We start from the raw sequence: 223,513 nt of genomic DNA, 5'->3' as shown, positions 1-223,513 counted from the left end.
GCACGCAGCACGAGCGCGGCGCGCTGCTCGTGCGCGTGGTGAGCGGCGAGACCGAGGGGTGGGGCGAGTGCGCGGCCGAGGACGAGCCGACCTACTCCCCCGAGTACCTGGCGGGAGCCGCGGACCTGATCAGGCGCTTCGCGCTGCCGGCCCTCGCGTCGCCCGGCCTGGACCCCGCCGCCGTCGGGCCGGCCCTGCGACATCTGCGCGGCCACGTCATGGCCAAGGCCGCCGTGGAGACGGCGGTGCTGGACTGCTGGCTGCGGGCCCACGGCGTCAGCCTCGCCGAGCACCTCGGCGGGGTACGGCGGCGCCTGCGCGTGGGCGTCTCGGTGGGCATCGCCGAGAGCGTGGACGCGCTGCTGGACACCGTGGACAAGCACCTGACCGCCGGTTACGCCCGGATCAAGCTGAAGATCGAGCCCGGCTGGGACCTGGAGCCGGTCAGGGCGGTGCGCGAGACGTTCGGCCCCGGCGTGATGCTGACCGTGGACGCCAACACCGCCTACACCCCGGCCGACCTGCGGCATCTGGCCAAGCTGGACGCGTACGGGCTGACGCTGATCGAGCAGCCCTTCGCGCCGGACGACCTGCGCTCGCACGCGGCGCTCGCCGCCCGCCTCGACACCCCCGTGTGCCTGGACGAGAGCATCACCAGTGCCCGCGACGCCGCCGAGGCGATCAGGACGGGCGCCTGCTCGATCATCAACATCAAGCCGGGCCGCGTCGGCGGCTACCTGGAGGCCCGGCGGGTGCACGACGTGGCCGAGGCCAACGGGGTGCCCGTCTGGTGCGGCGGCATGCTGGAGACCGGCCTGGGCAGGGCGGCCAACCTGGCGCTGGCCAGCCTGCCCGGCTTCACGCTGCCGGGCGACATCTCGGCCACCGAGCGCTACTACCACCGCGACATCACCCGCCCGTTCGTCCTGGACGGCGGCGAACTGCCCGTGCCGCAAGGCCCCGGCATCGGCGTCGCGCCCGATCCCGAGGCGCTGGAGGCGTGCACCACGAGCGTGGAGTGGATCCCGCTCAGCGCGTGAGCTCCCCTTCACCGGCCACGCCGTCGAGGTCCATGAGCCAGCGTCCGCCGACGACGGTGGCCCTCGCGGTCAGGTCGTCGTCGAGCAGGGCCAGGTCGGCGTGGCCGCCGGGGCGCAGCGTGCCCTGGCGGCGCAGCCCGAGCACCGCGGCAGGCACCCGGGTCGCGGTGGCGACGGTCTCGGGCACGCTCAGCCCGGCCGCCCGGCGCAGGTGGCCGAGCATGCGGTCGAGCCCGGTCGTGCTCCCGGCGAAGGCGGTGCGGTCGGGCAGCATGCCGACGCCGTCCTCGACGACGCAGCACAGATTGCCCAGCCGGTACGGCGTGCCGTCCGCCAGCCCCAGCCCCGGCGTCGAGTCGGAGACCACGGTCAGCCGCCCGCCCAGGCACCGGTAGGCGATGCGCAGCAGTCCGGGCGGCAGGTGCCGGTCGTCGGCGATGACCTCGGCGCTCAGCCCGGTGGAGGCGAGCGACTCCTCCAGTAGTCCCGGCACCCGCCACGGCCCCTCGCGGCGCAGCGCGGACTGCCCGCTCCACAGATGGGTCAGGTGCGTGGCCCCGGCGGCCACCCCGGCGGCGAACTCCGCCCCGGCCGCCTGGCTGTGCCCGATGGCCACGACCGCGCCCGCCCCGGCGAACGCCCGCGTGGCCGCGATCCCGCCCGGCAGTTCGGGGGCGAGCGTGACCATCGTCGGCGACCCGGCCCGCAGCAGGGCCTTCACGTCCTCCGGCCGGGGATGGCGCAGCAGCGCCGGGTCGTGCGCCCCGGCCTGTTCCGGCGCCAGGAACGGTCCTTCCAGGTGGACCCCGATCAGCCGGACGCCGGACGGGCGGTAGCCCGCGGCGAAGGACAGGCACTCGGCCAGGTGTGACAGCGCGGAGGTGGCCAGCGACGCCTGCACCGCGGTGACGCCGGAGCGGGCGTGGGCCGCCAGGACGGCGTCGTACCCGGCGGCGTCCGGGGTGTCGAAGCCGTGCCCGGCGGCGCCGTGCGTGTGCAGGTCGATGAGGCCGGGGGTCAGGTAGCACCCGCCCGCGTCCAGGCGGGTGAGGCCGGGCGGCAGTTGCCCGTACGGCATCAGCGCCTCGATCTCGCCGTCGCGGACCAGCACGGCCAGGTCGGCGTCGATCGTGCGGGCCAGCACGACCCGGGCGCCGACCAGTGCGTAGCGGCTCATGGGGTCCTCTCGCGACGGTTGGGCACCCCTGTCTACCTCACCCGTTCCGCGCCCATCAAGATCTCGCCCGGCGCATAGACCGCTCCACGGGGGTAGGGGGAGGCGCATGGCGACCATCATCGATCGGGTGCGCGCGTACCTGCGCAGCCCGCGTGGCAGGCAGAACGTCGAGAAGGCGAAGCGGCTGGCCCGCGACCCCCGCACACGGCAGAAGGCCAGGGGCTTCCTGGACCGGCTGCGAGGGAGGCGCTGAGCTGATCATGTAGCCGTCCCCCGGGCCGCTCCGCCGGTGATAGGGTCGCGTGAAAATGATTGTCGTTATCGGAGTCAATCTTGCGATCCCTTGTCCTCTTACTGACCGCGGTCCTCGCGGTCTCGGTGCTGCTGGCGATCGGCGTCGGCGCCGCGGCGGTGCCGCCCGGGCAGACCCTGCGCTACCTCTGGGCGGCCCTGTCCGGCGCCGCGATCACGCCGGACGAGGTGACCACGTACCAGATCGTCTGGCAGGTGCGCACCCCGCGCGTGATCCTCGCGGTGCTGGTCGGGGCCGGGCTCAGCGCGGCCGGCGTGGCGATCCAGGCCATGGTGCGCAACGCGCTGGCCGACCCGTTCGTGCTCGGCGTCTCCTCCGGGGCCTCGGCCGGCGCCGTGCTGGTCGGCGTCACCGGCGCGCTCACCGCGCTCGGCATCTACGCCGTCAGCGCCGGCGCCTTCCTCGGCGCCCTGCTCGCCTCCGCCCTCGTCTACTTCGTCGCCCGGCAGGGCGGCGGCCTGGCGCCGCTGCGGCTCGTGCTGACCGGGGTGGCGGCGGCGTTCGGCTTCCAGGCCGTGATGAGCGTGATCGTCTACTTCGCGCCGGACGGCGAGGCCACCAGCACGGTCCTGTACTGGTCGATGGGCGGGTTCGGCGCGGCGACCTGGGGCGCCCTGCCCGTCATCGCCGCCGTCACGCTGGCCGCGCTCGTCGTCCTGCGCGGGCTCGGCCGCCGCCTCGACGTGCTCGCGCAGGGTGACGAGAGCGCCGCCGGCCTCGGCGTCGACACGGTACGGCTGCGCCGCGGCCTGTTCGTGCTCACCTCCCTGGCCACCGGGGCGATGGTCGCGGTCAGCGGCGCGATCGGCTTCGTCGGCCTGGTCATGCCCCACCTGGTCCGGCTGCTGGTGGGCGCCGCCCACACCCGCGTGCTCACGATCGCCCCCTTGGCCGGCGCGATCTTCATGGTGTGGGCCGACCTCCTCGCGCGGACCGTGGTCGCGCCCAGGGAACTGCCGATCGGCGTGATCACCGCCCTGGTCGGCGTGCCCGTGTTCGTCACGCTGCTGCGCCGGCGCGGCTACCTGTTCGGCCGGGCCTGACATGGCCCTGCTCCTTGACGGCCTGTCCGTCTCCGCGGGCGCGGCCGACCTCGTCGGCGGCCTGTGCCTGACGGTCGCGCCCGGCCAGGTCGTGGGCCTGGTCGGCCCCAACGGCTCGGGCAAGACCACCACCCTGCGCTGCGTGTACCGCGCGCTGCGGCCGAGCGCCGGAGCGGTGCGCGTGGACGGCCGGGACGTGACCGCCATGCCGATGCGCGAGTCCGCCCGGCTGGTCGGCGCGCTCACCCAGGAGGGTCACACCGACCTCGACTTCACCGTCGAGGAGACCGTGGCACTCGGCCGGGTCCCGCATCTGCGCGGCAACCGGGCGCTGGGCGCGCACGACCGCGACGTGTGCCGCCGGGCGATGGAGAGCATGGAGGTCGCGCACCTGGCCGGGCGCGGCGTGCTGTCGCTGTCGGGCGGCGAGCGCCAGCGGGTGCTCGTGGCCCGCGCGCTCGCCCAGGAGCCGCGGGTGCTCATCCTCGACGAGCCGACCAACCACCTCGACCTGCACCACCAGATCAGGCTGCTGTCGTTGCTGCGCGCCGCCGGCCACACCGCGCTGGTCACCCTGCACGACCTCAACCTCGCCGCCTCGGCCTGCGACCGGCTGGCCGTGCTGTCCGGCGGCCGGCTCGTGAGCGCCGGGACACCCGGCGAGGTCCTCACCGAGGCGCTGCTGCGCGACGTCTTCGGCGTCGAGGCCAGCGTCGTCCCCCATCCCCTCACCGGCGTGCCCCAGGTCCTGTACGACCTGGGATCCGCCCATCTGGAAGGAACCACCGCGTGAACCGCATGCTGACCGCCTGCGCCCTGACCGGGACCCTGCTGCTCGCCGGTTGCGGCGCCCGGGTCGAGGGCGGCGCCGCCGTATCGGAGAAGGCGCGCGTCAAGCGGTGCGGGCAGGAGGTCGAGTACACGACCCCGCGCCGCGCCGTCGTCTACGAGGCGGGCAGCGCGGACAAGATGTTCGCGCTCGGGCTCACCGCGCACGTGCACGGCTACGTGATGCCGCCCGCCAACCCGCCGGTCGAGGAGTCGCCCTGGGCCGCCGAGTACGCGAAGGTCAAGCTCCTCAGCGACGACCTGCTCAACCGCGAACTGGTCGTCGAGGCCAAGTCCGACTTCGTGGTGGCCGGATGGCGTTCGGGCTTCAGCGACCAGCGCGGCATCACCCCGGCCATCCTGGACGGGCTGAAGATCCAGAGCTTCATGCACGCCGAGTCGTGCTTCAACTACCCCGGCTTCCCCGAACGCGTCGAGCCGTTCGAGGGCCTCTACACCGACCTCGAACGCCTCGGCCAGATCTTCCACGTCGAGGACCGCGCCCGCGCGCTGGTCGCCGGCTACAGAAAGCGGGTCGAGGCGGTACGCGCCCAGGCGCCGAAGGGCGAGCCCGTGCCCGTCTTCCTCTACGACTCGGGCACCGACAAGCCCTTCACCGCCGGCGGCCAGGTGCCGCCGAACGACATCATCCGCTTCGCCGGCGGCCGCAACGTCTTCGCCGGCCTGGACGCCCGCTGGAGCGAGGTCACCTGGGAGGCGGTCGTGGCGGCCCAACCCGAGGTCATCATCATCCTCGACTACGGCGACCGGCCCGCCGCGGAGAAGATCCGGTTCCTGAAGGAGTCGCCGGTGACGGCCAAGCTGCCCGCCGTCGTCCACAACCGCTTCCACGTCCTGGACTACAACGAGGGCATCAGCGGGCCGCGCAACATCGACGGCCTGGAGGGCTTCGCCTCCTACCTGCGCGGGCTGCCCGGGTGAGCACGGCGACCGTCCTGCGCGACCCGGCGTTCGCGCGGCTGTGGGCGGGCACGACCGCCTCCGGGCTGGCGACGTGGGCGCTGCCGTTCGTGCTGGCGCTGGCGGTCCTCGACCGCGGCCTCACCGCGACCGGCCTCGGAATCGTCCTGGCCGCCAGGACCGCCGGGTTCCTGCTCGCGGTGCCGCTCGGCGGCGTGCTCGCCGACCGGTACTCGCGCCGCGCCGTCGTCCTGTGGGCGGGGCTGGCCGCCGCGCTGGCCACGCCGGTCATCGCCCTGGGTCTCGGCCGCTCGCTCCTGCTCATGAGCGTGGCCGCCGCGGTCGCCGGCGCGGGCCAGGGCGCCTGCCGGCCCGCCTTCCAGGCGCTGACCGCGGAGGTGGTCGACGAGGACGGGCGCCAGCGCGCGAACGCCGCCATCACGCTGGCGGTGCGGGCCACCACGCTCGCGGCGCCCGCCGCGACGGCGCTGCTCGCGACCGTCCTGGACACCTGGGCGCTGCTGACCGGCACCGGCCTGCTGTGGCTGCTGGCCGCGTTCCTGCCGCCCCGCGGCCGCCGCCCCGCACCCGCCGCCGCGCCGGTGGCGCTGTTCAGGGAGTTCGCCGAGGGCGTGCGCGAGGCGCGGCGGCATCCGTGGTTCCTGGCCGGGCTGGCCGCGCTGACCGCCGTCGTCTTCACCGGCTACTCGGTCACGGGCGTCGCGCTCCCGCTGATCAGCCGCGACCGTTACGGCACGGAGGCGGTGCTGGCCGCCGCCCTGACCGCCTACACCGCGGGCGCGCTGGCGGGGGCACTGCTCATGGCGCGCTGGCGGCCGCGCTCCCAGGGGTGGGCCGCGTTCCTCGGTCTCGGCCTGTACGGCTGCGCGCCGCTCAGCCTGTTGCTGCCGGTGCGCCCGGTGCTGGTGGCGGGGGCGTACCTGCTGGCGGGGCTGGGCATCGAGCTGTTCAACGTGCCGTGGTTCACCGCGACGCAGCGCGAGGTGGAGCCGCGCCTGCTCGCGCGGGTCTCGTCGCTGGACTTCCTGCTCTCCTACGGCCTGGCCCCCGTCGGCCTGGCCGTCCTGGCCCCGGCCATGGAGTCCTTCGGCGCCGCCCCGGTGCTGGCGGCCTGCGCCCTGGTCTGCTTCCTGGCCCCGGCGGCCGCCGCCCTCACGCCGACGGCTCGCCACTTTCGCAGGCGGTCCGGGCCAGCAGGGTGTTGAGCGCGCGGCCCGGGTCCCCCGTGTACGGCGTGGCCGCCAGGCCGACCTCGCGCCGGCCGTCCTCGCTGCGGAAGGCGGCGGCGAAGTAGCCCGCGACGCCGCCGGCCTGGCCGTAGAAGGTGCCGCAGGGCAGCCGGACGCTCGCCAGGCCCAGCCCGTAGGAGCCGCCGGGCAGGGGCTTCTTCATCTCGGCGAGCCAGGCCGGCGGCAGCAGTTCTCCTCCGAGCAGGGCGCGCATGAAGCGGTTGAGGTCGGCGGTGGTGGACACCATGCCGCCGGCCGCGCCGAGGACGGTCGGGCTGAGCGCGGTGATGTCGGTGACGACGCCGCCGGTGAGGGCGTGGGCGTGCGGGTGCGGGCCCTTGATCGACGGCACCGTGTCCGGGGCGGACGTCCGGGTCAGCCCGGCGGGCCTGATGACGCGTTCGGTGATCTCCGTGGCGTAGCCGCGTCCGGTGACGGCCCGGATGACCATGCCGAGCAGCACGTAGTTGGTGTTGGAGTAGGAGAACGTTTCGGGGGTGCGGGGCAGCTTTTCGGCCAGGCCCACCAGCTCCTGCTCGCGCCAGGTGCGCAGGGGCTCGCGCGGGTTGCCCGCGGCGTCGAGGAGCGTGGGGAAGTAGTCGGGGATGCCGCTGGTGTGCCGCAGCAGGTCCCTCAGCGTGACGCGCTCGCCCTCGCGGACGGCGCCGGGCAGCCACCTGGCGAGCGGGTCGGCCAGGGTGAGGCGGCCCTCGGCGGCCAGTTGCAGGACGACGGTGGCGGTGAACGCCTTGGTCAGGCTGCCGATCCTGAATCTGCCCGCCGCCTGGGCCGGTTGCGACCGGCCGTACCGGATCCTGCCTTCGGCCAGCCTGTGTGTACGGCCGGCCGTTCGCACCTCGGCCAGGACGGCGAGCGAACCGCCGGCGACCGCGTCCCGCAGATGGCGCCGCAACTCGGCGCGGACGCCGCCGGTGGCGGCCGCGGGGACGGCGGACAGGAGGGTCGCGGCGGCGAGTGCGGCCGCGGTGAAGCGCGCGAAGACACGCAAGGAGAGCTCCTTCGATGGTGGGGTTTTCAGCGCTCGCTGCCGAGAAAGGCCAGGACGGCGAGCACGCGGCGGTGGCCGCCCTCCTCGGGCGGCAGGCCGAGCTTGGTGAAGATGTTGCCGATGTGCTTGTGCACGGCGCTGCCGGTGATCGTGAGCCGGGCGCCGATGTCGGCGTTGCCGCGGCCCTGCGCCATGAGCGTGAGGACCTCGCGCTCGCGGGCGGTGAGGGCGTCGATGCGGCGTTCGCGGCCGGACATGAGCTGGGCGACGACCTCCGGGTCCATGACGGTGCCGCCCGCCGCGACCGTGCGCAGCGCGGCGACGAACTCGCTCACCCGGACGACGCGGTCCTTGAGCAGGTAGCCGACCGCGCCGCCGCCGTCGGCGAGCAGTTCGCGGGCGTAGACGCGCTCGACGTACTGCGACAGCACCAGGATCGGCAGGCCGGGGACGGCGCGCCGGGCTTCCAGGGCCGCCCTGATGCCCTCGTCGCGGAAGGTGGGCGGCAGCCGTACGTCCACGATGGTCACGTCGGGGCGATGGCGCCGCACGGCGGCGACGAACCCGGGCCCGTCGGTGGCGGTCTCCGGCACGTCGATGCCCTTGGCGGCGAGCAGGAGCTCGACCCCGGACGACAGCAGGACGTTGTCCTCGGCGATCACGACGCGCACGGCAGCTCCACCACCAAGCGCGTCGGGCCGCCGTGCGGGCTGCTCACCCGGAGCGCGCCGTCGAGGGCGGCGGCGCGGCGGCGGATGCCGACGACGCCGGTACCGCGCGTCTCGTCCAGGCCGCCCACGCCGTCGTCGGCAACCTCGATGAGCAGGATGCCGCCCGCGCGCTCGACGCGGACGGCGACCCGGCTCGCGCGGCTGTGCTTGGCGACGTTGGTGAGGGCCTCGGCCACGATGAAGTACGCCGCGGCCTCCAGCGCGGCCGGCAGGTCGCCGGCCTTGTCCAGGCGCAGGTCGAGCGGGACGTCGCACCGTGCGCCGAGCGCCGCGAGCGCGCCGCCGAGCCCGCGGTCGGCCAGGATCGGCGGGTACATGGTGCGGATCACCTCGCGTAGCTCCACCATCGCCTCCTCCGCGCCCTCGTGCGCCTCCCGCAGCAGGCCGGCGACCGGTCCGCGCTCGCCGAGCGCCTCCCTGGCGACGCCGAGCCTGATGGCCAGCGCGACCAGCCGGGCCTGGGTGCCGTCGTGCAGGTCGCGTTCGATGCGGCGCAGTTCCGCCCCATGAGCGTCCAGTACGGCGGCGCGGCTCTCACCCAGCTCCGCGACCCGCTCGGTGAGCCGGTCCAGGTCGGCGGGCCCGGCCAGGGTCCGGCGGGCATGCCGGCGGGCCACCGGCGGCGCTCCCGCGACCAGGAGCGCCAGCGCGAGGGCGCCGAACCCGAGCGCGGGCCCCCACCCGTCCACCGGCGCCAGCAGCACGAGCGGCCGCTCCGCCGGGTACAGCCACCAGACCGGTACCGCCACGACCCTGCCGGCGGCGAGGAAGGCGGCGAACCCGATGAGCGCCCCGGTGAGCGCGAACTCGGGGCCCCACCACCGCCCCGGGCCCGTGAGCGGAGCGGGAACCCCGAGGAGGGCCGCCGCGCGCCGCCGGTTCCAGGCCGCCCACCGCCGTAACGCGGGCGCCGCCGCCGGGAGAGCCGCGAGCGGCAACAGCGGCAGGGTGGCGAGCCCGCAGACCAGGTTGACCAGCAGATATCGAAGCCCGCGCCACACCGCGGTCGATCGTTCGCGCATGCCGCCCAGTCTCCAAGCCACGCCTGGGCACCGTCACTACAGCCTGCTTCACCTTCGCGGGCTAGATCAGGGTGGCGGCGAGGTTCTTGACGGAGTCGGTGAAGCGGCCCGGTCCCACGTGCCGGGTCAGCGCGCCGTCGAAGAGGGCGAGCAGGGCGTGGGCGAGGAAGCCGGGGTCGGGGCCCGCGCCTACCAGCAGGGAAGTCAGGTGGGCGTGCCAGAAGCGGTGGCTCGGGTCGGTGAACTTGTCGTCCGCGCAGGACGGCGTTGCCTTCCGCGATCGCGCGCAGCCCGCCGAGGAAGGCGGCCGCCCTGCTCGGCAGGAACGTCCCCGGCAAGGCGGTCCTGTCCGTCAGCCGCCGTCACGCTACATCGGATCTAGCGGATGCCAGAGCGCGTCTCGCGCCCAAGGGGTGAACGACCGAACGAGAGGAACAGCGATGAGCATCCGTCCCTTCCGCGTGGAGATCCCGCAGGCGCGGCTCGACGACCTGGCCGCCCGCCTGGCCGCGACCCGCTGGCCGGACGAGCTGCCCGGCGTCGGCTGGAGCCGGGGCGTGCCGGTGGAGTACCTGCGGGAGCTGGCCGGCTACTGGCGTACCGGTTATGACTGGCGGGCGCACGAGGCGGCGCTCAACGAGCACCCGCAGTACCTCACCGCGATCGACGGGCAGAACATCCACTTCCTGCACGTCCGCTCCCCCGAGCCGGACGCGACGCCGCTGCTCCTGCTGCACGGCTGGCCGGGCGCGGTGACGGACTTCCTCGACGTGATCGGCCCGCTGTCGGACCCGCGCGCCCACGGCGGCGACCCGTCGGCCGCCTTCCACCTGGTGATCCCGTCGCTGCCGGGCTTCGGGTTCTCGACGCCGCTGGCGGGGCCGGGCATGAACGCGGCCAGGATGGCGGGGTTGTTCGTGCGCCTCATGGCCGAGCTCGGCTACGACCGGTACGGCGCGCACGGCTACGACACCGGCTCCTGGGTGGCCCCGGCGATCGGCAGGCAGGATCCGGGGCGCGTGGTCGGCGTGCACATGAACGGGATGATCACGTTCCCGGCCGGCGCCGAGGGCGAGATGGACGGGCTGTCGGCGCTCGAGCGGGGCCGGTGGGAGCGCATGGAGAACTTCAACGACGGCTACCTGCAGTGCAACTCCAAGCGCCCGCAGACCGTGGCCTACGGCCTGAACGACTCGCCGGCCGGCCAGCTCGCCTGGATCATGGAGAAGTTCAAGGAGCTCACCCTCCCGGAGGACGGCCTGCCGGAGGAGAGCATCGACCGCGACAGCATGCTGACCGACGTCTCGATCTACTGGCTGACCGGCACGGCGGGCTCGGCCGCGCAGATCTACTACGAGGAGATCTCGGCCGTCGAATGGGGCGACGCGCCCGAGCGCGGCGAGGTGCCGACCGGGGTGCTGGTCACGGCCCACGACGTGACGATCCGGCCGTGGGCCGAGCGCGACCACAACGTCGTGCGCTGGACCGAACTCGGCGAGGGCGGCCACTTCCTGTCGATGGAGCGGCCTGAGCTGCTGGTCGCCGACCTGCGGGCGTTCTTCACGTCTTCTCTTCGATGATCATCTGAGGGCGCCCGGTGACCAGCAGCCACGCGGGCAGCAGGGCCAGGCAGAGCACGGGGATCAGGTCGAGGTCGGTGACGACGGCCACGGCCATGAACAGGCTCAGCCAGCCCTGCTGGGTCACGGCGAGGGTCACGCCGAGCACGCCGCAGGCGACGGCCAGCGGCAGCGGCACGCCGGGCACCAGGGCGGAGGCGAGCAGGCCGAGCGCGACGCCGATGAAGACCGCGGGGAAGATCCGGCCGCCGATGAAGGCCGCGGTGGCGGCGATGAGGAGGGCGGCGAGCTTCACCAGGATGATCAGGGCCAGGGAGGCGGCGCCGTAGGAGGAGGCGACCAGTTCCTTCATCTCCGCCAGGCCCTTGAACAGGGTGATCTGGCCGCCGATCATCCCGGCGACGCCGAGCGCCACGCCGGCCAGCGTCAGCCGGGGCACGGGGTGGCGGATGAGGTGGAACAGGCGGTGGACGTGCGGGAAGGCGTAGACGGCCGCCAGCCCCGCGAGGACCGACACGCACGCGAGGACCATGCCGCTGAGCAGGTCGAAGGGCTGTATGGAGTAGTCGGGCAGGCCCAGGTGGAAGACCGGGCTGGCGATGAGGACGGTGGTGATCGCCCCGGCGCCGGCCGCGACCAGCGGCGCGAACAGGCGGTCCCACAGCGGCACGTCCTTCGGGCCGAGCGTCAGCTCCGACAGGATCAGCGCGGCGGCCACGGGCGTGCCGAACAGCGCGCCGATCGTCCCGGCCGCGGCCAGGCCCAGCCAGACCGGCGCCTTGATGCCGGGAAGCAGGCGCACGCCCACCGCGACTGCCAGGGCGATGTTGGCGGCGGTGATCGGGTTCTCCGGTCCGAGGCTGACGCCGCCGGCGAGGGTGAGCGCGGTGGCCAGCAGCATGCCGGGAACGACGGACACCGGCAGCGGCTCGCCCACCAGTCCCTCGGTGGCCGGGTCGGGGCCCGTGGGGATCTTCCACACCACGAGCCCGACAGCCAGGCCGGTCAGGGTGAGAATGGCCAGCGTCCACCAGGGCGCGGCGCCGTCCAGGCCCAGCGCCGCGGGCAGGTGGTGCCACAGCACCTCCTGCAGCGCTTCGGCGGCGACGTCGACCACCATCAGGATGAGGCTGCAGGCGACGCCGACGACCAGCGCGGGCAACGCGAGCCGGGCCAGCGCCGCGGCGGGTCGGCCTTGGGTCATGCCCTGTCAGTTGCCTGGCCGCCCTCTAGACAAGATCAAGCCCGCGTAACTTTCTCGCCCGCGAGCCCTGCCGTGAGCTCCGGTGAGCGGCTCATCAGCCGGAGCATCGCGCGGTGGAAGTCCGCGCGCTCCTCCGGGGCCCAGTCGCCGGTGAGCCTGGCGAAGACCGCCTCCTGCCAGGCGTGCGCGTCGCGCAGCAGCTCCCGTCCGCTCCCGGTCAGCTCGACGGTACGGCGCCGCCCGTCGGCGGCCGAGGCGGTGACGGCGAGGTAGCCGCGCCCGGCCGCCTGGGCGACCAGCCGGGAGGCGCCCGACTGGTCGAGCCCCAGCTCGGCCGCCACCTCGTTGACGGTGATCTCCGGCCGCCCGTCCAGCGCGTGGACCGCCTCGGCCACCATGACGTCGCGCCCGCGCTCGGCCCCCGCGTTCCACCGCCGCGACCAGTGGCGGACGAAGTGGAACAGCGCCTGTCCGGGTCCCGGCTCGCTCATTCGGTCGCGGCCAGGTCGGCGTACAGGCGGGCGAACTCGAGCGCTGCCCGCAGGTCGGGAAAGCGCAGCGCGGCCGAGACCCGGTCCCCGCCGGCCCGGAACACGGTCGCGACCCTGCTCCACTCACCGTCGTGCGGCCAGCGCGCGTCCTGCTCGACGACCACGACCCGCTCGCTGACCGGGTGCCATGAGCGGGGACGCAGCTGGATCCCCGACCGCACGATCCAGTCGGCGAAGTCGCCGGGTGCGATGGGCCCCGACCCCTTGGGCCCGTTGACCACGACGGGGTCGGCCACGACCGCGCGCACGCCCTCCAGGTCCCCGCCGTTCACGACCTCGTGCCAACGGCCCACGGCCGCCTCTGTCCGCTCCGATGTGCTCATGCCCCGATATTATATGCGATTCGCATATATCTAGCGCGGAACACACGGTGCCGCGCCGCGGGTCCACCACGCCTGACGACAGCGATCCCGGCCGGATCGAGCACTACGGCCGGTGGGTGCGCGAGGGCCGCTTCGCCTTCCCGCGCACCGTCGCCGAGGGTGGCCTGGCCGCCCAGTTGAACAGCGGGCAGCGGGGGACGACCCTGGTCCGGCTGCGACCTCAGAGCCCTGAGGCGATCTTGAGGGTGATCACGCCGAGGATGATCGAGGCGAACGACAGCACCTTCGGCAGCGTGATCTTCTCCTTGTAGATCAGGGCGCCCAGGATGACGGTGCCGATCGAGCCGAGACCGGTCCAGATCGTGTAGCCGACGCCCACGTCCAGGGTCTTCAGGGCCAGGCTGAGGAAGTAGATGCCACCGGCGGCGGCCGCCATCGTGAACAGCGACGGCCACAACTTGGTGAAGCCCTTGGTGGCGTTGGTGCCGAGGGCGAAGGCGATTTCGAAGACGACGGCGAGCGCCAGAAAGAACCAGGCCATGATGGGTGTGCTCCTTAAGGGTCAGGCGGCGGCGAGCTTGTCGGACAGCTTCAGCCCGAGGACGCCACCGATGATCAGGACGAAGGCGACCGCCTTCCAGACGTTCATGGACTCGCCGAAGATCAGCGTGCCGAGTACGACGGTGCCAGTGGCGCCGATGCCGGTCCACACGGTGTAGCCGACGCCCACGTCCAGGGTCTTCAGGGCCAGGCTGAGGAAGAAGATGCCGCCCGCCGCGGCGACGATCGTCACGATGGAGGGCATCAGTTCGGTGAAGCCGTTGGTCGCGTTGGTGCCCAGCGCGAACACCACCTCGAAGACCGAGGCCACGAGCAGATAGATCCATGCCATGAGGAAAACTCCTTGCACATACAAGCGACTGAGACAGAAGTATGTATGTGCAAGCAAATTAAGTCAACCCGTGGCTCTGCGCGCCTGGAGCTTGGCCACCAGCGACCAATAGATCATCCTGGCCATCGCCACCGGGCCGTACGAGACACCGTCGGCGTACGGGGCATCGCCGCGCAGGGTGGCGTCAGCGCCGCCGTCGACGTAGAGGATCTGGCCGGTCATGAACGTGTTGGCCGGGCCGATCGTCCAGGCCAGCGCCTCGGCCACGGCGTCGGCCGGGCCGGGGAAGCCGAGCGGCTGCGGCAGGGCCTCGGCCATGAGCTTGGCCTGGGCGGGGGTGGCGAGCATGGTGGTCCGCGCGCTCTCGGTGCCGACGATGCCGGGGGCGACGGCGTTGAGCGGGATGCCGGATCCGGCCCAGCCGGGGGCGGCGCGGCGTACCCACCGGTTGAGGGCGATCTTGGTGGAGCGGTAGAGCACGCCGCCCCTCCCCCGGGCGATCGCGCGCCGGGCCGCCGCCGTCGCGGCGGCCTCGTCGTCGCGCAGGCACGCGGCGACCACGTCGCCGTCGCCCGCCGACAGCGACGACGCGGACGACACCACGACCGCGCGCGGCGCGCTCGATCGCGCGAGCAGCGGGCGCAGGCCGTTCAGGACGGCGAGCGTGCCGAAGTAGTTGATCCGGACGGTCGCCTCCGTGGGGGCGGCGATGCCGGCCACCAGCGCGAGGCCGTCGACGCCCGACGGGGCCAGCCGCTCCACGTCCCGGACCAGCGCGGCCCTGCCGTCGGCGGTGCCGAGGTCGGCGCGGACGTCGGCACCCTCCGCCACGCCGCAGCGGATCACCCTGTCCCCGCGCTCGGCCAGCAGATCCGCGGTGAGCGCCCCGATGCCGGTGTCGGCGCCGGTGACCACGTAGGTGCGTGTCATCGTTCATCCTTTCGCTGCACTTATGCATTTATGCACTAATGTAGCGAAAGGCGATAGGGTGTGCGGCATGCCGAAATCGACGGGGTTGCGGGATCGCAAGCGGCGGATGACCCGGGAGGCGATCGTGCGGGCCGCGACCGAGTTGTTCACCGGCCGGGGCTTCGCGCGCACCACGGTGGCCGACATCGCGGACCTGGCCGGGGTGGCGCCGCGGACGTTCTTCCTGCACTTCGCCTCCAAAGAGGACGTGCTGTTCCACCACATCGAGCGGTACGTGGAGATCGCGGTCGCCCGCGTGTCCGCGCTGCCCGCCGGGACGACGGCGTGGGAGGCGGTGCAGCGGGCGGTGGAGGCGCTGGTCGACGCCCTTGACGTGGCCGACACCAACATCGACGCGCTGGCGCCGGTCCGGGTGCTGGTGGCGCGGGAGTCGGGCGGGATGCCGCCGTCGCTGGCCGTACGCCTGCATGGGGTGCAGACGCGCATCCTCGACGCGATCGCCGGGCGTTACCCCGGGCTGGACATGCTGCACTGCGCCGCTCACCTGGGCGCCTGCGTCGGCGCCGTGAGCGCCGTGGCCTCCCAGGACGCCGTCCCGTCGGCCCGCACCGACGCCATGCGCCACGCCTTGGCCCTGGCCGGCGCCGGCTTCCCCGCCCCCTGATCCCGGCCGGGCGCTCGTCGGCACCCCCGATCCGGTCCGGCAGGTGTGACCAATCTTTGTGACATTGGCCTCTCTGCCCGCCGAAGCGCTGTCATGTGGACAAAGCGCAGGTAGAAGGGTGTCTTGCGAGGTGGCGAACAGTGCCGGAACGGCTACGCGTAGGCGCCTCGCCCCAGGGCACAACCAAATATCGACCGTCTGTTTACTTTGACCACACGCCCCATCTCTTCTACTAGGAAGGTAACGATTCGGCGCACGAGGAGGTCACAATGAATCCGAACGCGTTAGAGACCAAAGCGCAGCAACGCGGCTGGCAGGTTGTCAGCGAGTACGACGGGGACGGGCCGATGATGACGCTCGTCCGCGATGACTGGGAGATCTGGGTGGCGTTCTCCGGATCAGCTCCCGAAACAGCGACCCTCCGCAAGCCGGGCCGCACCGAGCCGAGAAAGCTCGGACTGCGTGAGATAGGCATGTGGGTACGGCGCGACCGCGGCCAGATGAGCCGCTTCGCCGTCGATGACCAGGTCATCGTCGGCGGCAGACCGGGCACGGTCACCGACATCACGCTCGCCCGGAGTCCGGGCGACACTCCAGGACGGATCCGCCTGACCGTCGCCTACGACGACGGCGGCACCGGCACCCCGTTCAGCGACCAGGTGGAACGACCACGAGCCGGATCGGGCCGAAGATAGGCCCCGGGCAGGCACCCTCCCACCCCCCGGCCTGTCCGTCAACGTTGGGTTGACGGGCATTGAAACGTCAACCTATGGTTGACGCATGGTCACATGGGTCATGCGCGTCGCCGCCGCCCTGCTCCTTCTCGGACTGGTGAGCGCCATGTTGTGGTGAGGCGGCAAGCGTCCGCCCGCACGCGCGTACCGTGTCATAGTCGTGTACGGCCAGCGCCACCGGCCCGGCGAACGAGATCACGACGACCAGCGCCAGCAGGAACGGCTCCAGCCACCACCGCCGCAGCAACCGCGCCCGCGCCACCAGCAGCAACAGGAGCGCGATCGAGGCCGACGCGATCGAGACGGCCGGGAACACGATGATCCGCCCCAGAGCCCAGAACACACTGGACACGACCAGCGCGAACCGCTCGCCGCCCAGGCAGTTGGCCCGCGCCCACCACGCCAGGCGGATCTCCAGCAGCGTCCCCGTCGTCGAGCACAGCACCGCGATGACCGCCGGGAACGCGCAGCCGAAGGTCCAGCGCACCTCGCGTGGCTCCGGCCCGCGCCGTCGTGTCAGGGTCACGGCGCCAGCACATCAAGCCGGTGTGGGATGCTCCCGCAGGGTTTGTCGAGATCCTGTCGAGGTTCAGAGCACGGCCTGCGCCAGCGTGATCACCCCCGCCGCCACCAGCGCCGCCGCCCACATGCGGTCCACGTTGAACCACGCCCGGCGCAGGATGGTCAGGCCGGCGAGCTCGTACACGAGGACCGCCGTCACCGCCGCCGCGGCGAACATGGCCAGCGTGTGCAGACCGGCGGCGCCGAGGCCGCCGCTCATGGCGTGGCCGTGCTCGTGCATGCCGGAGAAGACGGGCAGCAGCATCAGCCCGGCCCCGTGCGCCGAGGACATGAGGAACGACCACCCGGCCAGCTGCGGCAGGGTCAGCCGCATCCCCGCCCACCGGAAGTGCCGGTCGGACAGCAGCCGCCACAGGCCGAAGCCGACCAGCAGGACGCCGCCGCCGATCGCCAGCGCGCCACCGGTGACCAGCGAGCCGGTGACGGCGACGACCACGGCCACCAGCGCCACCGACGCCAGGTGACCGGCGGCGATGGCGGGCAGGGAGGCCAGCAGGCGTCCGCGTGAGCGCTCCTGCAGGCCACGGGCGACGGCGAACAGCCAGCCCATGGCCGGGTTGAGCCCGTGGAAGGCGCCGAGCAGCAGGATCGCCGCGACCGTCACGGGAAGCAGTAGGAGTCGGAGGAGGCGTCGCCGCCCTGAAGCTTGACCTGATGGGGGCGCAGGCCGCGGAAGTCGGTGACGAACAGCCGCTCGTCGAAGGCGAACGCGTCGGTGTCGACCTTGGCGAGCCAGGAGCCGACGCCCTCGGGGTAGAACTGGTCGTCCCAGGCGCCGTACAGGGAGTTGGTGAGGTAGACGCGCTTGCCGTCGCGGCTGACCTCGACCATCTGCGGGCCGCCGCGCAACTCCAGGCCGGGGCGGGCCGGGTGCGGGGTACGGCCGGTGACGCCGCCGACGCGCAGCGAGCCGATCTCGACCGGGTTGAAGGGGTCGGCGACGTCGAACTGCTTGAGCTCGCCGGTGCCCCAGCAGGAGACGTAGAGGCGCTGGTCGTCCACCGACAGGTCGATGTCGGTGACCAGTGGAGGCACCGCGCCGAACGGCCGCAGCAGCGGCGGCAGGTCAGCGGCGTCGGCGGGCTCGGCGGGGATCGAGATGACCTTGCGCACCGCGAACCGCTCGCCCTCGCGGTACCACAGCCAGACCGACGCCGACAGGTCCTCGACGCTGGTGACGACGCCGACGAAGCCGTACTGCTGGGTGGGGTCGTGGGCGGGGCGCAGCTCCAGCGGCATCTGGTACTGGTCGCCCAGGTCGATCTCCTGCAGGTGGCGGCCCTTGGGCAGGTCCCAGACGTGCAGCCGGTGACCGTACTTGCGCCCGAGCAGCAGTTCGCCGACGAGCCCGTCCTCGATCATCGACGGCGTGCCCCACTCCGAGGTGATCAGCACGTCGTGGTTGAGGTGCCACCAGAAGTCGTAGGCCAGGTACTGCGGCCCGCGCTCGCTCTCCCACCGCCTGCGCACCTCGAAGGTCCGATGGTCCAGTACGGCGATGCCGCCCGGCCCGTCCTGCCCGTCGGCCCCGCCGAGCGCGGAGACGTAGAGCCCGTCGGGCCCGCAGTGCACGGTGTGCGGTCGCGAGTACCCGGCCTTCGCTGCCAGTTCGTCCGCTTCGATGACCTTGACCAGTTCCGGGCTGATCCGGTCCTTGGTGTCGAAGATGTGGATCCGGGAGCTGCGTAACCCGGGGACGACGAGGTAGCGTCGTTCGGTGTGCGGGTGCGGGGCCGACGGGCACAGGGCACTGCTGCAGGCGTTCCACCCGAAGTGGTGCACCTCGTCGCCGGTGTGGGGCAGGTCCGTCCAGCCGACGAGCTCGCCGTAGGTGGCCGAGCCGGGGTCGGTGTCGAGGACGGCGATCGCGTCGGGCCGCTCGGCCTTGCGGTCGAAGGCGGCCACGTAGGCGAGCTTCTCGGGCGGCCCCGCGGCAGCGTCGCGGGGCGATGGGTAGAAGGTGGGATCAGGGGTCCAGAGCGCCATACCTCCAGGATTCCGATATTTCCTACAAGGTCAATAGGCTCAGGTGAAGGTGAGCGCCGGGTAGGCCAGCAGCATGACCGCCCCGAAACCGATCTTCAGCAGCGCGTCGGCGATGCCGAAGACGCGCATGGGCACCCGCTGGGCCCGTAGCCCGACGAAGGCGTTGACGATCAGCAGGAGGCCGAGCACCACGATGAGCGGCCCGTGCGCCAGCCCCATGGGCAGGAAGTGCACGCCCACGACGAGCAGGATGGACAGGATGAGCGTGCGCTCGCCCGCGTCCTTGTAGCGGGTCAGCACCAGATAGATGAGCCCCATCTCGATCACGATGGCGCCGGCGAGGCCGGCGATGTGGATGAACGAGGGTTTGCCGAGCGAGGGCAGCAGCGCGCTCAGCCCGCTGGCGGTCAGGCCGGTGGCGAAGCCGCCGATGACGAAGACCAGCCAGCGCGAGCGGAAGATCCAGCTCAGCAGGAAGCCGAGGCCGAGAAACAGGAGGAAGAGCCCGCCACCGCGGATCAGCGGATAGGGGTGGGCCAGGAGGGTCTCGACGGTACTCATAGGACGTCAGCCTTCCATGCCGTAATGACCGCATTGACCACGTCTGCGAAGGTAGTAGGTGGAGGCCCCGCCGTCCGGGCGGCCGGGCCGGCGCCCGCCGGCAGCATGGCTAGTCGGCCGCGGGGACGCGGGCGGGCAGTTCCGGGTCGGCCGAATCGAGGGGGACCGCGGGTGAGCGCACCAGCCCGAACTGCACGCTCTGCCGCCGCAGCACCGCGTCCAGGAACCAGTCGACGGCGGTCCTGATCCGGTTGGCCGGCATCGCCATCAGGTGGTAGCCCCGGGTGACGACCTTGGCGGGGAAGCCGGTCAGCGGGACGCCGAGCGGCTGGGCCGCCGCCTGCATGCCGCCGAGGTCGACGACGAGGCCGAGGTCGTGGTGCTTGTAGGGGCGGGGCTTGCCGTAGCCGAGCGAGGCCGCGACGTTGCGGGCGACCGCCCTGCCCTGGCGCTCGGCGTGCTGGGCGGTCATCGCGCACAGCTCGCCGTCCCTGGTCAGATCCGCTACGGCCGCCGCGTCGCCACAGGCGAAGATCTCCGGGTGTCCGGGCACGGCCAGGTTCTCGTCCACGAGGATGCGCCCGCGCACGGTCTCCAGCCCGATGTCGGCGGCGAGCGGGTCGGGCCGCACTCCGGCGCCCCACACGATGGTGCGCGTGGGCACGAACTCGCCGTCGGTGAGCAGCACGCCGTCGCGCGTCGCCTCCTGGACGGAGGTGCCCGTGCGCACCTCCACTCCCCTGCGCCGCAGCACCCGCCCGGCGCTCGCCGACAGCCGCGCCGACAGCTCGGGCAGCACGCGGGGCGCGAGGTCGAGCAGCAGCCAGCGCACCGGCTGGTCGCGCAGGCGCGGATGGCGGCGGGTGAGCGACCTGGTCAGCAACTGCCCGGTGGCGGCGACCTCGGTGCCGGTGTATCCGGCGCCGACCACCACGAACGTGCACCGGGCGGCCCGCTCGGCGGCGGACTCGGCCTCGGCGGCCAGTTCGATCTGCCGGATGACGTGGTCGCGCAGGTAGACGGCCTCGGGGATGCCGCGGAAGCCGTGGCTGTGCTCGGCCACTCCGGGGATGGGCAGGATCTTGTTGACGCCGCCCACGGCCAGCACGAGCCGGTCGTAGTCCAGTTCGCGGTGGACGTCCTCGGGGTCGCGGTAGCGCACCCGCCCGGCCCGCACGTCCACGTGGTCGACGGTGCCGAGCACGACGCGCACCCCGCGCAGCGAGGCGGTCAGCGGCACCGCGATGCGGCGCGGGTCCAGGACACCGGCGGACACCTCGGGCAGCAGCGGCAGGTACAGCGAGTAGTCGGTCGGGTTGACCAGCACGATCTCGGTCTCGCCTCCGGCCTTGCGGGCCAGCGTACGCGCGGCGTGGAAGCCGGCGAACCCGGCTCCGACGATCACGATCCGCGATCGGTACATGCGGCGCCTCCTTATGAAACTGGGAGTTTCGAATCTAACGGTGTCGTATAGTGGCACAGTGCAGGAACAAGCGCAACGGATGGGCCGCCCCCGCGAGGGCCGGGTCGACACCGCCATCGCCAAAGCCACGCTGGAGCTGCTGGGCGAGGTCGGCTACGCGCGGCTGACCATGGACGAGGTCGCCGCCAGGGCCGGGATCAGCAAGGCCACGATCTACCGGCGGCACCCCTCCAAACAGGAGATGGTCTTCGCCGTGGCCATCCACGGGGACCAGCTCCCGATCCCCGACACCGGCACGCTCCGCGGCGACCTGGAACAGCTCGCGCGCACCATCGTCGGCCACCTCAGCGGCCCGGCCACCAAGGCGCTCATCGGCCTGCTCGGCGAGGTCGACACCGACCCCGACCTGGCCGACCGCTTCGTGGCCGCCTTCATCGAGCCGGAGCGCCTGGGCAACACCGCGATGCTCGAACAGGCCGTGCGACGGGGCGAGCTGGCCCGCCTGCCGGACATGAACCTGTTCCACGCGATGTTCGGCGGGACGGTGCTGGCCTGGATGCTGCTGGCCAGAAACGACCCCGAGGAGCTACCGGAACGACTGGCCACCGCGGCCCTCGCCGTCCTGCGCGACGCCGAACGACGCGCGGGTGGTACCTGAGGGCCACGCGAAGATCCACCCTTCAGCGGGACGCTGACGACCTGGGGCGATCCCTAGGTTTTCGGGCATGCCCTACTTCAGCCGGCTGTTGCTGCGCGCGCTGGTCGCCGCGGCGGTGGCCGTACCGATCTCGGGGGCGGCCGGCTCGTCGGCGGTGCCCGCCCCGGTCCCCGCCGTCCAGCCGCCGCTGTCCTCGGCCGAACCCGCCGTCCTCGCCGGTCGGTACGCGGCGAGCCGTACCTCGATCCTGGCGGCCGAACGGTCGGCGGCCGCGGCGGGGCACCCCACCCGGGCCGGGGCGCTGCGGGCGATGGCGGGCCGGGACCGCACGTTCCTGTCCTTCGACGGCCGCGACGGCGGCCGGACGGCCGAGGTCTTCGGCGACCTGTCGCGCGCCGGGACGATCGCCGTGCTGGTCCCCGGCTCCGACACCGACCTCGACTCCTACGGCCGCCTCCACGGCGGCGCCACCCGGCTGGCCGCCCAGCTGGGCGAGCGCGGGGCCGTCGTCGCCTGGGTGGGCTACCGCACGCCCGCCACCGTGAGCGCGCAGGTGCTGACCACCGGCCTGGCCGACGAGGCGGCGCCCGGCCTGCGCGCCTTCGTGCGCGAGCTGCGCGCCGCGAAACCGGACGCGCGGATCTCGCTCGTGTGCCACTCCTACGGCGCCGTCGTCTGCGGCAGCGCCGCGCCCGCCCTGCCCGTCGAGGCGATCGTCCTGTACGGCAGCCCCGGCACCGGCGCGGACACCGCCGCCGCCCTGCGCGCCACCGCCGACGTCTGGGCCGGGCGCGGCACCCGCGACTGGATCTCCGGCGTGCCGCACACCCGCGTCACGCTGCCCTTCGCCACCCTCGGCCTCGGCGCCGACCCGGTCGCACCCGGCTTCGGCGCCCGGATCTTCCCCGCGGGCACGGCCGCCCACAGCGACTACCTGAACGCCGGCACGCCCTCACTGCGCTCCATCTCCGCGATCGTGGCCGGCCATGACGGCTGAGCCGACGCTGTCCGGGCGCATCGGCGCGGCCACCCCGCCCGGCCGCGACCGCGCCGTGGACGGGCTGCGCGCCCTGGCCATCCTCGGTGTCGTGCTGGGCCACTGGCTGGTGACCGCGCTGGTCGCCGACAGCGGCTCGGTCCGGGTGGCCAGCCCGCTCAAGGCCGTGCCCGAGATGGCACCGATCTCCTGGGTGTTCCAGACACTCGCCCTGTTCTTCCTGGTCGGCGGCATGACCGCGGCGAAGTCCTACGCCTCGGCCACCGGCTACGGGCCGTGGATCCGCGCGCGCCTGGCCCGGCTGAGCCGTCCTGTCGTGCCGGTGCTGCTGGTGTGGTGCGTGGCGGCGGGCGGGATGCTCGTCGCGGGGGCCGAGCTCGAGACCGTGACCGCGCTGGTGCGGCTGGTGGTCTCGCCGCTGTGGTTCCTGCTGGTGTTCGCGGCGCTGACGGCTGCCACGCCACTGGCCGTCCGCCTGCACCCGGTGTGGCCGCTGGCCGTCGTCGTGGTGGTCGACCTGCTCCGGTACGGCCTGGCCGCCCCGGACTGGCTCGGCTGGGTCAACCTGGCGGCGGGCTGGCTGGTGCCGTACACGCTGGGCGCCGCGTGGACCCGCGGCACGCCGGCCCCGGCCGGAGCGCGCGGCGCGGCGGGCGTGGCTGGAACCCGCGGCGGTCCGCGCGCGCGGAGGACCGCCTGGGCTCTGCTGGTGGGCGGTGGGGTGAGTGCCGCGGCGCTCGTCGTCTGGGCCGGGTATCCGGCGTCCATGGTGGGCGTGCCGGGCGCGGCGATCTCCAACCTGAACCCGCCCACCCTCGCCGCGGTCGCCTTCGGCCTGGCCCAGTGCGGGGCGGCGCTGCTCGCCCACGGTCCGCTGACGCGGGCGCTGCGCCGTCCCGCGGCGTGGGCGGCGGTGGCGCTGGCGAACCTGTCGGCGATGACGGTGTTCCTCTGGCACCAGACGGCCATGATCGCGGTCACCGCGCTGGGCCTGGCGGCGGCGGGACCCCTGCCGGGACTGCACACCGCGCCCGTCGAATCGGGCTGGGTGGTGGCCCGTGTGGCCTGGTTGCCGGTGTTCGCGGCGGCGCTTCTGGTGTGCGTGGCGGCCTTCCGCTCCGCCGAACTGCGCCGGGCATAACACGGTGATAGGGGCAATCTGGCGGGGCCCCCTGGACAGCATGAGCCGCTTACCGTGACAGCACCCCCCACTTTGAGGAGGATCCATGTCACGAATCCTTCGGCTGTCCTTGTCCCTCGTCCTCTCCCTCACCTTCCTGCTGCTCAGCTCCCCCGCGCAGGGCTCCGTGGTACGCGTGCTGCGCTACGACGCCAGCCGGGCGCAGGAGTTCCGGGCCACGGTGGACCAGGCGGCGCAGATCTGGAACAGCCACGTCGTCAACGTCCGTCTCGTCCCCGGCACCCCCGCGCAGATCACCGTCCTGGCCGACAACGGCTGGCCCCGGGCGCTGCCGACCAGCCTGGGCCGCGGCACCATCTGGATGGGCCGGCAGGCCACCGCGCAGGGACACAACGCGCTGCGCATCGCCACCCACGAGATCGGTCACATCCTGGGCCTGCCCGACCGCCGCACCGGCCGCTGCACGGACCTGATGTCGGGTTCGAGCGCGGGCACGAGCTGCACCAACCCCAACCCGAACGCGGCCGAACGGGCCGAGGTGGACCGGAACTTCGCCGGCGGCACCCCGGCCGTGGAGTTCGGCAAGGTTCACGTCAACCGCTGAGTTCACTCAGAGGGCGGCGGCCAGCCAGGGCCGGATGAGGGGCACGACCACGGACGCCCGCATGGCGCTCATGTGGTCGAGCCCGTCGAGCAGGCGCACGTCCCAGCCGTGCGCCTCCATCTCCGCCCGCCGCCCTCGGAACGGCCCGGCGATGTCGACGACCGTGTCGCCCCACGCCGGGCCGTACTCGATCACGTCGCCGGATCCGGCGAAGGCCAGCCGGGGGCAGGTCACCCGCTCCTGGACGGCGGCGTCGTCGAAGCCTTTCAACGCCTGGTAGAGGGTGGCGAACTGGCGGGTCTGCGCGGGCGACATCGTCACCGTGGCGCTCGACCAGTCCCCCGGCTCCGCCGGCTCGGCGGACTCGGCGGGCTGGGCGGGTGCTTCCAGCGCCATCCGGTACGTGGCCATGGTCACGGCAAGCATCGCCTCGTACGGCCCGCCGAGCGGCGGATATCCGCCCATGACCAGCGCGGAGAGCCGGTCGGTGCGGATGGCGAGCTGCAGCCCGGTCAGGGCCAGCCAGGAGTACCCGTAGTAGGCGAAGGTCCCGGCGCCCGCCGCGTCGGCGACGGCGAGCATGTCGCGGGCGAGGTTGTCGGGCGTGAGCGTCTCGGGCTTGGGCCGGCTCAGCACGTGCCCCTCGTAGTCGAAGACGATGACGCGCAGGCCCTCGCTCAGTCCTTGGACGAGGTGGTGGCCGAGCGAGAGGTCGGCGCCCCACTTGGCGGCCTCCTCGGCCTTGGCGGCGTCCTGCGCGGGGTGCGGGTTGGCCGGCAGCAGCAGGGCGGGCCCGTCTCCGTGGATCTCGAACTCGATGGTCTGCCCGTCGTGGAGGGTCGCGGTCGGCATCGGATGCCCCTTATCTCTTTACGGCATAAGCGATTGTCTCCGACCACAATACCTTAGGCCGTAAGGAGTTACGTCATCCCGCTCCGAACGACTGGAACGACCACCCCGTCGCCACCGCCACCGGGTCGCCGGCGCACTCGCGGCGAGCGGCCGTCAGCGCGGCGGGCAGCGCCGCGCCGGCGCGCAGTTCCCGGTGCAGGCTCACCATCAGCGGCACGGCGGCCGCGTCGTTGACCGGGACGACGCTGGCCACCACCCCGGCCGTGCCCAGCTTCACCAGGCAGGCCACCAGACCGAGCAGCTCGTCGGCGCCCGCCGCGGCGCCGCGCCCCGACTCGCAGCTCGACAGCACGACCTGCCGCGGCGGACGGCGCAGGCGCTCCAGGTCGTAGACCGTCAGCGGCCCGTCGTCCACGCGCAGCGCCGAGAACAGCGGGCTGTCGGCGCGGAAGGTCCCGTGCGCGGCGATGTGCGCGAGCCGCCGCCCCTCCATCGCCGCCAGGATCCTCGGTACGGTCGCCGTCCCGTCCCCCAGCACGACCGGGCCGGCGTGCCCGGCGGCGATCTTCGGCACCTCGGCGCCCTTCGAGGCCAGGCCGGGCCCGCGTACCAGCACCACGCCCTCGCCGTCCGCGCCCGGCTCGCGGGCGCGCAGCCAGGAGGCGGCCGACGGCGCCACGCTCACCACGCGCTCGCGCAGCGACGGCAGCATGCTCCACGGCACCCCGTGCAGGCGGCCGGGCGGCACGATCACCACGTCACGGCCGCCGAGCGCCCGGCCGGACGCGCCGAGCAGCAGCCGTTCCAGCTCGGCTCCCGCGCTCTCCAGCTGGTTGAGCAGCGTCACGGGGGCGAGCGTGGAGCGGCCGTGGGCCAGGCGTGACAGCGCGAACCTGGCCAGGTGCAGTTGCCGCGCCGCCTGCTCCAGCGGCCCCGCGGGCAGCCGCCTGACCCGGCCGTCGCCGCACAGCAGGACGTGCAGGCGGCCGTCGACCTCGACGAGTTCGAGCAGCAGGTCCCCGCCCAGCGCCGCCAGCAGCCTGGCGGGGTCGAAGGGCGGGCAGGCGATCCGGTCGCCGCGGGCGCGCAGCGCTCTGGCCCGTGCCGCGCGCTCCAGCCGTACCTGCTCGGCCTGGAGGAGCGCGGTCGGCAGGCCGCGGGCGTGCGCGTCGGCCAGCCGGCCGGCGACCGCGCGGATCGCGGCGAGGTCGGACTGCAGGTCGGGGTCGTCGGGCGGGCGGGCCGGCGGGACGGCCAGCGCGCCGGCCCGCCACCGCTCGCTCCACGTCAGCAACATCCTCGGCCGGCCCGCGCGCAGGGCGTGGCGCTGGCCGAGCGCGGCCAGTTCCGCGCCCTGGGCGGTGGCCTGGGCGCGCAGTTCCGAGGAGCCGAGAGTGCCGCGATGCTCGTCGATGACGGCGAGGCCGCGGCCACAGGCGTGCAGGAGCGCCCGCGCGTCGCCTTCGAGCTGCGCGAGCAGCGCGTGGGCGAGCCAGCCCGTGGTCCGCGCCTGCGCGGGCCCGCCCCGCCGCGCCCGCGCCGCCGCCGTGAGGTGCTCGCGCGCCACGCGGGTACGGCCGAGCGCGAGCGCGATCCGGCCGGTCAGCAGGTGTCCGAGCGGCAGGTGCGGCGAGGAGAGCGCGGCCAGGTCGCGCACGCACGCCCCGGCCGCCCGCAGCAGCGTGCCGGTCGGCGACCCCGCGGCGAACTCGGCCCGCACCATCACCAGCCGCGCGTGCGCCCGCCACCACCGGCGCCGCTGCCGGTCGAACAGGCGGGCGGCGCCTCCGGCACGTTCCAGCGCGGCGGCGGGGCGGCCCGCCGCGAGGGCGCACTCGGCAGCGGTCAGCATGAGCTCTGCCTGTTTGGAGCGCTGCCCGCGCGTACCGAGCAGCCGCTCGATGGCCTCGTCCGCCTCGGCCAGCGCCTCCTCGGGCAGCCCGGCGGTCAGCAGGGCGGCGCAGCGGTGCAGGCTCAGGGTGGCGTCGGCCGTGCCGAGCCGGTCGTAGTGGCGGGCGGCGGCGTCGAAGTGGCCGAGCGCGGCGGGCAGGTCGCCGACGCGCAGCGCCAGCACGCCGTGGTTGGCGGTGGCGTCGGCGGACTCCAGCTCCTGCCCCGTCTGGGCGAACAGCTCCCCGGCCCGGCCGAGATCGGCCGCGGCGCGGGCCGGCGCGCCCAGCGCGAGGTGACAGAAGGCCCGCTCGGTGCGGGCACGAGCCTCCCACAGCAGGTCACCGGCCACACGCAGGACGGAGATGGCGGCGTTCAGGTCGGCCAGCGCGGCCCGGTGGCGGCCCAGCACGAGCAGCACGCCGCCGCGCCTGAGCAGGATGCGGCCGTGGGTCAGGCCGGTGGACAGCCCGACGGCGGTGTTGAGCGCGGTGCGGCCGGAGGCGGTGCGCCCGGCGAAGACGAGCGCGACGCCGAGCGTGGCCAGCACGTCGGCCTCCCGCTCGGCCGAGCGGCACTTCCTGGCCAGCCGCCGGGCCGCGCGCAGTTCCCGGACCGCCTGCTCGATGTCGCCGAACTCGCGCAGCACGATGCCGATGGCCTGCCGGGCGAGGGAGGCGGCGTACGGGCCCGGATCGTCGGCCAGCAGCCGGCGGGCACGTTCCAGCGCCTCGTTGGGGCGCGACAGGGCGAGGGGGAGCAGGTCGGCCGCCATGATTCCGACAATGCGCGCCGGCCGTAGCGCTCGCAAGCCCTGCGGCGATGTACTGGCTATGGATGCGGTCTTCGAGGCGCAGTTCCGAGCCATCCAGCGCAGGATGGCGGCAAGGGGGGTATCCGCCGAGGTGGCGTGGACTCCCGACGGGCAGGTCGACTACGTGTACGAGGCCGATCGCCTCCTGGTGATCGACGAGGGCCGGAACGTGGGCCGGGTCAGGGAACTGCTGCCCGGCGCCGAGGTCGTTCCCGAGGAGCGGCAGCGGCCGGAAGGAGAGGATCGCCAGCCGGGCAACACCACGATGCTGGTGTCGATCGAGAACCTGGAGGACGGCCGGCGTACCGTGCCGGAGGCGCTCGACCTGCTGGAGGAGCGGGACGGCTCGGCCCGTGCCGCGGACGGGCCGCCGCTGGCCTCGCCCAACCACGTGCTGCACATCACCCGGCTGTGCCCGGCGGTCGAGCCCGAGGTGCCGGCCGGGATGCCCGCGCGGCCGTGGCCGCCGCAGCGGGACCCTGCCGGGAAGGCGCAGCGGATCCTGATCGGGATCGTGGACACCGGCATCCTCGAGGACCTCCCGCACCCCTGGCTGGCGGGGGTGCGCGGCGACGTCGAGCGGATCGGGCCGATCCTGCCCTCGGGGCTGGCGCACATCGAGCAGTTCCAGGGCCACGGGACCTTCGCCGCCGGGGTCGCGCGCTGCACGGCGCCGGACGCGGAGGTGTACGTCGCCGACCACTTCGCCGAGTCGGGGGCGGAGCGGGAGAACGTGATCATCAACAAGATCATCCGGCTGATCAGGGACCTGCGCCCGCAGGTCGTCAACCTGTCCGCGGGCACCTACACCCGCAACCGCTGGAACTCGCTGGGCTTCTCCCTGTTCCCCGATCTCTTCCCCGGCGTGCTGCTCGTGTGCGCGGCCGGCAACGACGGCACCAGCCGCCCCTTCTACCCCGCCGCCTTCCCGTGGGCGCTGGCCGTCGGCGCGCTCGGCCCCGACCAGAACCACCGTGCCTGGTTCAGCAACCACGGCCCGTGGGTGGACGTGTACACGCTCGGCGAAGGCCTGGTCAACGCCTACGCCACCGGCACCTACACCTACCGCGAGCCGCCCAGGCGTCCCGCCAGGCAGGACTTCACCGGCATGGCCCGCTGGGACGGCACCTCCTTCGCCGCGCCGCTGGTGGCCGGGATCGCCGCCGCCCACCTGGCCACGCACGGCGGCGGTCCCGAGGAGGCCAGGCGGGCGGTGCTGGACGCGAGCCGGCATCAGCAGGGTCTCGGGGCCGTTCTGCGGCTCTGACGTATCAGGGCGCCGCCGTCCGCCTCTGTAAGGAGTGAGAACGACTGTGACGGAGGCCGACATGATGCGCTTTCCTGGCGGCGCCCGCCGTATGAAAATGGCGTGATGCGCGATGATCCAGCGGTTGTGTCCCTTGTCCGGCGCGCACACGCCGGCGACAAGGACGCGTGGGACGAGATCGTGGAGCGCTACGCTCCGCTGGTGTGGGCGACCTGCCGGGCCTTCCGCCTCAGCCGGGACGAGGCCGACGACGTGGCCCAGACCGTGTGGCTGGCGCTGCTGGACCACCGGCTGCGCGAGCCGGCGGCGCTGCCGGGCTGGCTGGCCACGGTGACGCGGCGCGAGTGCGGCCGGCGCAGCGCCTCCGCGGCCTGGCAGCGCACGCACCTGAGGCCGTGGGCCGACCACGACGCGCCCGCCGACGACGGGCCGGTCGACCGCGAACTGCTGGAGGCCGAGCGCAACACCGCCCTCTACGCGGGCTTCCGCCAGCTGGGCGAGCGGTGCAGAACTCTGCTGTCCTTGCTGGTACGGCTGCCGCCGGCGCCGTACGAGGAGATCAGCACGACGCTCGGCATCCCCGTGGGCTCGATCGGCCCCACGCGCGGACGCTGCCTGGCGGAGCTGCGGCGGCGCCCGGAGGTCGCGGCGCTGATCCGCTCGGAGGGGGGCTGACGCGATGGAGACACCGTGGTGGACGGACGACGAGGCCCTGCTGGCCGCGCTCGGGGAGGCCACGCGGGCGGCCGAGGAGGTGCCGCCGGAGTTCGTGAGCGCGGCCAAGGTCGCGTTCCTGTGGCGTGACGTCGAGGCCGAGCTGGCCGGGCTGGTCTACGACTCGGCGCTGGACCGGGAGCTCGCGGCGGTCACCAGGGGCGGGCAGCGGGTGCTGATCTTCCGCACCGGCAAGGACACGATCGAGGCCGAGGTGGGACCCGAGACGCTCCTCGGGCAGTTGCTCCCGCCCCGGCCCGGTACGGCCGAGCGCCAGCTCGCGACCGGGGAGACCGAGACCACCCCGATCGACGAGGCCGGCTGCTTCGTCTTCCCCTCAGCGGCGTCCGGAACCTTCCGGATCCGCTGCCGCTCGCAGGAGGGCGTCGTGCGGACCCCTTGGGTGACCGGCGCGCCACGCTGAGGTCACGACCAGCCGTTGCTGGGCGCGGTCTGCCAGCGGTGCCAGAGCGCGGAGTCGGTGCCCTTGATGAAGACCTCCAGGCGCCCGTCGTGGTTGGTGGTGGCGATCGGGCCTTCGAGCATCTCGCCGCCGAGCCCGGACCAGCCGGACCAGCCGCCGCCGGGGCTGACCTGCCAGATGTGGTAGACGGTGTTGTCCAGGCCGCGGACGAACACCTCCAGCCTGCCGTCGCCGTTGCGGGCCACGGAGGGCTCGTCGATCCAGCCGCCGAGCGAGGCCCAGCCGGACCAGCCGCCGCCGGGGGTGACCTGCCAGATGTGGTGCAGGGCCGAGTCGGAGCCCCGGACGAACACCTCCAGCCGGCCGTCGGGGTTGACGCCGACCACGGGGTCCTCGATCCAGCCGCCGAGCCCGTGCCAGCCGGACCAGCCGCTGTTCGGAGCCGTCTGCCAGTTGTGGTAAAGCCCGCCGTCGGTGCCCCGGCCGAAGATCTCCAGCCGCCCGTCGTGGTTGCGCCCGACCGCGATGCGCCCCTGGATGACGCCGCCGAGCCCGGACCAGCCGGACCAGCCGCCACCGGGGGTGACCTGCCAGTTGTGGTAGACGGCGCCGTCGGTCCCGCGGACGAAGACCTCCAGCCTGCCGTCGGCGTTGCTGCCCACGGCCGGGTCCTCGATCCAGCCGCCGAGCCCGTGCCAGCCGGACCAGCCGCTGTTCGGAGCCGTCTGCCAGTTGTGGTAAAGCCCGCCGTCGGTGCCCCGGCCGAAGATCTCCAGCCGCCCGTCGTGGTTGCGCCCGACCGCGATCCGCCCCTGCAGGACCCCGCCCAGGCTCGACCAGCCGCTCCAGCCGCCGCCGGGACTCGTCTGCCAGTTGTGGTGCACGGCGTTGTCGGTGCCGCGGACGAAGACCTCCAGGCGGCCGTCGGCGTTCGTGCCCGCGGCCGTGGCGAAGACGATGCCCTGCAGCGACGACCACTGCGCCCGCGCGCCGTAGATGGAACGGATGCCCTGGATGTCGTCGTCGCTGAGCTCGCGGCGTACGCCCTGGTAGGACGGGAACATGACCGCGTTGTTGTCGGCCGAGTGGGCCAGGCCCAGCCCGTGGCCGATCTCGTGCAGCGCCACCGTGTAGAGGTCGAACCCGCTCGGCGGTACGTTGACCGACCAGGTCTCGTCCTCGTCGAAGTGGCAGTCCCCGGCGATGTCGCCGCCGTTGGGCGGCGGGTAGAAGCAGTGCGCGAGCACGCTGCCCTGGCCGTCGAAGGGGAAGCCGTCACCGTGGTCGCGGGCCGCCCAGGCGATCCGGATCTGGCCGTTGTTCCCGACCTCGGTGAAGGTGAGGTTCGTGACCGCCGCCCACCGGTCGAAGGCCGCCCGCAGCGCCGCGCGCTGGTCGGCCTCCGACACGTCCGGGCTGAAGGGCGGGGTGAAGCTGTAGGTGACCTCGTTAGCCGGCCACCGGTTGCCCTGGGCGACGAACTGGCCCGCCGACGGCTGGTCGGGGAAGCCGCAGCGCGGGGTGCGCATCATCGTCAGCGTTTCCTCGTTCAGCGCGCCGGTCGGCTCGATGCCGTGCTGGCGCTGGTACTCCGAGAGCGCCAGTTCCATCCGGTCGTCGAACAGCGTCAGGTCCTCCGGGGCGAAGACGACCGCCGGACGGAACAAGGCGTTGCCGGTGCGCAGGCCCGGGTTGGGGAAGTAGCCGAAGCGCTTGAGGAACAGGTAGAGCTGCCGCACGTCGGGACCGGAGTCGCCGTGCTTGAGAGGGATCATGAAGATCGCCTTTCTGCGTGGGAACGTTCCGTTCACCCCTACGGAGGCGGGCGAACCCCCCGTGATACATCCGGTCAGCCGAGAATCCAGCCGGTGACGATCTTCCTGCCGCCGGCCGTACGGCAGAGCAGATAGAACGGGAAGCCCGGCAGCGGCCGGATCGTGAAGCGGCCCGGCTCGCCCGGCGTGGCCGGGTGGGACGGCGGGCACGGGCCGCGCGCCTCCACTTCGGCGGGCTGGGCGGGCGTGAGGCGGACGACGAGCGTGTCGGCCGCGATCTCCACCTCGATCGTCAGCCCGGCGGCGTGGTAGATCCTCCTGTCCAGGTCGCCTCCGGCGAGCTCGGCGTCGGCCACACGCCAGGAGAAGACCGCCTTGCCCGCCGCCACCGCCTCGGGCGGCACCCGCTCCCCCGCGCGCAGCGCCCTCGCCAGCGCCTCCAGCAGCCGCTCGTCGCTCCAGCGGTCATAGCCCCGCGGCATGCCCGCTCCCCTCCAGGATGCGGCGGAGCCTGGCCAGGCACCGGCCGCGGCTCGGGCCGATCCCGCCGACCGGCATGCCGAGCCGCTCGCCGATCAGCGCGTACGGCAGCGGCTCCGGGCCGAGGCACAACGCCAGCAGGTCGCGGCAGCGCGGCTGGAGCTGGGCGAACGCGCGGCGCAGGAGCAGGTCGCGCTCGGCCTTCTCCAGTTCCTCGCCGATCAGGTCCGCCCCGGTCTCCGGCTCGAAGTCCAGCGGCCGTTCCACGCCGCCGCGCCGCTGGACCTCCCGCGCGCGGCGCAGGCACTCCCGGTGGGCGGTCCTGGCCAGCCAGCCGGGAAGGGCGGCCGGTTCGCGCAGGGTGTCCAGGTTCTCGACCAGGCGCAGCCACACCGTCTGCGCCGCGTCGTCGGAGTCGGGCCGCACCAGGCGGAAGCGGCGGCACATCGACCACACCAGCGGGGAGTAGCGCTCGACGATCTCGTCCCAGGCCGCCTGGTCGCCCTTTCTCGCCCGCGTGACCAGGGCCACGACCTCCGGGTCGTCCCTCATCGGCTCAGGTCTGGCCGGGGGGATGGATGTCGGGTGCCGCCGGGCGGTGAAGCAGGTACTCCTTGGCCTCCCTGACGCTGGATCCGCGCCGGTGGGCCAGGCCCGCGATGGCGCCGCTCACCGCCGCCGCGGCGAACGAGGTCCCGCTCCAGGTGGCGGCTCCGGAGTAGAAGGCCTCCTCGCCCTTGGGCAGGCTCACCTTGCCCTCCAGGTAGGTCGAGGTGACCCCGGCCCCCGGGGCGTGCAGGGCCACCCACGACGCCTTCGGGCTGAACTCCGCCTCGGCCCCCACCGCCACCACACCCCCGCAGGCGGCGGGGAACGCCTTCGCGTGCCGCCGCCCGCCCGGCTCGGCCCCGTGGTTGCCCGCCGCGGCGACCAGCACGGCCTGCTCCCTGAGGCGCGCCACCGCGCGCTCGATGACCAGCGGCGGCTCGTCGTCGGCGGTGAAGCAGACGAAGGACAGCTGCAGAAGGTCCACCTCCTCGGCGACGAAGCTCACCATGCGGGTGGCGACGTCCCAGGAGTCGGCGCAGACGGCGTCCTCGTCCAGTCCGGCCCGCACGACCAGCTCCGCGTCGGGGGCGTGGGCGGCGATGATCCCGGCGACGAACGTGGCGTGTCCCGCCAGCATCGGTGTGGGCGCCTCGCGCACCCGTGGCAGCAGGGCCGCCGAGTCCGCCATGAACCGGCCCGCGAGCTGGTCGTGCGGCCAGATCGGGGTGTCCAGGATGCCGACGCGGAGCCTCGGGTGGCCGGTCAGGGTTCTGGGCGCCAGCCGTACCCCGGCCGCGACGTCGCGCGGGGCGCCCGTGGAGGCGAGTCCTTCGACGTTCTCCACCAGCCGGTGCTTGCCGACCAGGAACTCCGGGCGTTCCTCCCGCAGCGCGCGCAGCAGCAGGTCCAGATCCTCCACCGGCGTCCTCGCGCCCCGCGCCACCAGGTCCCGCCGTTCGCGTAACGTCCGTGCCACCGCCGGCAGTCCGACGACCTCGATCCACGCCAGTCCGAGCAGGGCGCTGCCCGCCTCGTCGTCCCGCCGCACCCACGCGGGGCCGTCGCCGCCCGCCCACGCGTCGATCAGGCGCGTGACCGCTTTGAGGTGCACCAGGTCGACGACGAGCTCGTCCTCGTAGTACTGCTCCACGCCGGTGTCGGTGATCCGGCCGCTCATGTGACCCTCCGGGGTGCGAGTGACGTGCCACCTGTACGGAGGGCGCTGAGGGCCGGGTGATACATCCGGCCCGCTGAATCACCGGGGTGGGGTGCCGTGTGGGGTGGGCGCGGCACCCCCGGGGTCAGGACCTGGTGATGCGGACGCTGTCCAGGCCGGCCTCCAGGAGGCTGGCGGTGGCGGCGTCGTTGGCCTGGACCTCCAGCTGGACGGTCTGGCCGGCGAAGGCGGTCAGGTCGGCACTGGCCTGCTGCCACGCGCCCGCCACCTGGGATGCCGCGCCCAGGCGCTCGTAGACGGTGGTGCCGCCCACGCGTACGCGCAGGTAGTCGGCCGAGGAGGAGTTGTTGAGGTGGGACAGGTAGGCGGAGAAGGTGAGGGTCAGCCGGGTGGCGGCGGGCAGGGTGATCTGCGGCGAGCGGATGGTGGTCAGGCCGCCGTCGACGTCGTTGGCGCCCGCCTGGCTACCGGCGGTGCGGCCGGTGACCAGGGCGTTGGCGCCTCCGGCGGCGTTGCCGGGCTGGATGGTGGCGCCGGAGTACGTGGTGGGCTCGGGGTCGCCGCGCTCCCACCGTCCTGACGTCGCCGTGTCGGACGGGCCCGGGGTGGTCCAGCCCTTGTCCGTCTCGAAGTCGTCCTCGTAGACCGTCTCGCCGCCGCCATCGTCTCCGGGCGGGAAGCGGACGACGCGGTCGTCCTGGGGTGCGGGGGTGCCGCGGCCGTCGCGGTTGCCGGTCAGGATCCAGAGGTGGCCGTCGGGTGCCACCGCGGCGTGGCGAAGCCTGCCGTACGTGCCCCGCAGCACGTTGTCGGGTGTGCCGCCCGGAAGAGGGACGCGCCAGAGGCGGGTGCCGCGCAGCGCGGCGGCGAACAGGGTGTCGCCGATGACGGCGGCGCCGCTCGGCGAGGCCTCCGCCGTGGTCCAGGTGACGAGGGGGTCGCGGTAGCGGGGCGCGCCGCCGTTGCCCTCGACGACGGGCCAGCCGTAGTTGCCGCCGGCGACGATCTGGTTGACCTCGTCCCAGGTGTTCTGGCCGAACTCGGTGGCGTACATCTGGCCGGCCGCGGTCCAGGCGAAGCCCTGCACGTTGCGGTGGCCGAGGGTGTAGACGAGGGAGCCGGCGTACGGGTTGTCCGGGGGAACGGTGCCGTCGGGGCGCATGCGCAGGATCTTGCCGCCGAGGCTCTGGAGGTTCTGGCTGTTGCCGGTCTGGTTGGCGTCGCCGGTGCTGGCGTAGAGCATGCCGTCGGGGCCGAAGTGGATGCGGCCGCCGTTGTGGATGCCGGACTTGGGGATGCCGCCGCGGATCAGGGTGGGCGTACCGGGGGCGGACAGGGTGAAGCGGACGATCCGGTTGTCGGAGGCGGCGGTGTGGTAGGCGTAGACGTAGCGGTCCTGGGCGTAGGTCGGGGATACGGCGATGCCGAGCAGCCCGCCTTCGCCGGAGGCCGAGACGCCGGGGACGCGGGCCACCTCGACGGGGGCGGCGCCGGGGCGTACCTGGACGATTCTGGCGCTGTTGCGTTCTGAGACCAGCGCGCTCCCGTCGGGCAGGAAGGCGAGGCCCCAGGGAATCTGCAGGTTGCTCGCCACTACTTCCGGACGGGTGAAGTCGATGTCGGCCGGCTGTGCGTGGGCCGGGGCGTGGAAAGCCGTCGCGATGAGGGTGGTCGCGATCAGCGTGCGAATAAGCACCATAACGCCGACATGACAAAAGCCAATAAACGCTGTCAAGGCCCGAAACCTCCGGCTGCCAGCCGAACAACCAACCGTATATCCGCCACATATCCGACCATCAGGCAGTATTTCTGGTCATTCCGGTTTTTCAGGGTTTCAGCGTTAGCCACCGCCCCACCAGACCCGACCACACCACCTTCCACCGCCCAAGATTCCCACCTCACTGCCACTCCACACACAACGCCATGCCGCACCACCCGATCCCGACATGGCTCCCCGGGTCGGCCGAACGGCCAGGTGATCTCCGTCGTCCGGCCGATACGCCGGGAAATCGGCGGCCGTTAGCGTCCCTGGACATGCCGATGATCCACACCTCCTTCCGCACGTCCCCGGGCCCGCGGGCCGGGCGGCGATGGGCGGGCCGCTTGGTGGCGGCCGGGCTCGGGGCGGCCCTGCTGCCCGCGCTCGCCCTGCCGGCCGCCGCCGTCACGACCACCGCTGACCAACCCGCCGCCGTCACGACCACCCCCGACCAACCCGCCGCCGTCACGACCACCCCCGACCCGGCTGTCGCCTGGGGCGCCTGCAAGGACGGGCGGCTCAAGCGGGCGGGCGCCCAATGCGCCAAGGTGCGCGTGCCGCTGGACTACGGCGATCCGGCGGGCCGTACCATCGAGATCGCGGTCTCGCGGGTCAAGGCCCAGGGCGAGAGGCGCGGCATCCTGCTGGCCAACCCGGGCGGGCCCGGCGGCGTGGGGCTGGGGTTCGCGGCGCATCTGCGGGCCACGTTGAAGGGCGTCGCCGGCCGGTACGACCTGATCGGGTTCGACCCGCGATTCCTCGGCGAGAGCACCCCGATCACCTGCGGCAAGCCGGGCCCCAAGCCCGAGCCGCCCCGCGCCACCTCTCCCCGGAGAGAGTTCGAGGAGTCGCTGCGCGCGGCCCGCGACACCGCGCGCCGCTGCCTGGACAAGGGCGGCAACAGGGAACTGCTGCCCCACGCCACCACGAACAACGTCGCCAGGGACATGGACGCCATCCGCGCCGCCCTCGGCGAGCGGAAGCTGTCCTACTTCGGCGTCTCCTACGGCGCCGACCTGGGCGCGGTCTTCACTCAGCTGTTCCCTGACCGGGTGGACCGCATGGTCATCGACTCCTCCAGCGACCCGAGGGCCACGCAGTACGAGCTGTTCCGGCAGTCGGGCCGGCCGCTTGAGCGGGCCCTGGACCAGTGGGCCCGCTGGGCCGCCGCCCGGCACGACCGTTACCGGCTGGGCCGTACCGGAGCGGAGGTGCGGGCGGCGGTGCGGCGGCTGGTCGAGGGCGCCGAGCGCAGGCCGCCTGTGGTGGACGGCGTGCGGCTGGACCCGGCCGTCCTGCGCCTGCTGCTGAGGCAGCTCGTCCAGCATCGGGAGCAGGACGAGGCGCTGGCCGGGGTGGTGCGCGACCTGGTGAACAGGCCGGTCAGGCCGGGACCCCACCTGCGGGCGATGCTGGACCTGCTCCGCTCGCCCGAACTGGCCGACAGCATGCTGGGCGCCACGTTCTTCATGTGCGGCGACGCCGGTTGGCCCGCGGGCGGGTGGCCGGACGATCCGGAGACCTACTGGCGGAACATGCGGGTCAGCCGGGCCGCGCAGCCGGTGTTCGGGCCGCTGGTCAACGGGATGATGGCGCCTTGCGCGTACTGGGAGGTGGGTTCGCGCGAACCGGTCACCGCGATCGGCAACGCCGTACCCGTGCTCATGCTGCAGGCCAGGTCGGACAATCTCGACGGCGCGCGCGTCCTGCACCGGCGGCTGCGCGGGTCGCGGCTGCTGACGGCGGAGATCCGCGCGCACGGCGTGTACGGGCGCGGCGCCGACGGCGGCAGTCCGCTGCCCTGCGCGGACCGCGCCGTCAACGCCTACCTCGGGGGTGGCGAGCTCCCCGGGAAGGACTTCAGCTGCCGCCCGTGAGGCGGGCCAGGGAGGCCTGCGTCCCGGGTCCGGCCCGCCACCCCGCGACCACCGCCGCCCTGCCGGACAACGCCCGGTCGAGTGGCACGCTGACCGTCGTGCTCCCCTTCCCGGGCACGGTGACCACGTGGCCGCCCGCCGTGCCCTTGGCGTCGCGCACGAACAGGTGCGCCTTGCCCGCCGCGCCCGTGACCAGCGTGACCTTGACCGAGTCCCCGCGGACCACGGCCGAGACGACCCGCCCGAAGGCCGCGCGCGCGACGGGCGGGCCGCCCGCGAGCGGCAGGCCCAGCCGTACGGCCTGCTCCAGCGACTCCGGCGAGTCCAGGCTGGACAGACCGGTGGCCGGGATCACCGGGTCGGGCGGCGTGGTGGGACGGCCGGCCGGCGGCTGGTAGCCGGGCATGGTGGCCAGGCCCCACCGGTACGGGTCTCCCTGTACGCCACCCCACGTGGACCAGCCGATCCGGGTCTGACCGGTCTTGTCCTGGGTGTCGGAGTCGTAGAAGAGGATGTTCACCCCGAGCCGGCCGGGGTCGACGGCGCCGGGCACCTGCTCCAGCGGAATGGCCAGTTCCACCGTGTAGCCGCCGTCCCCGGCCTTGGCGGCCACAGGCAGGTTCACCGGCCCTTGGCGGTTGTCGGCGTCGCGCAGCACGCACGGCGGTCCTTCGGCGGTCACCGGCAGCACCGCCGCCTTGAACGTCGTGGAGGTGTTCTCCGAGACGCCGCGCGGGTCGAGCGTCACCTCCAGCGCGTCGGTACGCCAGTGCCGCTTGCAGTCGGCGGCCGGCAGCTTGGTGCCTGCCACGTCGTCCTTGATCCGGGCCAGCACGTAGAGGGTGTCCTCGCGCCAGGCGAGCTTGGCCGTGCCCGAGCAGTCGGCCGGGGAGGCGCAGGCGCTGCCCTCCCAGAGCCGGGAGATGTCGAGCGCGGGCCCGGGGTACTCGCCGTCCGCCTCGGCCCCGTCCACGGTGGGCGCGGCGGCCGGGATCACGGTCGCCGGGACGAGCTCCAGCGCGGGCTTGCTCACGCTGGAGCCTTCCCCGCTGGTGGCGGTGATCGTGTAGGCGTAGTCGCCGCCCTCGTTGGAGGTCTTCAGCGAGGGGTCGGAGTTGGTGACGGTGAACGGCACGGTGACCGAGGCGCCGGGCGCCAGCCCGCTGTAGGGGGCCTCCACGCGGTCGGCGGTGAACCCATTCGGCGGTTCCACCTTCACGCTGCCCGACTGGGCGGTGCCCGAGACGTTCGTGACGACGACGCCGATCTGCCGCGAGCCGCCGGAGCCCAGCGTGAGCACCGGGGTGACCAGGCCGCGCAGCTGCGGGGCGAGCCCGCCTGCCCACGTCTCGTACTGGCCGACCTGGGGGAGCAACTGCTGCGTCACGCGTACGGCCGCGCCGACCTCGACCTGCCGGTCGGTGTACCCGCTCCCCCGCTCGGTGGCCAGGGTGGCGGCCAGCCGTACTCGCTGGCCGGTGGCGGCCCCCTTCGGCGGCGTCACCGTGAAGACGGCGGCGCCCCCGCGCCCGGCGGCGAGCCTGCCGAGCTCACCCGAGCCGCTGACCTGCCACCCGGCGGGCACGCGCAGCGTCACCGACGAGCGGCCGAGCGCCGCACGGCCCCGTACGGCGGCGCGCACGGTGAACGCCTTGCCCGGCCGCGCGTCGAAGGCGCTCGGGGTGAGCGTGAACTCGGTGCCGAGCGGCACCGTCCCCGGCGCCCTGACCAGCGCGCCGTCGAGGATCGCCGTCGGCGCCGCGGCGGCCTGGCCACCCGGAGCCGGGAACGGCACCCGCGCGTCGACCTGCGTGAACAGGTCGCAGCCGAGCTTGGCCGGATCCGTGGGCACGTCGGGGAACCCGGCCCAGCCCTGCGAGGCGTAGACGCGCTGGGCGTCGCGCTCGATCGCCGCCCACGTGCGTCCCTGGGCGGACGAGGCGCGCCCGCTCCACACGCCGTAGACATTGCGCACCGGGTCGGTGACGGCCGAGCAGCCGGGGCCGGCCGGCGCGGTGATGCCGCGCGCGCCGCCGAGCAGCAGGCGGGCGGGCGCGAACGGCCGCAGGCCCTCCTCGCGCAGTTGCTCGGGGAAGGCCTTGGGGTCGGCGGCGGCGTAGAACGCCTCGACGGCCAGCCTGGCGGCCTGCTGGTGGTTGCCGTGGTTGCCGGGCGACGGGGCGGGGTCCATGGTGAGCAGCACCTCCGGCCGGGTCTGCCGGACGATCCGCACGACCTTGGCCAGCGTGTCGCCGCCCCAGATCCGGTCGGTGAGCGGGGCGCTGACGGTGTAGTAGAAGTCGACGTCGTCGAGGTTGAACACGTCGGTGACGCCCGCCTTGGCGACCGCCCGGCGCTCCTCCCCCTCGCGCAGCAGGCCGAGCGCGGGCCCTTCCTCGGGACCGACGGCGTTGCCGCCGCCCTCGCCGCGGGTGACGGTCACGACGCCGGTGCGCACGCCGTGGTCTTCCTTCCACTGGCCGAGCGTGGACAGGCTGAAGGCCTCGTCGTCGGGGTGCGCGCCGACGAAGAGCACGCCCAGGTCGTTGTTCTTCGGCTCGGCCTGAGCGGGTACGGCGGGTGTCAGGAGGAGCAGCGAGGCGATTAAGGGTGTCAGCATGGAACCTCCGGAGGGGCTATTCGCGGACCGCCCCCTGGAGCAGCCCGCGGATGAAGTGGCGCTGGAGGAACAGGTAGAAGATCACGACCGGTGTCGCGACGATCACGGACCCGGCGGCGAGCAGGGCGAAGTCGGAGGTGTACTGGCCCTGGAAGAAGGCCAGCCCGAGCGGGGCGGTGCGCAGCCCCTCGCTGGTCACCATGATCAGCGGGATGAGGAACTCGTTCCACGTCCACATGAAGACCAGCAGGATCAGGGTGACGATCGCGGGCCTGGCCGGGGGCACGAGCACCTGCCAGAGCGTCCGCCAGACCGAGGCCCCGTCGATGCGGGCGGCCTCGACGATGGCACGGCTGGAGGAGCGGAAGTAGGCCCGCATCCAGAACGTGCCGAACGCCACCGACAGCGCCACCTGCGGCAGCGCCACCGACCAGAACGTGTCGGTCAGCCCGAGCGTGCGCAGGTCGAAGTAGAGGGGTACGGCGATGGCCTCGCTCGGCATCATGATCCCGAGCAGGAACAGGTAGAACAGGACGTTCTGCCCGCGGAAGCGCATGGTGCCGAAGGCGTACCCGCTCATGATCGACAGGGTGACGCTGACGACCACGACGAACGCCGACACCCCGAGGCTGGTACGCAGGTAGGTGTGGAAGTGCCCGGTCTCCCAGGCCTGCGCGAACCCCTCGACGCCGCCGCCGGCCGCCGCCTGCAGGATGGTGAGGATGGGGAAGAGCGCGAACACCGCGAAGATCGACAGGATCGCGTAGTTGCCCAGTCGCTCGGCGCGGGAGATCACGAGACGCTCCTGTCGGCGAAGCGGTTGATCACGAAGGAGACCGCGAAGATGAAGAGGGTCAGCGTGACCCCGATCGCCGCCGCCGAGCCCACCTGGCCGAGCTCGAAGGCGCGGTGGTAGACCTCGTAGGACGGCACCGAGGTGGAGTTGCCCGGCCCGCCCCCGGTGGTGATGTAGACCAGGTCGAACGTGCGCAGCGCGGCGATCACGGTCAGCGTGAGCGCGACCGCGATCTCGCCGCGCACCGACGGCAGCGTGACCGCGAAGAACTCGCGCACCGCGCCGGCGCCGTCCAGCCGCGCGGCCTCGTACAGCTCCAGCGGGATCTTGCTCATCCCGGCCAGCATCAGCACCGTCACCAGCCCGGTCTCGAACCAGGTGCCGACCACGCCGACGGCCGGCAGCGCGAAGGCGTAGTCGCCCAGCCAGCCGCGCGCCAGGCCGCCGAGGCCGACCGCTTCGAGCAGGGCGTTGAGCGAGCCGTCGGAGGAGTAGACCTGCCGCCAGGCGACGGCCACCACGACCATGGCCACGACCTGGGGCAGGAACACCACCGTCCGGAAGAACCCCAGCCCGCGCACCTTGGCGTGGTTGAGTATCGCCGCCAGCATCAGCCCGATCGCCAGCGGCAGCACGGCGTAGAAGAACATGAGCACCAGGGCGTGCCCGAAGGCGTCGCGCAGTTCCCCGTCGGCGATGATCGCCGCGTAGTTGTCCAGCCCCGCCCACGTGCCGAGCGTCAGCCCGTCCCAGTCGTAGAGCGACAGCTGCACCGCCCGGCCGATCGGGTAGAGCAGGAAGGCCGCATAGACGGCGAAGGCCGGCAGCAGGAACAGGTAGGCGACGCGCCGGGGCTCGCCTGGCGGGCGGGTCATCCGTTGCTGTCCACGAACTTCTTGTAGTCCTTCTCCAGCGTGGCCAGGAACTCCTCCGGCGTCGCCTTCTTGGCCATCAGGTCCTGCAGCGCCGCGCCGAGCGTGTCGGCGAAGGTCGGGGTGGCGTAGTCGAGGTACGGCAGCAGCCCGTCCTGCTTGGTGATGGCGGCGAAGGCGGTGAACATGTCCTTGGTCGGGCCCTCCTCCACCGTCTGCTGGTCGGTGTCGGCGACCGGGAGCAGGCCGTTCCGCGTGAGCACCTTCATCGCGTCGGCGTTGGTGATGAAGTCGAGGTAGGCCGCCGCGGCGTCGGGGTTGGGGCTCTTGGCGGTGACGGCGAACGGCAGGCCGGTGCCGCCGGTGGCGGCGGGCGTGCCTGGCGGCAGGGAGAAGCCCAGGTCCTTGCCCATGCTCTTGCCGAGCTCGCCGATCAGCCAGCTGCCGCCGATGTAGAAGACGCCCTTGCCCTTGCCGAACGCCTGCCAGGAGGCGTCGTAGCCGAGGCCGTTGACGTCCTTGTTGAGGTAGCCCTTGTCCATCCAGTCGACGAGCTGCTGGGCGGCCTTGGTGTTCTCCGGCGTGGACCAGGTGGCGCCCTTGCGGCCGAAGCCGAGCGTGGCGATCTGCTCCTTGGGCACGAACTGGCCCTGGACGGTGCCGAAGACGTGCACGGCCGGCCACTTGTCGAGGTTGCCGAGCATCAGCGGCTGCTCGCCGGCCTGCTTGGCCTTCTCCAGCGCGGCCTGGAAGTCCGCCCAGGTCGTGGGCGGCTGGAGGCCGAGCTTGGTCAGCTTGGTGCGGTTGTAGAGGAGGCCGACGACCTCGCCGGCCTGGGGCATGCCGTACACGCTGCCCTGTCCGAAGTCCTTGCCGTCGGGGGTGTAGCTGACGTACTGCAGGACGGACTGGGGGTAGCGCTTCTTCCAGCCGTACGCGTCGGCGTAGGCGTCGAGCGGGCGGAGCTGGCCGGCCTTGACGAAGGCGCCCATCTGCGGGCGGCCGTTGTTGGCCTGGACCACGTCCGGCGGCTCGTTGCCGCTCAGGGCCAGGCGCAACGTGGTGTTGAGGTCGTCGAAGGAGCGCGAGACCCGCTTGATCGTGATGTTGGGGTACTTGGCCTGGAACGCGGTGTTGAGCGCGGACATCTGGGCGTTCTGCGCGCCGCGTACCTCCTGGTCCCAGACGGTCAGCGTCACCTTGCCGAGCGCGGCGGCGTCGGTGCGGACCGCGGCCGGGCTCGACGGGGCCGGCGACGATGCCGCCGGCGGCGCCGAGGATCCGGGGGCGCAGGCCGCCGCGGCGAGCGCCACGGCACCGGCGGCCAGCGCGGCGCGCGTGGAGGCGTTCATGGGTTACTCCTTCTGGGCAGGCGGCTGGGGAGCCATCCCCAAATCGGCGTAGCGGGCGATGGTCGCGGCCGCCCTGCGGACGGCGCCCACCGGTACCGCGGGGACCAGGGTGTCGAGGAAGGCGTAGCGCCGCGCCAGCGACTCGCCGTAGGCGCCGGTGTGCCCGGCGGAGGCCCGCACCTCGTGCCACCAGTCGGCGATGTCGCCCCAGCCCGGCGCGGCCAGCGACCCGCCGAACTGCTGGACGGCCAGCGCCGCGCAGAGCCCGGCGAACGACAGCCGGTCGGTCAGCGGCCATTCGCACAGCGTGCCGAGCACGAACGCGGCGCCGAAGACGTCGCCGGCGCCGGTGGGGTCGAGCGCGTTCACCCTCGGCGAGGGTACGAACGCCTCCTCGCCGGTGGTGGAGTCGATGGCCATCGCGCCGTTGGCGCCGTCGGTGACCACGGCGACGGGCACCCGGTCGGCGATGGCGTAGAGCGCGTCGCGCGGGGTGTCCATGCCGGTGTAGGCCATGGCCTCGACGGCGTTGGGCATGAAGGCGTGGCAGACGGCGAGCTGGTCGAGCACCGCCTGCGACCAGGCGCCCGAGGGGTCCCAGCCGACGTCGGCGAAGACCAGCGCGCCGTCGCGGTAGGCGAGGTCGGCCCAGTTGCAGTCGCCCTCGGAACCGCCGAGCGGCTCATCCGGGGAGAGTGTGACGATGACGGCGCGGGTGCGCGGCGGCTTGCCGATCATCTCCGAGGCCGCCATGGGCGAGGGATGGCCGTGGGTGACCATGCTGCGGTCGCGGTCGACGGCCATGGAGACGGTGACGGGCGAATGCCAGTGCTCGAAGCGGCGCGACCTCGACAGGTCGACGCTCTCCTGCTCCTCCAGGGTCCGCCAGCAGAAGTCGCCGTAGTCGTCGTCGCCGAACGCGGCGGCCAGCGAGGTGCGCAGGCCCAGGCGGCTGGTGGCGATGGCGAGGTTGGCGATGCCGCCGGGACAGGAGCCCATGCCCTCGGCCCATACCTCGCTGCCGGCGGTGGGCATGGCGGGCAGGCCGGTGAAGACGATGTCCAGGAAGACCATGCCTGCCAGGAAGACGTCGAACTGGGGGCCCTCGGAGCTTCGCCGCTGGGCGAGAGGGTCGTACACGATAGCCGGTCCTCCTCGACAGATCGAAGATGTGCGCAATCTTGCACGTTTGCTCGCTCATAGCAAGGGCCATTGGAAAATCGTGCTCACTGATGCGCGAAAATGACTGATACGATCCGTACGTGCTTCAGCGCCTCCGGCATGAGGAGATCATGCGCCGCGTCCGGCTGTCCGGCGCCACGAGCGTGCACGACCTGGCCAGGCAGCTCGGTGTGAGTCCGTCCACCATCCGGCGCGACCTGGAGGTCCTCGACCGCGACGGCACGCTCAAGCGGGTGCGCGGGGGCGCGCTGCCCAGCGTCGACGCCGACACCGACATGCCGTTCGCGCAGGTCGCCGCCATCCACGAGGGCGACAAGGAGGCGGTCGCGGTGTGCGCGGGACGGCTCGTGCGCGAGGGCGACGTCGTCCTGCTCGACATCGGCACCACCACGATGCGCCTGGCCAGGCAGCTGCGCGGGCGCCGGGTCACCGTGGTCACCTCCAGCCTGGCCGTGCTCGACGTGCTGCGCGCCGATCCCGAGGTCGAGCTGCTGGTGCTCGGGGGGATGGTACGCCGGCCGTACCACTCGCTGGTGGGGGTGCTCACGGAGGAGGCGCTGCGGCAGGTGGTCGCCGACCGGGTCTTCCTCAGCGCCAGCGGCGTGCGCCGCGACGGGCAGGTCGTCGACACGACGCTCGCCGAGGTCCCGCTGAAACGCGCCATGATCGCGGCGGCGGGGCAGGTGGTGCTGCTGGCCGACCGGCACAAGTTTCCCGGCACCGGCGCGTTGCGGGTGTGCGGGCCAGAAGATCTCGACGTCGTCGTCACGAACGACGGCGCGGACGACAGCACGCTGCGCGCCTGCGCGGCGGCCGGCGCGGAGGTGGTGCTCGCATGAAACTGGCCGTTCTCGGCGGCGGGGGCTTCAGGGTCCCTCTCGTGTACGGCGCGCTCCTGCGTGACCAGGCGAAGCCGCGCGTGGAGGAGGTGGTGCTCCACGACGTCTCCGAGCGGCGGCTGGCGGCCATCGAGAACGTGCTCGGCCAGCTGGCCGCCGGGCACGAGCGCCCGCCGCGGGTGCGCACCACCACCGACCTGGACACGGCGCTGGCCGACGCCGACTTCGTCTTCTCCGCCATCCGCGTGGGCGGGCTGGCGGGGCGTACCGCCGACGAGCGGGTGGCGCTCGAGTTCGGCCTGCTCGGGCAGGAGACCACCGGGCCGGGCGGCGTCTCGTTCGGGCTGCGCACGATCCCGGTGGCGGTGCGCGTGGCCGAGCGGGTGGCGGCGGTGGCGCCGCGCGCCTGGGTCATCAACTTCACGAACCCGGCCGGGATGATCACCGAGGCCATGCGCGGCGTGCTCGGCGACCGGGTCGTCGGCATCTGCGACTCGCCGATCGGGCTGATCAGGCGGACCGCGGCGGCGCTCGGCCTGGACTCCGCGCGCGTCTCCCCCGACTACGTGGGACTCAACCACCTCGGCTGGCTGCGCGGGCTGGTCCACGAGGGCCGCGACCTGCTGCCCGGCCTGCTCGCCGACGACGCGGCGCTGCGGCAGGTGGAGGAGGCGCGGATCTTCGGCGGCGACTGGGTGCGCACGCTCGGCGCGCTGCCCAACGAATACCTGTACTACTACTACTTCAACCGCGAGTCCGTGGCCGCGGCCCAGGCCGCCGAGCACACCCGGGGCGAGTCGCTGGTCCTGCAGCAGGACCGCTTCTACACCGCCGTGCGCGAGCGCCCGGGTGACGCGCTGACCGAGTGGACCAGGACCCGCCGCGAGCGCGACGCCAGCTACATGGCCGACACCCGCGACCTCACCGGCGCCGGCGCGCGTGAGGACGCCGACCTGCAGGCGGGCGGGTACGAGGGGATCGCGCTGGCGCTCATGGCGGCGATCGCGCGGGGCGAGCCGTCCACGATGATCCTCAATGTGCGCAACGGCAGCGCCGTACCCGGGCTGCCGGCGGAGGCCGTCGTCGAGATCCCGTGCGCGGTGAGCGGCGCGGGAGTCCAGCCGCTGGCCACGCGGCCGCTGCCCGGCCGGTTCCTGGGCCTGATGCAGCAGGTCAAGGCGGTGGAGCAGGCGACCATCGAGGCGGCGCTCACCGGCTCTTCCGCGCTGGCGGTCGAGGCGCTGGGGCTGCATCCGCTGGTCGACTCGGTGGACGTGGCCCGGCGGCTGCTCGACGCGTACCGGGCGCGCATCCCGGAGCTGGCCGCCGTCCTTCCCCGCTGAAAAGCCTCTTGCGCGGGTGACCGCCCGGTGTCTACTGTAAAGCTCAGTATCCGGCGGACACAAAGTCTCCGGGGGACGACTATCGAGATAGGGGACACTCATGTCGCTCTTCGTCAACCTGCACGTCAAGGACCTCGCCGCCAGCCTCGGATTCTTCGAGAAGCTCGGCTACAGCGTCGACGAGCAGCTGACCAACGACGACGCCGGCTGCGTACACCTGGGTGAGGGCGTCTCTCTCCTTCTGGTCACGGAGCCGTTCTTCACCTCCATCACCGGCAAGGCGATCCCGGACACCGGCGCGAGCACCGAGGTGGCACTGGCGCTGCAGGTGGAGGGCGGGCGCGCCAAGGTGGACGAGATGCTCACGACCGCGCTGGCCAACGGGGCGAGCGAGACGGGCGAGCCCGAGGACAACGAGTACATGTACAGCCGCAGCTTCCGGGACCTCGACGGTCACCTCTGGAGTGTTCTCGTCATGGCCTGACGTGTCTTGTGTAAACAGAGGTATCCTCAAGACACACCACGTGGTGGACCCGAGGAGGAGCGCATGGCGGCAGGAAGCAAGATCGAAGAACTCCTGTGGGAACAGCCCGCGCCCGCACGTCCCTCGCTCAGCCTCCCCAACATCGCCCAGGCGGCCATCGCGATCGCCGACGCCGACGGCATCGAGGCGGTCTCGATGCAGCGGGTGGCGGGCGACCTCGGGTTCACCAAGATGTCGCTCTACCGGTACGTCTCCAGCAAGGCCGACCTCGTCGCCGTGATGATCGAGCGGGCGGTGGGCGACCCGCCCGATCTGTCAGGCATCGAGGGAGGCTGGCGGCCCAAGCTGGAGGAGCTGGCCCGGCTCGTGGCGGCTGTGTGGGCCCGGCACCCGTGGCTGCCGTGGGCCACGCTGGGCGACCGGATGATGGGGCCGCGCGAGATCGGCTGGACCGAGGCGGCCGTCGGCGCCCTTGACGGAACCGGCCTCACCGGCGGCGAACGCCTGGACGCCGCCCTGCTGATCTTCGGCCACCTGCGCAACACGCAGTCGCTCGCTACGGCGGGCACCCAGCCGTGGGCCGAGGACCGCCAGGCCGGCCCCGCCCTGGCCCAGATACTGGACCGGCACGCCAACCGCTTCCCCTCCCTGGTCGAGGCGCTGGCCGACGTGGGCGACGCGCCGCGCGACTCGGGCCGCTCCTTCGGCCTGACCTGCGTCCTGGACGGCCTCGCCACCCGCATCACCACCCCCCGCCCCTGACCACCCCGCATCCGACCCCGCCCACTCCTCCGAACCCCGGGGAGCCTTCGACTCCGAGGAGTCCCTGGAGGCCGCCCCCTTCGCGCGCCGCCGGAGTGCCCTCGCCGCCGCCGCGAAGCCCAGATCTCCGAGCAGATGGTGCTCCTTACCCAGGGCTTCAGGCGCAGTGTGACCGGCCCGGCGCTGGGCCGCCGGTCATGCGGGTCAGGACGCGTGCCTGGCAGGCCGCGGGTGGTCAAGCGCGGGGGTCAGGGGCGGGGTTCAGGGTGGGGTGGTGAGGCGGCGGGCGTAGGACTGCATGGGGCGTTCGAGGTAGCGGTAGGTCAGCCAGCTGGCGGGCAGCATCAGCAGCAGGCACAACACGCTGATCCCGATCTGCAGGGGGGCGGGCGCCCAGCGCAGGTCGCCGGTTATCGCGATCACCCCCGTCAGGATCGGCAGGTGCAGCAGGTAGAGCGAGTAGCTGATCACCCCGAGCCACACCAGCGGCGCCGGCACCCGGCGGGTACGCAGGAGCATGCCGCCGGCGAACGTGGCCGCGGCGAGCACGATCGTGGTGATCCACACCGGCGGCCGGACCCACCACCACCCGGCGTCCAGCGCCCACACCGGGGTCAGCGCCACGAGGATCGCGGTCACGGCCACCGGCCACAGCCGCCCGGCCCCGCGCTCCCATCGGTGGATGGCGGTCCCGGCGAACATCACCGCCAGGATCGCCGCCCCGAACCACGGCGTGGGGCTGGCGGTCAGCAGCAGGGTGAGGGCCATGACGCCGAGGACGACGGCGGCGGCCGTACGGAAGTATCCGGTGATGACGCAGGTCAGGCCCAGCCCGAAGACGGCCAGTGACGCCCAGGACAGCCACGCGCCCGTCAGGGGCGCGTTGCTCAGCACGAGCCCGGCGGCCATCGCGGCGGCGGCGAAGGCGACCGACAGCGCGCTGCGGCCCACCCGCACGCCCGCCACGAACAACGCGGCGACCAGCAGGTAGAAGACCATCTCGTAGGAGAGGGTCCACATGGTGTTGACCACGCCTCCGGCGCCGACCACGTCGAGGAGCATGGTGGCGTGCGAGGCCAGCGCCGAGGCGTCGCGGGGCACCTCCCTGCGCACCGGCAGCCAGAACGACAGCGCCAGCACCACCACGATCACCAGGAGGTAGAGCGGGTAGAGGCGGAAGAAGCGGCTGATCCAGAACGCGCGCACGTCGCCTCTGCGTTCCAGGGACACCGGGATGATGTAGCCGCTGACCAGGAAGAAGACGAGCACGCCGTACATGCCGAGGTTGAAGGAGGTGGGGCGCAGCCACGGCATCGCCCAGGTCAGCAGGTGCTCGCCCACGACGGCGAGCGCGCCGAGGCCGCGCAGGGCGTCGAGCCAGGCCAGCCGCGCGGGCGTCCCGGCGGCGACGGCGGGTACGGGCGGGGCGGCGGCGACGTCGTCGGGACGGGCAGCAGGCATATATCCCAACGTACCGAAGTGCCGGGAAAATCACCTTCAGTCCTAGATCAAGGTTCCTGCTCCTCTGTCCTCCGTCGTCGCCGCACTTGCGAAGGACGCGTCCCGCCTGCCATCCTGGCTCACATGATCGTCGTCAGAAAGGGCGTGCGCGCCCTCGCTCCGTGAGTGAGCAGCGGCGGCCCGTGGCCGCCGACCTCCACGATGAATGGCTGGGCTGGGCGCTGTCCACGCGGCCCGCCGACCGGCCCGCCGCGCAGGCGGCCATCACCTCCCTGTACGAACGGCTCGGCCGTCCCGCGCCCGCGTTCGTCTGGACCGACTCCCCCGCCGCCGCCCTGAACCACGTGCCACGCGGCATCCCCGTCCAAGCCTTCGGCCGGCTGAACACGGCCGCAGAACTGACCGTCGCGCAACGCCTCGCGACCCTCGTCTCCACCCTGCGCCACGCCCTCGACCAGCACGTCGGCCACGTCTGGGACCCCGGCTGGCCGTCGCGCGGCCCCGACCCGCTCGACGCCGTCGTCCGCGATCCCCTGCGCGAGACCGTCCGCGACGGCGTGTGCACGCCCATCCGCCTCGCGCTCCCCCTCGCCGACCGCCTCACCTGGTACGGCCAGCACGACGCCTGCTGGATCGCCCACTACGACGCCTGGCGGCGCGTGGGCGGCCTCCGCTACGGCGCCCTGACCGCCCAGCTCGAACCGTGGGCCGAGCTGGCCCGATCCTGCGGCTGGTGGTGGCCGCTCGAAGACCGGTGCGTGATCGCCGAGCGCCCGCTGTCGGTCCGGCTGCGCGACGGCCGCCTGCACGGCGACGACGGCCCGGCCGTCACCTTCCCCGACGGCTGGTCCGTGCACGCGCTCGACGGCTTCGTCGTCCCCGGGTGGGTCATCACGGGACCCACGCCCGAGAAGATCGCCGCGGAGCCGAACGTGGAGGTCAGGCGGCTGGCCATCGAACGCCTCGGGTGGGGCCGCTACATCGAGGAGGCCGGGCTGCGCCTGGTCGCCTCGGCCCCCGACCCCGGCAACCCGGGCTTCGACCTGGAGTTGTTCGACCTGCCGCCGACCGCGCTCGGCCGCCGCCCGAGGGTCCTGCTGGCCGTCAACGGCTCGGAGGAACGCGACGGGCGGCGGCGGCGCTACGGCCTCGGTGTCCCGCACTTCATCGACGACCCCGTGGCGGCTGCCGCCTGGACCTACGGCCTGTCCGCCCATCACTACACCCAGCTGGCCCGGCGCACATGAAAGGAGAACCCGTGAACCTCGACACCCTGTCCCGCCGTACCGGCCTGACCGTCCTGGACCATCTGGAGCGGCAGGTCGCCATCCCGGTGTTCGACGGCCTCCAGGCCCAGGGCGATCTGCTGATCGTCCCGATGCCCATGGTGGCCGTGGCCATCACGTTCCCGCCGCCTGCTCGCTGGTCGAAGGTGTTCGGAAGAGGGCTGGAGGTCCTGCGCGGAGCCGCGGGCGGCAATCCGCACACGCTCGTGGCCGATGACGGCGCCTGCGCGTGGACCTGGGACGTCCGCGACACCATGGGCCTGGCGCTGGGCGTCTTCCGCTGTGTCCGGCCGGTCTACCTCCTGCATCCCGAGCACGGGGCGAGCGGCTTCGCCCCCGGCACGTACGTGGTGCGCCGCCAGCGGGAGCTCGACCACCGCGGCTGGCGGCGCGGCGGCCGGGGCCGCCTGGTCGCCGACTAACGGTGGGGCCCGCCCAGTCGCGGCGGGCCCTCACCTCAGGCGTGGCGCTCTCACCTCAGGCATGGCTCTCAGGCGTGGCGCTCCCCGCTCAGGCGCGGCGGGCTTTGGCCAGGAGCCACAGGAGCAGGGGAGCGCCCAGGACGCCGGTGACCACGCCCACCGGCAGTTCCAGGTCCGGGATGACGCGCCTGGCCACCAGGTCGGCCGCGAGCACCAGGAATGCCCCGGTGAGCGCGGAGGCCAGCGGGGGCGGCCAGGCCGTACCGGCGAGGCGGCGGGCGATCTGCGGGGCGGCGAGCGCGACGAACGCGACGGGACCGGCGGCGGCCGTGCCGAAGGCGACCAGCCCCACGCCCGTCGCCAGCAGGGCGAACCGGGCCCGCTGCACGGGCGTGCCCAGCACGACCGCGACGTCCTCGCCCAGCTGCAGCGCCCGCGACGAGCGGCCGAGCAGCAGGGCGAGCGGCGCGAGCACGGCGAGGGCCAGGGCGAGCGGCGTCACCTGGTCCCACGTGCGGCCGTTGAGGTTGCCGAACAGCCAGCCGAGCGCGGCCTGCGCCTGGAACGCGTCCGTGATCACCATGAGGTACTCGGTGGCGCTGGTGAACATCCACGACAGCCCGATGCCGATCAGCACGACCCGGTAGCCGGTGACCCCGCGCCGCCAGGCGAGCAGGTAGGTGAGCAGAGCGGCGGCCACGGCGCCGGCGAAGGCGAGCACCTGCGCGCCGGGACCGGCGTCGAGGCCGAGCACGATCCCGGCCACGACGGCGACGCCCGCGCCCTGGGTGACGCCGATCATGTCGGGGCTGGCCAGCGGGTTGCGGGTCATGGTCTGGAACAGCGCGCCGGACAGCCCGAACGCGGCCCCGGCCATGAGCCCCACCAGCGCCCTGGGCAGGCGAAGCTGCCAGACCACGAACAGCTGTCCCTGCTCGCCCTGCCCGAACAGCGCGCCGACGACCTCGCCGAGCCCGAGCGGGATGTCGCCGAGCCCCACCCCGAGGCAGAACGCCAGGAAGGCGAGGACGGCCAGGCCGAGGCAGACCACGACGAGCCGGATCCGCACCTGCCAGGAGACGGGCGGGGCGGGCAGGCGGACGGTGAGGTTGGCCATCAGAGCTCCGCGAGACGGGCGCGGCGGGCCAGGATCACGAAGATCGGTCCGCCGATGAACGCGACGATGATGCCCGCCTGCACCTCGATCGGCGCGACGATCATCCGTCCGGCGACGTCGGCGGCCAGCAGCAGGCAGGGTCCGAGCGCCGCCGACAGCGGCAGCAGCAGCCGGTGGTCGCTCTCGCCGCCGGCCCAGCGGGCGACCAGCCTGGCCAGGTGCGGGATGACCAGTCCGACGAAGACCACGGGGCCGATGGCCGCGACCGCGGCGCCGGTCAGCAGTGTCACGGCGGCGGCGCCCTGGAGCCTGACCAGGCCCACCCGGCGGCCCAGCGCCACGGCGACGTCGTCGCCGAGCGCGAGGCTGTTGAGCGCGGGGGCCGAGGCGAGCGCCAGCACCATGCCCACCGCGACGAACGGCAGCAGCTGCGGCATGAGCTGCGCGCCCTGCCCGGCCAGCGAACCGGCCGACCAGAACCGGTAGCGGTTCAGCGACTCCGGGTCGGCCAGCACGATGGCGCTGGTCAGCGAGCTGAGCATGACGGTGACGGCGACTCCGGCCAGCGCCAGCTTCACCGGGGTGAGGCCGTCGCGGCCGAGGCCGCCCAGCACGTAGACGGCGACGGAGACCACGAGCGCGCCGGCGAAGGCGAACCAGACGTAGCCGTAGAGCGAGCCGATGCCGAACGCGGCGATGGCCACGACGACCGCGAACGCGGCTCCCGCGCTGACGCCGAGGATGCCGGGGTCGGCCAGCGGGTTGCGGGTCAGCGCCTGCATGAGCGCGCCGGACAGGCCGAGCGCCGCCCCCGCCATGAGGCCGAGCAGGGTGCGCGGCACGCGTACCGACCAGATGACGTCGTGGACCGCTTTGGTGACCTCGCCACCGGTCAGCGCCTGCGCGACCTGGTCGAGCGGGATCGCCCGCGCGCCGACCGACAGCGACAGCGCGCACAGCACCATGAGCCCGGCGACCGGCACCCCGAGCAGGATGACGCCGCGGCCCAGGCGCGCCGCGGGCTGAAGCCCCGCGCGTTCGCGCGCGCCGGGCTTCAACGCGGCCGACCTCACGAGGAGGGTTCTGGCGTGGTCTCCGGCTTGCCGTCGACGGCCGCCGACAGCATGGGAACCAGCCGGTCCAGCAGGAACGGCAGGCTGAGCACCGTGATGAAGGAGGCGGAGTCGGCGAAGTCGGTGCCGTCCACGACGAACACCTCGCGGGCCTGCCTGGCCACCTTGAGGTTCTTGTAGACGCCGTCGCCGCGCAGCGCGGCCACGTCCTTGTCGGCGTTGGTGACGCTCCAGACCAGCACGTCCCGGTCGAGCAGGTCGAGCCGCTCGCGGCTGATGTTGGCGCCGAACTTGTCGCCGATCACCTTGTCCAGGTCGGGCGGGAGCGTGAAGCCGAGCGAGGCCAGCAGCCGGCTGCGCGGGTCCTGGCTGCCGAAGACGAAGTACCCCTCGTACATGCTGACCATCAGCGCGCCCGAGCCGACGAAGGCCGGGTTGTCCTTCTTGATCTGCTCGAAGCGCGCTTCGACGCCCTTGACCATCGTGTCGGCCTCGGCGGGCTTGCCGACGATCGAACCGATCGTCCTGGTGAGCTCCTGCCACGGGATGCCGTAGTCGATGTACTGCTTCGGCTGGGCGACGGTCGGGGCGATCTGCGACAGCGTCGCGTACTGCTCCTTGGTCAGCCCGGAGTACAGGCCGATGATCAGGTCGGGGCGCAGCGCCGCGATCTTCTCGGCCGCCGGTCCGGTGCCGGTGTCCTTCATCACCTGGGGTACGGCCGCGCCGCCCAGCTTGTCCTTGGCCCAGGGGCCGACGGCGCCGGGGTGCTCGCCGAACCACTCGGTGGTGCCCACGGGGACCACGCCCAGGGCGAGCAAAGCGTCCTGCTCGACGAGGCCGACGGTGACCACGCGCTGGGGCGGGGCCTTGACGGTGGTGCTGCCGAACTTGTGCTCGATGGTGACCGGGGTGAACCCCTTCGCCGCGGGGGCGCTCGCGGCCGGGGCGGCGGCCAGGTTGTCCGGGGCGCAGGCGACCGCGCCCAGGAGGACGGCGACCGCCAGGATGATGCGCTTCACGCGTTGTTCTCCGCCCTGCCCATGCGCCAGTAGCCCATGAAGGCCACGGCGCGCTTGTCCATGCCACGCTCGGCGACCAGGTGACGCCGCAGGGCTCTGATCATCGCCGCCTCTCCGGCCAGCCAGGCGTAGAGAGGGCCCTCAGCCTGCTCCTCCGGCACCTCCCAGAGCTCGTCGACATCGACATCGATTTCCCTGAAGTCGATGTCCTCGAAGGCGTCGGCGGGCTTGTGGTCGGGAAGCAGGCGCGCGGCGGCGGCCTCGACGGCCGGGATGAGCTTCTCGCCGTGGCCGTCGCCCTCGCGGGCCAGCCACGTGACCGTGGCCTCGCTCGGCGAGTCGATCGGCAGGATGTCGCCGGCGTGCGGCACCTCGATGAGCGCCTCGCCGCGGGTGCCGACGGGCAGGCGTTCCAGGGTGGCGCAGATCGCCGGGGCGGCGGTCTCGTCGCCGGCCATCAGGATGGCGCCGGTGCCCTCCGGCGGGTGGAACTCCAGGCCGCCGTGCGGCTCGCCGTAGCGGGAGTCGGGGCCGAAGAGACCGACCTCGTCGCCGGGCCGGACGGCGCCGGCCCAGCGGGCGGCGGGTCCGCCGTCGCCGTGCAGCACCACGTCCACGTCCACCTCGCGCAGGTCCGGGCGCACGTTGCGGACGGTGTAGGTGCGCATCGGGTTGCAGCGGTCCTGGGGCAGGGCCCGCCAGCGCTGGAACCAGTCGGGGCCGGTCGGGAACTGCGTCAGGCCGTGGCCGGGCAGGGGGAAGATGAGCTTGATCCGCTGGTCGTACCCGTTGTCGGCGAAGAGGTCGAGGTCCTCCCCGGTGAAGGTCACGCGCAGGAACGACGGGCTGAGCAACTCCAGCCCCCGCACTCGCACATCGAACAAGCGAAAGGGTTCAACCACGACGAACTCCACTGATCACACGGGGGATTTAGGTTAGGCTAACCTACCGTATCCCTCGCCGCTAGCTCGGTGGCAGGGTGGCTCGCCAGGGGACCGGGGTGGACAGGACCATCGAGCTGCTCGGCGTGCCGTACCCGGCCAGCCGGTCGATCAGCCCCTCGAAGTCGGTCATCGTCGCGACCGCGACCCGCAGCACGCAGCAGGCCCCGCCCGTGACCCGGTGCACCTCGAAGATGTCGGGAGAGTCCAGCGCGTCCGGGTGCCGCAGCACGCATCCCGCCCCGTAGCAGGACATCGTGACCAGCGCCACCACGCCGCGTCCCGCCGCCCGGGGGTCCACGTGCGCCCGGTAGCCGCCGATCACCCCGGCCTCCTCCAGCTTCCGCACCCGCTCGGCCACCGCGGGCGGCGACAGGTGCACCCGCCGCGACAGCTCGCTGAAGGACAGCCGCGCGTCGGCCTGCAGCTCACGCAGCAGCAGCCAATCCATCTCGTCCACTTTCACCACCGAAACCCAGAAGCCCAAATCAGGCACCATCCGCCTGGTGCAACACCCTAAAGGCCGTTGAATCGGCATTCCACGCGCGGGGCTCGCGCGGGCATCATGAGCCCCATGGATGTCACCCCGATCACCGCACTCCAACGGCAGGAGCGAGCCCAGGCCAACGGCGGTGCGCCCACGCTCGAGTTCGACCGGCAGGCGCCCTACGACCGCTACGTCCGCGCGAGCACGCTGCACGCCCTGCAGACCCCGCTCAGCGATGACCCCGGCGAGATGTCCTTCCTCATGGTCAGCCAGGTCATGGAGCTGTACTTCGGGCTGATCCGCTACGAGCTGCGCCACGCCCAGGACCTCCTGGCCGGCGACGACGTCTGGGCCTCGCTGGCGCCGCTGCGCCGCTCCGCGCTGCACCTGGAGGCCCTCAACGCCTCCTGGCAGGGGCTGCGCTGGATGACGCCGGCCGAGTTCAACCGCTTCCGCGACCTGCTCGGCGAGGGCTCCGGCTTCCAGTCGGCCATGTACCGGCACCTGGAGTTCACGCTCGGCCTCAAGTCCGAGCAGCTCATGCGCCCCTTCCGCGGCCAGCCCGAGGTTCACGCCGAGCTGCGCGAGAGCTTCGAGGCTCCCTCGCTGTGGGACGAGACGCTGGAACTGCTGCGCCGCCGCGGCCTGGCCGACGAGCCCGAGCAGGTCGTGCAGGCCTGGGTGACCATCTACGCCGACGCCGGCCCCGACAACCACCTGCGCCAGCTCGGCGAGGCGCTCACCGAGGTCGCCCAGCGCTTCGGCGACTGGCGCTACCACCACCTGCAGTCGGTGAAGCGGGCCATGGGCGCCAAGGCCGGCAGCGGCGGCTCGGCCGGGCTCGTCTGGCTGGAGCGCAGCATGGCGCGGACCGTCTTCCCCGAGCTGTGGACCGCCCGCACCTTCATGTGAGGAGTTTTCCCGTGGCAGGTTCCCAAGAGGTCGCGATCGTCGGCGCCGGTCTTGCCGGCTGCCTGCTCGCCTGCTACCTGGCCAGGCGCGGGCACCGGGTCACGCTGTACGAACGGCGGCCCGACCCGCGCGCGGAGGGCGCGGAGCGCGGCCGATCGATCAACCTCGCGCTGTCGGAGCGCGGGCTGTCGGCGCTGCGCGGCATCGGCCTGGAGGAGCAGGTCATGGCCGAGGCGCTGCCCATGCGCGGCCGGCTGATCCACCCGGTGCGGGGCGAGCTGGACCTGCAGCTCTACAGCTCCGACGGGCTCCGCTCGATCAACTCGATCAGCCGGGCGCGGCTCAACGCGGCCCTGCTGGACGCCGCCGAACAGCACGCCGAGGTCCGCTTCGAGCACCGGCTCACCGGACTGGACCCGGCCACCGGGACCATGCGCTTCGAGGGCGGGCAGGAGGAGAAGGCGGCGGTGGTGCTCGGCGCCGACGGGGCCGGCTCCGCCGTACGGGCGCGGCTGGCCGAGAACGCGGGGCTGCGCGAGCGCACCGACTTCCTCGGCCACGGCTACAAGGAGCTGACGATCCCGGCGCGGGACGGCGCCTTCGCGATGGACCCGGGCGCGCTGCACATCTGGCCGCGCGGCTCCGCCATGATGATCGCGCTGCCGAACCCGGACCACTCGTTCACGTGCACGCTGTTCTGGCCGAACGAGGACTTCGACGCGCTCGACTCACCGCAGGCGATCGCGCGGCACTTCGGCGAGGTGTATCCGGACGCGGTCCCGCTCATTCCCGGCCTGGTGGACGACTTCGCGGCCAACCCCGTCGGTCGGCTGGGCACGGTGCGGGCCGTACCGTGGCAGGCGGGCGGGCGCGTGGGGCTCATCGGCGACGCGGCGCACGCGATCGTGCCCTTCTACGGTCAGGGCGCGAACTGCGCGTTCGAGGACGTCGTGGTGCTCGACCGCTGCCTGGACGAGACCGGCGACGACTGGGGCCGCGCGCTGCCGAGGTTCGAGCGGCGGCGGCGGGCCGACACCGAGGCGATCGCCGAGATGGCGCTGGCGAACTTCGTCGAGATGCGCGACAAGGTCGCCTCGCCCGTCTACCGGCTGGCCAGGCGCGCCGAGCACGCCCTGCAGGAGGCGCTGCCCGGCCGCTACGTCTCGCGCTACGAGCTGATCTCCTTCTCCACCGTCCCGTACGCGCGGGTGCGCCGCCGGGTCCGCCGCCAGCAGCAGGTTCTCGGCACGCTCGCCGCTCTGGGCGCGGCCGCGCTGGTGTTCGGAGTGGCGCGGCGCTTCAAGGGTGCTCAGGGGCGTCCGACGCTCATGTAGGTGAAGCCGAGGGCGCGCATGATGGCCGGGTCGAGGTGGTTGCGGCCGTCGAACAGCACCGGCCTGCGCATGGTGTCGCGTACCTCGGCCCAGGGCACGTGGCGCAGCTCGGGCCAGGCGGTGGCGAGGATCGCGGCGTCCGCGCCGGCCAGCGCCTCCTGCGGGCTGCCGTGCCGTACGGCCGACGCCCAGGGCTCGGGCTGCCCGTCGGGGGCCAGCGGATCCCAGCACGTCACCTTGGCGCCCTCGGCCAGCAGCCGCGCGGCCAGCACGGTGCTCGGCGCCTCGCGCATGTCGTCGGTGCCCGGCTTGAACGTCATGCCGAGCACCGCGATCCTGGTGCCGCCGAGGCCGCCGAGCGCGTCCTTCAGCTTCTGGATGGCCCGCCGCTTCTGCAGGTTGTTCACCTCGATGGCGGCGTTCAGCAGCTGGGTGTGGTGGCCGGTGTTGCTGGCCAGTTGCTTCAGCGCCTCGGAGTCCTTGGGGAAGCAGCTGCCGCCCCAGCCGATGCCGGCGCGCAGGAAGTGCGGGCCGATCCGGTGGTCCAGTCCGACCGCCTTGGAGACCTGCTCCACGTCCGCGCCGGTCAGCTCGCACAGGACCGCGATCTCGTTCATGAAGCTGATCCTGGTCATGAGCATCGCGTTGCTGGCCAGCTTGACCATCTCGGCCGAGGCCACGTCCATCACCTCGACCGGCCCGTCCACGCCTTCGTGCAGTTCGGTGACGAGCCCGGCCACGCTCTCGTCGGAGGCGCCGACGACGACCCGGTCCGGGCGCATGAAGTCGGCCACCGCCTGGCCTTCCGCGGTGAACTCGGGGTTGGAGGCGTAGCCGACGTGGGCCAGGCCGCTCTCGTCGAGCACCGCCCGTACCCGGGCGCCGGTGCCGACCGGGACCGTGCTCTTCACCACGACGGCCTTCAGGTGCTCGGCGCCCTTCAGCGACTCAACCACCGACCAGACGCGCGACAGGTCGGCGTCGCCCGCCGCGGTCGGCGGGGTGTCCACGCAGACGTACACGATCTCGGTGTCCGCGAGGGCTTCCTCGGCGCTCAGCGTGAAGGTGAGGCGTCCGGCGTTGCCCGCGATCAGCTCGCCCAGGCCGGGCTCGTGGATCGGCACCCGCCCGGCGTTCAGGAGGCGGATGCGCTCGTCCTGGATGTCGCGGACCGCGACGGTGTGGCCGAGCTCGGCCAGGCACGCGGCGGTCACCAGGCCGATGTAGCCGGCCCCGAAAACTGCGATCTTTCGCATCTCTTCCTCACCTCTTCACCCGCAAGAGTGCCCGAACAGGACCAGGCTCAGGAAATCGGGGTGAAGGGTGCTTCTATAGTGGTCCCACAGACATCCGATGAAAGGCAATATTTCAGGTCATGGCGATACAGTCGTGGTTCCCCCAGGCCAAGCTGGGGATCTTCGTTCACTGGGGCATCTACGCCGTCGACGGCGTGGCCGAATCGTGGTCCTTCTTCGACGGCCGGGTCGGTTACGACGACTACATGAAGCAGGTGGACGGGTTCACCGCCGACCGCTTCGACGCCGCGCAGTGGTCGGATCTGTTCGCCGAGGCGGGTGCCCGTTACGCGGTGCTGACCGCCAAGCATCATGACGGTTTCGCGCTCTGGCCGACGGCGTGGTCGGGGCTGCGCACCGAACGCGACTTCGTCGGCGAGTACGTGAGCGCGATGCGCGAGCGCGGGCTGCACGCCGGGCTGTACTTCTCGCACCTGGACTGGTCGCACCCCGACTACGCCAGCGTGGGCACCGGCGGCAACCGCTTCGCCCACCCGGAGCCGGGCAAGGAGGATCCGGCCGCGTGGGAGCGGTTCCTGGCCTTCCACCGGGGGCAGTTGCGGGAGCTTCAGGAGCGTTACGCGCCCGACCTGCTGTGGTTCGACGGCGACTGGGAGCGCGACGCCGCGACCTGGAGGATGAGCGAGCTGCGCGAGGAACTGCTCGGCCGACAGCCGGAGGTCGTGATCAACGGGCGGATGCAGGGCGAGGGCGACTACGCCACACCCGAGCAAGGCGTGCCGATCGAGCCGCCGGCCGGTCCTTGGGAGCTGTGCCTGACGATCAACGATTCGTGGGGCTACCAGGGGCACGACACCAACCACAAGTCGGTGCGCCAGCTCGTCCGGATCTTCGCCGAGACCATCGGCGGCGGCGGCAACCTGCTGCTCGACGTGGGACCGCGCGCGGACGGGACGATCACCCCCGAGCAGACGGCGCGGCTGCGGGAGCTGGGCGCCTGGATCCGGCCGCGGGCCGAGGCGGTCTACCCGACGGGACGCGGGCTGCCGCCCGGCCACTTCAACGGGGCCAGCACGGTCTCGGCCGACCGCCGGACGCTGTATCTGTTCGTGTTCGACCGGCCCAACGAGTTCGTGGTGCTGCGCGGGGTGCGCAACAAGGTCACCTCGGTACGCGTGCTGGGCGGCGCCGGTGACCTGCGGCACGAGCGGTTCGGCGGGCTGCACGAGGTGCCCGGATGGGAGTACGTCTACCTGGCCGACTCCGACCTCGATCCGCTGTGCACGGTGCTGGAGGTCCGGCTGGACGGGGAGCTGGAGGTCTACCGTGACCACACCCGCGACTAGGCGCGTGGCGATCTGCGGTATCGGGACGGAGTCGAGCACGTTCAGCGCACACCGCACTGGTTACCACGACTTCACCCTTTGGCACGATTTTTCGCGTTATCCGTTTCTTCGTCAGGACTCTGGGCGGTGGCCTGAGGAGGTGGCGGGGGTCCGGGTGGAGTTCGTCCCGATCCTGGTCGCCCGTGCGCTGCCGGGCGGCCAGGTCACCCGGGAGGCGTACGACCGGCTGGAGTCCGAACTGCTCGCCGGGTTGCGGGCGGCGGGGCCGTTCGACGGCGTCTACCTGGACCTGCACGGCGCGATGCACGTCGAGGGCCGCGACGACGCCGAGGCCGCGCTCGCCGCGGCGGTCAGGGACGTCGTCGGTCCCGGCGCGCCGATCGCCGCCTCCATGGACCTGCATGGCCAGGTGTCGCGCCGCTTCGCCGAACTCGTCGACCTGCCCACCGCCTACCGCACCGCCCCGCACGTGGACGTCGAGGAGACGCGCGAGCGCGCCTGCCGCCTGCTCGTCCGCGCGCTGGCCGAGAACCTGGACGTGGTCCGCTCCTGGGTACGGCTGCCGCTGCTGCTGCCCGGCGAACGCACCAGCACCCGCCTGGACCCGGCCGCCGCGATCTACGCCCGCCTGCCGGAGATCGAGCGACGCCCCGGCGTCCTGGACGCCTCGATCTGGATCGGCTACGCCTGGGCCGACGCGCCGCGCTCCAGCGTCAACATCCTGACCACCGGCACCTCCCCTGAGGCGGTCACCGCCGCCACCGCCGAACTGGCCGGCGCCCTGTGGCGCTCCCGCGACGCCTTCGCCTTCGCCATGCCCGCCCTGTCACCCCGCGCCGCCATCGAACAGGCGTTGTCCTCGCCACAACGCCCGTACTTCGTCAGCGACTCCGGCGACAACCCGACGGCCGGGGGCTCGGGCGACGCGGCGTTCTTCCTGTCCGGCCTCCTGTCCACCCCCGCGCTGGCGGGCGGCGGGAAGAGCGCGGTCTGGGCGTCCTGTGTGGATCCCACGGCCGTGGCGGCATGCGTGGCCGCGGGCGTGGGCGGCGAGGTGACCGTGCGGGTGGGCGGCGTCTACTCCGGCGACCCGCCGGTGCTCCTGAAGGGCACCGTCCACGCGGTACGGCCCGCCGACCCGGTGGGCGGCGACCTGGCCGTGGTCCGGGCCGGAGGCGTACACGCGGTGCTGACGACGCGGCGCAAGCCGTACCACCTCGTGAAGGACCTCACCGACCTGGACCTCGACCCGTGGCGGCATGACCTGACCGCCATCAAGATCGGCTACCTGGAGCCCGACCTGCACCAGGCCGCCGCCGCCTCGATCCTCGCCCTCACGCCCGGCGGCGTGAGCCAGGACCTGTCGGCACTGCCCTACACCCGCCTGACCCGCCCCATCCACCCCCTCGATCCCGCCATGCCCGCCCCCGACCTCACCCCCGTCCTGCTGAGACGCTCCCACTGAAATTCACCGCTCAGGCGCCCAGCCCGCGAGGCCGAGTGCCCGATCATCGGAGCGGCACCGCCGGCCTGCCACGACCGCAAGGGCGAGGCGAAGCGCCCGTGGGGCCCGCCCGAGCGCGCCCTGCTGGACACGGGGACCGCACGGCCACGGCCCCTCGCTGACCCGTGGCGGCGCTGCCGGCCGGCAGCGGCCCCGTGCCTCCGCGGATGGGTGCGAGGTGTCAAGGGGGCGTCAGGATCGGGGGGTTGGGCATGGGGATTTCATGGCAGGCGGGCCCTGGGTGAGGGGTGCGGGCCGATAGTGGGGGCATGACGGCTATCGCCTCTGATCGGCCTCCCGACGGCAGAACCGCCACCGGCCGCGGCATGGAGCAGTTTCACCACCCTCGCCCCGTCTGCGCCGGCCGCGGCACGACGTTCCGGCCGACGCCTCAGCGTGAACGGCTGATGTCCGGGCTCACCGGGCGGGTGGTCGAGTTCGGCGCCGGTGACGGGGTCAAGCTCACCTGCTATCCCCCCGAGGTCCGGGAGATCGTCCTCGTCGAACCCGATCCGTTCCTGCGGGCCGCGGCGGAGCGGGTGGCGGACGAGGTGCCCGCTCCGGTCAGCATCGTCGGCGGCGGCCCTGCCCGGGTGGCGCTGGACAGCGGCTCCTGCGACGCCGTGGTCTACTCGCTCACCCTGTGCTGCTGCCCCTGCCTGGAACGCACGCTCGCCGAGGCCCGCCGGATCCTGCGCCCCGGCGGCCGGCTGCGCTTCTACGAGCACGTCCGCTCGACCAACCCCGTCCTGGCCCTGGCCGAGGCGCTGGTCGGCCCGCTCTGGTCGCTGGCCGGCGGCGGCTGCCGTCCCGGCCGCGACCCGGTCGCCGCGATCCAGGCGGCGGGCTTCGTGCTCGAACACCTCGACCGCTTCACCTTCCAGCACGTCAGCCACGTCCTCGGCGCCGCCGTCAGCCCGCCGTCCTGACCACCGCCGTGGGTACGGGCATCGCACGCGACGACACGGCGATCGGCTTCTGCCGGGTCACGGCCGTGGCGCGCGGGCCGTACCTGTCGGTGCGACCGTCCATGACCTGGCGGCGTTGAGTTCCGCGACCTCCATGTCGGTGACGCGGGCGTGGAAGCCGTGCAGCCGCGCCCGCTCCTCGGCGCTCAGCACCTCGTCGATGTGCCCGAAGCCGCCGGGGGCGCGCCGGGCGATCTCGTCCAGGATCTCCTCGACCGCCATCCGGCGGTGATTCTCGACCAGCCGGTTGACCTTGGCGCGGCGCTCGCTCTCGTAGGCGGCGAGGCCGGCGGTGGTGGCCAGGTGGTAGGCGAGGACGCGGGCGTCGATGACGGTCTGCGAGCCGCCGTTCGAGCCGATCGGGTACATCGGGTGCGCCGCGTCGCCCAGCAGGGTGACCCGGCCGCGCGTCCACCAGGGCAGCGGGTCGCGGTCCACCATGGGGAACTCCCACACCTGCGGCGAGCGGGCGATGAGCCCCGCCACGTCGAGCCACGGGAAGCGGCGCTCGCCGAAGTGCTCCAGGACGTCCTCGTGGCGGCCGGTGACGTTCCAGCCGGCTCGCGCCACCGGTCCCGGCGTGCCGGTCCTGAGCTCGGCGACCCAGTTGACCAGCCCGTCGCCGATCGGGTAGCAGACGAACTTCCCGACCTCGTTCGCCCCCGACACGATCATGGTCCGCCCGCCCAGGTACGGCTCCGCCTCAGCCGTCCCCCGCCACATGCGCACCCCGTTCCAGAGCGGCGCCCCCTCCCCCGGATGCAGCCGCGCCCGGACCGCCGAGTGCAGCCCGTCGCACCCGACCAGCACGTCGCCGTCGAGCACCCGGCCGTCCTCCAGGTGGAGCCGGACCCGGTCGCGGTCCTGTTCGAAGCGCTCGGCCCTGCCGGTGACCAGCGCGGAGGGGCCGAGCCTGGCGCGTACGGCGTCGAGCAGGAGCATCTGCAGATGCCCGCGGTGGATGGAGTACTGCGGCCAGCGGTACCCGGCCGCCCGCCCCCGGGGCACGTCCATGATCATGTTGCCGTGGCGGTCGACGTAGCTCATGTGGGCGGTGGCCACCGAACGCGCCTCCAGGTCGCCGGCCAGGCCCAGCTCGGACAGTTCCCTGACGGCGTGCGGCTGCAGGTTGATGCCGGCCCCGATCGGGCGCAGGTCGGCGACCTGCTCGACGAGCACGGCGTCCAGGCCGGCGGCGTGCAGGCTCAGCGCGGTGGTCAGGCCACCGATTCCGGCTCCGGCGATCAGCACGTGCATGGGTCATCCTCCCGTGTGGTGATGCCAGGCGAGCAGCCGTCGCCCGGCCGCGAGCAACGCCGTGTTCAGCGTGTATCCAACGGCGCCGAGAACGGCGACCGCCGCCCACATCTGGGGCCGTGCCGACCAGCGCCGGCCACACGACCCCGCAGGCGATCGTGGCGATCTGCATCGGCAGCGGGCTCGGGACGGAGTTGAGGGTGCCGACGGCGATCTTCGTGCCGGACAGGTCGGCGAGGGCGCGGACGGGCGAGTCCTTGGCGGCGACGATCCGGTGGGTGCCCTGGGCCCTTCCTTGCGAAAAACGCCCCGTTTGTCGGCGATATACACGGGCGCCACGTCGATGATGGGAAGCACCCCGATCACCAGGTCGGCTTTTGCGGTCCAGGCGAATGCCGGACGGTATCCGGACCGGCGCAGGCCGTCAGCGCCAAGCGGGCGGCGACGGCGGTCAGACGGGCTGTCACCGTGGATTCTCCTCTGGCTGGGCGAAATGTCTGGCGGATAACTCCGAATGATCCTCCGATAATTACCGCGAAATTCGGCCATTTCGTCCATACCTCTTGGTAGAAAGCACTCTGTTCTTGATCGGAGCGCGGGAAAGGCAAGGAATTGACGCGAAGAATCGGCAGGGTCCCCCAGCTGCCGCCGGACAGCGGTCTCAACATCGTGATTCTGACCATGGCGGCCTCCATGTCCGGCGACCGGCAGAGCGCCGAGATGCTGGCCGAGTGCGCGGAGACGCTGTTCGCCGAGGGCGACGACGCCGACGCGCTCGACTGGTTCTCGCTCATCGTGGAGGGCGGCGAGCCCGAACTCGCCCCGCACGCGGCGCTGCGCATCGGCGACGTGCTCATCGACGAGGACCTCGGCACCGCCCAGGCCGCCTGGCGCCACGCCGCCGACCACGGCGCCGGGCAGGTCGCGAAGACCGCGCGCGAGAACTTCGAGGTGCTCGCCCGCCACGACGTCGAGCCGCGCACCAGCCCCGCCACGGCCGAGGAGGTGATCGGCCGCGCGGCACTGGCCCGCGGCCGCATGTGGGTCGCGGAGGGCGACCTGCGGGCGGCGGCCCATGCGTTCGGCCAGGCCACGGAGTCGCCGATCCCCGACCTCGCCGCGGAGGGCTTCGCCTACCTGGGCTCGGCGCTGGCGCTGGCGGGCGAGCCCGACCAGGCCGTGCCGGTGCTGGAGCGCGCGATCGCCACCGGGCACCCGCGCTACGGGCCCATGGCGGCGGTCGACCTGTCGTCCATCCTCAGCGGCCGGGGTCAGCACGACCGGGCGATCGCCGTGCTCAGGCAGGCCCAGCGCGGCGAGGGCTGGGCCGCCTCCATGGCGGCGGTCAACATCGGGGTGCTGCTCGCGCGCGAAGTGGGCGACCTCGACGCCGGTCTCGCCGAGCTGCGCCGCGTCGCCGCCGGTCCCGACCCGATGGCGGCCTCCGGCGGCCTGTTCAACCTCGCCACCCTCCTGGAGGAGAACGGCGACGCCGCCGGCGCGCGGCGCGCCTACCAGGACGCCGTGGCCCTGCAGCAGCCCATGTTCAGCGGGAAGGCCGCGGTCAACCTCGGCATCCTGGAGACCAGGGAGGGCGACCTCCAGAGTGCCGAGACCGCCTGGCGGCTGGCCGTACGGGTCGGCGGGCCTGAGGACCAGGCCAAGGCGCACGACATGCTGGAACGGCTCAGCCTCCTCGACCCGGCCGACTCCCTGTCCAGGGGCGCGAACCTGCTGGCGGAGGGCGAGCCCGAGGCGGCGCTGCGCGAGTTCGAGCTGGCCATGGACAGCGGCCATCCGCTGCACGCGCCGTGGGGCGCAGCCCATGCCGGGTTCCTGTTCTCGATCGAGTCGGGCCGGCAGGGCGCCGAGGCGGGCATCGGCCGGCTGCGCGAGGCGGGGCGGGCCGAACTGGAGCCGCGGGCGTGGGTGCTGTTCGGCGTGCTGGCCGTACGGCACGGCGACCTCGACGCGGCCGAAGCCGCCTGGCGCACCGTCCCCCGTACGGCCCGCGACGCCTTCCCCGCCGCCGCCTGCCTGCTGTGGGTGCTGCACCGGGACCCGGCGCAGGCGGAGGGGGCGTTCGGCTGGGTGCTGGAGGTGGCCGGCGACCTCGCGCGCGACGTGGTGGAGGCGGCCGAGCAGATCGGGCACGTGCGCGCCCGCCACGGCGACGAGGCCGGGAGCCGGCAGGCGTACGAGACGAGCCGCAGGCTGGCGGCACTAGCGAACTGACGGGTGCCCGGTCTCGGCGGTCTCCTCGCGCAGGGCCTCCCACAGGAGGTTCAGCGGATGGTCCAGGGCGTAGCGTTCGCGTTCGCCCTTCCTGGTGAACACCGCGGAGACCATCTCGACCTTGGGCTCGACGTCGTGCACCAGGTCCACGACGCGTAGCGGCCCGCCTTCCGCGACGCGTCTGGCCAGGGTGCGGGTGACGATCATGCAGCCACTGGCCAGGCGGGAGCGCAGGAGGGCGAGGCCGTACTGGACGTCCTCGATCTCCGCGGCGATCGTGAGGCGCTCGCGGAAGGCCGGCCCGAACCAGCGCGTCAGGAAGTCGGCGATCAGCCCGCTCCCCGGCACGACCAGCGGCAGCTTCGCGAGCGCGCTGACCGGCGCCGAGGGGCCGGGCAGGTCCTCGTACGGCAGGTTCGTCAGCAGGACGGGGCTGCCGCGGCGCCATTCGAGCACGTCGTAGGCGTCGTGGGCGGCGGGCGCGCCGACCGGGGTGACGACGCTGCCGCACAGCAGGTCGACCCGGCCCTCGTCCAGGCGCGGCCAGAAGTCCTTGGTGCGCACGTGCACGAGCCGGAACTCCACGCCGCGCCGCGTGAACTCCGCCGCCACCCGCTCCCACGCCCGCGACAGGATCCACAGCGTGAACTCGGTCGTGCCGGCGGTCAGCGTCGTGCCGATGCGCCGCCGGCCGGCGTGCACGTCGCCCATCAGCTCGGCCAGCACCTCCTGCGCCCGCTCGACCAGGCTCTCGCCGGTGGGGGTGAAGGCGAAGTCCTTGCCCCTGCCACGCTTGCTGACCAGTACCTCGCCGCAGAGCTCCCGGTAGGTGCGGTTGAGGCTGTCGAGCTGCTTCTGCACGCTGGACTGCTCCCTGCCGAGCAGCCGCGCCGCCTGCAGCGCCGAGCCCGTCCGCCGGACCACGGCCAGCGTCCTGAGCTGGTCGAGGCTGGTGTCGAGCAGCGCGGGCGGGCAGCTCAGCAGCAGGGCCAGCGGCTCGTCGGGCGGCACCAGCTCAGGTAAGGGCGCGGACATGCCACGAACCTACTGCCTCAGCCGCCGCGCCCCAGCCCCGCCTCGCGCGCCTGGACGATCGCCTGCGCCCGGTCGGCCACCTGGAGCTTGGCGAAGACGTTGGAGACGTTGTTGCGCACGGTCTTCGGCGACAGGTGGAGGCGCTCGGCGATCTCGCCGTTCGAGCGGCCGGCCGCGATCAGCTCCAGCACCTCGCGCTCGCGCGCGGTCAGGTGCGGGAACGGCGGCGCCCCCGGCACCTCGCCCCGCGCCAGCCGGGCGAAGAACCCGCTCACCCGGGCCGCCAGCGCCTGCCCGAAGATCACCTCGCCGCCCGCGACCGCCGTGACGGCCCGCAGGATCTCGCCCTGGTCGGCGCCCTTGAGCAGGTAGCCGCGGGCGCCGGCGACCATCGCCGCCAGCACGGTGTCGTCGTCCTCGTGCATGCTCAGCACCAGCACGCCCGCCTCCGGCACCTCGGCCACGATCCGCTCGGTGGCGCGGATGCCGTCCATGCCGGGCATCTGCAGGTCGAGCACGACCACGTCCGGCCGCAGCCGCACGGCCAGCTCAACCGCCCCCAGCCCGTCGGCCGCGGTGCCGACCACCTCGGCCCGCCCGGTCGAGTCGAGCATCATGCGCAGTCCGTCGCGGTAGACGGGATGGTCGTCGGCCAGGACGACCCTCGGCACGCTCATCCGGCCCAGCCCGACGGCAGGACCGCGTGGACCCGCGTGCCACCGCCCGCGCCGGGCGTGACCGCGCACCGGCCGCCCAGCTCGCGCGCCCGCTCCCGCATGGCGATCAGCCCCACGCCCGGCGCGACCTCGGGACCCACGCCCCGGCCGTCGTCGACCACCTCGACCTCCAGCTCGCCCTCCGCCGTGCTCAGGCGGATCTCGCACGTACGGGCCGCCGCGTGCCTGGCGACGTTCACCAGAGCCTCGCACACGATGCGGTAGGCGGCGACCTCCGTCGCGGCGGGCAGTTCGCCCAGGTCCGCGGCCACCCGTACGCGCACGTCCAGGCCGCCGCCGCGGAAGCGCTCGGCCTCCCGCTTCAGCGCCTCGGCCAGGCCCCAGCGGTCCAGGGCGGGCGGCAGCAGGTTGTGCACGAGCCGCCTGACGTCCTCGATGACCGTGCCCAGATCGCCCCGCACCTGGCCGAGCACCTCCCCCGCCGCCCGCGGATCGCGATCCAGCAGGTTGCGCGCCGCCTCCACCTTCAGCGCCGCGGCGGCCATGGCCGGGCCGAGGCCGTCGTGCAGATCCCGGCGCAGCCTGCGGCGTTCCTCCGCCATGCCGGTGACCAGCCGCCCGCGGCTGAGCCGCAGCTCCTCGGTGAGCGCCGCCGCCCGCACCGCCGCCGCCGTCTGGCGTACCACGTCGGCCAGCAGTCGCTGGTCCGCCTCGGCCAGCCGCCCGCGCGGCACCAGCGCCAGGCGGCCGATCCGCTCGCCGCGGTAGGTGATCGGCAGCACGAGCGCGTCGGCGCGCGGCTCGCCGTGCTCGGCCGCGAGCGTGCCGCCGTCCTGCCCGTCGAGCTCCACCCTGACGTACGGCGAGCCGAACGCCCGCGACACCGCCCGCGCGGCCTCCGGCAGCGGCCCGCCCGGCCCGCTCGCCTCCTCCAGCCGCTCGGCCAGCGCCGACACCACCTCGTACGGCTCCGCCCTGCCGGTGAGTATCCGGTTCACCCAGCGGCGTGCCCGATCGCGGACCGGGGCGTAGGCGACGGCGACCACCGTGGCGGCCAGCACGGCGGCCACCGGCTCGTCGATCAGGGCGCCCAGGCCCACGAAGACGGGGACGTCGACGGCCACCACCGCCACGGCCAGCCCGCCGTACAGGATGGTCCAGCCGAGCAGCGGGTCGATGTCGTAGAGCCGGTAGCGGCCGACGGCCACCAGCACGGCGCCGGCGACGGCCAGCAGCGACGCGACGAACGCCAGGTCCTGCGGGATGCCGTCGACCGCGAGGGGCAGCACGATCAGCACGCCGTTCAGCACCGCGGCCAGCGCCATCCAGCGCAGCTGAGCCCGCAGCACACCCTGCGAACCGCGGAAGCGGCGCACGAACGCCACCACGGGCACCGCCGTGCTCAGCGCCAGCAGCACGGGTACGGCCGGCAGCACCGACAGCCACACCCGGTCCGGCGGGAACGGAAGCGGAAGGTCGACCCCTGGCCACGGGCCGCCCGGCCGCGCGGTGTCCGCGACCAGGCGCCAGGGGACCGTGACGAAGACCGCCACCGCGAGCCCCGCCGAGGCCAGCGTCACCCAGGCCGCGGGCCGCCAGCGCCGGGTGGGCAGGCGGCCGTCGGGGAAGTACAGCAGGACGAGCGGGGTGACCAGGTTCAGCAGCGGGCCCAGGCGGGCGCCGGTGAACAGGGCGGCGGAGGTCAGCGGGAGCCGCCCGCCGTACACGTGGAAGGACAGGACGGCGTACGCGGCGCCGAGCCCGTTCAGGCCGGCCACGAGGGCGCTGCCGAGCAGGAGCCAGGTCATCGGATGCCGGGGCAGGCGGCTGGACAGCACCAGTCCGGCGCCGGCCAGGGCCAGGGCCGGGATCGTGGACGACCAGATCGACCAGTCGAGGGGTTCGGGGCGCGGGGCCGTACCGGAGAGAAGGTCCAGCCAGGTGGCGGCGAGGACGCCGGCGGCGGAGAGCACGGCCACGGCGGTGGCGGCGGCTCTGGGCAGGGGGTACCAGAACACCGTGCCAGCGTGGCACAGCCGGACACCCGTGACAGGTGACCGGTATCCCTCTCGAACCGGGACATCTGCCCCTGGTGGCCCGGGACGGCGGCGGGAGAGCGTGGGTGCCTCATCGACCTTCAGGAGGCACCAATGATCACCCACAGCACTTCGGCCGGGGTGGAGGGCGGCCGGCTCGCGGGGGCGCTGCTCTCCACCGGCGCGGCCGCGTGGGCCGCCGGCACGGTCGTGGTGGGCGAGAAGATCCAGGAGGGCGTCCAGACGCTCGACACCGTCACGGGGATGATGTTCGTGGCGGGCGTCTGGGCGTTCGTGTGGCGGGTCTGGACGGCGCGGGCCACCGGCGAGCGCCTCGGCCGGGTCGTCCCCTTCGGCCTGCTCGTGCTGCTGCCCGCCGCGTTCCTGCTCAACGTCCTGTCCTTCGGCTACGCCACCCACGACGCGTTCCCGCTCTGGTTGCAGGTCCTGGACGCCGCGTGGCCGCTGAGCATGCTCGGGATGCTGGCGCTGGGGATCACGATCGCCGCCGCCGGGCGGGTCGAAGGGCCGCTGCGGTGGCTGCCCCTGGCGGCCGGGCTGTGGTTCCCGGTGACGATGGCGGCCCAGATCCTCGGCGGCCCGGCGGTGTCCACGTACGTCAGCGCCGCCTGGCTGATCGGCACCTACGGCGTCATCGGCCTGCTGATGGCCAGGCGCTGAGCGGACGGCGCGCGGGTTTGCCAGGGGCCGGACCCACGGGGACCATAGGGAGTCATGCGCGCACCCGACCCGAACGCCGAGCAGGTGAGGGCGGCCGTCGAGGCGTTCCGCATGCTCAGCGACGGCACGCGGCTACGGCTCATGTGGCTGCTGTCATCGGGCGAGTACGACGTCGGGTCGCTGGCCGAGGCCGTCGACGTGCCCCGGCCGTCGGTCTCGCAGCACCTGGCGAAGCTGCGCCTGGCGGGACTGGTGGAGACCCGCAGGGACGGCCGCCGGGTCCTCTACCGGGCACGCGACTCCCACGTGCGCGCGCTGATCCACGAAGCCCTGTTCCACGCCGGCCACGAGGTCTCCGGCATCCCCCGGCACGACTGAACACGGCTACGAGCCGGTGTCCACCACCGTCGGAACGTCCTCGAACACCAGGGCGCGCAGGGCGTCGGCCGCCGCGCGGTCCAGCACCGTCGCGCTCGCCGCCGGCCCCGGCGAACCGGCGCGAACCTGGGCGAGCAGCCGCCGCCAGCGGCGGCTGTGCCGGTCGAACGTCGCGGCCGGCACCACCCGGCCGCGCGCGTGCTGCCCCTCCAGCGCCGTGCGCGGGTCCACGTCCAGAAGGATCAGATGGAACGGCCGGCCGCGCCGCCTGGCCAGCCACGCGAACCCATGCAGGACGTGCGGCCAGGCGCCCCGGTTGTGCGCGACCACGGAATGCCCAGCGGCCAGTTCGCGCCCGATCCGCGACACGTGCCCGACGTAGACCACGAACGTCCGCACCGGCTTGGGCGCCCACGACAGCCTGCGCCCCCACCGGTTACGCGACTGGCGCGAGTCGATCACCCGGACCGGGCCGACGGCCACGGGCTCGTGCTCGTCGCCGGTCAGGCCGTACAGGCGGGTCAGCAGGGTGCTCTTGCCCGCCCCCGGCAGCCCGGTGAAAATCACGAGCGAGCCGGGCGGGTAACGGAGAGCCTCGCCGGATTCCACGTGGCCTCCCGTTATGGCATGAACGTCGGCGCACACTCTACCCGGCCCCCGTGGGGAAGACGTCGAAGTGGACGATGACCCGGGCGGTGCCCGGATGGTCGGGCCCGCGCTCGTCCGACACCACGCGATAGGGCTCGATCACCTCCATGACGGCGTCGCGCATGGCGATGCTCTCCTCGGTCGTCAGCCTCAGGGAACGGCGCGACAGGCCGCTGGCCTCGACCCATTCCCTGGGGGTGCCGGCTTCCTCGGCGAGCCAGCGCTCCAGTTCGGCGCCGCGCTGCCGTACGAGGTCCTGGAGGAGGACGCGGATGACGCCGAGCGCCTCGCTGTCGGCGGCGTCCTCCGGCGTGCCGTAGCCGAAGCCGCCGGGGGTCACCCGCCAGTACTTCTCCTTGCCCTTGCCCATCCCCTCCGCCACCTCGATCATCCCGTGCCTGGCCAGTTCGCGCAGGTGGTAGCTGGTGGAGCCGGTGTTCTCTCCGACGCGGCCGGACAGCTGGGTGGCGGTGGAGGGGCCGAGTTCCTCCAGGAGTTCGAACAGTCGCAGTCGCAGGGGGTGCGCGAACGACTTCATGGCGTTCACGTCGAGAGTTCTCTTCGAAAACCGCTTGCCGGCCATCTGCGTGCAAACCTATCTTTGCAAAGAAATACATGCACAGTTTTCTTTACACACTAGCGGAGCCGTGATGCGTTCGTTCGGTTTTCTGTGGTCGTCGTCGGCGCTGTCGAACCTAGCCGACGGCGTCCTCAAGGTGGGAACCCCTTTGCTGGCCGTCACCTTGACCCGCTCCCCGGCGGAGGTCGCGCTCGCCGGCGTCGCCACCACACTGCCCTGGCTCCTGCTCGCCCTGCCGGCCGGCGCCGTGGCCGACCGCCAGGACCGGCGCCGCATCATGGTCCTGGCCAACGCCTTCCGCGCCACCCTGCTGGTGGCCGTCGCCGCCTTCGCCTGGTCCGGCACGCTGTCGCTCTGGATCCTGCTGGCCGCCGTCCTCCTGTCCGGAACAGCCGAGGTCTTCGCCGACACCTCCGCCCAGTCCGTCCTGCCGATGACCGTCCCCTCCGACCGCCTGGCCTGGGCGAACGGCCGCATCGTCGGCGCCCAGACGGTCGGCAACGACTTCATCGGCTCGCCGCTGGCGGGCGTCCTGGTCGCACTCCTCCCACCCGCCATCCTCGGCGCCCCCGGCATCCTGTACGGCTTCGCCGGCCTCCTGCTCCTGGGCATGCGAGGCACCTACCGCCCCGCCCCCGCCGAAGCCCACCTGGCCACCCGTCCCAGCGCGCCCGCACACGCCGCCCCGGACCAGGCCGCCACTGGCCCCGGCACGCCCAGACGCGCCACCCCCGATCCGGCCGTCTCCGGATCGCCCGCGCACCTCGCGCCCGATCCGGAGGGCATCGCCGCCTCGGGTTCCGGAGGCTCGGAGGCGTCCGGGTCGGGGGGCGCGTCCGGGGTGGACGGTGAGGCGGGGCCGTACAGGCGGAGTCTGGTGGGTGACATCGGCGAGGGCCTGCGGTACCTGTGGGCGCACCGGTTCCTGAGGTTGCTGGCGATCTGCAGCGGGATGCTGAACCTCGGCAACGCCGCCTTCTTCGCCGTGTTCGTACTGTGGGTCGTCGGCCCGGGATCGCGCATGGAGCTCTCACCCGCCGCGTACGGCCTCATGATGACCGCCTTCGCCGTCGGCGCGGTGGGCGGTTCGTTCGTGAGCGACCGCGTGATCCGGTGGGGCGGCGAGGGACGGATGCTGGTGGGTTCCTGGCTGCTCAGCAGCCTGCTCCTGGCGGCCCCCATCCTGGCGCCCCACCCGGCCGCGCTGTTCCCCGTGGCGGTCCTGTGGGGCGCCACCAACACCTGGTCCAACGTGATCGTCATCTCGACCCGCCAGCGGATCATCCCCGAGGGTCTGCTCGGCCGCGTCAACTCCGCCTACCGGCTGATAGGCATGGGCGGCATGCCGATCGGCGCCGGGGTGGCCGGCCTGATGGGCGAGACGTGGGGCCTTCTATCGGTCTTCATCGCCTCGGCCGTGATCTGCCTGGCCGCCGTAGCCCTGATCGCCCGCGCGATCCCCGCCTTCACCCCCGCAACCCCCCAGCCCTAACCCCCTCGCCCCTGTGGCAGAAGGCACGCGTCAGGCGAATGGGCGGGTGCCCCCACGGGTGGTGCGGGGGTGTGGCCGACACGACGGCAGGGGCGAGCGGTGAGCGCCATGAGAGGCGTACGGACACGGTGGCGCGCGGTGGGGTGCGGGCGAGTGACAGATGTGAGGGAACGGCGTTGAGCGCGGGCGGGTGACGGGCGGAGGGACGGCGTTAAGGGCGTGTGGGTAGGGGTTTGGGGGGTGGGGTGCCGAGTTGCGAGGCTCTGGGGGCTGGGGCGCGCGAGGGGTGGGGATCTAATTTCCGGGGCGTTGAGCTGGACCTTGACTATTCCCGACATAACCAGATCACGTTAGGTACCCTATGGCTTGCGCTGAGATGACATGATTGCCCCGGAGCAACGAGGGGATGGCATGCGGGAGATCGGCGGACGGTACCTCCTCAGCGAGGAGGCCGGTCGTGGGGGTATGGGAGTCGTCTGGCGGGCCTTCGATCAGCTCCTCCATCGAGAGGTTGCCCTCAAGGAGCTGACGCTGGCCGGTGAGGCCGAGGTGGTGCGCAGGCGAGTGCTGCGGGAAGCCCGCATGGCCGCCGGACTGACGCACCCCAACATCGTCACGGTCCACGACCTGATCGAGAAGAGCGGCAAGCTCTGGATCGTCATGGAGTACCTTGACGGCCTCTCCCTGCACCAGCTTCTCTCCCAGGTGGGCACGCTGCCCGCCCAGAGTGTCGCCGCGATCGGGCAGCACCTGCTCGCCGCCCTGCGTACCGCGCACCAGGCGGGCGTCCTGCATCGCGACATCAAGCCGGCGAACGTGATGCTCACCGGCGACCGCGTGGTGCTCACGGACTTCGGCATCGCGACCGCCGAGGGCGACATCCGCACGACGACGTCCCGCCGTCTGCGCGGCACCCCGGCGTTCATGGCTCCCGAGCGCCTGTACGGCGGCGCCGCCACCAAAGAGGCCGACATGTGGTCCTTCGGCGCGACCCTGTACAGCGCCCTGGAGGGCCAGCCGCCCTACCCGGGCCAGGACGCCGCGACCGTCCTCGCCATGGCCCGCACCGGCAGCTTCCCGACCCCCCGCCGCGCCGGAATCCTCCGCCCGCTGCTGGAGGGCCTGCTGCACCACGACCCGGCCCGCCGTTTCACGAACGAGCACACGGCCGGTCTGCTGGCGGGCGTGCGGGCGAGCAGCTTCCAGGCCGCCATCTGACGACCCGGGTTCAGCAGGTCATCAGGTGCATGGCGGCCAGCGCCTGCCAGGGCCGCCACCGCTCGGGGTCGACGCCGCCGGGGAACAACCTGGCCACGGCGGCGTGCAGTGAGGGGTCGGACGCGGGCCACGCCTCGGGATCACCGGTCCGGAAGGCCAGGTCGGAACCAGTCTGAGCGGTGAGATCGGCCGGCCTGGCGAACCCTAGCGCCTCCAGCTCGGCCTCCGTGAACGCCGCGGCATCGGGGAAGACGTGGGTGAGCCCGCCGGGCAACCCGGGCACGGCCGTACCGAGGCCGCGCACCAAGGTCGCGAGCCCGTCAGCCGCCACGCGCGCCACGACGATCTCCAGCGGATTCCACGCACCGGGAACCGTCAGCCCCGGACGGGACGCCACCAGAGGCCCCAGAACGGGATCCGCCCCCAGCGCGGCGGCCCCGGGCGCCGGATCGGTGTCGAGGCCCAGCAGCCGGCCGACCTGGTCCACGACGTGGATGAGCCCCTCCCAGTAGGGCAGGTGGGCGGTCAGCACCAGGTGGCCGGGATCGCGCCCGGCCCGCACTTCGAGCACGCCGGGCGCCCCGTCCAGGCTCACGGTCCGCCGGTACGCCCCGTCGCGCACCTCCTCCACCCCCGGGATCGCGCGAGCCCCCAGATAGGACCGGACGGCCGGCCAGTCGTACCCCGGCAGAACGGGCAGTCGCAGCGCGAGCCCGCCGTCCGCCACCAGCCGATCGGCGCGGTGCCGGCGGTCGCGCAGTTCGCCGGGCGCGGCGTGGAAGATCTCCCGCATGGTCCTGTTGAACTGCCGCAGGCTTCCGAACCCCGACGCGAAGGCGATGTCCAGCACGGTCAGATCGGTGTCGTCCAGGAGCCGGCGGGCGAAGTGGGCCCGCCGCGACCGCGCCAGCTGGTCCGGGCTGGCACCCAGATGCTTCAGGAACAACCGGCGCAGATGCCGCGGCGACACGCCCACCCGCTCGGCCAGCGCCGCCTCGGTCCCGCCGTCCAGGACACCGGAGATGATCAGCTGCCAGGCGGCGCACACCAGCCGGGGCACGTCCGCCGACACCGGCCCCGCCACCCGGTACGGCCGGCACCGCAGGCACGCCCGGAACCCGTCCGCCTCCGCCGCCCCCGCATGCCCATATAGCCGGATGTTCTCCGCCAACGGCCGCGACCCACACCCAGGACGACAGTAGATACCCGTCGTCACCACCGCCGAATACACCGTCATATCCCATGTCTACGCCACCCCACACCCCAAGGCCGGACATATCCGGACGCGCGGAAGACCGCCACGTAGAGTCGGAGCATGCAGGATCTTGAGCGGTTCGCGACCCTGACCACCGCGCACCTGGCCGACGGATGCATCCGCGCCGGCGTCCAGGTCCGCTGCGCGCCCTCGGCGGTGCGCGCCGTGGTCCCCGGCTCCCGCGTGTTCGGGCGCGTCCTGCCCGCCCGGCACGTCGGAAGCGTCGACGTGTTCCTGGAGGCGTACGAGTCGGCCGAACCGGGCGACATCCTCGTGGTCGACAACGACGGCCGCACCGACGAGGCCTGCGTCGGCGACCTGGCCGTGCTGGAGGCGCGGGCGGCCGGCGTGGCCGGGGTCGTCATCTGGGGCCTGCACCGGGACACCGCGGACATCAGGGCGATCGGGCTGCCGGTGTTCAGCATGGGCGCGCTGCCGACCGGCCCGCTGCGGCTGGACACGCGGCCCGCCGACGCGCTCGGCAGCGCCCGCGTGGGCGAATGGACGGTGGGGCGCGGCGACCTCGTGGCCGGCGACGAGGACGGCGTGCTGTTCGTGCCCGCCGAGCGGGCCGCGGAGGTGCTCGGCCTGGCGGAGGGGATCAGAGACGCCGAGCGCGGCCAGGCCGAGCGCATCCGCGGCGGCCGCTCCCTGCGCGAGCAGCTGCGGTTCGGCGACTATCTGGCGGAACGGCGGGCCGCCCCCGGCCTCACCTTCCGCGAGTACCTGCGCTCGGTGGGCGGCGCCATCGAGGAGTGATCCTCACCCGCCGGGCAGCCGCAGCAGACCGCTGTCATAGGCGAAGATCGCCGCCTGGACCCGGTTCTCCAGCCCGAGCCTCGTCAGGATGCGGTTGACGCGGCTCTTCACCCCGGCCTCGGACAGGCCGAGTTCGGCGGCGATCTGGGCGTTGGACAGTCCCTTGGCCACCAGGACCAGCACGTCCAGCTCGCGCCGGGTGAGCGGGCCGGGAGCCCGAGGGCGTTCCGGCGGGTCGAGGAGGGCGGAGGGCACCGCCGCGAACGCGCCGATCAGCCGCCTGGTCACACTCGGGGCCAGCATGGAGTCACCGGCCGCCACCACCCTGATCGCCTCGGCGAGCTGCTCGGGCGAGGAGTTCTTCAGCATGAAGCCGCCGGCCCCGGCGCGCAGGGCGGCGTGCACGTACTCGTCGAGGTCGAACGTGGTCAGGACCAGCACGCGCGGGCGCGGCCGATCGCGGTGCGGCCAGCCGGACAGGATGCGGGCGGTGGCCTCGACGCCGGTCAGGCCGGGCATCCGCACGTCCATGACGATGACGTCGGGGCACAGGTCGGCGGCCATGGCCACGGCCTGCCCGCCGTCGGCCGCCTCGCCGACGACGTCGAGGTCGGCCCGCCGTACCAGCATGGCCTTGAGCGCGGCACGGACCAGTGCCTGGTCGTCGGCGATCAGCACGCGGATCATCCCGAGGCCGCCCATCGCAGCCGGGCCTCGACGCGCCAGCCGCCGTTGTGCGGGCCGGCGCGCAGGTCGCCGTCGAACAGGGCGGCGCGCTCGCGCATGCCGATGAGGCCGAGGCCGGAGCCGGGCAGCGGGCTGTGGCCGGGCGCGGGCGGGCCGTTGGCGACCACGACGGACAGGCCGCCCGAGACCTGGCGCACCTCGACGCGGACGGTCACGGGGCCGGCGTGCTTCAGGACGTTCGTGAGGGCCTCCTGGACGATGCGATAGGCCGAGACCTGCGCGGCCTGCGGCACCGCGGCCGCGTCCCGGCCGGTGAACGTGAGCTCGACCCGGCAGCCGGCCGACTCCGCGGCGGCGGCCAGCCGGTCGAGATGGTCGAGGGAGGCGTTCGGGCCGGTGTCGCCGGGGCCGCCGTCGGCGAGCAGGCCGAGCAGGCGGCGCATCTCCTCCAGCGCCGTGTCGGCGGCCGAGCCGATCGCGCGCACGCCGGTATCGCCGGGAAGCGCCTCGGCGCTGGCGCGCGCCTGCATGGCGATCGCGCTGACGTGGTGGGCGACCAGGTCGTGCAGGTCACGGGCGACGCGGGCACGCTCGGCCGTGACCGCGCGGCGGGCGCTGAGCTCCTGTTCCGCGCGCAGCCGGTCGGTCAGCTCGCGCAGGCGACGGGCATCCTCCCGTACGCGCCGCTGCGCGCTGCCCAGCAGCCACAATCCCCACGCCAGGCCCGCCACGAGCACCCACTCCAGCGGCCCGAGCGACAGCCCAGGCGGCGCGGGCCGCCCCAGCGCCGGCCGCAGCACCTCGGGCCCCAGCACCGCGGCCGTCACCACCACGACCATCGCCGCGCTGCCCGGCGGCCGGGCGTACCGGGCCACCGCGTACCCGGCGAAGGCCACGAACACCCCGTCGTTGTAGCCGACGACCGGATCGGCCACCTCGTACACCACGTAGGCCAGGCCGACCACGACCATCACCGGCCACGGCTGGGTACGCCGCCACACCAGCGGCAGCCCCTGGGCCAGGATCAGCGACAGCAGCATCGCGGCGGTCGCCGGATCGCCCGGCAGGCCCTCGCTCAGCCGCAGCAGCACGCCGAGCAGCGTCACCGCGCAGGCGAGCAGCGTGTCGGCGGCGCGCGGGTGCGCGGCGAAGAGCTGGCGTAGGGTCGTCATCGGTCTGGCCAGCGTAGACGAGCCCCGGGCGGCGACCGGACCGGAGGCGACCAAAGATGCGCGGGCACCGGGAAGATCCCCCTCCGGGGGGAGATAGGGTGTGCGCCGTGATCGCCCGTCAGAGCCAGCTCGTCCTCGACTGCGCCGACCCGGCCCGCCTGGCCGCGTTCTGGGCCGCCGTCCTCGGCGGGGAGCCCGTGCACCGCGACGCCGGCTGGTCGTCGGTCCGTCCGCCGGACGGGCTGCGCCTGGCCTTCCAGCGGGTGCCCGAGGGCAAGACGGCCAAGAACCGCCTCCACCTGGACCTGGCCGTCGCCTCCCCCGCCGACGCCGCGCGGGCGGTGCTCGCGCTGGGCGGGCGCGCCGTCGGAGAACTCCAGGTGGACGCGGTGGGCGCCTTCCAGACGATGGCCGATCCGGAGGGCAACGAGTTCTGCCTCGTCAGCCCGTGATCAGTCCTTCTTGGCGCGCAGCTCGGCCTCCTCGGCGTCCATGGCCGCCGCCTCCTCGGGCGTCGGCGCGGTGCCGCCGAGGTGCGCGGGCTGCCACCAGACGCCCTGCGGGATCTCCGGGTACGTGCGCTGCGCCCGGTCGACCAGCTCCGTCAGGCGGGTCTGCAGGGTGGCGGTGTGCTCGTTGACGTTCTCGCCGCGCTTGGGGTGCATCGGCTCACCCACCAGGATGCTGATGGGCACGTGCCGCTGGGTCAGCTGCTTGGAGCGGCCCTTGGTCCACAGCCGCTGGCTGCCCCAGAGGGCGACCGGGATCAGGGGCACGTTGGTGGCCTGGGCCATCCGGATGGCGCCGTTCTTGATCTCCTTGACGGTGAACGAACGGCTGATCGTGGCCTCGGCGAAGACGCCGACCACCTCGCCCGCCTTCAGCATGCGCAACGCGGTGGCGTAGCTGCCCGCCCCGGCGCCCCGGTCGACCGGAATGTGCTTCATGCCGCGCATCAACGGCCCGGAGATCTTGTGGTCGAAGACGTCCTGCTTGGCCATGAACCGCACCAGCCGCTTGGACGGCAGCGCCCCGAACCCGGCGAAGATGAAGTCGAGATAGCTGATGTGGTTGCTGACCAGCACCGCGCCGCCCGTCCTCGGCACGTGCTCGGTCCCCTCCATGTGGAAGCGGTAGTCCATCACCTTGAAGAGGGTCCGCGCCAGCGCGATCACCGGCGGGTACACGATCTCAGCCATGCCCGAACCGTAGCCTAGGTTGGACGGTGGTCGGGAGGGTGACCATTCCCCGGACGTTGCCGTGGCTGGTACGCCGGATTCCGGACGGGTCCACGTCGTAGTCCGGCTCCACGGCCCTGACGAGTTCTTCCAGCGTGACGCGGGCTTCGAGCCTGGCCAGGGCGGCGCCCAGGCAGTGGTGGCGGCCGGCGCCGAAGCTGATCGCGCGGGAGGTGTCGCGGGTGAGGTCGTAGGCGCCGGCCTCGGGGAAGGCGCTCTCGTCGCGGTTGGCGGAGCCGATGAGGAGCCAGATCTTGGCGCCGGGCGGGAGACGCTCGCCGTACAGCTCGATCTCTGTTGTGAGGCGGCGGGCGATGCCGTGCGCGGGGGTGTCGTAGCGCAGCGTCTCGGCGGCCCATTCCCCGATCGCGCCCGCGAACGCGGCGGCGCGCTGGGCGGGGTGGCGCCAGGCGTGGTACCAGGCGGCGTTGAGCAGGTGGGTGGTGGTCTCCGCGCCCGCGCCGATCAGGAGCATGAGGAAGGCGACGATCTCCCCGTCGTCCAGCCCGTCGTCGGCGACGAGGACGGAGACGAGGTCGTCGCGCGGCGACGCGCGGCGCTCGGCGACGATGGAGGCGTAGTAGTCGCCGAGTCCGATGATGCTCTTGAGCCCGTCTTCGCCCATCTCGCCGTTCGGGTCGTAGCGGAGCAGGGCGTCGGAGCGGCCGCGGATCTCGGCCCGGTCGGCGCGCGGCACGCCGATGAGCTCGGAGATGACGTCGAGCGGGAGGCGGGCCGACAGCTCCGTGGCGAAGTCGAAGCTCCCCTTGTCCGCCGCGGCGGCCACGTACGCGCGGGCCATCCGCCTGACCATGGGTTCGAGGGCGGCGACGCGGCGCTGGGTGAAGCCGCGCGCGACGATCGCCCGCATCCGGGTGTGGTCGGGCGGGTCCATGGCGACGAACGACAGGTAGGAACGCGCCTTCGGCCCCCACGCGCCGGGATCGATCATGGGCCCGTGGTCGCTGGAGTACAGGTCGCTGTCGGGCAGCGCGGCGGCGACGTCGGCGTGCCGGGACAGCGCCCAGAAACCGAGCGCCTCGTTGCGGTAGAGCGGTGCTTCGCGGCGCATCCTGGCGTAGACGGGGAACGGATCCTCGATGACCGCGGGATCGTAAGGACTGTAGACAAGCTCCACCCGGACCACGCTATTCCGCTTGCTCTCCGGTGAGAACGGGCATTGGTTAGTGACCATGAAGAAGCTCATCAATTCGCCCGGCGACGTGGTCGGCGACGCGCTGAAGGGCATGGCGGCGGCGCATCCGTCGCTGCGGGTGGCCGACCAGGTCGTCTACCGCGCGGCGGGGCCGCGCGCGGGCAAGGTCGGGCTGGTCTCCGGCGGCGGCTCGGGTCACGAGCCCCTGCACGCCGGCTTCGTCGGGTACGGCATGCTCGACGCGGCCTGTCCGGGGGAGGTCTTCACCTCACCGGTGCCGGACCAGATCATCGCCGCCACGCGGGCCGTCGACGGCGGCGCGGGCGTGCTCCACATCGTCAAGAACTACACCGGCGACACGCTCAACTTCGAGCTGGCCGCCGACATGACCGAGGGCGTCGAGGTGGCCGGCGTGCTGGTCGACGACGACGTGGCGGTCCAGGACTCGCTGTACACCGCCGGCCGGCGCGGCACCGGCGCCACGTTGTTCGTGGAGAAGATGGCCGGGGCGCTGGCCGAGCAGGGCGCGCCGCTGGCGCAGGTGGCCAGGGTGGCGGCCGAGGTGGACGGGCGCAGCCGCTCGTTCGGCATCGCGCTGACCTCGTGCACGACGCCGGCGGCCGGCAAGCCGACGTTCGACCTGCCCGACGACCAGGTGGAGCTGGGCATCGGCATCCACGGCGAGCCGGGCCGCCGCCGGGCGCCGCACGCCCCCGCGCGGGAGCTGGCCGAGGTCGCGATGGACGCCGTCCACGGCGACCTGCCCCTCTACGGCGACCTGCTCGTCATGGTCAACGGCATGGGCGGGACGCCGCTGATCGAGCTGTACGTGGTCTTCGCCGAGGTGGAGGCGTACGTACGGGCGAAGGGCGCGCGGGTGGCGCGCTCGCTGGTCGGCAACTACGTGACGAGCCTGGACATGCAGGGCTTCTCGGTCACCGTGTGCCGGCTGGACGACGAGCTGACCCGGCTGTGGGACGCGCCGGTCGAGACGCCGGGACTGCGATGGGGCCGCTGATGGACGCCGCGTTCTGCGCCGCGTGGCTGGAGGCCGCCGCGCTGGCGGTCGCGGCGGAGCGCGAACGGCTGACCGACCTGGACGCCGCGATCGGCGACGCCGACCACGGAGCCAACCTCGACCGCGGCTTCTCCGAGGTACGGCAGGCCCTGGCGGCGGGCGAACCCGGCCGGCCGCTGGCCGTGGCGGGGGTGACGCTGATCAGGAAGGTCGGCGGAGCCTCGGGGCCGCTCTACGGCTCCCTGCTGCGGGCCATGGGCAAGGCGCTCGGCGAGTCGTTCACCCTGGACGAGTTCGCGGTGGCCTTCCAGGCGGGGGTGGACGAGGTGGCGCGGCTCGGCAAGGCCGTGGAAGGGGACAAGACGATGCTGGACGCGCTCGGGCCCGCGGCCAGAGCGCTGGCGGGAGCCGTACGCGATGGGGCGGAGCCTCGCGCGGGTTTCGAGCAGGCGGCGCAGGCGGCGCGTGCGGGCGCGCTGGCGACGGTGCCGCTGGTGGCGCGCAAGGGGCGGGCGAGCTATCTGGGCGAGCGCAGCGCGGGACATGAGGACCCGGGCGCGGCCTCGTCCGCGCTGATCGTGGGCGCGCTGGTCACGGCGGACGGGGAGGCGTGATGGTGGGGATCGTGCTGGTCTCGCACAGCGCCGGGCTGGCGGCCGAGACGGTGGCGCTGGCGCGGGGGATCGCGGGCGAGCGGGTGCCGATGGCCGCGGCGGGCGGGACGGACGGCGGCGGGCTCGGTACCAGCTTCGACCTGATCGAGGCCGCCGTCGGCGCGGTCGAGCAGGGCGACGGGGTGGTGCTCATCCCGGATCTGGGCAGTTCGGTGCTGACCGCCCGGCTGCTGGTGGATCCGGGGCGGGTGGTGCTGGCCGACGTGCCGTTCGTGGAGGGCGCGGTGGCCGCGGCCGTCACCTCGGGCGCGGGGGCGCCGCTGGCCCAGGTGGTGGCCGCGGCCGAGGAGGCGCGCACGTTCCGCAAGGGCTAGTGGCCTTTGAACGCCTCCTCCAGCCACCAGGACGGCCGCTCCCTGGTGATCTTCGCGTGGACGAGGATCGCGCGGTCCCTGGGGCCGTCCAGCCAGTCGGAGACGGCTCGCAGGTCGGCGGGCTCGGTGACGGTGACGGCGGCCAGGCCGAGTGCCCGAGCCATGGCCGCGAGGTCGGTGGGCGGGAAGGTCACGGTGCCGTGCGGCTGGCCCGTGAAGTGGTGGACCTCCGCGCCGTACGCCTCGTCGTCGTAGACCACGATCACCATGGGCAGGCCGAGGCGGGCGACGGTTTCGAGCTCGGAGACGCCCATGAGCGCGCCGCCGTCCCCGAGGGCGGCGACGGGAAGCCGGTCGGGCAGGGCCAGCGCGGCGCCGACCGCCGTGGCCAGGCCGAGCCCGATCGACTGGAACGCCTGGGTGAAGCAGAAGCCCCGCTCATCCGGGACATCCATCCACATGGACGGATATCCCATGAAATTTCCGGAATCAGGGGCGATGACGCGCTCGGCCGGGAGGATGTCGTCCAGGGCGGCGGTGAGGGTCCGCGGATCGATGCGCCCTCCCCCCGTCTCGTCCTCGTACGGCACCGCCCGCCACCGCCCCTCGGCCGCGATCCGCCCGGCCAGCTCGGCCGAGCGATACCCGGCGGGCAGACCTTCCGGCGGCGCCAGGAGTTCCCGCACGGCGGTGGCCACCTGGGCGACCTCGCCGGTCACCGGCAGGTCCACCGGGACGTGGCGGGCGGCGACCGGATGTTCGAGGTCGACCTGGGCGACGCGGGTGCCCGGGGAGATCAGGGAGCCGTGCCGGGTGGTCCACATGTTGAGCGCGCAACCCCAGGCGACCACGAGGTCGGCGCCGCCGATGAGCTCGGCGGTCAGCGGGGTGCTGAAGCCGCCGCTGACGTCCAGGTCCCACGGGCTGCCGCGGAACAGGCCCTTGGCCACGGCGGAGGTGGCGAGCAGCGCGCCGGTGAGGTCGGCCAGATCCTCCAGTTCCAGCCGCGCGTGCCGCGCACCCCGCCCGGCCACGAACACCGGCCGCCGGGCCTCCCCCAGCAACCGCGCCAGTTCCCCCACCCCAGGACCGGCCCCGCGAGCCCCACGACCGCCGAGCGCGTCGGCCCCGGCAACACCGGGCGAACCCGCGCCCAACTCCGCCACACCGGCCTCCGCCTCGGGCGAGAGCATGTCCGGCTGGTGTGAGGACCTATCCGGCACGGGCGGCGTGCCTGTGCCCTGCGGAGGCGTGTGCGGACCGGGCGGAAGGGTGGCCGTGTGTGCCTGGGTGACCAGAGGCTCCAGGGCGGGCCAGTCCGGGGCCGGGCTGGACTGGACCTCCAGGGGGAGGCTCAGGACGACCGTGCGCCGGTCCTCGCGAGCCACCCGCAACGCCTCCAGCGCGTCCTGCGCGCGGGTCAGCCGCATCGGCACCGCCCCCACCGCCCTGGCCAGCGCCGCCTGGTCGAGGTGGAAGTTGGAGTGCGGCTCGGTGACGTCGGCGGCCAGGACGAGCAGGGGCGTGCGGCTCTTGGCCGCCTCGGCGATGCCGGTCATCGCGTTCGTGAGGCCGGGACCCTGGTGGACCGACAGCACGGCGACCCGGCCGCTCATGCGGGTGTAGGCGTCGGCCATGGTTGCGGCGCCGCCCTCGTGCCGGGCGGCGACGAAGCGGGCGCCGTGCCGTACCAGGGCATTGGTGAGGTGGAAGTTGCCGCTGCCGACCACCCCGAACGCGGTGTCCACCCCCGCGGCGGCCAGCAGCCGCCCGACGGCCTCCGCGACGATCACCGCGCGGCCTCGGGGGCGCCGTGCTCGACCAGCGCCAGAACGCGCACGGGGCTGCCGGAGCCGCCCACGATCGGCAGCGGCGGGGCCAGGACGACGGCGCCGGTGACGGGCAGGCGGTCGAGGTTGCGGAGCTGGGTGAGGCCGTACTTGCCGGCGCCGAGCAGGAAGGAGTGGCAGGGGAACGGGGGGTCGAAGGAGTGGGCGGCGCCGGCGTCGGTGCCGACGGTCTCGACGCCGACGCCGAGGATGGGCGTCTGCTCGGCCAGCCAGCGGGCGCACTCGACGGAGATGCCGGGGCTGTGCGGTCCGGTCTCGTCGGCGTTGAGGAAGGCGGCCTGGTCGTGGGAGCGGGCGTCCCAGCCGGTGCGGTACAGCAGCCAGCCGCCCTCGGGCAGCGCGCCGTTGGCCCGCTCCCACTCCTGGACGTGCTCGACCCGCAGCAGGAAGTCGGGGTCCTTCTCCGCCTCGGCGGCCACGTCGAGTACGACGGCGGGCGCGAGCAGGTGGCCGGTCGGCACCTGGGCGACGTCGTGCCCGTCGCGCCCGCTCACCCAGTGGACGGGGGCGTCGAAGTGGGTTCCGGTGTGCTCTCCGGTGTGGATGTCGTTCCAGTACCAGGCGGGGCCGCGGTCGTCGTAGCGGCTGATCTCCTCCAGCCGGAAGGGGATGGTGTTCCCGAACGGCTCGGGCAGCTGCAGGATCGGGGTCTCGGACGACAGCGGCGCGGTCAGGTCGACGACCTCGATCGCGCCGCTGCGGACGGACTCCACCAGGCTGCGCAGTACGGACATGGCATCCTCCTCGGGACGTTTGGTTGTAGATTCCCCCGCCGGGGGTTCAGGATGCTCGGACCCAGTCGGCGCAGCCGCCGGTCTGGAACGCCTTGTCGGCCGGCTGGATGGTGACGGTGGCGGGGCCGGTGACCATGTCGGCGGCGATCACGTCGCCGATCCCACTGACGCCCTTGAGGCGGGCCCAGTAGCAGGTGCCCTGGCCGGGCGCGGGGCCGGTGGTGCGGTAGGTGCCGGGCTGGATCTCCTGCGGTACGGCCAGCGTCTTGGTCCCGCCCGCGAGCCCGGACGTCAGCCCGGAAGGCAGGGACGAGGGCAGCCCGGACGGCAGGGACGAGGGCAGCCCGGACGGCTGAGCGGAAAGCTGGGAAGAGGGCTGAGAAGAGGGCTGTGCGGAGGGCGGGGCGCTCTCGTCCGGTAACGGCTCGTCCATCGTGACCGTCACCGTCGGCCCCGGCGAGGTGATCGGCTCCCCCTCGCCCAGCCCGGCGAAGTACCCGATCAGGAACCCCAGCGCGGCCGTCAGTCCCGCCACGAGCAAAATGACCGACGGACTGCTCGTCGCGCGGGGTGGTTCGGGAGGCCCGTACGTCACCGGACAAGACTCCCACGCCTCACCTACCCCATAACAACCCCCCTTATTGCGACAAGTTCGCAGGTGCAGATTATGCTCGCCGGAGTCCTACCCTTCCCCGGAGGTTCCCCATGAGGCTGGCCCGGCCCGCCGCCGTGCTGTCCATCGCCGCGCTCACCGCCTGTTCCGCGCCGTCCGGCCCGGCACAGCCAGGCGCCCAGAACAAGGGCGACGACACCTTCGTCATCGGCATCAGCTCGGAGTTCGAGAACCTCAGCCCGATCCTCGGCTACGCGGCCGACGGCGGCTCGCTGATGTTCGACGGCCTCATGTCCAGGTCCCCCGACCTCTCGCTGAAGCCGGCGCTGGCCGCCCAGCCCCCGGTCACCTCGCCCGACGGCAAGAAGGTCACCTTCACGCTGCGCGACGGCGTCACCTTCCACGACGGCCGCCCGCTCACCAGCAAGGACGTCGTCTACACCTACACCACCGTCCTGGACCCCAAGGCGAGCTCCCCGATCTCCGGCGACTACGCGGCCATCGACAAGGTCGCCGCGCCGGACGCCAAGACCGTCGAGTTCACGCTCAAGTACCCCTACGCCCCGCTCACCCAGCGCACCACGCTCGGCATCGTGCCCGACGGCGGCATCGACCCGGCCAAGCCCGTGGGCACCGGCCCGTACACCTTCACCCAGTGGACCCCCGGCGACAAGATCTCGCTGGCCGCCAACGAGAAGTACTGGGCCGGCGCGCCGGCCATCAAGAAGGTCGTGGTCGCCTTCGCCCCGGACGACAACGTGCGCTCCACGCGCCTGGCGGCCGGCGAGTTCGACGCGACCGTGCTCCCGCCGAAGGCGGCCAAGCGCTTCGAGGGCCAGCAGGGCCTGACCGTGTACAAGCAGCACAGCGCGGACTACCGGGGCATCATGTTCCCGTCGAAGCCCGCGGTGACCGGCGACAGGGCGATCAGGAAGGCGTTCAGCCTGGCCGTGGACCGCCAGGCGATGGTCGACTCCATCCTCGCCGGCGCCGGCGAGCCCGCCTTCGGCCCCGTGCCGCACGACATCGCCTGGCACAACAAGGAGATCACCGGCAACCCGGCCGCCGACCTCCCGCAGGCGTCGAAGCTGCTCGACGAGGCCGGATGGAAGCCCAGCCCCGACGGCATCCGCGCCAAGGGCGGCACCAAGGCGAGCTTCACGCTCATGTACCCGGCCGGCGACTCGCTGCGCAAGGAGCTCTCCCTGGCCGCCGCCTCCGACGCCAAGAAGGCGGGCATCGAGGTGAAGCTGGCCGGTCTCGACTGGGACGCCATCGAGCCCCGCATGGCCCAGGACGCCCTCATGATGGGGTATGGCTCGCCGTACGACCCCGACTACATCAACTACGACCTGTTCCACTCCTCCCAGGCGGGCAAGGGCTTCTTCAACCCCGGCCACTACGACAACCCGGCCGTGGACAAGCTCCTGGAGAAGGGCCGCGAGTCGGCCGACCCGGCGGTGCGCAAGCAGGCCTACGACGAGTTCCAGAAGCTCATCCGCGAGGACGAGGTCTGGACCTACCTGACCTTCCTCAAGCACGTCTACGTGGTGCGCGGCTCCTACCAGGGCGTTCAGCAGAGCGTCGACGCCCACGAGCACGCGACCGGCGGGCTGTTCCGCGACATCCACACCTGGAAGCCCGCCGCCTGATGCTCCGCCTCGTCCTGTGGCGGCTGGCGTTCGCCGTGCCCGTCCTGATCATGGTCACGATCGGGATGTTCGCGCTGGCCAGCGCCTCGCCGTTCGACCCGGTCCGGCAGTATCTGGGTGATCGGGCGATGACCACCTCTCCCGAGGTCGTCGCCCAGATCCGGGCCAACTGGGCGCTCGACCGCCCGATCATGGAGCAGTACGCCACCTGGCTCGGCAACCTCGTCCAGGGCGACCTGGGCGAGTCGCGCTCCTTCCACCGCCCGGTCCTGGACGTGGTGACCGAGCGCCTGCCCTGGACGCTGCTGGCGACCGGCTCGGCGATCGTGCTCATGCTGGCCGGCAGCCTGATCGTGGGCACGCTGGCCGCCTGGCGGCAGGGCGGCGCCCTGGACCGGGTGATCACCGGCGCGGCGTTCGCCAACGAGTCGGCGCCGGTGTTCTGGCTGGCGCTGCTGGTCGTCTACGTCTTCTCCGTCAAGCTCGGCTGGCTGCCCGCGGGCGGCCTCACCGACGCCGCCTCGACCACCGTGGACCCGCTCGACGTGGCCAGGCACATGGTGCTGCCGGTGACGGTGCTGGCGGTCTCGCAGTCGTCGTGGCTGGTGCTTTACGTGCGCGAGTCGGTGATCGGCACCCTGCGCGAGGACTTCGTCACCGGCGCCAGGGCCCGCGGGCTCAAGGAACGCACGGTGCTGATCCGGCACGCGCTGCGCTCGGCGCTGCTGCCGTTCCTGACGCTGCTGGGCGCCCGCATCCCCGAGCTGGTCACCGGCGCGATCCTGGTGGAGACCGTCTTCTCCTGGCCGGGGGTGGCCTCGACCTCGGTGCAGGCGGCGCTGGCGGTGGACTTCCCGCTGCTGGCGGTGCTGACGCTGCTCGGCACCGTCGCGGTGCTGACCGGCAACCTCGTGGCCGACCTGGCCTACCGGCTGGCCGACCCGAGGGTGGCCACCTCATGAACGTACGTCACAAGGGCGTGTGGGCGGCCGCGATCACGCTGGGCGTGCTCGCGCTGGCCGTGCTGGTGGTGCCGCCGATCGTCCAGCTCGACCAGCAGCTGGTCGACCTGCGCTCCGCGGGCCTGGCGCCGTCGCCCGCGCACCCGCTCGGCACCGACGAGATGGGCCGCGACGTGCTGCTGCGCTCGCTGTACGGCCTGCGCGTCTCGTTCATGGTCGGCCTGGTGGCCGCGCTGGTCAGCATGGTCATCGGCGGCCTGCTCGGACTGGCGGCGGGCAGTCTCGGGGGTCTGCCCGACCGCCTGCTCATGCGGGTGGTGGACGGCTTCTCCGCGCTGCCCCACCTGCTGCTCGGCATCTTCATCGTGGCCATGTTCGCGCCGAGCCCGTACGCGGTGATCGTCTCGGTGGGCGTGACCCACTGGACGACCGCCGCGCGCATCGTGCGTTCGGAGGTGCTGTCGCTGCGCGAGCGCCCGTTCGTGGAGGCGGCGGTCTCGGGCGGCGCGAGCCGCGCCCGGGTGGTCAGGCGCCACCTGCTGCCCCATCTGGCGCCGCACCTGCTGCTGGCCACCGTGCTGATGGTGCCGCACGCGATCTGGCACGAGACCGCGCTCAGCTTCCTGGGCCTGGGCCTGCCGCCGCATCTGGCCTCGCTGGGCAACATGATCAACGACGGCCAGCGCTCGCTGCTGTCGGGCGACTGGTGGTCGAGCTTCGCGCCCGGCCTGTTCATCCTCGTGCCGACGCTGGCGGTCTCGGTGCTCACCCAGCACTGGCGCGACCGTCTCAACCCGCGCACCCGATCGGAGCTGTCGCTGTGAAGCTCGACGTGTCCGGCCTGTCGGTCCGCTTCCGCGTCCCGGGCGCGGTGGTGCGGGCCGTCACAGAGGCCTCCTTCGAGGTACGGCCCGGCCGCTGCCTGGCCCTGGTCGGCGAGTCGGGCTGCGGCAAGTCCGTGCTCGCGCACGCGCTGCTCGGCCTGCTGCCCGCCAACGCCACCATCACCGGTTCCGCCCGCCTCCACGCCGGGGGCGAGCCGCTCGACCTGCTGTCGGCGACGCCGGCCGTACTGGCGAAAAGGGTGCGCGGGCGCATGATCGGGCTGATCCCGCAGAGCCCGGCCACGCACCTGACCCCCGTGCGGACGGCGCGGGCGCAACTGGCCGAGGCGTGCGGAGAGCTCGGCGCCCGGCACACGCCCGAGGAGCTGGCCGAGCGCTTCGGCCTGAGTGCCCGGGACCTCGACCGCTACCCGCACGAGCTGTCCGGCGGGATGGCCCAGCGAGTCGCCAACGCGATCGCGCTGGCCGGCGACCCCGGGCTGCTGCTGGCCGACGAGCCCACGACCGGCCTGGACCGCCCTCTGGTGGAGCGGGCCATGGACGTGCTGCGCGAGCTGTGCGACGAGGGCCGCGCGGTGCTGCTGATCACGCACGACCTGCGCGCGGCCGAGCGGGTGGCCGACGACATCGCGGTCATGTACGCCAGCCGCCTGGTCGAGGCCGGGCCCGCCGAGCAGATCCTGGAACGTCCGCGCCACCCCTACACGGCCGGGCTGGTGGACGCGCAGCCCGACCGGGCGTTCGTCCCGATTCCCGGGCTGCCGCCCGAGCTGACCGCTCTGCCCGACGGCTGCGCGTTCGCGCCCCGCTGCCCGCGGGCCGCCGACGCCTGCCGTACCGTCCCCGCGCTGGAGGACGGCGTCGCCTGCTGGAGGGCCGGACATGTTGCGCGCGCATGAGATCACCGTGAGGTACGGCCGGCGGACGGTCCTGGACCGGGTCTCGTTCGACCTGCCGCCCGGCGAGGTGGTGGGGCTGGGGGGCCCGAGCGGCTGCGGCAAGTCGACGCTGGCCAGGGTGCTGGCGATGATGCTGCGCCCGGCGGGCGGGGCGCTGAGCGTGGACGGCACGCGGGTGCGCGGCTGGCGCCAGCGGGCGCCGCGCGAGCTGCGTACCCGGGTGGCGCTGCTCTACCAGCAGCCCCGGCTGGCGGTGGATCCGAAGCTGCGGCTGCGCGAGATCGTCGCCGAGCCGCTGGCGGCCGTGGGGCGTCCCGACGAGTCGCGGGTGAGCGCGCTGGCCGCCGAGGTGGGGCTGACCGGCGACCTGCTGACCCGCCGCCCGCACGAGGTGTCGGACGGCCAGTTGCAGAGGGCGTGCCTGGCGCGGGCGCTGACGCTGGATCCCGGCTACCTGATCTGTGATGAGATGACCACGATGCTGGACGCTTCGACGCAGGCTCATCTGGTCGCGGTGGTCAACGCCTACCGCGACAGGACGGGAGCCGGGGTGCTGGCCATCAGCCACGACGAGGTCCTGCTGGACCGCTGGGCCGGCAGCCGGGCCGAGCTCACCGGTGCAGGTAGTCCACCAGGGACGCCTTCTCCGTCTCCAGCTCCTCTATCGCGCTCTTGACCACGTCGCCGATGCTCACGATGCCGACCAGGCGGCCCTGGTCGACGACGGGCATGTGGCGGAAGCGGTGAGTCGTCATGATCCGGCGCAGCTCGTCGACGTTGGCGTTGGGCCCGACGGTGCGTACCTCCGTCGTCATGATCGCCGCGACCTCCGCGTCCAGGACGGCGGCGCCCTGGTCGTGCAGGCGGCGGACGACGTCACGCTCGGAGACGATGCCGTCGATCGTCTCGCCGTCGGCTGAGACGACGACGGCGCCGATGTTGTGTTCGGCAAGCTGTGCCAGCAGCTCCCTGACCGTGGCTCCGGGTGCCACGGTCATCACGTCGCTGCCCTTGTTGCGCAAGATAGTTCCAATGAGCATCTGCACCACCTCGGCTCTCGTAGGAGGGTCCTTCCCCGTTCAACGCCCGGGTTAAGCACTCCGTGCCCTCATCCGTCGCCAAGTAGGCTGGCTTGCCGCAGCGACGCCCTATTAATATGTGAAATACCACTCTCCGACCGCAGCGCAGGGAAGCGATGAACGAGCAGCTGAACACCGGTAGCCACGACCTGCCCATCACCGAGGAACTGGCCGCCTTCATGCGCACCGGCTGGGCCGACACCCGGCGTGCCGACCTGAGCGCACTGCCCATCGCCCCCTGGGCGGCCAAGCGCAGAGCCGCCCTGGCCGCCCGCTTCCCGGGGGAGCGGCTGATCGTGCCGGCCGGGGTGCTCCGGGCGCGCAGCAACGACAGCGACCACCGGTTCCGGCCACACAGCGCGTACTCCTATCTGACCGGCGCGAGCGAGCCGGACGACGTGCTGGTGGTCGAGCCCGACGGGCAGGCCAAGCTGTATCTGCGCCCGCGCTCGCCGCGCGAGGAGGGCTCGGAGGCGTTCTACCGCGACCGGCGCTACGGCGAGTTCTGGGTGGGCCGCCGCCCCGACCTGGCCGAGGCCGAGCGGCTCTACCAGCTGGAGTGCGCGGACATCCACGACTTCCACCCCGCCGGACCGGCCCGCGTGCTGCGCGGCGTGGACCCGGTCGTGGACGCGGCCGTCGCGCCCGGCGCGGGCGACGCGGAGCTCGCGATCTTCCTGTCGGAAATGCGGCTGATCAAGGACGAGTGGGAGGTCGGCGAGCTGCAGGGGGCCGTGGACGCCAGTGTGCGCGGCTTCGAGGACGTGGTCCGCGCCCTGCCCGAGGCCCTGCGCCACGCCCGCGGCGAGCGCTACCTGGAGGGGATCTTCGGGCTGCGCTCGCGGCTGGAGGGCAACGCGGTCGGCTACGACAGCATCGTGGCCTCCGGCGCGCACGCCTGCGTGCTCCACTGGGTCCGCAACGACGGCCGCCTCGACCCGAGTGAGCTGCTGCTCCTGGACGCCGGGGTCGAGGCCGACAGCCTCTACACCGCCGACATCACCCGCACGCTGCCGCTGTCGGGCCGCTTCAGCCCGGTGCAGCGCCAGGTGTACACGCTGGTGTACGAGGCGCAGAACGCCGGGATCGCCGCGCTGCGCCCCGGCGCCCGCTTCCGTGACTTCCATCTGGCCGCCATGCGCGTGATCGCCGAGGGCCTGCGGGACTGGGGCCTGCTGAAGGGCTCGGCCGACGAGCTCATGGGCAGCGGCCTCTACCGCCGCTACACGCTGTGCAGCAGCGGCCACATGCTCGGCCTGGACGTGCACGACTGCGCGAGGGCGCGCAGCGAGGTCTACCTGGACGGCGTGCTGGAGGAGGGCCAGGTGCTCACCGTCGAGCCCGGCCTCTACCTGCAGCCCGACGACCTCACGCTGCCCGCGGAGTTCAGGGGCATCGGGGTGCGCATCGAGGACGACCTCGTCATCACCCGCGACGGAGCCCGCCTCATGTCCGCCGCCCTCCCCCGCCACCCGGACGAGGTCGAGGGCTGGATGGCCACCTTGCTCTCCTAGGCGCCCAAAGTGGCCAGGAAGCGCGCCACCGCCGGTGTGGGGGTGGCGCGGGCGTCCCAGGCGACGCCGATGGGCCGCTGCTGGGCGGGCACGAGCGGCAGGTAGACGGGTTCGTCGTGCTCCAGCACCGCCGGTCTGGGCAGGACGCCGACGCCCAGCCCGGCGCCGATGAGGCCGCGCACGGTCGCGATCTCCTCACTCTCGAAGGCGATCACCGGCTGGAACCCGGCCGCCCGGCACAGCCGGTCGATGACGTGCCGCAGGTCCGTCGTGGGCGCGAATGCGATGAACGGCTCCCGCCGCACCTCACGCAGCCGCAGCCCCGGTACGGCCAGCGGGTGCTCGACCGGCAGCGCGATGCACAGCTGCTGCTCGCGCAGCCCGTGCCAGCGGGCCGGGTGCGCCTGCGGCGGCGGCGTCACCAGCGCGGCGTCGATGTCGCCCTGCTGAAGCCACGCGTACAGTTCCCGGCCGAACCCCTGCCGCAGCTCGAAGCGGATGCCCGGCGTCCGGTCCCGGTGCTCGCGCAGCACCTCTGGCACCAGCCAGCGTCCCACCGAGTGCAGGAACCCGAGCCGGATCAGCCCCGTCCCCGGATCGGTCAGGGCCTCGATCCGGGCGCGCGCCTCGGTCAGCTCGGCGACCGCGCGCGCCGCGTGCTCGCGAAACAGCGTGCCGAACCGGTTCACGGCCAGCCGCCGCCCGTGCCGGTGGAACAGCTCGGCCCCGGCGTCGGCCTCCAGCCTGGCCAGGGCCCGCGAGAGCGTCGACTGGTTGACGCGCTCCAGCGCGGCGGTGTCGCGCATGTTCTCGGTCTCGCACAGCGACAGGAACCAGCGCAGCGTCTGCACGTCCATCCAGCGATGATGCGCCAGACGCATCAGCAGCGTCAACCAGTGCATTTTGAGCATCAGACGAGACCGGGCAGCATCGTGGCCGTGATCCGCCGCGTGAGATATGCGTTGATGTTCGGCGGCCTGGCGAACTTCCTGGCCCTCTACTACGTCCAGCCCCTGCTGCCCGGGATCGCCGCCCGCTTCGGCGTCTCCCCCGCCGAGTCCACGGCGGCGCTGTCGCTGACCACGATCACGATGGCGCTCGCGCTGCTGTTCGTCGGCCCGATCTCCGACATGACCGGCCGGGTGGCCATCATGCGCGCCTCCCTGCTCGGCTCGGCGGCGCTCGGGATCGCCGGCGCGTTCGCGCCAACCTGGCACGCGCTGCTCGTGCTGCGCGCCCTGGAGGGGATCGCGCTGGCCGGGCTGCCCGCCGTGGCGCTGGCCTACCTGCGCGAGGAGACCCCGCCGCAGGCCCATGTGCGCGCCAACGCCACCTTCGTGATGGGCACCGCCGCCGGCGGCGCCCTCGGGCGGCTGCTGCCCGGCCCCGTGCACGCGCTGTGGGGCTGGCAGGGCGCCACGCTGGCCGTCGGCGGCATCATGCTCGTCTGCGCGGCCGGTCTGTGGGTACTGCTGCCGCCCTCGCGCGGCTTCACCCGGTCCACGCCGAGCCTGCGCGGCCTGGCCCGCAACACCGCGCTGACGCTGCGCGACCCGGCGCTGGTGGCGTTGTGCCTGGTCGGGGCGGCGACCATGGGGGCGTTCGTGGGGTTGTGGAACGCGCTCACCTTCCGGCTGGAGGCGGCGCCGTACCTGCTGGGCGGGGCGGGGGCGCTGGTCTTCCTCGCCTACCCCTTCGGCGTGCCGGCGCCCATCGCGGCGGGACGGCTCGCGCTGCGGCGGGGCCGGGGCGTGACGGTCCTGCTCGGTGTGACGTTGCTGCTGGCCGGGACGCTGCTCACCGCCGCGCCCCAGCTACCCGCGATCGTGGCCGGGGTGGCGGTGCTGACCTTCGCCTTCCTCGGCACGCACTCGCTGGTCAGCGGCTGGGTCTCGGACCGCGCGCAGCGGGTGGGCGTGGGTGTGGGGCAGGCGGCCGGCCTGTATCTGCTGGCGTACTACACGGGCAGCTCATGGTTCGGGGCGCTGGCCGCCCAGCGGTGGGAGAGCGGCGGCTGGTCCAGCGTGATCACGGTCTCGGCCGCGCTGGCCGTGGGCGCGGGGCTGCTGGCGGTCCTGGCGCGCCGGTTCGACGCGCGGTGAAGGAGCTAGAGTTCCGTGGTGTACATCGCTCATCAGGTACGCGGCGGCGGCGAGCCCCTGGTGCTGCTGGCCGGGCAGTCGAACTCGCACCTGTGGTGGGAGAGCGTCCGGGAGGACTTCGAGACCCGGCACACCACGATCACGCTCGACTGGCTCGGCACCGGCGACAGTGACAAGCCCGACGTCCCCTACTCGACGCGGGGCTTCGCCGCCGACGTGGTGCGGGTGCTCGACGAGCTGGGCATCTCGCGCGCCGCCGTCTACGGCACCTCCATGGGCGGCCGGGTCGCGCAGTGGGTCGCGGCCGACCATCCCGGCCGGGTACGCGCTGGTGCTCGGGTGCACCTCGCCGGGCGGCGCCCACGGGGTGGAGCGCTCGCAGGAGGTGCGCAGGGCACTGGCCGCGCCCGGCGCCGGACGGTACACGCTGGAGCTGATGTACACCCCGGAGTGGCTGGCCGGGCACGCCGGGCCGTACCACACGGTCGGTGACCCCGGCATGCCCGCCTACGCCCGCCGCCGCCACCTGACCGCCAGCGCCCGGCACGACGCGTGGGACGCGCTGCCCCGCATCACCGCGCCGACGCTCGTCGTGCACGGCACCGACGACGTGTTCAACCCGGCGGCCAACGCGCCCCTGCTGACCGAGCGCATCCCGGGGGCCAGGATGCATCTGATCAGGGGCGCGCGGCACGCCTACTTCGAGGAGTTCCGCGAGGAGGCGGGGCCGCTGGTGCTCGACTTCCTGGCCGACGCGCCGGGGTGACCGGCGGTGAAGAGCGGGTCGCGGGTGTCGAACGGCACGTCCTCGCGCGACTCGCGGACCGCCCGCATGGACGAGGGCAGGTCGAAGGGCAGCACCCCGTCCACCGGCGCCCGGCCGAGCAGCGCGTCCAGCACCACCTCGTCGGCCGCGCCGAAGTCGGCCAGCATCCGGTCGGCGACGGGGACCAGCCCGGTCAGGACGGCCGGGCGGTCCAGGTGGACGCAGAAGGCCGCCGGGGCCTTCGCGGCCACCGCGCGCAACCGGTCGAGCTCGGCGGCGGGGAACTCCAGCGAGCCCGCGTGGAAGTGCGACTCCAGCAGCCCCTCCCGCGGCTCGTAGGGCGCGTTCAGGCGGATCACCGCCAGGTCGGCCTCCTCCGGCCGTTCGACCACCTGCCCGTAGCGGGCGGCGACGTCCGGGTCGAGGTTCTCCACGTAGAGGGTCCGCGCGTCCCGCGGCCCGCCGGTCAGCCACACCAGCGAACGGCGCTGCGCCTCCCGGCCCAGGCTCCGGTGCCCGGACGCGCCCACCAGCCGCTTCGCCGCGTCCGGGTCGGCGTACGGGTTCTCGAAGAGCCCGAGCCGGAACTTCTCGCGCAGGATCCGGCGCGCGGAGAGGTCGAGCCGGGACTCCGGCGCGCGGCCGGAGGCGACGAGGTCGGTGAGCAGTTCCGGGCAGGTCTCGCCGCCGAGCTGGTCCACGCCGGCCTCCAGCATCATCGCCAGCTGGTCCGGGACCGGCAGGTGCTCGACGCCCCAGTTGCGCGGCGGCAGGGAGAGCACGCCCGGGATCTCGAAGCCGGTCAGCGCGTTGAAGTCGGTGCAGACCACGCCGTCGAAGCCGAACCGGCCGCGGGCCAGGCCGGTGATCACGTCGCGGTTGAAGTTCGCGCCGACCTCGGCCAGGCCGCTGCCGGTGGGGATGGCGTAACACGGCATCAGCTGGCTCACCCCGGCCGCGAAGGCGGCGGCGAACGGGCGCAGGTGGTAGTCGAGGTTGGCGCCCGGGTAGGCCTGGTGCCTGCCGTACGAGAAGTGCGGGTCCTCCCCGGCGGCCTGCGGGCCGCCGCCGGGGAAGTGCTTGACCATGCAGGCGACGCCCGCCCCCCGCATGCCGCGGATGTAGGCGGCGACCATGCGCGCGGCGCGCTCGGCGTCCTCGCCGAAGGTTCCGCTGATCCGCGCCCAGCGCGGCTCGGTGGCCAGGTCGGCCATCGGGTGCAGGGCCAGCCGGATGCCCACGGCGCGCAGTTCCCGCCCGGCCATCGCGGCGAAGCGCTCCACGAGGCCGGGGTCGTCGCTCGCCGCCAGGCCGATCGGCTCGGGTCCCGGGCTGAAGCCGCCGCCGGTGTGCGCGGTCGCCGGGTTGCCGGCGAAGCCGTGGCGCGGGTCGGAGGAGAAGGTGACGGGGATGCCGAGCCGGGTGCCGGCGGCCAGGTCCTGGACCGTGTTGTTCCACTCGGCCATCTCGGCCGGGGAGGGCACGTGCATCATCGCGAAGTGGGTGAGGTGCCGCTCGGTGACGAGCTCGGCGCCGGAGCCCGGGAACATGCGGCCGTGGCACATCAGCCCGGCCTTCTCCTCCAGGGTCATGCGGCCGAGCAGGTCGGTGACCCGGTCCTCCACGGGCAGTGCGGGGTTCCTGTAGGGCGTCATTTCCTTATCAAGGGGGTCAGGGCGGTGGCGAGCAGGGCCGCGACGGCGCCACCGCAGAAGAGCAGGAAGTAGTTCTTGTCCGCCGTGGGCGCGACCGGGTCGCCGCCCACGGCCAGCAGCAGCGGCGCGACGGCCGGGGCGATCGACTGCGGCAGGGCCTTGGCGATGTTGAACACGCCGAGGTAGCGGGCCGAGTCCGCGCTGCCGGGCATCACCCGGATGACGAGCGCGAGGTCGACGGCGTAGAAGACGCCGAGCCCGATCCCGGCCAGACCGGTGGCCAGGTAGATCGGCCAGACGGTGTCGGCGACCATCTTGACCAGCATCGAGGCGGTCAGCAGCAGCCCGGCCACGACGATGAAGGCCCGGTACGCCCGCGTACGCGAGGCCAGCTTGCCGGAGACGCCCGCGGCGGCCACGTTCAGCAGCAGGGAGAGCAGCCCCGTGGCCGAGACCAGCGCGGCCGCGGCGGCGGTGCTCATCTCCAGCCGGGTCATCAGGTAGAAGAGCCCGAAGGTGCCGATGAGCGCGTTGGCGAACTGCAGCAGGAAGCGCTGCACCCAGACCACCGTGAAGCTGGGCGAGAGCCGCGGGTCGAAGACCATGCTGGACAGCACGCTGCGCAGGTTGACCGGCGCGGCCTCGGGCACGACGGTGTCGTCGCGCAGCATCCGCCAGGCCAGCAGCCCGCCGAGCGCCCCGGCCGCGGCGGGGATGAGGAAGAGGGCGGCGACGTTGCCCGGCAGCAGGCCCACGAGGACCAGCCCCGGTGTGACGCCGGCGAACCCGGCCGCGCCGAACCATCCGGAGACCGTCGCCTGCTGCTCGGGCGGCACCCGGTCGGCGATCACGGCCGACAGCGCGGCCAGCGCGGCGTTGTAGGACGCCTGGGCCAGCAGCCAGCCGACCAGGAGCTGGACGGTCCCGGTCGCGGTGGCCATCACCACGGCCGCGGGCACACCGCCGGCCAGCCCCGCCACGATCCACGGGCGGCGGCGGCCGTAACGGCTGCGGGTGCGGTCGGACAGGTGGCCGAAAACCGGATTGAGCAGGAACGCGGCCAGCGCGCCGACGGCCGTGACCACGCCGAGCAGGCCCTCCTTGGCGGCGGGGTCGATCTCGCCGGCCTTGAGCCCGAGGGTGGCGATGAGCGGGGTGGCCAGGGCGAAGGTGAGCAGCAGCTCGGTGACGAGCAACGCGGTGACGGTCCGCCGGGGCGCGCGCACCAGGACGAGCTCAGCCACGGATGGCCGCGATCGCCGCCGGTGAGACGCCACAGCGCAGCAGGAACTTCTCCGCTCCGCCGTGCCTGGACCCGATCGTGGCGAGGAAGGCGGTGATCGCCTCCGCGGGAGCGTGGAGCAGCGGTGGCGGGATCTTCGCGAGCCGCTCGCGCAGCGCCTCGACCCCCGCCTCCCCGGCGGCGCCGTCGTTCAGCGCGGTGACACTCGCGTGCCCCGCGGCCAGTTCCCGGAAGATGTCCGGAAGGGCCGCCGCGGTCGCCACGTAGTCGGCCACGATCTCCTCCACGGACACACCGCACAGGTCGAGCAGGAGCGCGACGAACAGCCCGGTCCGGTCCTTGCCCGCCGCGCAGTGCACGAGGACGGGCCCCTGGAAGGCGGCGATCTGCGCCGCCGCGGCGATGGTGCCGGGCGCGCCCTCCGCCATCCGCACGTAGAAGGCGCCCAGGTCGGCGCCGGTCTCCATGGAGGGAATCACCCCGGTGACGTCCAGGGGTAGGTGGTGCACGACGCACCCGGGGACGAGGTCCCATTCGCCGGGCACCCGCTCGGCCGCACCACGGAAGTCCACGATCGAGCGCACGCCGCGGAGCTGATCAAGGGCCCCGGGCCAGCAGGAGGCGAACGGCTGCGCGGAGCGGAACAGCACCCCGGGAAGCGGTTCACGGAAGTTCATGAGAGACACATCTAGATGTCTAGATGTTGAAGTTGACGCGGGTCAATACTGCCGATGGCAAGCTGGTGAACATGCGTTCCTCCATCCCGGTCTACCTCCGGCTCGCCCGCACGCTCCAGGAACGGATCGACTCGGGCGCCCTGCCCGCCGGATCCCGGCTGCCCAGCGAGCCCGAGCTGTCGGCGGAGTTCGGCGTCAACCGGCTGACGATCCGCCAGGCCATCGCGGAACTCGACCGGGCCGGCTCCGTCGAGATCCGCCGCGGCATCGGAACCTTCGTCCGCTCCCCCGTCACCCGGGTCTCCATCGACGTCGACCCCCTCAGCCAGCGGGTCGACCTGGGCAGCATGCACGCCGGCCTGCCCGCGGAAGGCGTGGACGGCGCCATCGAGCGCATCGTCGCCACCGCCACCGCCGCGAACGCGCCCGAGGACCGCGAGGCCGCCGCCCACCTGGGACGCGGCCCCGGCGAGCTGGCCCGCATCGACACGCTCATCTGGATCGAGTCGGAGCCCTGGGCGATCAGCACGTACTGGCTGCCCGAGCACCTGCTGCCCGGCCGCCTGCCACCGGAGGGCAACGTGGTCCGCTCCCTGGGCGTGGCCCTGCAGTACGACTGGCGGGCCTTCAGCGCGACCGCCGCCGACATCGGCGACGCCGAGCACCTGGGCGTGGCCATCGGCAGCCCGCTGCTGGTCCGCGAGGGCGTCAGCTGCGACCCCGGCGGCGCGCCCGTCCTGTTCGTACGGCGCCGCATCCAGGGCGACCGCATCCGCTTCGTCCTGAACTTCCGGCGCTAGAAAGCTAGAGCATGAAGACGAGCTGGACGGCGATGACCACGTCCACGACCCCGCACCACTCGGCGTAGCTGCGGGCCACGACCTTGTCGAGCTTGAGGTGCACGAAGTCCCAGACCCCGTGGAAGAACCACCCGGCAGCCACCAGATACCGCCCGATCTCAGGGTCGACGATCAGCCCCGCGAAGGCCAGCGCCCCGAACGCCAGCATCCCCACGGCCTGGACCCGCAGGGTCCCGGAGCTCCTGAGCTGCCCGTCGACCGCGCCCCAGACGAGGACGACCAGCGCCATCCCCGCATACACGAACGCAGGCTCGACCACGTCCAGCACCCGCAGCCCGACGACGAGCGCGAGCCCGATCACGAGCCCCGGCCAGGTGGCCTCGCGCCGGCCGAGCTTGGCGACGACGAGGTAGAGCAGCGGCAGGATCAGCAGCGTGCCCGCGAGCGAGCCCACCGCCTCGTCCGATCGGCCGCCGCCGGCGGTGAGGGCGGACATGGCCAGCGCGAGGGCGGTGGGCCAGCGGTTCCTGAGCCACCGGAGTGTTGTCGATGTCATGACTCAAACCTCGGCCCGCCGGCCGTCAAAGGGCAGATGCGGAACGCACGACTCGGCCATGCGGTTTCCCTCTGGCCGCGGGAAGGGGCAGGCTGGGCGGGTGATGGCGATTCACTCGCTGCCCACGCGGCCGCAGGCGGAACCGTACGAGATGACCGCCCGGCTGCCGCCGCCGTGGCTGCGTCCGTACGTGCTGGGGTGGGCCGGGTTTCGCGCGGGCCAGGCGGATCGGTCCAGCCGGATGCTGCCGCTCAACGCGGCCACGCTGATCGTCGACTTCACCGGCCTGGACGCGATCGTCACCGGCCCTCGTGCCGCCGTGACGTTCTCGGCCCGTTCGCCGTGGCGGCACGGGGTCGCGCTCGGGCTCACCCCCGCCGGGATGTCGGCGCTGACGGGCGCGCCGCTGCGCGAGGTGACCGGGACGACCGTGCGGCTGGACGACCTGATGGGCGCCCGCGCCGAGGAGCTGACCGGGCGGCTGACGGCGGCGGCGGGCTGGGCGGAGCGCTTCGGCCTGCTGGAGGAGCGGCTGACGGCGTGGCTGCGTCCCGGCGCCGGCCGCGACGAGCTGGTCATGCGCGCCTGGTCGCGGCTGCAGGATCCGGCCGGGCCGCCCACGATCGCCGCCCTCGCCGGTGAGCTGGGCGTCAGCCGCCGCCATGTCGAGCTCGGGTTCCGCCGGGTGGTGGGGTTGTCGCCCAAGACGGTGGCCAGGATCGCCCGGTTCCAGCGGACCGTGGACACCTGGAGGCGGCCGCAGGCCCGGCTGGACACCGCCCTCGCCTGCGGTTACGCCGACCAGTCCCATCTGGCCAGGGAGGTCCGGGCGATGGCGGAGATGACGCCGAAACAGCTGTTCGCATTCGTTCAATACACCGATCTGCTCGCCGGTTAGCGTGACCTTCCTCTGCGGAAGGGGCACCACGTCATGGCCGATCCGACCCTCGCCGACTTCGGCGCGGACCCGTTGTGGATCATCATCGCGAAGGCGGTGATGCTCTTCCTCTTTCTGGCGCTGGGCGTCGTCTTCGGGGTCTGGTTCGAGCGCAAGCTGATCGCGCGCATGCAGCACCGTCGCGGGCCCAGCCGGGCCGGACCGTCCGGCATCCTGCAGTCGGTCGCGGACGCGATCAAGATGGGCCTGAAGGAGGACCTGTTCCCGCGCGCGGTGGACCGGGTGCTGTACCTCCTGGCGCCGGTCATCATGGTGGTGCCGGCGTTCCTGGCCTTCTCGGTCGTGCCGTTCGGGCCGGTGGTGAGCCTGTTCGGGGTGCGGACGCCGCTGCAGCTGGCGGACCTGCCCGTGGCGGTGCTGTTCACGCTGGCCATGGGCGCGGTGTCGGTGTACGGGGTGGTGCTGGCCGGGTGGTCGTCGCGCTCGCCGTACGCGCTGCTGGGCGGGTTGCGGAGCGCGGCGCAGGTGGTCTCCTACGAGATCGCCATGGGACTGTCGTTCGTCGGCGTGTTCCTGGTCGCCGGGACGCTGTCCACCTCGGAGATCGTCGGGGCGCAGGAGCGGACCTGGTTCGCGGTGCTGCTGCTGCCGTCGTTTCTCATCTACGTGGTCTGCGTGTTCGGCGAGGCCGCGCGCATCCCGTTCGACCTGCCCGAGGGTGAGGGCGAGCTGGTCGGCGGGTTCCAGACCGAGTACTCCTCGTCGCTGAAGTTCGCCCTGATCATGATGGGCGAGTACCTGCACACGTTCACCGCGTCGGCGATGGCGATCACGCTGTTCCTGGGCGGGTGGCGGGCGCCCTTCGGCCTGCCGGACGAGGGCTGGTGGGGACCGCTGTGGTTCCTCGTCAAGTTCGTGCTGGTCTTCTGCTTCGTCGTGTGGGTACGCGCCTCGTTGCCGCGTGTCCGCTATGACCAGTTGATGGCGCTGGGCTGGAAGGTGCTGATCCCGGCCGGCCTGGCCTGGATCATGGTGGTGGCGGCGGTGCGCAACCTGGTGGTGAACGGCGCCGAGCCGCTGGGCATCGGCCTCGGCGTGGTCATCGTGGCCGGCACGCTGGCCGTCTGGCTACGGTTCGACACCGTGCGACAGCGGCGCGAGGAGGCGCGGCAGACGGAGCTGTCCCGCGTGCCCACGGCCGGCGGCTTCCCGGTGCCGCCGCTCGACCTCCCGCACTACCACGACGGCTCCCGGCCATGAGGCACCCGCTCGGCCTTCACATCGGTGACCGCCACCACCACGACGTCCGGCGGTTCCCGCCATTCGAGCACGTGGTGCCCGTCCCACGCGATCGGGGCGCGGACCGTGTCCAGGGACAGTTCACCGCGTTTGATGAGCGCTTCCTTGCGCGCCCACAGGCGGATCAGCTCGGTGTTGTCGGTGATGCTCGTGGGCGCGGCGATCTGGGCCGCCAGCGTGGTGTCGAAGGCGCCCGGGGGGACCCGTTCCGCGTCGACGCCCACCTTTCCCGGTCCCGCCGCCGCGGCGACGTAGCCGCGCGTGTGGCTCAGGCTGACGCCGAGGCCGGGGAACTCCTTCAGGTACGGCCGGCCGTGCCCCTCCCCGTGGATCTCGCAGTACTGCAGCAGGGTGAGCGTGGCCGGGTCGGCGTCCAGGCAGGCCGCGGCGCTGAGCCGTACCAGAAGGTGGGCGGCGACGAACGCGCGGCGGTCTGCCTCGTGCACGAAGCGGGCCGAGCGCGCGCGCTCGACGTCGGTGAGCCAGGCGGCGGGGGCGTGCACCTGCTCGGGACGCGCGCCCATGACGACGGCGGTGGCGGCTACTTCTTCTTGGTCGGGGTGGGGCTCGGGTCGGCCAGGGGTGTGCCGTCCTTGTTGTACTGGTTCTCCTGGGCCGCGCCGAGCACCGTGACCTCGCGAACCTTCCATGACCCCTTCTCCCGCACCAGAGCGATCTTCAGGTGCGAGTCCTTGACGCTTCTGATCGCCTTGGCGGTCGTCACCTGTTGGTCCACCACCACAATGGCATGGGCGGAGGACTGGTCGGCATCGGCGAGGTAGACGTCGCGGACGGTGGCGACGGAGACGGCCCGCAGCTTGACGATGACCTGTTCCATCACGCCGCCGAAGGCGTCGTCGTAGGTGTTGAGGAAGTCGCCGGTGGCCATGGCCATGAGCTTGGTCCTGGTGGCCTGCAGGCTCTGGTAGTCGTAGCTGAGCAGCGACTGGCCGAAGGTGTGCGCGGCCTGGGAGACTTCCAGGCGCAGGGCCCGGTCGGCCTCCAGCGCGGCGCGGGCGTCCTGGGCGCGGCCCGCTGACATCCACTGGAGTACGGCCGTCGCGGCGAGGGCGGCGACGAGCATGGCGGCCACGGCGCCCATGATCTTCATGCGGAGACCGGAGTCGACCTTCGCCTGAGCCTCGGTCTCAACCTCTACGTCAGGCTCAGCCTTCGCGGGGGTTTCCTGGTCAGTGGTCATGAAAGCTCCGTTTCGCGCCGGCGGGCGGCACGGCCCACCGCGATCCAGCCCACGATGCCACCACCCGCGACGACCGCGAGGAAAATCGCGGCGATCAGGGGCGTGTGGTCGAGCGGGGTGTCGGCCGAGGCCGTCCTGGCGGGGACGTCCTTCTTCGGGGTCGGTGTCGCCTCTGTGGCAGGCTCCTGCTTCTTCCCGGAGGTCACGGGACGGGCCGCGCGCGCCTCCTCCTCGCGGGGGCGCTCGTCCTTCTCCGGGCGCTCCGCGGCGGCCTCGGGAGCGGCGGGCGCCCGCTTCGGGCAGGCACGCAGGCCCGGGATGGCCGGGGGCCCCAGCGGCTCGGCGTACTCCTCGGCCACCTTCGGCCCGCCCGGCACGCTGAAGACGAACATGTTGCGCCCGTAGACGGTGCCGTCGCGGTGGTCGCTGATGTCGTCGGCCAGGCTGAGCGCCGTCGGCATCGTGCTCAGCAGGTGGTGGATGTTCCGCTCGGAATCCGGGGAGAAGATCGGCTTGTGCGGCGTCCCGGCCGCCGACAGCAGGCAGGAGAAGCCCGGCCTGGCCCGCTGGAGCAGCCCGTCGATCTGCGCGAACACCCCAGGCCCCTGGTCCAGGAACGCGTTGAGGTCCTGCCGCGACTCCACCAGCGAGGAGGTCACCAGCTCGGTGTTCTCGATCCCCGAGGCCAGCTCGTTCCGCTTCCCGGCCAGCGTGTGGGTCAGCTCGGTGAGCTGCACCGACAGCTCGTCGAGTACCTCGGAGTTGTCGGCCAGCGTGTCGGTCAGGCCGTGGGCGTCGTCGACGATGCTCCTGATCGCCGGCGAGCGCCCCTCCAGCGCCACGGCCAGCTCGTGCGTGATCGTCTTGGCGTCCTTGGGCGGGACCGCGTTGAGCAGCTTGCCCACACCCTCGAACAACTTCTTGTAGTCCAGCGGCACCGACGTCTCGCGCAGCGGGATCGTGTCGCCGGGCGCGAGGTTCTGGCCGGTCATCGTCTTGGGCGGGGACAGCTCCACGTACGGCTCGCCGATCGCCGACTTGCGCCGGACCTCGGCCGTCAGCGCCTTGGGCAGCCGGACCTCCCGCTCGATGTCGAGGCCCACGACGATCTTGCCGGGCGCCAGCCGTACGTCGCCGATCCGCCCGACCCGCACGCCCAGGTAGGCGACGTCGAAGCCGCGGATCAGGCCGGGCGAGGACTCGAACTCGGCCGAGACCCGGTACGGCTGCTCGATCGCGTCCAGCTTGATGATCGTGGTGAACGCCCAGATCGTCATCACGATGCCCAGCAGCGCGAAGAAGCCCAGGTTGAGGTAGATGCGCAGGTTCTTCATCGCGGCGGCTCCCACAGCAGCTGGAAGTCCTTGAGCTGGTTCGGCAGCGCCGGCGGCTCGACCTTGATGTCGTTGGGGATGACGCCCCTGCTGTCGTTGACCAGCAGGCCCTTCAGCCAGACGTAGATGAGCACCTGGCCGTTGACGGTGATCGGCGGCGTGTCGATGAAGTACTGGATCCTGGCCATGAGGCGCTTGAGATCCTCCTTGCCGCGCACCATCGCGCCGGTGACGCCGTCCAGTTCGCGCATGATCGTGCGCAGGCGGGCCGCGTGGCGCGGGTAGACGGTGGTGTTGGCCTCCTCGGCCAGGCCGGTCAGCGCGACGATGGCCTTCTTCACGTGCTTGCGCCCGTGCGCGATCCTGGCGGTCGCCGCGGCCAGCGTGCCGGGCAGCTTGTCCAGTTCCTTCTCGCCCTTGGCCAGGTCGTCGCCGAGCCGCGCCAGGTAGTCGACGGTGGCCGCCAATTCGGTGCGGGCGGCGGCGTAGCTGTCGGTGACCTCGGCGGTCTGCCTGATGAGCTTGTTGACGTCGCCGCCCTTGCCGGCGAAGGCGGTCGAGGCGGCGTCCAGGATGGCGTTGACGTCCTGCGCGCCGATGGCCTCGATGAGCGGACCGGCCTTCTCGGTGACCTGCTCGATGTCGGGCTCCACCGAGGTGTCGGTGATCGTCGCGCCCTCGGGCAGGTACGGACCGGTGGACAGGTCCTTGCCCGGCGGCGGGCTGAGCGCGACGTAGTTCTCGCCCAGCACCGAGGTCTTGGCCACCGTCGCGGTCGTGCCCCGCGGGACCCGGTGCGCACCGTCGATCTCCATGGTGACCCTGGCCTGGTAGCCCTGCAGCCGGATCTCGGTGACCGAGCCCACCTTGACGTCGGAGACCTGCACGCTGTGGCCGGCGACCAGGCTCTGCACGTCGTCGAAGGTCGCGTGGAGCGTCAGGTCGCCGCTCGTCCCGCCGAGCGTCTGGAGCGAGCACGAGGTGGTGATCGCCAGGGCGAGCAGGCCGGTCAGGGCGCGCGCTCTCATCGTCCGCCCTTCTTCTTCTGGAACGGGCAGTTGCTGAGCTGACCGGGCAGGCACGGCACCTTGCCCAGGTTCAGCGCGTCGAACAACGGCTGCAGCCACGCCCTGGTCATCGCGTTGAGCACGACGCGGATCTTCAGCAGGTGGTTCTTCCTGTCCCACGCCTCGACCAGCACGTCGGCGAAGTCGGCCGCGCCCTTGATCCCCGCGGCCAGCGACTCGCTGTTGGCCCGCACGGTCAGCACCAGCTCGGCCAGCGTCCCCGCGGCTCTGGGCAGGCGCTCGGAGTACTCCTCGATGATCACGTCGCCGCGCCGGACGAAGTCCGCCATGCCCGCGATGAAGCCGCGCAGCCTGCGGCGTTCCTCGGCCAGGATCGCGCTCGCCTCGGAGAAGGCGTCGATGGCCCTGGTCACCTGGCCCTGGCGGTCGTTGAGGCTGGTGGCCAGCCGGTTCAGGCCCTTGGCCAGGTCGATGAGCTGCTGGTCCTGCTTGGCGAGTGTGCCGGTCAGCTCGGCGGTGTCGGAGAGCGCGTTGTTGATCGTCTTGCCGCGCCCGCGTACGCCGTCGGCCAGGTTGCCCGCGACGTCGCCGAGCTTCTCGTCGTCCAGGGCGTCGGTCAGCTTCGTGAAGGCGTCCAGCGCGTCGTCGATCTCCACCGGCAGGTCCGTACGCCCCAGCGGGATGACCGCGCCCGGCCCGGCCCGCCGCTCACCCGGCTTCCACGGCGGATACAGCACCACGTTGCGCTCGCCGAGCGTGTTCTGCGGCGCGACCACCGCCTTCACCTGCTCCGGCAGCGGCACCCGCGCGTCCACCGACATCGTCACCCGGACCTTGTCGCCCTCGATCGCGATCCGCTCCACGTACCCGGCGTCCAGGCCCATCACCTTCACGCGCGCCTGCTCGTACAGCGAGGGCGCGCTCGAGAAGATCGCGGTGATCGTGTACGGCGCCGCCCCGCCCACCAGCCCGCACCCGCCGGAGGAGACCAGCAGGAGCGTCGCCACGAGCAGCTTCAGCACTCTCATCGGTCGTTCTTCCTGTCCTTGGCGATGGCGCCCAGCACCTCCGGGTTGATCGGGCCGAGCCCGGTGGCGATCGCCTCGATCCAGGGCCCCTGGCCGCCCATGGTCGCCAGGCCGGAGAACGTCGGGCCGATCCAGGCCACGAGCTTGTTGAACTCCTGGTTGCTCGCGTTGAGCCGCGTGGTGATCGCGCCGTTGTCGTCGAGGACCTGGACGAGTGCCTTCTCGTGCTCGTTGATCAGCTTGGTGGTGCTCTGGACCAGGTCGCTGCCGTCGCCCAGCAGCGTGCGCAGCTCGTTCCTGCGGCCGCGCAGCTCGTTCAGCATGATCTCGATGGCGTCGATCAGGCGGGCCAGCTGCTTGTCCTTCTTCTCCAGCAGGTCCATGATCCGGGTGCCGTTGTCGAGGAGCTTCCGCAGCTGGGGCTCGCTCTCGCTGATGGTGTCGGACAGGTCGCCGATGTTCTTCAGCAGGCGGGTGATGCGGCCGCGTTCGCTGGTGTCGATCTTGCCGAGCTCGGTGAGCAGTGCGTCCACGGCGTCGGTGTCCAGGGCCTTGACCAGGCGGGTGGCGTCCTTGACCGCGTCGTTGATCAGCGTGGGGGTGCCGGTGCGCTCCACCGGGATGCGGCGCTGCCCCTCGGGGAGCTGGTCCATGAAGGGGGCGGCGACCGGGCCGGTCAGCCTGAGGTAGCGGCCGCCGAGGAGGTTGGACAGGGCGATGTCGGCCCGGGTGGTGCGGCCGAGCCGTACGTCGGAGTCGACGCGCCAGGTGACCACGACGTGGCCCTGCGCGTAGTCCGCGCTGACCTCCGTCACCTCGCCGACGCGCACGCCCGCCACCCGCACGTCCTGCCCGCCGCGCAGGCCGCCGGAGTCGGTGAAGGTCCCCGACATCGTGTAGCCGCCCTCCAGCAGGCCCAGGCTGCCCACCAGGAACGTGGCGACCAGCAGCGAGCCGAGCACGGCCACCGACACGAGGCCGACGACGATCTTGTTGCGGTCGCGGAAGGACTTCAGGGCCATCGGTCACCCACCATGAGCTTCCGCAGGTCCTGGGTGCTGGCGATCTTCTTGCTGCCGCGCAGCGGGGGCGGCGTGGTCATCGGGTACGGGCACGGCGACGGGCCCAGTGCCACGCATGGGACCGCGGAGATGAAGTAGTGGCCGCGGTTGACGCTGGAGTAGGCGCGCTCGAACAGCGGGCGGAAGGTGTTGACCGTCTTCTCGATGGTGCCCACGTTGCGCCGGATGCCGCCGGTCAGGCGCGACAGGTTGTCCACGAGCGCGCCCAGTTCGCCGGCGTTCTTGCCGAGCACCTCGTTGGAGGTGTGCAGGGTCGCGCTCAGCTCCACGATCGAGTCGTCGATGAGCTTCCTGTTGCCCGCGAACGCCTCCGACAGCACCACCAGGTTGTCGACCAGCTGGGAGATCTGCTCGTCGCGCTTGGCGACCACGCCGCTGACGGTCGCGTAGTCCTTCAGCAGGCCGCGGATCGTCTCCCTGCGCTCGGTGAGCGTGCCGGTGATGGCGTTGACGTTGTCGAGCAGCCTCGGGATGTTCTTGTCGTTGCCCTTGAGCGCCTTGGCGGCGGCGGTGAGCAGCTGGTTGATCTGCTCGGGGTCCAGGCTCCTGGTCAGCGGGCCGAGATCGCTGACCAGCTCGCCGATGTCCACGACCGAGGCGGTGCGGGCGATGCGCGCGCCGGGCGGCAGGCGGTCCTTGGCGGTGCCGGGCAGCAGGTAGACCACGCGCTGGCCCACGGCGTTGCGCCAGCGGATCGCCGCCTCGGTGTCGGAGGGCACGGCGACGCCCTCCTGCACCTCCATGGTGACCTCGGCTCTGCCGTTCACCACCTTGATGGTGGCGACCTGCCCGACCGGCGCGCCCGCGATCTTGACCTGGTCGCCCTCCACCAGGCCGGAGACGTCGTCGAAGGTCGCGACGAGGTTGTAGCCGCCGCCGGTGGCGACCCGGGCGATCTGGACGGTGATCAGCCCGATCAGGCCCGCCGCGACGCCGAAGAACAGCGCGAACTTCACCAGGGTCCAGCGGCGCCGCACGATCTGCGGCGAGGTCCTGGCGGGGGCCGCCACCTCAGCGCCTCCCGTCGGTCGGGCCGCAGGCGCCGACGATCAGCTCGCAGATGTCGGTCGAGACGAACGCCTCCACCTGGATCTGCCGGGCGCCGTCCGGGCCCGGCGCCTCGATCAGCTCGTTCAGCAGGTCCACGAGTGTGCGCAGCCCGCGTACGCCGTCTCCGGCCAGGCCGAGCTGGGCGTAGATGAGCGCGGCCACCCGCTCGCCCGAGTGCACGCCGGCGCGCAGGTTCTGCCGGTGCTTGCGCAGGCCGTGCGCGGTCAGGTCGGAGATGTCGGTCATCTCCTTGAGCAGGGCGCGTACCTTGTCGGCGCGCTTCAGCAGGTCGGGGGTGATCGTGTTGATGTCCTCGCCGATGGCCACGAGCTCGTCGCCCTTGCCGGCCAGCGCGCCCGACAGGGCGGCCGTGTCGCGCAGGAACCGCTGGGCCAGCCCGCGGTGCTTGTGCGCGACGCCGACGACCGTGCCCGCGTCGTCGATCAGCTCGCGCAGGTCCTCGCCCTGTCCCTCCAGGCCCTTGGCGAGCGTGTGCACGATGACCGTGACCTCGCGCGGGTCGACCGCGTCCAGGCCGCGGTAGGCGTCGCCGAGCGTGTCGGACAGGTCCAGCGGGTCCTCGGTCCTCGTGATGACCGCCCCGCTGCCGAGGTACGGCCCCGCCCCCTCCCCCGAGCCGAGCTTCAGGTTGACGTACTTGGGCCCGAAGACCGACGCCGGCTCGATCGAGGCGACCGCCGACCGCGGCACCCGCACGCCCGCCTGCACGTGCATGGTCACCACCGCCTGCCCCTTGGCGTTGAGCGCGACACCGGTCACGTCGCCCACGGTGATGCCGCGGATCTTGACCGGCGAGTTCGTGTCCATGCCCTGCCCGGCGCGGCCGAAGACCGCGTCGATCCGGGTCCCGCTCACCTGGGAGGCGTTGCGCACGATGAAGACCGTGGCCGCCACCAGCGCCACGACCACCAGGGCGGCGATCGCCATCCGGGTGGGCAGGGTGAGTTCCTTGCGTCCCATGCCCCTCACCCCGTCAGCTTCACGCTGCCGCCGCCACCCCAGAACAGGTACGACAACAACAGGTTGAGCAGGACGATCGTGACGATCGACTGGCGGATCGCGCGCCCGGCCGCGACGCCCACGCCGACCGGGCCGCCGGTGGCGTGGAAGCCGTGGTAGCAGTGGATGACGATGACCGTGAACGCGAACACCCCGACCTTGGCGACGCTGAAGACGATGTCGCTGACCGGGAGGTACAGGTAGAAGTAGTAGTCGTAGACGCCCGGCGCCAGGCCGAACAGCACCGTGCTCATCAGCCGGGTGGCGAAGAAGCTGGCGAACAACGCGATCAGGTAGATCGGCATCAGCGCCAGCAGCGCCGCCACCACGCGGGTGCAGATCAGGTAGGTGAAGGCGTTGATGCCCATCACCTCCAGCGCGTCGATCTCCTCCGAGATCCGCATCGCGCCCAGCTCCGCCGTGAACGCCGAGCCGACCTGCGCGGCCAGCGCCGTGGCGGCGATGATCGGCGTGATCTCGCGGACGTTGGCGAAGCTGCCCACCAGGCCCATGAACGACTCGGCGCCGATCGCCTGGAGCCCCTGGTATCCCTGGAGCCCGACGGTGGCGCCCACGACGAAGGCCATCGTGAACACCACGAAGATCATGCCGCCGCCGATGACCGTGGCGCCCACGCCGATCACGACGTCGCTGACCTGCCGCATGACGACCTTGAAGTAGCGCAGGCGCAGGACGATGTCGCGTACGGAGTAGAACAGCACCCGCCAGACGAACAACGGCCAGTCGGCGAGCGTGGCGAACTTCTCGCCGATCTCCCGGCCCTGCCGGGCGAACCTGAGGCCCGCCGTACGGGTGGCCATCACAGCGCCTTGGGCGGGTAGGCGAGGAAGTAGACGGCGGAGATCACGTAGTTGAACGCGAAGACCAGCATGAACGTGACCACGGTGGACTGGTTGACCGCCCGCCCGACGCCGACCGGGCTGGTCGCGCAGGTCATGCCCTTGTAGCAGGCGACGGCCGCGGCGATGAAGCCGAACACCCACGCCTTGAAGAGGGTGACGTAGAGGTCGGAGCCGACGACGAGCGAGAGCGCGCCGTCGAAGTACGCGCCGGGGGTGACGCCCTGGACGACGACGTTGAAGAAGTAGCCGCCCGAGGCGCCGGCCAGGATGACCAGCGGGCACAGGCACACGGCGACGGTGCTGGCCGCCCACATGCGCGGCGTGACCAGCCGGTGGATGGGGTTGACGGACATGACCTCCATGGCGCTCAGCTCGTCGCGGATGTGGCGGGCGCCGATGTCGGAGGTCATGGCGCTGCCTCCGGCGCCGGCGATGAGCAGGGCGCTGGCCAGCGGGGCGACCTCCCGGATGAGGCCGACGAAGACGGCGCTGCCGGTGGCGGAGGCGGCGCCGAGCTGCCAGGCCAGCTCGCCCACCTGGAGGGCCACGGTGGCGCCGAGCGGCAGCGAGACCAGGAGCACGGGCACACTCGTCACCCGGGCCAGGAACCAGCACTGCTCGACGAACTCCCACCACCAGCTTCTGACGTCCCAGGTACGCCGCAGGCCCTCCAGGACGATGACGAAAAGCTCACCCACCTGTCCCAGGGCCGACCCGGCCTTCCGGCCGACGTAACCGGCCATCAGCGCTCCGCCTTGGTTACCGTCATGACCACCTCGTGAACCGGGGCGACTCCGGAGCAGTCACCTTACTGACGAGTTGTCCAGTAGGTCGATGCTTTCTGCTGAATTTGCGCAAAAGCTATGAGACCCGGCTCACCTGTTGTCAGCCCACCACGAAATGTGACAACCCCGTTACCACTGACGTTCCGGCCGCTCCTGGCGGCGGGTGGGGGTCGGGTCGAGGAAGACCTGGGAGATCGTGGGCACGTGCGCGCGCAGCCGCCGGTCCACCTGGTCACAGGCGATCTCCACCCCGGCCGCGCTCGCCGCGTCGTCGAAATCGATCTTGGCCGCGACCAGCAGCCGCCCCGGCCCCAGGTACATGGTCAGCAGCTCGACCACGTCGGCCACCTCCGGCTGCGCCAGCAGCAGGGCCCGGATCTCCGTCTCCACCGGCCGCGGCGCCGCCTGCCCGATCAGCAGCGAGACGTTGGCCGCGATCAACACCAGCGCCACGACCAGCAGCAGCACCCCGATCGCGACCGACGCCGCCCCGTCCCACAGCGCCGACCCGCTGAACTGCGAACCCAGCAGCCCGCCCGCGGCGATGACCAGCCCGGCCAGCGCGGCGGCGTCCTCCAGCATGACCGCCTTGAGCGCGGTGTCGGAGGTGCGGGCGACCAGCCGCACCGGCCCGATCCCCCACCGCCGCGCCTCGCGGCGCGCCTGGGAGAGCCCCTTCAGGAACGAGACGCCCTCGATGACGAACGACACCCCGAGCACCACGTAGGAGAGGGTGAAGTCGCCCAGCGACTCGCCGTGGACGATCGTGTGCGCCCCGTGCGTGATGGAGAACCCGGCCCCGCCCACCAGCGTGGCGACGGCCGCCATCATCGCCCAGAAGAACCCGGCCTTGCCGTACCCGAAGGGATGGCGCCGATCGGCCGGCTTGCCCGCCTGCCGGACCGCGACCAGGAGCAGGACCTCCGTCACCGTGTCGGCGGCGGAGTGGGCCGCCTCCGACAGCATCGCGGCGGATCCGCTGATCAGGCCCGCGACCAGCTTGGCCACGGCGATGGCCAGGTTGGCCAGGCCGGCGACCAGCACCGTCCAGAAGCTCTCCCCCGCGCCCTCAGCCATGGGCATCACTCTACGTGAGCGATCTTGAGCATCTTCGAAATCAGGTGACTCCACAACGAAGCGCCCATGAAAGCGCGCACCAAAGCGCGAAGCGGCTCCGGGAACACATGGGTATGCGGGTTTCGACACAGGTCCGGCAGGGTTTGAGGAGGGGAGCAGGCGCTCGCGAGAGGTAGATTGAGATCATGAACGCCCCTCGTTGGCTGACCGACACCGAGCAACGCGCATGGCGTGCTCATCTCGCTCTGCACAAGCTGCTGATGCACCGCCTCGATCGGGAGTTGCAGGAGTTCGAGTTGTCGCTCAACGACTACGAGATCCTGGTCAACCTCTCCGAGAGCCCGGAGCGCAGGATGCGGATGAGCGACCTGGCCGACGCCACGATCCAGTCACGCAGCCGCCTGTCGCACCAGATCTCCCGCATGGAGGCCAAGGGCCTGGTGGTCAGGGAGGACTGCCGCGACGACCGTCGTGGAACGTTCGCAGTGCTCACCGAGCAGGGCTGGGAGACGATCCAGCGGGTGGCGCCCCACCACGTGGCCAGCGTCCGCGAGCACTTCGTGGACCGGCTCACCGACGACCAGCTCGACGAGCTCGACGCCGCGTACACGCCGATCGTGGAGCATCTCAAGAAGCTGCGCTGACACCCAACCGATATCGGCGACCGGCCCGTGGGCTCCCGCGCGCTCGCTACGATCCGGACATGCTGAGAAAGCTGCTGATCGTCCTTGCCCTAGCGCTGGCCGCGGCCTGCTCGTCCGGCGGCGGGGCGGCGCTGCCCAGCGGTCCCGACCTGATGACGAAGTCCGCCGAGGCGATGAAGTCGGTCAAGTCCGCCTCGTTCGCGATCGCCACCGAGGGCAAGCCCAAGGTGCAGATACGCAAGGCCGACGGCCGGTTGACCTCCGCCGGCGACGCCGACGGCACGCTCACCATCGAGGTGCTCGGCAGCCTGCAGGAGATCAGCTTCTTCGTGGTCGGCGACACCGTCCACTTCAAGGGCCCGACCGGCGGCTTCCAGAAGATGTCGAAGAAGGATCTGGCCCAGATCTACGACCCGTCGCTGATCCTGTCGCCCGCCGAGGGCATCGCCAAGCTCCTGTCGACGGCCACGGACCCGCGGGTCGAGGGCGAGGAGGGCGCGGCGTACACGGTCGCGGCCACCTTCTCGCCCGAGGTCCTGGGCAAGCTGATCCCCGGCGTCTCCCAGGGCGTGAACGGCCGGCTTCTGGTCGACAAGGCCTCCTCCCGCCTGACCAAGGCCACCCTGCCGTTGCAGGACGGCTCGGTGATCGTCTCGTTCAGCGACTACGACGCCCCGGTCACGATCACCCCGCCCGCGGGATGAAGGCGGCGCGCCGGGTCGCCCTCGGCGTGGGCGGGACGGTGGTGCTGCTGGCCGCGCTCGACGCCTACGTCGTGGTGACCGTCCTGATCGACATCGCCACCGAGGTCGGCGTACCGCTGAACCACCTGGAGCGGGCCACGCCGGTGGTGACCGGCTTCCTGCTCGGCTACATCGCCGCGATGCCGCTGCTCGGGCAACTGTCCGACCGGTACGGCCGGCGTCCCCTGATCCACGCCTGCCTGGCCGCGTTCGCGCTGGGCTCCCTGCTGACCGCGCTGGCCGGATCGCTGCCCATGGTCGTGGGCGGGCGCGCCCTTCAGGGCATCGCCGGCGGCGCGCTGCTGCCGATCACGATGGCGCTCATCGGCGACCTGTGGGACGAGCGCGAACGCCCCGTCGCCCTGGGCGCGGTCGGCGCCGCCCAGGAGCTCGGCAGCGCCCTGGGCCCGCTCTACGGCGGCGTGCTGGCGCTGATCCCGGCCTTCCAGGTGTTCGGGGTGGAGCTGGGCGGCTGGCACGCCATCTTCTGGATCAACCTCCCGCTGGCCGCGCTGGCCGCGATCGCGGTGCAGCGCACGGTTCCCGGCCGCCCGCCGGTCCCGGTCGCCCCGGCGGGAGCCCGGATCGACACCGTGGGCGGCGTGCTGCTCGCGCTCGCGCTGGCCCTGCTGGTCGTCGGCTTCTACAACAACGACCCGGCCAAGGCGATCCTGCCGCCGTGGGGCCTGCCGGCGATCGCCGCCGGCCTCGTCGTCGGCGCGGTGTTCGTCTGGTGGGAGATCCGCTCGCCGGTACGCCTGCTCGACCTGGCCGGCACCCGTAAGGGCCCGCTGCTGGCCACGCTCGGCGTCAGCTTCCTCGCCGGCGCCGCGCTGCTGGTCACCATGGTGTTCGTGCAGTTCACCGCGCAGACGCTGCTGGGCCTGGAGGCGCTGGAGGCCGCGCTGGTGCTGGGCCGCTTCCTCATCGCGCTGCCGGTCGGCGCGGTGCTCGGCGGCGTGCTGGCCCGCAGGCTCGGCGACCGCCCGGTCACGGTCGCCGGCCTGCTCGTCGCCACCGTGGGATACGTGCTGATGAACCGCTGGCCGCTCGACCTGACCGGGCACCCGATCGACCTCGCGCTCATCGTCGCCGGCCTCGGCCTGGGCCTGGTCATCGCGCCGATCTCGGCCGCGGTCCTGCGCGTGACCCCGGCGGTCCAGCACGGCGTCGCCTCCGCCGCCGTCGTCGTGGCCAGGATGATGGGCATGCTCATCGGCATCGCGGGCGTGTCCGCCTGGGGCTTCTACCGCTTCCAGTCGCTGACCGCCGACCTCGACACCCCGCTGCCCGTCGGCGTCGACGCGGCCACCTACGCCCAGCAGCTGGCCGTCTACACCGCGAAGGTGAAGGCGGCCCTGCACGTGGAGTACACCGAGATGTTCCTCGTGACCGCCGTGCTCTGCCTGCTGGGCGCCGTGGTGGCCCTCTGGATGCCTACGGCGAGAGGCGATGCAGGTCGCGCGGGAACAGAGTCGCCTGCCTGATGTTCGCCGCGCCGGTCAGCCGGGCCGTCCAGCGTTCCAGGCCGATGGCGAAGCCGCCGTGCGGCGGCATGCCGTACGCGAAGGCCTGCAGATATCCCCGGTACGGCTCCGCCGCCTCCCCCCGCTCGGCCAGCGCGGCGAGGTAGTCGGCGTGCCGGTGCAGCCGCTGCCCGCCCGTGACCAGCTCCAGCCCGCGAAACAGCAGGTCGAAGCCGTTGGAGGAGCCGGGCTTGGCCGGGTCGGGATGGGTGTAGAACGGACGCTTGGCCATCGGGTAGCCGGTGACGAACAGGAAGTCCGAGCCGTGCTCGCGCCGCGCCCACTCCGACAGCTCGCGCTCACGCGCCGGTGACAGGTCGGGCTCGTCGCTGACGTCGGAGAAGTGCACCGCCGGGATCTCGGCGGGCACCTCGGGCAGCAGGTCGCGGGCCTTCGGGACGCGGTGCCGTACCGACTCGACCATGCCCGCGACGGCCTCGCGCAGGACCGCCATGACGTCGCGGTGGTCGGTGACGAAGCCGAGCTCGGCGTCGAGGCTGGTGTACTGCGCCAGGTGGCGGGCGGTGTCGTGCGGCTCGGCGCGGAAGACGGGCCCGACCTCGTAGACGCGTTCGAAGACGCCGACCATCATCTGCTTGTAGAACTGCGGCGACTGGGCCAGGTAGGCGCGGCCGCCGAAGTAGTCGACGGAGAAGACGTTCGCGCCGGACTCGGTGGCCGACTCGACCAGCTTGGGCGTGTGGATCTCGGTGAACGCCAGCCGGTCCAGCGTCTCCCGGAAGCCCGCCACGCTGGCCGCGGAGATCTCCAGCGGCAGGCGGAGCGCGGGATGGCGAAGGGCCAGCGGCGCGTGGTCGAGCACGGTCGGCAGCGCCGCGCTCACCTCGGGGCGGAACAGCTCGAACGGCGGCTGGGCGGCCTCGCCCAGCACGGTGATCTCGGGTTCGGTGATCTCCACGCCGCCGGGCGCCCGCGCGCTGGGCGTGGCGATCCCGGTGATCTCGACGACGCTCTCCTCACCCGGCAGATCCGGGCTGGTCGTGACCGCCTGGGCCAGGCCCGCACGGTCGCGTACGACGAGGAACGACACGGATTTCAGCTGCCGGCGGCGATGAACCCATCCGGCGATCTTGACTCGTTGCCCGGCGTGCTCGGAGAGCTCCGCCGACAGGACACGAGAGATCATCACAACTCCTCGGGGAAGATGCATGACCCCTTGGGAGTGCGGGGGAGAAGGGAGCTCCCGGTGCCACCGCACTTTCGCCGCCCCGCGAGGAGGCGGCCTCCACGACCCGATGACGGGGGTCAGGCCGGCGGGGCATTTCCTCCCCGCACTCGGGAGTGTCTTCGCCCGGGGCGCAGGGCCGCCTTCTCAGCTGCCGGCGGCTCTCTGGACCCGCGTGGTCCCCGGACTACTCATCTCCGTCTACGCGTTGCCGGTCAACTTATCATTTCTTGGCCGGGGCCCCGCCGCTCTTGCGCTTCTCGCGGATCTTCATCGTCACCTCAAGGGGCGAACCGGCGAAGCCGAACTCCTCGCGCAGCCGGCGTTCGATGAAGCGCCGGTAGGTGTCCTCCAGCCAGCCCGAGGTGAACAGCACGAACTTCGGCGGCTCGGTGGACGCCTGCGTGGCGAACAGGATCTTGGGCTGCTTGCCGCCACGCACCGGCGGGGGCGTCGCCTGGACCAGCTCGGTGAGGAAGGCGTTGAGCCGGGACGTCGGCACCCGGGTGGACCAGGAGTCGAGCGCCTTCTCCAGCGCCGGGACGAGCCGGTCGACGTGCCGGCCGGTCTTGGCGGAGATGTTGACGCGCAGCGCCCACGGGGTCCGCACGAGCTGCCGGTCGATCTCCTTCTCCAGGTAGTAGCGCCGGTCCTCGTCGACCAGGTCCCACTTGTTGAAGGCCACGACCATGGCCCGGCCGGACTCGATGACGAGCCCGATGATGCGCAGGTCCTGCTCGGTGAGCGGCTCGGAGGCGTCGATGAGCACGACCGCCACCTCGGCCTTCTCGAGCGCGGCGCGGGTGCGCATGGCGGCGTAGAAGTCGGCGCCCTGCAGCTCACGGTCGCGGCGGCGGATGCCGGCGGTGTCGACGAAGCGCCACGGCTTGCCGCCGAGCTCGATCAGCTCGTCGACCGGGTCGCGGGTGGTGCCCGCCATCGGGTCGACCAGCACCCGGTCCTCCCCCGCGAGCTTGTTGAGCAGGGAGGACTTGCCGACGTTGGGCTTGCCGAGCAGCGCCACCCGGTGCGGGCCGCCCTGCTCGCCGAACTTCAGCTCGGGCGTCTCCGGCAGCGCGTCCAGCACGATGTCGAGGAGGTCGCCGCTGGAGCGCCCGTGCAGGGCCGAGACGGGGTACGGCTCGCCGAGCCCCAGCGCCCACAGCCCGGAGGCCTCCAGCTCAAGCTGCTGGTTGTCGACCTTGTTGGCGGCCAGGATGACCGGCTTGCCGGACTGGCGCAGCACGTTGCCGACGATCTCGTCGGCGTCGGTGGCGCCCACGGTGGCGTCGACCACGAACAGGATCACGTCGGCGAGCTGGACGGCCACCTGGGCCTGCTCGGCGATGCGCAGGTTCATGCCGGTGGCGTCGGGGTCCCAGCCGCCGGTGTCGACCACGGTGAAGCGGCGCCCGCGCCAGTTGGCGTCGTAGGCGACGCGGTCGCGGGTGACGCCCGGCACGTCTTCCACGACCGCCTCGCGGCGGCCGATGATGCGGTTGACCAGCGTGGACTTGCCGACGTTCGGGCGTCCGACGATGGCCACGACGGGCAGCGGCCCGCTGTCGTCGTCATGGTCACTGATCTGCAGGTCGTCGAACTCAGCCTCGACCCAGTCCCCCGTGTTCACGATGTTCTCGTCCTTCGTGTGAGTACCGCACCTGAAGGTCAGGCGCGCTCGTCTACCCGGTCGCGCTCGCTCCGGAGCCCGCCCGGGCCTCCTTGCCGCGCGACCACACTCAGCACCGCGTCGATGACCTCTTGCAGGGTCAGCGGCGTGGTGTCGAGCTCGATGGCGCCATCCGCCATCGACAGTGGATCTGCCTTACGTGTCGAGTCCAGGGTGTCACGCCTGGCCATGGCGGCCTGCTGCGCCTCCACCGTGGTGCCCGACAGCTCCGCGGTGCGCCGCAGGGCGCGCGCCTCCGCGCTGGCGGTGAGGTAGATCTTGACCGCCGCCTCCGGCCAGACGACCGTGCCGATGTCGCGGCCTTCGACCACGATGCCGCCGGCGCCGATGATCTCCCGCTGCAGGGCGACCAGACGGGTCCGCACCTCGGGCACCGCGGCCACCGCCGAGACGGAGCCGGTGACCTCGCCCGTGCGGATCGGCCCGGCGACGTCGGTGGCGCCCACGTGGATGGTCGGCCCGTCCGGGTCGGTGCCGGTGACGATCTCGGGCTCGCCGCAGCGCGCCGCGACGGCGGCCGGATCGGCCACGTCGACGCCCTGTTCGAGCATCCACCAGGTCATCGCCCGGTACATCGCCCCGGTGTCCAGGTAGCGCAGGCGCAGCGCACGGGCCACCCCGCGCGACACACTCGACTTGCCCGACCCCGAAGGGCCGTCCATGGCGACGACCAGACCGGCCACGGTCTCTCCCTCTTCACGGCTTTACCTCAACCTGAAGAGGCTACCGCCTCCGCGTCACTCACCGATCCAGCTTCGGCGCTCAGCCGCTGCTGAGACGGAACGCGCGGGCGGGCACCAGGCCCCGCTTCAGCAGCGCGAAGCCCGGCAGCGGGCTGCTGCTGACCGTCTCCTTGTAGACGACGGCCCAGCGCCCCGTCAGGTACGCCCGCCGCGGGCTGTCGTCGCCCCGCGTGAACTGGATGACCCCGTCGGCCCGCCCCAGGCTGAGCGGCTGGTGGAAGTACCCGAACCGGAACGGCCTGGCCCGCCCGCCCCGCAGCCGCGCGGCGATCACGTCGGCGGCGTGCAGAGCCGTGGGGATGCCGCTCTGGCAGGTGCCGTGAATGACCCCGTACGGCTGGCCGACGGCCGCCGCGTCCCCGACCGCGTACACGTCGGGATGCGAGACCGAACGCAGCGTCGCGTCCACGACGACGCGCCCGCGCCCGTCGACGTCCAGCCCCGACTCCCGTGCCAGCGGCAGCCCGGTGGTGCCCGCGGTCCACAGCGTGACCGAGGACGCGACGAGCTCGCCCCCGGCCAGTTCCACCGCGTCGGGCAGCACCTTCTCCACCTCGACGCCCTCGCGCACCTCGATGCCGAGGCGGTCCATCGCCCGCCGCACGTAGGCGCGGGCCCTGTCGCCCATCATCGAGGCCGGGGCGCCCCGGCTGAGCAGGACCACGCGCAGGTGGGGGTGCGCTTCGGCGATCTCGGTGGCCGACTCGACGCCGGTCAGGCCGCCGCCGGCGACCACGACCGTGCCCTCGGTGAGGCGTTTCAGCGCATCGGCCAGCCGTAGCGCGCCGTCGTGGTCGTCGTAGACGTGGGCGTGCTCGCGCACGCCCGGGGTGGAGCGGTCGGTGACGGTGCCCAGCGCGTAGACGAGCTTGTCGAACCGGGCGACGCGCCCGCTCTGGAGCGTGACCTCGTGCCGGCCCGGATCGAGTCCGGTGACGCGGTCATGCAGGAAGGTGATGCCCGTCCCGGCGATCACCTTCTCGATGGCGTGGCCGGTCAGCCGCTGGCCTGCGGCCGTCTGATGCATGCGCAGCCGCTCGGTGAAGCGCGGTGAGGCGTTGACCAGCGTCACCCTGGCGCCCTGGCGGCGGGTCTTCACCGCGACCCGGATCGCCGCCATCATCCCGGTGTATCCGGCTCCCAGAACCATGATGTGTGTCATGCCGGGAAGACGGATCCACCGCGCCAGAATGTGACATCGGCGCGGGCGCTACGGCACCTGCCAGCCGCGCTCGTGCAGAGCCTCCTGGAGTACGGCCACCGCGTCCGGCTGCACCGACACCTCCGCCAGGCCCAGGGGCAGGCCCGGAGCGTGCTCCAGACGGACGTCCTCGACGTTGACCCCGACCTCGTCACACACCTGGAACAACCGGGCCAGCTGACCCGGCCGGTCACCGATGACCACCTGGACGACGCCGTAGGCGGCGGCGGGGCCGCCGTGCTTGCCCGGGATGCGCCCGTGCCCGGCGACGCCGCGCTTGAGCAGTCGCGTGACATCGGGGCCCGCGCTCTGGTCGCCTCCGGCCAGCGCGCGCAGCGCCGCCGCGGCCTCGGTCAGGTCGCGCGAGACCGCCTCCAGCACTTCGGCGACGGGCTCGGCGTTGCCGGACAGGATGCCCAGCCACAGGCCGGGGTCGCTGCCGGCGATCCTGGTCACGTCCCGTACGCCCTGACCGGCCAGGCCCAGCGCCACGTCGGAGGCCTCCGACAGCCGGGCCGCCACCGCGGAGGCGGCCACGTGCGGCGCGTGCGAGACCAGCGCGACCGCGCGATCGTGCTCCTCGGCGCTCACCTCGACCGGGTTGGCGCCGCACAGCTCGATCAGCTCCAGCACCGCCCGCTTCGCCTCGGGCCGCGCCGCCTCCGTCGGGCACAGCGCCCACGGCCGCCCCAGGAACAGGTCCGCCCTGGCCGCGCCCGGCCCGGCCTTCTCGCGGCCGGCCATCGGGTGCGAGGCCACGTAGAGGCCCATGTCGCAGCCCAGCTCCACGCCCCTGGCGATCGGCATGGCCTTCACGCTCGACACGTCGGTGTAGAAGCGGGCGGCGTCGCGCCGCTGCAGGCCGCGCAGCTCGGTCGCCACGTGGTCCGGGGGGACCGCGACGATGGCCAGGTCGACCTGTTCGCCGGAGTGCCATTCCTGGCCGGCGCCCATCTCCCTGGCCAGGCGTACCGCGCCGAGGTCGCGGTCGGCCAGCAGGACGCTCACGCCGCGCTGGCGCAGCGCCAGCCCGATCGAGGTGCCGACCAGGCCGGTGCCGAGGACGAGGACGGTCTCCAGCTTCATTGGGCGATGTCCTCACGCAACGCGACGGCGCCGCGCAGGTAGACGTGGCTGATCGCGCCACGTGGCCGGTCGGTCTCCACGTGCGCCATCAGCCGCACCACGCGCGGCAGCGCGCCCGGCACGTCGATCTCCGTGCAGCAGATGAGCGGCACGTCGTGGAAGCCCAGCTTGCGCGCGGCCAGAGCGGGGAACTCCGCCGTCAGGTCGGGCGTCGCGGTGAACAACACGCTGATCACGTCGTCGGTCGACAGCCGGTTGCGCTCCATGAGCGTGCTCACCAGCTCCGTCGTCGCCTCGATGATCGCGTCGCGGGTGTTGGCGCCGACCTGGATCGCCCCGCGAATCGCCCGGACCATGGTGCTCGTCCCCTTCATAAGGCATGGAGCCCGTACGCGGCGGTACGGGCTCCTGGGTATGGGCTGCCAGATTACATCTTGACGGCGGCGTACAGCTCGCCGACTTCCGCCAGCGACAGCGCCCGCAGCGTGCCCGCCTTGGTCCGGCCCAGCTTGACCGGCCCGAACTCGATCCGCGCCAGGTCGATCACCCGGTGACCCGACTCCTCCAGCATGCGGCGCACGATGTGCTTGCGGCCCTCGTGCAGCACCACCTCGACCAGCGCCTGCTGGCCGTGCTCCTGCACGATCGAGAACGAGTCCGCGCGGGCGAGGCCGTCCTCCAGCTCGATGCCCTCACGCAGCCTGCGGCCCAGGTCGCGCGGGATCGGCCCCGGCACCTTCGCCCAGTACTTCTTCTGCACCCCATAGCTCGGGTGCGTCAGCCGGTTGGCCAGCTCGCCGTCGTTGGTGAGCAGCAGCAGGCCCTCGGTCTCGGTGTCCAGCCGGCCCACGTGGAACAGCCGCGGCGCCAGCTCCTGCACGTAGTCGGCCAGGCACGGACGGCCCTGCGGGTCCTCCATCGTGGACACGACGCCGATCGGCTTGTTCAGCGCGTAGTAGACGAGGTCGGGGGCGGTGGGGATGCGCTTGCCGTCCACGTGGATGACCTGCGCCGCCGGGTCCACCTTCGCGCCGAAGCGGCGGACGATCTGGCCGTTGACGGTCACGCGACCGGCGCCGATCATCTCCTCGCAGGCACGCCGGCTGGCCACGCCCGCCTGGGCGAGCACCTTCTGCAGCCTGACGCCGCCGGGAACCTCGGTGGTGTCCCGCTCGTCGGTGTAGCCGGGCTCGAAGAACGCGGTGTCGCGGATGGGCTGGCGGGCGGTCTTGAACCGGTCCGACGGCCTTTCGCCCCTGCTCGGCCGCTCGTCCCGCCGCGGCCCCCTGCCGGGGGTCTTGCCGCCGGTACGGCTGCCGCCGATCGTCTGGACGTCGTCGCGCTTGCCGTAGCGTGCCCTGGTGGGGCCGGGGGCGGAGTCACGCCGCCCACCCCGGGCGGCCCGGAACCCGTCATTCCCGGAACGCTCCGGCCGCTCCGCCCGGTCGTCGCGGGGCTGGTAACCGCCACGGTCACGGTCATCACGACGCTGGTAACCGCCACGGTCACGGTCGTCACGGCGCTGGTAGCCGCCACGGTCGTCGCTACGGCCCTGATAGCCGCCGCGGTCGTCGCGCCGCTGGAACCCCCCGCGGTCGCGGTCGTCGCGGGGCTGGTAGCCGCCACGGTCACGGTCGTCACGCCGCTGGTAACCGCCACGGTCGTCACGACGCTGACCCTGGCCACCACGGTCCTCACCACGACCCTGGTAACCACCACGGTCGCGGTCATCACGCCGCTGGTAGCCGCCACGGTCGTCGCTACGGGGCTGGTAGCCGCCACGGTCGCGGTCATCACGGCGCTGGTAGCCGCCACGGTCGTCGTTACGGCCCTGATAGCCGCCGCGGTCGTCACGACGCTGACCCTGGTAACCGCCACGGTCACGGTCGTCACGCCGCTGGTAGCCACCGCGGTCGTCGCCACGGCCCTGGTTGCCGCCGCGGTCGTCGCGGCGGTCGGTGGGGTTGCCGGGGCGGGTCCGGGAGCCGCCCCTGTCGGCGCGCAGGGAGTCTCGGTCCCCGCTGCCGCCGCGTCGGTCGTCGGAGCGGAAGGCGGGACGCCCGCCGCGGCCCGCGTGGCCGCCCGAACGTCCTCGACCGCGTCCATCACCGGACGGGGTGCTTCGCCTGTTGTTCACTTCGTTGTCTCCTCGAGGTTCTCCACGTCGTCCGGGAGGAGCGGCGCAAGCTCGGGGAGCTCGCCGATGTCCTTCAGTCCCAGACGCTCCAGGAAGTATGAGCTTGTCCGGTAGAGCACTGCCTGGCTCTCCGGGTCGGTGCCGGCCTCTTCGACCAGCCCCCTGGCGACGAGCGTACGCATGACGCCGTCGCTGTTCACACCGCGTACCGCGGCCACGCGGGCACGGCTCACCGGTTGCCGGTAAGCCACGACCGCGAGAGTCTCCAGAGCGGCTTGCGTGAGCCGCGTCTGCTGCCCGTCGCGCACGAAGCGCTCGACCAGAGGCGCGCACTCGGCCCGCGTGTAGAAACGCCAGCCTCCCGCCACCTCTCTCAGGTCAAAACCCCGCCGATCGGCCGTGTATTCCGCCGCCAGCTCCGAAAGCGCTTGTCCGACCTCTTGCGTCGGCCTCTCCAGCACCTGAGCGAGCGTCACCTCGGCCACCGGCTCATCCACCACCAGCAGAATCGCCTCCAGCGAGGCCTTCAACCCCAGCCCCGCCTCGCCGCCCGTTCTCGGAATCTCCCCCGAAGACGGCACAACCGCGGCCGAGGAGGACAAAACCTCCCCATGTGAGTCCGAGGCGGCGCCGACGGAGTCCGACCTGACCAGATCCTCCTCAGCCCGGCCCGGCGTCTCCACTGCCGAAGGGGCCGGAACCTCCTCAACCGGGTCCGTGGCCATCTCCGTCTCCGGCGGCGAGACGGCCGGGTCCGGGTCGTCGCCGGGGGCGGGCGCTTCGGTGGGGAGTTCCGCCGCCGGGCGGTCGTCCTCGGAGTCGGCGGGCAGGCGGGGCGCCGGGGTGGGCGGGGTGGTGGACAGGGCGCCGGGGAGCGTCATCCAGGCGGGCAGGTCCGGGTCCGCGGAGCGGCGGGGGGCGGGCGGGGTGTCGTGCTCAGGCATCGGTCTTCTTCTCCGCGGGTTCTTCGTAGTCGTCGCCGACCGAGATGTCGCCGTCGTCGGTTCCGGTCCAGGTGACGTGGAGGTCGCCGAGCGGTTCGACCTGGTCGAAGGTCACGGCCGACTCCCTGAACAACTCCAGCACCGCCAGGAACCGGGCGATCACCTCGAACGTGCCCTCGCAGTCGGCGACCAGGGCGCGGAACGTGGCCTTGCGCATCCGCCGCAGGCGCCGCACCAGGATAGCCGCCTGTTCGCGGACGCTGGCGAGCGGTTGGTAGATGTGGCCGACACTGACCGTCGGCGGCAGCTTCGGGGTGAAGGCCTTGGCCGCGATCCTGGCGAGCTGGTCGGGCCCGATCCCCAGGATCAGCTCGGGCAGCAGGTCGGCGAACTCCCGCTCCATGGGCACGATGCGCGGGAAGCGCAACGCCTCCTCCGCCATCCTGCCGGCGAAGATCTTCGCCACCTGTTTGTACGCCTTGTACTGCAGCAGCCGGGCGAACAGCAGGTCACGCGCTTCCAGGAGCGCGAGGTCCTCTTCGTCCTCCACCTCGCCGGACGGCAGCAGCCTGGCCGCCTTGAGGTCGAGCAGGGTCGCCGCCACGAGGAGGAAGTGGCTGGTCTGGTCGAGGTCCCATTCGGGCCCGCGCGACTTGATGTAGGCGATGAACTCGTCGGTGACCTTCGACAGGGAGACCTCGGTGATGTCCAGCTTGTGCTTGGAGATCAGGCCGAGCAGCAGGTCGAAGGGGCCCTCGAAGACGTCCAGGTGGACCTGGAAGCCGCCTTGCTCGGTCGAGGTCGATGTCACCTGGCCATTGTCGCAGGAGCGGGCCAGCGCGACAGCACTTCGCGGGCCAGCTCCCGGTACGCGTTGGCACCGAGCGAGGACGGGTCGAAGGTGGTGATCGGCTCCCCGGCGACGGTGGCGTCGGGGAAGCGGACGGTGCGGTTGATCACCGTGTGGAACACCTTGTCGCCGAAGGCCTCGACGACCCGGGCGAGGACCTCGCGGCCGTGCAGGGTACGCGCGTCGTACATGGTGGCGAGCAGGCCTTCGATCTCCAGCTCGTCGTTGAGTCGTTCCTGCACCTTGGCGATGGTGTCCATGAGCAGGGCGACGCCGCGCAGCGCGAAGAACTCGCACTCCAGCGGCACCATGACGCCGTGGGCGCAGGTCAGCGCGTTGACGGTGAGCAGGCCCAGGGACGGCTGGCAGTCGATGAGGCAGACGTCGTAGTGCGGCAGCAGCGGCTTGAGCACGCGGCCGAGCACCTGCTCGCGGGCCACCTCGGTGACGAGCTGGACTTCGGCGGCGGACAGGTCGATGTTGCTGGGCAGCAGGTCGAGGTCGTCGACGCCGGTCTCCAGCAGCACGTCCTCGGCGGAGACGTTGCGGTCCATCAGCAGGTTGTAGACGGTGAGGTCGAGCTGATGGGGGTTGATGCCGAGGCCGACCGAGAGCGCGCCCTGCGGATCGAAGTCGACGAGCAGGACCTTCAGCCCGTACTCGACGAGCGCGGCGCCCAGGTTGATGGTGGTGGTCGTCTTGCCGACGCCACCCTTCTGGTTGACCATCGCGACGACGCGGGCGGGCCCGTGGATCTCGCGCCGGGCCGGCTCCGGGAACACTGGACGCGGCCTTCGGGTGGGGCCCAGGTTCACGCCGGCGGTGGGCGTGGCCGTCTTCGTGTCACCCCAGGGGTTTTCGGGGTTCCCCTGGGTCGATCCGTTGGTCGTCACAGTCACCAGCTCGAACCTCCCTGACGATCCCGAACCGGACCGTCCGGACGGACACTATGGCGTCAGCACTTAACGCGGCAAGGCGGCACGCCGTACGCGCCGCACGTCGCAAAGACTATAGATCACTGCCGGGCACGCGGATGCGCCGCGGCGTAGACCTCGCGGAGCCTGTCGACCGTCACCAGCGTGTAGACCTGGGTGGTGGTCACCGAGGCGTGACCGAGCAGCTCCTGGACCACCCTAACGTCGGCACCGCCGTCGATGAGGTGGGTTGCGAAGGAATGGCGCAACACGTGGGGGGAAATCCCGGCAAGTCCGGCTCGTTCCGCGGCGGCCTGGAGCACCTCCCAGGCGCCCTGCCGGGTCAGGCGGCCACCCCGGGCGTTCAGGAACAACGCGGGCGTGCCCCGCCCATGGGCCACCAGACCGGGGCGGGCCCGGACGAGGTAGGCGTCGAGGGCTTCGCGGGCATAGCGGCCCAGCGGGACGACGCGCGTGCGGCCGCCCTTGCCGCGCAGCCGTACCTGCTCGGCTTCGAGGTCGTCGACGGCCAGGCCGACGGCTTCCGAGATGCGGGCGCCGGTGCCGTACAGGACCTCCAGGAGCGCGCGGTTGCGGAGGGTCAGCGGCGCGCTCTCGGGACCGGAGGCGGCGATGAGGAGCTCGACCTCGTCGACGGTGATCGGCTTCGGCAGGCGGCGCAGCTGGCGGGGCGGGCGCACCTGGTGGGCGGGGTCGTGGCCGGTCACGCCCTCGCGCAGGGCGAAGCGGTGCAGGCCGCGTACCGCCGAGACCGCCCGCGCGGCCGAGCTGGCCACGAGGGCGGGGTGTTCGCCGTCGCCCTCGCGCAGCGCGGACAGGAACGCCAGGACGTCGGCCTCGGCCACCTGGTCGAGCTCCAGGCGCCCGCGCGCCTGGAGATGGTCGACGTAGCGGCGCAGGTCACGCTTGTAGGAGGCGAGCGTGTTGACAGCCAGGCCCCGCTCCACCGCCAGATGGGCGAGGTAGCTGGAGAGCACCGCCTCCACGAAAGCTCACTCCTCGGGTGCGTCGGCGGGCCGCAACAGCCCGAACCCTTCGACCGATGCCGCGTACGCGGCGAGGATACCGGCCACGGCCGGGGAATTGTGGATCATTCCCATGAGCGCCTTCTCGACGGCGTCGGCGAGGGGCACCCATTCGAGCGGCATGTCGGTCTCTTCGTGCTTGCGCTCGAAGTCGATCTCGGTACGGCGCAGCCCCCGCGCCAGGAACACCCGGATGCGCTCGTCGGTCATGCCCGGCGAGCTCATCAGGTCGACCAGCGTGTGCCAGGTGTCGGCGGCGTACCCGGCCTCCTCGGCCAGCTCACGCGCGGCGGTGGTGACCAGCGGCTCGCCCTCGACGTCGCGGATGCCGGCGGGCAGCTCCCACAGCAGGTGGCGCACCGGGTGGCGGTACTGGCGCAGCAGCAGCACCCGGTTCTCCTCGTCGAGCGCGAGGACGGCGACCGAGCCGGGGTGGACGACGTAGTCGCGGTCGGCGACGTCGTCATCCGGCATGCGCACGGAGTCGGTGCGCAGGCCGATCACCCGGCCCTGGAAGTGGTTCTTGGAGGCGACGACGTCCCACTGCCGCGCGATGTCCCTCACTTGGCGACCTTGGCGGAGACGCGGCCGTCGGCGAAGGCGAGGGCCGCGGCGATGAGGCCCTTGAACAGCGGGTTGGCCCGGGTGGGGCGGGACTTGAACTCGGGGTGCGCCTGGGTGCCGATGAAGAACGGGTGGGTCTCGGCGGGCAGTTCGGTGTACTCGACCAGGCGGCCGTCGGGCGACAGGCCGGAGAAGACCAGGCCGACCTTCTCCAGTTGCTCGCGGTAGGAGTTGTTGACCTCGTAGCGGTGGCGGTGGCGTTCGTCGGCCTTGGCCTTGCCGTAGAGCTGCCTGGCCAGGCTGCCTTCGCCGAGCTTGGCGGTGTAGGCGCCCAGGCGCATGGTGCCGCCCATGTCGCGCTCGCCGGCGACGACGTCCTCCTGGTCGGCCATGGTGGAGATGACCGGGTGCTTGGTGTCGGCGTCGAACTCGGCGGAGTTGGCGTCGACGACCCCGGCCAGGTTGCGCGCGGCCTCGATGACCATGCCCTGCATGCCGAGGCAGATGCCGAGCAGCGGCACCTTGTTCTCGCGGGCGTGCTTGATGGCGCCGATCTTGCCTTCGATGCCGCGTACGCCGAAGCCGCCCGGGATGAGCACGCCGTCGACGCCGTCGAGCTCGCGGGAGGCGCCCTCGTCGGTCTCGCAGTCGTCGGACTTGACCCAGCGGATGTTGACGCGGGCGTCGTTGGCGAAGCCGCCCGCGCGCAGCGCCTCGGTGACCGACAGGTAGGCGTCGGGCAGATCGATGTACTTGCCGACCAGCGCGATCGTGACCTCCTTGGCCGGGCGGTGCACGCGCCGCAGCAGCTGCTCCCACTCCTTCCAGTCGACGTCGCGGAACGGCAGGCCGAGGCGGCGCACGACGTAGGCGTCGAGGCCCTCGGTGTGGAGCACCTTGGGGATGTCGTAGATGGAGGCGGCGTCGACCGCGCTGACGACGGCGTCCTCGTCGACGTCGCACATCAGGCTGATCTTGCGCTTGATGGAGGTCTGCACGGGCCGGTCGGAGCGCAGCACGATCGCGTCGGGCTGGATGCCGATGCTGCGCAGCGCCGCGACGGAGTGCTGGGTGGGCTTGGTCTTCAGCTCGCCGGAGGGACCGATGTACGGCAGGAGCGAGACGTGCAGGAAGAAGACGTTGTCGCGGCCCACCTCGTGGCGGATCTGGCGCACGGCCTCCAGGAACGGCAGCGACTCGATGTCGCCCACGGTGCCGCCGACCTCGGTGATGACCACGTCGACGTCGGGGCCGGCCATGCCGCGGATGCGGTCCTTGATCTCGTTGGTGATGTGCGGGATGACCTGGACGGTGTCGCCGAGGTACTCCCCGCGCCGCTCCTTGGCGATGACGTTGGAGTAGACCTGGCCGGTGGTGACGTTGGCCGAGCCGTGCAGGTCGGTGTCGAGGAAGCGCTCGTAGTGCCCGACGTCGAGGTCGGTCTCCGCGCCGTCGTCGGTGACGAAGACCTCGCCGTGCTGGAACGGGTTCATCGTGCCGGGGTCGACGTTGAGGTAGGGGTCGAGCTTCTGCATCGTGACCCGTAGCCCGCGTGCCTTGAGCAGGCGGCCGAGGCTGGAAGCCGTGAGCCCCTTGCCGAGACTGGAGGCGACACCGCCGGTGACGAACAGATGCTTGGTTTGCGATGCGCTGCGCAAAGGGGCTCCCGTGGCTCGAGGTGTGGCTATGTGTCCACGGGCTCTCAGGATATCAAAGAACGCCCCCGACATGCCCGAACGGCATGACCAAGCGGTAACTTTGGGCCCTATGTCACACGTACGGCGGGCGGCGGGCGCGCTGATTCACCGCGCCTACGCCGCTTTGCGCAGAGCCGGGGCGATCAGTCCGTCCAGTCCGGCAGGCTATCGCTTCCGCCATCTGGGCGAAGGCGTGTCGATCGCGTTCCCGCCCGGGGCGATCTTCGGCGAGCAGTGGATCGAGATCGGCGAGGGGACGCTCGTCGGGGAGCGGGTCTCGCTGTCGTGCGGGATGGGGCCGGGCGTGGACCTGGGCCCGGACTCGATCCTGCGGATCGGCGGAAGCTGCTCGATCGGGCGCGGCAGCCACATCGTGGCGCACCAGTCGATCGACGTCGGCGACCACGTGTTCACCGGGCCGTACGTGTACATCACCGACCAGAACCACGTCTACGACGACCCCGAGGTGCCCATCGGACGGCAGTGGCCGAGGAACAGCCCGGTCTCGATCGGCTCGGGCTCGTGGCTGGGCGCCGGCGCGATCATCCTGCCGGGAACCCGGCTGGGGCGGCAGTGCGTGGTGGCGGGCGGCGCGGTGGTGCGGGGCGAGTTCCCCGACCACAGCGTGGTGGCGGGCATCCCGGCCAAGCTGGTGCGCCGCTACGATCCGGCGCTGGGCTGGCACTCCCCCGGCGCCTCCGCGATCACCTCGCTGGACCGCCAGGCGACCGCCTGAACCACCACGGGCCGCCCGAAGGACCCATGGACCGTTCATAACCCGGCAAAGGCCGCCTCGCGCCCGTCCCGGCGGGGGACATACCGGGCGTGGAGATCGATCTGCTGCTGCGCCTGGTCGCGGCCGCGGTGCTCGGCGCCGTCATCGGCATCGAGCGGCAGTGGCGGGCCCGGATGGCGGGCCTGCGCACGAACCTGCTCGTCGCCGTCGGCGCGGCCCTGTTCGTGCTGCTCAGCGCGTACGGCTTCGCCGGCGCCACCGCCGACCCGACCCGCGTGGCCGCGCAGATCGTCTCGGGCATCGGCTTCCTCGGCGCGGGCGTGATCCTGCGCGAGGGGTTCAACATCCGTGGTCTCAACACCGCGGCGACCCTGTGGTGCGCGGCGGCGGTCGGCTCGCTGGCGGGGGCGGGCATGTACCTGATGGCCACGGCGGGGACCTTCCTGATCGTGGTGGCGAACACGCTCATGCGCCCGCTGGGCCGCTTCCTCGACCGGCGGCGGGCGGCCCGCCGTACCCGCTACCGGTTCGAGGTGCGGTGCTGGGACGACGACCAGGCGCACGTGCGCAAGCTGGTCGTCAACGCGCTGACCCGGCCGGAGCTGCGGCTGCGCAGCCTGCAGGGGCAGGAGGCCGACCGGCGCGGCCAGGTGGAGGTGATCGCGATCGTGGACAGCCTGCGCCGCGACGAGAGCCTCTTCGAGTCGGCCACGAGCCGGCTCAGCCTGGAGCCCTCGGTGACCTCGGTGTCGTGGACGGTCGAGGGCGAGGATGACGACGACGAGGACGACTCCTAGACCGAACAAGGTTCTGGGGGTTAGCGTCGCGGCATGCGCACCGAACTGGCCGACAGGCTCGGCGTGGAATTCCCGTTGTTCGCCTTCAGCCATTGCAGGGACGTGGTGGCCGCGGTCACCAACGCGGGCGGGTTCGGCGTCCTGGGCGCCATCGCCTACTCCCCCGCCGAGCTGGACACCGAGCTGACCTGGATCGACGAGCAGGTGGGCGGCCGGCCGTACGGGGTGGACGTGCTCGTCCCCGGGAAGATCGAGGGGCCGCGCGTGGACGTCGCGGCCTTCGTCCCCGACCGGCACCGCGACTTCGTCGCGCACCTGTTCCGCAAGTACGGCGTCGCCGCCGCGTCCGGCCGGGAGATCCGCTCGGCCGACGAGTTCGCGGGCAGGGTGACGGCGGCCGGCGCGACCGGCCTGATCGACGTGGCGCTGAAGCATCCGATCGGCCTCATCGCCAGCGCCCTGGGCCCGCCGCCGCCCGAGATGGTGGCCAGGGCCCGCGAGCACGGCATCCCGGTGGCCGCCCTGGTCGGCACCGTGGAGCACGCGCGCAGGCAGGTGGCGGCGGGCGCGGACGTCATCGTCGCCCAGGGCACCGAGGCCGGCGGGCACACCGGCGAGATCTCCACGATGGTGCTGGTCCCGCAGGTCGTGGACGCCGTGGGCCCGGTCCCCGTGCTGGCGGCCGGCGGCATCGCCGGCGGGCGCCAGATGGCCGCGGCGATGGCGCTCGGCGCGCAGGGCGTGTGGTGCGGGTCGGTCTGGCTGACCACCGAGGAGGCCGAGACGGCCCCGGCGGTCAAACGCAAGATGCTCGCCGCCTCCTCGCTCGACACCGTCCGCTCGCGCTCGCGCACCGGCAAGCCGGCCAGGCAGCTGAAGTCGGCGTGGACCGAGGAGTGGGACGCCGCCCCCGAGAGCCCGGGTCCGCTGGGGATGCCGTTGCAGATGCTGGTGGCCGAGGGCGCGATGGCCCGCATCGGCGCGGCGGCCGAGCGCGGCGAGCCGGGCGCCGTGGAGCTGGCCAACTACTTCGTCGGCCAGGTAGTGGGCCAGCTCGACCAGGTCAGGCCGGCCCGCGAGGTGGTCTACGCGATGGTGAGCGAGTTCGCCGACGCGGTGGAGCGGCTGCGGCGCCTGTCAGAGTAGAACGGTGGAGTTCGTCGAGCTGGCCAGGGGCGGCGGGGTGCCCGCGCACGTCCAGATCGAGCGCTGGCTGCTGGAGTCGATCGCGCGCGGCGAGATCGCGCCGGGCGACCGGCTGCCGGGCGAGCGCGAGCTGGCGGCGCGGCTGGGCGTGTCGCGGATGACGCTGCGGCAGGCGCTGGCGACGCTGGAGGCGCGCGGCGTCCTGGTCCGTACGCAGGGGCGCGGCGGCGGGGCGTTCGTGGCCGAGCCCCGGGTCGAATGCGACCTGACGGGGCTGGCCGGGTTCACCGAGCGGATGCGCAGGGCCCACCTGACCGCCGAGGCCCGGCTGCTGCGGGCGCGTACGCGCCGGGCCCCGCCGGAGGTCGCGGCGGCGCTGGAGCTGGAGCCCGCTGCGCCGGTGCACGAGATCGCCCGCGTGCGCTCGGCGGGCGGCTCGCCGGTGGCGCTGGAGCTGTCGTTCTTCCCCGCCGTGCTCCTGCCGGGCCTGCTGAGGGAGGACCTCGGCGGCTCGCTGTACGACCTGCTGGCCGCCCGCTACGGGCTGGCGCCCAGCCGCGCGGTCGAGCACCTGGATCCGGTCGTGGCCACCCACGAGCAGGCCGCCGAGCTGGACGTGGCGCCGGGCACGCCGCTCATGCGCATCGAGCGCACCGCCTACGCGGCCGCGGGCGTGCCGGTGGAGCACGCCCGCGACCTGTACCGGCCCGACCGGGTCCGCCTGACGGTGCGGACCTAGCCGACCGTGCCGGTGACGCGCTCGCCGAACAGCTCCACCTCCACGGCGGTGCCCGGCTCGGCGTTCAGGTAGGCGTAGGCCAGCGAGGCGCCCAGCGTGTAGCCGTAGCCGCCCGAGGTGACGCGCCCCTCCACCCGGCCGTCGACGCGCACCGGCTCGTTGCCGAGCACGACCGCCCGCGGGTCGTCGAGCGTGATGCGGCGCAGCCGCCGCGGGGGCGACGGGTCGAGCGCCGCGCGGCCCAGGAACTCCTTGTCCATCTTGACGCAGAAGCCCAGGCCCGCCTCGTACGGGGTCGTCTCCGGGCCGAGGTCGGCGCCCCAGACCCGGTAGCCCTTCTCCAGGCGCATGCTGTCGATGGCCTTGTAGCCGCAGGCCATCAGTCCGTGCGGCTCGCCGGCGGCCCACAGGGTGTCCCAGAGCGCCCTGCCGTACTCGCTGGAGCAGTAGAGCTCCCACCCGAACTCGCCCACGAACGTCACCCGCAGCGCCAGCACCGGCACGTCGCCCACGGTCAGCTCACGCGCGGACATGAACGGCGCGTCCAGCGGATCGGCGGTGAGCGTCGCCATGATGGCGCGCGCCTTCGGACCCCACAGCGCGAAGCAGGCGTACTGCCCGGTCACGTCGGCGATCCGCGCCCCCGAGCCGCGCAGCCTGGCCTGCTTGCGCAGCCAGCCGAGGTCGTGGGAGCCGAACGCGGTGCCGGTGACGATGAGGAAGTCCTCCTCGCCGCGCCGGGTGACGGTGAAGTCGCACTCGATGCCGCCGCGCCGGTTGAGCGCCTGCGTGTAGGTGACCTGGCCGGGCTCGCGGGCGACGCGGTTGGCGCAGACCCACTCCAGCAGCCCGGCCGCGTCGGGGCCGCTCACCTCGATCTTGGCGAACGAGCTCTCGTCGAACAGCCCCGCGCCGGTGCGGGTGGCGCGGTGCTCGGCGCCGATCGCGGGGTGCCAGCCGCGCGCCGCCCACCCGCGCGGCTCCTCTTCCTTCCGGTACGGCTCCGCCGCGTTCGGCGCGTAGTAGTTGACCCGCTCCCACCCCGACTTCTCGCCGAAGACGGCGCCGTGGGCGGCGTGCCAGGCGTACGCCGGCGAGGTGCGCAGCGGGCGGCCGGCGGCGCGCTCGTGGCCGGGGTAGCGGATGTCGTAGTAGGTCTCGTAGTTCTCCACGACGCGTTTGCGCGTGTAGGAGGGTGAGCGGTACTGGCGGCCGAAGCGGCGGATGTCCATGTGCCACAGGTCCATGGACGGCTCACCCTCGACGATCCACTCGGCCATGACCATGCCGATGCCGCCCGCCCCGGCGATGCCGTGCGCGCAGAAGCCGGCCGCCACGTAGAAGCCGCCGACCTCGGTCTCGCCCAGGCAGAACTCGTTGTCCGGGGTGAACGCCTCCGGTCCGTTGATCATCTTGCGGATGCCGACGTCGCCGAGGGCGGGGACGCGGATGGCGGCATTGTCAGAAATTTCGGTGAATCGGTCCCAGTCCTCCGGCAGCAGGCGGCCGTTGAAGTCCGCCGGGACCGGGTCCAGCCATGGGGCCGAGGTGCGCTCGTAGCCGCCCATGACCAGGCCCTGGACGTCCTGGCGGTAGTAGACGAGCAGGTCGGGGTCGCGCAGCGTGGGCAGGCCGGTGTGCTCGTGGAAGCCTTCCGTCACCACGTACTGGTGCGACATCGGGATGATCGGCACGCGCACCCCGGCCATGCGGCCGATCTCCGGGGCGAACATGCCGCCGCAGTTCACCACGATCTCGCAGTCGATGTCGCCCCGGTCGGTGCGGACCCGGCGGACCCGGCCCCGCTCGACGTCGACGCCGAGCACCCGGGTGTGAGTGCGGAACGTGGCGCCGCCCTCGCGGGCCAGGCCGGCCAGCGCGTAGCAGAGCTGGGAGGGGTCGATCTGGCCGTCGGTCGGCAGGTACGCGGCGCCGACCACGCCCCCCGGGTCCATGAGGGGGAACAGCTCGGCCGCCTCGGCCACCGAGATCTCCTCCAGCGGCAGGCCGTACGTGCGGGCCCAGCCGATCTGGCGGCGGATCTCCTCCATGCGCTCGGGACTGGAGGCGAGCTTGATGCCGCCGCACTCGGTCCAGACGTCGAGCTTGCGGTAGAGCTCGACCGAGTACTGGTTCATGCGGGTCAGGGTGGGGTCGGCGCGCAACTGGCCGACGAGTCCGGCGGAGTGGAAGGTGGAGCCGCTGGTCAGTTCGTCGCGGTCGAGGACCAGGACGTCGCGTTCGCCGAGTTCGGTCAGGTGGTAGGCCACGCTGGCGCCGCCGACGCCACCGCCGATGATCACGATCCGGGCCGAGTCGCTCATGCCCGCGACGCTAACCGGCTCGATGTAAAAGGTCTAGACCGTTTCCTTCTCGATCGAGCGCGTGTCGCGGGTGCGTGAGGCACGATCGGAGAGGGGGGCACGGTGCTAGCATCGCCGGTCAATCTTGACGAGGAGAGCGCCCATGGATGAGGTTCTCGACCGCATTCCCCTGCTGGCGGGCCTGCCGCGTACCGTTGAAGAGCTTCCCGGGGGGCTCACCAACCGCAACTACAAGGTGAGCGTGCCGGGCGCGGCGTACGTGGTGAGGGTGCCGGCCAGCGAGGGCGGGCTGCTGGGCATCGACAGGGACGCCGAGCACGCCAACTCGATCGCGGCCGAGCGGGCGGGGGTCGGGGCGCCGGTCCACGCCTATCTGCGGGAGCTCGGGGTGCTGGTGGTGGGGTACCTGCCGGGGCGCACGTTCACCGAGGCGGACCTGCGGGACTCGGTGAACCTGCCGAGAGTGGCCGAGGCGTGCCAGAGGCTGCACACCGGGCCGCGCTTCTCCCGGGACTTCGACATGTTCGAGATCCAGAAGGGGTATCTGAAGATCGTCCAGTCCCGAAATTTCCGCCTCCCCGCGAAATATCGGGATTTCGAGCCTCATGTGGAGCAGATCCGTGAGGCGTTGAAGGTCCGTGACGAGGGGACCGTCCCCTGCAACAACGATCTCCTGCCCGGCAACTTCATCGACGACGGCGAGCGCCTGTGGCTGATCGACTACGAGTACTCGGGCAACAACGACGCCTGCTTCGAGCTGGGCAACATCTGGAGCGAGTCCGACCTGTCGCTGGAGCAGCTGGAGGAGCTCGTCACCGCCTACTACGGCCGCCGCCTGCGCAACCGCATCGCGCGGGCGCGGCTGCTCGGCCTCATGTCCAAGTACGGCTGGACGCTGTGGGCCGCCATCCAGGACGGCGCCAACGAGTCCATCGACTTCGACTTCTGGTCGTGGGGCATGGAGAAGTACGAGCGCGCGATGGCCGAGTTCACCGGCCCCGCCCTGCCCGGACTCCTGGACGAGGCCGCCCGGCCCGACTGACAACGCGCACGATGAGCCGGAGCCCCTGATCGACCAGCGGGTGCTCGGGGGCCTCGCCGAGGTGACCTGACGCCGGGGCGGGCGGGCTAGGTTGGTGTCATGTTCGCCACGCTCACCGGCCTGGGTCTGTCGACGGCCGCCGGGCTCAACGCCTACATCCCGCTGCTCGTGGTCGGGGTGCTGGCCAACTTCACCGACCGCGTGAAGCTGCCGGACGGCTACGCGTGGCTGTCGAACTGGGGCGTGCTGGCGGTGCTGGCCGTACTGCTGCTGGCCGAGGTGGTGCTCGACAAGATCCCGGCCGTGGACAGCGTCAACGACATGATCCAGACGGCGGTCCGGCCCGCCTCCGGCGGCGTGGTGTTCAGCGCCACCTCGGCCGCGGCCGAGCTCGACAACTCCACCTGGCTCACCGAGAACCCGTGGCTCAGCTGGGTGCTCGGCATCCTGGTGGCGCTGGCCGTACACGCGCTGAAGGCCGCGGCCCGCCCGGTCGTCAACGTCGGCACCGGCGGGGTCGGCGCACCCGTGATGAGCACCGTCGAGGACGCCGGCTCACTCGGCGTGAGCCTCGTGGCGATCTTCATCCCGCTGCTGGTGATCGTCCTGCTCATCGGGCTGGCCCTGCTCGCGTGGTGGATGATCAGGAAGGTACGGCGCCGCCGCCGCGGCCGCTCACCCGGCTAGCCAGCCGAGCACGAGCGCGACGAAGTCGTCAGGCCGCTCCTCGTGCAGGCGGTGGCTCGCGCCCTCCCAGACGACGACCTTCGAGTCCGGGTGTTTGAGCAGCCCCTCCTCCCAGGCCGCCCGGTCCGGGTCGAACCACAGCGACAGCACCGGGCAGGCCCTTCGCGCCAGGTAGGCGTCGGAGGCGGGCCGTACGCCGATCGAGTCCTCCAGCGCGAACATCGCCTCGAACGCCTGGGCCAGCACGTGCGGCGGCATTCCGTACAGGCGGCGCCGGTGCCAGCGGCGGATGACCGCGGGGGTGCGCCGGTTGGTGCACCAGCGGTCGATCTCGACGGCCGCCTCGTGCGCGTCCTCCGAACGCAGGGCGGCGATCGTCTGGGGGAACATCCCGGCCACCTCGGGCGCGATGCCGTACCCCGGATCGACCGTGACCAGCCGCTCGACCAGGCCGGGATGCTCGACGGCGAGGATGGAGACGATCTGACCGCCCATCGAGTGGCCGATCGCGACGACCTTCGCGACGCCGAGCGCGGCCAGCAGCGCGGCGAGGTCTTCGGCCATGCGGCGGGGCGTGTTGTCCTCGGCGGGCACGGAGGAGTAGCCGTGGCCGCGCAGGTCCACGGCGATCACCCGGCGCCCGGCGGCCAGGGCGTCGAGGTGCCAGGACCACTGGTGCGAGTCGGCGCCCCAGCCGTGCACCAGCAGCAACGGCGTCGCCTGCCCGCCGCCGTCGTCGGTGTAGAAGAGCCGGACGTCCTCGGCGACCCGCGCGTACGGCATGTGCCTCCCTACCTCAGGCCGCCGCGCAGCGCCGCGCGGGCGTGCTCGGCGGTGATCACCATCGCGGGCGCCCCGGCCAGGACGCGCCGGTCCTCTTCCGCGTCGAACACCTCGGTGCCGCGGCCCGCCCCGGCGTCACCACCACAACCGGCCTCGCCCCAGGGCCGCCACGGCGCCACACCCCAGGAACACGACCGCATCTGTCACCACAGCGGCTGTGGGATCGCCGGTTCCGTGTGCGGGAGGTCGGAAGGCGGGCACGTCGGATCCCCGCACCCGGAACCCGCGATGGCGCGGCCCTTCGCCCACGTCAGGCCCGTCCAGACTCTGGAGGTGTCGTGGATGCCGCAGGTGGCGGGGATGGGGGTGCGGTGGGTGGTGGGGGGACGGGTGGCCGGGCGATCAGGGCGGCCGCTCCCGCGGTCCAGCCGCCGTCGACGGCGAGTTCGGCACCGGTGATGTAGGAGGCGGCGTCCGACAGCAGGAACGCGATGGCCTCGGCCACCTCCTCCGGCATGCCCCACCGCCCGCTGGCCGCCAGCGGGAACGCGCCCTCCGCCGGCGTGGCCCCGAACTGCTCGGTCATCGGCGTGACGATCATCCCGGGATGCACGGAGTTGACGCGGATCCGGGCGGGCGAGAACTCCAGCGCCGCGATCTTCGTCAGCCCGCGCACGCCCCACTTGGAGGCGCCGTACCCGGAGGTGCCGGGCAACGCGAACAGTCCCGCCACCGACGACAGGTTGACGATGGCGCCGCCGCCCGCCGCCCGCATGGGCCCGACGGCGGCGCGCAGGCCGAGGAAGACCCCGGTCAGGTTGACGTTCAGCACCCGCTCGAAGTCGTCCAGCGTCGTCTGCTCGATCGGCCGGGAGGAGACGATTCCGGCGTTGTTCACCAGGCCGTGGAAGGGGCCGGTCTCGTCCATGACGCGGGCCCAGTCGGCCTCGCTGGTGACGTCGTGGGGCAGGAAGCGGCCGCCGATCTCCTTGGCGGTAGCCGTACCCTCCTCGGCGAGGACGTCCGTGACGATCACGCTCGCGCCCGCGGCGGCGCAACGGCGGGCGGTGGCGGCGCCCATGCCGCGCGCTCCCCCGGTGATGACGACGACCTTCCCGTCGAGCATGCGCGGCTCCTCAAGCGGCCCGGGACAATGGACGCACTGAACCACAGGCCCCTGACACAATCAAGAGCTTGCTCGGTTCACCATCCTGTGCCGAATCCGCTCCGGATGGAACTACCCGAGCCCCGTCCGGCGTTGGTCAGAGCGATAAGAACGCAGCGGAACGCGATCTGGCTGAGCCTCATGCCGGCCGATTCGGCGGACTATGCTCAGTGCACGGGAGGTGCCTCCGATCGAAACGATCTTCGCGATTCTGCTGGTCGTTTTCCTGCTGTTCCTGGTGCTCGGCGGGGTAGCGATCTTTTTCATGGTCAAGCTGGGCAAGAAGGCGGCCAAGTCCGCCAAGAAGGCCACGACCCGGCTCAGCGCCCACGTCAACGCGATGGGCACCGGCGAGGCGGCCGAGATCGAGCGCCTCCGCCTCGACCTGCGCCGCGAGGTCGGGCTCACCCGCCAGGCGATCGACCAGGCGCACGCGTCGGGCTGGGGCCTGGGCGACCTGCCCCACCTGATGGCAGAGCTGGCCAAGCAGGCCGAGGTCCAGGACCAGCAGCTGGGCATCTACGCCCAGCAGCTGCGCATCTCCTCGGTCGTCGACCACGTCACGGCCGAACGCCTGCGCGAACACCAGGCCAAGCTCACGGCCATGTGCGCCCGCATCCGCGCCGACCTCATGCGCACGCAGGTGCAACACGCCTCGGGCGGCATCGACGACCTCTCCTCCCGCACCGACCTGGAGATCGAGGCCCGCCGCCCGGCCCCCTTCACCGACCCGCTGGACGAGATCGACGACCTCTACCGCAAGACCATCCAGAACCGCCAAGAGCCCTCCTGATATCACTCTCTGTGAGATCATGGAGCCTTCACGTAGCAGGCTCCCAGGGAGACAGGTCGTGGCCACCACACTGCCCGACTGGTTCTATCCGGGCCCTCGGGAGGGCTGGACCGCCGACATGCTCGACCACCTCCCTCCCGACGCGCCCAGGCACATCGATCTGATCGACGGATCGCTCTTCATGAGGCCGCCGCAGACCAGATCCCACATGCTGCTCGTCCGGCTGCTCGAACAGGGGTTCCGCCCTCCCGAGCCGTTGGCCGTGGCTCGGGAGATGACCGTCACCCTGGGCATCAGGCAACGCCCGGAGCCCGACATCCTGCTGGTCAGCAGGTCCGCGATGATGAGCGTCACGACATCCTTCAAACCGGAGGATGTCCACCTGATCGTGGAGGTCGTCTCCAAGGAGTCCGAGGAGCGGGACCGGATCACCAAGCCGAGCAAGTACGCCGACGCCGGGATCAAGTTCTTCTGGCGCATCGAGGAGGAAGACGGCGCAGCGGTCGCCTACACCTTCGAGCTCGAACCGGCCATGAAGGCCTATGTCCCCACGGGCATCCATCGCCGCATGCTGCGTACCGACATCGGCTTCGACGTCGAGATCGATCTCGACTACACCAAGCCCATCTGAAGCACAGCGTGTTTTTTGGGCGTTGACGAAACTTCCTTACATGCTATTGATAGATCGAGTCGGAAAGTTTCAACGCAGCGCTGCACCGCCTCCCCATCCACCCCCCAAGGAGGACGCGCATGGTGCGCAGCACGCCCACTGACCCCATCGACTTACTCGGCCCGGTCCAAGGCGAAGTCTCGTGGTTCTGCTGCGGGAACGCCTGGGGACCCTGCAGTTCCACCGGCAAGGGTGCCTGCGGCACCTGCAACTCGGGGAGCCTGCAGCACGCCTGGCCCAACACCTCCGACGCCTGCTGGAACATCACCCGTCCCGACCGCTGCGGCGACGCCCTGTCCCGCCGGACCTGCGGGTTCCGCCACCGGACCACGTCCTTGTGCGGCGGCGGCAGCATCGTCACCACCATCGCCGACTGCGGCCCGCAGACCGACCTGTTCTGCGGTGAGCGCAGCTGCTGCGGCGCCACCTGCGCCAGCAACCGGCTGATCGACCTCACCCCGGCGGCCTACTCCAGGATCGCCAGCCTGTCCACGGGCCTGCGCCCATGCGAGATCTCGACGGCCTGAGGGAGCTGAGGATGACCACGCGCAGGAAGATGCTCAAATCCGCGCTCCTGGGCGGCGGCGCCACGGTCGTGGCCGCCACCGCCATGGGTTCGCTCGGCCCCGAGGCGGCCTTCGCCGCCGCTCCGGATCAGCCGGAACCCGGCGTCCCCGACCCCGAGTTCGCCGAAGGCCGCATCCGGGCCGTCAAGGACAACACCCTGATCGTGCTCGGCTCGAACATGGTCTTCCACCAGATCAGGGTCGTCGACGGGACGAGCCTGTGGAAGCTCGGCCCGGTCGGCTTCGACCAGGCCAGGCCCGGCGACGGCCTCTACGCCAGAGGCGTCCGCATGCCCGACGGAATGCTCGCCGCCGAGTCCGTGTGGCTCAACATCGTCAACATCAAGGGCCACGTCAGGAACATCACCAACGAGAAGATCCACCTCGACCACAACGGCAAGGACGTGCTCTGCCACGTCGTACCCGGCAGGTCCGTGGCCGTCCACTCCGACGCGCCGCCGTCGGCCGACCTGTCGCTCCTGCGCGTCGGCCAGCACGTCCAGATCCTGGGCGCCTGGCGGCCTGACACCAACGAAGTCGACATCGCCACCGTCTTCTCCCCGCACTAGGAGCGTGTGATGCAAGGGATCGCCGCGCTGCAGCCTTACGTGATCGCCGCCTTCCTGGTCTGGGCGGCCCTGATGAAACTGCTCAGCCGACGGATGCGGTCGCGGGCCGGGCGGACGGCGCTGGCCCGGCTGGCCGGCCCGGCGCGCGCGGTCCCTCTGCTCCGTCTGGTGGCGGTGGCCGAACTCGCGGTCGCGGGCGTCCTGCTCGCGCCACCGTCCTCCCCCTGGGAGGGTACGGCCGCCGCCGCCCTGTCCACCGGCTTCCTCGCCTACCTGGCCTACTCCGCGATCGCCGTCCCCGACGCGTCCTGCGGCTGCCTGGGCGCCCACGGCCGGCCGATCGAGTGGCGCTCGTTCGCCCGCGCCGGGCTTCTGCTGGCCATGAGCGTGCTGGCGGTGACGGCCGGGCCGTACCCGATCGAGCCGCTCGCGCTCGTGATCGCCGGCGCCGAGGCCCTCGCCCTGCTGGCCCTCTCCCCCGAACTCGACCGTCACTGGCTCACGCCGTCACGGCAGCTCCTGGTACGGCTGACGCGTCCGCTGGCCGTCCGCGAGCCGGGGCTGATCCCGCTGGAGACCTCGCTCCGGCTGCTCTACCGCAGCCCCGCCTACTGCACGGCCGCCGCCCACCTGTCCTCGGACATCCAGGACTTCTGGGATGAGGACGGGCTGCGGTATGCGAGTTATGCGGCGCGGGGCCGTACCGCGGTCTTCTCCATCCCCCTGTACGGCGGCGCCCCCGCGGACGTGCGCGTCGCCCTCGTCGAAGAACCCGCTCTCAGGTGATGTGATGGAGGGGTGGACGTCAAGCACCCGATCTTCGCCCGCCTCTACATCCGGCTGAGCCACGCCATGGAGCGCGGCGGCATGCGCGAGAATCGCCAGTCGCTGCTCGCCCCGCTCCACGGCCGCGTGCTGGAGATCGGCGCGGGCAACGGCATGAACTTCCGCCACTACCCGCGCGAGGTCACCCAGGTGCTCGCCGTCGAACCCGAGCCCCGCCTGCGCGCGGCAGCCCGGCAGGCCGCCAAGGAGGCGCCGGTGCCCGTCGAGGTCGTCGACGGGCTGGCCGAGCGGCTGCCGGCGGCCGACGGGGAGTTCGACGGCGTGGTGTCGTGCCTGGTGCTGTGCTCGGTGCGCGACCAGGCCGCGGCGCTGCGCGAGGTGCGCCGCGTGCTGGCGTCCGGCGGGCAGTTCCGGTTCCTGGAGCACGTACGCGCCGACACCGCCGGGATACGGCGGGCCCAGCGGGTCATCGACGCGACCGTGGGCCCGCGCCTGCTCGGCGGCTGCCACTGCGGGCGGGACACGGTCGCGGCGGTGGAGCGCGCCGGGTTGCGGGTGGGCCGGCTCGATCGGTTCCTGTTCCCCGGCGGGCGCACCCCGTGGGCGTTCCACGTCATGGGCACCGCCGCCCTCTGAACGACCCGGTTCAGCCCAGGCGGGCCTCCGCGCGCAGAAGGGCGGCCAGCCCGTCGGGGTCGGCCCGGGACAGGCCCTTTCCGGCGAACCAGGTGGCCACGTTGCGGGCGTCCCGGTCCAGGAACTCGGGCCCGGCCGGGTGGGAGATCACGTCCACGATCTGGGGCAGGTCGATGATGACCAGGCGGCCCTCGTGGACCAGGATGTTGTAGGGCGACAGGTCGCCGTGGGCCAGGCCTTCGTGCGCCAGCCGTACCATCGCGTCGACGAGCTGCTCCCAGAGGCCGGGCAGGTCGTCCGAGACGTTCGCCAGGCGCGGCGCCGCGTAGCCGTCGGGCGTGCCGATGAACTCCTCCAGCACCTCCGTCCCCACGATCTGAACCGGATAGGGAACCGGCAGCCCCAGCTCGAACAGCCGGGTCAGCGCCGCGAACTCCGCACCCGCCCACTGCCCGGCGATCACCTGCTTGCCGAACGCCGTGCGCCCCGCCATGGCCCGCGCCATGCGGCTGTCGCGCATGCGACGCCCCTCCAGATACCCGGCGTCGCGGTGGAAGAGGCGGTGCTCGCCCGATCGGTAGCGCTTGGCGGCCAGCAGGCACTGCCGGTCGGTGCCGGGCACGCCGCGCGAGATGAGGTGCACGTCGGCTTCCTTGCCGGTCTTGAGCACGCCCAGCTCGGTGTCGACGGCGGCCAGCTCGGTGACCAGCCATCCGGGGTACGGCCGGGGCCCGCGCTCAGTCGGCACGCTGAGATCCCAGGTGGACCAGCGATCCCCCTCGGGCGGACCGTCGTCGTCGGCTTCTTCGCGGTGATTGTTCTCAAGCCACTCGATGTCGTCGGCGTCGAGGGCGTTCTTGCCACGCTTGCGGTACTGCTTCGGCACGGTGAAAGGCTCCAGAGTGAAGGCCCACCGGCGCGGCGATCAGGTCGGCGGCTGACCGGTGGGGAGGTCTGAGGACGCGGAAAAAGGCACGCGGAAGACATTCGCCATGGTCTCGACCTCCTCCCTCTCGAAGCTCCGACGAGTATGCCCACCCCGCCGCCCGCCCGCAACCGCATTAACCCTCGCTACGCTGGGCGGATGCACCGGTGCCCGCAATGCGGCTGTTACGAGTACGGCGGCGCCCCCGCCTGCCCCCGCTGCCGCGACCTTCTGGACACCCTCGTGGAGGACGGCTACCAGGCCTTCCTGAAGGAAGAGTCGCTGCCCGACGACCCGGACCTCGCCGAGATGATCGTCAGCGAGATCAAGCCCTACGCGTGGCGGGTCGTGGACGCCGCCTTCGACCGCCTGACCTGCGCCGCCTGTGGCAGCCGCCGGGGCAGGGGCCCGGCCGGATGCCCGCCGTGCGACCTGGACGAGGGTTTCCGCTACTCGGCCGGGGAGCCCGACCGTCCGGGCGTTCCGCCCTTGAACGAGCACGCGGTCCGCGTGGGCGCCGCCGTGCTCCGCAACGCGCACCGGCACGGTGAGAAGGCCCTGCTGAGCTGGCGCCTCGGCTTCCCGCTGGTGCTGGCGGGCGGGATGTTCACCACCGCCCAGGCCCAGAACCTGCGCGCCCGCATCAACAAGGGCGCCGGCTACGACGACCTGGCCCCGTGGGTGGCTACCAGACTCCGATGAAGACGTCCTCGGCGGTGGCGGCGGTCAGCGCGCGCCGCATCCACTCCCGCACCGTCGACTGGCGCCGGCAGGAGTCGATGGCCTCCTCCTGAACCCGGTCCACCTTGAGCCCCCGGTGCTCCAGCAGCCACCGCAGCGTCTCACGCCGCCCGTGCCAGCGCCCCGCCTCCCAGAAAGGGCCGGTGACGGCGTTCTCGATCAACAGGTAGCGCTCGCCCATCATCAGGTTCTCCAGCCCCGCCCGGTCCTGGGCGGAAAGCCGGGAGCTCAAATACGAGTAGTAGTGCGCGCCACGCTCATCCCTCAACACCAGCAGCGCCTTGGCCACACACGCACGGACATCCGGGTCACCACTGGCGACAGCCCACAGAGTGGCCAGTTCGGGAGACTCCGCGATCTTGTCCAACGCGTACCAGCGCCGCAGGTCCCGGGGCCCGACCACCACGGTCTCCAGCCCATGCCGGAACTGGTCGGCCACCTCCTCGTCGAAACAGACGACCATCAACAGCCCGCTGTCATCCGCGCGCCCGCCACCCAAGGCCAGCGGAAACCGCAGACACACATGGATCCGCCCGCCGTTGGCCGCCGTGACCTCCACCACCGGCGCCTCCGGCTCATCCGAGACCAGCCGCGCGTCCCGATACCCGGTCGGCAGCCCACCCTGAGCCACCGACATCAACTCCAGGACGAGGCTCGGATGCCGTCTGACCATCTCCAGCGGCATCTCGTACATCTGCGGTCCGGGCACAGCGGACTCCTCTCAAAGGGTGACCGTCAGATTACGCTGTGTTTACCGTGACCGGTGGGGCTATCGGTTCTTGTTATGGCCCGAGTTGGCCGTGGCATTCATCACACACCCCGCGAACCCCAGCCCACACCGGGCAAACCCGCAGCTCAAAGCCACAACCACAGGCACCGCCCCCTTGGCGGACGCTCGCCACCCATCGCCGAAGAACCACCGCCTCACACCGAGGACCGCGGCCAGTCCGTGGTGGACCACAGCGAGCCTGCGACGCGGGCACCAGGAAGCAACCCGACCACGCCCTGCCGCACCTCGCGCACAGCCGCCCATCACGCCAAAGCCCCCGTGCTGCCGAGGTATCTGCGCGCCTTGACGACAACGCTCTCCCACCGAAGCCACACCCCTACGCGGACTGACCACCCCCGCGCGATCACCCTTCGGCAACCACGCGGGGAGCGCGAGGTTCTCCCTCGCCCGGGTGCGGGGCGGAGCCCGCTGTCACAGCCCTGAGCGCCCAGCCGAGGGATCACGTCCTACTTGACGCCTGCCTCGCGCATGTCGCGCAGTTCCCGCTTCAGTTCCTTGATCTCGTCGCGCAGCCGGGCCGCGACCTCGAACTGCAGGTCGGCCGCCGACTGGTGCATCTGCTCGGTCAGCGACTCGATCAGCGACTCCATCTGCGCACGTGGCATCTCCCCCGCGATCGCCTTGGCGTGCTGCCCCGCCGCCTTCGCCGCGAACCCGGGTACGGGCGCCTTGCCGCGTGACTGCTGGCGGCCGCTGCCCATGAGCTGCTCGGTGTCGGCGTCCTCGCGCTGCAGCGAGTCGAGGATGTCGGCGATCTTCTTGCGCAGCGGCTGGGGGTCGATGCCCTTGGCCTCGTTGTAGGCGATCTGCTTGGCCCGGCGCCGGTTGGTCTCGTCGATCGCCCGCTCCATCGAGGGGGTGATCTTGTCGGCGTACATGTGGACCTGGCCGGAGACGTTTCTGGCGGCGCGGCCGATGGTCTGGATGAGGGAGGTCTCCGAGCGCAGGAAGCCTTCCTTGTCGGCGTCGAGGATGGCCACCAGGGACACTTCGGGCAGGTCGAGGCCCTCGCGCAGCAGGTTGATGCCGACCAGGACGTCGAACTCGCCGCTGCGCAGCTCGCGCAGGAGCTCGATCCGGCGCAGGGTGTCGACCTCGCTGTGCAGGTAGCGGACGCGGATGCCCAGCTCAAGCAGGTAGTCGGTGAGGTCTTCCGACATCTTCTTGGTGAGCGTGGTGACCAGGACGCGCTCGTCGCGGTCGGCCCGCTCGCGGATCTCGTGGACCAGGTCGTCGATCTGGCCCTTGGTGGGCTTCACCACGACCTCGGGGTCGACCAGGCCGGTCGGGCGGATGACCTGCTCGACGACGTCGCCCTTGACCCGGCCCAGCTCGTAGGAGCCGGGCGTGGCCGACAGGTAGACCGTCTGGCCGATGCGCTCCAGGAACTCCTCCCACTTCAGCGGGCGGTTGTCCAGGGCCGAGGGCAGCCGGAAGCCGTGGTCGACCAGCGTGCGCTTGCGGGAGGCGTCGCCCTCGTACATGGCGCCGATCTGCGGGACCGTCTGGTGCGACTCGTCCAGGACCAGGAGGAAGTCCTCGGGGAAGTAGTCGAGCAGGGTGTTGGGGGCGCTGCCCGCCTCGCGGCCGTCCATGTGGCGCGAGTAGTTCTCGATGCCGGAGCAGGTGCCGATCTGGCGCATCATCTCGATGTCGTAGGTGGTGCGCATGCGCAGGCGCTGGGCCTCCAGGAGCTTGCCCTGGCGCTCCAGCTCCTCCAGGCGGCCGGTCAGCTCGGCCTCGATGCCGGCCACGGCCTTGGCCATGCGCTCCTCGCCCGCCACGTAGTGGGAGGCGGGGAAGATGTAGAGCTCGTCGTCCTCGGTGATGACCTCGCCGGTCAGCGGGTGCATCGTGGCGAGCTTCTCGACCTCGTCGCCGAACATCTCGATACGTACGGCCAGCTCCTCGTACTTCGGGATGATCTCGATCGTGTCGCCCCTGACCCGGAACGTGCCACGGGTGAAGGCCAGGTCGTTGCGCGTGTACTGCATGTCGACCAGGCGGCGCAGGAGCTGGTCGCGCTCGACCTCCATGCCGACCTTGAGCCTGGCCATGCGGTCGACGTACTCCTGCGGCGTGCCCAGGCCGTAGATGCACGAGACCGAGGCGACCACGACGGTGTCGCGGCGGGTCAGCAGCGAGTTCGTCGCCGAGTGGCGCAGCCGCTCCACCTCGTCGTTGATCGAGGAGTCCTTCTCGATGTAGGTGTCGCTCTGCGGGACGTACGCCTCGGGCTGGTAGTAGTCGTAGTAGGAGACGAAGTACTCCACCGCGTTGTTGGGCAGCATCTCGCGCAGCTCGTTGGCGAACTGCGCGGCCAGGGTCTTGTTGGGCTGCATGACCAGCGTGGGCCGCTGGAGGCGCTCGATGAGCCAGGCGATGGAGGCGGTCTTGCCGGTGCCCGTGGCGCCCAGCAGCACGTTGTCCTTCTCACCGGCCGTGACGCGGCGCTCCAGCTCGGCGATGGCCGTGGGCTGGTCGCCCGAGGGAGTCATCTCGGTGATCACCTCGAAAGGCGCCACCTTGCGCTGCAAATCTGTGACCGGTCGCATGCTGCCACTGTAGGCAACCGCACCGACAGTTCATGCCGTGCGCTCGCCGATGCGCGGAAACGGCGTGGTGGAGAAGACGACCTCGACCGGCACCTCGAAGTGGGCGGCGATGCGCAGCGCCAGGTAGAGGCTGGGACTGTACTCCCCCCGTTCCAGGTAGCCGACCGTCTGGTAGTGGACGCCGAGCGCGTCGGCCAGCTGCCTGCGGGTGACGCCGCGCTCGGCCCGCAGCAGGGCGATGCGGTTGTAGACGATCTCGCTCATCGCCGCCTATCTTCTCAGCTCACCCGTTGCATCGCCCGCTCGCGGCGCTCCTGCACCAGCGAGCCGGACTCACGCTTGGCCATTCTGCGCAGGATGGGCGGCGCGAGCAGCAGCCCGGCCACCGCCCACAGGCCCAGTACGCCCGTGGTCTCGAGGACCCGCCACGACTGGCCGATCTCCGCGGCGGCCGCCGCGTCGGGCAGGAAGGCCGAGCGCATGCCGAGGCCGAGCCAGTACAGGGGGAAGATCTGGCTGACCGTCTGGAGCCACTCGGGCATGGAGGTGATCGGGTAGAAGATGCCGGAGGCCGAGGTGAGGGCGCCGATGGTCAGCATGGAGAAGCCGGCGGCGGCCTGCGGGTTGCTGGTCAGCGAGCCGACGACGGCGCCCAGTGGCAGCGTGGCCAGCAGCCCGAGCACGATCACCCAGGCGAACATGAGCCAGCCGCCCGGCCCCGTGCCGAGCATCGAGGGCACCAGGATCAGCCCCGCCGCCAGCACGATCGCCAGGGTGACCAGCCCGGCCGTGGAGGTGCTGACGATCCTGCCGATGAGGTAGCCGGTCATGCCGTGCGGCATGGCCTTGGCCCGCAGCAGCGTGCCGTCCTCCCGCTCGACCGCCAGCGTGCCGACGGTGCCGACCAGGCCGCCCACGGCGACGAGCAGGGCGAGCATGCTGGGCAGCGTGGCCGCCGCCAGCGACAGGTTCGTGCCGGGCAGCTTGATCTCGCGCTGGAAGTACAGCACGACGACGAACGCCACGGAGATCAGGGCGTTGAAGTACATGTCGGTGGAGCTGGTCAGGCTGTGCCGGAACTCGATCCAGCCCCTGGCCAGGCCGAGCTTCACCGCGTGAGTGGTGGCGTTCACCGCTCCTCCTTCCGCACGATGGCCATGTAGGTGTCCTCCAGGGTGGCCCGCCGTACCTCCAGGTCCTCGATCGCGTCGCCGTACTGCGCGAAAAGGTCCTGCACGAAGCGGGTGGCGTCGTCGGTGGCGTGCACGAACAGCTCGCCACCGCGGCTCCAGCGGACCTGGGCGTCGCGCGAGACGCCGCGGGCGAGCTGGTCGGGACTGCCGTCGGCGACGATGCGGCCGCCCGACAGGATGAGGATGCGGGCGGCGAGCTTCTCCGCCTCGTCGAGGTCGTGGGTGGTCAGCAGGATGGTGGTGGAGTCCAGGTCGGACAGCCGGTGCACCAGGTCGTGGAAGTCGCGCCTGGCCTGCGGGTCGAAGCCCGCTGTCGGCTCGTCGAGGAAGAGCAGTTCCGGGCGGCCGACGATGCCGATCGCGACGTCGAGCCTGCGCCGCTGCCCGCCGGACAGCCGGTTGACGCGCTTGCCCGCGTGCTCGGCGAGCCCGACCGCCTCGATGAGCTCGTCCGTGGGGTACGGCGTGCGGTACGGCTCGTAGTAGCGCCCGAGGTGCCGCAGCAGTTCCCTGACCCGCCACCGCCCGTGGTCGCGCCACGACTGCAGCACGACGCCGATCCTGGCCCGCCACGCCTCCCCGCCCTGGGCGGGGTCCTCGCCGAGCACGCGGACCTGCCCGGCGGAGCGCCCGCGGAACCCTTCGAGGATTTCGATGGTGGTCGTCTTGCCCGCCCCGTTGGGGCCCAGCAGGGCGATCACCTCTCCCGCGCCCACGGTGAAGCCGACACCGTTCAGCACCTCGCGCGGACCGTAGTTCATCCGCAGGCCGCTGACCTCGATGACGGCGTCGTCGCGGGCGGGTTCCGCGTCCAGCGGGAGCTCGCTCAGAGCCTCCATCATCCCTCCCGATAGTAGGACTACTACATTGATAGCACACCTACTATGCACCGCAATACATCTGTGACAGGGCATTGCAAGCGAACAGTAAGTCGCACCCGATACGGTCAAGAGCGGCCTGAACAGGAAAAGAGAGGTGCGATGTCACGACCCAGAGAGGCCCTGATCCAGGCAGGCCAGGGGATAGCCCAGGCAGTGGTTCAAGGCGGCGACCTGCGGCAGGCGGTCGGCCAGGCGGTGGACCAGGCCGGGCAGCAACTCGCCGCCCAAGCTCCTGGGTTCGCCCTCAACCCGCACGACTTCGCGGCCGCCCGGGACGGCGGTGTGTCGACGGGCACGGTCATCGAGGCCAGGAGCGCCTCGCTCAACGAAGCCGGCGAGATCGTCAACCGCAGCTTCAGCGAGAACGGCATGCACGTCATCTCCCCCGTCGTGATCCCCAAGGGGACGACGGCCAAGGTGGTGGTGCCGCTCGGCATCCTCGTGGTGCTCGGCCTCATCGGCGCGCTCGGCGGCATCATCCCGAACACCGATCTGTTCTTCGGCCCCCACTACTGGCTCGTACTGGTGCTGGCCGCGGTGTTCCTGTGGTGGCGGCGCAGCGTCGTCATGGTGCCCGAGGGCTGCAAGGCGCTCATCACCAAGTTCGGCAAGCTGGTGCAGATCGCCGACCCCGGCCGGGTGACACTGATCAACCCGTGGAAGCGGGTCAGCTACATCGTCAACACCACCCGCGAGTACCCGTTCAACGCCCCGATCAGCGAGGCGCCGACGCAGCAGGGCGTCAAGGCGAGCGTCGACCTGTTCCTGCAGTTCAGGATCGAGAACCCGGCGGAGTTCATCTTCGTGCTCGGCTCGGTCAGCGGCTTCCAGTCCAAGCTGCAGAACTCCGTCAGCGAGGTCACCCGCTCCCTCATCTACGCCCAGCGCGCCGAGGACATCTACGACCTGGTGGGCGAGAGCACCCAGGGCATCCTGGAGAGCCTCAACCAGCAGTTCCTGCCGGCGGTGCGGCTGACCGACGTGAACATCACCCACGCCGAGCCCTCCAGCCAGGAGTACCGCATGGACCTCGCGGCCCCCGAGATGGTCCGGGTGGCCAAGGAGGCCTACACCTACGAGTACGAGCTCCAGCTGCGCAAGGAGCAGAACGAGGGCGACCTGATCAAGGAGCTGGCCGGGCTGCAGGAGACGCTCAGCGCCATCCAGGCCGAGATCGCCGGCTACCAGGCCAGGATGGACACCGCCCTTGAGCGGGCCAGCCACCAGGCCAAGGCGCAGGCCGGGCAGCGCCTGGTCGAGGCGGAGTCCACCGCCAACGCCAACGCCGCCCTCCTGGAGGCGCAGGCGCTGGACATCAGGGCGCTGAGCGCCGCCGAGGCGCCGGAGATCCTCGACTACCGCTTCCAGCAGGACCTGCTGGCCAAGCTGGAGTCCGTGGCCGCGAAGCTGCCCCAGGTGGTGCAGGTGGGCGAGGAGACCGACATCGACTTCCTCGCGCTGGCCCAGCAGCTGATCGGCGGCAAGGGGGCGGCGCTGTTCTCGCCCGAGGACATGGCCGCCATCAGGAGCAGGCTCTCCGAGATCGGGCAGCGTGTGGCCGACCGCGAGGTCGAGATCGCCGCGCTGCTGAAGAAGGTCGCCCAGCCGGCCGACGCCACCGAGCTGCCGGAGATCGCGGCGGATCCACCCGGCGACACGGACAAGACCCTGGAGCGTCCGCTGCCCGCCGTGCAGAAGGAGGGTGAGTTCTGATGGCGCGCGAGTTCTCGAAGATCAAGGAGTCGCTGGCCTCCTGGTCGGACATCAGGCAGCTGCTGCGCGGCGGCGAGCAGGGCCAGCTGGTGCCGGTCGTGATTCCCAAGGACCGGCGCGGCTTCGCGTGGATGGCCCTGATCTTCCTGGCCCTGTACTTCGCCGGGCTGGCGATCTTCTCCGGCTGGCTCTGGGCGGCCCTGTCGGCCGGGGCGCTGGTGGTGATCGCGGCCGTGTGGATGTGGCGCAAGGCCATCATCGAGATCGAGGAGGGCACCACCGGGGTCCGCAGCAGGTGGGGCGCGATCACCGGAACGCTCCCGCCGGGCCGCCACTACCTCTGGCTGCCGTGGGACCGCGTCGACGCCGTCGTCGACACCTCCACCGAGATCCCCTACTCGGCACCGATCGTGGCCTGCCCGACGGCGGAGAACGTGCCGCTGAAGTCGATCGAGTTCTTCCTGAAGTTCCGCATCGTCGACCCGGTCGCCTTCGTGCGTACCATCGGCGCGGGCAACTTCGACCTCGTGCTGTCCAGCGCCGTCCAGGACGCCATCCGCCAGCGCAGCCGGCGCGTCAACACCGAGCGCGCCTACGACCTGCGCGGCTCCGACGTGGGCGACATGCAGGACGCGCTCAGCCGCCAGCTCGGCCGGTACGGCGTGCGCATCATCGGCGCCAACATCCCCGACGTCCAGCTGCCCGACCAGTACCAGCAGCATCTGGCCACCCGCGAGAAGGTCGCCAAGGAGCTGTCCGCCTACGAGCGCGAGTGGGAGCTGACGCGCAAGCGCCGTATCGACACGCTGCTCATGGAGATCGAGCGCTCCAAGAAGACCCGCGACGCCCGCGTCGTCGAGGTCAAGGCCGCGCACAACACGGCCCGCAAGGACGTCGCCCGCATGCTGGAGGAGCAGGAGACCGAGGCGCAGCGCGTGCGCTGGGAGATCGAGGCGCGCGGCCGCGCCGACCTCACCGCCGCGGAGAACGAGGCCAAGGCGCTGCGCAGGCTGGCGGAGTCCTACCGCGACAACCGCGCCGTCCTGCAGTACGAGCTGGCTCGCCGCCGCCTCGACGTCGGTGCCAAACTGGCCGAGAGCGCTCCCCAGCCCCTCGTGGTTCGTACGGCCGGCGGCCAGTCCGACCCGATGTCCACCCTGCTGCTCGCCCAGCTCCTCCCCCGGCTCTCCGGCTCCCACGGAAACGGGTCAGGCACTACCTCTTAGGAGAACCCCATGGTGTTCCGCAAGTTGAAGGCCGCGTTCGGCGCCGGCGTCGAGGTCGACACCGTCCTGAGCAACGCCACCGTCCGCCCGGGCGAGATGCTCCGGGGCGACGTGCACTTCAAGAGCAGCGGCTCCGACTACAAGGTCGAGGGCATCCACATCGAGTTCACCGCCGTGGTCGAGATCGAGAGCGGCGACAGCGAGTACCGCTCGACCTACAGCTTCCTGCGCCAGCAGGTGTCGGGGCCGTTCCACCTGGCGGCGGGGACCTCGCACAGCCACCCGTTCGAGATCCCGGTGCCGTGGGAGACGCCGATCAGCGCGATCGGCGGCCACGCGCTGCCGGGCATGCGGCTGGGCGTCCAGACCGAGCTGGCGCTGGCCGGCGCGCTGGACAAGGGCGACCTCGACCCGCTGTTCGTCAGCCCGCTCGCGGCCCAGGAGAACATCATCACGGCCCTGGACCGGCTGGGCTTCGGCTTCAAGAAGGCCGACCTGGAACGCGGCACGCTGTACGGCTCGACGATGCCGTTCTTCCAGGAGATCGAGTACTACGCCGGCGGCCAGTGGCGGCGCCACTTCAACGAGCTGGAGCTGACCTTCATCGCGGGCCCGTCCCAGATGGACGTCATCCTGGAGGCCGACAACCGGGGCGGCTTCCTCAGCTCGGGCGGCGACTCCTACAACCGCTTCACCGTCCGCTACGGCGACAACCCGGGCGCCGCCGAGCAGGCGCTCCAGCAGGGCCTTGAGGCGATGGCCCGCCGCCGCGGCTGGTTCTAGAACGCTCCCGCCGCCTGGCTCACGGCCCGAACGTCCCGGGCCGGACGAGATACATCCTCTTGAGCCAGGCGGCGTAACGCGGCCCTGACTCGGCGCGGTAGTCGTGGCGCCGGTAGACCTGGAACGCGGCCTCCTTCAGCCGCCTGGCCCGCCAGTCGAGGTTGGACGGCCAGCCGGTCATCGTGTAGCCGCGGTAGGCCAGCAGCTTGAGCTTCAGCCCCCGCGCGGCCTCGGCGGCGAACTTGGCCGAGGCCGTGTGGTCGGTGTGGTCGCCGTGCCAGTCGGGCGGGTTGGGGTCGAGGGTGCGCAGCACGGTCGGCCGGTAGCGCTGGTAGAGCGCGCGCAGCGTGGCGAGCACGTCCTCCCTGCGTACGCACGGGTGCGGGCACGGCCCGGTGAACCTGCGTACGCAGGCGTCCCTGGCCCACATCCTGGCCAGCGCGTCGTGCCCGCCGTCGGCCCGCGGGTCGCCGCCGTCGGGCAGCCCGGCGAAGACGAGCCTGATCCTGGGGCTGGCGGCGAGCGTGTCGACGCGGACCGGCAGCCTGCCGAGGCTCAGGACGCGGGAGCGCCAGACGTTCGGCACCCCGGCGAGGTAGGCGTAGGCGGCCTTGATGCCCTCCTGCCGGTCGCGGACGTAGGCGCTCGGGTCACGGTCGTCCTCCACCCCGGTCGGCCCCTCGCCGGCGGTCAGGTAGATCGTCGTGGTGACCCGGCCGCCGGCGACCGCGCCGAACAGGTCGGGGCTCATGAAGAGCAGGTCGTCGTCGGCGTGCGCGACGACCTGGACGAAGCGGTCGGCCCGCTCGGCGGCCACCACCTGTCTCATCGTCCACGGCAGCACCGGGCAGACCGTGAACACGATCAGCACCAGAGCGCACACGACGGCCCCCGCCGCCCTGACCCACTTCATCCCCGTTTGCAACCCCCACAACTAGCGTAAGGGCAGGTCAGCGGCGTACCTCATCAAAGGGGTGGATTCTCGCCTCCTCCCCAGGTACGGGATCATGCTCTGGTGGTCGCATGACCCGGTCGTTACCATGACGTGGGGGAACTGACTGATCGTTGCGGATGCGGGGCGAGACGATGGGGCGGGTCGGCGCGGCGCTGAGGCGGGTCGCTCCGTGGGCGGCGCAGAACGCCGACGGCGCGATCGCGCTCGGCTTGGCGATCACCGTGGGCATCCTGGGGATCATGCCGGACGAGCTCTTCGGCAAGGACGGCCAGGAGATCCAGAACCAGCTCGTCAGCGCCGCGACGCTCGTCATCCTCGCGCTGGTCGCCACCGCCCTGCTGCGCGACCGGCTGCGCCAGGCCCCCGTCGAGGCGACCATCACCTCCGGCGCCCTGTCCGAGCTCCCGGTCCGCCTGGCCCGGCTGGAGCAGATCGAGACCCTCGTCACCGGCACCCGCCGCGCCCTCGACGAACTCCAGCTGGTCAGGGTCCTGGCCAGCCCGCTGGAGATCGCCCAGGCGCACGGCGACGCCCGCGCCGGCACCACCCGGTGGAGCTTCAAGGGCGGCACCGGAACGTTCCTTCGCGCCGTCACGCTGCCCGAGTGCGTGGCGGCCGCCCGCAAGGACAAGCGCCACCTGACCGTCCGCATCGAGATCATCGACCCGACCAACAACGAGGTCTGCGAGGCGTACGCCCATTACCGCCGCTCGCTGGCCGACGCCCCGGACGTCACCGGCGAGACGTGGACCCCCGACCGGGTCAGGAAAGAGTCCTTCGCGACGATCCTGGCCGCGTTCTGGCACCGCCAGCGCTACGGCCTGCTCGACATCGGCGTGGGCCTGTCCTCCACGATGACCACCTTCCGCTGGGACCTGTCCGCCTCCAGGGTGATCATGACGATCGAGGACCCGAACCGCGCGATGACCGCACTGGCCGGAACCTTCTACTACGAGAGCTGCGACACCGAGCTCCGGCTCAGCCTGGAGCAGGCGCGCCGGGTTCCGCTGGAGTCCTACAAGCACGTGCCGCTGAGCGACGAGCCCACGGTCGAGGAGGTCCAGGAACTCTTCCGCGGGGTCGAGCTGCCGCTGCCCAGGACGTACAACGATCGCGACATCGTCGACATCGCCCGCAAGGCCTTGCGGGCCAAGGATCCGTATGAGCTACCGCAGCGCACATGAGGAACTCACCGCGGCGCGCGCCCGCGCATGGGTGAGCACCGCCGTCCGGGGGGACTTCCACGGTGTGCACCATCCGCTGGGATTCGTCTGCCTGCCGCTCGAACGCACCGGCGGCGACGGCGTCTGCCTGCACCTGTGGTCGCGCCGCCTGCCCGGCGCGGGCAGCACCACCTCGCAGATCCACTGCCACAGCTGGGACCTGGTCAGCCACGTCCTGTACGGCCAGGTGCGCAACGTCCACGCCGTCGTCACCGACACGCCCTCCGCCGAGGCCACCCACCGGGTGTTCGAGGTGGTCAGCGGCGACGACGGCGACCGCATCACGCCCACGCCGCGCACCGTGCGCCACTCGACCGGGCTGGTCGAGGTGTTCGGCGCCGGTGACACCTACACGCTGCCCGCCGACCGTTTCCACTCCAGCGTCGTGCCCGAGGGCGGCGAGGCCGCCACGATCGCGCTGGGCTCCGGGCGCACCGGCAGCCGCGACCTGTCGCTGGGCCCGCTCGGCGCGCCCGGCCACCACGTCGCCCGCCGCCCGCTCGACGACGGGGAACGGGCACTCGCCGTCCGGCTGGTCCTGACTCACCTTGGGGGTCCGTGATGGATCTGGAGCGTGCGCGCGAACTGGCCGTGGAGGCCGCGCGGGCGGCCGGGCGGCTGCTGGCGGCCGGCACGGCGGACGCGTTCGGCGTGCACGCCAAGGGCGCGGCCGGTGACGTCGTCACCGACCTCGACCTGGCCTCGGAGAAGGTGCTGGTCGAACGCATCCTGACCGCCTACCCCGGCCACGCGGTGATCGCCGAGGAGTCCGGCCTGCTGGGCGCCGCGGGGGCGGAGTGGACCTGGCTGGTCGACCCGCTCGACGGCACCAACAACGTCGCCATCGGCCTGCCCGCCTACGTGGTGGGGCTGGCGTTGTGCCACGCCGGCCGTCCCGTGCTCGGGGTCGTGCACGACCCCGTGACCCGCCGGACGTGGTCGGCGATCCGCGGTCACGGGGCGCTGTCCGATTCAGGGGTACGGCTGGCGCCGCCCGCCCGCCCCCTTCCTCACGGGCCCCTGCTGGCCTGGACCCAGGGCTACACGGTCACCCGCGACGACGCGACCGTCCTCGGGCTGAAGGCGGCCCTGGAACTGCACGCGCGGCGCGTCCTGCAGCTCTGGGCCCCGTTGCTCTCCTGGGTCATGCTGGCCAGGGGGGACATCGACGGCATGGTCGGCTACCGCGCGGAGGCGGTCGACCTGCCCGCGGGCGCTTTGATCGCCCGGGAGGCGGGGATGGAGATCCGGGCGCTGGACGGCTCGCCGTTCGACGAGGACGTCAACGGCAGCGCGGCGGACCGCAGCTTCGTCGCCGCCCACCCCGACACCCTGCCCACCCTCCTCCCCCTCCTCGCCGCAGCGACCCGGCCCTCCGCAGGTCACCACCGCCCGGGGTGACCTGCGGAGGGAGGGCGGGTCAGCCCGTGACGCTGGGGCGGCCGTTTTCGACGTGGCCCATCAGGCGGCGGCGGTAGGACGGGTCCTCCTCGCAGGTGATCTCCAGGTCGTACCAGCCGTGCGAGCCCTCCAGCGGCCACACCACCTGCCGGTACTGCCCGGCCCGCAGCGGCACCGCCTGCTCCTTCCCTCCGTAGGCCAGCGCACGGACGCGCAGCTTCACCCGCGACTCGCCCAGGTTGGTGATCTCGACGCGCAGCCGCCGCGGGTCGATGTCGATCACCGCCCGCGCCTCCACCCGGCCCGCCGCCGCCGACAGCGTCCCGGCGAACTCGCGCCGGAACCCGTTCGGCCCGGTCACCGCCAGGTGGTAGGCATCGCCCACCGCCACCCGCCGCGTGCTCACGCCCTGCACGTCGAAGTGCTGCGGGAGCTCGAACTCCCCCTTGTAGGGATAGAGCGTCATGTGCATGCTCGCCGCGCCGGTGTTGGCGAGCGTCACCTCCAGCTCCTTCCCGAGCGCCCGCGCCCAGGCGTTCGGCTGGTACGGCAGCGCCCGCGCCGGCTTGGTCCCCGGCTCCTGCTCCGGCATCGACTGGCTGGCCGGCGGCGCCGGCTTCCACCGGCCGCTGAAGGCCGGGACCGGCGCCGGGGTGGCGGGGGCGGGCGGCTGGGCCGTACCGGAGAAGTCGAAGGCGGAGGTGAGGTCGCCGGCGACCGTGCGGCGCCAGGGCGTGATGTCGGGGAAGCGCACGCCCAGCCAGGTCTCCAGGAAGCGGCAGGTCGAGCTGTGGTCGAAGATCTGCGAGGCCACGTGGCCGCCGGCGGTCCAGGGCGAGACGACCGTCATCGGGACGCGGATGCCGAGGCCGATGGGCTTGCCGTCGTACCAGTCGGAGGTCTGCTCGGCGGGCGGGAGCGGCGGCGGGACGTGGTCGAAGAAGCCGTCGTTCTCGTCGTAGGTGATGAACAGCGCGGTCGACTGCCAGGTCTCCGGGTGGGAGGCGATGGCGTCGAGGATGTCGTAGGTGATGCGGGCGCTCTGCAGAGGCGAGGAGGCGCTCGGGTGCTCGGAGTCGGCGGCCGACGGCACGATGTAGCTGACCTCGGGCAGGGTCCCCGCCTGGACGTCGGCGCGGAAGGAGGCGGCCAGCTGCTTGGCCGGCACGCGGCGCAGGCCGCGCTCGAACAGCTCGCGCTCCTGCGGGTCGAGCTTGGCCACGCCCTCCTCCAGGCGGGCCAGGAGTTGCCCGCGCCTGGGCTCGGCGGCGCCGCTCACCTGGCCGTAGAAGGCGTCCATGCTCTTGAAGTCGCCCTGGAGCGCCTTGCGGGCGACCTGGCGGAAGCGGGCGAAGAACTCCAGGTTGTTGTCCTGGTAGTTGTCCCACTCGTGGTAGACCTTCCAGCCGCGGCCGGCCGCCTGGAGGATCTCGCCCGCGTTGGCCCAGGTGTAGCCCTGGTGGGTGTCCTCGCTGTAGGCGGCGTTGTCGATGGCCCGCTTGGTGGTGCCGGGCTCGTAGCCGGTGTGGCCCGAGACGTGGTAGTTGCGGTTCGGGCTGGTCGAGGAGAGCACGGAGCAGTGGTAGTTGTCGCAGAGGGTGAAGGTGTCGGCCAGCTCGTACTGCAGCGGGATGTCCGCGCGGCGGTAGAACGTCATCGTGGCCGGGCTCTTGGCCGGGATCCAGCCGTCGTGCCAGCCCTTGGCGGCGGCGCGCTGGCCGTCGTTCCAGCCGTGGGCCAGGGCGCTGATCCACTGCAGGTCCTTGCCGACCAGGTCGGCGGCCTCGCGTACCGGGAAGGGCAGTACGCTTCCCGTCCCGTTGGGCTGCTCGTAGACGGGCTTGCCGTTCCTGAGCGTGACCGCGTTGCGGTCGGCGAAGCCGCGCACCCCGCGCATGCTGCCGAAGTAGTGGTCGAACGAGCGGTTCTCCTGCATGAGGAAGACCACGTGCTTGATGGCCGACAGGCCACCCTGGGGGACGGGCATGGCCAGGGCCCGGTGCACGGAGGGGGGCAGCAGCGAGCCGGCCGCGATGCCGGCGCCGAGGGCGAGGAAGCCGCGGCGAGAGGGTGCGAGAGACATGGCGGAGAGCGTGTCAAAGGTAGGAAACTATCCCATTACGGGCGGGTGGCGATCATGCGAACAGCTCATACCGCGCCCAGCGCCCAGACCGCGGCGACCAGGGCGGTGACGGCCAGGACCGCGCCGGTGAGCAGGAAGCGGCGCATCGGCACCTTCACGCCGTGGCGGCGGCACGACTCGAACCACAGCAGGGTGGCCAGCGACGCCCACGGGGTGATCACCGGGCCGACGTTGGTGCCGATCAGTACGGCGAGCAGCTGGTCGCGGCCGGCGACCTCCTCCAGCGCCTGGTAGGCGGGCAGGTTGTTGATGGCGTTGGACAGGCCCGCACCCACGGCCGCGGTGCGGTAGGGATTGTCGCCGCCGCCGATCATCCAGGTCATGACGTCGGCCAGTCCGTGCAGGCTGAGCGCCGGGACGACCAGGAACAGGCCGGTGACGAAGATGAGCAGCTGCCAGGGGATCAGGCTCAAGGTCAGGCGCTTGCGGTCGCGCACGAAGAACGCGGCCACGACGATCAGCGCGGCCACCGTCGCGGCCACGTGGACCGGCTGGTCGAGCAGGAGCGCGCCGATGAACAGCACACAGGCCGCCGAAGCCGCCCAGAACAGGACGGTGTCGGCGATCGGTTCCAGGCCGGGCGGGGTGTAGCGGACCTCGCCGCGGCGGCCCCTGCGCCAGAAGAACAGCCACAGGAACACCATCGTCACCGCGATCGCGGCGGCCTGCGGCGCCCACATGCGGGTGGCGAACTCCCGGTTGGACATCTGCAGGGCGTTCATGCCCAGCAGGTTCGTCAGGTTGGAGACCGGCAGCAGGAGGCTCGCGGTGTTGGCCAGCCAGATCGTGGTCATGGCCAGGGGCAGCGCGGCGATGCCGGCGCGGGCGGCCAGGGCGAGCATGACCGGGGTGAGGAGGACGGCCGTGGTGTCCAGGTTCAGAAATATCGTGACGAAGGAGGCGAAAGCCGTACACAAGAAGAAGAGCGCGAGATAGCTGCCGCGCCCGAGCACCGCCATCCTCGCCGCGATCGCGTCGAAGACCTGAGCCTCCTTCGTCAGCTCGGCCAGAACGATCACGCCGACGAGGAACAGCAGCAGCGGAGCGATCTCGTCGAACTTCTCCACCGCGACGTTCAGCGGCAGCCAGCCCGTCACCACGAAGATCAGTCCCAGCGCGAGCAGCCCGATCCTGACCCAGTCGAGCGCGGACAGTCGCCTCCACACCCGAAGATGATCGCACACCACCTCCAAAACACCGATCCCACGCGGAATACTGGGCAGATGGCGCGTGACGGAAGGCCCACGGACATCTTCGTCAGCTACTCCCCCGCCGACACGGCGTGGGCCACATGGATCGCCTGGCAACTGGAGGCGGCCGGTTACCGGACGATGATCCAGGACTGGGACTTCGTGCCGGGCACGAACTTCATCGACTTCATGGACCGCGGCGTCAGCGAGGCGCAGCTGGTCGTGGCGGTGCTCTCGCGCAACTACCTCACCTCGCGCTACGGCCGCATGGAGTGGCAGGCGGCGCTGCGCGCCGACCCGGACAACCCCTCCAACAAGCTCGTCACCATCCGGCTGGAGGACGTCCAGCTCGAAGGGCTGCTGTCCACGATCACGTGGGTGGACCTGCTGGGCGTCACCGACCCCGGCCTGGCCAGGGCGCTGCTGCTCGGCCGGGTACGCGAGTCGCTGGCCGGCCGGGCCAAGCCGGAACTGGCGCCCGCCTTCCCCGACGGCACGGGCGAGCCCGCCCCCGCGCCCACGCTGCCGGAACCCGGCGAGCGCTCACGCGCCAGGCGCACACCCGTGACGGCTCCCGGCTTCCCGCCCCAGGCGGAGGCGGCCCGCTCGCGCGAGTCGGTCAGCGTGCTGCACGTCGGCGGGCCGCGCTTCGGCCGGGCGCTGCCCGACCCGGGCGAGCCGTTCACACCCGAGGACATGCAGGCGAGGATCTGGGCCGACCTGACCGGCATGTACGACAGAGGCATGCCGCGGCCCGACCTGATGGTCGTCAGCGGCAACCTCACCGAGTCCGGCAGCCTCGGCCAGTTCGGCCAGGCCACCCGCTTCCTCACCGACCTGCGCCACCTCATCGGGCTCGAACCGCACCGGCTGGCCATCGTGCCCGGTCCGCGCGATGTCACCAAGGCCGCCGCGAGCGCCTACTTCCTGACCTGCGAGGCCGACGACGTCAGCCCGCAGCCGCCGTACTGGCCGAAATGGCGGCACTTCGCCGGGCTGTTCGCCGAGGTCTTCCAGGGGCTGGACGACCGGGTCTTCGACGGCGGGCAGCCGTGGTCGATGTTCGAGATTCCCGATCTCAAGGTCGTCATCGCGGGCTTCAACTCCACGATGGCGATGAGCCACCTGGAGCGCGACGCGTACGCGCTGCTCGGCGAGGGCCAGGCGGCCTGGTTCGCCGAACGGCTGCGCCCCTACGAGGAGCGCGGCTGGCTGCGGCTCGGCGCGATCGGCCATCCGGTGCGCGACCTCAGCGACGCCGCCACCTACGAGCGCCTGCTCGCCCACCGGATCAACCTGCTCCTGGACGGGCCCGAGCTGCGGCCGGGCCGCCACCGCGTGCTGGAGCTCACCCGCGAGGGCGTGCGCGCCTGGACGCCCGACGGCCCCGACGAGCCCGAGCGCGACAAGCGCTCCTGGCGCTCGGCCCAGGAGACCTTCCGCGCCGACCAGAGCGCCCCGTCGGTGCCGGGGCCGGTCCCCGACACCGAGCCCGAGCCGGCTCCCCCCGCGCCGCGGCCGGTCGACCTGCTGCTCGACCGGCTCACCGAGGTCTGCGAGGCCCGGCACGAGCGAGCCAGGATCCGCCGCTTCCCCGACCATCTGGTGGTCACCTACCCCGAGGACGGGTTCGTGCGCCTGTCCATGGTCGGCGCGCACGTCGGCACGCCCGCCACAGCGGACGCCGAGCGCTTCGTCCGGCAGGCGCACGCCACCGGCCTGCAGGGCGAGCTCGTCTACCAGGGCGCGCCGCCGGAACGTTCCCTGCGCGAGGACCTCATGCGCCGGGGTGTACGCCTGCGCAGCTTCACCGAGTTCCAGGGCCTGCTCGACCTGTCCGGCTACGTCGCCGAGCAGACCGCCAGGCTCGCCGGCGACCGCCGCTACCCGCCCGACCTGTACGTCCCGCAGCGCTACCGGGCGCTCGACCGGCCCGGCAAGGTCGAGCAAGGGCTGACCGACGAGATGATGCGCCAGCTCTCGGCCGACCACGGCCGCTTCCTGCTGCTGCTCGGCGAGTTCGGGCACGGCAAGACGTTCGCGCTGCGCGAGCTGGCCCGGCGCATCCCGGCCGAGCTGCCCCACCTGACGCCGATCTTCATCGAGCTGCGGGCCCTGGACAAGGCGCACTCGGTCGACGCGCTCGTCGCCGCGCACCTGGCCAACCACCGCGAGGAGGTCATCGACCTCAAGGCGTTCCGCTACCTGCTCGCGCAGGGGCGCATCGTGCTGCTGTTCGACGGGTTCGACGAGCTGGTGACCCGGCTGACCTACGACCGGGCGGCCGACCACCTGTCCACGTTGCTGGCCGCCGCCGTGGACAAGGCGAAGATCGTGGTGGCCAGCCGTACCCAGCACTTCAAGTCGCAGAGCCAGGTGCTGACCACGCTAGGCGAGCGCGTCGGGGTGCTGCCGCAGCGGCGGGTCTTCGCCGTCGAGGACTTCACGCACGCCCAGATCCGCACGTACCTGGAGAACCGGTTCACCGACGGCGACGAGGCCGTGGCCCGCATGTCGCTCATGGAGGGCATCAAGGACCTGCTGGACCTCGCGCAGAACCCGCGCATGCTCAGCTTCATCGCCGACCTCGACGCCGACCGGCTGCGTACCGTGGCCACGACCCGCCACACGATCAGCCCGGCGCTGCTGTACGAGGAGATCCTCAGCTCGTGGCTGCGCTTCGAGGAGCAGCGCACCAGCATGCCCGGCTCGGCCGGGATGCTCAGCGTGGACGAGCTGTGGCGGGCTGTCACCGCGCTGGCGTTGCGGCTGTGGGACACCGGCGAGGCCTTCCTGGGCCTGGCCGAGCTGACCGAGCTCGCCGAGACGCTCACCGACCTGGCCGACGGGCAGCTCACCGGCCCGCAGACCGCGCACGCCGTGGGCACCGGCAGCCTGATGGTACGCACCGACGAGGGCATGTTCGGCTTCATCCACGCCTCGGTCATGGAGTGGCTGATCGCCCGGCACATCGCCGCCGGGCACTGGGAGGCGCTCTCGCGGCGCCCGCTGTCGGCGCTGACCGTGGAGTTCCTGTGCGACCTGGCCGACTCCGCGGCGCTGCGGACATGGCTGGCCGACCCGCCGGCCGACGACGTGGCCACCGCCAACGCCATCAAGGTCAGCACGCGGCTGCGGACACCCGCCCAGGCCGACCTGCGCGGCGCGGACCTGCGCGGCGAGGACCTGTCGGGCCGTGACCTGACCGGGGTCGACCTCACCGGCGCCGACCTGACCGGCGCCACCCTCGCCGGCACCAACCTGTCGCGGGCCAGGCTGAACGCGGCCAGGCTGGCCGGGGCCAAGCTCGACGGGGCCCGGCTCACCGGCGCCGACCTGTCCGGCGCGGACCTGTCAGGGGCCCGCCTGGCCAAGACCGACCTCAGCGACGTGGCCGCCGAGGGCACCCGCTGGCACCGCGCCTCACTGATCAACGTCACCGGCTCCCTGCCGCCGATGTCCGAGCTGCACGGCGCCGCCGTCGTGCCGGGGCATCCGGTCGAGGTGCAGCTCGCGCCGGCCGGAATCGGTGTGCCGTACGGCTTCCACTTCCAGACCACGCGCCTGCCCGAGCCCGTCGCCTACAGCACCGACGGCTCCACGCTGGCGATCGGCAACCAGGACGGCGGCGTGCTGCTGTGCGTGGACGGCCAGCCCGTACGCACGCTCCAGGAGCACAACGGCCGCGTCTACGCCGTCGCCTTCGCCGGGGACGTCCTGGCCACCGGGGCCAGCGACGGACAGGTGCTGCTGTGGGACGCGCTCACCGGCGAGCTGCGCCACCGCCGCGTCGGCCACCCCGACGGCGTCTGGCCGCTACGGCTCAGCCCCGACGGCGCGCTGGTCGCGGCGGGCGACGCCGACGGCGTCATCCACGTGTGGGACACCGCCACCGGCGACCTCGTCCACGACCTGACCGGCCACCAGGCGCCCGTGTTCACCGCCGCGTTCGTCGGCGGCGCGCTGGTGACCGGCGACGCCGGGGGCGTGGTGCGGGTGTGGGACGTGGCGACCGGCCACCTGATCGGCTCGCTCGACGGGCACCGCGGCGCCGTCTACCGAGTCGTGGCCGGCGGCCGGTGGGTGGCCACCGGCGACGAGGCCGGCACCGTCCGCGTCTGGAACGCCACCAGCTGGGCCCTGGAGCAGACCCTGACCGGGCACGCCAGAAGCGTCTACTGCGTGGCCTTCTCCCCCGGCGGCAACCTGCTGGCCAGCGGCGACACCGCGGGCGTCGTACGACTGTGGGATCCGGCGAGCGGTGCCGCGCACGGCGTCCACACCAGCCACTCGGCCGCCGTCTACCAGGTCGCCTTCTCCCCCGACGGGCACACCGTGGCCACCGGTGACGCCAACGGGGCCGTGCGGCTGCAGGATGTCGGGGGCGGCCGCCGTACCGAGCTGAGCGGCCACCGCAGCTCGGTGTGGCCCTTCGCCTTCCGCCCCGACGGCGAGCAACTGGCCACCAGCAGCAACGACGGCACCGTCCGGCTGTGGGAGCCGGCGACCGGCCGCTGCCAGCAGGTGCTGCGCGGCCATGGCAGGCGCATCTCCTCCGCCCGGTTCAGCGCCGACGGCTCCATGCTGGCCACCAGCGGCAACGACGGGATCGTCCGCATCTGGGAGCCGCGCACCGGGCGGCGGCTGCGCGAGATCACCGGCAGCGCCGACCGGCTGATCTCCGCCACGTTCGCCCCGTCCGGGCCGCTCCTGGCCACCTCCAGCAACGACGGCGGCGTCCACTTCTGGAACGGCGCCACCGGCGACTACGAGCGCGAGCTCAACGCCGAGACCGACCACGTGTGGGCCGAGGCGTTCAGCCCCGACGGCTCCCTGCTGGCCACCGCCAACGACGACGACAGCGTGCGCGTCTGGTACCGGCCCACCGCGCGCCTGCTCAGCAACCTCGCCGACCATCGCGGCCGGGTCCGCTCGATCGCCTTCAGCCCCGACGGCCGCTTCGTCGCCACCGGCTGCGACGACCGCCTGGTGCGCATCTGGCACGTCGACTCCGGCGGGCGCGTGGCCACCCTCGAAGGCCACGCCGACCGCGTCTACTCCGTCGTCTTCTCCCCCAGCGGAAGGCAACTGGCCAGCGCCAGCAACGACGGCAAGGCCATGGTCTGGGAGCTGCGCCCCGGCCAGCCGTGGCAGCCGCGCCTGCTGCACACGCTCACCAAGAACGTCGGGCGGCTGTGGAGCGTCACCTTCTCCCGCGACGGCTCCCAGCTGGCCACCGGCGGCGACGATCCCGCCGTGCGGGTGTGGGACACGGCCTCCGGCCATCTCCTCCACACGCTGTACGGCCACGCCCGCCGCGTCTGGTCGGTCTCCTTCAACCCGGCCGAAGACCTGCTGGCCAGCGCCGGCGACGACGGCGTGGTGATCCTGTGGGCGGGGGCCGCGCGCAAGGCGACGCTGCTGGGCCTGCCGGAAGGCTGGGCGGCACTGGCGCCCGACGGCAGGTACAAGCTGGAGGGGCAGGTCGGCGGCCAGTTCTGGCACGTGGTGGGAATGTCGAGGTTCGAGCTCGGGGAGCTGGACGTGCACCTGCCGGGAGTGCGGCAGATCCCGCTGGAGGCCGACATCTGAACCCGCCAGATGGCGGGTTGTGTCCTCCACGTGGCGCTCGCGGGCGGGCTGAGCCGTACCGCACCATGAACGTCATGAGCACACCACCGCCGTTCGACCCCGAACTCACCGCGGCCCTGGAGATGTTCGGCGAGGCCCTGCCCTCGTCGATCACGCCGGACATGATCCCGACGCTGCGCGCGGCCCGCGCGGGCCTGCCGCAGCCCACGGACGAGGAGCTCAGCCGGGACGGCGCGCTCGTCATCGCCGACCACACCGCGCCGGGCCCGGCGGGCCAGCCGGACATCATGCTGCTCGTGGCCCGGCCCGCGGCCGCCGTCGCCCCGGTGCCCGCCCTCTACTTCGTCCACGGCGGCGGCATGATCCTCGGCAACCGCCGCCAGAGCCTGCCCGACCTGGCCGAGCTGGCGCTGGAGCTCGGAATCGCCATCGTCTCGGTCGAGTACCGCCTTGCCCCGGAGCACCCGCATCCCGCGCCCGTCGAGGACTGCTACGCGGGCCTCGAATGGACCGCCAAGAACGCCGCCGAGCTGGGCATCGACCCCGAGCGGATCATCGTCGGCGGCGGCAGCGCGGGCGGCGGGCTGGCCGCCGCCGTCGTCCTGATGGCCCGCGACCGCGGCGGGCCCGCGATCCTGGGCCAGCTGCTCATCTGCCCCATGCTCGACGACCGCAACGACACCCCGTCCGCCCACCAGATGGCCGGGCTGGGCATCTGGGACCGCACCGCGAACGAGACCGGCTGGACCGCGCTGCTCGGCTCCTCGCGCGGCGGCCCCGACGTGTCGCCCTACGCCGCGCCGGCCCGCGCCACCGACCTGTCCGGCCTGCCGCCCGCGTTCATCGACGTCGGCTCGGCCGAGACCTTCCGCGACGAGGACGTCGACTACGCCGTGCGCATCTGGCGCGACGGCGGCCGGGCCGAACTGCACGTGTGGCCGGGCGGCTTCCACGGCTTCGACGGCTTCGCCCCGCAGGCCGCGCTCTCGCAGGACGCCAAGGAGGCGCGGCTGCGCTGGCTGCGGCGCCTGCTCGGCGGCTGAGACATGATGGCTGTGTGAAGGAGCTCGCGGGCAGGCTGTCCGCCCTCGATCCCGACGCGGGGGCGGCCCTTCAGGTGATCGCGTACTTCGACCGGCTGGTGGAGGCGCGGGCCGGGCTTGAGGCGATCGTGCGGGGCGCGGCCGTACTGGCCGGGTGCCCGGTCCGCCTGGTCGACGAGGAACGCAACGTCCGCGTCCGGGTGCTGGCCGACGGCCGCCGCGGCGGCCCCGCCGCGGACCGCTGGCACGAGCGGGTGGATCCTGGCTGGCCGGTCGGGGCCGCGCCCGGCGGGGCCGCCCGGTTGTGGCTGGAGATGCCGGGTCCGGCCGGTCCCGTGCACGCGGTGGTGCTCGAACGCGCCGCCGTGGCCGCCAGGGACGTCCTCGACCGGACACGGGGACGGGCGCCCTCGCGCGACGACCCGGCGCTCGTCGAGCTGGTCCTGGACGGCACCGCCCCCGAGCAGGCCCGGCTACGCGCCGCCCGCTCCCTCGGCCTGGAGGTGAGCGGCGAGGCCAGGGCCGTGGCCTTCGCCGGCGGCGACGCCAGGATCGTGCCCGCCGGCACCGATCCGGGCCCGGCGCCTCCCGCCCGCAGGACCGGCGTCGGGCCCGCCGTACCCGTGCGCGATCTGCCCGCCTCCTGGCCGCTGGCCCGGCTGGCCCTGCGGCTGGCCGCCGACGGCACCGACCAGGATCCCGGCCCGCGCGTGGTCCGCTACGACAGCCTGGGCGGACTGGCCGCGCTGGCGGCGGCGGTTCCCGCGGGGGCCGACCCCGTCCCGGACGTCCACGCCCTGGAGCACGCCGCCTCCGCCGCTCCCTGGATGCTCGCCACGCTGCACGCGATCGCGTACGCCATCAGCCTGCGAGCCGCCGCGGCCCAGCTCCCTGTCCACCACTCCACCCTCCAGGACCGCCTGGCCCACGCCGAACACCTCCTCGGCTGGACCATCCGCGACCCCGAGGGCCGCCTGCGCCTGCAGCTGGCCCTCACCCTGCGCCGGCTCCACCGCCATCCATGACGGAGGGATCGTCCGGTGGCGGTCGGCCTCTGACTACCCGCGGCCCGCCCGGCGGCGCAGGTCCTCCCACGCCTGTTCCACCCGCGCGCCCAGGTCCTCCAGCGAGCCCTCGTTGGGCACGACCAGGTCGGCGATGGCCAGGCGGGCCTCGCGGGAGGCCTGGGCGGCGATGCGGGCCTTCGCGTCCGCCTCCGGCATGCCGCGGTGGTCGGCCAGGCGGCGGATACGCGTGTCGTCGGCGGCGTCCACGACGATGACCACGTCGTACATGGGGGCGAGTTTGTTCTCGGTCAGCAGCGGGACGTCGTAGACGACGATGGCGTCGGCGGCGGCCTGGTTCTGGAGGGTGGCCACGCGCTCGCCCACCAGCGGGTGGACGATGGCGTTGAGGGTGGCGAGCTGGTCGGCGTCGGAGAAGACGATGGCGCCGAGCTTCTCGCGGTCCAGGGTGCCGTCCGGGCGGAGGATCTCCCGGCCGAAGGCGGCGACGACGCGGGCCAGGCCGACGGTGCCGGGTTCGACCACCTCGCGGGCGATCTTGTCGGCGTCGATCACCACGGCGCCCTTGGCGGCCAGGCGCTTGGACACTTCGCTTTTACCGGAGCCGATCCCGCCGGTCAGTCCCACCTTCAGCACGTGATCAGGGTACCGAGACCGGGCGGCGCAGATGCACCAGCGTCAGGTGGTCGTCCATCCGCTCGCGGTGCGTCTCGCGGTAGCCGAGCTTGTGGTACAGCCGCAGGCTCATGGACAGGTGCCCGGTGAACAGGTCGAAGGCCGTCGCCTGCGGCACCCGCGCGTGCAGGGCGGCCAGCAGGGCGGTGCCGATGCCCTGGCCCTGGCGGTCGGGCGCGATGACGAGCCGGCCGACCAGGCAGGTGGTGCCGGACAACTGGCCGCGCACGGCGCCGACGATGCGGCCGCCGTCGACGGCCTTGAGGACCGTAGCGCTCTCGACGGCCTTGCGCACCTGCTCGGCGGACTCCACGAGCGGGGCGATGAACGGGTCGCCGTAGAGCTGGGCCTCGGTCACGTAGGCCGCACGCTGAAGCGTGAGGATCTCCCCGGCGTCGGCCGCGACTGCCCGCTCTATCAGCACCCGCCCACTTTACTCATCCTCGCCGGGCGTGTCCCTGCCGCGCATCGACAGTACGGCCGCCGCCGCCCCGGCCCCCAGCGCGAGGGCGGCCAGCCCCCACCCGATCCCCTTGCGGTCCAGCCCGAGCAACGCGTCCACGGAGAACCTGCCCGGCCCGTGTACGGCCAGCGCGGTGGCCCCGATGCCCAGGAGCATCGGGTACTCGAAGCCCCCGTTCTGCGCCCACAGCCCCTTGGGCAGGTGGACGGAGACGACGGCGTTCGTCATGACGGAGACGAGCCCGGCGGAGGCGAGCGGGGTGGCGGCGCCGAGCGCGATCCCGGCGCCCGACCCGAACTCGCCGAGCCCGGCGGCCAGCGCCATGAGCTTGCCATGGGGGTAGCCGAGCGCGGTCATCATCTCGCCGGTCTCGTCGGGCCCGCCGCCGCCGAACCAGCCGAAGAGTTTCTGCGCGCCGTGTCCCATGAGCAGGAGTCCCGCGGGCACCCGCAACAGCAGCACCCCGACATCCTCCGCATTGTCCTTCATGCAGAGATATATGCCCAGTTCGAGCTATAACTCCCGATTGTCCGGAGTCACGCGTCGTCGGCCATCGTGTACGCCCCCTGGCGCAGCCGTTCGATCAGGCCCAGCGTCCACTGGGCGCCGCTGTCGGCCGTGTGCACCCACATCCCGAGCACCTCGCCCACCGCTCCCCACGCCTCCGGATCCGCCTCGGGCGTCCACTCCTTGGTCACCGCGGCCCGCCACTCCTCCAGCCCCTGCACCCGCCGCAGCAGCAGTTCGACCGCCTCGGCCCTGGACAGGTCCTCGATCAGCCCCACGCCCGCGGTGATGACGTCCAGCCGCTGGTCGTGGCGGGTCAGCGCGTCACGCAGCAGCGTGAAGTACGCCTGTTCACCGGCCGCCGTGATCTCGTACTCGGTCCGCGGCGGGCCACCGGCGGTGCTCGGCGCGACGTCGTGGGCCAGCATCAGCCCCTGGGCCGCCATCTGCTTGAGGCCGTGGTAGATCGAGCCCGGCTTCATGCCGGCCCACTCATGGGCGCCCCAGGACTCCAGGTCACAACGCACCTGGTAGCCATGGGCCCGGCCACGACGGCGTACCGCACCCAGGATCAGCAGGCGTGTCGCTGACATCGTCCACCCTTCGTCGCCCTCACCCGAGCCTATGCGCGGCAGGCGCGCAGGAAGGCCGCCACCACCAGCGTGTACTCGTCGGGACCGGGTGGCCGGCGGCGAGTGCCCGGCGGAGGTGGCCTCGGCCGCCTGCCCGCGGATGAGGGCGAGCAGGTCGCGTTCCGGCCGGGGATCGCGCGCAGGAGCGCCTGCGGCAGGAAGCCGCCCATCGAGGTGCCCCAGGCCACGTGCACGGCGGGCGCGCCCACCTCTCCCGCCGCGGAACACGATGTCCTGACAGCGTACGGCGGACCGTAGGGTGGGCCTATGCCCACGACCCAGGTCTCCCGTCTGGTACGAGCCCCGCGATCGGCCGTCTACCAGGCCTTCCTTGACCCGACCGCGATCGCGGCGTGGCGGGTGCCCGACGGGATGAGCAGCCAGGTGCACACGTTCGAGGGGTGGGAGGGCGGCTACTTCCGCATCTCGCTGACCTACCACTCCCCCGACGAGGCGGGAAAGTCCGGCGGCCACACCGACACCTACCACGGGCGGTTCGTCACGTTGGTGCCGGACGAGCGGGTGGTGGAGGTCGTCGAGTTCGAAAGCGCGGATCCGGCGCTGGGCGGCGAGATGACCATGACGACGACGCTGACCGACGCGGAGGGCGGCACCGAGGTCGTCATCCTGCACGAGGGCCTCCCGGAGGCCGTCTCGGCCGCCGACAACGAGACCGGCACCCGCATGGCCCTGGACAACCTGGCCAGACTCCTCGAATCCCGCTAGCCGCGCTCCGGGCCGCCGGCCGGTGGGTCGGCGGCCCGGGAGGGAGTTCAGCCGACCGCCTTCAGCAGCTGGGCCTTCGTCATCTTCGAGCGGCCCTTGATATCGCGGCGCTTGGCCTCGGCGTAGAGCTGGTCGCGCGTGCGTCCGCCGGCGCCGGAGTGCGAGCGCAGCCCGCCGCGCCGGCCGGAGGAGATGTCCTGGGTGGAGGTACGGCCGGCCGTCTTCGACTCACCCGCCCGCGCCCGCTCCTTGTTGACCGTGCGGGCCGCGATCTCCTTGGCCCGTTTGTCGCTCGTGCCGCGCTTCTTGGCGCTGTCCTTGATGTGCTCGTACTGGCGTTCCCGTTTCGGGCTTGATCCCCGAGGCATGCTCTTGTCCTTTCGCAAGGGCCGGACTACGGGCCCTGCTCGTCAGGTTTTCCCAGCTCACCCCTGCCCGCATAACACCCTCAATCACCCCATCGCCCAACAAAATGCACGCTTTCCCGCGGGCCGGCGTCGTGGGGTTCGGGCAGCGACTCACACGGGGAAGATCCACACTTCAGGGTCGGTGTCCGTTGGCCGAGACAGCCGCCCAGGCCCGTTCGAGGGTGTCGTGGACGTTCAGCCGGTCCAGCACGCCGGTGATCCGCAGGACCCGGACCGGGATCGGCTGAACGGCGGCCAGATGCACGCGGCCACCGTCGTGCTCGCCGAACAGATGGGCGCTCAGCAGCACCTTCAGGCCACTGCTGTCGAGGAACGTCATCCCGGCCAGGTCCAGCACCACCGGCACCCCGGGACGGCGAGCGTCCTCGATCGCGGACGCCAGACAGGCGGAGTTGGTGGCATCGACCTCACCGGTGACGCGGATCAGCGTGGCGCCGCGCATGTGCTCGCAGCTGACGTCGAGACCGCTCACCGCGCCAGCTTAACCCTGATGACCTTTTCCGGAAAGAGGGTTCGTCAGTCATTGAAGTTGAGGTCAGGGGGCTGGAGGATGAAAACATGGGTAGGTCTGATGATCGGTCGTCGTGGACGTTCCTGACGCATCACGCGCGGGTGCTGCTGGAGATCGCCCGTGACCCCGATGCCCGGCTGCGCGAGATCGCGTTCACGATCGGCATCACCGAGCGCGCGGTTCAGGGCATCGTGACCGACCTGGAGCAGGCCGGCTACCTCACCCGCGACCGGGTGGGACGCCGCAACCGCTACGAACTCAACCTCGACCAGGGCTTCCGCTACCCGACCGAGGCGCACACGCCGGTACGCACTCTGATCGAACTGTTCGTCAGCGAAGCACCGCCCGGCGACGGGCGCGCTACCGGCGACTCATGACCCCGCGCTGCGCCGGATCGGTGCCACCCCAGACACCCTCCGCCTGCCGGGTGTCCAGCGCGTAGGCCAAGCACTGCTCGCGTACCGGGCATCGGGCGCACACCGCCTTGGCCGCCATGACCTGCTCCTCGCCCGGCCCATGAGGGGAGACGGGGAAGAACAGCTCCGGGTCGGCCTCCAGGCAGGCGGCTCGTTCCGTCCAGTCGTGGATCAATGTCCTCATCCGGCGCGCCTACCCCCGCCACGCCACGTCATGCGACGGATTGGTGAGGTTTGGGGCCCGTGTTTCTCGGTAGCGAAGGTGAAGCCGGCGGGGAGGAGCGTAGATGAGACGTCCCGGGTTCTCCTCCCCGCCGGACGATCCAGCCTTACCCCCGGTCCGCGCCGCGAGGCGCTCCAGCCGTCCCAGCCATGCCGCGGCCGTGCGCGCTGCAGCGATCTTTCGAGGCCCCAGGCCCAGCACGTGGTGAAAAGGAGCCGAGCGCATGAGAATCGCCATGATCTCCGAGCATGCCGACCCACTGGCCGCGATCGGCGGAGTGGACGCCGGCGGGCAGAACGTTCACGTGGCCGCCCTGGCCTCGGCGCTGGCCGCGCGCGGGCACACGGTCGTCGTCCACACCCGGCGCACCTCGCCCCGCCAGGCGGAACGGGTTCCGATGGGACCGGGCGTCACGGTGGACTATGTTCCGGCCGGGCCGCCTGGACCGGTGGCCAAGGACGGGCTGGCGCCGTACATGCCGGACTTTGCGCGGATCCTGCGCGAACGCTGGCGGCGCGAGCGGCCGGACGTGATCCACGCGCACTTCTGGATGAGCGGCCAGGCGGCGCTCGCGGCGGCGGCGGACGTCCCCGTGGTGCTGACCTACCACGCGCTCGGCACCGTGAAGCGGCGCTGGCAGGGCGCGGCCGACACCAGCCCGCCGCACCGCGTGGACGCCGAGCGCGAGATCGGCCGGCGCGCCGACGCGATCGTGGCGACCTGCGGCGACGAGGTGCGTGAACTGGCCGCGATGGGCGTGCCGTCCGAGCGGGTCTCGGTCGTGCCGTGCGGTGTGGATCTCGAACGGTTTCGTCCCGCGCCGCCCGATCCCTTGGAGGCGAGCCGCTGGTGGTACGGCCCGCGTACCGGCGGCCGGGTCCTCTGCATCGCCCGGCTGGTGCCGCGCAAGGGCGTCGACACCGTCGTCCAGGCGCTACGCCGGCTGCCCGGTGTGGAGCTGCTGATCGCGGGCGGCGTCCCGGAGGACGGGGAGTTGTCCCGGCTGCGCGGCCTGGCCGCCACGCACGGCCTGGCCGGACGGGTACGGCTGATCGGCAGCGTGGCCAGGCCGGACGTGCCGGGCCTGATGCGCTCGGCCGACGTGGTGGTGTCGGTGCCGTGGTACGAACCGTTCGGGATCGTCCCGATCGAGGCGATGGCCTGCGGCGTGCCCGTGGTGGCCTCGGCCGTCGGCGGACACCTGGACACGGTCGCCGGCTGGGGTCCGCTGGTGCCGCCGCGCCGTCCGCGGGCACTGGCCAGAGCGCTGCGTGAGCTGCTGGACTCACCGGAGCGGCGCGAGGAGCTCGCCGCCGCGGGGGCCCGCCGGGCCCGTCGCCGCTACAGCTGGCCGCGCGTCGCCGAACGCACCGAGGCGGTCTACATGCAGGTGATCAGCGGCCGGATCGTCCGGCTTGAGGCCTCGGGGTGCTGACCGACGTGTTCCGGGCGGGTTCGCGGGTAGGCGCGATGGCGTGCGCCACAGCAACCCGGAGGAACCGGGCATCACCCGGCGGCGCCGGGGCCGGGGGTTCAGCTACCACCACCCCGACGGCCGCCGCGTGCGCGACCGCCGCGTCCTGGCCCGGATCCGTAGCCTGGCCGTACCTCCCGCCTGGCGCGAGGTGTGGATCTGCCGTGACGACGGCCATCTGCAGGCCGTGGGCACCGACGCGGCGGGCCGGCGCCAGTACCGCTACCACGACCTGTGGCGGGAGGAGCAGGACCGCCTCAAGTTCGACCGGGTCACCGAGATGGCCGGGCGGCTGCCCGCCTTCCGCCGCCGGGTCCGGCGGCACCTGGGGCAGGACGGGCTGACCCGCGAGCGCGTGCTGGCCGCCGCCGCGCGCATGCTGGACCTCGGGCTGTTCCGGGCGGGCGGCGCCGAGTACGACTCCTACGGCCTGGCCACGCTCAGGACCGAGCACGTGACCCGTACCGACGGCGGCGTCCTGTGCCGGTTCGCGGCCAAGGGCGGCAGGCAGCAGGAGACGGAGATCCGCGACCCGCACGTGCGCGAGGTGGTCTCCGCGCTCCTGCGCACCGGCCACGACGGCGAGCTGCTGCGCTACCGCGACGGCTCAGGATGGAAGGACGTGCGCACCGAGGACCTCAACGACTATCTGCGCGAACTGCTCGACTGTGAGGTGTCGGCGAAGGACTTCCGCACCTGGCACGCCACCGTCCTGGCCGCCGAGGGCCTGGCACGCACGCGCCGCCTCCGCGGCAGGCTCGGCCGGCGGCGGGCCGTGCGGCGGGTGGTGGAACAGGTGGCCGCCCGCCTCGGCAACACCCCCGCCGTCGCCCTGGCCTCCTACATCGACCCGCGCGTCGTGCTCGCCTACGAGCGGGGCAGGACCGTGTCACCCGGCCGGGACCTGGAGGAGCAGGTGATCCAGCTGGTCCTGCGCACGCGACGGGCTCAGGCCGAGTAGGTCATGACGGCCAGGCCGCTGTTCAGGATCACATGATCGGTCAGCGTGAACCGGCGCGCCTCGGCCTCGCTCCGCCCCGCGAACAGCGGCACCCCCGCACCGGCCGTGACCGGGCTGACCTTGACCACGATCTCGTCGATCTCGTCGTAGAGCACGCCCGCCAGCTCCGCGCCGCCGACCAGCCAGATGCCGAGGCCGTCCTCGGCCTTCAGCTTCCTGACGCGCTCCACGGGGTCGCTCGCGACGACCTCGACGTCGGTGGTCTGGGCGAGCTTGCGGGAGAAGACCAGGTGGCGAAGGTGCGGGTAGGCGTCGCTGATGCCCATGTCCAGGCCGATCTGGTACGAGCGCCGCCCCTCCACCACCGTGTCGAAGCGCGTACCCGGATCCGTGACGCCGAGCGCCTGACGGGCGTTGACCGGCAGCGTCTCCGGGTAGTTCGCGATGACGAACTCGATGTAGTCCTGCCCGATGGCGAACAGCCCGCCCGACGGGTCGGCGTCGGAACGCTCGGCGATGTAGCCGTCCAAGGTGGAGGCGACGTAATAGGTGAGCTTGCGCATATGGTCGTTCCTTCGATCTCTTGGGAGTGCAGCACGCACGGCCGACGACCCTACCGGATGGCTCCGGAGGGCCTGACCACGGAGGAGAGCCCCATGGCACGCAACCCCGCCCTCGTCCCTCTCGACACCCTGGTGGGCGAATGGAGCGTCGAGGCCCATATCGGCGGCCACACCGTCTCGGGCGGCCGCGCGGTGTTCGAGTGGATCGAGGGCGGAGCGTTCCTCGCCTTCCGCGCGTACGGCACCGCCGAGGGCGACGCCCCGCAGGAGTGGCAGTCGGACTCGCCGCTGCCGTCCGTCTGCCTCATCGGCGTGGACGACGCCACCGGCGCCTTCTCCTACCTGCACTCCGACGCCCGCGCCGTGCACCGGGTCTACCAGATGACGCTCGCGGACGGCGTCTGGCGGGTCTGGCGCGACGCGCCCGGCTTCCACCAGCGCTTCACCGGCGCCTTCGACGAGGACGGCCGGAGGATCGCCGCGGCCTGGGAGTTCTCCAAGGACGGCGCCGACTGGTCCCACGACTTCAGCCTCACCTACACCCGGGCCACACCGGGCTGACCGGCCCCTGACACGGGTCAAGCCCCGCACCACGAGGGTGCGGGGCTTGATCGGTTCGCGCTTGCCGAGCTGGTCAGCTCTGCCCGCCGGCGAGCTTCTCGCGCAGTGCCGCGAGAGCTTCGTCGGAGGCCAGGGCGCCGCTGGCCGGAGCGGAGGAAGAAGAGGTCGAGGAGGAGGAGCTGGCCGGAGCCGGCGTCTCACCGCTGTAGGACGAAGGAGCGGCCTCGCCGGCCTCTGCCTCGGCCTTGCGGGCCTCTTCGATCTGCTTCTTGTGGGCCTCGAAGCGAGTCTGGGCCTCGGCGTACTGCCGCTCCCACTCCTCGCGCTGGCGGTCGAAGCCCTCCAGCCACTCACCCGTCTCGGGGTCGAAGCCCTCGGGGTAGATGTAGTTGCCCTGGTCGTCGTAGGTGGCGGCCATGCCGTAGAGGGTCGGGTCGAACTCGACCTCGGTGCCGACACCCTCGTTCGCCTGCTTCAGCGAGAGGCTGATACGCCGGCGGTCGAGGTCAATGTCTATGATCTTGACGAAGATCTCGTCGCCGACCTGGACGACCTGCTCCGGAATCTCCACGTGGCGCTCGGCCAGCTCGGAGATGTGGACCAGGCCCTCGATGCCCTCTTCGACCCGAACGAACGCGCCGAACGGCACCAGCTTGGTGACCCGGCCGGGAACGACCTGGCCGATCTGGTGGGTGCGGGCGAACTGCTGCCACGGGTCTTCCTGCGTCGCCTTGAGCGAGAGGCTGACGCGCTCGCGCTCCATGTCGACGTCGAGGACCTCGACGGTGACCTCCTGGCCGACCTCGACAACCTCGGACGGGTGGTCGATGTGCTTCCAGGACAGCTCCGACACGTGGACGAGACCGTCGACGCCACCCAGGTCCACGAAGGCACCGAAGTTGACGATCGAGGACACGACGCCCTTGCGGACCTGGCCCTTCTGGAGGGTGTTGAGGAAGGTCTGGCGGACCTCGGACTGCGTCTGCTCAAGCCAGGCGCGACGCGACAGAACCACGTTGTTGCGGTTCTTGTCGAGCTCGATGATCTTCGCTTCGAGCTCGCGGCCGACGTAAGGCTGGAGGTCGCGGACCCGGCGCATCTCGACCAGGGAGGCCGGGAGGAAGCCACGGAGGCCGATGTCGAGGATGAGACCACCCTTGACGACCTCGATGACGGTGCCGGTGACGATGCCGTCCTCGTCCTTGATCTTCTCGATCGTGCCCCAGGCGCGCTCGTACTGCGCACGCTTCTTGGACAGGATCAGGCGACCCTCCTTGTCCTCCTTCTGGAGAACCAGGGCCTCTACGTGTTCGCCGACTTCCACGACGTCCGCGGGGTCGACATCGTGCTTGATCGAGAGCTCTCGCGAGGGAATGACACCCTCGGTCTTGTAGCCGATGTCGAGAAGAACCTCGTCTCGATCGACCTTGACGACGGTGCCCTCGACGATGTCGCCGTCGTTGAAGTACTTGATGGTCTCGTCGATCGCTGCGAGGAAGGCTTCCTCGGACCCGATGTCGTTGACCGCTACCTGCGGGGTGCTCGAGGTGGCCTCAGTGCTGGACGTCATGTGTGGAATTGCTCCGAACGCGGACAGATATCGATGTGGCGGCGCGCGGCAGGCCCTCTTCCGCATCAAGCCGAGGATTACGACATCGACGTGACCGAGCGCGAGCCCGCTCCGTCTGAGGCGCGCGCGAGCCCACAGCGCAGCGATCAGCATATGAGACCTAACGGCGGGGGTCAATCCGAGACGGCGATGACCTTCGAGAACCACCGCGCCTAATAGGCGTTGACCTGGTCTCTCCGCTTCGGGGCGATATTACCCTGCAGCTTCTTCGGCACCGAGACGCGGTCGGGGTCGCCGTCGGAGACATAGCGCCATCCCGGGTGCTTCTGCAGCCATTCCAGCCAGTACTGCGAGCACCACTTACGGCATTCGCCCTTCTTGCCGTTGCTCTGGATCCGCTGAACGGCACCAGGATCGTACCCCTTGGCGAAGGGCGACAAGGACGGCTCCGCCCCCGCCAGGAAGACCGCGTCGAAGTCGTACGGCACGCCGCCCCACTCCCCCTTGCGGGCCGCCTTCTTCTTGTGCGGCATGCTCCCGAACGGCAGCGCCATCGTCGTGGACGGCGGCACCCCGAGCTTCTTCAGCATGCGCTCCAGCCGCGCGATCTGCTCGCGCACCTTCTTGGTGCCCATGGCCCGCAGGTTGGGGTGCGCCCAGGTGTGGTTGGCCACCTCGAAGCCCTGCTTGTGCAGCCATTGCACGGCCGAGGCCTGCTGTTCCTGCTTCTGCAGCCCGAACGGGTAGTGATTGACCCAGAAGGTCGCGACAGGCCGGAAGGACGGGTATTTGCGGGCGACGTCGTAGATGATGGCGACGGCGGTGTTCTTGGCGGGCCGTCCCTGGTCGTCCAGGGCGAAGTGGCTCGGGTGCCCGTCGTCGAAGGTCAGCACGACGGGGAACTTGCCGGCAGGCACCTGGACGCGCCCGGCGGCGAACTCGGCCGCGGTGATCGGCACGTAGCCCTGCTTGGCCAGCTTCTCCAGCTCCTGCCGCAGCTGGGCGGGGGTGCGGTCGATCGAGGCCATCCGCTTCTTGATGATCCGGTGGTACATGATGATCGGCACCAGCCCGGCCTCGTTGGCCTTCACCTGCCTGGCGAACTCCGGCGTGGCGACCACCGCCGGAGGCTGGCTCGCCGTCGGCATCGGGGCGGGCTCGGACGGCTGCGCGGACGGCTGCCCGGACGCCGCCGGAGAGGACGGCTGACCCGGCGAGGGCGCCGGCTGTATCTGCCCCACCCTGGCCGCCTCCGGCGGCGCGTGGGCCGCCGGATCGTCGCCCGGCATGATCATCAGCGCGACGACCGCGACGAGGATGACCGCGACGTTCGCCGCACCGATGACACGCGTGGATGACAGTGAGGGCCGCACAGAACTCCCGTACCGGTCGGGGGATTTCAAAGGTCCAGGGTAGTCCAGAAGCCCTCCGCAGAAGGCCCACGGCGCACCGTGTCCGACCATGTCACGCATCACAGTGCAACATCACACATGTCCGGAATACGGCGCGGCGGGCCGTACCGGAGAGGGAAAAAAGCGACGGCGGGCCCGGAAGCGGACCCGCCGTGCGAAGCGGAGATCAGTGCCCCGCGTCCTCCCACGTACGCCCCACGCCCACCGAGACCTCCAGCGGCACCCGCAGCTGGTAGGCGGCGTTCATCTGGTCGGTCACGAGCTGCCGCAGGCGCTCCAGCTCACCCGGTGCCGCCTCGAACACGAGCTCGTCGTGGACCTGCAGCAGCATCCGCGAGCGCAGCCCCTCCTCGCCCAGCGCCTGGCGCACGTTGAGCATCGCGACCTTGATGATGTCGGCCGCCGAGCCCTGGATGGGCGCGTTGAGCGCCATGCGCTCGGCCATCTCGCGGCGCTGGCGGTTGTCGCTGGTCAGGTCGGGCAGGTAGCGGCGGCGGCCCATGATCGTCTCGGTGTAGCCGTCGGTGCGGGCCTGGGAGACGATGGCGTTGAGGAAGTCGCGCACGCCGCCGAACTCCTCGAAGTACTCCTCCTTCAGCGCCCGCGCCTCGGCCACCGGGATGTTGAGCTGCCCGGCGAGCCCGAAGTCGGACAGGCCGTAGGCCAGGCCGTAGTTCATCGCCTTGATGCGCGCGCGCAGCTCGCCGTCGACCTGCTCCGGCGGCAGGTCGAACACCCGCGAGGCGGTGGCGGCGTGGAAGTCGTGGCCCGACTCGAACGCGGCGATCAGCGACTCGTCGCCCGACAGGTGCGCCATGATGCGCAGCTCGATCTGGCTGTAGTCGGCGGTCAGCAGCGTCTCGAAGCCCTCGCCGACCGTGAAGCCCTGCCGGATGCGGCGTCCCTCGGCGGTGCGGATCGGGATGTTCTGCAGGTTCGGCTTCTCCGACGACAGCCGGCCCGTGGCCGCGATGATCTGGTTGAACGTGGTGTGGATGCGGCCGTCGTCGGCGATCTCCTTGATCAGGCCCTCGACGGTCTGGCGGAGCTTCTGCTGGTCGCGGTGGCGCAGCATGATGACCGGCAGCTCGTGGTCGGTCTGCGTGGCCAGCCACGCCAGCTGGTCGGCGTCGGTGGAGTAGCCGGTCTTGGTGCGCTTGGTCTTGGGCAGGTTGAGCTGGTTGAAGAAGATCTCCTGCAGCTGCTTGGGCGAGCCGAGGTTGAACTGCTCGCCCACCACCCGGTGCGCCTCCTCGACGGCCTGCTTGACCGCGGCGGCGAACTGCGCCTCCATGCCGGTGAGGTAGTCGCGGTCGACGGCGATGCCGGCCCGCTCCAGCTCTGCCAGCACCCGCACCAGCGGCAGCTCCACGTCGGCCAGCAGCTGCGTGCCGCCGCGCTGGGACAGGAACGCCTCCAGCGAGTCGGCCAGCTCGCGCACCGCGTGGGCGCGCAGCGCGAGGTCCTTGGCCGGGGCGTCCTCGTCGTCGCCGAACAGCGCCGCCTGCCCGCCGGACTCCTCCTCGACCTTGAGGTCGCGGTGGAGGTAGCGGCGGGCGAGGTCTTCGAGGGCGAAGGTGCGCTGGCCCGGCATGGCGAGGTAGGCGGCGAGCGCGGTGTCGGCGCTCAGGCCGCGCAGGTCGAGCCCCTGCGTCCACAGGGCCAGCAGCGGTCCCTTGGCGTCGTGGACGGCCTTGGGCCGGTCGTCGGCGGCCAGCCAGGCGCCGAGCGCGGCGAAGTCGGCCTCGGTGAGCTTGGTCGGGTCTATGTGGGCGGCGGTGCCGTCGGGCGAGGCGATCGCGATGCCGTCGATGCGGCCGGTGCCGCTGCCGTAGGCGCCCTTGAACGCCAGGCCGGCGCGGCCCTCGGGCATCGCCTCCAGCCAGCCCGCCACGCGGTCGGGGCCGAGGATGATCGTCTCGACCTCGAAGCCCTGCTCGGGCTCCTCCTCGCCGCTGCCGAGCACCTTGAACACGCGCTCGCGCAGCTCGCCGCGGATCTGCAGGGTGTCGAAGAGCTTGTTGATCTCCTCGCGGTCCCAGAGGCCCTGGGTGAGCTCGGCGACCTCGACGTCCACCGGCACGTCGCGCAGCAGCTCGGTGAGCCTGCGGTTCATCAGCACCTGGGCGACGTGCTCGCGCAGTTTGTCGCCGACCTTGCCCTTGACCTCGTCGACCCGGTCGACCAGCTCGGTCAGCGAGCCGAACTCGCGCACCCACTTGGCGGCGGTCTTCTCGCCCACGCCGGGGATGCTCAGCAGGTTGTCGCTCGGGTCGCCGCGCAGCGCGGCGAAGTCGGGATACTGCTGGGGCGTCAGCTCGTACTTCTCGAAGACCGCCTCCGGCGTGAAGCGCGTCATGTCGCTGATGCCGCGGCGGGTCATGAGCACGGTCACCCGTTCGTTGACGAGCTGCAGCGCGTCACGGTCGCCGGTGACGATCAGCACGTCCATGCCCTCGCCCGAGGCGCGGGTGGCCAGGGTGGCGATGAGGTCGTCGGCCTCGAAGCCGGCCTTGGACAGCCGCGGCACGCGCAGGGTGTCGAGCAGCTCGAAGATGAGCTGCATCTGGCCCTTGAAGTCTTCGGGCGTCTCGCTGCGGTTGGCCTTGTACTCGGAGTACTCCTCGTGCCGGAACGTGGGCTCCGACCGGTCGAAGGCCACCGCCACGTGGGTCGGCTGCTCATCGCGCAGGATGTTGGTCAGCATCGAGGTGAACCCGTAGACCGCCTCGGTGTGCTGACCGTCGGTGGTCATGAGGTTGGCGTCCTTGAGCGCGTAGAACGCGCGATAGGCCAGCGAATGCCCGTCAAGGAGCAACAGGCATGGGCGGTTGGGGGTCACTTCACTCTTCGGCACACCAGAAGCCTAGTCTCCATGTGCGACAGAAAACCTGAGCTCGGAAGACTGGAGGCTCCTCCTTGACGCAGATAGACCGGGTCACCATCGACTCCCTTCACCGCGGCACGCTCGCCGAGCGCATGGGCATCGAGATCGTCGAGGCCAGTGCGGAGCGCGTGGTGGGCCGCATGCCGGTCGAGGGCAACACGCAGCCGTACGGGCTGCTGCACGGCGGCGCGTCGGTCGTGCTGGCCGAGACCCTGGGCTCGATCGGCTCGGCGATCCACGCGGGCGAGGGCCGTATCGCGATGGGCATCGAGATCAACGCCACCCATCACAGGGCGGCCACGTCCGGGCACGTCACGGGCGTGGCGACGCGCGTTCACGGCGGCCGCTCACTGGCCACGTTCGAGATCGAGATCGCCGACGAGGAGGGCCGGCGCGTGTGCACCTCGCGCCTCACGTGCATGCTGCGTGACGCCTGAGACGGCGAAGGCAGTTCGGCTCACCCTTTGCACACGGCCCCCGTGGGTCGCTACGGTTGACCGGACAGAGCCCGCGGGGAGGCCGAGTAGATAACGTGTCGGGCCGGGGAAGCCGGACACGGTCCCAAAGGTCACCCCCGGGCTCGCTCTTTTTTGCCCGCGCAATAAGCGGGTCATCCCACCTTTCCGGGCTTGATGCATACGTCGCCCGCCTGTGCAGTGCTTTCCGACCGATCGTTATGGTCTCGTTTTAGTACGGCTCCGCGCCCGTGCCAGGGGTATACCTCGATTTAGCCCCTGACCTGCCTTCTTATTTGCTCACATCACCGACACACCCGCATCACTAATTGGTGACGAACGGTTCGGAACCGGACGTCGCCGGAATAGGCTCCCGCCACAGCATCCCAGTTGTGCCTGCGATGCCCGCGTGTCGAGATGGAGGGGTACAACCCAAGCCCCGCCTTGACCTAATAGAGGGAGCACCATTGCGCAGAGCCGTGATCGCGTTCACGGCCTTCCTGGGTGGACTGATCTTCCTGCTCGCCAGCCCCGCGTCCGCGGGGCCTGCCGACTGCCAGGGAGTGAAGGGAACACTCAAACTCCAAGGCCAGCCAGTGAACGGCGCGAAAATCGTCGTGACCACCGAGGACGGAAAACCCGTCAAGGAGGTCGCCAGTAACGCCCAAGGCACATGGGACGTCCAGGTCGACAAACCAGGGAAGTACAAGGTCACCCTGGATGTCAGCTCGCTCCCTCAGACCGCTGAGGTTCGCGGCGGCAACAACGTCCGCACTCCAACGGTTTATAAGGACAACTGCTCCACCGTCCTGTTCGCCCTGGTTCCCAAGGCCGGCGGCGAGCAGACTCCCGGAGCCCCGGCTCCCACCGACACCTCCAGCGACAGCAGTTTCTGGACGCGGGCCGCACAGCTCACCTTCGAGGGCTTCAACCTCGGCCTGATCATCGCCCTCGCCGCGATGGGCCTGTCGCTCATCTTCGGCACCACCAAGCTCACCAACTTCGCCCACGGCGAGCTGGTGACGTTCGGAGCGCTGATCGCCTACCTCTTCAACGTCGGCTTCGGCCTCGGCGTCATCCCGTCCGCGATCATCGCGGTGCTGGTCGGCGGCGCCTTCGGCTACCTCCAGGACCGCTTCTTCTGGGGGCAGCTGCGCAGGCGGGGCACCGGCGTCATCGCCATGATGATCATCTCCATCGGCGTGGCGATGTTCCTGCGCTTCCTCTTCCTGTTCCTGCACGGCGGTGACAGCGAGCCGTACACCGAGTTCAACGCCCAGGCGGGCATCACCGTCGGCCCGATCACCGCGGCGCCCAAGAACTTCATCATGATGGCCATCGAACTGGCCGTGCTCGTCATCGTCGGCATCGCGCTGCTCAAGACCCGCACCGGCAAGGCCGCGCGGGCCGTCGCCGACAACCCGGCGCTGGCCGCCTCCTCCGGCATCAACGTCGACCGGGTCATCCGCGTCATCTGGACCGCGGGCGGCGCCATCGCGGCGCTGGCCGGCATCCTGCTCGGCCTGTCGCAGACCGTGAAGTTCACGATGGGCCAGGACATCCTGCTGCTCATCTTCGCCGGAGTCACACTGGGCGGCCTCGGCACCGCGTTCGGCGCGCTGGTCGGCTCCCTCATCGTGGGCCTGTTCATCCAGCTGTCCACCCTCTGGATCTCTCCTGAGCTCAAGAGTGTGGGCGCGCTGGCCGTACTCATCATCGTCCTGCTCTTCCGGCCGCAGGGCATCCTCGGCCGCCGCGAGCGGATCGGCTGACGGGGGGAATCATGGACTGGTTCAACATCATGGTGACCACCGTCGAGGCGGCGGTGGGCGTCGAGACGGTCTTCTACATGCTGGCCGCGATCGGCATCAACCTGCACTTCGGGTACACCGGCCTGCTCAACTTCGGCCAGGCGGCCTTCCTCGGCGTCGCGGCGTACGGCCTGGCCGTCACCGTGGTCACGATCGGCCTGCCGTTCTGGGTCGGCATCGGCGTCGGCCTGGCCTCGGTCATCCTGCTCGCCCTGCTGCTCGGCATCCCGACGCTGCGGCTGCGCGCCGACTACCTGGCCATCGTCACGATCGCGGCGGCCGAGATCGTCCGCCTGATCTTCCGCTCGGTCACCTTCAAGGACTACTTCGGCGGCTCCGACGGCCGCTACGGGTTCTCCGAGGGCTTCTTCGCGATGAACCCCTTCTCCAAGGGCGAGTACGGCATCGGCCCCTTCACCTTCAACGAGCGCGTCACCTGGGTCCTGCTCATCGGCTGGATCCTCGTCGGCCTGTCGTGCCTGGTGATCTACATGCTGATGAAGAGCCCGTGGGGCCGCGTGCTCAAGGCCATCCGCGAGGACGAGGAGGCCGTGCGCGCGCTGGGCAAGAACGTGTTCTCGTACAAGATGCAGTCGCTGATCCTCGGCGGCCTCATCGGCAGCTTCGGCGGCTACATCTACGCGCTGGGTTACGCCTCGGTGCAGCCGGACGCGTTCTCGACCGAGCTCACCTTCTACGCCTACACGATCGTCATCCTCGGCGGCGCGGCCCGCGTCTTCGGCCCGGTCGTCGGCTCGATCATCTTCTGGGTGCTGCTCGTCTTCATCGGCAACCTGCTCAACGAGCTGATCGAAGCGCAGTACATCACGTGGATGTCGGTCAACCAGATCGGCGCCTTCCGCTTCATGCTGGTCGGTCTCGGCCTGGTCCTGCTGCTGGTCTTCCGTCCGCAGGGTATCTTCGGCGATAAGAGGGAGATCGCACTCGATGCACGCTGAAACCACGCCCACTGACAGCAAGGCCGCCGCGCTGGCCGCTTTCAAGGACCTGCAGCGCGAGCCGGGCGTCACCAAGCCCGACCCGATCCTGGTCGTCGACAACGTCGTGCGCCGCTTCGGCGGCCTCACCGCCGTCGACGTCAAGCACGTGGAGGTCCAGCGCGGCTCCATCACCGCGCTGATCGGCCCGAACGGCGCCGGCAAGACCACGTTCTTCAACCAGCTGACCGGTTTCGACACCGCCGACGCCGGCGAGTGGACGTTCAACGGCACCAGGATGAACGGCGTCGCGGCCCACAAGGTCGCGCGCGCCGGCATGGTCCGCACGTTCCAGCTGACCAAGGCGCTGTCGAAGCTGACGGTCATCGAGAACATGCGCCTGGGCGCCCAGAACCAGAAGGGCGAGAGCTTCTTCCGCGCGCTGGTGCCGTCCTCCTGGCGCGCCCAGGAGGACGAGATCACCGCGCGCGCCGACGAGCTGCTCGCGCGCTTCAAGCTGGACGCCAAGCGTGAGGACTTCGCGGGCTCCCTGTCCGGCGGCCAGCGCAAGCTGCTGGAGATGGCCCGCGCGCTCATGGTCAGCCCTGAGCTGGTCATGCTCGACGAGCCGATGGCCGGCGTCAACCCGGCGCTGACGCAGTCGCTCCTGGGTCACGTCAAGGACCTGCGCGAGCAGGGCATGACCGTGCTGTTCGTCGAGCACGACATGGACATGGTCCGCGACATCAGCGACTGGGTGATCGTGATGGCCCAGGGCACCGTGATCGCGGAGGGGCCGCCGGACACGATCATGTCCGACGCCCGGGTGATCGACGCCTACCTGGGCGCCCACCACGACGCGCCGCTGTCCGAGGAGGAGCTGGAAGAGCAGCTCCAGGAGGCCGAGGCCGCGCTCGAGGCCGAGGTCGAGGAGGAGGCAGGCAAGTGAGCAGCACCCCGGAATCCAAGGCGGCCGTCACCGACCGCAGCGCCCACGTGGCGGGGGCCGAGAACGCCGTGCTCCGCTGCGACGAGCTCATCGCCGGCTACCTGCCTGGTGTCAACATCCTCAACGGCTCCGACCTGTACGTCGGGGAAGGCGAGCTGATCGGCATCATCGGCCCCAACGGCGCCGGAAAGTCGACGCTGCTCAAGGCCATGTTCGGGCTGGTCAACATCCGCAGCGGCACGGTCGTGCTCAAGGGTGAAGAGATCACGAACATGAAGGCGCACCAGCTGGTGGCCCGCGGGGTCGGCTACGTCCCGCAGACCAACAACGTCTTCCCCAGCCTGACGATCGAGGAGAACCTCGAGATGGGCGCCTACCAGGTGCCCACGAAGTTCAAGGAGCGCTTCGAGTTCGTCGCCGAGTTGTTCCCCGCGCTCAAGGAGCGGCGCAAGCAGCGCGCCGGCTCCCTGTCGGGCGGTGAGCGGCAGATGGTGGCCATGGCCAGGGCGCTCATGACCGAGCCGTCGGTGCTGCTGCTCGACGAGCCGTCGGCCGGCCTGTCGCCCAAGCTGCAGGACCTGGTCTTCATCCAGGCCCAGCAGATCAACAAGGCGGGCGTGACCGTGATCATGGTGGAGCAGAACGCGCGGCGCTGCCTGCAGATCTGCCACCGCGGCTACGTGCTCGACCAGGGCCGCAACGCCTACACCGGCACCGGCCGCCAGCTGGCCAACGACCCGAAGGTCATCGAGCTCTACCTGGGCACGCTGGCACGGGCGTAAACACGCTGTTTCGCGCGAAGGGGTCCCTTTGGGGCCCCTTCTCCGCGTTTAATGAGCATTGTGCGACGCATTACGGCTATCGCCCTGCTAATGCCCATGCTCGTGGCCTGCCAGAACAGCCCGCCCGCGCAGAAGACGCCGGCGGCGGCGAGCGAAACCGCCAAGTACAGCACCGGCGGCGACCCCGACGACGACCCCTGCACCCGCGTCGTCTCCTCCATCGGCTACGCCGGGCTCCTGCTCCTGCCCGCGGGCAGGGAGGACGAGCAGAACTTCGAGAACGCCGTCCTGGGCCGGCTGGCCGAGTTGCGCGGCATGGTCCAGGAGTTCGGCCCCCGGCTCCCCCAGGTGCTCCAGGACGAGGCGGAGAAGGTCGAGAAGGCCACGAAGGGCCTGTCCAGCGCCCAGACCCCCAGAAAGCGCCAGGTGGCGCTCCTGAAGGACTACCGGGCCGCCGCCGACGGGATCGTCGAGGGCTGCAAGGGCCGGTGAACGCGAAGAAGCCCCGGGACCGAGGTCCCGGGGCTCCCGCCTGACTACTTAACCGTCGATGTTGCCGGTGCGGTAGTCGATGGCCTTGGCGGGGTACTTGTTGTCCGCGCCGTACTGGTAGATGCCGATGGTGGCCGTCGCCGGGTCACCGGCGTCGTTGAACTCGACCGGACCGCTGATGCCGTCGTAGTCGATGTCCTTGCCGGCCTTCAGCAGGTCGACGCAGGTCTTGAAGTCGTTGCACTTCTCGCCGCCCTTGCTGACCTCGCCCAGCTTCGTGGCGATGTCGGTGCCCGCGTCGCTCTTGGCGGCCTCGGCTGCCAGGGCGATGAGGTTGGCGGCGTCGTAGGACTCAGGCGCGTAGCTGAAGTCCTCGAGCTTCGGGTTGATCTCGAGAAGCTTCTTCTGGAACGTGTCCGGAGCGGCCGCGCCGGGCAGCGTGCCCTTGACGCCCTTCAGGGTGTTCTTCGGGAACTTCAGGAAGTTCGTGTTGGACAGGTTGCCGTCGACCATGTACCAGTGGTGCTTGTCGGCGGTCAGGCCCTGCTTGACGAGCTCCTGGACGACCTTGTTGGTCTCGGCGAAGCCGATGAGCACGATGCCCTTCGGGTTCTTGGCCTTGACCTTCGCGACGTCGGCCGAGAAGTCCGCGGCCTTGGGGTCGTAGATGATCTTCTCGACGACCTCGCCGCCGCCGGCGATGACGGCCTTCTCCGTGGAGTCGGCCAGGCCGGTGCCGTAGGAGTCCTGCAGCGCGAGGATGGCGACCGTGTCGTCGCCGTCGGCCACCGCGAGGTCACCCAGGACGCGGCCCTGCAGGATGTCCGGCGGAGCCGTACGCCAGAACAGGCCGTTGTCCTTGTAGGTGGTGAGCTCGATGGAGGTGTTGGCGGGCGAGAAGTGCACCACGCCGGCACCCGTGATCTTGTCGATCACGGACAGCGACACCGAGGAGGAGGCGGCGCCGATGATGGCGTCCACCTTCTTGGCCAGCAGGCTGTCCACCGACTGCGAAGCGATCTGCGTCGTGGTGTCGCCGGAGTCGGTGTGTGAGACCGAGACCTGCTTGCCGAGGACGCCGCCCGCGTCGTTGATCTCCTTGACCGCCAGGTCGACGCCCGCGAACTCGGGCGGGCCGAGGTAGGCGAGCGAGCCGGTCTGCGGGAGGAGGGTGCCGAGGTTCAGCGTGCCGTCGCCCTTGCCGGCCGCGGCCGAGGTCGCCGGCGCGGCCGAATCGGTGGCCTTGGTGCCGGCGGTGTCAGCGCCGCCGCCACAGGCCGTCAGAGCGAGGCTCGCCGCAGCCGCGACGGCGAGCACGCGCCCGAGTGGGGCAATGCGGGTCATGAAGTGTCTCCTTCATCCAGGCCGGGAGGCTGTCAGCACCGCCGACGTTCCCGATCGAATGAGCGAAACGTACAAAAAGCAGCACGCTTCCAGCTAGATGCCTGGAAGAACTGTCGGCACTTGGATGCTGAGTCGTAATCACTCCTCAACTTATGAAGAAAACCCCCAGGTAGCGGCCGGTTAGCTGGGAAACCGGCCGCTGACACCCTGTTACCCCGCGATGTTCCCCGATCGATACTCCAGAGCCTTGGCCGCGTCGAAGGTGTTGTTCTGCCCGAATTGGTAGATGCCAATCGTGGCGGTCGCCGGATCCCCCGCGTCGTTGAACTCCACAGGCCCGCTCACGCCGTCGTAGTCGATGTCCTTGCCCGCCTTGAGGAGATCCGCGCACACCTTGAAGGCGTTGCACTTCTCGCCGCCCTTGCTGACCTCGCCCAGCTTCGCGGCCATGTCCGCGGCCACGTCGCTCTTGGCCGCCTCCGCCGCCAGCGCGATCAGGTTCACCGCGTCGTAGGACTCGGGGCCGTAACCGAAGACGTCGAGATCCGGATTGACCTCCAGCAGCTTCTTCTGGAACGCCCCCGGCGCCTCCGAGCCCGGCAGGGTGCCCTTGACACCCTTCATCGTGCCCTTGGGGAACTTCAGGTAGTTGGTGTTGGACAGGTTGCCGTCGACCATGTACCAGTGGTGCTTGTCGCTGGTCAGGCCCTGCTTCACCAGCTCCTGGACGACCTTGCTGGTCTCGGCGAACCCGATCAGCACGATGCCCTTCGGGTTCTTCGCCTTCACCTTGGCCACGTCGGCCGAGAAGTCAGCCGCCTTGGGGTCGTAGAGGATCTTCTCCACGACCTCGCCCCCGCCGGCGAGAACGGCCTTCTCCGTCGAGTCGGCCAGGCCGGAGCCGTAGGCGTCCTGCATGGCCACGATCGCCACCGTGTCGTCGCCTTCCGAGACCGCGAGGTCGCCCAGCACCCGGCCCTGGAGGACGTCGGGCGGGGCCGTACGCCAGAACAGGCCGTTGTCCTTGGCGTTGGTGAGCTCGATGCCCGTCGCCGACGGCGAGAACATCAGCACCCCGGAACCCGTGATCTTGTCGAGGATGGACAGCGAGACCGAGGATGAGGCCGATCCCACGATCGCGTCGACCTTCTTGGCCAGCAGGCTGTCGGTGGACTGGGCGGCGATCTGGGTCGTGGTGTCGCCGGAGTCGGTGTGCGAGACCGAGATCTGCTTGCCCAGCACGCCGCCCGTCGCGTTGATCTCCTTGACCGCCAGATCGATGCCCGCGAACATCGGCGGGCCCAGATAGGACAGGTTCCCGGTCTGAGGGAGTACGGAGCCGAGGACCAGCGTGCCGTCGCCCTTGGCGACGGTGGCGCCCGGAGCTGAGGCCGTGTCGCTCGCCGGGGTGCCCGCCCCGTCGGGGCCGGAGGATCCGCAGGCCGCGAGTGCGAGGGCCGAGACCGCCGCGGTCGCGACGGCCAACGCTCGCCGAATCATCGATATCTCCTTCGTGCAGATGCGCAGGGGGGACATGGAGTTCGCGAAATCCACGATCAGCATGACCCCGGAACTATCCGGTGGGAGAGGCCGCGACCTTACGATGCGCAGTCGTGACTCCTCCTTAACCTGGCCCGGCCGCGGGCCGCCTCTACTGTGGCGATGTGAAGCGCACCGCCGCCCTCCTGGTCCTGGCCCTCTGCCTTTCCGCCTGCGGGGGCACTCCGCCCGCCCCCTCCACGAGCCCGCCCCAGGGGCTCACCGTGACCCTCACGCAGGGACGATCCGACATGCCCAAGCACATGCTGAGCGTGGTCATGGCCAACGCCGGGAGCACCCCCGTGTGGGTGTCCGACGTGCGGGTGAGCGGACCTTCGTTCCAGGAGACCGGGTTCTCGCGCATGGACACCGCCGTCAAGAGCGTTCCGGTGGCTCTGCGCATCGCGTACGGCGCGGCCAAGTGCGCCCCAGGAGCGGTGCCGGAACTGCGGCCGGCGCGGGTGATCGCGCACGTCAAGGCAGGCGACGAATCCTCGCGCGAGGTCAGCTGGGCGCTGCCCCATCCGGACCCGTTGCTGGCGAAGCTTTTCCGGGAGGAATGCGAGCAGTTCCTCGTGCAGCAGGCGGTGTCGGTGGGGTTCGGCCCGGCTTGGACCGAGAAGGACAAGGTTCTCCAGGGCAGTGTTATCGTGACGCGCCGCAACAGCAATGAAGATGTGACCGTTACTGAGTTGTCAGGCAACGTGCACTATGAGCTGAATTCTCGGGAAATGACGCTCAAGGCGGGAATGGCGCGGTTGGAGATCCCCGTCCGGATCACCCCGGGCCGCTGCGACCCGCACTCGTTCGCGGAGGCCAAGATCGCCATGCTCTTCAACGCCCGGGTGGCGCTGGGGACCGGCGAACCGCGTTTCCTCGTCTTCCGCTCCGACACCGTCCAGACGCCTTCCATGCGCCTGGACCAGCTCATCCTCGGCTACGCCCGCAAAACCTGCGGCCTGTAGACCCCACCTCTGGAGAGCCCTTGAGCCGGTGCAGGACCCTGAGCAGGTGCGGGCCGTGGGCCGGTGGGGCGCCAACCTCGCGAAGCGCGTGCCCGGCGAGGCGCACGGACCAGCCGGGCAGCGCGGAACCCCGCCAGCGTGCGTGGCGGTGAGACCCGAGGGCCAGGTGGAGCCCTCGGCCGGGGTTACTCGGACTTGGTGGCGTCCGCGACGACGATCTGGGCCACTTCGCGCATGCTGAGGCGCCGGTCCATCGAGGCCTTCTGGATCCACCGGAACGCCTGCGGCTCGCTCCACCCGTGTGCCGCCATGAGCAGCCCCTTGGCCCGCTCGACCAGCTTGCGGGTCTCCAGCCGCTCGGACAGGCTCGAGACCTCGGTGGCCAGCGCCACCATCTCCTCGTGCCTGCTGACCGCCATCTCGATCGCCGGCACCAGGTCCGCCTTCGTGAACGGCTTGACCAGATAGGCCATCGCCCCCGCGTCCCTGGCCCGCTCGACCAGGTCCCGCTGGGAGAAGGCGGTGAGGATGAGACAGGGGGCGACCCGTTCGGCGACGATACGCTCGGCCGCCGAGATGCCGTCGAGCACGGGCATCTTGACGTCGAGAATGACGAGGTCGGGTTTGAGTTCGGTGGCCAGCAGAATCGCCTGCTCACCGTCACCCGCCTCACCCACGACGACGTAGCCGTCCTCCTCAAGCATCTCCTTGAGGTCGAGGCGGATCAGCGCCTCGTCTTCCGCGATCACTACTCGCCGCTGCGTACTCACGAGCAGAAGAGTACCGAGGTCCGCTACATTAGATCCACGCCGGTGTACGAACCTGATCTAGTCAGGCGCGTCCCGGCACAAAACCGGATACTGCCGGTTTTCCCCGCCGGAATGATGGAATGGCAGACATAGGCGCCTCAAAAGCGCCCGCTCGAGAGGGCGTGCGGGTTCGAATCCCGCTTCCGGCACCACCACACCTCCACAACTGTCAGTGACGCCAGACACACTGAGCGCATGCACCCCCGCGAGACCGTCGACCGCGCGCTCCCCTCTCCGCCGGAGCCGTCAGAAAGTGGCGCACCGGCGACCGCAGGGCGCGCGACGACCCCCGGTCCGCAGGCTCGTGCGTACGATGCGCGCACAGCCCCCTGCTTCCCCGCCCTCCCGGCGTCTACGCCTACCTCTTGGGCCTCTGTCTCGGCGACCGGCATGTCGTCCACCACCGGCGTGGCGTCCACCGGCTCACGATCTCCTGCTCGGCGTCCTGGCCCGGTCTGGTCGAGGTGGCCGCGCAGGCCATGGCGGCGGTGCTCCCCAGCGCTGTCGGCCTGCTGAGGCGACCGGGCCGACCGGGGCTCTGCACCACGCGGACAGCGGTGGTGGGCGGGTGGTGGTGGTAAGGCCGGTCAGGTGGCGTGGAGGGCTACGGTTGGGGAGGTGCGGGCTGCTCTTACGGCGGGGTACAGGCCGGCTACCGTGCCGATGGCCAGGGTGGCGGTGAAGCCTCCTGCCATCGCCCATGGGGGTACGACCCAGGGCATGCCGCCTGATGTCGCGTATATCCAGGTCGCGGCGGCGCCCAGGAGGACGCCGGCCAGGCCGCCCAGGCCGGAGAGCAGGAGCGACTCCGTCACGAACTGCAGGCGGATCTGGCCGCGGGTGGAGCCCAGTGCCCGGCGCAGGCCGATCTCGTGGCGGCGCTCCAGCACGGAGATGATCATGGTGTTGGCCACTCCCACGCCGCCGACCAGCAAGGCGACCGCGCCCAGGCCGAGCAACAGGTTGGTGAAGGCGCCGGCCGAGGCCGCCTTCGCCTGCAGGGCGGCGGACGGGTCGGTGATCTCCACCTCTTCAGGGTGCTCCGGGTTGACGGTTCTCGGGAGCAGGTCTCTGACCTTGACGACGGTCTCGTCCGTCGAGCGTTCGTAGATGGACGTGGGGTGGCCGTCGAAGGCGAGCAGGTCCTGCGCCGCCTTCCAGCCGACCAGCGCCGAACGCTCGATCTCCTCGGCCATCGGCAGCGGGGCGAGGATGCCGACGACGGTGAAGTAGCGGCCGTCCAGGTAGACCTGCCTGCCGGGTTCGGTGATGCCCAGGCGGCGGGCGGCGACGTGGCCGAGGACGACGGAGGGGTAGCGGCCGTTGGCGGCGTTGAGCCAGGAGCCCTTCGCCATGCGGCCGCGCAGGGTGGCGAGCAATGACTCCGCGGCGGCCGACAGGGTGATGCCGTTAGTGTCGAGCTCGTCCACCCGGTCGTTGCGGTAGATCGGGTACGGCAGGGCGCCCAGGGCCGCCACCTGCTCCACACCGGCGATGCGGGCGGCCATGGCGGCGGCGTCCTTGGGAAGTTTGGCGCGTTCGCCGGAGAACATCGAGTCGCCCGGTGTCACGACCAGCATGTTGGTGCCGAGCTGGTCGAGCCGGCGCATCAGCTGTTCCTTGCTGGAGGCCGAGATGCCCACGACCGCGATCATGGTGGCGATGCCGATGGCGATGCCCAGGGCGGACAGCGCCACACGCATCGGGCGGCCGCGCAGTCCGGCGGAGCCCACGTGGGCGATGTCGCGCGGGCGCAGGCGGGCGGGGGTGAGCGTGGCCATCAGCCGATCACCTGCCCGTCCCTGACGCGCACCTGCCGGGGCAGCGCGGCGGCGATCTCGGGGTCGTGGGTGATCACGGCGATGGTCGCGCCGTCGCGGTTGAGCTCGTGCAGGAGATCGAGTACGGCCGCGCCCGACGCGGTGTCCAGGGCGCCGGTGGGTTCGTCGGCCAGGAGCAGGTCGGGTTCGCCGGCGACGGCGCGGGCGATGGCCACGCGCTGCTTCTGGCCGCCGGACAGTTCGTGGGGCCGGTGGCGCATGCGGTCGGCCAGGCCGACGCGCTCCAGGGCTTCGGCGGCGCGCCGGCGGCGCCGTACCGGGGAAAGGCCGGTGTAGAGGAGGCCTTCGGCGACGTTGTCGAGGGCGGTGACGCCGGGCATGAGGTGGAAGGCCTGGAAGACGAAGCCGATGTGGCGGGCGCGCAGGGCCGACAGCGCGCGGTCGGACAGGCGGCCGACGTCGTGGCCGACGATGCGCACGTGCCCGTCGGTGGGCAGGTCGAGGGTGCCGACGATGTGCAGGAGCGTGGATTTGCCGGAGCCGGACGGGCCGACGATGGCCAGGAGTTCGCCCTGTTCGACGTGCAGGTCGACGCCGCGCAGGGCCTCGACGCCGCCGGGGTAGCGCTTGGTGACGCCGGTGAGTTCGACGACGCTCATGTGCCGGGCACCTCGACCTTCGTGCCTTCGTCCAGCCCGTCGCCGGTGACCTCGACGCGGCCGTCGGCGAACAGGCCGAGTCCGACCTTCACGTCGCGCGGCGGGCCGGCGCCGACGACGCGGACGGCGTAGCCGCCCCCGGGTACGGCCAGCAGCGCGGTGACCGGGACGGACAGGACGTCCTTGCGGGTCTCGCCCTTGATGAGGACGCCGACGGGGGCCTGGTCGACGCCTTTGACTCCGGCGCGGCGGTCGAAGGCGACGGTGATGTCGACCTTGGGGGTCTTGTCGGCGGCCTGGTCGTCGGCTTCGGCGGTGCGTCCGATGCCGGTGACGCGGCCTTTGGCGCGTTTGCCGGTGGGGAGTTCGACGGTGACACGGTCGCCGGTCTTGAGGTGGGCGGCCTCGGTGACGTCCACCTTGAACGTGACGACGCGTTCCGCGCCGGTGGCGGTGAGCAGGCGGCCGCCGGGGGCCACGCGTTCGCCCGTCGCGGTCTCGAGCTTCTGGACGCGCAGGGCACGGGGGGCGAACGCGATCTGCTCCGGGCCGGTGGTTCCGGTCTCGGGCAGGTCGTGGTCCTCCTGCCAGTCGCGTACGGCCTGGGCGGTGGCCCAGGTGTACTCGTCGTCGACGGTCATGCCGGAGCCGTAGCCGAGGGCCTTGAGGTTGGCTTCGAGCTGGCGCACGTCGGCGCCTTCCGCGCCCTGGGAAAGGGTGCGGTACATGGGCTTGACGCCGTACATGAGCCGGACGGGTTTGCCGTCGACCTCGTAGAGGCGCTCGCCGCGGCCGATGGCCGAGCCCGCACGCGGCAGCCAGGTGAGGACGCCGCCGAGGGCGGCGCCGATGGTGCGGCGGCCGGCGAAGCCGAGCGTGCCCTTGGCACGGACGCTCTGGGTGAGGTCGCCCTTGTCGACGGTGCCGGTGGCGGCGGTGAGCGGGGGCGTGGCGGACGGCTCCGCTCCGCCGGGCGTGGCGAACGTGGCGAAGGCGACGCCGCCCGCGAGTGCCGCCAGGACGGCCCCCGCGGTCAGCGTCGTCGCGGCGCGGTTCATCCGGTCTTCTCGCTGCAGATCTTGTTGGCCTTGTCGAAGGCGCCCTTGTCGGCGGGCACGGGCCTGGCCTCCTGCATGCCGCCGTCGAACTCGGGGTCGGGGAAGTCGAGGCCCTGCTCGCGCATGCACTTGGCGAAGGCGAGGGCCTTGTCCTTGTCGGCCTGGCTGATCTGCTTGCCGGTGCCGCCGATCGCGCCGCACTCCTTGAGCAGCTTCTCGAACTCCTTCTGGTCCATGCCGCCGCTGTCGATCGTCTGGCTCTTGCCCAGGCCGCCGGGGTCGCCGACCTTGACGCCCTTGGCGCGCAGGCATTCGGCGGTCTTGAGGCGCTGGTCGCCGGAGTTGACGGTCGTGTTCTTCTCGGGCGCGGTGTCGCCGCAGGCGGCCAGGCTCAGGACGAGCGCGGCCAGGGCGAGGGTGGTCTTCATGCGGTTCAGGCTGGCCCGGAGCCGCGTTTCGCCGCTCTAACGGTCGTCTTTATGGCAAGGAAATGCGCACCTCAGGTAGAGAGGGGGCATGCGTGTGCTGGTGGTGGAGGATGAGGCGTTCCTGGCGGAGATGATCGCCGAGGGGCTGCGCCGGGAGGCGCTCGCCGTCGACGTGGCCCATGACGGCCGGGAGGCGCTGCGCAAGCTGGAGACCGGCGAGTACGACGTGATGGTGCTCGACCGCGACCTGCCCGGCGTGCACGGCGACGAGGTGTGCCGCCGGGTGGTGGCCCACCGGCTGATGACCCGGGTGCTCATGCTGACCGCCGCGGGCAGCGTGCGCGAGCGGGTGGACGGGCTGCGGCTGGGCGCCGACGACTACCTGCCCAAGCCGTTCGTCTATGACGAGCTGCTGGCGCGGGTGCTGGCGCTCGGGCGGCGCGCGCGTCCCGCGCTGCCTCCGGTCATCGAGCGGTGCGGGGTGGTGCTCGACACGGCCTGCCGTACGGCCGGCCGCGACGGCCGCCCGCTGCACCTGTCGCGTAAGGAGTTCGCGGTGCTGGAGACGCTGATGCGCGCCGAGGGCGCGGTCGTCAGCAACGAGGACCTCATCGACCAGGTGTGGGAGGAGGACACCAGCTACCTCACGAACGCGGTGCGGGTGACGCTGAGCAAGCTTCGGGCCAAGCTCGGCGACCCTCCGGTGGTGGAGACGGTGCCCCGGGCGGGCTACCGGATCGGCGCATGAACGAGCGGACCCGGCTGACGGCGTTGTTCGGCGGGCTGCTGCTGCTGGCGGGCGGCGGGCTGGTCGCGCTGATCTACTTCCTGCTCCGGGACAGCCTGGTGAACACGATCAGCTCGGCGGCGGCCAGGCAGCCTGGCCGGCCGGGGGCGCTCCCGGGTGTCAGGGTGAGCGCGGCCGCGCCGTCCGGCGGTGACTTCGCCACCACGGTGCAACTGCTCGGCTTCGTCGAGGAGACGGCGCTGGAGCGGCTGCTGTTCATCTCGATCGCGGCGGCGGCGGGGTTCGCGCTGGCGTCGGTGGTGCTGGCGTGGTGGATGGCGGGACGGATGCTGCGGCCGGTGTCGGTGATCACGCGGACCGCCCGGCGGCTGTCGGGGGCGAACCTGCACGAGCGCATCGCCCTGGACGCGCCGTCGGGCGAGCTCAAGCAGCTGGCCGACACCTTCGACGCCATGCTGGACCGGATCGAGCGGCTGGTCGGCGCGCAGCAGCGCTTCGCCGCCAACGCCGCGCACGAGCTGCGTACGCAGCTGGCGATGCAGCGGGCGGCGGCGGAGATCGGGCTGGCGGGCGAGCCGGACGCGGCGCGGGTGTCGCGGATGCGGGAGAAGCTGATCGACCTCGCCGACGGCAACGAGCGGCTGATCGAGGGACTGCTGCTGCTGTCGATGTCGGAGCAGGGGGTGGAACGGCGGGAGCCGGTCGCGGTCCACCACATCGCGGCGGCGCTGGGCGACGACGCCGGAGCGCTCGTCCGGGGCGGCCCGCTGGTGGTGAAGGGCGACCCGGTGCTGCTGGAGCGCCTGGTGGGGAATCTGGTGGCCAACGCGGTCCGCTACAACCGGCCGGACGGCAGGGTGGAGATCGTCACCGGGGCCGGCGAGCTGATGGTGACGAACACGGGACCGATGGTGCCGGCCGAGGTGGTGCCGCTGCTGTTCGAGCCGTTCCGGCGGCTGCACGAGCGCCGGCACACGCCCGGCGAGGGAACCGGGCTCGGGTTGTCGATCGTGGCGGCCGTGGCGCGTGCCCATGACGCCGTCGTCGCGGCCGAGGCGAACCCGGGTGGCGGGCTGACGGTCCGCGTCACGTTCGGCGGGGCCTCGCTGGGTTAAGGTCGGCCACAGGAGTACGACGATCTTCGGGGGGTTGCCGTGGCGCTGAGCGCTGCTGATCGGGAGGCGTTCCTGGCCGAGCCGCACATCGGGGCGGTCGCGGTGGAGGCGGGCGAAGGCCGGGCCCCGCTGAACGTGCCGATCTGGTACGACTACGAACCGGGCGGCATGGTGTCGTTCCTCACCGACGGCGATTCGGTCAAGGCACAGCTGATCGGCAAGGCGGGCCGGGTGTCGATGCTCGCCCAGCGGAGCCATCCGACCTACCGCTACGTGTCCGCCGAAGGCCCGGTGGTCGCGAAGAATCCCACCACGCTGGAGGAGATGACCAGGATCGTCGCCCGCTACCTGCCCGACGACGCGGTGGCCGGCTACGTCGCGCAGTCGAACCTCGCCGTCCTCGTCACCTTCCACATGCGGCCCGAGCGGTGGCTGTCGGCCGACCTCGGCACCATCTGACCCGGTATTTTGGGCCCGTGACTGCTATCGATCCCACCACCACCGGCGCCCACGGCATCGGCCTGGCCACCATCGCCGCCGACGGCACCGTCCTCGACACCTGGTTTCCCGCGCCCGAGCTGGGCGAGCCCGCCTTCGCCGGCACCGAAAGGCTCAACGCCGAGGAGGCGGGCGAGCTGGCCGCCCTGGCCGGTCCCGACCCGGCGCGCGGCGTCGAGGTCGTCGCCGTGCGCACCGGCATCGCCAAGCTGTCGGAGGCCCCGGCCGACGCGCACGACGCGTACCTGCGCCTGCATCTGCTGTCGTCGCGGCTGGTACGCCCGCACGGGCTGAGCCTGGACGGGCTGTTCGGGCTGCTGGCCAACGTCGTGTGGACCGACCGGGGGCCGTGCGCGGTGGACGGGTTCGAGCGGACCCGGTTGCGGTTGCGCGCCACGGGGGCGGTGACGGTCTACGGCGTGGACAAGTTCCCGAGGATGGTCGACTACGTGCTGCCCTCCGGTGTCCGCGTGGCCGACGCCGACCGGGTACGGCTCGGCGCCCACCTGGCCGCCGGCACGACCGTGATGCACGAGGGTTTCGTCAACTTCAACGCCGGCACGCTGGGCGCCTCGATGGTCGAGGGCCGCATCTCGGCCGGCGTGGTCGTGGGCGACGGCTCCGACGTGGGCGGCGGCGCGTCGATCATGGGCACGCTGTCGGGCGGCGGCAAGGAGGTCATCGCGATCGGCGAGCGGTGCCTGCTGGGCGCCAACGCCGGTGTGGGGATCTCGCTGGGCGACGACTGCGTGGTCGAGGCGGGCCTGTACGTCACGTCCGGCACCAAGATCGCGCTGCCGGACGGCCGCGTGGTCAAGGGCAAGGAACTGTCGGGTTCCAGCGGCCTGCTGTTCCGCCGCAACTCCCAGTCGGGCGCGGTCGAGGCGGTCGCCCGCACCGGTCGGCGCATCGAGCTGAACGCCACCCTGCACGCCAACTGAGCCCGGACGGCAGGAAACCCCGCGAGACCGGGTAGGCGGCGCTCGCGGGGTTTCGGCAGGAGTGCTCTTGGTGCTTTGCAAGGTCAGCCGGCTCAGTGGCGGTGAGAACACACCTACGATCACAGGTGGGCCGATTCACCACCCGGACGCCCGTGAAGAGCTCGGGGCGCCGGTGAGGCTTGTCTCTTCTCGATCATGTGACGTTCGAATGGGGTGGGCGGCAGGCCGTCGTCGGCGCTGTGCCGCCGGGCGGTGTCGTAGACCTCGGCGACCCAGGTCGCGATCTTCAGACGGGCCTCGGCCCGGGTGTGGAACCGGTGTCGGTGCACGTACTCGACCTTGAGGGTGCTGTTGAACGCCTCGGCGGCCGCGTTGTCGAGCGCGGCGCGGCCCACGCCTCCCATCGACTGCACCACGCCCAGACACCGGCACAACTCCTGGGAGCGGGCGGCCGTGTATTCCGAGCCGCGATCCGAACGCCGCACCACAGCACGTCCGCGGCGGGCGCGGTGAACTTCCGCCACACCAGGTCCGGCGCCGCCGGCCGCTTGCCCTGCCGGGTCAGCGAGCGCGGCGTGCGCCGCACGCGGACCACCAGACCGAGCTCGGCCATCCGCGCCGCAACGGTGCTTCCCGACACCCGCCGACACCCCTCATGCAGGTCACGGGTGATGCGCGGCGAGTCGTAGGTGCCACCGGAGGCCTCGAACGAACGGGTGATCTCCGCATCCAGGTCGGCCCGCCGACGCTGCCGGGCGGTCGGCGCGGAGTCCGACGCGCACTGCGAGGCGATCGAGGCGATCGGCGCAAGCCTGCCGGACGCGGCCTGGCAGCGCGGTCGCACCCACTGCCTGCGCAACCGGATCGCACAGGCCCTAGTGATGATCATCTTACCTTTTTGACACCTTATTTCCCTTTTGATCACACATATACGATCAAGCAGTTTGTTGACCCTTGCGACAGGAGAATAAGTGGGCTCTCCACGAAGGGCGCGGCCCGGCACAGCGCTCAAGCGGCGCGCGGCACTGCGAGCCGCGACAGCCACGCTGATCATGGGCACGCTGGTGGTATCCACGTCCGAAGCCGCTCTAGCTGTCCCCACCCCTCAACCCGCCCAGCCCCGCCAGGCTGCCCAAGCAAAGCCGCTGGCTGAACGACCCGATCGCGTCTCAGCAGCGCTGTCTGCACGCCTGCAGGGGACCCGCGTGCTGGTCAGCGGAGAAACGACCGAGACCTCGCTGACCTACGCCAACCCGGACGGCACTCTGACACTTGAAGCGTCCAGCGGTCCGGTCCGGGTCAAGGAGGGCGACTCCTGGGCTCCGATCGACACCACGCTGGTAGAGGCCGGCGGCGTGCTCAGGCCGAAGGCAGCGCTGGGCGGCGTGGAGTTCTCCGCTGGTGGCGAAAGCAGGCCGCTGGCAAAGCTCGCGCCGTCGGGCAAGCAGAGTTACGCCCTTGGCTGGCCGGCCGCCCTGCCGCAGCCGAAGGTGGAGGGCAACACGGCCACTTATCCCGACGCCGCCGGTCCGGGTGCGGACTTGGTCTTAACCGCCTTACCCGCCGGGTTCCGACACGACGTGGTCTTACGCCAGCGTCCGTCCGGCCCGGTCGAGTACAGAATTCCGATCCGCACCGAGGGCCTCACGCTTGCCAAGACCAGGCGGGGCGAACTCAACCTCAGCGATGCGAAGGGCCGGATCGTCGCCTCAGCTCCAGAGCCCGTCATGTACGACTCGCCTGCCACGGAAACCGGCACCATCGAGACCACGGTCGTCACCGGCGGCGACGACCAGGCACTGGTCCTCAAACCCGATGCGAAGTTCTTAGCCGATCCCGACACCACCTACCCGGTGACCGTCGACCCCGCCACCACCATCCCGGTGCTCACGGATGTGACGGCGTTCTCCGACGGCGGGTTCAACCAGAGCATCCAGGTGGGCACCAGCGACAGCGGGAACACCCGGACTTTCCAGCGCGCTCTGCTTCGGTTCGACACCAGCACCCTCGCCGGACAGGCGGTCACCGACGCCCGGCTCGACCTGCAGAGCAATGGCGGCTGGGGATGCGTCACCGGCCAGACGGTCAAAGCACAGCGCATCACGGCCGCATGGAGCGACCGCTTCCCCAACTTCAACGTGGCCACCACCACCGATGGCGAGCAGCTGGCGCGTGAACCCGGCGCGTGCACGGGGAACGGCAGCATCCCGCACGGCGCGTGGACGTGGAACATCACCGACATCGCCCGCTCGTGGGCGAGCGGCGCCGGGGCGCACGGCGTGATGCTGCGCCTGGTGACGGAGAGCCCGACACCCTTCACCAATCAGTACGATCGCGGCTTCGACGCCTCAGAAGACGCCGCGACCGGCGGCGTCCCGCCCAAATTGATCGTCACCTTCGGCTCGACCCCGGCCACTGGAAAGCTGCGTGTGGCTCCGGTGACAACGGGTCTCGACGGCGTCGTCTACACCAGTACCACCACACCCACGCTCGTGGCCGACGTGAAGGACCCTGACGGGGGCGTACTCCGCGCCGAGTACGAGATCGAGCGCGACCCCGACGCCAACCAGGGCACCGGCCAGCTTTGGACGGGCAGCGTGGACGGCGTTGCCTCGGGCACCGAAGCGAAGGTCTCAGTCCCGGCCGGGAGACTTCTCGACGGGCAGAAGTTCCGCTGGCGGGCTCGGGCCTTCGACGGCACGAGCTACTCGGCCTGGTCGGTCTGGCAGAAGACCGCCATCGATGCCTCCGCTCCTGCAGCACCTACGATCACCTGCGAGGTTCGGCCGGATACGTGGTATCCCCGAGTCAACGGCGAGCAGCAATCACAGTCCTGCTCGATCAGCGGTCTCAAGGGCAACAACGCCTATCTGTGGACCATCGATGATCCGTACGCGTACCACGTGAACAAGCTGTCCCGGATCGATTCGGAGGTCAACGATTCGCAGCAGTTGGCGATCCCTCCGCTCGACGACGGCTGGCACACTCTCTACGTGAAGACGCGCGACAACGCGCACAACACCTCCGCCGTCGCTTCGTTCAACTTCGGCATCGGTCCTGGCGGGCTCGTCAGCCCCAAGCACAACTCCCGCACACAACGCGCCACCTCGCTGGTCGGCGCCGCCCCGTCCGGACGGACCGGCATCCGCTATGAGTACAGGGGGACGGGCCGCGCGGGCAGCACGGCTTTCACCCCGGTTCCCCCCGCCGATGTCACTGTCCCTGGCAGCGGGCAACCCGTCCCTGCCTGGCCCCAGACGCGCACCGACACCGCCAAGGACTTCCCCGAGCTGTCCTGGGATGTGGCCAAGACCCTGCAAGCGGCCTCGATCCCCGATGGGACGATCGAGCTGCGCGCCTGTCTTTCCGGCGGCGGGGAAGCCGAGGCGTGCAGCAAGCCGATCGACGTGATCCTTGATCGTTCCGCCTTCGGCGGCTCCTATGCCATCGCCGACGTCGGTCCTGGCAAGGTTGCCCTCCAATCCGGAGATTTCGCGCTGAGCAGCACGGACGCGAGCCTGTTCGGCATCGCCGTGAGCAGGACCGCGACCACGCTCAACCCCGCAGCCGACCGTGCCGACGAACAACTCGCCGAAAACAAGGTGTTCGGGCCGGGCTGGCGTGCGGGCTTTCCCACGGTCGCCTCCGGCATAGAAGAGTTCTCTCCGACGAGCGCCGGCGAGAACGGCTCACTGCAGCTCGTGGGCGCCGACGGCTCGACTTTGTCGTACGTCAAGGACGGCACCAGCTTTGTTGGGGTGGGAGACGCCGCCAACGGATCGAGAATTGCCGCCACGAGCGAAGAGCTCACGATAACTGAGTCCACCGGCAGCAAGACCACCTACACCAAGGCGAACAACAAGTGGGTTGTCGCGCGTACTGGGACGACCGCCGCCGAATCGGCCATCACTTACTACCGTGACACCCAAGGCCGAGTAACCCGGGTGCTCGCACCTGTGACGGCCGGCGTCACATGTGGGAGCGTCCTGGCTCCTGGCTGCCGCGCGCTGGAGCTCTCGTACGCCGCGGCGACGACCGCCACCGGCGTGGACTCTGGCTGGGGAGACTTCAAGGACCAGGTAAAGAGCGTGTCATTCACCGCGTTCGATCCTGGGTCGAACGCGATGAAGACAACCGTCCTCACCACGTACCAGTATGACTCCACCGGCCGGCTGCGTCAGGTCACCGACCCGCGATCGACGATCTCGACCGTATACGCCTACTCTGCCGAGGGCCGGATCTCTCAGATCACGCCGGTCGGCCTCGCGCCGTGGCGGATCGACTACGACGCTCGCGGGCGTCTGGCCCACGTCGCGCGGGAGAACGGAGCGACCGATCCCACATGGGCGGTGGCCTATGACGTGCCGATCGGGGGCGCAGGCGCACCCGTGGATCTCACGCTCGCCAAGACCGCGACATGGGGTCAGGCGTCCGGCCTTCCTGTGACGGGTACCGCGATCTTCCCTGCCTCGCACACACCTCCGCGTGTCCCCAACGGTGCGTACGCGCCGGGTTCGGGTGACTGGGCGCGAGCCCAGATCTTCTACACCGACGTCAACGGCCGCGCGGTCGACCATGCCGCCTACGGCGCGGGCGGATGGCAGGTCGCTGCGACCCGGTACGACGACCGGGGCAACGTGGTCTGGAAGTTGTCGGCGGCCAACCGTGCTCAGGCGCTGACTCCAGGTCCGCAGACGGATCCGTACGTGGCCGCGCGGGCGGACTCCGCGCAGCGAGCGCACCTGCTCGCGACCGTCAACACCTACAACGCGCGCAGCGCCCTGCTCACCTCCGAGGGGCCGACGCACCCCGTGACCCTCGCGGCCGGAACGGTCGTCTCGGCCAGGCAGCGAACCAGCAATGTCTACGACGAAGGGAAGCCGGACAGCGGCAAGGAGTACGGACTTCTCACCACCCTGCGCGCCGAACCCGCCGTCGTGGACGACGGAGCGTCCCCCTCTGCGAGTGACGTCCGCATCGCCAAGCGCGGATATGACCCCGTCCAGTCTGGTGACACGTCGGGCTGGGATCTGCGGCTGGCCACCACGGAGTCCGTGCTGGTCAACGAGCAGTCCAGCCTCACGAAGAAGGTGCGCTACAACGCCGCGGGCCGCGAGATCGAGCGCCGGCTTCCGAAATCCGCAGGAGCGGACGCGGGCACGACGGTTACCAGCTACTACACCGCCGGAACGCATCCATCAGTGCCCGCGTGCGGCGACAAGGCGGCCTGGGCAGGCATGGTATGCCGGTCCGGGCCGGGCAGCCAGCCGACCGGAGCGCCGCTTCCGGTCACGACGACCGCGTACGCCTACTACGGTCAGAGTGCCGTGGTCACGCAGGTGAGTGGACCCACGACGCGCACGAAGACCGTCGGGTTCGATCAGGCGGGGCGGCCTAAGACCACCAAGATCACGGTCATACCGGAGGCCGACGGGGGCACATCCGTACCCGAGAGCACTGTCGTCTACGAACCGCAAACCGGTCTGCAGACGGAGGTCAGCACTCCGGCCGCCAAGGTCACGACCACGTACGACACGTTCGGCCGCGTGTCCACCTCGGTAGACGCCGACGGCAACACCTCGACGCTCACTTACACGATCGACGGCCAGACCTCGACGATTAGTGACGGGAAGGGCACGACCACCTACACCTACGGCACCGCGAGCGACGGACAAGCCGAGTCCCGCGGCCTGCCCACCAAGATCGAATCCACTGGGGTGGGGACGTTCACCGCCAGTTACGACGCCGACGGCCGGCTCACGCAGCAGACCTATCCCGGGGGACTGACCGCGACCCTCAGGCACGACAACGCCGGTCAGGCGACAGGAATGTCCTACGGCAAGGCTGGAGCGACCTGGCTCGGCTTCTCTCAATCGGTGGACACGATCGGCAACACCGTCAAGGACGTGTCCCCTGCCGGTAGCCAGAGCTATGGATACGACCTGGCCGGGCGCTTGACCAGCGTTCAGGATCAGGCAGCAGGCCGATGCACGACGCGGCAGTATCAGTTCGACGACAACACCAACCGCACCTCGCTCAAGACCTACCCCGGCGAGTCGAACGGCACCTGCTCGACGACAACCACGCCTCAAGTCCGCAACAGCTCCTACGACCAGGCCGACCGCTCCAACGGCGGCCATGTCTTCGACAATCTCGGCAGGACCACGCAGATTCCGGCCGCCGACGTCGAAGGCGGCACCGACCTGAAGATCGGCTACCACGCCGACGACATGGTCGCATCCCTGACTCAGGACACGCAGACCCGTACGTTCTCCATCGACCCCCTTGGCCGCATCCGCGCGATGACCAGCGTCGGCGGTCCGCGCCCAGGCACGCTCATCAACCACTACGCGGGCAGCGGCGACAGCCCTGCCTGGATCTCCGAGGCCAGCGGTGGCTGGACCCGCAACGTCGCCGGGTTCATCGGGCTGGGTGCGATTCAGAGCAGCGACGGGAAGGTGACGCTCCAACTCGCCAACCTGCACGGTGACGTCGTCGCTACTGTCGACGCCGCAGCGACTGGCAGCGGAGTCGACGCCTACTTCGAGCAGACTGAGTACGGCGCGCCCCGTGACCTCGCCGCCCCGAACCCGTCCCGCTACGGATGGCTGGGGGCCCACCAGCGATCGGGTGACGCCCTCGCGGGGATCATTCTCATGGGTGCCCGGCTCTACAATCCGGCGACCGGCCGATTTCTCCAGATGGACCCGATCATCGGCGGATCCGCCAACGCCTACGAGTACTGCTTCGGCGATCCGGTCAACTGCAACGATCTCGACGGCAAGGCGGGCTGCCCCTGGCTGTGCCAGATCGGCTTCTTCGCATTGGAACAAGCGATCGGGCTGGCCTGCGTGGGCACAGGTGTGCTCTTCGTAGCCTGCAAGGGATTCGTCGGCGGCGTCGTCGGCGTCGCCAAGCAGTTGCTGACCTGCGAAAAGAACTGCAATGCCGATCTCATGGTGGTCTTCTGGGCCAACTTCGTGAAGTCGGCCGCAGGGTCGATCGCCGTGGCCGGCATCTTCATCCCGAAAATTCTCAACCTGATATACAAGCACCTCTCGCCGAGCGTGATCGGAAAAATCCAACCACTGATCAACTTCCTCCAGGGGTTGATGAACAAACTCAACCCGCCCAAGGCCAGCGGCGGAATGTCAATACCCGCGAAGGAGATACAGCAGGCGATCATCGACTACCAGTGCATGACCGGTCCATGCGGCAAGAGCACCGGCGGATGGCCCTCCATGCTCTTCTACTATAAAGCCGGGCTCGGTTTCGATCCGTCCTGATCAACGTCCTTGAAGGGGTGCGGTTCACCGGACCGCACCCCTCCCCTGGAGAGAACGACTGTGCTGGAGAAAACACTCATCACCCTTTCGGCGGCGGTCGGTGTGCTGGCGAGCATACGGCGAAGAATGCTCCGCGGGATGATCCGGCATCCGCTGTGGTTCGCACCCGGGTTCGGCGTCGCGTTCTTCTCGGCCTGGATGGTCATAGCGCTGGCCACCGGTGAGGACCCGCTTCCCTGGGGTCTGGCGGGCGGGGCCGCAGGCGCGGTCACCGTGGCGATCTGGATCAGGACGGGCTATGTGGTGAGTCTGCACAAGGCTCGCAAGAACGAGCGCCACCAGTAGTGCCTTCCTGGTTGCGCTGCGCCCGTGCACACCTGAAATGAACGCTTGCTTTCTAGCTGCGCCTCCCACTGGCGATCGGCGAGCGGTGCCTGCTGGGCGCCAACGCCGGTGTGGGGATCTCGCTGGGCGACGACTGCGTGGTCGAGGCGGGCCTGTACGTCACGTCCGGCACCAAGATCGCGCTGCCGGACGGCCGCGTGGTCAAGGGCAAGGAACTGTCGGGTTCCAGCGGCCTGCTGTTCCGCCGCAACTCCCAGTCGGGCGCGGTCGAGGCGGTCGCCCGCACCGGTCGGCGCATCGAACTGAACGCCACCCTGCACGCCAACTGAGCCCGGACGGCAGGAAACCCCGCGAGACCGGGTAGGCGGCGCTCGCGGGGTTTCGGCGGAGAGAGCTAGTGGGCGTGCGACACGGCGGAGCCGATGGTGTGCACGCGCAGCGCGTTCGTGGAGCCCGGGGTGCCGGGAGGGGAACCGGCCACGATGACGACCTTGTCGCCCTTCTCCAGCCGGCCCAGCGACAGCAGCGACGCCTCCACCTGGCGGACCATGTCGTCGGTGTGGTGGACGAACGGCACGTGGAAGGTCTCCACACCCCACGTCAGCGACAGCTGGCCCCGTACGTGCGGCGCCGAGGTGAAGGCCAGCAGCGGGATCGGCGAGCGGTAGCGGGCCAGGCGGCGCGCCGTCTCGCCGGACATCGTGAAGGCCACCAGCGCCTTGGCGCCCACGATGGCGCCGACCTCGGCGGCGGCGCGGGCGATGGCGCCGCCGGTGGTCTCCGGCAGCCGGTCGAGGCTGTGCGTGGCCGTCAGGGAGGCCTTCTCGGCGGCGCAGGCGATGCGGTCCATCGTGGAGACGGACTCGATGGGGTAGTTGCCGACGGAGGTCTCGCCGGACAGCATGACGGCGTCGGCGCCGTCCATGACGGCGTAGGCCACGTCGGAGGTCTCGGCCCTGGTGGGGCGCGGGGCGTTCATCATCGAGTCGAGCATCTGGGTGGCGACGATGACCGGCCTGGCCTTCTCGCGGCACAGCTCGATGATGCGCCGCTGGACGATCGGCACCTCTTCGAGCGGGAGCTCGACGCCCAGGTCGCCGCGGGCCACCATGATGCCGTCGAAGGCCTCGACGATCTCGGGGAGGCGTTCGACGGCCTGGGGCTTCTCGATCTTGGCGAGCAGCGGCAGCCGTACCGCCTCCTGCTCCATGATGTTGCGGACCACGTCGGCGTCCGAAGGACGGCGCACGAACGACAGCGCGATCATGTCGAAGCCGGTGCGCAGCGCCCAGCGCAGGTCGGCCTCGTCCTTGTCGGTGAGGGCGGGGGCGCTGACGTTGACGCCGGGCAGGTTGAGGCCCTTGTTGTCGGAGATCATCCCGCCGATGACGACGCGGGTGGTCACGCGCTGGCCGTCGACGCGGGTCACCTCCAGCACCAGGCGGCCGTCGTCGACCAGGATCGTGTCGCCGGAGCGCACGTCGCCGGGCAGGCCCTTGTAGGTGGTGGAGACCTGCTCGCGGTCGCCGGGCACGTCCTCGGTGGTGACGGTGAAGACGTCGCCGAACCCGAGCCGGACCGGGCCCTCCTCGAAGGTTCCCACGCGGATCTTGGGGCCCTGCAGGTCGGCGAGCACGCCTACGCCGCGGCCGAGGTCGGCCGCCACCTCCCTCACCCGGTCGAATACCTCTTTGTGCATCTCATGGTTGCCATGCGAGAGGTTGAAGCGGGCGACATCCATCCCGGCGGCGATCAGCTCGCGCAGTCGTTCGGGGGAGGATGTGGCGGGGCCAAGTGTGCAGACGATTTTCGCGCGACGAGTCACGAGTCCCACCTTAATTGGTACAGACCACTTGATGGAGCGAAGCGAGCATCCTCGGTCGCTGCCATCACTGTGAGGACCCCGTCATCGACGTCGGAGAACGTAGCCGATATAGGAGAACAGCACGAGAACGGCCACACCCCAGCGTGCCAAGAGTGTGTATTCCTCCGGGTAGATCACGCCCTCGATGTAGTGGTCGATGAACCCGGAGTCCGGCAGCCCCGCCTGCCCGGCCCGCTCACGGCCCCAGTCCTCGACCAGGGTCAGCGGGCACTCCACACCTGTCGTCACCGACAGTACACCCCAGGCGACCACGCCCAGGTGGATCCAGATGGTACGCGGCCAGCGCCAGGCCAGGAACCCGCCGACGGCCATGTAGACGAGGAAGGCGAAGTGCACCAGCATCGCGGCTTCTGCGATGAGGCGGTACCCCATGCCCCGACCCTACATTCAGCGCTTGACGGTGGTGGCGTTCAGGGCGTTGACGATGCCGCGGCCGTAGAAGCCGTTCCTGGCGGTGCCGCCTTCGCAGGTGTGCGTGTCCTCCTCGCCGTACACCTCGTAGACGTACGCGCGCGGCGCCGGGCAGGCCTTGGGCGTGGCGCTCTTGTAGAGCAGCTTCTCCACCGTCGCCGGGGACAGCGTGAGGCCGCCCTTGCCGGGCTTGCCGAAGCGGCTGATCAGCAGGGCGGCGACACCGGTGGCGTGCGGGGCGGCCATGGAGGTGCCGTCCATGTACTGGTAGTACGCGCACGTGCCCTTGGCGCAGTCGCGGACCACTTCGTTCGTCTTCGGCTTGCCGTTCTTGTCGATCTTGTTGCCGGCCCGCAGGGCGGACTCGGGCGCGGCGGCGAGGATGGAGCGGGTGGGCGAGGCGCCCTTGCCGTCGAGCGCGTCGCCGCCGGGCGCGGCCAGGTCGGTCTGCTCGACGCCGTAGTCGCTGTAGATCGCCTTGCGGCCGGACGGGCCGACCGCCGAGATCGAGATGACGCCCTTCGACTCGGCCGGCACGTTCAGGCAGGAGTTGTCGACGCGGCGCACGCGCTCGTCGCCGCGCGGGTAGCCGGGGCTGTCCTTGTCCACCTTCGGCCTGCCCAGGTCGGTGGCGCCGTTGCCGAGGGCGGAGATGAGCGTGACGCCCTTGCCCCTGGCGTAGTCGAGGGCGCGCTGCATGCCGGTGATGACGGCCCGCTGCTCGGACCGCTCGCGGGCGCTGTCGTCCTTGTTGGCGGTGCAGTTGAACAGCCACGGGTCCACGTAGTAGCTCATGTTGACCACGTCGACGCCGATGTCGGCGGCGTAGGTGAGGGCGTCGAGGCTGGGCTTGAGGAAGAAGAAGCCGGAGTCCTGGCCGGCGCGGATGTTGACCAGCCGCACGCCGGGGGCGACGCCGGCGACGCCGACGCCGTTCAGCGGGGAGGCGATCGTGCCGGCCACGTGGGTGCCGTGGCCGTCGTCGTCGCGGTCGACCGGGTCCTTGCAGCTCGCGACCTCGCAGGGGCCGTCGAGCGTTTCGCCGTGCTTGTCGCTGGGGCGGTCGGTGACGAAGTTGCGCGACAGGGCGCGCTCGAAGTTCGGGGCGATGTCGGGGTGGTTGCCGTCGATGCCGGTGTCGATGACGCCTACCAGCACCTTCTTGCTGCCGGGCATGGTGGCGTTGGCCCTGTCCGCGCCGATCATCCGCATGTCCCACTGCCGTGAGGCCAGCGGCTCGCGGCCCTTGACCGCGCCTTCGCGGGCCGAGGCGTCCGGGACGGCGCTGGCCGTACCGGGGTGCGCGGGGCTGGCCGAGGCGTACCCGATCTGGCGGTCGGCGGAGACGCCCACGACGGCCGGGTCGTCGTCGAGAGCGGCGGCGAACCGCTCCCCCGCGCCTCTGGCCAGCACGTATCCAAGCCGTTCCTCAGTCCGTACGGCGGAGCCGCCCGCCCGCCCGATCGCGCCGAGCGCTTCGCCCCGCTTGCCGTCGGCGTAGAAGACCAGGAAGTCCGCGCTCGCCTGGGAGACACTGGCGCGCTGCGCGGCCGGGGCGCATGCGGTGAGCGAGGTGACGACGGCCAACCCCGCCAAGACTGAGGCGATCCGCCGCATTACTCCCCCTTTGTTCCAGCCAGAAAACGCATCTTTCCGACACTCATCGAATCGGTCAACTTCATCACGATATTTCGCTATCTATTGGTAGATGCGGTGGCTTTCAGGTGAGCGGCAACCGGCTTTCAAGAGGCTCCGGCCACCGTGAACGGCATGAGATTCTCCGCCGTCGCCGCCGCCGCGCTCACCGCCGCGGTCCTGGCCGGCCTCACGCCGAGCCCGGCGATGGCCGGCTCGTACCCGATCAAGGACCGCCGCCTCACCCACAACGCCCTGTACAGGACCGGCCAGTTCCCGGCCTCCGCCTGCCGGCTCCCGGCCCCGGCCGACCGCGGGCACGCGGCGGTGCGGGCGTACCTGAACACGACCTACGCCTGCCTGAACGCCGTCTGGGGCAAGCACCTGCGGGCGAACGGCCTGGCCTCGGCCAAGCCGGCGTTCACCTACATGACCAGCGGAAAGGCGCCGTTCTGCCGGGGCAGGGCCGCCGACATCATGCCCGGCGCCTACTGCAACCCCACCGGCGTCATCGGCGTCTACCTGCCGGGCCCGGTCAGGGAGTACGCGCCCGAGGTGGGCTTCCTGCTGGTCATGGCGCACGAGTACGGTCACCACGTCCAGCGGCTGACCGGCGTGCTGCAGGGGGCGTCCCAGGAGAGGTACACCTCCAAGGCCCACGTCCTGGAAGCCCAGCGGCGCTACGAGCTGCAGGCCGACTGCCTGGCCGGCGTCTACATCGGCAGCGTGTGGGACGCCCAGAAGCGCTCGGTCCCCGAGGGGGGCGCGCTGATCGCCATCGCGTGGTCACTGGGCGGCGAGAAGGGCAGCACGACCAACGACCACGGCAGCCGCGCCAACCGGGCCCGCTGGTTCAACAAGGGTTTCGCCGCCGAGACCCCGTCGGCCTGCAACACCTGGACCGCCGCCCCGGCCACGGTCGCCTGACCTCCGAAGCGGCCGGGCGGGGCGGGGCGGCCGGGGCCGCCCCGCCGTACACCGTGCAGGGGTTAGACGAGCGAGCGGGCCGTCGGGAGGATCGGGTACGGCAGCGCCGTCTCCCCCGTCAGGAACGCGTCCACCCGGGAGGCGGCCGCGCGGCCCTCGGCGATGGCCCAGACGATGAGCGACTGCCCCCGCCCGATGTCCCCGGCCGAGAACACGCCCTCCACCGAGGTCATGTACGAGGCGTCACGGGCCACGTTCCCGCGCTTGTCGTAGGCGACGCCCAGCTCTTCCAGCAGCACGCTCTTCTCGGGCCCGGTGAAGCCCATGGACAGCGTGACGAGGTCGGCGGGGATCTCCCGCTCGGTGCCCGGAATCGGCTTGAACCCGTTCTGCGGGCCCTCGACCTCGACCAGCCGCAGCGCCCTGACGTTGCCCTCCGCGTCGCCGGCGAAGCCCAGGGTGGAGACGGCGTAGACGCGGTCGCCGCCGCCGTCGGCCAGTTCCTCGTGGGCGCTCTCCATCTTGAACAGCGTCGGGAACGTCGGCCACGGCTGCGAACCCGCCCGGGACGCGGGCGGGCGGGGCATGATCTCCAGCTGGGTCACCGACGCGGCGCCCTGGCGGATGGCGGTGCCGATGCAGTCCGCGCCGGTGTCGCCGCCGCCGATGACCACGACGTGCTTGCCTCGGGCGTTGATCTCGGAGTTCGCGAGATCCCGGTTGGCGGGGGGCAGGTACTCCATCGCCTGGTGGACGCCGCGTAGCTCCCGTCCCTCCACGGGCAGGTCACGCCACTGGGTGGCGCCGCCGGCCAGGACGACGGCGTCGAACCCGGCGCGCAACTGCGCGGCGGTGATGTCGACGCCGGCGTCGACCGAGGTGCGGAACTCGGTGCCCTCGGCCCGCATCTGCTCCAGGCGCCGGTCGATGTGGCGCTTCTCCATCTTGAACTCGGGGATGCCGTAACGCAGCAGCCCGCCGATGGCGTCGGCCCGCTCGAACACGACGACATCGTGCCCGGCGCGGGTGAGCTGCTGGGCGGCGGCCAGCCCGGCCGGGCCGGAGCCGACCACGGCCACGCGCCGGCCGGTCTTGACCGCCGCGGGCTCGGGACGGACCCAGCCCTCGGCGAAGGCCCGGTCGATGATCTCGACCTCGACCCGCTTGATCGCCACGGGGTCGGAGTTGATGCCGAGCACGCAGGCGGCCTCGCACGGGGCGGGGCACAGCCGGCCGGTGAACTCCGGGAAGTTGTTCGTGGCGTGCAGGCGTTCGATCGCCTCCTGGAAGTCCTCGCGGTAGACGAGGTCGTTCCATTCGGGGATGAGGTTGCCCAGCGGGCAGCCGTTGTGGCAGAACGGGATGCCGCAGTCCATGCAGCGGGCGGCCTGCTGCTTCAGCTTGGCGGCGGGGAAGTCGTGGTAGACCTCCTTCCAGTCCTGGATGCGCACGTCCACGGGACGGCGCTCGGGCAGCTCCCTGTCGTGCGTGAGGAAACCCTTCGGGTCAGCCATGAGTGCCCCCTATCCCTGAACCGCGGCGGCCATGACCGCCTCGTCGATGTCCCGGCCTTCGATGCGGGCGGCCTCCGCGGCCTGCAGGACCCGCTTGTAGTCGGTCGGCATGATCTTGCTGAACCGTCCCGGATCCCAGGTGGCCAGCAGCGCGGCGGCCACCGACGAGCCGGTCTCGGCGAAGTGCCGCTCGACCGTCTCGCGCAGGAACTCCACGTCGTCGGCGGTGGGCTCCTCGATCGCGACCATCTCCCGGTTGACCCGGTTCAGGTCGAGGTCGAGCAGGTACGCGATGCCGCCGGACATGCCGGCCGCGAAGTTGCGCCCGGTGGGGCCGAGGATGACGGCGCGGCCGCCGGTCATGTACTCGCAGCCGTGGTCGCCGACGCCTTCGACGACCGCGGTGGCGCCGGAGTTGCGTACGCAGAACCGCTCGCCCACGACGCCCCGGATGAACGCCTCACCCGAAGTAGCGCCGTAAAGGGCGACATTTCCGGAAATGATGTGGCCGTCCAGCGGCGCCGCGTCGTGCGGCCGGACCGTGATGCGCCCGCCCGACAGGCCCTTGCCCAGGTAGTCGTTGGCGTCGCCGGTCAGGCGCAGCGTGAGGCCGCGCGGGATGAACGCGCCGAACGAGTTCCCGGCCGAACCGGTGAACGACACGTCGATCGTGTCGTCGGGCAGGCCGTCGCCGCCCCACTTCTTGGTGACGTGGTGGCCGAGCATGGTGCCGACGGTCCGGTTGACGTTGCGGATCGGCAGGTCGAGCTTGACCGGCTCGCCGTACTCGATGGCGCCCTCGGCCAGCTGGATGAGGGTGTTGTCCAGCGCGTGCTCCAGACCGTGGTCCTGGGACTTGGTCCGGCGCCGGTCGGCGCCCGCGGGCACGTCGACCTGGTGCAGGATCGGGGCGAGGTCGAGGCCGCCGGCCTTCCAGTGGTCCTCGGCGGCCGTGATGTCGAGCAGGCCGACCTGCCCGATCGCCTCGTCGAGCGAGCGGAAGCCCAGCTCGGCCAGGTACTCGCGGATCTCCTGCGCGATGAACTCGAAGAAGTTGACCACGAACTCGGGCTTGCCGGTGAAGCGCTTGCGCAGCTCCGGGTTCTGCGTGGCGACGCCCACCGGGCAGGTGTCGAGGTGGCAGACCCGCATCATCACGCAGCCGGACACGACCAGCGGCGCGGTGGCGAAGCCGTACTCCTCGGCGCCGAGCAGCGCGGCGATGACCACGTCGCGGCCGGTCTTGAGCTGGCCGTCGACCTGCACCACGATCCGGTCGCGCAGGCCGTTGAGCAGGAGCGTCTGCTGGGTCTCGGCGAGGCCGAGCTCCCAGGGCGCGCCCGCGTGCTTCAGCGAGGTGAGCGGCGAGGCGCCGGTGCCGCCGTCGTGGCCGGAGATGAGCACCACGTCGGCGTGCGCCTTGGACACGCCCGCGGCGACGGTGCCGACGCCGACCTCCGCGACCAGCTTCACGTGCACCCGGGAGACCGGGTTGGCGTTCTTCAGGTCGTGGATGAGCTGGGCCAGGTCCTCGATGGAGTAGATGTCGTGGTGCGGCGGAGGCGAGATGAGGCCGACGCCCGGGGTGGAGTGGCGGGTCTTGGCGATCCACGGGTAGACCTTGTGGCCGGGCAGCTGGCCGCCCTCGCCGGGCTTGGCGCCCTGGGCCATCTTGATCTGCAGGTCGTCGGCGTTGACCAGGTACTCGGAGGTCACGCCGAAGCGGCCGGAGGCCACCTGCTTGATCGCCGAGCGGCGGGAGATGTCGTAGAGCCGGTCCGGCTCCTCCCCGCCCTCGCCGGTGTTGGACTTGCCGCCGAGCTGGTTCATCGCGATCGCGAGCGTCTCGTGGGCCTCACGCGAGATGGAGCCGTAGGACATCGCGCCGGTGGAGAACCGCCTGACGATCTCGCTGACCGGCTCGACCTCCTCGATCGGGATCGGGTTGCCGGGCTTGAGCTTGAACAGGCCCCGCAACGTCATCAGCTTCTCGGCCTGCGAGTCGACGAGGTTCGTGTACTCCTTGAAGATCTCGTACTGCCGCGTGCGCGTGGCGTGCTGCAGCTTGAAGACCGTCTCGGGGTTGAACAGGTGCGGCTCGCCCTCGCGCCGCCACTGGTACTCGCCGCCGACCTCCAGGCGCCGGTGCGCGTTCTCGGCGCGCGGGTAGGCCCGCTTGTGCCGCTGCGCGACCTCTTCGGCCAGTACGGCGAAGCCGACGCCGCCGAGCCGCGAGGTGGTCCCGGTGAAGCAGGCGTCGACGACCTCGCCGCCCAGGCCGAGCGCCTCGAAGATCTGCGCGCCGGTGTAGGAGGCGACGGTGGACACGCCCATCTTGGACATGACCTTGATGACGCCCTTGCCGTACGCCTTGATCAGGTTGCGCACGGCCTTGTGCTTGTCGAGCGCCAGCACGCCCGTGTCGACCAGGTCCTCGACGGTCTCGATGGCCAGGTAGGGGTTGATGACGCCGGCGCCGTAGCCCACGAGCAGGGCCATGTGGTGGCACTCGCGGGCCTCGCCGGTCTCGACCACCAGGCCGATCTTGGTGCGGGTCTTCTCCTGGATGAGGTGGTGGTGCACCGCGCCGGTCAGCATCAGCGACGGGATCGGCGCCATCTCGGCCGAGGAGCCGCGGTCGGACAGCACGAGGATGCGCGCGCCCTGCTCGATGGCCTGGGAGGCCTCGGCGCGGATCTCCTCCAGCCGCCTGAGCAGCGCCTCGCCGCCGCCCGCCACCGGGTACAGGCCCGAGATGGTGTGCGGGTGGAAGCCGGGCAGGTCGCCCTCGTCGTTGATGTGGATGATCTTCGCGAGCTCGTCGTTGTCGATCACCGGGTAGGGCAGCACGAGCTGGCGGCAGCTCGTCGGGCCGGGGTCGAGGAGGTTGCCCTCGGGGCCGAGCACGCTGGCCATCGAGGTGACGACCTCTTCCCGGATGGCGTCCAGCGGCGGGTTGGTGACCTGCGCGAACAGCTGCGTGAAGTAGTCGAACAGCAGCCGGGGCTTCTCGCTCAGGACCGCCACGGGCGTGTCGGTGCCCATCGACCCGATCGGCTCGGCGCCGTTCCTGGCCATCGGCGACAGGATGATCCGCAGCTCTTCCTCGGTGTAGCCGAAGGTCTGCTGCCGCTTGACCAGCGCCTCGTGCGTGGGGATCTCGCGCTGGCGGGCGCGCAGCTCCTCGAAGCGGACGAGCCCGGCGTGCAGCCACTCCTCGTACGGCAGCGCCGCCGCGAGCTCCGCCTTGATCTCGTCATCCTCGATGATCTTGCCGCGGGCGGTGTCGATGAGGAACATCCGGCCCGGCTGCAGGCGGCCCTTGCGGACGACCTCCTCGGGCTTGAAGTCCAGCACGCCCGCCTCGGAGGCGAGCACGACGAGCCCGTCGGCGGTCACCCAGAACCGGCCGGGGCGCAGGCCGTTGCGGTCGAGGACGGCTCCGGCCAGGGTGCCGTCGGTGAAGGTGATCGAGGCGGGGCCGTCCCAGGCCTCCATCATCGAGGAGTGGAACTCGTAGAAGGCGCGGCGGGCGGGGTCCATCCCGGTGTGGTTCTCCCACGCCTCCGGGATCATCATGAGGACCGCGTGCGGGAGCGAGCGGCCGCCGATGTGGAGAAGCTCCAGGGCCTCGTCGAAGGAGGCGGTGTCGGACCCGTCCGGATCACAGATGGGGAAAAGTCGCGAAATATCGCCTGGGATGTGCGCGGACTCCAGCATCGCCTCGCGCGCCCGCATCCAGTTGCGGTTGCCCTTGACCGTGTTGATCTCGCCGTTGTGCGCCACGTACCGGTACGGGTGGGCCAGCGGCCAGCTCGGGAAGGTGTTGGTCGAGAAGCGCGAGTGCACCAGCGCGATCGCGCTCTCGAAGCGCTCGTCGGTCAGGTCGGGGAAGAACGGCTCGACCTGGTCCGGGGTGAGCATGCCCTTGTAGACGATCGTGCGCGCGCTCAGCGAGGGGAAGTAGACGTCCACCTCGTGCTCGGCCCGCTTGCGCAGGCAGTACGCCAGCCGGTCCAGCTCCAGCCCGGACTCCCCATCGGGCCCGGCCACGAACAGCTGCTTGAAGAACGGCATGACGGCCCGGGCGCTCGGCCCGGGAAGAGCCCGGTCGACCGGCACGTCACGCCAGCCGAGCACGGTCAGGCCCTCCTCGGCGGCGATCTCCTCGATCATGCGCACGCCGATCTCGCGCGCCTCGGAGTCGCTGGCCAGGAAGGCGGTGCCCACGGCGTACTCGCCCGCCGCGGGCAGCGCGAACGGCACGTTCGCGCGCAGGAATGCATCGGGGATCTGCGTCAGGATCCCGGCTCCGTCGCCGGTGTCCGGCTCGCTACCCTTGGCCCCCCGGTGGTCAAGGTTGCGCAACGCCTCCAAGGCCTTCTCCACGATGCCGTGACCACGTCGCCCTGCGACGTCGGCCACCATGGCCACTCCGCAGGCGTCATGCTCGTTGGCGGGGTGGTAGAGGCCCTGGGGCTCGGGGAACCCGAGGTGGGCAGCAGGCATTGAATCCCTCCCGTCGTCTCTTCGCTTGCTCTTGGTGCTTCAAAGGCGAGGGACGACGTTGGCCCTGCTGCAGTTGTGCGTTAGAGGTTACAACACGTTGCCCGAATGGTGCCCACCAGGTCCACATCGCGAACATCGCACCTGTTCCGGTATACGGACACCAGTGTCCCAAACCCCGGAATTCCAGGACCGATAAGCTGCGAGGGCCGCCGGCGCACGCTCCACCGCCTGCGGGCCCTGCCGGGCGCGGTGGCCGCCAGGCGCGCCGGGTCAGATGGCCTTGAGGACCCTGGACTGCACGACGCGCGCGAGGGTGTCCAGGGCCACCTGTGACTGGGTGAGGTCCACCCTGGCTCCCTCGGCGGCCGGGCCCACCCAGCTGACGGTCACGTAGTGGCCCAGCGCCCGCGCCTGCGCCCAGCTGCGGGCGGTGTCGAAGGCGACCGCCTGCTCCAGGAAGCCCTCCTTGCCCAGCGCCGAGACCAGGGCGTCGGCGGCGCGGCCGTCGGGCAGGTTGAAGATGACGAACTGGCCGTTGACCGCCGGGCCGGTGTAGGTGGCGCGCAGGGCCTGCGAGCAGCCGGCGGCCTCGGGCCCGGCCAGGGCGTCGGCGCAGTCGTCGAGCTGCTCGGCCGCGCCCCTGGTCAGCTCACCCAGCTTCGCGGTGGCCGGGGGGAAGACCTCCTCGGTGGTGAGCGGGGCGGCGTCGCTCTGGCGGGAGTCGATGGCGGCGTACATGGCCGAGGTGGGCTCGCCGCGGAAGGTCGCGGGCCGGACCGGACCGCCACGGGTGAGGAACCAGGCGGCCAGGGCGGCGGCGAGCACGATCAGCACGGCCACGGGCACCGCCACGCGAGCGGGAATCATCGGCGGGCTCCGGCGGGACGGTGGGTCACGAGGGCTGCTGCCCGGTGATCGCGACGACGCGGCGGTAGACGGCCTTCTCCGCTCCGCGCAGGGTGAGGGTGGCCGAGACGAAGTCGTCCTTGGGCGTCGGTTCGGCGCCGTCGGCGCGGCCGATCCAGACCACGCCGAGGTAGTGGCCGAGCGCGTAGGCGCCGCCCTCGGTGTAGCCGCCGCCGGGGAAGGAGGCCTTCTCGCTCTGCAGGGCGTGCGTCCAGCCGCCCCGGTAGCCCGCCTTGAGCTCGGCGACCAGTTCGTCGGCGGCCTTGGCGTCGCGCAGGTTGAGCAGGGTGTACTGGGCGACGTAGCGGCCGTCGGAGCTGGTGTAGAGGGCGCGGGCGGCCTGCGTGCACTCGCCGTCGGCGGCCTTCTCGACCAGTGCGGGGCCCCACAGCACGGCCGCGCAGTCGGCGCCCAGCTCGTGCGCGACCAGCTTGAGCGTGAGCTTCTTCTCGTCGGCCAGCGTCTTCCCGGCGAACAGTTCCTTCTCGGTCAGCGGCTTGGCGTCCTTGGCCCGCTCGCCGATCGGCTCGAACAGCTTGGGCGAGCTCCAGCCGTGGAAGGAGTCCGGCCGGGCGGTGCCGGGCCCGCCGGCCGCGGCGGTGGCCGCGCGGTCGGGCAGGTAGCCGGTGCCCATCGAGCCGATGACGGCCACCAGCCCCACCGCCAGGACCACGACGCCGAGCGCCGAGCCGATGATCACGAGCAGGCGCTGCTGCTCGGGCCGCAGGCCCATGTCGCTGAGCAGCGGAAACTGCCAGTCCGACGACGGAGTACGGGTACGCCGCCGCTTCCTGCTGCTGCTCCTCACAGCCCCGTTCCTCCGATCAGGTTGCCGAGCGCGAAGGTCAGTCCCGCCGCCACCGCGCCCACGACGAGCTGGCGCAGACCCGAGTACCACCAGCTGCGGGCGGTCACGGCCGAGACGAGCGCGCCCGCCCCGAACAGCGCCGCACAGGACAGGAGCGCCGACAGCGTCAGGCTGGTCACCCCGAGCAGGTACGGCAGCAGCGGCAGCACCGCCCCCACCGAGAACGAGGCGAACGACGACAGCGCCGCCACCTTCGGTGAGGGCAGGTCCTTGGGCCCGATGCCCAGCTCGTTCTGGGCGTGCACTTCCAGGGCGCGCTCGGGGTTGGCCGAGATCTGCCTGGCCACTTCGGCGGCCAGGCCGGGCGCGACGCCCTTGGAGACGAAGTCGTCGGCGAGTTCCTGCTGCTCGGCGGCGGGGTGGCGGTCGAGCTCGCGCCGCTCGACGGCGATCTCGGCGAGGGCCAGCTCGCGTTGGCTGGCCACCGACACGTACTCGCCGCCGGCCATCGAGAACGCCCCGGCCGCCAGGCCCGCGACCCCGGCCAGGGCGATGACCCTGGTGTCGTCGGTACCGCCCGCGACACCGGCGATGAGCGCGAAGTTCGACACCAGCCCGTCCATCGCCCCGAACACCGACGGCCGAAGCCAGCCGCCGGTGACATCGCGATGCTGGTGGTGCTGCTCCGCGCGATCGTTCATCGCGGGTTCTTTTCCTCTTCCCGTACGGCTCCCGCGTCGTCCTTGACGCCGTCGTCCTTGACGCCGTCATCCTTGGCGTCGTTCTGGGCGGCTTCGTCCTTGACCGGCTCGTCCTTGACCGGCTCGCCGGTCTTCGCGACGGGCGCCTCGGCCTCGTCCGTCTTCGCGACGGGTACCTCGTCGGTCTTCGCGGTCTCGGCGGGCTTCCCGGGCTCGTCGGAAGCGGTGTCGGCGGCGGGTCCGTCGCCGGTGGCGGAGGCGTCCGCCTTGGCGGGTTCGCCGTCCGCCGGCTTCTCCGCGGTGTCCGCGTCCCGGACGGTGTCGGCCTCGTCGGCCTGGTCGGCCGCGTGCGCCGGGTCGGCCGACGCGCCCTCACCCGGCGGCCCCGAGCCGTCGCGCGGCAGCACGTACTCCACGGTGTCCTTGCCGCGCGTCGCGAAGAAGAAGGCGAGCGCCGCGACGAACAGCACGATCGCGGTCCACTGGTTGATGCGCAGGCTCAGGAACGTCACCGCGTGGTCCACGCCGCCGACGGGGTCGATGCGCAGCCCCTCGATCCAGAAGCGCCCGAGGGTGTAACCGGCCACGTAGAGCGCGAACAGCCGCCCGTGCCGCAGGGTGAAGCGTTTGCCCGCCCAGATGAGCACGAAGGCGAGCACGAGGTTCCAGATGGACTCGTACAGGAACGTCGGGTGGTAGAGCCCGTCGACCGTGCCGTCCTTGTTGATGTCGATCTCCAGCCCCCACGGGAGATCGGTCGGCCCGCCGTAGAGCTCCTGGTTGAACCAGTTGCCCCAGCGGCCGATCGCCTGGCCGATGGCGATGCCCGGCGCGACCGTGTCGGCCACGGCCGACAGTGAGATGCCGCGTTTGCGGCAGGTCAGCCAGACGCCGACGGCGCCCAGCGCGACCGCGCCCCAGATCCCCAGCCCGCCGTTCCAGATGAACAGGGCCTCATACGGCTCGTTGGGGGCTTCGGGGCCGAAGTAGAGCTGCCAGTCGGTGATGACGTGGTAGAGCCGGCCACCGATGAGACCGAAGATCACCGCGGGCACGGCGATATCGATCATGGTGCCGGGCGCGCCGCCACGGGCGCGCCAGCGGCGCTCGCTCATCCAGACGGCGATGATGACGCCGAGCACGATGCAGAGTGCGTAGGCCCGGATCGGAATCGGGCCGAGATACCAGACCCCTTGGGGAGGGCTGGGAATCGAGGCAACAAGGGGCATGTCA

Annotated in this window: 215 protein-coding genes, 1 tRNA gene and 2 pseudogenes (1 of these 218 only partly in view); 96 read left to right on the top strand and 122 right to left on the bottom strand. The window is 71.8% G+C overall.

The window, feature by feature from the left end; translation table 11 throughout:
• Window positions 1-1,040 carry the 3' portion of an o-succinylbenzoate synthase gene (menC, locus tag ACIBI5_RS14290; protein WP_397246715.1) on the top strand. Its footprint begins 70 nt before the window's first position, so 1,040 of the gene's 1,110 nt are visible here — the last part of the coding sequence; its start codon lies beyond the left edge, outside the window; it ends in the stop codon at window positions 1,038-1,040.
• Here menC and ACIBI5_RS14285 read toward each other — a convergent pair.
• A complete protein-coding gene (locus ACIBI5_RS14285; RefSeq protein WP_397246713.1) occupies window positions 1,030-2,217 on the bottom strand; it encodes an N-acetylglucosamine-6-phosphate deacetylase in 1,188 nt (395 codons plus the stop codon). The genes menC and ACIBI5_RS14285 overlap by 11 nt on opposite strands.
• Before the next feature lie 106 nt (window positions 2,218-2,323).
• On the opposite strand from ACIBI5_RS14285, the gene ACIBI5_RS14280 reads away from it, so the two are divergent.
• The 5 genes from ACIBI5_RS14280 (at window position 2,324) to ACIBI5_RS14260 (ending at window position 6,548) form a co-directional block, all read left to right on the top strand.
• Window positions 2,324-2,470: a hypothetical protein gene (locus ACIBI5_RS14280; RefSeq protein WP_397246711.1), complete on the top strand. Its 147-nt coding sequence runs from the start codon at window positions 2,324-2,326 to the stop codon at window positions 2,468-2,470.
• 80 nt (window positions 2,471-2,550) lie between these two features.
• Window positions 2,551-3,573 (top strand): FecCD family ABC transporter permease, encoded by a 1,023-nt coding sequence (locus ACIBI5_RS14275; protein ID WP_397246709.1) that lies wholly within the window; start codon window positions 2,551-2,553, stop codon window positions 3,571-3,573.
• Window position 3,574: 1 nt separating this feature from the next.
• A complete protein-coding gene (locus ACIBI5_RS14270; protein WP_397246707.1) occupies window positions 3,575-4,366 on the top strand; it encodes an ABC transporter ATP-binding protein in 792 nt (263 codons plus the stop codon).
• Window positions 4,367-4,371: 5 nt separating this feature from the next.
• On the top strand, window positions 4,372-5,343 hold the full coding sequence (locus tag ACIBI5_RS14265) for an ABC transporter substrate-binding protein (protein WP_397246807.1): 972 nt from the start codon (window positions 4,372-4,374) through the stop codon (window positions 5,341-5,343).
• Entirely contained in the window at window positions 5,340-6,548 is a 1,209-nt protein-coding gene (locus ACIBI5_RS14260; RefSeq protein ID WP_397246705.1) for an MFS transporter, read from the top strand. Before ACIBI5_RS14265 ends, ACIBI5_RS14260 begins: the two co-directional genes overlap by 4 nt.
• Here the strand turns inward: ACIBI5_RS14260 and ACIBI5_RS14255 are convergent.
• Genes ACIBI5_RS14255 through ACIBI5_RS14245 form a run of 3 tightly spaced genes read right to left on the bottom strand, consistent with a single transcriptional unit; the run spans window position 6,496 to window position 9,334 of the window.
• Window positions 6,496-7,581: a serine hydrolase domain-containing protein gene (locus tag ACIBI5_RS14255; protein WP_397246703.1), complete on the bottom strand. Its 1,086-nt coding sequence runs from the start codon at window positions 7,579-7,581 to the stop codon at window positions 6,496-6,498. The genes ACIBI5_RS14260 and ACIBI5_RS14255 overlap by 53 nt on opposite strands.
• Before the next feature lie 26 nt (window positions 7,582-7,607).
• A complete protein-coding gene (locus ACIBI5_RS14250; RefSeq protein ID WP_397246701.1) occupies window positions 7,608-8,252 on the bottom strand; it encodes a LuxR C-terminal-related transcriptional regulator in 645 nt (214 codons plus the stop codon).
• Window positions 8,240-9,334: a sensor histidine kinase gene (locus ACIBI5_RS14245; protein WP_397246699.1), complete on the bottom strand. Its 1,095-nt coding sequence runs from the start codon at window positions 9,332-9,334 to the stop codon at window positions 8,240-8,242. Before ACIBI5_RS14245 ends, ACIBI5_RS14250 begins: the two co-directional genes overlap by 13 nt.
• A 440-nt stretch (window positions 9,335-9,774) precedes the next feature.
• Between ACIBI5_RS14245 and ACIBI5_RS14240 the strand changes: the two genes are divergently transcribed.
• A complete protein-coding gene (locus tag ACIBI5_RS14240) occupies window positions 9,775-10,914 on the top strand; it encodes an epoxide hydrolase family protein (RefSeq protein ID WP_397246697.1) in 1,140 nt (379 codons plus the stop codon).
• On the opposite strand, the gene ACIBI5_RS14235 is transcribed toward ACIBI5_RS14240, so the two are convergent.
• The 6 genes from ACIBI5_RS14235 to ACIBI5_RS14210 form a co-directional block, all read right to left on the bottom strand.
• Complete coding sequence (locus tag ACIBI5_RS14235) at window positions 10,895-12,118, bottom strand: ion channel protein (protein ID WP_397246695.1); 1,224 nt, start codon at window positions 12,116-12,118, stop codon at window positions 10,895-10,897. The two genes, ACIBI5_RS14240 and ACIBI5_RS14235, sit on opposite strands and share 20 nt — an antisense overlap.
• A gap of 35 nt (window positions 12,119-12,153) precedes the next feature.
• Entirely contained in the window at window positions 12,154-12,609 is a 456-nt protein-coding gene (locus ACIBI5_RS14230) for a MarR family winged helix-turn-helix transcriptional regulator (protein WP_397246693.1), read from the bottom strand.
• Complete coding sequence (locus ACIBI5_RS14225; RefSeq protein ID WP_397246691.1) at window positions 12,606-12,992, bottom strand: hypothetical protein; 387 nt, start codon at window positions 12,990-12,992, stop codon at window positions 12,606-12,608. The genes ACIBI5_RS14230 and ACIBI5_RS14225 overlap by 4 nt, the downstream gene beginning before the upstream one ends.
• Window positions 12,993-13,212: 220 nt before the next feature.
• Window positions 13,213-13,533, bottom strand: a complete 321-nt coding sequence (locus ACIBI5_RS14220) for a DMT family transporter (protein WP_397246689.1) — start codon at window positions 13,531-13,533, stop codon at window positions 13,213-13,215.
• Between the two features lie 21 nt (window positions 13,534-13,554).
• Window positions 13,555-13,884 carry a DMT family transporter gene (locus ACIBI5_RS14215; protein WP_397246687.1) on the bottom strand — a complete coding sequence of 110 codons (330 nt, stop codon included), beginning with the start codon at window positions 13,882-13,884 and terminating at the stop codon, window positions 13,555-13,557.
• Window positions 13,885-13,947: 63 nt separating this feature from the next.
• Window positions 13,948-14,814 carry an SDR family oxidoreductase gene (locus ACIBI5_RS14210; protein WP_397246685.1) on the bottom strand — a complete coding sequence of 289 codons (867 nt, stop codon included), beginning with the start codon at window positions 14,812-14,814 and terminating at the stop codon, window positions 13,948-13,950.
• A gap of 67 nt (window positions 14,815-14,881) precedes the next feature.
• Here ACIBI5_RS14210 and ACIBI5_RS14205 point away from each other — a divergent pair, with 67 nt between their 5' ends.
• Window positions 14,882-15,478, top strand: a complete 597-nt coding sequence (locus ACIBI5_RS14205; protein WP_397246683.1) for a TetR/AcrR family transcriptional regulator — start codon at window positions 14,882-14,884, stop codon at window positions 15,476-15,478.
• A 269-nt stretch (window positions 15,479-15,747) separates the two neighbouring features.
• Window positions 15,748-16,173, top strand: a complete 426-nt coding sequence (locus tag ACIBI5_RS14200; RefSeq protein ID WP_397246681.1) for a hypothetical protein — start codon at window positions 15,748-15,750, stop codon at window positions 16,171-16,173.
• 67 nt (window positions 16,174-16,240) lie between these two features.
• On the opposite strand, the gene ACIBI5_RS14195 is transcribed toward ACIBI5_RS14200, so the two are convergent.
• From ACIBI5_RS14195 to ACIBI5_RS14175, 5 genes are all read right to left on the bottom strand, one after another.
• Window positions 16,241-16,738, bottom strand: a complete 498-nt coding sequence (locus tag ACIBI5_RS14195) for a hypothetical protein (RefSeq protein ID WP_397246679.1) — start codon at window positions 16,736-16,738, stop codon at window positions 16,241-16,243.
• Window positions 16,739-16,801: 63 nt separating this feature from the next.
• Window positions 16,802-17,398: a hypothetical protein gene (locus ACIBI5_RS14190; RefSeq protein ID WP_379612811.1), complete on the bottom strand. Its 597-nt coding sequence runs from the start codon at window positions 17,396-17,398 to the stop codon at window positions 16,802-16,804.
• Window positions 17,395-18,780 (bottom strand): selenium-binding protein SBP56-related protein, encoded by a 1,386-nt coding sequence (locus ACIBI5_RS14185; protein ID WP_397246677.1) that lies wholly within the window; start codon window positions 18,778-18,780, stop codon window positions 17,395-17,397. Before ACIBI5_RS14185 ends, ACIBI5_RS14190 begins: the two co-directional genes overlap by 4 nt.
• A gap of 39 nt (window positions 18,781-18,819) precedes the next feature.
• Window positions 18,820-19,341 (bottom strand): DUF6609 family protein, encoded by a 522-nt coding sequence (locus ACIBI5_RS14180; RefSeq protein WP_397246675.1) that lies wholly within the window; start codon window positions 19,339-19,341, stop codon window positions 18,820-18,822.
• A 109-nt stretch (window positions 19,342-19,450) separates the two neighbouring features.
• Window positions 19,451-20,764, bottom strand: a complete 1,314-nt coding sequence (locus ACIBI5_RS14175; RefSeq protein ID WP_397246673.1) for an NAD(P)/FAD-dependent oxidoreductase — start codon at window positions 20,762-20,764, stop codon at window positions 19,451-19,453.
• 58 nt (window positions 20,765-20,822) lie between these two features.
• On the opposite strand from ACIBI5_RS14175, the gene ACIBI5_RS14170 reads away from it, so the two are divergent.
• The 4 genes from ACIBI5_RS14170 (at window position 20,823) to ACIBI5_RS14155 (ending at window position 24,164) form a co-directional block, all read left to right on the top strand.
• Complete coding sequence (locus ACIBI5_RS14170) at window positions 20,823-21,422, top strand: TetR/AcrR family transcriptional regulator (RefSeq protein WP_397246671.1); 600 nt, start codon at window positions 20,823-20,825, stop codon at window positions 21,420-21,422.
• A gap of 67 nt (window positions 21,423-21,489) precedes the next feature.
• Complete coding sequence (locus tag ACIBI5_RS14165; RefSeq protein ID WP_397246669.1) at window positions 21,490-22,419, top strand: alpha/beta hydrolase; 930 nt, start codon at window positions 21,490-21,492, stop codon at window positions 22,417-22,419.
• Window positions 22,409-23,560, top strand: coding sequence for an acyltransferase (locus tag ACIBI5_RS14160; RefSeq protein ID WP_397246667.1), 1,152 nt, complete (start codon window positions 22,409-22,411; stop codon window positions 23,558-23,560). The genes ACIBI5_RS14165 and ACIBI5_RS14160 overlap by 11 nt, the downstream gene beginning before the upstream one ends.
• An 85-nt stretch (window positions 23,561-23,645) precedes the next feature.
• Window positions 23,646-24,164, top strand: a complete 519-nt coding sequence (locus ACIBI5_RS14155) for a snapalysin family zinc-dependent metalloprotease (protein WP_379612818.1) — start codon at window positions 23,646-23,648, stop codon at window positions 24,162-24,164.
• A gap of 6 nt (window positions 24,165-24,170) precedes the next feature.
• On the opposite strand, the gene ACIBI5_RS14150 is transcribed toward ACIBI5_RS14155, so the two are convergent.
• Window positions 24,171-25,016, bottom strand: coding sequence for an alpha/beta fold hydrolase (locus ACIBI5_RS14150; protein ID WP_397246665.1), 846 nt, complete (start codon window positions 25,014-25,016; stop codon window positions 24,171-24,173).
• 73 nt (window positions 25,017-25,089) lie between these two features.
• Entirely contained in the window at window positions 25,090-27,681 is a 2,592-nt protein-coding gene (locus ACIBI5_RS14145; RefSeq protein WP_397246663.1) for a CHAT domain-containing protein, read from the bottom strand.
• 58 nt (window positions 27,682-27,739) lie between these two features.
• On the opposite strand from ACIBI5_RS14145, the gene ACIBI5_RS14140 reads away from it, so the two are divergent.
• From ACIBI5_RS14140 to ACIBI5_RS14130, 3 genes are all read left to right on the top strand, one after another.
• Window positions 27,740-28,987, top strand: coding sequence for a S8/S53 family peptidase (locus ACIBI5_RS14140; RefSeq protein WP_397246661.1), 1,248 nt, complete (start codon window positions 27,740-27,742; stop codon window positions 28,985-28,987).
• Between the two features lie 126 nt (window positions 28,988-29,113).
• The gene (locus tag ACIBI5_RS14135; protein ID WP_397246659.1) at window positions 29,114-29,662 is read left to right on the top strand and encodes an RNA polymerase sigma factor; all 549 of its coding nucleotides are present in this window, start codon (window positions 29,114-29,116) and stop codon (window positions 29,660-29,662) included.
• A gap of 4 nt (window positions 29,663-29,666) precedes the next feature.
• The gene (locus ACIBI5_RS14130) at window positions 29,667-30,125 is read left to right on the top strand and encodes a hypothetical protein (RefSeq protein ID WP_397246657.1); all 459 of its coding nucleotides are present in this window, start codon (window positions 29,667-29,669) and stop codon (window positions 30,123-30,125) included.
• 2 nt (window positions 30,126-30,127) lie between these two features.
• Here the strand turns inward: ACIBI5_RS14130 and ACIBI5_RS14125 are convergent, their stop codons facing one another.
• The 6 genes and pseudogenes from ACIBI5_RS14125 to ACIBI5_RS14100 form a co-directional block, all read right to left on the bottom strand.
• Complete coding sequence (locus ACIBI5_RS14125; RefSeq protein WP_397246805.1) at window positions 30,128-31,654, bottom strand: matrixin family metalloprotease; 1,527 nt, start codon at window positions 31,652-31,654, stop codon at window positions 30,128-30,130.
• A gap of 9 nt (window positions 31,655-31,663) precedes the next feature.
• A pseudogene (locus ACIBI5_RS14120) lies at window positions 31,664-31,900 on the bottom strand (peptidoglycan-binding domain-containing protein); the annotation flags it as partial.
• Window positions 31,901-31,974: 74 nt separating this feature from the next.
• Window positions 31,975-32,382, bottom strand: a complete 408-nt coding sequence (locus tag ACIBI5_RS14115) for a hypothetical protein (RefSeq protein WP_397246655.1) — start codon at window positions 32,380-32,382, stop codon at window positions 31,975-31,977.
• Window positions 32,366-32,932, bottom strand: coding sequence for an RNA polymerase sigma factor (locus ACIBI5_RS14110; protein WP_397246653.1), 567 nt, complete (start codon window positions 32,930-32,932; stop codon window positions 32,366-32,368). The genes ACIBI5_RS14115 and ACIBI5_RS14110 overlap by 17 nt, the downstream gene beginning before the upstream one ends.
• Window positions 32,933-32,936: 4 nt before the next feature.
• The gene (locus ACIBI5_RS14105) at window positions 32,937-34,106 is read right to left on the bottom strand and encodes a S8 family serine peptidase (protein WP_397246651.1); all 1,170 of its coding nucleotides are present in this window, start codon (window positions 34,104-34,106) and stop codon (window positions 32,937-32,939) included.
• A gap of 124 nt (window positions 34,107-34,230) precedes the next feature.
• A complete protein-coding gene (locus tag ACIBI5_RS14100) occupies window positions 34,231-35,805 on the bottom strand; it encodes a PQQ-dependent sugar dehydrogenase (protein ID WP_397246649.1) in 1,575 nt (524 codons plus the stop codon).
• A 335-nt stretch (window positions 35,806-36,140) separates the two neighbouring features.
• On the opposite strand from ACIBI5_RS14100, the gene ACIBI5_RS14095 reads away from it, so the two are divergent.
• Window positions 36,141-37,742: an alpha/beta hydrolase gene (locus ACIBI5_RS14095; protein WP_397246647.1), complete on the top strand. Its 1,602-nt coding sequence runs from the start codon at window positions 36,141-36,143 to the stop codon at window positions 37,740-37,742.
• On the opposite strand, the gene ACIBI5_RS14090 is transcribed toward ACIBI5_RS14095, so the two are convergent.
• Genes ACIBI5_RS14090 through ACIBI5_RS14070 form a run of 5 tightly spaced genes read right to left on the bottom strand, consistent with a single transcriptional unit; the run spans window position 37,726 to window position 44,522 of the window.
• A complete protein-coding gene (locus tag ACIBI5_RS14090) occupies window positions 37,726-40,362 on the bottom strand; it encodes a sugar-binding protein (protein ID WP_397246645.1) in 2,637 nt (878 codons plus the stop codon). The genes ACIBI5_RS14095 and ACIBI5_RS14090 overlap by 17 nt on opposite strands.
• 16 nt (window positions 40,363-40,378) lie before the next feature.
• A complete protein-coding gene (locus ACIBI5_RS14085) occupies window positions 40,379-41,158 on the bottom strand; it encodes a carbohydrate ABC transporter permease (RefSeq protein WP_397246643.1) in 780 nt (259 codons plus the stop codon).
• Entirely contained in the window at window positions 41,155-42,033 is an 879-nt protein-coding gene (locus ACIBI5_RS14080) for a carbohydrate ABC transporter permease (protein WP_397246641.1), read from the bottom strand. Before ACIBI5_RS14080 ends, ACIBI5_RS14085 begins: the two co-directional genes overlap by 4 nt.
• Window positions 42,030-43,382, bottom strand: coding sequence for an ABC transporter substrate-binding protein (locus ACIBI5_RS14075; RefSeq protein WP_397246639.1), 1,353 nt, complete (start codon window positions 43,380-43,382; stop codon window positions 42,030-42,032). The genes ACIBI5_RS14080 and ACIBI5_RS14075 overlap by 4 nt, the downstream gene beginning before the upstream one ends.
• 3 nt (window positions 43,383-43,385) lie before the next feature.
• Window positions 43,386-44,522 (bottom strand): PfkB family carbohydrate kinase, encoded by a 1,137-nt coding sequence (locus tag ACIBI5_RS14070; RefSeq protein ID WP_397246637.1) that lies wholly within the window; start codon window positions 44,520-44,522, stop codon window positions 43,386-43,388.
• A gap of 122 nt (window positions 44,523-44,644) precedes the next feature.
• On the opposite strand from ACIBI5_RS14070, the gene ACIBI5_RS14065 reads away from it, so the two are divergent.
• The 4 genes from ACIBI5_RS14065 (at window position 44,645) to ACIBI5_RS14050 (ending at window position 47,992) form a co-directional block, all read left to right on the top strand.
• Window positions 44,645-45,403 (top strand): DeoR/GlpR family DNA-binding transcription regulator, encoded by a 759-nt coding sequence (locus tag ACIBI5_RS14065; protein WP_379612833.1) that lies wholly within the window; start codon window positions 44,645-44,647, stop codon window positions 45,401-45,403.
• Window positions 45,400-46,746 (top strand): 6-phospho-beta-glucosidase, encoded by a 1,347-nt coding sequence (locus ACIBI5_RS14060; RefSeq protein ID WP_397246634.1) that lies wholly within the window; start codon window positions 45,400-45,402, stop codon window positions 46,744-46,746. Before ACIBI5_RS14065 ends, ACIBI5_RS14060 begins: the two co-directional genes overlap by 4 nt.
• A 100-nt stretch (window positions 46,747-46,846) precedes the next feature.
• Window positions 46,847-47,230, top strand: coding sequence for a VOC family protein (locus tag ACIBI5_RS14055; RefSeq protein WP_397246632.1), 384 nt, complete (start codon window positions 46,847-46,849; stop codon window positions 47,228-47,230).
• A 63-nt stretch (window positions 47,231-47,293) separates the two neighbouring features.
• Window positions 47,294-47,992 carry a TetR/AcrR family transcriptional regulator gene (locus ACIBI5_RS14050; RefSeq protein WP_397246630.1) on the top strand — a complete coding sequence of 233 codons (699 nt, stop codon included), beginning with the start codon at window positions 47,294-47,296 and terminating at the stop codon, window positions 47,990-47,992.
• Window positions 47,993-48,253: 261 nt separating this feature from the next.
• Here the strand turns inward: ACIBI5_RS14050 and ACIBI5_RS14045 are convergent, their stop codons facing one another.
• Window positions 48,254-49,453 (bottom strand): acyltransferase family protein, encoded by a 1,200-nt coding sequence (locus ACIBI5_RS14045; protein ID WP_397246628.1) that lies wholly within the window; start codon window positions 49,451-49,453, stop codon window positions 48,254-48,256.
• A 161-nt stretch (window positions 49,454-49,614) separates the two neighbouring features.
• On the opposite strand from ACIBI5_RS14045, the gene ACIBI5_RS14040 reads away from it, so the two are divergent.
• Window positions 49,615-50,700, top strand: a complete 1,086-nt coding sequence (locus ACIBI5_RS14040; protein ID WP_397246626.1) for a DUF6745 domain-containing protein — start codon at window positions 49,615-49,617, stop codon at window positions 50,698-50,700.
• An 11-nt stretch (window positions 50,701-50,711) separates the two neighbouring features.
• A complete protein-coding gene (locus ACIBI5_RS14035) occupies window positions 50,712-51,161 on the top strand; it encodes a hypothetical protein (protein ID WP_397246624.1) in 450 nt (149 codons plus the stop codon).
• Window positions 51,162-51,249: 88 nt separating this feature from the next.
• On the opposite strand, the gene ACIBI5_RS14030 is transcribed toward ACIBI5_RS14035, so the two are convergent.
• From ACIBI5_RS14030 to ACIBI5_RS14010, 5 genes are all read right to left on the bottom strand, one after another.
• Window positions 51,250-52,278 (bottom strand): FecCD family ABC transporter permease, encoded by a 1,029-nt coding sequence (locus tag ACIBI5_RS14030; RefSeq protein ID WP_397246622.1) that lies wholly within the window; start codon window positions 52,276-52,278, stop codon window positions 51,250-51,252.
• Entirely contained in the window at window positions 52,278-53,351 is a 1,074-nt protein-coding gene (locus ACIBI5_RS14025; RefSeq protein WP_397246620.1) for a FecCD family ABC transporter permease, read from the bottom strand. The genes ACIBI5_RS14030 and ACIBI5_RS14025 overlap by 1 nt, the downstream gene beginning before the upstream one ends.
• The gene (locus ACIBI5_RS14020; protein ID WP_397246618.1) at window positions 53,348-54,373 is read right to left on the bottom strand and encodes an iron-siderophore ABC transporter substrate-binding protein; all 1,026 of its coding nucleotides are present in this window, start codon (window positions 54,371-54,373) and stop codon (window positions 53,348-53,350) included. The genes ACIBI5_RS14025 and ACIBI5_RS14020 overlap by 4 nt, the downstream gene beginning before the upstream one ends.
• A complete protein-coding gene (locus ACIBI5_RS14015) occupies window positions 54,370-55,248 on the bottom strand; it encodes a siderophore-interacting protein (RefSeq protein ID WP_397246803.1) in 879 nt (292 codons plus the stop codon). The genes ACIBI5_RS14020 and ACIBI5_RS14015 overlap by 4 nt, the downstream gene beginning before the upstream one ends.
• Window positions 55,249-55,336: 88 nt before the next feature.
• The gene (locus ACIBI5_RS14010) at window positions 55,337-55,765 is read right to left on the bottom strand and encodes an Lrp/AsnC family transcriptional regulator (protein WP_397246801.1); all 429 of its coding nucleotides are present in this window, start codon (window positions 55,763-55,765) and stop codon (window positions 55,337-55,339) included.
• A gap of 123 nt (window positions 55,766-55,888) precedes the next feature.
• Between ACIBI5_RS14010 and ACIBI5_RS14005 the strand changes: the two genes are divergently transcribed.
• Both ACIBI5_RS14005 and ACIBI5_RS14000 read left to right on the top strand, forming a co-directional pair.
• Window positions 55,889-56,713: a tryptophan 2,3-dioxygenase gene (locus tag ACIBI5_RS14005; protein WP_397246616.1), complete on the top strand. Its 825-nt coding sequence runs from the start codon at window positions 55,889-55,891 to the stop codon at window positions 56,711-56,713.
• Window positions 56,714-56,724: 11 nt separating this feature from the next.
• Window positions 56,725-58,047 (top strand): FAD-dependent oxidoreductase, encoded by a 1,323-nt coding sequence (locus ACIBI5_RS14000; RefSeq protein ID WP_397246614.1) that lies wholly within the window; start codon window positions 56,725-56,727, stop codon window positions 58,045-58,047.
• Here ACIBI5_RS14000 and ACIBI5_RS13995 read toward each other — a convergent pair.
• Entirely contained in the window at window positions 58,023-59,303 is a 1,281-nt protein-coding gene (locus tag ACIBI5_RS13995; protein WP_397246612.1) for a UDP-glucose dehydrogenase family protein, read from the bottom strand. The two genes, ACIBI5_RS14000 and ACIBI5_RS13995, sit on opposite strands and share 25 nt — an antisense overlap.
• A 119-nt stretch (window positions 59,304-59,422) precedes the next feature.
• Between ACIBI5_RS13995 and ACIBI5_RS13990 the strand changes: the two genes are divergently transcribed.
• From ACIBI5_RS13990 to ACIBI5_RS13980, 3 genes are all read left to right on the top strand, one after another.
• On the top strand, window positions 59,423-60,649 hold the full coding sequence (locus ACIBI5_RS13990) for an alpha-L-fucosidase (protein ID WP_397246610.1): 1,227 nt from the start codon (window positions 59,423-59,425) through the stop codon (window positions 60,647-60,649).
• A complete protein-coding gene (locus ACIBI5_RS13985; RefSeq protein WP_397246608.1) occupies window positions 60,630-62,114 on the top strand; it encodes a M81 family metallopeptidase in 1,485 nt (494 codons plus the stop codon). Before ACIBI5_RS13990 ends, ACIBI5_RS13985 begins: the two co-directional genes overlap by 20 nt.
• Window positions 62,115-62,422: 308 nt before the next feature.
• A complete protein-coding gene (locus ACIBI5_RS13980; protein ID WP_397246606.1) occupies window positions 62,423-63,082 on the top strand; it encodes a class I SAM-dependent methyltransferase in 660 nt (219 codons plus the stop codon).
• A gap of 57 nt (window positions 63,083-63,139) precedes the next feature.
• On the opposite strand, the gene ACIBI5_RS13975 is transcribed toward ACIBI5_RS13980, so the two are convergent.
• On the bottom strand, window positions 63,140-64,378 hold the full coding sequence (locus ACIBI5_RS13975; RefSeq protein WP_397246604.1) for a flavin-dependent oxidoreductase: 1,239 nt from the start codon (window positions 64,376-64,378) through the stop codon (window positions 63,140-63,142).
• 612 nt (window positions 64,379-64,990) lie between these two features.
• Between ACIBI5_RS13975 and ACIBI5_RS13970 the strand changes: the two genes are divergently transcribed.
• A complete protein-coding gene (locus ACIBI5_RS13970) occupies window positions 64,991-66,613 on the top strand; it encodes a tetratricopeptide repeat protein (protein WP_397246602.1) in 1,623 nt (540 codons plus the stop codon).
• Here the strand turns inward: ACIBI5_RS13970 and ACIBI5_RS13965 are convergent.
• Genes ACIBI5_RS13965 through ACIBI5_RS13955 form a run of 3 tightly spaced genes read right to left on the bottom strand, consistent with a single transcriptional unit; the run spans window position 66,602 to window position 70,343 of the window.
• The gene (locus tag ACIBI5_RS13965; protein WP_397246600.1) at window positions 66,602-67,648 is read right to left on the bottom strand and encodes a LysR family transcriptional regulator; all 1,047 of its coding nucleotides are present in this window, start codon (window positions 67,646-67,648) and stop codon (window positions 66,602-66,604) included. The genes ACIBI5_RS13970 and ACIBI5_RS13965 overlap by 12 nt on opposite strands.
• 17 nt (window positions 67,649-67,665) lie before the next feature.
• Entirely contained in the window at window positions 67,666-68,325 is a 660-nt protein-coding gene (locus ACIBI5_RS13960) for a response regulator (RefSeq protein WP_397246598.1), read from the bottom strand.
• Complete coding sequence (locus tag ACIBI5_RS13955) at window positions 68,322-70,343, bottom strand: sensor histidine kinase (RefSeq protein WP_397246596.1); 2,022 nt, start codon at window positions 70,341-70,343, stop codon at window positions 68,322-68,324. The genes ACIBI5_RS13960 and ACIBI5_RS13955 overlap by 4 nt, the downstream gene beginning before the upstream one ends.
• 132 nt (window positions 70,344-70,475) lie before the next feature.
• Here ACIBI5_RS13955 and ACIBI5_RS13950 point away from each other — a divergent pair, with 132 nt between their 5' ends.
• Both ACIBI5_RS13950 and ACIBI5_RS13945 read left to right on the top strand, forming a co-directional pair.
• The gene (locus ACIBI5_RS13950) at window positions 70,476-71,042 is read left to right on the top strand and encodes a hypothetical protein (protein WP_397246594.1); all 567 of its coding nucleotides are present in this window, start codon (window positions 70,476-70,478) and stop codon (window positions 71,040-71,042) included.
• 54 nt (window positions 71,043-71,096) lie between these two features.
• Window positions 71,097-71,420 (top strand): ArsR/SmtB family transcription factor, encoded by a 324-nt coding sequence (locus tag ACIBI5_RS13945; protein WP_397246593.1) that lies wholly within the window; start codon window positions 71,097-71,099, stop codon window positions 71,418-71,420.
• Window positions 71,421-71,426: 6 nt separating this feature from the next.
• On the opposite strand, the gene ACIBI5_RS13940 is transcribed toward ACIBI5_RS13945, so the two are convergent.
• Both ACIBI5_RS13940 and ACIBI5_RS13935 read right to left on the bottom strand, forming a co-directional pair.
• Window positions 71,427-72,029: an AAA family ATPase gene (locus ACIBI5_RS13940; RefSeq protein ID WP_397246592.1), complete on the bottom strand. Its 603-nt coding sequence runs from the start codon at window positions 72,027-72,029 to the stop codon at window positions 71,427-71,429.
• Between the two features lie 37 nt (window positions 72,030-72,066).
• Window positions 72,067-72,606 (bottom strand): winged helix-turn-helix domain-containing protein, encoded by a 540-nt coding sequence (locus ACIBI5_RS13935; RefSeq protein WP_397246799.1) that lies wholly within the window; start codon window positions 72,604-72,606, stop codon window positions 72,067-72,069.
• Between the two features lie 112 nt (window positions 72,607-72,718).
• Here ACIBI5_RS13935 and ACIBI5_RS13930 point away from each other — a divergent pair, with 112 nt between their 5' ends.
• Entirely contained in the window at window positions 72,719-74,140 is a 1,422-nt protein-coding gene (locus tag ACIBI5_RS13930; RefSeq protein ID WP_397246590.1) for an MFS transporter, read from the top strand.
• A gap of 411 nt (window positions 74,141-74,551) precedes the next feature.
• Window positions 74,552-75,358, top strand: a complete 807-nt coding sequence (locus ACIBI5_RS13925; RefSeq protein WP_379612862.1) for a serine/threonine-protein kinase — start codon at window positions 74,552-74,554, stop codon at window positions 75,356-75,358.
• 10 nt (window positions 75,359-75,368) lie between these two features.
• On the opposite strand, the gene ACIBI5_RS13920 is transcribed toward ACIBI5_RS13925, so the two are convergent.
• Entirely contained in the window at window positions 75,369-76,595 is a 1,227-nt protein-coding gene (locus ACIBI5_RS13920; RefSeq protein ID WP_397246588.1) for a bifunctional transcriptional activator/DNA repair enzyme AdaA, read from the bottom strand.
• Between the two features lie 78 nt (window positions 76,596-76,673).
• Here ACIBI5_RS13920 and ACIBI5_RS13915 point away from each other — a divergent pair, with 78 nt between their 5' ends.
• A complete protein-coding gene (locus tag ACIBI5_RS13915) occupies window positions 76,674-77,372 on the top strand; it encodes an RraA family protein (protein WP_397246586.1) in 699 nt (232 codons plus the stop codon).
• A gap of 3 nt (window positions 77,373-77,375) precedes the next feature.
• Here the strand turns inward: ACIBI5_RS13915 and ACIBI5_RS13910 are convergent, their stop codons facing one another.
• Both ACIBI5_RS13910 and ACIBI5_RS13905 read right to left on the bottom strand, forming a co-directional pair.
• Window positions 77,376-78,059, bottom strand: coding sequence for a response regulator (locus ACIBI5_RS13910; RefSeq protein ID WP_397246584.1), 684 nt, complete (start codon window positions 78,057-78,059; stop codon window positions 77,376-77,378).
• A complete protein-coding gene (locus ACIBI5_RS13905) occupies window positions 78,056-79,231 on the bottom strand; it encodes a sensor histidine kinase (protein WP_397246582.1) in 1,176 nt (391 codons plus the stop codon). Before ACIBI5_RS13905 ends, ACIBI5_RS13910 begins: the two co-directional genes overlap by 4 nt.
• Before the next feature lie 107 nt (window positions 79,232-79,338).
• On the opposite strand from ACIBI5_RS13905, the gene ACIBI5_RS13900 reads away from it, so the two are divergent.
• Window positions 79,339-79,683 (top strand): VOC family protein, encoded by a 345-nt coding sequence (locus ACIBI5_RS13900; protein ID WP_397246580.1) that lies wholly within the window; start codon window positions 79,339-79,341, stop codon window positions 79,681-79,683.
• On the opposite strand, the gene ACIBI5_RS13895 is transcribed toward ACIBI5_RS13900, so the two are convergent.
• Both ACIBI5_RS13895 and ACIBI5_RS13890 read right to left on the bottom strand, forming a co-directional pair.
• Window positions 79,684-80,430, bottom strand: a complete 747-nt coding sequence (locus ACIBI5_RS13895; protein WP_397246578.1) for a lysophospholipid acyltransferase family protein — start codon at window positions 80,428-80,430, stop codon at window positions 79,684-79,686.
• Window positions 80,423-81,607 (bottom strand): cytochrome P450, encoded by a 1,185-nt coding sequence (locus ACIBI5_RS13890; RefSeq protein WP_397246576.1) that lies wholly within the window; start codon window positions 81,605-81,607, stop codon window positions 80,423-80,425. Before ACIBI5_RS13890 ends, ACIBI5_RS13895 begins: the two co-directional genes overlap by 8 nt.
• A gap of 55 nt (window positions 81,608-81,662) precedes the next feature.
• On the opposite strand from ACIBI5_RS13890, the gene dhaK reads away from it, so the two are divergent.
• From dhaK to ACIBI5_RS13875, 3 genes are read left to right on the top strand one after another with little or no spacing between them, the layout of a single operon-like run.
• Window positions 81,663-82,643, top strand: a complete 981-nt coding sequence (gene dhaK, locus ACIBI5_RS13885; RefSeq protein ID WP_397246574.1) for a dihydroxyacetone kinase subunit DhaK — start codon at window positions 81,663-81,665, stop codon at window positions 82,641-82,643.
• The gene (gene dhaL / locus ACIBI5_RS13880) at window positions 82,643-83,257 is read left to right on the top strand and encodes a dihydroxyacetone kinase subunit DhaL (protein WP_397246572.1); all 615 of its coding nucleotides are present in this window, start codon (window positions 82,643-82,645) and stop codon (window positions 83,255-83,257) included. Before dhaK ends, dhaL begins: the two co-directional genes overlap by 1 nt.
• Entirely contained in the window at window positions 83,257-83,631 is a 375-nt protein-coding gene (locus tag ACIBI5_RS13875) for a PTS-dependent dihydroxyacetone kinase phosphotransferase subunit DhaM (RefSeq protein ID WP_397246570.1), read from the top strand. The genes dhaL and ACIBI5_RS13875 overlap by 1 nt, the downstream gene beginning before the upstream one ends.
• Here ACIBI5_RS13875 and ACIBI5_RS13870 read toward each other — a convergent pair.
• Genes ACIBI5_RS13870 through ACIBI5_RS13860 form a run of 3 tightly spaced genes read right to left on the bottom strand, consistent with a single transcriptional unit; the run spans window position 83,628 to window position 86,750 of the window.
• The gene (locus tag ACIBI5_RS13870; RefSeq protein WP_397246568.1) at window positions 83,628-85,424 is read right to left on the bottom strand and encodes a thiamine pyrophosphate-binding protein; all 1,797 of its coding nucleotides are present in this window, start codon (window positions 85,422-85,424) and stop codon (window positions 83,628-83,630) included. The genes ACIBI5_RS13875 and ACIBI5_RS13870 overlap by 4 nt on opposite strands.
• Window positions 85,421-86,215 carry a cyclase family protein gene (locus ACIBI5_RS13865; RefSeq protein ID WP_397246566.1) on the bottom strand — a complete coding sequence of 265 codons (795 nt, stop codon included), beginning with the start codon at window positions 86,213-86,215 and terminating at the stop codon, window positions 85,421-85,423. Before ACIBI5_RS13865 ends, ACIBI5_RS13870 begins: the two co-directional genes overlap by 4 nt.
• 46 nt (window positions 86,216-86,261) lie before the next feature.
• Window positions 86,262-86,750, bottom strand: coding sequence for a hypothetical protein (locus ACIBI5_RS13860; protein ID WP_397246564.1), 489 nt, complete (start codon window positions 86,748-86,750; stop codon window positions 86,262-86,264).
• A gap of 170 nt (window positions 86,751-86,920) precedes the next feature.
• Between ACIBI5_RS13860 and ACIBI5_RS13855 the strand changes: the two genes are divergently transcribed.
• From ACIBI5_RS13855 to ACIBI5_RS13835, 5 genes are read left to right on the top strand one after another with little or no spacing between them, the layout of a single operon-like run.
• Window positions 86,921-88,480, top strand: coding sequence for an ABC transporter substrate-binding protein (locus tag ACIBI5_RS13855; protein ID WP_397246562.1), 1,560 nt, complete (start codon window positions 86,921-86,923; stop codon window positions 88,478-88,480).
• Window positions 88,480-89,442 (top strand): ABC transporter permease, encoded by a 963-nt coding sequence (locus ACIBI5_RS13850; RefSeq protein WP_397246560.1) that lies wholly within the window; start codon window positions 88,480-88,482, stop codon window positions 89,440-89,442. Before ACIBI5_RS13855 ends, ACIBI5_RS13850 begins: the two co-directional genes overlap by 1 nt.
• Window positions 89,439-90,266, top strand: coding sequence for an ABC transporter permease (locus ACIBI5_RS13845; protein WP_397246558.1), 828 nt, complete (start codon window positions 89,439-89,441; stop codon window positions 90,264-90,266). Before ACIBI5_RS13850 ends, ACIBI5_RS13845 begins: the two co-directional genes overlap by 4 nt.
• Window positions 90,263-91,186 carry an ABC transporter ATP-binding protein gene (locus ACIBI5_RS13840; RefSeq protein WP_397246556.1) on the top strand — a complete coding sequence of 308 codons (924 nt, stop codon included), beginning with the start codon at window positions 90,263-90,265 and terminating at the stop codon, window positions 91,184-91,186. Before ACIBI5_RS13845 ends, ACIBI5_RS13840 begins: the two co-directional genes overlap by 4 nt.
• A complete protein-coding gene (locus ACIBI5_RS13835; protein ID WP_397246554.1) occupies window positions 91,170-91,862 on the top strand; it encodes an ABC transporter ATP-binding protein in 693 nt (230 codons plus the stop codon). Before ACIBI5_RS13840 ends, ACIBI5_RS13835 begins: the two co-directional genes overlap by 17 nt.
• On the opposite strand, the gene ACIBI5_RS13830 is transcribed toward ACIBI5_RS13835, so the two are convergent.
• On the bottom strand, window positions 91,798-92,226 hold the full coding sequence (locus tag ACIBI5_RS13830) for a CBS domain-containing protein (protein ID WP_397246552.1): 429 nt from the start codon (window positions 92,224-92,226) through the stop codon (window positions 91,798-91,800). The genes ACIBI5_RS13835 and ACIBI5_RS13830 overlap by 65 nt on opposite strands.
• Before the next feature lie 155 nt (window positions 92,227-92,381).
• Here ACIBI5_RS13830 and ACIBI5_RS13825 point away from each other — a divergent pair, with 155 nt between their 5' ends.
• Complete coding sequence (locus ACIBI5_RS13825) at window positions 92,382-93,779, top strand: aminopeptidase P family protein (RefSeq protein WP_397246550.1); 1,398 nt, start codon at window positions 92,382-92,384, stop codon at window positions 93,777-93,779.
• Here ACIBI5_RS13825 and ACIBI5_RS13820 read toward each other — a convergent pair.
• Window positions 93,776-94,636: a LysR substrate-binding domain-containing protein gene (locus ACIBI5_RS13820; RefSeq protein ID WP_397246548.1), complete on the bottom strand. Its 861-nt coding sequence runs from the start codon at window positions 94,634-94,636 to the stop codon at window positions 93,776-93,778. The genes ACIBI5_RS13825 and ACIBI5_RS13820 overlap by 4 nt on opposite strands.
• Window positions 94,637-94,717: 81 nt before the next feature.
• On the opposite strand from ACIBI5_RS13820, the gene ACIBI5_RS13815 reads away from it, so the two are divergent.
• The 3 genes from ACIBI5_RS13815 to ACIBI5_RS13805 are packed head-to-tail and all read left to right on the top strand — an operon-like array spanning window position 94,718 to window position 96,647.
• Window positions 94,718-95,881, top strand: coding sequence for an MFS transporter (locus tag ACIBI5_RS13815; protein WP_397246546.1), 1,164 nt, complete (start codon window positions 94,718-94,720; stop codon window positions 95,879-95,881).
• A gap of 18 nt (window positions 95,882-95,899) precedes the next feature.
• Entirely contained in the window at window positions 95,900-96,373 is a 474-nt protein-coding gene (locus tag ACIBI5_RS13810) for an alpha/beta fold hydrolase (protein WP_397246544.1), read from the top strand.
• Window positions 96,318-96,647: an alpha/beta fold hydrolase gene (locus tag ACIBI5_RS13805; RefSeq protein WP_397246542.1), complete on the top strand. Its 330-nt coding sequence runs from the start codon at window positions 96,318-96,320 to the stop codon at window positions 96,645-96,647. The genes ACIBI5_RS13810 and ACIBI5_RS13805 overlap by 56 nt, the downstream gene beginning before the upstream one ends.
• Here ACIBI5_RS13805 and ACIBI5_RS13800 read toward each other — a convergent pair.
• Genes ACIBI5_RS13800 through ACIBI5_RS13790 form a run of 3 tightly spaced genes read right to left on the bottom strand, consistent with a single transcriptional unit; the run spans window position 96,578 to window position 100,222 of the window.
• Complete coding sequence (locus ACIBI5_RS13800; protein WP_397246540.1) at window positions 96,578-98,302, bottom strand: glycoside hydrolase family 3 protein; 1,725 nt, start codon at window positions 98,300-98,302, stop codon at window positions 96,578-96,580. The two genes, ACIBI5_RS13805 and ACIBI5_RS13800, sit on opposite strands and share 70 nt — an antisense overlap.
• A complete protein-coding gene (locus tag ACIBI5_RS13795) occupies window positions 98,299-99,546 on the bottom strand; it encodes an MFS transporter (protein WP_397246538.1) in 1,248 nt (415 codons plus the stop codon). Before ACIBI5_RS13795 ends, ACIBI5_RS13800 begins: the two co-directional genes overlap by 4 nt.
• Window positions 99,539-100,222: a tyrosine-protein phosphatase gene (locus ACIBI5_RS13790; protein WP_397246536.1), complete on the bottom strand. Its 684-nt coding sequence runs from the start codon at window positions 100,220-100,222 to the stop codon at window positions 99,539-99,541. Before ACIBI5_RS13790 ends, ACIBI5_RS13795 begins: the two co-directional genes overlap by 8 nt.
• Before the next feature lie 71 nt (window positions 100,223-100,293).
• Between ACIBI5_RS13790 and ACIBI5_RS13785 the strand changes: the two genes are divergently transcribed.
• Window positions 100,294-101,022: a GntR family transcriptional regulator gene (locus tag ACIBI5_RS13785; protein WP_397246534.1), complete on the top strand. Its 729-nt coding sequence runs from the start codon at window positions 100,294-100,296 to the stop codon at window positions 101,020-101,022.
• A 4-nt stretch (window positions 101,023-101,026) separates the two neighbouring features.
• Here the strand turns inward: ACIBI5_RS13785 and ACIBI5_RS13780 are convergent, their stop codons facing one another.
• Window positions 101,027-101,578, bottom strand: coding sequence for a hypothetical protein (locus ACIBI5_RS13780; RefSeq protein WP_397246532.1), 552 nt, complete (start codon window positions 101,576-101,578; stop codon window positions 101,027-101,029).
• 103 nt (window positions 101,579-101,681) lie between these two features.
• Between ACIBI5_RS13780 and ACIBI5_RS13775 the strand changes: the two genes are divergently transcribed.
• Together ACIBI5_RS13775 and nuoH are read left to right on the top strand one after the other, a co-directional pair.
• Window positions 101,682-102,476 (top strand): helix-turn-helix transcriptional regulator, encoded by a 795-nt coding sequence (locus tag ACIBI5_RS13775; RefSeq protein ID WP_397246797.1) that lies wholly within the window; start codon window positions 101,682-101,684, stop codon window positions 102,474-102,476.
• A gap of 33 nt (window positions 102,477-102,509) precedes the next feature.
• Entirely contained in the window at window positions 102,510-103,736 is a 1,227-nt protein-coding gene (gene nuoH, locus ACIBI5_RS13770; protein ID WP_397246530.1) for an NADH-quinone oxidoreductase subunit NuoH, read from the top strand.
• Here nuoH and ACIBI5_RS13765 read toward each other — a convergent pair.
• The 11 genes from ACIBI5_RS13765 to ACIBI5_RS13715 all read right to left on the bottom strand — a co-directional run bounded on the left by ACIBI5_RS13765 (window position 103,712) and on the right by ACIBI5_RS13715 (window position 114,243).
• The gene (locus ACIBI5_RS13765) at window positions 103,712-104,299 is read right to left on the bottom strand and encodes a 4'-phosphopantetheinyl transferase family protein (protein ID WP_397246528.1); all 588 of its coding nucleotides are present in this window, start codon (window positions 104,297-104,299) and stop codon (window positions 103,712-103,714) included. The two genes, nuoH and ACIBI5_RS13765, sit on opposite strands and share 25 nt — an antisense overlap.
• A gap of 17 nt (window positions 104,300-104,316) precedes the next feature.
• Window positions 104,317-104,976, bottom strand: coding sequence for a hypothetical protein (locus tag ACIBI5_RS13760; protein ID WP_397246526.1), 660 nt, complete (start codon window positions 104,974-104,976; stop codon window positions 104,317-104,319).
• Complete coding sequence (locus ACIBI5_RS13755; protein WP_397246524.1) at window positions 104,973-106,310, bottom strand: MlaD family protein; 1,338 nt, start codon at window positions 106,308-106,310, stop codon at window positions 104,973-104,975. The genes ACIBI5_RS13760 and ACIBI5_RS13755 overlap by 4 nt, the downstream gene beginning before the upstream one ends.
• On the bottom strand, window positions 106,307-107,338 hold the full coding sequence (locus tag ACIBI5_RS13750) for an MCE family protein (protein ID WP_397246522.1): 1,032 nt from the start codon (window positions 107,336-107,338) through the stop codon (window positions 106,307-106,309). Before ACIBI5_RS13750 ends, ACIBI5_RS13755 begins: the two co-directional genes overlap by 4 nt.
• Window positions 107,335-108,366 carry an MCE family protein gene (locus tag ACIBI5_RS13745; protein WP_397246520.1) on the bottom strand — a complete coding sequence of 344 codons (1,032 nt, stop codon included), beginning with the start codon at window positions 108,364-108,366 and terminating at the stop codon, window positions 107,335-107,337. The genes ACIBI5_RS13750 and ACIBI5_RS13745 overlap by 4 nt, the downstream gene beginning before the upstream one ends.
• Entirely contained in the window at window positions 108,363-109,388 is a 1,026-nt protein-coding gene (locus tag ACIBI5_RS13740) for an MlaD family protein (RefSeq protein WP_397246518.1), read from the bottom strand. Before ACIBI5_RS13740 ends, ACIBI5_RS13745 begins: the two co-directional genes overlap by 4 nt.
• Window positions 109,379-110,458, bottom strand: a complete 1,080-nt coding sequence (locus ACIBI5_RS13735; RefSeq protein ID WP_397246516.1) for an MCE family protein — start codon at window positions 110,456-110,458, stop codon at window positions 109,379-109,381. Before ACIBI5_RS13735 ends, ACIBI5_RS13740 begins: the two co-directional genes overlap by 10 nt.
• A gap of 1 nt (window position 110,459) precedes the next feature.
• Entirely contained in the window at window positions 110,460-111,479 is a 1,020-nt protein-coding gene (locus ACIBI5_RS13730) for an MCE family protein (protein WP_397246514.1), read from the bottom strand.
• Between the two features lie 5 nt (window positions 111,480-111,484).
• Window positions 111,485-112,339, bottom strand: a complete 855-nt coding sequence (locus ACIBI5_RS13725; protein ID WP_397246512.1) for an ABC transporter permease — start codon at window positions 112,337-112,339, stop codon at window positions 111,485-111,487.
• A complete protein-coding gene (locus ACIBI5_RS13720) occupies window positions 112,339-113,124 on the bottom strand; it encodes an MlaE family ABC transporter permease (RefSeq protein ID WP_379612901.1) in 786 nt (261 codons plus the stop codon). Before ACIBI5_RS13720 ends, ACIBI5_RS13725 begins: the two co-directional genes overlap by 1 nt.
• Before the next feature lie 171 nt (window positions 113,125-113,295).
• The gene (locus tag ACIBI5_RS13715) at window positions 113,296-114,243 is read right to left on the bottom strand and encodes a cation diffusion facilitator family transporter (protein WP_397246510.1); all 948 of its coding nucleotides are present in this window, start codon (window positions 114,241-114,243) and stop codon (window positions 113,296-113,298) included.
• A 185-nt stretch (window positions 114,244-114,428) separates the two neighbouring features.
• Between ACIBI5_RS13715 and ACIBI5_RS13710 the strand changes: the two genes are divergently transcribed.
• From ACIBI5_RS13710 to ACIBI5_RS13700, 3 genes are read left to right on the top strand one after another with little or no spacing between them, the layout of a single operon-like run.
• Window positions 114,429-114,887, top strand: a complete 459-nt coding sequence (locus ACIBI5_RS13710; protein ID WP_184960989.1) for a MarR family winged helix-turn-helix transcriptional regulator — start codon at window positions 114,429-114,431, stop codon at window positions 114,885-114,887.
• A 59-nt stretch (window positions 114,888-114,946) separates the two neighbouring features.
• On the top strand, window positions 114,947-115,591 hold the full coding sequence (locus ACIBI5_RS13705) for an LppX_LprAFG lipoprotein (RefSeq protein WP_397246507.1): 645 nt from the start codon (window positions 114,947-114,949) through the stop codon (window positions 115,589-115,591).
• Window positions 115,588-117,117, top strand: coding sequence for an MFS transporter (locus ACIBI5_RS13700; RefSeq protein WP_397246505.1), 1,530 nt, complete (start codon window positions 115,588-115,590; stop codon window positions 117,115-117,117). The genes ACIBI5_RS13705 and ACIBI5_RS13700 overlap by 4 nt, the downstream gene beginning before the upstream one ends.
• Here the strand turns inward: ACIBI5_RS13700 and aspS are convergent.
• From aspS to ACIBI5_RS13635, 13 genes are all read right to left on the bottom strand, one after another.
• Entirely contained in the window at window positions 117,068-118,303 is a 1,236-nt protein-coding gene (gene aspS, locus ACIBI5_RS13695; protein ID WP_397246503.1) for an aspartate--tRNA(Asn) ligase, read from the bottom strand. The two genes, ACIBI5_RS13700 and aspS, sit on opposite strands and share 50 nt — an antisense overlap.
• A 262-nt stretch (window positions 118,304-118,565) precedes the next feature.
• Window positions 118,566-119,972: a ribosome biogenesis GTPase Der gene (der, locus tag ACIBI5_RS13690; protein ID WP_379612907.1), complete on the bottom strand. Its 1,407-nt coding sequence runs from the start codon at window positions 119,970-119,972 to the stop codon at window positions 118,566-118,568.
• 38 nt (window positions 119,973-120,010) lie between these two features.
• On the bottom strand, window positions 120,011-120,715 hold the full coding sequence (gene cmk, locus ACIBI5_RS13685) for a (d)CMP kinase (RefSeq protein ID WP_397246500.1): 705 nt from the start codon (window positions 120,713-120,715) through the stop codon (window positions 120,011-120,013).
• 79 nt (window positions 120,716-120,794) lie between these two features.
• Complete coding sequence (locus ACIBI5_RS13680) at window positions 120,795-121,937, bottom strand: NAD(P)/FAD-dependent oxidoreductase (protein ID WP_397246498.1); 1,143 nt, start codon at window positions 121,935-121,937, stop codon at window positions 120,795-120,797.
• A 48-nt stretch (window positions 121,938-121,985) separates the two neighbouring features.
• On the bottom strand, window positions 121,986-123,062 hold the full coding sequence (locus ACIBI5_RS13675) for a prephenate dehydrogenase (protein WP_397246496.1): 1,077 nt from the start codon (window positions 123,060-123,062) through the stop codon (window positions 121,986-121,988).
• Window positions 123,059-123,418, bottom strand: coding sequence for a chorismate mutase (aroH, locus tag ACIBI5_RS13670; protein ID WP_397246494.1), 360 nt, complete (start codon window positions 123,416-123,418; stop codon window positions 123,059-123,061). Before aroH ends, ACIBI5_RS13675 begins: the two co-directional genes overlap by 4 nt.
• Window positions 123,419-123,489: 71 nt before the next feature.
• Entirely contained in the window at window positions 123,490-125,199 is a 1,710-nt protein-coding gene (locus ACIBI5_RS13665; RefSeq protein WP_397246492.1) for a pseudouridine synthase, read from the bottom strand.
• Entirely contained in the window at window positions 125,196-125,882 is a 687-nt protein-coding gene (scpB, locus tag ACIBI5_RS13660) for an SMC-Scp complex subunit ScpB (RefSeq protein ID WP_397246795.1), read from the bottom strand. Before scpB ends, ACIBI5_RS13665 begins: the two co-directional genes overlap by 4 nt.
• A gap of 253 nt (window positions 125,883-126,135) precedes the next feature.
• Window positions 126,136-126,954, bottom strand: coding sequence for a segregation and condensation protein A (locus tag ACIBI5_RS13655; protein ID WP_397246490.1), 819 nt, complete (start codon window positions 126,952-126,954; stop codon window positions 126,136-126,138).
• Window positions 126,951-127,892: a ParA family protein gene (locus ACIBI5_RS13650; RefSeq protein WP_379612913.1), complete on the bottom strand. Its 942-nt coding sequence runs from the start codon at window positions 127,890-127,892 to the stop codon at window positions 126,951-126,953. The genes ACIBI5_RS13655 and ACIBI5_RS13650 overlap by 4 nt, the downstream gene beginning before the upstream one ends.
• A gap of 116 nt (window positions 127,893-128,008) precedes the next feature.
• Window positions 128,009-128,914: a site-specific tyrosine recombinase XerD gene (locus ACIBI5_RS13645; RefSeq protein ID WP_379612914.1), complete on the bottom strand. Its 906-nt coding sequence runs from the start codon at window positions 128,912-128,914 to the stop codon at window positions 128,009-128,011.
• 6 nt (window positions 128,915-128,920) lie between these two features.
• Window positions 128,921-129,517, bottom strand: coding sequence for an NUDIX domain-containing protein (locus ACIBI5_RS13640; protein ID WP_397246488.1), 597 nt, complete (start codon window positions 129,515-129,517; stop codon window positions 128,921-128,923).
• Window positions 129,514-131,175: a CTP synthase gene (locus ACIBI5_RS13635; RefSeq protein ID WP_397246486.1), complete on the bottom strand. Its 1,662-nt coding sequence runs from the start codon at window positions 131,173-131,175 to the stop codon at window positions 129,514-129,516. Before ACIBI5_RS13635 ends, ACIBI5_RS13640 begins: the two co-directional genes overlap by 4 nt.
• Before the next feature lie 109 nt (window positions 131,176-131,284).
• Here ACIBI5_RS13635 and ACIBI5_RS13630 point away from each other — a divergent pair, with 109 nt between their 5' ends.
• The 4 genes from ACIBI5_RS13630 to ACIBI5_RS13615 all read left to right on the top strand — a co-directional run bounded on the left by ACIBI5_RS13630 (window position 131,285) and on the right by ACIBI5_RS13615 (window position 134,632).
• Window positions 131,285-131,950 (top strand): acyltransferase, encoded by a 666-nt coding sequence (locus ACIBI5_RS13630; protein ID WP_397246483.1) that lies wholly within the window; start codon window positions 131,285-131,287, stop codon window positions 131,948-131,950.
• Between the two features lie 89 nt (window positions 131,951-132,039).
• Window positions 132,040-132,747, top strand: coding sequence for an MgtC/SapB family protein (locus ACIBI5_RS13625; protein ID WP_397246481.1), 708 nt, complete (start codon window positions 132,040-132,042; stop codon window positions 132,745-132,747).
• 33 nt (window positions 132,748-132,780) lie between these two features.
• Window positions 132,781-133,893 carry an NAD(P)H-dependent flavin oxidoreductase gene (locus tag ACIBI5_RS13620; RefSeq protein WP_397246479.1) on the top strand — a complete coding sequence of 371 codons (1,113 nt, stop codon included), beginning with the start codon at window positions 132,781-132,783 and terminating at the stop codon, window positions 133,891-133,893.
• A 4-nt stretch (window positions 133,894-133,897) separates the two neighbouring features.
• On the top strand, window positions 133,898-134,632 hold the full coding sequence (locus ACIBI5_RS13615) for a GntR family transcriptional regulator (RefSeq protein ID WP_397246477.1): 735 nt from the start codon (window positions 133,898-133,900) through the stop codon (window positions 134,630-134,632).
• On the opposite strand, the gene ACIBI5_RS13610 is transcribed toward ACIBI5_RS13615, so the two are convergent.
• On the bottom strand, window positions 134,629-136,956 hold the full coding sequence (locus tag ACIBI5_RS13610) for an FAD-dependent oxidoreductase (protein ID WP_397246475.1): 2,328 nt from the start codon (window positions 136,954-136,956) through the stop codon (window positions 134,629-134,631). The genes ACIBI5_RS13615 and ACIBI5_RS13610 overlap by 4 nt on opposite strands.
• A 142-nt stretch (window positions 136,957-137,098) precedes the next feature.
• Between ACIBI5_RS13610 and ACIBI5_RS13605 the strand changes: the two genes are divergently transcribed.
• Window positions 137,099-137,998, top strand: coding sequence for a phosphotransferase (locus ACIBI5_RS13605; RefSeq protein WP_397246473.1), 900 nt, complete (start codon window positions 137,099-137,101; stop codon window positions 137,996-137,998).
• Between the two features lie 99 nt (window positions 137,999-138,097).
• Window positions 138,098-138,685, top strand: coding sequence for a DUF4126 domain-containing protein (locus tag ACIBI5_RS13600; RefSeq protein ID WP_397246471.1), 588 nt, complete (start codon window positions 138,098-138,100; stop codon window positions 138,683-138,685).
• Here ACIBI5_RS13600 and ACIBI5_RS13595 read toward each other — a convergent pair.
• From ACIBI5_RS13595 to ACIBI5_RS13585, 3 genes are all read right to left on the bottom strand, one after another.
• Complete coding sequence (locus ACIBI5_RS13595; protein WP_397246469.1) at window positions 138,674-139,468, bottom strand: alpha/beta fold hydrolase; 795 nt, start codon at window positions 139,466-139,468, stop codon at window positions 138,674-138,676. The two genes, ACIBI5_RS13600 and ACIBI5_RS13595, sit on opposite strands and share 12 nt — an antisense overlap.
• A gap of 8 nt (window positions 139,469-139,476) precedes the next feature.
• Complete coding sequence (locus ACIBI5_RS13590; protein WP_397246467.1) at window positions 139,477-139,668, bottom strand: hypothetical protein; 192 nt, start codon at window positions 139,666-139,668, stop codon at window positions 139,477-139,479.
• Between the two features lie 110 nt (window positions 139,669-139,778).
• Complete coding sequence (locus tag ACIBI5_RS13585; protein WP_397246465.1) at window positions 139,779-140,594, bottom strand: glucose 1-dehydrogenase; 816 nt, start codon at window positions 140,592-140,594, stop codon at window positions 139,779-139,781.
• A gap of 220 nt (window positions 140,595-140,814) precedes the next feature.
• Between ACIBI5_RS13585 and ACIBI5_RS13580 the strand changes: the two genes are divergently transcribed.
• From ACIBI5_RS13580 to ACIBI5_RS13555, 6 genes are all read left to right on the top strand, one after another.
• Window positions 140,815-141,426 carry a hypothetical protein gene (locus ACIBI5_RS13580; RefSeq protein WP_397101830.1) on the top strand — a complete coding sequence of 204 codons (612 nt, stop codon included), beginning with the start codon at window positions 140,815-140,817 and terminating at the stop codon, window positions 141,424-141,426.
• A gap of 58 nt (window positions 141,427-141,484) precedes the next feature.
• Window positions 141,485-142,057, top strand: a complete 573-nt coding sequence (locus ACIBI5_RS13575; RefSeq protein WP_397246463.1) for a Uma2 family endonuclease — start codon at window positions 141,485-141,487, stop codon at window positions 142,055-142,057.
• Between the two features lie 119 nt (window positions 142,058-142,176).
• Window positions 142,177-142,623 (top strand): hypothetical protein, encoded by a 447-nt coding sequence (locus tag ACIBI5_RS13570; RefSeq protein ID WP_379612930.1) that lies wholly within the window; start codon window positions 142,177-142,179, stop codon window positions 142,621-142,623.
• A gap of 11 nt (window positions 142,624-142,634) precedes the next feature.
• Window positions 142,635-143,231, top strand: a complete 597-nt coding sequence (locus ACIBI5_RS13565) for a cell wall protein (protein WP_397246461.1) — start codon at window positions 142,635-142,637, stop codon at window positions 143,229-143,231.
• 9 nt (window positions 143,232-143,240) lie between these two features.
• Window positions 143,241-144,017 (top strand): MauE/DoxX family redox-associated membrane protein, encoded by a 777-nt coding sequence (locus tag ACIBI5_RS13560; protein WP_397246458.1) that lies wholly within the window; start codon window positions 143,241-143,243, stop codon window positions 144,015-144,017.
• 12 nt (window positions 144,018-144,029) lie between these two features.
• Window positions 144,030-144,653, top strand: coding sequence for a class I SAM-dependent methyltransferase (locus ACIBI5_RS13555; protein WP_397246456.1), 624 nt, complete (start codon window positions 144,030-144,032; stop codon window positions 144,651-144,653).
• A 10-nt stretch (window positions 144,654-144,663) separates the two neighbouring features.
• Here ACIBI5_RS13555 and ACIBI5_RS13550 read toward each other — a convergent pair whose 3' ends face one another.
• Window positions 144,664-145,539 (bottom strand): serine protein kinase RIO, encoded by an 876-nt coding sequence (locus tag ACIBI5_RS13550; protein ID WP_397246454.1) that lies wholly within the window; start codon window positions 145,537-145,539, stop codon window positions 144,664-144,666.
• A 198-nt stretch (window positions 145,540-145,737) separates the two neighbouring features.
• Between ACIBI5_RS13550 and ACIBI5_RS13545 the strand changes: the two genes are divergently transcribed.
• A complete protein-coding gene (locus ACIBI5_RS13545) occupies window positions 145,738-146,280 on the top strand; it encodes a hypothetical protein (RefSeq protein WP_397246451.1) in 543 nt (180 codons plus the stop codon).
• Here the strand turns inward: ACIBI5_RS13545 and ACIBI5_RS13540 are convergent.
• The 5 genes from ACIBI5_RS13540 to ACIBI5_RS13520 form a co-directional block, all read right to left on the bottom strand.
• Window positions 146,264-147,028: a hypothetical protein gene (locus ACIBI5_RS13540; RefSeq protein ID WP_397246448.1), complete on the bottom strand. Its 765-nt coding sequence runs from the start codon at window positions 147,026-147,028 to the stop codon at window positions 146,264-146,266. The genes ACIBI5_RS13545 and ACIBI5_RS13540 overlap by 17 nt on opposite strands.
• A gap of 527 nt (window positions 147,029-147,555) precedes the next feature.
• Window positions 147,556-149,664: an excinuclease ABC subunit UvrB gene (gene uvrB, locus ACIBI5_RS13535; RefSeq protein ID WP_379612937.1), complete on the bottom strand. Its 2,109-nt coding sequence runs from the start codon at window positions 149,662-149,664 to the stop codon at window positions 147,556-147,558.
• 30 nt (window positions 149,665-149,694) lie between these two features.
• Window positions 149,695-149,928 carry a helix-turn-helix transcriptional regulator gene (locus tag ACIBI5_RS13530; protein ID WP_184960935.1) on the bottom strand — a complete coding sequence of 78 codons (234 nt, stop codon included), beginning with the start codon at window positions 149,926-149,928 and terminating at the stop codon, window positions 149,695-149,697.
• Window positions 149,929-149,942: 14 nt separating this feature from the next.
• Window positions 149,943-150,797 carry an ABC transporter permease gene (locus tag ACIBI5_RS13525; protein ID WP_397246446.1) on the bottom strand — a complete coding sequence of 285 codons (855 nt, stop codon included), beginning with the start codon at window positions 150,795-150,797 and terminating at the stop codon, window positions 149,943-149,945.
• Entirely contained in the window at window positions 150,794-151,699 is a 906-nt protein-coding gene (locus ACIBI5_RS13520) for an ABC transporter ATP-binding protein (protein ID WP_397246443.1), read from the bottom strand. Before ACIBI5_RS13520 ends, ACIBI5_RS13525 begins: the two co-directional genes overlap by 4 nt.
• A gap of 138 nt (window positions 151,700-151,837) precedes the next feature.
• Here ACIBI5_RS13520 and ACIBI5_RS13515 point away from each other — a divergent pair, with 138 nt between their 5' ends.
• Genes ACIBI5_RS13515 through ACIBI5_RS13505 form a run of 3 tightly spaced genes read left to right on the top strand, consistent with a single transcriptional unit; the run spans window position 151,838 to window position 155,460 of the window.
• Window positions 151,838-153,451, top strand: a complete 1,614-nt coding sequence (locus ACIBI5_RS13515; RefSeq protein WP_397246441.1) for an SPFH domain-containing protein — start codon at window positions 151,838-151,840, stop codon at window positions 153,449-153,451.
• Entirely contained in the window at window positions 153,451-154,677 is a 1,227-nt protein-coding gene (locus tag ACIBI5_RS13510) for an SPFH domain-containing protein (protein WP_397246439.1), read from the top strand. The genes ACIBI5_RS13515 and ACIBI5_RS13510 overlap by 1 nt, the downstream gene beginning before the upstream one ends.
• A 9-nt stretch (window positions 154,678-154,686) precedes the next feature.
• A complete protein-coding gene (locus ACIBI5_RS13505) occupies window positions 154,687-155,460 on the top strand; it encodes a sporulation protein (RefSeq protein ID WP_397246437.1) in 774 nt (257 codons plus the stop codon).
• Between the two features lie 19 nt (window positions 155,461-155,479).
• Here ACIBI5_RS13505 and ACIBI5_RS13500 read toward each other — a convergent pair whose 3' ends face one another.
• On the bottom strand, window positions 155,480-156,373 hold the full coding sequence (locus tag ACIBI5_RS13500) for a PIG-L family deacetylase (RefSeq protein ID WP_397246434.1): 894 nt from the start codon (window positions 156,371-156,373) through the stop codon (window positions 155,480-155,482).
• 158 nt (window positions 156,374-156,531) lie between these two features.
• Between ACIBI5_RS13500 and ACIBI5_RS13495 the strand changes: the two genes are divergently transcribed.
• Genes ACIBI5_RS13495 through ACIBI5_RS13485 form a run of 3 tightly spaced genes read left to right on the top strand, consistent with a single transcriptional unit; the run spans window position 156,532 to window position 159,039 of the window.
• Window positions 156,532-157,599 carry a hypothetical protein gene (locus ACIBI5_RS13495; RefSeq protein WP_397246431.1) on the top strand — a complete coding sequence of 356 codons (1,068 nt, stop codon included), beginning with the start codon at window positions 156,532-156,534 and terminating at the stop codon, window positions 157,597-157,599.
• On the top strand, window positions 157,577-158,200 hold the full coding sequence (locus ACIBI5_RS13490; protein ID WP_397246428.1) for a hypothetical protein: 624 nt from the start codon (window positions 157,577-157,579) through the stop codon (window positions 158,198-158,200). The genes ACIBI5_RS13495 and ACIBI5_RS13490 overlap by 23 nt, the downstream gene beginning before the upstream one ends.
• Window positions 158,200-159,039, top strand: coding sequence for an inositol monophosphatase family protein (locus tag ACIBI5_RS13485; RefSeq protein WP_397246425.1), 840 nt, complete (start codon window positions 158,200-158,202; stop codon window positions 159,037-159,039). The genes ACIBI5_RS13490 and ACIBI5_RS13485 overlap by 1 nt, the downstream gene beginning before the upstream one ends.
• A 19-nt stretch (window positions 159,040-159,058) precedes the next feature.
• Here the strand turns inward: ACIBI5_RS13485 and ACIBI5_RS13480 are convergent, their stop codons facing one another.
• Together ACIBI5_RS13480 and ACIBI5_RS13475 are read right to left on the bottom strand one after the other, a co-directional pair.
• Window positions 159,059-161,122 (bottom strand): phosphocholine-specific phospholipase C, encoded by a 2,064-nt coding sequence (locus ACIBI5_RS13480; RefSeq protein ID WP_397246423.1) that lies wholly within the window; start codon window positions 161,120-161,122, stop codon window positions 159,059-159,061.
• Window positions 161,123-161,187: 65 nt separating this feature from the next.
• Window positions 161,188-162,348 (bottom strand): SLC13 family permease, encoded by a 1,161-nt coding sequence (locus tag ACIBI5_RS13475; RefSeq protein WP_397246421.1) that lies wholly within the window; start codon window positions 162,346-162,348, stop codon window positions 161,188-161,190.
• A gap of 57 nt (window positions 162,349-162,405) precedes the next feature.
• Here ACIBI5_RS13475 and ACIBI5_RS13470 point away from each other — a divergent pair, with 57 nt between their 5' ends.
• From ACIBI5_RS13470 to ACIBI5_RS13460, 3 genes are all read left to right on the top strand, one after another.
• Entirely contained in the window at window positions 162,406-167,964 is a 5,559-nt protein-coding gene (locus ACIBI5_RS13470) for a TIR domain-containing protein (protein ID WP_397246419.1), read from the top strand.
• Between the two features lie 74 nt (window positions 167,965-168,038).
• Window positions 168,039-169,007 carry an alpha/beta hydrolase gene (locus ACIBI5_RS13465; RefSeq protein WP_397246417.1) on the top strand — a complete coding sequence of 323 codons (969 nt, stop codon included), beginning with the start codon at window positions 168,039-168,041 and terminating at the stop codon, window positions 169,005-169,007.
• 14 nt (window positions 169,008-169,021) lie between these two features.
• Window positions 169,022-170,032, top strand: coding sequence for a helix-turn-helix domain-containing protein (locus ACIBI5_RS13460; RefSeq protein ID WP_397246414.1), 1,011 nt, complete (start codon window positions 169,022-169,024; stop codon window positions 170,030-170,032).
• 33 nt (window positions 170,033-170,065) lie between these two features.
• Here the strand turns inward: ACIBI5_RS13460 and coaE are convergent, their stop codons facing one another.
• From coaE to ACIBI5_RS13435, 5 genes are read right to left on the bottom strand one after another with little or no spacing between them, the layout of a single operon-like run.
• Window positions 170,066-170,668, bottom strand: a complete 603-nt coding sequence (gene coaE, locus ACIBI5_RS13455; RefSeq protein ID WP_397246411.1) for a dephospho-CoA kinase — start codon at window positions 170,666-170,668, stop codon at window positions 170,066-170,068.
• A gap of 4 nt (window positions 170,669-170,672) precedes the next feature.
• The gene (locus ACIBI5_RS13450) at window positions 170,673-171,128 is read right to left on the bottom strand and encodes a GNAT family N-acetyltransferase (protein WP_397246793.1); all 456 of its coding nucleotides are present in this window, start codon (window positions 171,126-171,128) and stop codon (window positions 170,673-170,675) included.
• Window positions 171,129-171,140: 12 nt separating this feature from the next.
• Complete coding sequence (locus ACIBI5_RS13445) at window positions 171,141-171,659, bottom strand: DoxX family protein (RefSeq protein WP_397246409.1); 519 nt, start codon at window positions 171,657-171,659, stop codon at window positions 171,141-171,143.
• Between the two features lie 47 nt (window positions 171,660-171,706).
• A complete protein-coding gene (locus ACIBI5_RS13440; RefSeq protein WP_397246406.1) occupies window positions 171,707-172,270 on the bottom strand; it encodes a PadR family transcriptional regulator in 564 nt (187 codons plus the stop codon).
• Window positions 172,271-172,299: 29 nt separating this feature from the next.
• Window positions 172,300-172,518 carry a hypothetical protein gene (locus tag ACIBI5_RS13435; protein ID WP_397246403.1) on the bottom strand — a complete coding sequence of 73 codons (219 nt, stop codon included), beginning with the start codon at window positions 172,516-172,518 and terminating at the stop codon, window positions 172,300-172,302.
• 58 nt (window positions 172,519-172,576) lie between these two features.
• Between ACIBI5_RS13435 and ACIBI5_RS13430 the strand changes: the two genes are divergently transcribed.
• Window positions 172,577-173,035: an SRPBCC domain-containing protein gene (locus ACIBI5_RS13430; RefSeq protein WP_397246400.1), complete on the top strand. Its 459-nt coding sequence runs from the start codon at window positions 172,577-172,579 to the stop codon at window positions 173,033-173,035.
• Between the two features lie 47 nt (window positions 173,036-173,082).
• Here ACIBI5_RS13430 and ACIBI5_RS13425 read toward each other — a convergent pair whose 3' ends face one another.
• Window positions 173,083-173,403 carry a plasmid stabilization protein gene (locus ACIBI5_RS13425; RefSeq protein ID WP_397246398.1) on the bottom strand — a complete coding sequence of 107 codons (321 nt, stop codon included), beginning with the start codon at window positions 173,401-173,403 and terminating at the stop codon, window positions 173,083-173,085.
• Window positions 173,404-173,575: 172 nt separating this feature from the next.
• A complete protein-coding gene (locus tag ACIBI5_RS13420) occupies window positions 173,576-173,935 on the bottom strand; it encodes an STAS domain-containing protein (RefSeq protein ID WP_397246396.1) in 360 nt (119 codons plus the stop codon).
• Between the two features lie 86 nt (window positions 173,936-174,021).
• Here ACIBI5_RS13420 and ACIBI5_RS13415 point away from each other — a divergent pair, with 86 nt between their 5' ends.
• Window positions 174,022-174,351, top strand: a complete 330-nt coding sequence (locus tag ACIBI5_RS13415) for a helix-turn-helix transcriptional regulator (protein WP_397246394.1) — start codon at window positions 174,022-174,024, stop codon at window positions 174,349-174,351.
• Here ACIBI5_RS13415 and ACIBI5_RS13410 read toward each other — a convergent pair.
• Window positions 174,335-174,574, bottom strand: a complete 240-nt coding sequence (locus tag ACIBI5_RS13410) for a WhiB family transcriptional regulator (protein WP_397246392.1) — start codon at window positions 174,572-174,574, stop codon at window positions 174,335-174,337. The genes ACIBI5_RS13415 and ACIBI5_RS13410 overlap by 17 nt on opposite strands.
• A 262-nt stretch (window positions 174,575-174,836) precedes the next feature.
• Between ACIBI5_RS13410 and ACIBI5_RS13405 the strand changes: the two genes are divergently transcribed.
• Together ACIBI5_RS13405 and ACIBI5_RS13400 are read left to right on the top strand one after the other, a co-directional pair.
• Window positions 174,837-176,048, top strand: coding sequence for a glycosyltransferase (locus ACIBI5_RS13405; RefSeq protein ID WP_397246390.1), 1,212 nt, complete (start codon window positions 174,837-174,839; stop codon window positions 176,046-176,048).
• Window positions 176,049-176,088: 40 nt separating this feature from the next.
• Window positions 176,089-177,048 (top strand): DNA topoisomerase IB, encoded by a 960-nt coding sequence (locus ACIBI5_RS13400; RefSeq protein WP_397246387.1) that lies wholly within the window; start codon window positions 176,089-176,091, stop codon window positions 177,046-177,048.
• Here the strand turns inward: ACIBI5_RS13400 and ACIBI5_RS13395 are convergent.
• The gene (locus ACIBI5_RS13395) at window positions 177,036-177,611 is read right to left on the bottom strand and encodes a dihydrofolate reductase family protein (RefSeq protein WP_397246384.1); all 576 of its coding nucleotides are present in this window, start codon (window positions 177,609-177,611) and stop codon (window positions 177,036-177,038) included. The genes ACIBI5_RS13400 and ACIBI5_RS13395 overlap by 13 nt on opposite strands.
• Before the next feature lie 93 nt (window positions 177,612-177,704).
• Here ACIBI5_RS13395 and ACIBI5_RS13390 point away from each other — a divergent pair, with 93 nt between their 5' ends.
• On the top strand, window positions 177,705-178,172 hold the full coding sequence (locus ACIBI5_RS13390; RefSeq protein WP_397246382.1) for a hypothetical protein: 468 nt from the start codon (window positions 177,705-177,707) through the stop codon (window positions 178,170-178,172).
• A gap of 73 nt (window positions 178,173-178,245) precedes the next feature.
• On the opposite strand, the gene rpsA is transcribed toward ACIBI5_RS13390, so the two are convergent.
• The 3 genes from rpsA to polA all read right to left on the bottom strand — a co-directional run bounded on the left by rpsA (window position 178,246) and on the right by polA (window position 184,011).
• Window positions 178,246-179,742: a 30S ribosomal protein S1 gene (gene rpsA, locus ACIBI5_RS13385; protein WP_184960885.1), complete on the bottom strand. Its 1,497-nt coding sequence runs from the start codon at window positions 179,740-179,742 to the stop codon at window positions 178,246-178,248.
• A gap of 212 nt (window positions 179,743-179,954) precedes the next feature.
• Window positions 179,955-181,115, bottom strand: coding sequence for a polysaccharide deacetylase family protein (locus ACIBI5_RS13380; RefSeq protein WP_397246379.1), 1,161 nt, complete (start codon window positions 181,113-181,115; stop codon window positions 179,955-179,957).
• Window positions 181,116-181,320: 205 nt separating this feature from the next.
• Window positions 181,321-184,011, bottom strand: a complete 2,691-nt coding sequence (gene polA / locus ACIBI5_RS13375; protein WP_397246376.1) for a DNA polymerase I — start codon at window positions 184,009-184,011, stop codon at window positions 181,321-181,323.
• A gap of 122 nt (window positions 184,012-184,133) precedes the next feature.
• Here polA and ACIBI5_RS13370 point away from each other — a divergent pair, with 122 nt between their 5' ends.
• The 6 genes from ACIBI5_RS13370 (at window position 184,134) to ACIBI5_RS13345 (ending at window position 189,468) form a co-directional block, all read left to right on the top strand.
• Complete coding sequence (locus tag ACIBI5_RS13370; RefSeq protein ID WP_397246791.1) at window positions 184,134-184,478, top strand: PaaI family thioesterase; 345 nt, start codon at window positions 184,134-184,136, stop codon at window positions 184,476-184,478.
• 485 nt (window positions 184,479-184,963) lie between these two features.
• Window positions 184,964-186,268, top strand: a complete 1,305-nt coding sequence (locus ACIBI5_RS13365; RefSeq protein ID WP_397246373.1) for a branched-chain amino acid ABC transporter permease — start codon at window positions 184,964-184,966, stop codon at window positions 186,266-186,268.
• A gap of 11 nt (window positions 186,269-186,279) precedes the next feature.
• Window positions 186,280-187,266 carry a branched-chain amino acid ABC transporter permease gene (locus tag ACIBI5_RS13360; protein WP_397246370.1) on the top strand — a complete coding sequence of 329 codons (987 nt, stop codon included), beginning with the start codon at window positions 186,280-186,282 and terminating at the stop codon, window positions 187,264-187,266.
• Complete coding sequence (locus ACIBI5_RS13355; RefSeq protein WP_397246368.1) at window positions 187,256-188,194, top strand: ABC transporter ATP-binding protein; 939 nt, start codon at window positions 187,256-187,258, stop codon at window positions 188,192-188,194. Before ACIBI5_RS13360 ends, ACIBI5_RS13355 begins: the two co-directional genes overlap by 11 nt.
• Window positions 188,191-188,976, top strand: coding sequence for an ABC transporter ATP-binding protein (locus ACIBI5_RS13350; protein WP_397101758.1), 786 nt, complete (start codon window positions 188,191-188,193; stop codon window positions 188,974-188,976). The genes ACIBI5_RS13355 and ACIBI5_RS13350 overlap by 4 nt, the downstream gene beginning before the upstream one ends.
• Before the next feature lie 90 nt (window positions 188,977-189,066).
• On the top strand, window positions 189,067-189,468 hold the full coding sequence (locus ACIBI5_RS13345; RefSeq protein ID WP_397246366.1) for a hypothetical protein: 402 nt from the start codon (window positions 189,067-189,069) through the stop codon (window positions 189,466-189,468).
• Between the two features lie 48 nt (window positions 189,469-189,516).
• Here ACIBI5_RS13345 and ACIBI5_RS13340 read toward each other — a convergent pair whose 3' ends face one another.
• Both ACIBI5_RS13340 and ACIBI5_RS13335 read right to left on the bottom strand, forming a co-directional pair.
• Entirely contained in the window at window positions 189,517-190,812 is a 1,296-nt protein-coding gene (locus tag ACIBI5_RS13340) for an ABC transporter substrate-binding protein (RefSeq protein ID WP_184960872.1), read from the bottom strand.
• Window positions 190,813-191,022: 210 nt separating this feature from the next.
• A complete protein-coding gene (locus ACIBI5_RS13335; protein ID WP_397246363.1) occupies window positions 191,023-192,312 on the bottom strand; it encodes an ABC transporter substrate-binding protein in 1,290 nt (429 codons plus the stop codon).
• Window positions 192,313-192,476: 164 nt separating this feature from the next.
• Here ACIBI5_RS13335 and ACIBI5_RS13330 point away from each other — a divergent pair, with 164 nt between their 5' ends.
• Entirely contained in the window at window positions 192,477-193,316 is an 840-nt protein-coding gene (locus tag ACIBI5_RS13330; RefSeq protein WP_397246361.1) for a hypothetical protein, read from the top strand.
• A 185-nt stretch (window positions 193,317-193,501) separates the two neighbouring features.
• Here ACIBI5_RS13330 and ACIBI5_RS13325 read toward each other — a convergent pair whose 3' ends face one another.
• Entirely contained in the window at window positions 193,502-194,086 is a 585-nt protein-coding gene (locus ACIBI5_RS13325; protein WP_312896323.1) for a response regulator, read from the bottom strand.
• Window positions 194,087-194,191: 105 nt separating this feature from the next.
• On the opposite strand from ACIBI5_RS13325, the gene ACIBI5_RS13320 reads away from it, so the two are divergent.
• A tRNA-Leu gene (locus tag ACIBI5_RS13320) sits at window positions 194,192-194,277 on the top strand.
• Window positions 194,278-194,712: 435 nt separating this feature from the next.
• Here ACIBI5_RS13320 and ACIBI5_RS13315 read toward each other — a convergent pair.
• From ACIBI5_RS13315 to ACIBI5_RS13300, 4 genes are read right to left on the bottom strand one after another with little or no spacing between them, the layout of a single operon-like run.
• The gene (locus tag ACIBI5_RS13315; RefSeq protein ID WP_397246358.1) at window positions 194,713-195,906 is read right to left on the bottom strand and encodes an ABC transporter permease; all 1,194 of its coding nucleotides are present in this window, start codon (window positions 195,904-195,906) and stop codon (window positions 194,713-194,715) included.
• The gene (locus tag ACIBI5_RS13310) at window positions 195,906-196,565 is read right to left on the bottom strand and encodes an ABC transporter ATP-binding protein (protein ID WP_397246355.1); all 660 of its coding nucleotides are present in this window, start codon (window positions 196,563-196,565) and stop codon (window positions 195,906-195,908) included. The genes ACIBI5_RS13315 and ACIBI5_RS13310 overlap by 1 nt, the downstream gene beginning before the upstream one ends.
• Window positions 196,562-197,623: an efflux RND transporter periplasmic adaptor subunit gene (locus tag ACIBI5_RS13305; RefSeq protein ID WP_397246353.1), complete on the bottom strand. Its 1,062-nt coding sequence runs from the start codon at window positions 197,621-197,623 to the stop codon at window positions 196,562-196,564. The genes ACIBI5_RS13310 and ACIBI5_RS13305 overlap by 4 nt, the downstream gene beginning before the upstream one ends.
• A complete protein-coding gene (locus ACIBI5_RS13300) occupies window positions 197,620-198,051 on the bottom strand; it encodes a hypothetical protein (RefSeq protein WP_397246351.1) in 432 nt (143 codons plus the stop codon). The genes ACIBI5_RS13305 and ACIBI5_RS13300 overlap by 4 nt, the downstream gene beginning before the upstream one ends.
• Before the next feature lie 88 nt (window positions 198,052-198,139).
• On the opposite strand from ACIBI5_RS13300, the gene ACIBI5_RS13295 reads away from it, so the two are divergent.
• Genes ACIBI5_RS13295 through dapD form a run of 4 tightly spaced genes read left to right on the top strand, consistent with a single transcriptional unit; the run spans window position 198,140 to window position 201,353 of the window.
• A complete protein-coding gene (locus tag ACIBI5_RS13295; protein ID WP_397246349.1) occupies window positions 198,140-198,799 on the top strand; it encodes a response regulator transcription factor in 660 nt (219 codons plus the stop codon).
• On the top strand, window positions 198,796-199,914 hold the full coding sequence (locus tag ACIBI5_RS13290) for a sensor histidine kinase (RefSeq protein ID WP_397246347.1): 1,119 nt from the start codon (window positions 198,796-198,798) through the stop codon (window positions 199,912-199,914). Before ACIBI5_RS13295 ends, ACIBI5_RS13290 begins: the two co-directional genes overlap by 4 nt.
• Window positions 199,915-199,953: 39 nt before the next feature.
• Window positions 199,954-200,373 (top strand): pyridoxamine 5'-phosphate oxidase family protein, encoded by a 420-nt coding sequence (locus tag ACIBI5_RS13285; RefSeq protein ID WP_397246345.1) that lies wholly within the window; start codon window positions 199,954-199,956, stop codon window positions 200,371-200,373.
• A gap of 17 nt (window positions 200,374-200,390) precedes the next feature.
• Window positions 200,391-201,353 carry a 2,3,4,5-tetrahydropyridine-2,6-dicarboxylate N-succinyltransferase gene (gene dapD / locus ACIBI5_RS13280; RefSeq protein ID WP_397246343.1) on the top strand — a complete coding sequence of 321 codons (963 nt, stop codon included), beginning with the start codon at window positions 200,391-200,393 and terminating at the stop codon, window positions 201,351-201,353.
• Window positions 201,354-201,472: 119 nt separating this feature from the next.
• Here the strand turns inward: dapD and ACIBI5_RS13275 are convergent, their stop codons facing one another.
• Entirely contained in the window at window positions 201,473-201,838 is a 366-nt protein-coding gene (locus tag ACIBI5_RS13275) for an integrase core domain-containing protein (RefSeq protein ID WP_397246340.1), read from the bottom strand.
• Window positions 201,839-201,942: 104 nt separating this feature from the next.
• Window positions 201,943-202,242 (bottom strand): annotated as a pseudogene (locus ACIBI5_RS13270) (transposase); the annotation flags it as partial.
• 163 nt (window positions 202,243-202,405) lie between these two features.
• Between ACIBI5_RS13270 and ACIBI5_RS13265 the strand changes: the two are divergent.
• The 3 genes from ACIBI5_RS13265 (at window position 202,406) to ACIBI5_RS13255 (ending at window position 209,313) form a co-directional block, all read left to right on the top strand.
• On the top strand, window positions 202,406-208,639 hold the full coding sequence (locus ACIBI5_RS13265) for an RHS repeat-associated core domain-containing protein (RefSeq protein WP_397246338.1): 6,234 nt from the start codon (window positions 202,406-202,408) through the stop codon (window positions 208,637-208,639).
• Window positions 208,640-208,777: 138 nt separating this feature from the next.
• Window positions 208,778-208,984 carry a hypothetical protein gene (locus ACIBI5_RS13260; protein WP_397246335.1) on the top strand — a complete coding sequence of 69 codons (207 nt, stop codon included), beginning with the start codon at window positions 208,778-208,780 and terminating at the stop codon, window positions 208,982-208,984.
• Window positions 208,985-209,040: 56 nt separating this feature from the next.
• Window positions 209,041-209,313: a DapH/DapD/GlmU-related protein gene (locus ACIBI5_RS13255; protein ID WP_397246789.1), complete on the top strand. Its 273-nt coding sequence runs from the start codon at window positions 209,041-209,043 to the stop codon at window positions 209,311-209,313.
• A gap of 65 nt (window positions 209,314-209,378) precedes the next feature.
• Here the strand turns inward: ACIBI5_RS13255 and pyk are convergent, their stop codons facing one another.
• From pyk to ACIBI5_RS13240, 3 genes are all read right to left on the bottom strand, one after another.
• The gene (gene pyk, locus ACIBI5_RS13250) at window positions 209,379-210,809 is read right to left on the bottom strand and encodes a pyruvate kinase (protein ID WP_397246333.1); all 1,431 of its coding nucleotides are present in this window, start codon (window positions 210,807-210,809) and stop codon (window positions 209,379-209,381) included.
• Between the two features lie 81 nt (window positions 210,810-210,890).
• The gene (locus ACIBI5_RS13245) at window positions 210,891-211,241 is read right to left on the bottom strand and encodes a DUF2784 domain-containing protein (RefSeq protein WP_397101731.1); all 351 of its coding nucleotides are present in this window, start codon (window positions 211,239-211,241) and stop codon (window positions 210,891-210,893) included.
• Window positions 211,242-211,256: 15 nt separating this feature from the next.
• A complete protein-coding gene (locus ACIBI5_RS13240; protein ID WP_397246331.1) occupies window positions 211,257-212,867 on the bottom strand; it encodes a S8 family peptidase in 1,611 nt (536 codons plus the stop codon).
• 183 nt (window positions 212,868-213,050) lie between these two features.
• On the opposite strand from ACIBI5_RS13240, the gene ACIBI5_RS13235 reads away from it, so the two are divergent.
• Window positions 213,051-213,842, top strand: a complete 792-nt coding sequence (locus tag ACIBI5_RS13235) for a neutral zinc metallopeptidase (protein ID WP_397246328.1) — start codon at window positions 213,051-213,053, stop codon at window positions 213,840-213,842.
• Window positions 213,843-213,904: 62 nt separating this feature from the next.
• Here the strand turns inward: ACIBI5_RS13235 and ACIBI5_RS13230 are convergent, their stop codons facing one another.
• The 6 genes from ACIBI5_RS13230 to lgt form a co-directional block, all read right to left on the bottom strand.
• A complete protein-coding gene (locus tag ACIBI5_RS13230; RefSeq protein WP_397246326.1) occupies window positions 213,905-215,356 on the bottom strand; it encodes a glutamate synthase subunit beta in 1,452 nt (483 codons plus the stop codon).
• Window positions 215,357-215,365: 9 nt separating this feature from the next.
• The gene (gene gltB, locus ACIBI5_RS13225; protein ID WP_397246323.1) at window positions 215,366-219,865 is read right to left on the bottom strand and encodes a glutamate synthase large subunit; all 4,500 of its coding nucleotides are present in this window, start codon (window positions 219,863-219,865) and stop codon (window positions 215,366-215,368) included.
• A 270-nt stretch (window positions 219,866-220,135) separates the two neighbouring features.
• Window positions 220,136-220,732 (bottom strand): hypothetical protein, encoded by a 597-nt coding sequence (locus ACIBI5_RS13220; protein WP_397246320.1) that lies wholly within the window; start codon window positions 220,730-220,732, stop codon window positions 220,136-220,138.
• A 25-nt stretch (window positions 220,733-220,757) separates the two neighbouring features.
• Window positions 220,758-221,579 carry a hypothetical protein gene (locus ACIBI5_RS13215; RefSeq protein ID WP_397246317.1) on the bottom strand — a complete coding sequence of 274 codons (822 nt, stop codon included), beginning with the start codon at window positions 221,577-221,579 and terminating at the stop codon, window positions 220,758-220,760.
• A complete protein-coding gene (locus ACIBI5_RS13210; RefSeq protein ID WP_397246314.1) occupies window positions 221,576-222,280 on the bottom strand; it encodes a VIT1/CCC1 transporter family protein in 705 nt (234 codons plus the stop codon). The genes ACIBI5_RS13215 and ACIBI5_RS13210 overlap by 4 nt, the downstream gene beginning before the upstream one ends.
• The gene (gene lgt / locus ACIBI5_RS13205) at window positions 222,277-223,509 is read right to left on the bottom strand and encodes a prolipoprotein diacylglyceryl transferase (protein ID WP_397246312.1); all 1,233 of its coding nucleotides are present in this window, start codon (window positions 223,507-223,509) and stop codon (window positions 222,277-222,279) included. Before lgt ends, ACIBI5_RS13210 begins: the two co-directional genes overlap by 4 nt.
• Window positions 223,510-223,513 lie beyond the last annotated feature (4 nt).

Source organism: Nonomuraea sp. NPDC050540 (assembly GCF_044457485.1).
GTDB lineage: Bacteria > Actinomycetota > Actinomycetes > Streptosporangiales > Streptosporangiaceae > Nonomuraea.
Note: the sequence above shows the minus strand (reverse complement) of the source record. Positions and strands in the feature narration are given on the sequence as shown.

Bases quoted from the DNA above. Each gene is read 5' to 3' on its own strand.
- ACIBI5_RS14285 (WP_397246713.1), bottom strand. From the start codon at position 2,217: ATGAGCCGCTACGCACTGGTCGGCGCCCGGGTCGTGCTGGCCCGCACG.
- ACIBI5_RS14280 (WP_397246711.1), top strand. From the start codon at position 2,324: ATGGCGACCATCATCGATCGGGTGCGCGCGTACCTGCGCAGCCCGCGT.
- ACIBI5_RS14270 (WP_397246707.1), top strand. From the start codon at position 3,575: ATGGCCCTGCTCCTTGACGGCCTGTCCGTCTCCGCGGGCGCGGCCGAC.
- ACIBI5_RS14265 (WP_397246807.1), top strand. From the start codon at position 4,372: ATGCTGACCGCCTGCGCCCTGACCGGGACCCTGCTGCTCGCCGGTTGC.
- ACIBI5_RS14245 (WP_397246699.1), bottom strand. From the start codon at position 9,334: ATGCGCGAACGATCGACCGCGGTGTGGCGCGGGCTTCGATATCTGCTG.
- ACIBI5_RS14240 (WP_397246697.1), top strand. From the start codon at position 9,775: ATGAGCATCCGTCCCTTCCGCGTGGAGATCCCGCAGGCGCGGCTCGAC.
- ACIBI5_RS14235 (WP_397246695.1), bottom strand. From the start codon at position 12,118: ATGACCCAAGGCCGACCCGCCGCGGCGCTGGCCCGGCTCGCGTTGCCC.
- ACIBI5_RS14230 (WP_397246693.1), bottom strand. From the start codon at position 12,609: ATGAGCGAGCCGGGACCCGGACAGGCGCTGTTCCACTTCGTCCGCCAC.
- ACIBI5_RS14225 (WP_397246691.1), bottom strand. From the start codon at position 12,992: ATGAGCACATCGGAGCGGACAGAGGCGGCCGTGGGCCGTTGGCACGAG.
- ACIBI5_RS14220 (WP_397246689.1), bottom strand. From the start codon at position 13,533: ATGGCCTGGTTCTTTCTGGCGCTCGCCGTCGTCTTCGAAATCGCCTTC.
- ACIBI5_RS14215 (WP_397246687.1), bottom strand. From the start codon at position 13,884: ATGGCATGGATCTATCTGCTCGTGGCCTCGGTCTTCGAGGTGGTGTTC.
- ACIBI5_RS14210 (WP_397246685.1), bottom strand. From the start codon at position 14,814: ATGACACGCACCTACGTGGTCACCGGCGCCGACACCGGCATCGGGGCG.
- ACIBI5_RS14205 (WP_397246683.1), top strand. From the start codon at position 14,882: ATGCCGAAATCGACGGGGTTGCGGGATCGCAAGCGGCGGATGACCCGG.
- ACIBI5_RS14200 (WP_397246681.1), top strand. From the start codon at position 15,748: ATGAATCCGAACGCGTTAGAGACCAAAGCGCAGCAACGCGGCTGGCAG.
- ACIBI5_RS14185 (WP_397246677.1), bottom strand. From the start codon at position 18,780: ATGGCGCTCTGGACCCCTGATCCCACCTTCTACCCATCGCCCCGCGAC.
- ACIBI5_RS14180 (WP_397246675.1), bottom strand. From the start codon at position 19,341: ATGAGTACCGTCGAGACCCTCCTGGCCCACCCCTATCCGCTGATCCGC.
- ACIBI5_RS14175 (WP_397246673.1), bottom strand. From the start codon at position 20,764: ATGTACCGATCGCGGATCGTGATCGTCGGAGCCGGGTTCGCCGGCTTC.
- ACIBI5_RS14165 (WP_397246669.1), top strand. From the start codon at position 21,490: ATGCCCTACTTCAGCCGGCTGTTGCTGCGCGCGCTGGTCGCCGCGGCG.
- ACIBI5_RS14160 (WP_397246667.1), top strand. From the start codon at position 22,409: ATGACGGCTGAGCCGACGCTGTCCGGGCGCATCGGCGCGGCCACCCCG.
- ACIBI5_RS14155 (WP_379612818.1), top strand. From the start codon at position 23,646: ATGTCACGAATCCTTCGGCTGTCCTTGTCCCTCGTCCTCTCCCTCACC.
- ACIBI5_RS14150 (WP_397246665.1), bottom strand. From the start codon at position 25,016: ATGCCGACCGCGACCCTCCACGACGGGCAGACCATCGAGTTCGAGATC.
- ACIBI5_RS14145 (WP_397246663.1), bottom strand. From the start codon at position 27,681: ATGGCGGCCGACCTGCTCCCCCTCGCCCTGTCGCGCCCCAACGAGGCG.
- ACIBI5_RS14140 (WP_397246661.1), top strand. From the start codon at position 27,740: ATGGATGCGGTCTTCGAGGCGCAGTTCCGAGCCATCCAGCGCAGGATG.
- ACIBI5_RS14130 (WP_397246657.1), top strand. From the start codon at position 29,667: ATGGAGACACCGTGGTGGACGGACGACGAGGCCCTGCTGGCCGCGCTC.
- ACIBI5_RS14125 (WP_397246805.1), bottom strand. From the start codon at position 31,654: ATGCGCACCCCGCGCTGCGGCTTCCCCGACCAGCCGTCGGCGGGCCAG.
- ACIBI5_RS14115 (WP_397246655.1), bottom strand. From the start codon at position 32,382: ATGCCGCGGGGCTATGACCGCTGGAGCGACGAGCGGCTGCTGGAGGCG.
- ACIBI5_RS14110 (WP_397246653.1), bottom strand. From the start codon at position 32,932: ATGAGGGACGACCCGGAGGTCGTGGCCCTGGTCACGCGGGCGAGAAAG.
- ACIBI5_RS14105 (WP_397246651.1), bottom strand. From the start codon at position 34,106: ATGAGCGGCCGGATCACCGACACCGGCGTGGAGCAGTACTACGAGGAC.
- ACIBI5_RS14100 (WP_397246649.1), bottom strand. From the start codon at position 35,805: ATGGTGCTTATTCGCACGCTGATCGCGACCACCCTCATCGCGACGGCT.
- ACIBI5_RS14095 (WP_397246647.1), top strand. From the start codon at position 36,141: ATGCCGATGATCCACACCTCCTTCCGCACGTCCCCGGGCCCGCGGGCC.
- ACIBI5_RS14090 (WP_397246645.1), bottom strand. From the start codon at position 40,362: ATGCTGACACCCTTAATCGCCTCGCTGCTCCTCCTGACACCCGCCGTA.
- ACIBI5_RS14080 (WP_397246641.1), bottom strand. From the start codon at position 42,033: ATGACCCGCCCGCCAGGCGAGCCCCGGCGCGTCGCCTACCTGTTCCTG.
- ACIBI5_RS14075 (WP_397246639.1), bottom strand. From the start codon at position 43,382: ATGAACGCCTCCACGCGCGCCGCGCTGGCCGCCGGTGCCGTGGCGCTC.
- ACIBI5_RS14060 (WP_397246634.1), top strand. From the start codon at position 45,400: ATGAAACTGGCCGTTCTCGGCGGCGGGGGCTTCAGGGTCCCTCTCGTG.
- ACIBI5_RS14055 (WP_397246632.1), top strand. From the start codon at position 46,847: ATGTCGCTCTTCGTCAACCTGCACGTCAAGGACCTCGCCGCCAGCCTC.
- ACIBI5_RS14050 (WP_397246630.1), top strand. From the start codon at position 47,294: ATGGCGGCAGGAAGCAAGATCGAAGAACTCCTGTGGGAACAGCCCGCG.
- ACIBI5_RS14045 (WP_397246628.1), bottom strand. From the start codon at position 49,453: ATGCCTGCTGCCCGTCCCGACGACGTCGCCGCCGCCCCGCCCGTACCC.
- ACIBI5_RS14030 (WP_397246622.1), bottom strand. From the start codon at position 52,278: ATGGCCAACCTCACCGTCCGCCTGCCCGCCCCGCCCGTCTCCTGGCAG.
- ACIBI5_RS14010 (WP_397246801.1), bottom strand. From the start codon at position 55,765: ATGGATTGGCTGCTGCTGCGTGAGCTGCAGGCCGACGCGCGGCTGTCC.
- ACIBI5_RS14005 (WP_397246616.1), top strand. From the start codon at position 55,889: ATGGATGTCACCCCGATCACCGCACTCCAACGGCAGGAGCGAGCCCAG.
- ACIBI5_RS13995 (WP_397246612.1), bottom strand. From the start codon at position 59,303: ATGCGAAAGATCGCAGTTTTCGGGGCCGGCTACATCGGCCTGGTGACC.
- ACIBI5_RS13990 (WP_397246610.1), top strand. From the start codon at position 59,423: ATGGCGATACAGTCGTGGTTCCCCCAGGCCAAGCTGGGGATCTTCGTT.
- ACIBI5_RS13980 (WP_397246606.1), top strand. From the start codon at position 62,423: ATGACGGCTATCGCCTCTGATCGGCCTCCCGACGGCAGAACCGCCACC.
- ACIBI5_RS13975 (WP_397246604.1), bottom strand. From the start codon at position 64,378: ATGCACGTGCTGATCGCCGGAGCCGGAATCGGTGGCCTGACCACCGCG.
- ACIBI5_RS13965 (WP_397246600.1), bottom strand. From the start codon at position 67,648: ATGTCCGCGCCCTTACCTGAGCTGGTGCCGCCCGACGAGCCGCTGGCC.
- ACIBI5_RS13960 (WP_397246598.1), bottom strand. From the start codon at position 68,325: ATGAGCGTGCCGAGGGTCGTCCTGGCCGACGACCATCCCGTCTACCGC.
- ACIBI5_RS13950 (WP_397246594.1), top strand. From the start codon at position 70,476: ATGATCACCCACAGCACTTCGGCCGGGGTGGAGGGCGGCCGGCTCGCG.
- ACIBI5_RS13945 (WP_397246593.1), top strand. From the start codon at position 71,097: ATGCGCGCACCCGACCCGAACGCCGAGCAGGTGAGGGCGGCCGTCGAG.
- ACIBI5_RS13935 (WP_397246799.1), bottom strand. From the start codon at position 72,606: ATGAAGTCGTTCGCGCACCCCCTGCGACTGCGACTGTTCGAACTCCTG.
- ACIBI5_RS13930 (WP_397246590.1), top strand. From the start codon at position 72,719: ATGCGTTCGTTCGGTTTTCTGTGGTCGTCGTCGGCGCTGTCGAACCTA.
- ACIBI5_RS13925 (WP_379612862.1), top strand. From the start codon at position 74,552: ATGCGGGAGATCGGCGGACGGTACCTCCTCAGCGAGGAGGCCGGTCGT.
- ACIBI5_RS13920 (WP_397246588.1), bottom strand. From the start codon at position 76,595: ATGACGGTGTATTCGGCGGTGGTGACGACGGGTATCTACTGTCGTCCT.
- ACIBI5_RS13915 (WP_397246586.1), top strand. From the start codon at position 76,674: ATGCAGGATCTTGAGCGGTTCGCGACCCTGACCACCGCGCACCTGGCC.
- ACIBI5_RS13910 (WP_397246584.1), bottom strand. From the start codon at position 78,059: ATGATCCGCGTGCTGATCGCCGACGACCAGGCACTGGTCCGTGCCGCG.
- ACIBI5_RS13905 (WP_397246582.1), bottom strand. From the start codon at position 79,231: ATGACGACCCTACGCCAGCTCTTCGCCGCGCACCCGCGCGCCGCCGAC.
- ACIBI5_RS13895 (WP_397246578.1), bottom strand. From the start codon at position 80,430: ATGGCTGAGATCGTGTACCCGCCGGTGATCGCGCTGGCGCGGACCCTC.
- dhaK (WP_397246574.1), top strand. From the start codon at position 81,663: ATGAAGAAGCTCATCAATTCGCCCGGCGACGTGGTCGGCGACGCGCTG.
- dhaL (WP_397246572.1), top strand. From the start codon at position 82,643: ATGGACGCCGCGTTCTGCGCCGCGTGGCTGGAGGCCGCCGCGCTGGCG.
- ACIBI5_RS13875 (WP_397246570.1), top strand. From the start codon at position 83,257: ATGGTGGGGATCGTGCTGGTCTCGCACAGCGCCGGGCTGGCGGCCGAG.
- ACIBI5_RS13865 (WP_397246566.1), bottom strand. From the start codon at position 86,215: ATGTCCGTACTGCGCAGCCTGGTGGAGTCCGTCCGCAGCGGCGCGATC.
- ACIBI5_RS13855 (WP_397246562.1), top strand. From the start codon at position 86,921: ATGAGGCTGGCCCGGCCCGCCGCCGTGCTGTCCATCGCCGCGCTCACC.
- ACIBI5_RS13850 (WP_397246560.1), top strand. From the start codon at position 88,480: ATGCTCCGCCTCGTCCTGTGGCGGCTGGCGTTCGCCGTGCCCGTCCTG.
- ACIBI5_RS13845 (WP_397246558.1), top strand. From the start codon at position 89,439: ATGAACGTACGTCACAAGGGCGTGTGGGCGGCCGCGATCACGCTGGGC.
- ACIBI5_RS13835 (WP_397246554.1), top strand. From the start codon at position 91,170: ATGTTGCGCGCGCATGAGATCACCGTGAGGTACGGCCGGCGGACGGTC.
- ACIBI5_RS13830 (WP_397246552.1), bottom strand. From the start codon at position 92,226: ATGCTCATTGGAACTATCTTGCGCAACAAGGGCAGCGACGTGATGACC.
- ACIBI5_RS13825 (WP_397246550.1), top strand. From the start codon at position 92,382: ATGAACGAGCAGCTGAACACCGGTAGCCACGACCTGCCCATCACCGAG.
- ACIBI5_RS13820 (WP_397246548.1), bottom strand. From the start codon at position 94,636: ATGGACGTGCAGACGCTGCGCTGGTTCCTGTCGCTGTGCGAGACCGAG.
- ACIBI5_RS13805 (WP_397246542.1), top strand. From the start codon at position 96,318: ATGTACACCCCGGAGTGGCTGGCCGGGCACGCCGGGCCGTACCACACG.
- ACIBI5_RS13800 (WP_397246540.1), bottom strand. From the start codon at position 98,302: ATGACGCCCTACAGGAACCCCGCACTGCCCGTGGAGGACCGGGTCACC.
- ACIBI5_RS13790 (WP_397246536.1), bottom strand. From the start codon at position 100,222: ATGAACTTCCGTGAACCGCTTCCCGGGGTGCTGTTCCGCTCCGCGCAG.
- ACIBI5_RS13785 (WP_397246534.1), top strand. From the start codon at position 100,294: ATGCGTTCCTCCATCCCGGTCTACCTCCGGCTCGCCCGCACGCTCCAG.
- ACIBI5_RS13780 (WP_397246532.1), bottom strand. From the start codon at position 101,578: ATGACATCGACAACACTCCGGTGGCTCAGGAACCGCTGGCCCACCGCC.
- ACIBI5_RS13775 (WP_397246797.1), top strand. From the start codon at position 101,682: ATGGCGATTCACTCGCTGCCCACGCGGCCGCAGGCGGAACCGTACGAG.
- nuoH (WP_397246530.1), top strand. From the start codon at position 102,510: ATGGCCGATCCGACCCTCGCCGACTTCGGCGCGGACCCGTTGTGGATC.
- ACIBI5_RS13765 (WP_397246528.1), bottom strand. From the start codon at position 104,299: ATGGGCGCGCGTCCCGAGCAGGTGCACGCCCCCGCCGCCTGGCTCACC.
- ACIBI5_RS13760 (WP_397246526.1), bottom strand. From the start codon at position 104,976: ATGACCACTGACCAGGAAACCCCCGCGAAGGCTGAGCCTGACGTAGAG.
- ACIBI5_RS13755 (WP_397246524.1), bottom strand. From the start codon at position 106,310: ATGAAGAACCTGCGCATCTACCTCAACCTGGGCTTCTTCGCGCTGCTG.
- ACIBI5_RS13750 (WP_397246522.1), bottom strand. From the start codon at position 107,338: ATGAGAGCGCGCGCCCTGACCGGCCTGCTCGCCCTGGCGATCACCACC.
- ACIBI5_RS13745 (WP_397246520.1), bottom strand. From the start codon at position 108,366: ATGAGAGTGCTGAAGCTGCTCGTGGCGACGCTCCTGCTGGTCTCCTCC.
- ACIBI5_RS13740 (WP_397246518.1), bottom strand. From the start codon at position 109,388: ATGGCCCTGAAGTCCTTCCGCGACCGCAACAAGATCGTCGTCGGCCTC.
- ACIBI5_RS13730 (WP_397246514.1), bottom strand. From the start codon at position 111,479: ATGGGACGCAAGGAACTCACCCTGCCCACCCGGATGGCGATCGCCGCC.
- ACIBI5_RS13725 (WP_397246512.1), bottom strand. From the start codon at position 112,339: ATGGCCACCCGTACGGCGGGCCTCAGGTTCGCCCGGCAGGGCCGGGAG.
- ACIBI5_RS13720 (WP_379612901.1), bottom strand. From the start codon at position 113,124: ATGGCCGGTTACGTCGGCCGGAAGGCCGGGTCGGCCCTGGGACAGGTG.
- ACIBI5_RS13715 (WP_397246510.1), bottom strand. From the start codon at position 114,243: ATGGCTGAGGGCGCGGGGGAGAGCTTCTGGACGGTGCTGGTCGCCGGC.
- ACIBI5_RS13710 (WP_184960989.1), top strand. From the start codon at position 114,429: ATGAACGCCCCTCGTTGGCTGACCGACACCGAGCAACGCGCATGGCGT.
- ACIBI5_RS13705 (WP_397246507.1), top strand. From the start codon at position 114,947: ATGCTGAGAAAGCTGCTGATCGTCCTTGCCCTAGCGCTGGCCGCGGCC.
- ACIBI5_RS13700 (WP_397246505.1), top strand. From the start codon at position 115,588: ATGAAGGCGGCGCGCCGGGTCGCCCTCGGCGTGGGCGGGACGGTGGTG.
- aspS (WP_397246503.1), bottom strand. From the start codon at position 118,303: ATGATCTCTCGTGTCCTGTCGGCGGAGCTCTCCGAGCACGCCGGGCAA.
- ACIBI5_RS13680 (WP_397246498.1), bottom strand. From the start codon at position 121,937: ATGACACACATCATGGTTCTGGGAGCCGGATACACCGGGATGATGGCG.
- ACIBI5_RS13675 (WP_397246496.1), bottom strand. From the start codon at position 123,062: ATGAAGCTGGAGACCGTCCTCGTCCTCGGCACCGGCCTGGTCGGCACC.
- aroH (WP_397246494.1), bottom strand. From the start codon at position 123,418: ATGGTCCGGGCGATTCGCGGGGCGATCCAGGTCGGCGCCAACACCCGC.
- ACIBI5_RS13630 (WP_397246483.1), top strand. From the start codon at position 131,285: ATGTCACACGTACGGCGGGCGGCGGGCGCGCTGATTCACCGCGCCTAC.
- ACIBI5_RS13620 (WP_397246479.1), top strand. From the start codon at position 132,781: ATGCGCACCGAACTGGCCGACAGGCTCGGCGTGGAATTCCCGTTGTTC.
- ACIBI5_RS13610 (WP_397246475.1), bottom strand. From the start codon at position 136,956: ATGAGCGACTCGGCCCGGATCGTGATCATCGGCGGTGGCGTCGGCGGC.
- ACIBI5_RS13605 (WP_397246473.1), top strand. From the start codon at position 137,099: ATGGATGAGGTTCTCGACCGCATTCCCCTGCTGGCGGGCCTGCCGCGT.
- ACIBI5_RS13600 (WP_397246471.1), top strand. From the start codon at position 138,098: ATGTTCGCCACGCTCACCGGCCTGGGTCTGTCGACGGCCGCCGGGCTC.
- ACIBI5_RS13595 (WP_397246469.1), bottom strand. From the start codon at position 139,468: ATGCCGTACGCGCGGGTCGCCGAGGACGTCCGGCTCTTCTACACCGAC.
- ACIBI5_RS13590 (WP_397246467.1), bottom strand. From the start codon at position 139,668: ATGCGGTCGTGTTCCTGGGGTGTGGCGCCGTGGCGGCCCTGGGGCGAG.
- ACIBI5_RS13585 (WP_397246465.1), bottom strand. From the start codon at position 140,594: ATGCTCGACGGGAAGGTCGTCGTCATCACCGGGGGAGCGCGCGGCATG.
- ACIBI5_RS13570 (WP_379612930.1), top strand. From the start codon at position 142,177: ATGGTGCGCAGCACGCCCACTGACCCCATCGACTTACTCGGCCCGGTC.
- ACIBI5_RS13565 (WP_397246461.1), top strand. From the start codon at position 142,635: ATGACCACGCGCAGGAAGATGCTCAAATCCGCGCTCCTGGGCGGCGGC.
- ACIBI5_RS13560 (WP_397246458.1), top strand. From the start codon at position 143,241: ATGCAAGGGATCGCCGCGCTGCAGCCTTACGTGATCGCCGCCTTCCTG.
- ACIBI5_RS13545 (WP_397246451.1), top strand. From the start codon at position 145,738: ATGCACCGGTGCCCGCAATGCGGCTGTTACGAGTACGGCGGCGCCCCC.
- uvrB (WP_379612937.1), bottom strand. From the start codon at position 149,664: ATGCGACCGGTCACAGATTTGCAGCGCAAGGTGGCGCCTTTCGAGGTG.
- ACIBI5_RS13530 (WP_184960935.1), bottom strand. From the start codon at position 149,928: ATGAGCGAGATCGTCTACAACCGCATCGCCCTGCTGCGGGCCGAGCGC.
- ACIBI5_RS13520 (WP_397246443.1), bottom strand. From the start codon at position 151,699: ATGATGGAGGCTCTGAGCGAGCTCCCGCTGGACGCGGAACCCGCCCGC.
- ACIBI5_RS13515 (WP_397246441.1), top strand. From the start codon at position 151,838: ATGTCACGACCCAGAGAGGCCCTGATCCAGGCAGGCCAGGGGATAGCC.
- ACIBI5_RS13510 (WP_397246439.1), top strand. From the start codon at position 153,451: ATGGCGCGCGAGTTCTCGAAGATCAAGGAGTCGCTGGCCTCCTGGTCG.
- ACIBI5_RS13505 (WP_397246437.1), top strand. From the start codon at position 154,687: ATGGTGTTCCGCAAGTTGAAGGCCGCGTTCGGCGCCGGCGTCGAGGTC.
- ACIBI5_RS13500 (WP_397246434.1), bottom strand. From the start codon at position 156,373: ATGAAGTGGGTCAGGGCGGCGGGGGCCGTCGTGTGCGCTCTGGTGCTG.
- ACIBI5_RS13495 (WP_397246431.1), top strand. From the start codon at position 156,532: ATGCGGGGCGAGACGATGGGGCGGGTCGGCGCGGCGCTGAGGCGGGTC.
- ACIBI5_RS13490 (WP_397246428.1), top strand. From the start codon at position 157,577: ATGAGCTACCGCAGCGCACATGAGGAACTCACCGCGGCGCGCGCCCGC.
- ACIBI5_RS13485 (WP_397246425.1), top strand. From the start codon at position 158,200: ATGGATCTGGAGCGTGCGCGCGAACTGGCCGTGGAGGCCGCGCGGGCG.
- ACIBI5_RS13480 (WP_397246423.1), bottom strand. From the start codon at position 161,122: ATGTCTCTCGCACCCTCTCGCCGCGGCTTCCTCGCCCTCGGCGCCGGC.
- ACIBI5_RS13470 (WP_397246419.1), top strand. From the start codon at position 162,406: ATGGCGCGTGACGGAAGGCCCACGGACATCTTCGTCAGCTACTCCCCC.
- ACIBI5_RS13465 (WP_397246417.1), top strand. From the start codon at position 168,039: ATGAGCACACCACCGCCGTTCGACCCCGAACTCACCGCGGCCCTGGAG.
- ACIBI5_RS13445 (WP_397246409.1), bottom strand. From the start codon at position 171,659: ATGAAGGACAATGCGGAGGATGTCGGGGTGCTGCTGTTGCGGGTGCCC.
- ACIBI5_RS13440 (WP_397246406.1), bottom strand. From the start codon at position 172,270: ATGTCAGCGACACGCCTGCTGATCCTGGGTGCGGTACGCCGTCGTGGC.
- ACIBI5_RS13430 (WP_397246400.1), top strand. From the start codon at position 172,577: ATGCCCACGACCCAGGTCTCCCGTCTGGTACGAGCCCCGCGATCGGCC.
- ACIBI5_RS13425 (WP_397246398.1), bottom strand. From the start codon at position 173,403: ATGCCTCGGGGATCAAGCCCGAAACGGGAACGCCAGTACGAGCACATC.
- ACIBI5_RS13415 (WP_397246394.1), top strand. From the start codon at position 174,022: ATGGGTAGGTCTGATGATCGGTCGTCGTGGACGTTCCTGACGCATCAC.
- ACIBI5_RS13410 (WP_397246392.1), bottom strand. From the start codon at position 174,574: ATGAGGACATTGATCCACGACTGGACGGAACGAGCCGCCTGCCTGGAG.
- ACIBI5_RS13405 (WP_397246390.1), top strand. From the start codon at position 174,837: ATGAGAATCGCCATGATCTCCGAGCATGCCGACCCACTGGCCGCGATC.
- ACIBI5_RS13395 (WP_397246384.1), bottom strand. From the start codon at position 177,611: ATGCGCAAGCTCACCTATTACGTCGCCTCCACCTTGGACGGCTACATC.
- ACIBI5_RS13390 (WP_397246382.1), top strand. From the start codon at position 177,705: ATGGCACGCAACCCCGCCCTCGTCCCTCTCGACACCCTGGTGGGCGAA.
- rpsA (WP_184960885.1), bottom strand. From the start codon at position 179,742: ATGACGTCCAGCACTGAGGCCACCTCGAGCACCCCGCAGGTAGCGGTC.
- ACIBI5_RS13370 (WP_397246791.1), top strand. From the start codon at position 184,134: ATGGGCATCGAGATCGTCGAGGCCAGTGCGGAGCGCGTGGTGGGCCGC.
- ACIBI5_RS13360 (WP_397246370.1), top strand. From the start codon at position 186,280: ATGGACTGGTTCAACATCATGGTGACCACCGTCGAGGCGGCGGTGGGC.
- ACIBI5_RS13355 (WP_397246368.1), top strand. From the start codon at position 187,256: ATGCACGCTGAAACCACGCCCACTGACAGCAAGGCCGCCGCGCTGGCC.
- ACIBI5_RS13345 (WP_397246366.1), top strand. From the start codon at position 189,067: ATGCCCATGCTCGTGGCCTGCCAGAACAGCCCGCCCGCGCAGAAGACG.
- ACIBI5_RS13340 (WP_184960872.1), bottom strand. From the start codon at position 190,812: ATGACCCGCATTGCCCCACTCGGGCGCGTGCTCGCCGTCGCGGCTGCG.
- ACIBI5_RS13335 (WP_397246363.1), bottom strand. From the start codon at position 192,312: ATGATTCGGCGAGCGTTGGCCGTCGCGACCGCGGCGGTCTCGGCCCTC.
- ACIBI5_RS13315 (WP_397246358.1), bottom strand. From the start codon at position 195,906: ATGGCCACGCTCACCCCCGCCCGCCTGCGCCCGCGCGACATCGCCCAC.
- ACIBI5_RS13310 (WP_397246355.1), bottom strand. From the start codon at position 196,565: ATGAGCGTCGTCGAACTCACCGGCGTCACCAAGCGCTACCCCGGCGGC.
- ACIBI5_RS13305 (WP_397246353.1), bottom strand. From the start codon at position 197,623: ATGAACCGCGCCGCGACGACGCTGACCGCGGGGGCCGTCCTGGCGGCA.
- ACIBI5_RS13300 (WP_397246351.1), bottom strand. From the start codon at position 198,051: ATGAAGACCACCCTCGCCCTGGCCGCGCTCGTCCTGAGCCTGGCCGCC.
- ACIBI5_RS13295 (WP_397246349.1), top strand. From the start codon at position 198,140: ATGCGTGTGCTGGTGGTGGAGGATGAGGCGTTCCTGGCGGAGATGATC.
- ACIBI5_RS13290 (WP_397246347.1), top strand. From the start codon at position 198,796: ATGAACGAGCGGACCCGGCTGACGGCGTTGTTCGGCGGGCTGCTGCTG.
- ACIBI5_RS13265 (WP_397246338.1), top strand. From the start codon at position 202,406: ATGGGCACGCTGGTGGTATCCACGTCCGAAGCCGCTCTAGCTGTCCCC.
- ACIBI5_RS13260 (WP_397246335.1), top strand. From the start codon at position 208,778: ATGATCCGGCATCCGCTGTGGTTCGCACCCGGGTTCGGCGTCGCGTTC.
- ACIBI5_RS13245 (WP_397101731.1), bottom strand. From the start codon at position 211,241: ATGGGGTACCGCCTCATCGCAGAAGCCGCGATGCTGGTGCACTTCGCC.
- ACIBI5_RS13235 (WP_397246328.1), top strand. From the start codon at position 213,051: ATGAGATTCTCCGCCGTCGCCGCCGCCGCGCTCACCGCCGCGGTCCTG.
- ACIBI5_RS13230 (WP_397246326.1), bottom strand. From the start codon at position 215,356: ATGGCTGACCCGAAGGGTTTCCTCACGCACGACAGGGAGCTGCCCGAG.
- gltB (WP_397246323.1), bottom strand. From the start codon at position 219,865: ATGCCTGCTGCCCACCTCGGGTTCCCCGAGCCCCAGGGCCTCTACCAC.
- ACIBI5_RS13220 (WP_397246320.1), bottom strand. From the start codon at position 220,732: ATGATTCCCGCTCGCGTGGCGGTGCCCGTGGCCGTGCTGATCGTGCTC.
- ACIBI5_RS13210 (WP_397246314.1), bottom strand. From the start codon at position 222,280: ATGAACGATCGCGCGGAGCAGCACCACCAGCATCGCGATGTCACCGGC.
- lgt (WP_397246312.1), bottom strand. From the start codon at position 223,509: ATGCCCCTTGTTGCCTCGATTCCCAGCCCTCCCCAAGGGGTCTGGTAT.